At 72.5% G+C, this 226,459-nt stretch carries 208 protein-coding genes, 1 tRNA gene, 1 pseudogene and 3 riboswitches (1 of these 213 running past the window's edge); of the genes and pseudogenes, 82 read left to right on the forward strand and 128 right to left on the reverse strand.

Going from position 1 to position 226,459, the window contains the following annotated elements; all coding sequences use genetic code 11:
* Window positions 1–105 precede the first annotated feature (105 nt).
* The 3 genes from glgX to treZ all read left to right on the forward strand — a co-directional run bounded on the left by glgX (window position 106) and on the right by treZ (window position 6,521).
* The gene (gene glgX / locus ACWCXH_RS05590; protein ID WP_449800031.1) at window positions 106–2,259 is read left to right on the forward strand and encodes a glycogen debranching protein GlgX; all 2,154 of its coding nucleotides are present in this window, start codon (window positions 106–108) and stop codon (window positions 2,257–2,259) included.
* 72 nt (window positions 2,260–2,331) lie between these two features.
* Window positions 2,332–4,791, forward strand: coding sequence for a malto-oligosyltrehalose synthase (gene treY / locus ACWCXH_RS05595; protein ID WP_449800032.1), 2,460 nt, complete (start codon window positions 2,332–2,334; stop codon window positions 4,789–4,791).
* Window positions 4,788–6,521, forward strand: coding sequence for a malto-oligosyltrehalose trehalohydrolase (treZ, locus tag ACWCXH_RS05600; protein ID WP_449800033.1), 1,734 nt, complete (start codon window positions 4,788–4,790; stop codon window positions 6,519–6,521). The genes treY and treZ overlap by 4 nt, the downstream gene beginning before the upstream one ends.
* Before the next feature lie 10 nt (window positions 6,522–6,531).
* Here the strand turns inward: treZ and ACWCXH_RS05605 are convergent, their stop codons facing one another.
* Together ACWCXH_RS05605 and ACWCXH_RS05610 are read right to left on the reverse strand one after the other, a co-directional pair.
* Window positions 6,532–7,425: a transketolase family protein gene (locus ACWCXH_RS05605; protein ID WP_449800034.1), complete on the reverse strand. Its 894-nt coding sequence runs from the start codon at window positions 7,423–7,425 to the stop codon at window positions 6,532–6,534.
* A gap of 33 nt (window positions 7,426–7,458) precedes the next feature.
* A complete protein-coding gene (locus ACWCXH_RS05610; protein WP_449800035.1) occupies window positions 7,459–8,190 on the reverse strand; it encodes a transketolase in 732 nt (243 codons plus the stop codon).
* A 265-nt stretch (window positions 8,191–8,455) separates the two neighbouring features.
* Between ACWCXH_RS05610 and soxR the strand changes: the two genes are divergently transcribed.
* Window positions 8,456–8,998 carry a redox-sensitive transcriptional activator SoxR gene (gene soxR / locus ACWCXH_RS05615; protein WP_449800036.1) on the forward strand — a complete coding sequence of 181 codons (543 nt, stop codon included), beginning with the start codon at window positions 8,456–8,458 and terminating at the stop codon, window positions 8,996–8,998.
* Here the strand turns inward: soxR and ACWCXH_RS05620 are convergent.
* A complete protein-coding gene (locus tag ACWCXH_RS05620; protein ID WP_449800037.1) occupies window positions 8,905–9,486 on the reverse strand; it encodes a GNAT family N-acetyltransferase in 582 nt (193 codons plus the stop codon). The genes soxR and ACWCXH_RS05620 overlap by 94 nt on opposite strands.
* A 102-nt stretch (window positions 9,487–9,588) precedes the next feature.
* Here ACWCXH_RS05620 and ACWCXH_RS05625 point away from each other — a divergent pair, with 102 nt between their 5' ends.
* The 3 genes from ACWCXH_RS05625 (at window position 9,589) to ACWCXH_RS05635 (ending at window position 12,846) form a co-directional block, all read left to right on the forward strand.
* Window positions 9,589–10,020, forward strand: coding sequence for an SRPBCC family protein (locus tag ACWCXH_RS05625; protein ID WP_449800038.1), 432 nt, complete (start codon window positions 9,589–9,591; stop codon window positions 10,018–10,020).
* Window positions 10,021–10,275: 255 nt separating this feature from the next.
* Window positions 10,276–11,535 (forward strand): alpha/beta hydrolase, encoded by a 1,260-nt coding sequence (locus tag ACWCXH_RS05630; RefSeq protein WP_449800039.1) that lies wholly within the window; start codon window positions 10,276–10,278, stop codon window positions 11,533–11,535.
* Between the two features lie 501 nt (window positions 11,536–12,036).
* Window positions 12,037–12,846 (forward strand): hypothetical protein, encoded by an 810-nt coding sequence (locus ACWCXH_RS05635; RefSeq protein ID WP_449800040.1) that lies wholly within the window; start codon window positions 12,037–12,039, stop codon window positions 12,844–12,846.
* Between the two features lie 115 nt (window positions 12,847–12,961).
* Here ACWCXH_RS05635 and ACWCXH_RS05640 read toward each other — a convergent pair whose 3' ends face one another.
* Together ACWCXH_RS05640 and ACWCXH_RS05645 are read right to left on the reverse strand one after the other, a co-directional pair.
* Window positions 12,962–13,570, reverse strand: coding sequence for a hypothetical protein (locus ACWCXH_RS05640; RefSeq protein ID WP_449800041.1), 609 nt, complete (start codon window positions 13,568–13,570; stop codon window positions 12,962–12,964).
* A 104-nt stretch (window positions 13,571–13,674) separates the two neighbouring features.
* Complete coding sequence (locus ACWCXH_RS05645; protein WP_449800042.1) at window positions 13,675–14,556, reverse strand: LysR family transcriptional regulator; 882 nt, start codon at window positions 14,554–14,556, stop codon at window positions 13,675–13,677.
* Between the two features lie 78 nt (window positions 14,557–14,634).
* On the opposite strand from ACWCXH_RS05645, the gene ACWCXH_RS05650 reads away from it, so the two are divergent.
* Window positions 14,635–15,351 (forward strand): CTP synthase C-terminal region-related (seleno)protein, encoded by a 717-nt coding sequence (locus ACWCXH_RS05650; RefSeq protein WP_449800043.1) that lies wholly within the window; start codon window positions 14,635–14,637, stop codon window positions 15,349–15,351.
* A gap of 10 nt (window positions 15,352–15,361) precedes the next feature.
* Here ACWCXH_RS05650 and ACWCXH_RS05655 read toward each other — a convergent pair whose 3' ends face one another.
* The 3 genes from ACWCXH_RS05655 to ACWCXH_RS05665 all read right to left on the reverse strand — a co-directional run bounded on the left by ACWCXH_RS05655 (window position 15,362) and on the right by ACWCXH_RS05665 (window position 17,511).
* On the reverse strand, window positions 15,362–15,880 hold the full coding sequence (locus tag ACWCXH_RS05655) for a GNAT family N-acetyltransferase (RefSeq protein WP_449800044.1): 519 nt from the start codon (window positions 15,878–15,880) through the stop codon (window positions 15,362–15,364).
* A gap of 353 nt (window positions 15,881–16,233) precedes the next feature.
* Window positions 16,234–16,836 carry a dephospho-CoA kinase gene (gene coaE, locus ACWCXH_RS05660; protein WP_449800045.1) on the reverse strand — a complete coding sequence of 201 codons (603 nt, stop codon included), beginning with the start codon at window positions 16,834–16,836 and terminating at the stop codon, window positions 16,234–16,236.
* A 33-nt stretch (window positions 16,837–16,869) separates the two neighbouring features.
* Window positions 16,870–17,511 (reverse strand): MBL fold metallo-hydrolase, encoded by a 642-nt coding sequence (locus tag ACWCXH_RS05665; RefSeq protein ID WP_449800046.1) that lies wholly within the window; start codon window positions 17,509–17,511, stop codon window positions 16,870–16,872.
* A gap of 62 nt (window positions 17,512–17,573) precedes the next feature.
* Here ACWCXH_RS05665 and ACWCXH_RS05670 point away from each other — a divergent pair, with 62 nt between their 5' ends.
* On the forward strand, window positions 17,574–18,011 hold the full coding sequence (locus tag ACWCXH_RS05670) for a MarR family winged helix-turn-helix transcriptional regulator (RefSeq protein WP_449800047.1): 438 nt from the start codon (window positions 17,574–17,576) through the stop codon (window positions 18,009–18,011).
* Here the strand turns inward: ACWCXH_RS05670 and ACWCXH_RS05675 are convergent.
* On the reverse strand, window positions 17,994–20,198 hold the full coding sequence (locus tag ACWCXH_RS05675; protein WP_449800048.1) for an MMPL family transporter: 2,205 nt from the start codon (window positions 20,196–20,198) through the stop codon (window positions 17,994–17,996). The genes ACWCXH_RS05670 and ACWCXH_RS05675 overlap by 18 nt on opposite strands.
* Window positions 20,199–20,405: 207 nt before the next feature.
* Window positions 20,406–21,896: a 30S ribosomal protein S1 gene (rpsA, locus tag ACWCXH_RS05680; protein ID WP_218202410.1), complete on the reverse strand. Its 1,491-nt coding sequence runs from the start codon at window positions 21,894–21,896 to the stop codon at window positions 20,406–20,408.
* A gap of 416 nt (window positions 21,897–22,312) precedes the next feature.
* On the opposite strand from rpsA, the gene ACWCXH_RS05685 reads away from it, so the two are divergent.
* Both ACWCXH_RS05685 and hrpB read left to right on the forward strand, forming a co-directional pair.
* Window positions 22,313–23,167, forward strand: a complete 855-nt coding sequence (locus ACWCXH_RS05685) for a class I SAM-dependent methyltransferase (protein WP_449800049.1) — start codon at window positions 22,313–22,315, stop codon at window positions 23,165–23,167.
* A 7-nt stretch (window positions 23,168–23,174) separates the two neighbouring features.
* A complete protein-coding gene (gene hrpB, locus ACWCXH_RS05690; RefSeq protein ID WP_449800050.1) occupies window positions 23,175–25,688 on the forward strand; it encodes an ATP-dependent helicase HrpB in 2,514 nt (837 codons plus the stop codon).
* 8 nt (window positions 25,689–25,696) lie between these two features.
* Here the strand turns inward: hrpB and ACWCXH_RS05695 are convergent, their stop codons facing one another.
* Window positions 25,697–25,801: a DUF397 domain-containing protein gene (locus tag ACWCXH_RS05695; RefSeq protein WP_449800051.1), complete on the reverse strand. Its 105-nt coding sequence runs from the start codon at window positions 25,799–25,801 to the stop codon at window positions 25,697–25,699.
* On the opposite strand from ACWCXH_RS05695, the gene ACWCXH_RS05700 reads away from it, so the two are divergent.
* Window positions 25,788–26,156 (forward strand): hypothetical protein, encoded by a 369-nt coding sequence (locus tag ACWCXH_RS05700; protein ID WP_449800052.1) that lies wholly within the window; start codon window positions 25,788–25,790, stop codon window positions 26,154–26,156. The two genes, ACWCXH_RS05695 and ACWCXH_RS05700, sit on opposite strands and share 14 nt — an antisense overlap.
* A gap of 67 nt (window positions 26,157–26,223) precedes the next feature.
* A complete protein-coding gene (locus ACWCXH_RS05705; RefSeq protein WP_449800053.1) occupies window positions 26,224–26,436 on the forward strand; it encodes a hypothetical protein in 213 nt (70 codons plus the stop codon).
* Window positions 26,437–26,695: 259 nt separating this feature from the next.
* Here ACWCXH_RS05705 and ACWCXH_RS05710 read toward each other — a convergent pair whose 3' ends face one another.
* A complete protein-coding gene (locus tag ACWCXH_RS05710; protein ID WP_449800054.1) occupies window positions 26,696–26,965 on the reverse strand; it encodes an SH3 domain-containing protein in 270 nt (89 codons plus the stop codon).
* 689 nt (window positions 26,966–27,654) lie between these two features.
* Here ACWCXH_RS05710 and ACWCXH_RS05715 point away from each other — a divergent pair.
* Entirely contained in the window at window positions 27,655–28,050 is a 396-nt protein-coding gene (locus ACWCXH_RS05715) for a hypothetical protein (protein WP_449800055.1), read from the forward strand.
* 44 nt (window positions 28,051–28,094) lie between these two features.
* On the opposite strand, the gene polA is transcribed toward ACWCXH_RS05715, so the two are convergent.
* On the reverse strand, window positions 28,095–30,779 hold the full coding sequence (polA, locus tag ACWCXH_RS05720; RefSeq protein WP_449800300.1) for a DNA polymerase I: 2,685 nt from the start codon (window positions 30,777–30,779) through the stop codon (window positions 28,095–28,097).
* Between the two features lie 302 nt (window positions 30,780–31,081).
* On the opposite strand from polA, the gene ACWCXH_RS05725 reads away from it, so the two are divergent.
* The 6 genes from ACWCXH_RS05725 (at window position 31,082) to ACWCXH_RS05750 (ending at window position 37,952) form a co-directional block, all read left to right on the forward strand.
* Window positions 31,082–31,546: a PaaI family thioesterase gene (locus ACWCXH_RS05725; RefSeq protein ID WP_449800056.1), complete on the forward strand. Its 465-nt coding sequence runs from the start codon at window positions 31,082–31,084 to the stop codon at window positions 31,544–31,546.
* A 591-nt stretch (window positions 31,547–32,137) separates the two neighbouring features.
* The gene (locus ACWCXH_RS05730) at window positions 32,138–33,364 is read left to right on the forward strand and encodes an ABC transporter substrate-binding protein (protein ID WP_449800057.1); all 1,227 of its coding nucleotides are present in this window, start codon (window positions 32,138–32,140) and stop codon (window positions 33,362–33,364) included.
* A gap of 167 nt (window positions 33,365–33,531) precedes the next feature.
* Complete coding sequence (locus tag ACWCXH_RS05735; protein WP_449800058.1) at window positions 33,532–34,461, forward strand: branched-chain amino acid ABC transporter permease; 930 nt, start codon at window positions 33,532–33,534, stop codon at window positions 34,459–34,461.
* A gap of 5 nt (window positions 34,462–34,466) precedes the next feature.
* Window positions 34,467–36,395 (forward strand): branched-chain amino acid ABC transporter permease, encoded by a 1,929-nt coding sequence (locus ACWCXH_RS05740; protein ID WP_449800059.1) that lies wholly within the window; start codon window positions 34,467–34,469, stop codon window positions 36,393–36,395.
* 4 nt (window positions 36,396–36,399) lie between these two features.
* The gene (locus tag ACWCXH_RS05745) at window positions 36,400–37,239 is read left to right on the forward strand and encodes an ABC transporter ATP-binding protein (RefSeq protein ID WP_449800060.1); all 840 of its coding nucleotides are present in this window, start codon (window positions 36,400–36,402) and stop codon (window positions 37,237–37,239) included.
* Entirely contained in the window at window positions 37,236–37,952 is a 717-nt protein-coding gene (locus ACWCXH_RS05750; RefSeq protein WP_449800061.1) for an ABC transporter ATP-binding protein, read from the forward strand. The genes ACWCXH_RS05745 and ACWCXH_RS05750 overlap by 4 nt, the downstream gene beginning before the upstream one ends.
* A gap of 62 nt (window positions 37,953–38,014) precedes the next feature.
* Here the strand turns inward: ACWCXH_RS05750 and ACWCXH_RS05755 are convergent, their stop codons facing one another.
* Window positions 38,015–38,629 carry an ANTAR domain-containing response regulator gene (locus ACWCXH_RS05755; RefSeq protein ID WP_449800301.1) on the reverse strand — a complete coding sequence of 205 codons (615 nt, stop codon included), beginning with the start codon at window positions 38,627–38,629 and terminating at the stop codon, window positions 38,015–38,017.
* Window positions 38,630–38,771: 142 nt separating this feature from the next.
* Here ACWCXH_RS05755 and ACWCXH_RS05760 point away from each other — a divergent pair.
* Window positions 38,772–38,844 (forward strand) — tRNA-Leu (locus ACWCXH_RS05760).
* A gap of 119 nt (window positions 38,845–38,963) precedes the next feature.
* Window positions 38,964–39,752 carry a helix-turn-helix domain-containing protein gene (locus ACWCXH_RS05765; protein ID WP_449800062.1) on the forward strand — a complete coding sequence of 263 codons (789 nt, stop codon included), beginning with the start codon at window positions 38,964–38,966 and terminating at the stop codon, window positions 39,750–39,752.
* A gap of 43 nt (window positions 39,753–39,795) precedes the next feature.
* Here the strand turns inward: ACWCXH_RS05765 and pyk are convergent, their stop codons facing one another.
* Window positions 39,796–41,226, reverse strand: a complete 1,431-nt coding sequence (gene pyk / locus ACWCXH_RS05770) for a pyruvate kinase (protein ID WP_449800063.1) — start codon at window positions 41,224–41,226, stop codon at window positions 39,796–39,798.
* 278 nt (window positions 41,227–41,504) lie between these two features.
* On the opposite strand from pyk, the gene ACWCXH_RS05775 reads away from it, so the two are divergent.
* The 4 genes from ACWCXH_RS05775 (at window position 41,505) to ACWCXH_RS05790 (ending at window position 46,814) form a co-directional block, all read left to right on the forward strand.
* The gene (locus ACWCXH_RS05775) at window positions 41,505–42,593 is read left to right on the forward strand and encodes a hypothetical protein (RefSeq protein WP_449800064.1); all 1,089 of its coding nucleotides are present in this window, start codon (window positions 41,505–41,507) and stop codon (window positions 42,591–42,593) included.
* Window positions 42,590–44,248, forward strand: a complete 1,659-nt coding sequence (locus ACWCXH_RS05780) for a substrate-binding domain-containing protein (RefSeq protein WP_449800065.1) — start codon at window positions 42,590–42,592, stop codon at window positions 44,246–44,248. Before ACWCXH_RS05775 ends, ACWCXH_RS05780 begins: the two co-directional genes overlap by 4 nt.
* On the forward strand, window positions 44,235–44,732 hold the full coding sequence (locus ACWCXH_RS05785) for a hypothetical protein (RefSeq protein WP_449800066.1): 498 nt from the start codon (window positions 44,235–44,237) through the stop codon (window positions 44,730–44,732). Before ACWCXH_RS05780 ends, ACWCXH_RS05785 begins: the two co-directional genes overlap by 14 nt.
* A gap of 240 nt (window positions 44,733–44,972) precedes the next feature.
* Window positions 44,973–46,814 carry a bifunctional metallophosphatase/5'-nucleotidase gene (locus tag ACWCXH_RS05790; protein ID WP_449800067.1) on the forward strand — a complete coding sequence of 614 codons (1,842 nt, stop codon included), beginning with the start codon at window positions 44,973–44,975 and terminating at the stop codon, window positions 46,812–46,814.
* A 285-nt stretch (window positions 46,815–47,099) separates the two neighbouring features.
* Here the strand turns inward: ACWCXH_RS05790 and ACWCXH_RS05795 are convergent, their stop codons facing one another.
* The 3 genes from ACWCXH_RS05795 to ACWCXH_RS05805 all read right to left on the reverse strand — a co-directional run bounded on the left by ACWCXH_RS05795 (window position 47,100) and on the right by ACWCXH_RS05805 (window position 50,820).
* The gene (locus ACWCXH_RS05795) at window positions 47,100–48,557 is read right to left on the reverse strand and encodes an aldehyde dehydrogenase family protein (RefSeq protein ID WP_449800068.1); all 1,458 of its coding nucleotides are present in this window, start codon (window positions 48,555–48,557) and stop codon (window positions 47,100–47,102) included.
* A gap of 100 nt (window positions 48,558–48,657) precedes the next feature.
* Window positions 48,658–49,524 carry a helix-turn-helix domain-containing protein gene (locus tag ACWCXH_RS05800; RefSeq protein WP_449800069.1) on the reverse strand — a complete coding sequence of 289 codons (867 nt, stop codon included), beginning with the start codon at window positions 49,522–49,524 and terminating at the stop codon, window positions 48,658–48,660.
* Between the two features lie 78 nt (window positions 49,525–49,602).
* Window positions 49,603–50,820: an MFS transporter gene (locus ACWCXH_RS05805; protein WP_449800070.1), complete on the reverse strand. Its 1,218-nt coding sequence runs from the start codon at window positions 50,818–50,820 to the stop codon at window positions 49,603–49,605.
* 67 nt (window positions 50,821–50,887) lie between these two features.
* Here ACWCXH_RS05805 and ACWCXH_RS05810 point away from each other — a divergent pair, with 67 nt between their 5' ends.
* Entirely contained in the window at window positions 50,888–51,859 is a 972-nt protein-coding gene (locus ACWCXH_RS05810; protein WP_449800071.1) for a DUF5937 family protein, read from the forward strand.
* Between the two features lie 210 nt (window positions 51,860–52,069).
* Here ACWCXH_RS05810 and ACWCXH_RS05815 read toward each other — a convergent pair whose 3' ends face one another.
* The 18 genes from ACWCXH_RS05815 to ACWCXH_RS05900 all read right to left on the reverse strand — a co-directional run bounded on the left by ACWCXH_RS05815 (window position 52,070) and on the right by ACWCXH_RS05900 (window position 70,684).
* Window positions 52,070–53,530 (reverse strand): glutamate synthase subunit beta, encoded by a 1,461-nt coding sequence (locus ACWCXH_RS05815; protein ID WP_449800072.1) that lies wholly within the window; start codon window positions 53,528–53,530, stop codon window positions 52,070–52,072.
* Window positions 53,523–58,151, reverse strand: coding sequence for a glutamate synthase large subunit (gene gltB, locus ACWCXH_RS05820; protein ID WP_449800302.1), 4,629 nt, complete (start codon window positions 58,149–58,151; stop codon window positions 53,523–53,525). Before gltB ends, ACWCXH_RS05815 begins: the two co-directional genes overlap by 8 nt.
* A gap of 418 nt (window positions 58,152–58,569) precedes the next feature.
* The gene (locus ACWCXH_RS05825; protein ID WP_449800303.1) at window positions 58,570–59,262 is read right to left on the reverse strand and encodes a VIT1/CCC1 transporter family protein; all 693 of its coding nucleotides are present in this window, start codon (window positions 59,260–59,262) and stop codon (window positions 58,570–58,572) included.
* A 193-nt stretch (window positions 59,263–59,455) separates the two neighbouring features.
* The gene (lgt, locus tag ACWCXH_RS05830; RefSeq protein ID WP_449800073.1) at window positions 59,456–60,505 is read right to left on the reverse strand and encodes a prolipoprotein diacylglyceryl transferase; all 1,050 of its coding nucleotides are present in this window, start codon (window positions 60,503–60,505) and stop codon (window positions 59,456–59,458) included.
* Window positions 60,506–60,642: 137 nt separating this feature from the next.
* Complete coding sequence (locus ACWCXH_RS05835) at window positions 60,643–61,506, reverse strand: DsbA family protein (RefSeq protein ID WP_449800074.1); 864 nt, start codon at window positions 61,504–61,506, stop codon at window positions 60,643–60,645.
* Between the two features lie 61 nt (window positions 61,507–61,567).
* Window positions 61,568–62,095: a MauE/DoxX family redox-associated membrane protein gene (locus tag ACWCXH_RS05840; protein ID WP_449800075.1), complete on the reverse strand. Its 528-nt coding sequence runs from the start codon at window positions 62,093–62,095 to the stop codon at window positions 61,568–61,570.
* A gap of 139 nt (window positions 62,096–62,234) precedes the next feature.
* Complete coding sequence (locus ACWCXH_RS05845) at window positions 62,235–62,480, reverse strand: hypothetical protein (protein ID WP_449800076.1); 246 nt, start codon at window positions 62,478–62,480, stop codon at window positions 62,235–62,237.
* Between the two features lie 223 nt (window positions 62,481–62,703).
* The gene (gene trpA / locus ACWCXH_RS05850; protein WP_449800077.1) at window positions 62,704–63,513 is read right to left on the reverse strand and encodes a tryptophan synthase subunit alpha; all 810 of its coding nucleotides are present in this window, start codon (window positions 63,511–63,513) and stop codon (window positions 62,704–62,706) included.
* A gap of 1 nt (window position 63,514) precedes the next feature.
* Complete coding sequence (trpB, locus tag ACWCXH_RS05855) at window positions 63,515–64,768, reverse strand: tryptophan synthase subunit beta (RefSeq protein ID WP_449800078.1); 1,254 nt, start codon at window positions 64,766–64,768, stop codon at window positions 63,515–63,517.
* 49 nt (window positions 64,769–64,817) lie between these two features.
* A complete protein-coding gene (gene trpM, locus ACWCXH_RS05860; RefSeq protein WP_449800079.1) occupies window positions 64,818–65,039 on the reverse strand; it encodes a tryptophan biosynthesis modulator TrpM in 222 nt (73 codons plus the stop codon).
* Window positions 64,978–65,784, reverse strand: coding sequence for an indole-3-glycerol phosphate synthase TrpC (trpC, locus tag ACWCXH_RS05865; RefSeq protein WP_449800080.1), 807 nt, complete (start codon window positions 65,782–65,784; stop codon window positions 64,978–64,980). Before trpC ends, trpM begins: the two co-directional genes overlap by 62 nt.
* Window positions 65,785–66,071: 287 nt before the next feature.
* The gene (locus ACWCXH_RS05870) at window positions 66,072–66,512 is read right to left on the reverse strand and encodes a DUF2752 domain-containing protein (RefSeq protein ID WP_449800081.1); all 441 of its coding nucleotides are present in this window, start codon (window positions 66,510–66,512) and stop codon (window positions 66,072–66,074) included.
* Between the two features lie 89 nt (window positions 66,513–66,601).
* On the reverse strand, window positions 66,602–66,865 hold the full coding sequence (locus tag ACWCXH_RS05875) for an HGxxPAAW family protein (RefSeq protein ID WP_449800082.1): 264 nt from the start codon (window positions 66,863–66,865) through the stop codon (window positions 66,602–66,604).
* A 180-nt stretch (window positions 66,866–67,045) separates the two neighbouring features.
* Window positions 67,046–67,651 (reverse strand): TIGR02234 family membrane protein, encoded by a 606-nt coding sequence (locus tag ACWCXH_RS05880; protein ID WP_449800083.1) that lies wholly within the window; start codon window positions 67,649–67,651, stop codon window positions 67,046–67,048.
* A gap of 26 nt (window positions 67,652–67,677) precedes the next feature.
* On the reverse strand, window positions 67,678–68,163 hold the full coding sequence (locus ACWCXH_RS05885) for a Uma2 family endonuclease (protein ID WP_449800084.1): 486 nt from the start codon (window positions 68,161–68,163) through the stop codon (window positions 67,678–67,680).
* Between the two features lie 41 nt (window positions 68,164–68,204).
* Window positions 68,205–69,728: an anthranilate synthase component I gene (locus ACWCXH_RS05890; RefSeq protein WP_449800085.1), complete on the reverse strand. Its 1,524-nt coding sequence runs from the start codon at window positions 69,726–69,728 to the stop codon at window positions 68,205–68,207.
* A 32-nt stretch (window positions 69,729–69,760) separates the two neighbouring features.
* The gene (gene hisI / locus ACWCXH_RS05895) at window positions 69,761–70,132 is read right to left on the reverse strand and encodes a phosphoribosyl-AMP cyclohydrolase (protein WP_449800086.1); all 372 of its coding nucleotides are present in this window, start codon (window positions 70,130–70,132) and stop codon (window positions 69,761–69,763) included.
* Window positions 70,133–70,195: 63 nt separating this feature from the next.
* Window positions 70,196–70,684, reverse strand: a complete 489-nt coding sequence (locus tag ACWCXH_RS05900) for a hypothetical protein (protein ID WP_449800087.1) — start codon at window positions 70,682–70,684, stop codon at window positions 70,196–70,198.
* A 125-nt stretch (window positions 70,685–70,809) separates the two neighbouring features.
* Between ACWCXH_RS05900 and ACWCXH_RS05905 the strand changes: the two genes are divergently transcribed.
* Entirely contained in the window at window positions 70,810–71,367 is a 558-nt protein-coding gene (locus ACWCXH_RS05905) for a hypothetical protein (RefSeq protein WP_449800088.1), read from the forward strand.
* A 35-nt stretch (window positions 71,368–71,402) separates the two neighbouring features.
* On the forward strand, window positions 71,403–72,041 hold the full coding sequence (locus ACWCXH_RS05910) for a TIGR03085 family metal-binding protein (RefSeq protein WP_449800089.1): 639 nt from the start codon (window positions 71,403–71,405) through the stop codon (window positions 72,039–72,041).
* Window positions 72,042–72,791: 750 nt separating this feature from the next.
* Here ACWCXH_RS05910 and ACWCXH_RS05915 read toward each other — a convergent pair.
* The 4 genes from ACWCXH_RS05915 to ACWCXH_RS05930 form a co-directional block, all read right to left on the reverse strand.
* A complete protein-coding gene (locus ACWCXH_RS05915; protein ID WP_449800090.1) occupies window positions 72,792–73,289 on the reverse strand; it encodes an NUDIX domain-containing protein in 498 nt (165 codons plus the stop codon).
* 336 nt (window positions 73,290–73,625) lie between these two features.
* On the reverse strand, window positions 73,626–74,060 hold the full coding sequence (locus ACWCXH_RS05920; RefSeq protein WP_449800091.1) for an NUDIX hydrolase: 435 nt from the start codon (window positions 74,058–74,060) through the stop codon (window positions 73,626–73,628).
* Complete coding sequence (locus tag ACWCXH_RS05925) at window positions 74,057–75,310, reverse strand: DegT/DnrJ/EryC1/StrS family aminotransferase (protein WP_449800092.1); 1,254 nt, start codon at window positions 75,308–75,310, stop codon at window positions 74,057–74,059. The genes ACWCXH_RS05920 and ACWCXH_RS05925 overlap by 4 nt, the downstream gene beginning before the upstream one ends.
* The gene (locus ACWCXH_RS05930) at window positions 75,307–76,299 is read right to left on the reverse strand and encodes a Gfo/Idh/MocA family protein (protein ID WP_449800093.1); all 993 of its coding nucleotides are present in this window, start codon (window positions 76,297–76,299) and stop codon (window positions 75,307–75,309) included. The genes ACWCXH_RS05925 and ACWCXH_RS05930 overlap by 4 nt, the downstream gene beginning before the upstream one ends.
* A gap of 156 nt (window positions 76,300–76,455) precedes the next feature.
* On the opposite strand from ACWCXH_RS05930, the gene ACWCXH_RS05935 reads away from it, so the two are divergent.
* Window positions 76,456–77,769, forward strand: a complete 1,314-nt coding sequence (locus ACWCXH_RS05935; RefSeq protein WP_449800094.1) for a helix-turn-helix transcriptional regulator — start codon at window positions 76,456–76,458, stop codon at window positions 77,767–77,769.
* Between the two features lie 190 nt (window positions 77,770–77,959).
* Window positions 77,960–78,739 carry a VOC family protein gene (locus ACWCXH_RS05940; protein WP_449800095.1) on the forward strand — a complete coding sequence of 260 codons (780 nt, stop codon included), beginning with the start codon at window positions 77,960–77,962 and terminating at the stop codon, window positions 78,737–78,739.
* A gap of 51 nt (window positions 78,740–78,790) precedes the next feature.
* On the opposite strand, the gene hisF is transcribed toward ACWCXH_RS05940, so the two are convergent.
* The 8 genes from hisF to hisD are packed head-to-tail and all read right to left on the reverse strand — an operon-like array spanning window position 78,791 to window position 84,645.
* Complete coding sequence (hisF, locus tag ACWCXH_RS05945) at window positions 78,791–79,561, reverse strand: imidazole glycerol phosphate synthase subunit HisF (protein WP_449800096.1); 771 nt, start codon at window positions 79,559–79,561, stop codon at window positions 78,791–78,793.
* Window positions 79,558–79,998 carry a RidA family protein gene (locus ACWCXH_RS05950; protein ID WP_449800097.1) on the reverse strand — a complete coding sequence of 147 codons (441 nt, stop codon included), beginning with the start codon at window positions 79,996–79,998 and terminating at the stop codon, window positions 79,558–79,560. The genes hisF and ACWCXH_RS05950 overlap by 4 nt, the downstream gene beginning before the upstream one ends.
* The gene (gene priA / locus ACWCXH_RS05955) at window positions 79,995–80,720 is read right to left on the reverse strand and encodes a bifunctional 1-(5-phosphoribosyl)-5-((5-phosphoribosylamino)methylideneamino)imidazole-4-carboxamide isomerase/phosphoribosylanthranilate isomerase PriA (RefSeq protein ID WP_449800098.1); all 726 of its coding nucleotides are present in this window, start codon (window positions 80,718–80,720) and stop codon (window positions 79,995–79,997) included. Before priA ends, ACWCXH_RS05950 begins: the two co-directional genes overlap by 4 nt.
* A gap of 20 nt (window positions 80,721–80,740) precedes the next feature.
* Window positions 80,741–81,376 carry an imidazole glycerol phosphate synthase subunit HisH gene (gene hisH, locus ACWCXH_RS05960; protein WP_449800099.1) on the reverse strand — a complete coding sequence of 212 codons (636 nt, stop codon included), beginning with the start codon at window positions 81,374–81,376 and terminating at the stop codon, window positions 80,741–80,743.
* Window positions 81,377–81,407: 31 nt separating this feature from the next.
* Window positions 81,408–81,560 (reverse strand): hypothetical protein, encoded by a 153-nt coding sequence (locus ACWCXH_RS05965; RefSeq protein ID WP_449800100.1) that lies wholly within the window; start codon window positions 81,558–81,560, stop codon window positions 81,408–81,410.
* Window positions 81,557–82,150 (reverse strand): imidazoleglycerol-phosphate dehydratase HisB, encoded by a 594-nt coding sequence (hisB, locus tag ACWCXH_RS05970; RefSeq protein ID WP_359963098.1) that lies wholly within the window; start codon window positions 82,148–82,150, stop codon window positions 81,557–81,559. Before hisB ends, ACWCXH_RS05965 begins: the two co-directional genes overlap by 4 nt.
* Window positions 82,151–82,156: 6 nt before the next feature.
* Window positions 82,157–83,341 carry a histidinol-phosphate transaminase gene (locus ACWCXH_RS05975; protein ID WP_449800101.1) on the reverse strand — a complete coding sequence of 395 codons (1,185 nt, stop codon included), beginning with the start codon at window positions 83,339–83,341 and terminating at the stop codon, window positions 82,157–82,159.
* Window positions 83,338–84,645, reverse strand: coding sequence for a histidinol dehydrogenase (gene hisD / locus ACWCXH_RS05980; protein WP_449800102.1), 1,308 nt, complete (start codon window positions 84,643–84,645; stop codon window positions 83,338–83,340). Before hisD ends, ACWCXH_RS05975 begins: the two co-directional genes overlap by 4 nt.
* A 91-nt stretch (window positions 84,646–84,736) precedes the next feature.
* On the opposite strand from hisD, the gene ACWCXH_RS05985 reads away from it, so the two are divergent.
* Genes ACWCXH_RS05985 through ybaK form a run of 3 tightly spaced genes read left to right on the forward strand, consistent with a single transcriptional unit; the run spans window position 84,737 to window position 87,612 of the window.
* A complete protein-coding gene (locus tag ACWCXH_RS05985) occupies window positions 84,737–86,314 on the forward strand; it encodes an oxidoreductase (protein ID WP_449800103.1) in 1,578 nt (525 codons plus the stop codon).
* A 52-nt stretch (window positions 86,315–86,366) separates the two neighbouring features.
* Window positions 86,367–87,104 carry an LON peptidase substrate-binding domain-containing protein gene (locus tag ACWCXH_RS05990; RefSeq protein ID WP_449800304.1) on the forward strand — a complete coding sequence of 246 codons (738 nt, stop codon included), beginning with the start codon at window positions 86,367–86,369 and terminating at the stop codon, window positions 87,102–87,104.
* A gap of 13 nt (window positions 87,105–87,117) precedes the next feature.
* Entirely contained in the window at window positions 87,118–87,612 is a 495-nt protein-coding gene (ybaK, locus tag ACWCXH_RS05995) for a Cys-tRNA(Pro) deacylase (RefSeq protein WP_449800104.1), read from the forward strand.
* Window positions 87,613–87,741: 129 nt separating this feature from the next.
* Here the strand turns inward: ybaK and ACWCXH_RS06000 are convergent, their stop codons facing one another.
* The 6 genes from ACWCXH_RS06000 to ACWCXH_RS06025 all read right to left on the reverse strand — a co-directional run bounded on the left by ACWCXH_RS06000 (window position 87,742) and on the right by ACWCXH_RS06025 (window position 94,066).
* Complete coding sequence (locus tag ACWCXH_RS06000; protein ID WP_449800105.1) at window positions 87,742–88,533, reverse strand: hypothetical protein; 792 nt, start codon at window positions 88,531–88,533, stop codon at window positions 87,742–87,744.
* 97 nt (window positions 88,534–88,630) lie between these two features.
* The gene (locus ACWCXH_RS06005; RefSeq protein WP_449800106.1) at window positions 88,631–89,443 is read right to left on the reverse strand and encodes an ABC transporter permease; all 813 of its coding nucleotides are present in this window, start codon (window positions 89,441–89,443) and stop codon (window positions 88,631–88,633) included.
* The gene (locus ACWCXH_RS06010; protein ID WP_449800107.1) at window positions 89,440–90,441 is read right to left on the reverse strand and encodes an ABC transporter ATP-binding protein; all 1,002 of its coding nucleotides are present in this window, start codon (window positions 90,439–90,441) and stop codon (window positions 89,440–89,442) included. The genes ACWCXH_RS06005 and ACWCXH_RS06010 overlap by 4 nt, the downstream gene beginning before the upstream one ends.
* Before the next feature lie 72 nt (window positions 90,442–90,513).
* The gene (locus tag ACWCXH_RS06015) at window positions 90,514–91,782 is read right to left on the reverse strand and encodes an NYN domain-containing protein (protein ID WP_449800108.1); all 1,269 of its coding nucleotides are present in this window, start codon (window positions 91,780–91,782) and stop codon (window positions 90,514–90,516) included.
* A 245-nt stretch (window positions 91,783–92,027) separates the two neighbouring features.
* Entirely contained in the window at window positions 92,028–93,074 is a 1,047-nt protein-coding gene (locus ACWCXH_RS06020) for an aspartate-semialdehyde dehydrogenase (RefSeq protein WP_449800109.1), read from the reverse strand.
* 101 nt (window positions 93,075–93,175) lie between these two features.
* Window positions 93,176–94,066: a dihydrodipicolinate synthase family protein gene (locus ACWCXH_RS06025; protein WP_449800110.1), complete on the reverse strand. Its 891-nt coding sequence runs from the start codon at window positions 94,064–94,066 to the stop codon at window positions 93,176–93,178.
* A 72-nt stretch (window positions 94,067–94,138) separates the two neighbouring features.
* On the opposite strand from ACWCXH_RS06025, the gene ACWCXH_RS06030 reads away from it, so the two are divergent.
* On the forward strand, window positions 94,139–95,026 hold the full coding sequence (locus ACWCXH_RS06030) for a LysR substrate-binding domain-containing protein (protein ID WP_449800111.1): 888 nt from the start codon (window positions 94,139–94,141) through the stop codon (window positions 95,024–95,026).
* A gap of 58 nt (window positions 95,027–95,084) precedes the next feature.
* Here ACWCXH_RS06030 and dnaE read toward each other — a convergent pair whose 3' ends face one another.
* The 4 genes from dnaE to ACWCXH_RS06050 form a co-directional block, all read right to left on the reverse strand.
* On the reverse strand, window positions 95,085–98,618 hold the full coding sequence (gene dnaE / locus ACWCXH_RS06035; protein WP_449800112.1) for a DNA polymerase III subunit alpha: 3,534 nt from the start codon (window positions 98,616–98,618) through the stop codon (window positions 95,085–95,087).
* A gap of 136 nt (window positions 98,619–98,754) precedes the next feature.
* Window positions 98,755–99,498: a hypothetical protein gene (locus ACWCXH_RS06040; protein ID WP_449800113.1), complete on the reverse strand. Its 744-nt coding sequence runs from the start codon at window positions 99,496–99,498 to the stop codon at window positions 98,755–98,757.
* Between the two features lie 122 nt (window positions 99,499–99,620).
* The gene (locus tag ACWCXH_RS06045; protein WP_449800114.1) at window positions 99,621–99,881 is read right to left on the reverse strand and encodes a hypothetical protein; all 261 of its coding nucleotides are present in this window, start codon (window positions 99,879–99,881) and stop codon (window positions 99,621–99,623) included.
* Entirely contained in the window at window positions 99,878–100,240 is a 363-nt protein-coding gene (locus ACWCXH_RS06050) for an ATP-binding protein (RefSeq protein ID WP_449800115.1), read from the reverse strand. Before ACWCXH_RS06050 ends, ACWCXH_RS06045 begins: the two co-directional genes overlap by 4 nt.
* 265 nt (window positions 100,241–100,505) lie before the next feature.
* Here ACWCXH_RS06050 and ACWCXH_RS06055 point away from each other — a divergent pair, with 265 nt between their 5' ends.
* Both ACWCXH_RS06055 and ACWCXH_RS06060 read left to right on the forward strand, forming a co-directional pair.
* Window positions 100,506–101,354, forward strand: a complete 849-nt coding sequence (locus tag ACWCXH_RS06055) for a helix-turn-helix domain-containing protein (RefSeq protein ID WP_449800116.1) — start codon at window positions 100,506–100,508, stop codon at window positions 101,352–101,354.
* Between the two features lie 10 nt (window positions 101,355–101,364).
* Complete coding sequence (locus ACWCXH_RS06060; protein ID WP_449800117.1) at window positions 101,365–101,565, forward strand: DUF397 domain-containing protein; 201 nt, start codon at window positions 101,365–101,367, stop codon at window positions 101,563–101,565.
* Here ACWCXH_RS06060 and ACWCXH_RS06065 read toward each other — a convergent pair.
* Entirely contained in the window at window positions 101,549–101,782 is a 234-nt protein-coding gene (locus ACWCXH_RS06065; protein ID WP_449800118.1) for a hypothetical protein, read from the reverse strand. The genes ACWCXH_RS06060 and ACWCXH_RS06065 overlap by 17 nt on opposite strands.
* A gap of 302 nt (window positions 101,783–102,084) precedes the next feature.
* Between ACWCXH_RS06065 and ACWCXH_RS06070 the strand changes: the two genes are divergently transcribed.
* Together ACWCXH_RS06070 and ACWCXH_RS06075 are read left to right on the forward strand one after the other, a co-directional pair.
* On the forward strand, window positions 102,085–102,582 hold the full coding sequence (locus ACWCXH_RS06070; RefSeq protein WP_449800119.1) for a hypothetical protein: 498 nt from the start codon (window positions 102,085–102,087) through the stop codon (window positions 102,580–102,582).
* 89 nt (window positions 102,583–102,671) lie between these two features.
* Window positions 102,672–103,070: a hypothetical protein gene (locus tag ACWCXH_RS06075; protein ID WP_449800120.1), complete on the forward strand. Its 399-nt coding sequence runs from the start codon at window positions 102,672–102,674 to the stop codon at window positions 103,068–103,070.
* Between the two features lie 58 nt (window positions 103,071–103,128).
* Here the strand turns inward: ACWCXH_RS06075 and ACWCXH_RS06080 are convergent, their stop codons facing one another.
* From ACWCXH_RS06080 to ACWCXH_RS06090, 3 genes are all read right to left on the reverse strand, one after another.
* Window positions 103,129–103,707 carry a dienelactone hydrolase family protein gene (locus ACWCXH_RS06080; RefSeq protein WP_449800121.1) on the reverse strand — a complete coding sequence of 193 codons (579 nt, stop codon included), beginning with the start codon at window positions 103,705–103,707 and terminating at the stop codon, window positions 103,129–103,131.
* Between the two features lie 64 nt (window positions 103,708–103,771).
* On the reverse strand, window positions 103,772–104,629 hold the full coding sequence (locus ACWCXH_RS06085) for an ABC transporter permease (protein ID WP_449800122.1): 858 nt from the start codon (window positions 104,627–104,629) through the stop codon (window positions 103,772–103,774).
* Window positions 104,626–107,403, reverse strand: a complete 2,778-nt coding sequence (locus ACWCXH_RS06090; protein ID WP_449800123.1) for an alpha/beta fold hydrolase — start codon at window positions 107,401–107,403, stop codon at window positions 104,626–104,628. Before ACWCXH_RS06090 ends, ACWCXH_RS06085 begins: the two co-directional genes overlap by 4 nt.
* Before the next feature lie 139 nt (window positions 107,404–107,542).
* Between ACWCXH_RS06090 and ACWCXH_RS06095 the strand changes: the two genes are divergently transcribed.
* A complete protein-coding gene (locus ACWCXH_RS06095; RefSeq protein WP_449800124.1) occupies window positions 107,543–108,559 on the forward strand; it encodes a mechanosensitive ion channel family protein in 1,017 nt (338 codons plus the stop codon).
* A 127-nt stretch (window positions 108,560–108,686) separates the two neighbouring features.
* On the opposite strand, the gene ACWCXH_RS06100 is transcribed toward ACWCXH_RS06095, so the two are convergent.
* From ACWCXH_RS06100 to ACWCXH_RS06115, 4 genes are all read right to left on the reverse strand, one after another.
* The gene (locus ACWCXH_RS06100) at window positions 108,687–109,154 is read right to left on the reverse strand and encodes a GNAT family N-acetyltransferase (protein WP_449800125.1); all 468 of its coding nucleotides are present in this window, start codon (window positions 109,152–109,154) and stop codon (window positions 108,687–108,689) included.
* Window position 109,155: 1 nt separating this feature from the next.
* Entirely contained in the window at window positions 109,156–110,094 is a 939-nt protein-coding gene (locus ACWCXH_RS06105) for an RluA family pseudouridine synthase (protein ID WP_449800126.1), read from the reverse strand.
* A 78-nt stretch (window positions 110,095–110,172) separates the two neighbouring features.
* Window positions 110,173–110,742 (reverse strand): signal peptidase II, encoded by a 570-nt coding sequence (lspA, locus tag ACWCXH_RS06110; protein WP_449800305.1) that lies wholly within the window; start codon window positions 110,740–110,742, stop codon window positions 110,173–110,175.
* Window positions 110,743–110,972: 230 nt separating this feature from the next.
* Window positions 110,973–111,440, reverse strand: a complete 468-nt coding sequence (locus ACWCXH_RS06115) for a TraR/DksA family transcriptional regulator (RefSeq protein WP_449800127.1) — start codon at window positions 111,438–111,440, stop codon at window positions 110,973–110,975.
* A gap of 687 nt (window positions 111,441–112,127) precedes the next feature.
* On the opposite strand from ACWCXH_RS06115, the gene ileS reads away from it, so the two are divergent.
* Window positions 112,128–115,256 (forward strand): isoleucine--tRNA ligase, encoded by a 3,129-nt coding sequence (gene ileS, locus ACWCXH_RS06120; RefSeq protein ID WP_449800128.1) that lies wholly within the window; start codon window positions 112,128–112,130, stop codon window positions 115,254–115,256.
* Between the two features lie 268 nt (window positions 115,257–115,524).
* On the opposite strand, the gene ACWCXH_RS06125 is transcribed toward ileS, so the two are convergent.
* The 16 genes from ACWCXH_RS06125 to rsmH form a co-directional block, all read right to left on the reverse strand.
* Window positions 115,525–116,853 (reverse strand): DivIVA domain-containing protein, encoded by a 1,329-nt coding sequence (locus tag ACWCXH_RS06125; RefSeq protein ID WP_449800129.1) that lies wholly within the window; start codon window positions 116,851–116,853, stop codon window positions 115,525–115,527.
* A gap of 59 nt (window positions 116,854–116,912) precedes the next feature.
* On the reverse strand, window positions 116,913–117,194 hold the full coding sequence (locus ACWCXH_RS06130; protein WP_449800130.1) for a YggT family protein: 282 nt from the start codon (window positions 117,192–117,194) through the stop codon (window positions 116,913–116,915).
* Between the two features lie 92 nt (window positions 117,195–117,286).
* The gene (locus ACWCXH_RS06135) at window positions 117,287–117,892 is read right to left on the reverse strand and encodes a cell division protein SepF (protein ID WP_449800131.1); all 606 of its coding nucleotides are present in this window, start codon (window positions 117,890–117,892) and stop codon (window positions 117,287–117,289) included.
* Between the two features lie 224 nt (window positions 117,893–118,116).
* Window positions 118,117–118,905, reverse strand: a complete 789-nt coding sequence (locus ACWCXH_RS06140; protein ID WP_449800132.1) for a YggS family pyridoxal phosphate-dependent enzyme — start codon at window positions 118,903–118,905, stop codon at window positions 118,117–118,119.
* Window positions 118,905–119,636, reverse strand: coding sequence for a peptidoglycan editing factor PgeF (pgeF, locus tag ACWCXH_RS06145; RefSeq protein ID WP_449800133.1), 732 nt, complete (start codon window positions 119,634–119,636; stop codon window positions 118,905–118,907). The genes ACWCXH_RS06140 and pgeF overlap by 1 nt, the downstream gene beginning before the upstream one ends.
* Window positions 119,633–120,859: a cell division protein FtsZ gene (ftsZ, locus tag ACWCXH_RS06150; RefSeq protein WP_449800134.1), complete on the reverse strand. Its 1,227-nt coding sequence runs from the start codon at window positions 120,857–120,859 to the stop codon at window positions 119,633–119,635. The genes pgeF and ftsZ overlap by 4 nt, the downstream gene beginning before the upstream one ends.
* Window positions 120,860–121,221: 362 nt before the next feature.
* The gene (locus tag ACWCXH_RS06155; RefSeq protein WP_449800135.1) at window positions 121,222–121,998 is read right to left on the reverse strand and encodes a cell division protein FtsQ/DivIB; all 777 of its coding nucleotides are present in this window, start codon (window positions 121,996–121,998) and stop codon (window positions 121,222–121,224) included.
* Window positions 121,991–123,097, reverse strand: a complete 1,107-nt coding sequence (gene murG / locus ACWCXH_RS06160) for an undecaprenyldiphospho-muramoylpentapeptide beta-N-acetylglucosaminyltransferase (protein WP_449800136.1) — start codon at window positions 123,095–123,097, stop codon at window positions 121,991–121,993. The genes ACWCXH_RS06155 and murG overlap by 8 nt, the downstream gene beginning before the upstream one ends.
* 6 nt (window positions 123,098–123,103) lie before the next feature.
* Window positions 123,104–124,444 (reverse strand): putative lipid II flippase FtsW, encoded by a 1,341-nt coding sequence (gene ftsW, locus ACWCXH_RS06165; RefSeq protein ID WP_449800137.1) that lies wholly within the window; start codon window positions 124,442–124,444, stop codon window positions 123,104–123,106.
* 74 nt (window positions 124,445–124,518) lie between these two features.
* Window positions 124,519–125,928 (reverse strand): UDP-N-acetylmuramoyl-L-alanine--D-glutamate ligase, encoded by a 1,410-nt coding sequence (gene murD / locus ACWCXH_RS06170; RefSeq protein ID WP_449800306.1) that lies wholly within the window; start codon window positions 125,926–125,928, stop codon window positions 124,519–124,521.
* Window positions 125,929–126,002: 74 nt separating this feature from the next.
* Window positions 126,003–127,064: a phospho-N-acetylmuramoyl-pentapeptide-transferase gene (gene mraY / locus ACWCXH_RS06175; protein WP_449800307.1), complete on the reverse strand. Its 1,062-nt coding sequence runs from the start codon at window positions 127,062–127,064 to the stop codon at window positions 126,003–126,005.
* Window positions 127,064–128,467, reverse strand: coding sequence for a UDP-N-acetylmuramoyl-tripeptide--D-alanyl-D-alanine ligase (locus tag ACWCXH_RS06180; protein ID WP_449800138.1), 1,404 nt, complete (start codon window positions 128,465–128,467; stop codon window positions 127,064–127,066). Before ACWCXH_RS06180 ends, mraY begins: the two co-directional genes overlap by 1 nt.
* Window positions 128,464–130,116 carry a UDP-N-acetylmuramoyl-L-alanyl-D-glutamate--2,6-diaminopimelate ligase gene (locus ACWCXH_RS06185; RefSeq protein ID WP_449800139.1) on the reverse strand — a complete coding sequence of 551 codons (1,653 nt, stop codon included), beginning with the start codon at window positions 130,114–130,116 and terminating at the stop codon, window positions 128,464–128,466. The genes ACWCXH_RS06180 and ACWCXH_RS06185 overlap by 4 nt, the downstream gene beginning before the upstream one ends.
* A 6-nt stretch (window positions 130,117–130,122) precedes the next feature.
* Window positions 130,123–132,318, reverse strand: a complete 2,196-nt coding sequence (locus ACWCXH_RS06190; RefSeq protein ID WP_449800140.1) for a penicillin-binding transpeptidase domain-containing protein — start codon at window positions 132,316–132,318, stop codon at window positions 130,123–130,125.
* A complete protein-coding gene (locus tag ACWCXH_RS06195; RefSeq protein ID WP_449800141.1) occupies window positions 132,315–132,878 on the reverse strand; it encodes a cell division protein FtsL in 564 nt (187 codons plus the stop codon). Before ACWCXH_RS06195 ends, ACWCXH_RS06190 begins: the two co-directional genes overlap by 4 nt.
* Before the next feature lie 46 nt (window positions 132,879–132,924).
* Window positions 132,925–133,899 (reverse strand): 16S rRNA (cytosine(1402)-N(4))-methyltransferase RsmH, encoded by a 975-nt coding sequence (gene rsmH / locus ACWCXH_RS06200; RefSeq protein WP_449800142.1) that lies wholly within the window; start codon window positions 133,897–133,899, stop codon window positions 132,925–132,927.
* 525 nt (window positions 133,900–134,424) lie between these two features.
* Between rsmH and ACWCXH_RS06205 the strand changes: the two genes are divergently transcribed.
* The 4 genes from ACWCXH_RS06205 (at window position 134,425) to ACWCXH_RS06220 (ending at window position 140,117) form a co-directional block, all read left to right on the forward strand.
* Window positions 134,425–134,967, forward strand: coding sequence for a beta-class carbonic anhydrase (locus ACWCXH_RS06205; RefSeq protein ID WP_449800143.1), 543 nt, complete (start codon window positions 134,425–134,427; stop codon window positions 134,965–134,967).
* Between the two features lie 455 nt (window positions 134,968–135,422).
* Window positions 135,423–136,367: an AAA family ATPase gene (locus ACWCXH_RS06210; RefSeq protein ID WP_449800308.1), complete on the forward strand. Its 945-nt coding sequence runs from the start codon at window positions 135,423–135,425 to the stop codon at window positions 136,365–136,367.
* 1 nt (window position 136,368) lies between these two features.
* A complete protein-coding gene (locus tag ACWCXH_RS06215; RefSeq protein WP_449800144.1) occupies window positions 136,369–137,691 on the forward strand; it encodes a DUF58 domain-containing protein in 1,323 nt (440 codons plus the stop codon).
* The gene (locus tag ACWCXH_RS06220) at window positions 137,688–140,117 is read left to right on the forward strand and encodes a transglutaminase family protein (protein WP_449800145.1); all 2,430 of its coding nucleotides are present in this window, start codon (window positions 137,688–137,690) and stop codon (window positions 140,115–140,117) included. The genes ACWCXH_RS06215 and ACWCXH_RS06220 overlap by 4 nt, the downstream gene beginning before the upstream one ends.
* A gap of 107 nt (window positions 140,118–140,224) precedes the next feature.
* On the opposite strand, the gene ACWCXH_RS06225 is transcribed toward ACWCXH_RS06220, so the two are convergent.
* The 3 genes from ACWCXH_RS06225 to ACWCXH_RS06235 all read right to left on the reverse strand — a co-directional run bounded on the left by ACWCXH_RS06225 (window position 140,225) and on the right by ACWCXH_RS06235 (window position 142,419).
* Window positions 140,225–140,614 carry a DUF3040 domain-containing protein gene (locus ACWCXH_RS06225; protein ID WP_449800146.1) on the reverse strand — a complete coding sequence of 130 codons (390 nt, stop codon included), beginning with the start codon at window positions 140,612–140,614 and terminating at the stop codon, window positions 140,225–140,227.
* Window positions 140,615–141,045: 431 nt separating this feature from the next.
* Entirely contained in the window at window positions 141,046–141,798 is a 753-nt protein-coding gene (locus tag ACWCXH_RS06230) for a methyltransferase domain-containing protein (RefSeq protein WP_449800147.1), read from the reverse strand.
* A gap of 72 nt (window positions 141,799–141,870) precedes the next feature.
* Window positions 141,871–142,419: an SAV_6107 family HEPN domain-containing protein gene (locus tag ACWCXH_RS06235; protein WP_449800148.1), complete on the reverse strand. Its 549-nt coding sequence runs from the start codon at window positions 142,417–142,419 to the stop codon at window positions 141,871–141,873.
* 454 nt (window positions 142,420–142,873) lie between these two features.
* On the opposite strand from ACWCXH_RS06235, the gene ACWCXH_RS06240 reads away from it, so the two are divergent.
* Together ACWCXH_RS06240 and ACWCXH_RS06245 are read left to right on the forward strand one after the other, a co-directional pair.
* Window positions 142,874–143,497: a DUF4126 domain-containing protein gene (locus tag ACWCXH_RS06240; RefSeq protein ID WP_449800149.1), complete on the forward strand. Its 624-nt coding sequence runs from the start codon at window positions 142,874–142,876 to the stop codon at window positions 143,495–143,497.
* Window positions 143,498–143,650: 153 nt separating this feature from the next.
* Window positions 143,651–145,144 carry a phytoene desaturase family protein gene (locus ACWCXH_RS06245; protein WP_449800150.1) on the forward strand — a complete coding sequence of 498 codons (1,494 nt, stop codon included), beginning with the start codon at window positions 143,651–143,653 and terminating at the stop codon, window positions 145,142–145,144.
* 11 nt (window positions 145,145–145,155) lie between these two features.
* On the opposite strand, the gene ACWCXH_RS06250 is transcribed toward ACWCXH_RS06245, so the two are convergent.
* A complete protein-coding gene (locus ACWCXH_RS06250) occupies window positions 145,156–146,001 on the reverse strand; it encodes a hypothetical protein (protein ID WP_449800151.1) in 846 nt (281 codons plus the stop codon).
* Between the two features lie 143 nt (window positions 146,002–146,144).
* The gene (metF, locus tag ACWCXH_RS06255; protein ID WP_449800152.1) at window positions 146,145–147,059 is read right to left on the reverse strand and encodes a methylenetetrahydrofolate reductase [NAD(P)H]; all 915 of its coding nucleotides are present in this window, start codon (window positions 147,057–147,059) and stop codon (window positions 146,145–146,147) included.
* Window positions 147,060–147,233: 174 nt separating this feature from the next.
* Here metF and ACWCXH_RS06260 point away from each other — a divergent pair, with 174 nt between their 5' ends.
* Entirely contained in the window at window positions 147,234–148,340 is a 1,107-nt protein-coding gene (locus ACWCXH_RS06260; protein ID WP_449800153.1) for a polyprenyl synthetase family protein, read from the forward strand.
* 42 nt (window positions 148,341–148,382) lie between these two features.
* On the opposite strand, the gene thiE is transcribed toward ACWCXH_RS06260, so the two are convergent.
* Genes thiE through ACWCXH_RS06275 form a run of 3 tightly spaced genes read right to left on the reverse strand, consistent with a single transcriptional unit; the run spans window position 148,383 to window position 150,684 of the window.
* Complete coding sequence (gene thiE / locus ACWCXH_RS06265; protein ID WP_449800309.1) at window positions 148,383–149,030, reverse strand: thiamine phosphate synthase; 648 nt, start codon at window positions 149,028–149,030, stop codon at window positions 148,383–148,385.
* Window positions 149,031–149,056: 26 nt separating this feature from the next.
* The gene (locus tag ACWCXH_RS06270; RefSeq protein ID WP_449800154.1) at window positions 149,057–149,422 is read right to left on the reverse strand and encodes an Rv2175c family DNA-binding protein; all 366 of its coding nucleotides are present in this window, start codon (window positions 149,420–149,422) and stop codon (window positions 149,057–149,059) included.
* A 59-nt stretch (window positions 149,423–149,481) separates the two neighbouring features.
* On the reverse strand, window positions 149,482–150,684 hold the full coding sequence (locus tag ACWCXH_RS06275; RefSeq protein ID WP_449800155.1) for an NAD(P)/FAD-dependent oxidoreductase: 1,203 nt from the start codon (window positions 150,682–150,684) through the stop codon (window positions 149,482–149,484).
* An 85-nt stretch (window positions 150,685–150,769) separates the two neighbouring features.
* Window positions 150,770–150,882: riboswitch (TPP riboswitch) on the forward strand.
* On the opposite strand from ACWCXH_RS06275, the gene thiO reads away from it, so the two are divergent.
* The 4 genes from thiO (at window position 150,877) to pknB (ending at window position 154,943) form a co-directional block, all read left to right on the forward strand.
* Window positions 150,877–152,061: a glycine oxidase ThiO gene (thiO, locus tag ACWCXH_RS06280; protein ID WP_449800156.1), complete on the forward strand. Its 1,185-nt coding sequence runs from the start codon at window positions 150,877–150,879 to the stop codon at window positions 152,059–152,061. Its footprint overlaps the riboswitch before it by 6 nt.
* On the forward strand, window positions 152,058–152,267 hold the full coding sequence (gene thiS, locus ACWCXH_RS06285) for a sulfur carrier protein ThiS (protein WP_449800157.1): 210 nt from the start codon (window positions 152,058–152,060) through the stop codon (window positions 152,265–152,267). Before thiO ends, thiS begins: the two co-directional genes overlap by 4 nt.
* Before the next feature lie 2 nt (window positions 152,268–152,269).
* Complete coding sequence (locus ACWCXH_RS06290; protein ID WP_449800158.1) at window positions 152,270–153,067, forward strand: thiazole synthase; 798 nt, start codon at window positions 152,270–152,272, stop codon at window positions 153,065–153,067.
* A gap of 79 nt (window positions 153,068–153,146) precedes the next feature.
* Window positions 153,147–154,943, forward strand: coding sequence for a Stk1 family PASTA domain-containing Ser/Thr kinase (gene pknB / locus ACWCXH_RS06295; RefSeq protein WP_449800159.1), 1,797 nt, complete (start codon window positions 153,147–153,149; stop codon window positions 154,941–154,943).
* 32 nt (window positions 154,944–154,975) lie between these two features.
* Here pknB and ACWCXH_RS06300 read toward each other — a convergent pair whose 3' ends face one another.
* A complete protein-coding gene (locus ACWCXH_RS06300; RefSeq protein WP_449800160.1) occupies window positions 154,976–155,605 on the reverse strand; it encodes a sulfite oxidase-like oxidoreductase in 630 nt (209 codons plus the stop codon).
* Window positions 155,606–155,824: 219 nt separating this feature from the next.
* Here ACWCXH_RS06300 and bfr point away from each other — a divergent pair, with 219 nt between their 5' ends.
* Window positions 155,825–156,304: a bacterioferritin gene (gene bfr, locus ACWCXH_RS06305; RefSeq protein ID WP_449800161.1), complete on the forward strand. Its 480-nt coding sequence runs from the start codon at window positions 155,825–155,827 to the stop codon at window positions 156,302–156,304.
* A 13-nt stretch (window positions 156,305–156,317) separates the two neighbouring features.
* Here the strand turns inward: bfr and ACWCXH_RS06310 are convergent, their stop codons facing one another.
* On the reverse strand, window positions 156,318–156,605 hold the full coding sequence (locus ACWCXH_RS06310; protein WP_449800162.1) for a (2Fe-2S)-binding protein: 288 nt from the start codon (window positions 156,603–156,605) through the stop codon (window positions 156,318–156,320).
* 178 nt (window positions 156,606–156,783) lie between these two features.
* Entirely contained in the window at window positions 156,784–158,133 is a 1,350-nt protein-coding gene (locus ACWCXH_RS06315; protein WP_449800163.1) for a class II 3-deoxy-7-phosphoheptulonate synthase, read from the reverse strand.
* A gap of 304 nt (window positions 158,134–158,437) precedes the next feature.
* On the opposite strand from ACWCXH_RS06315, the gene ACWCXH_RS06320 reads away from it, so the two are divergent.
* Window positions 158,438–160,396, forward strand: coding sequence for an anthranilate synthase family protein (locus ACWCXH_RS06320; RefSeq protein WP_449800164.1), 1,959 nt, complete (start codon window positions 158,438–158,440; stop codon window positions 160,394–160,396).
* 90 nt (window positions 160,397–160,486) lie between these two features.
* On the opposite strand, the gene ACWCXH_RS06325 is transcribed toward ACWCXH_RS06320, so the two are convergent.
* Genes ACWCXH_RS06325 through ACWCXH_RS06335 form a run of 3 tightly spaced genes read right to left on the reverse strand, consistent with a single transcriptional unit; the run spans window position 160,487 to window position 163,237 of the window.
* On the reverse strand, window positions 160,487–161,179 hold the full coding sequence (locus tag ACWCXH_RS06325) for a response regulator (RefSeq protein WP_449800165.1): 693 nt from the start codon (window positions 161,177–161,179) through the stop codon (window positions 160,487–160,489).
* Window positions 161,157–162,389, reverse strand: a complete 1,233-nt coding sequence (gene macS / locus ACWCXH_RS06330) for a MacS family sensor histidine kinase (RefSeq protein WP_449800166.1) — start codon at window positions 162,387–162,389, stop codon at window positions 161,157–161,159. The genes ACWCXH_RS06325 and macS overlap by 23 nt, the downstream gene beginning before the upstream one ends.
* Window positions 162,390–162,424: 35 nt before the next feature.
* Window positions 162,425–163,237, reverse strand: a complete 813-nt coding sequence (locus ACWCXH_RS06335) for a lysophospholipid acyltransferase family protein (RefSeq protein WP_449800310.1) — start codon at window positions 163,235–163,237, stop codon at window positions 162,425–162,427.
* Window positions 163,238–163,452: 215 nt separating this feature from the next.
* Between ACWCXH_RS06335 and ACWCXH_RS06340 the strand changes: the two genes are divergently transcribed.
* Together ACWCXH_RS06340 and ACWCXH_RS06345 are read left to right on the forward strand one after the other, a co-directional pair.
* A complete protein-coding gene (locus tag ACWCXH_RS06340) occupies window positions 163,453–164,247 on the forward strand; it encodes an alpha/beta hydrolase (protein WP_449800167.1) in 795 nt (264 codons plus the stop codon).
* Window positions 164,240–164,917, forward strand: coding sequence for a hypothetical protein (locus ACWCXH_RS06345; RefSeq protein ID WP_449800168.1), 678 nt, complete (start codon window positions 164,240–164,242; stop codon window positions 164,915–164,917). The genes ACWCXH_RS06340 and ACWCXH_RS06345 overlap by 8 nt, the downstream gene beginning before the upstream one ends.
* Here the strand turns inward: ACWCXH_RS06345 and ACWCXH_RS06350 are convergent.
* The 5 genes from ACWCXH_RS06350 to ACWCXH_RS06370 form a co-directional block, all read right to left on the reverse strand.
* Complete coding sequence (locus ACWCXH_RS06350) at window positions 164,914–165,663, reverse strand: endonuclease/exonuclease/phosphatase family protein (protein WP_449800169.1); 750 nt, start codon at window positions 165,661–165,663, stop codon at window positions 164,914–164,916. The two genes, ACWCXH_RS06345 and ACWCXH_RS06350, sit on opposite strands and share 4 nt — an antisense overlap.
* Before the next feature lie 132 nt (window positions 165,664–165,795).
* Window positions 165,796–166,740 (reverse strand): ROK family glucokinase, encoded by a 945-nt coding sequence (locus tag ACWCXH_RS06355; RefSeq protein WP_449800170.1) that lies wholly within the window; start codon window positions 166,738–166,740, stop codon window positions 165,796–165,798.
* A gap of 192 nt (window positions 166,741–166,932) precedes the next feature.
* Window positions 166,933–167,379 (reverse strand): DUF5304 family protein, encoded by a 447-nt coding sequence (locus ACWCXH_RS06360; protein WP_449800171.1) that lies wholly within the window; start codon window positions 167,377–167,379, stop codon window positions 166,933–166,935.
* A 75-nt stretch (window positions 167,380–167,454) separates the two neighbouring features.
* Complete coding sequence (locus ACWCXH_RS06365) at window positions 167,455–168,627, reverse strand: ArsA family ATPase (RefSeq protein ID WP_449800172.1); 1,173 nt, start codon at window positions 168,625–168,627, stop codon at window positions 167,455–167,457.
* Window positions 168,628–168,666: 39 nt separating this feature from the next.
* A complete protein-coding gene (locus ACWCXH_RS06370) occupies window positions 168,667–169,128 on the reverse strand; it encodes an SRPBCC family protein (protein WP_449800173.1) in 462 nt (153 codons plus the stop codon).
* Window positions 169,129–169,465: 337 nt separating this feature from the next.
* Here ACWCXH_RS06370 and ACWCXH_RS06375 point away from each other — a divergent pair, with 337 nt between their 5' ends.
* The gene (locus ACWCXH_RS06375; protein WP_449800174.1) at window positions 169,466–171,259 is read left to right on the forward strand and encodes an AMP-dependent synthetase/ligase; all 1,794 of its coding nucleotides are present in this window, start codon (window positions 169,466–169,468) and stop codon (window positions 171,257–171,259) included.
* Between the two features lie 52 nt (window positions 171,260–171,311).
* Here ACWCXH_RS06375 and ACWCXH_RS06380 read toward each other — a convergent pair whose 3' ends face one another.
* A complete protein-coding gene (locus ACWCXH_RS06380; RefSeq protein ID WP_449800175.1) occupies window positions 171,312–172,448 on the reverse strand; it encodes a glycosyltransferase family 4 protein in 1,137 nt (378 codons plus the stop codon).
* Window positions 172,449–172,661: 213 nt separating this feature from the next.
* Between ACWCXH_RS06380 and ACWCXH_RS06385 the strand changes: the two genes are divergently transcribed.
* On the forward strand, window positions 172,662–174,023 hold the full coding sequence (locus ACWCXH_RS06385; protein WP_449800176.1) for a glycosyltransferase 87 family protein: 1,362 nt from the start codon (window positions 172,662–172,664) through the stop codon (window positions 174,021–174,023).
* On the opposite strand, the gene ACWCXH_RS06390 is transcribed toward ACWCXH_RS06385, so the two are convergent.
* The 6 genes from ACWCXH_RS06390 to ACWCXH_RS06415 all read right to left on the reverse strand — a co-directional run bounded on the left by ACWCXH_RS06390 (window position 174,020) and on the right by ACWCXH_RS06415 (window position 181,193).
* Window positions 174,020–175,156, reverse strand: a complete 1,137-nt coding sequence (locus ACWCXH_RS06390; RefSeq protein ID WP_449800177.1) for a hypothetical protein — start codon at window positions 175,154–175,156, stop codon at window positions 174,020–174,022. The two genes, ACWCXH_RS06385 and ACWCXH_RS06390, sit on opposite strands and share 4 nt — an antisense overlap.
* Window positions 175,157–175,194: 38 nt before the next feature.
* Entirely contained in the window at window positions 175,195–176,241 is a 1,047-nt protein-coding gene (locus ACWCXH_RS06395; protein WP_449800178.1) for an NlpC/P60 family protein, read from the reverse strand.
* A 224-nt stretch (window positions 176,242–176,465) separates the two neighbouring features.
* On the reverse strand, window positions 176,466–177,545 hold the full coding sequence (locus tag ACWCXH_RS06400) for an NlpC/P60 family protein (protein ID WP_449800179.1): 1,080 nt from the start codon (window positions 177,543–177,545) through the stop codon (window positions 176,466–176,468).
* A 61-nt stretch (window positions 177,546–177,606) separates the two neighbouring features.
* Window positions 177,607–177,760, reverse strand: a riboswitch (cyclic di-AMP (ydaO/yuaA leader).
* A gap of 336 nt (window positions 177,761–178,096) precedes the next feature.
* Window positions 178,097–179,134, reverse strand: a complete 1,038-nt coding sequence (locus ACWCXH_RS06405) for an NlpC/P60 family protein (RefSeq protein WP_449800180.1) — start codon at window positions 179,132–179,134, stop codon at window positions 178,097–178,099.
* A gap of 200 nt (window positions 179,135–179,334) precedes the next feature.
* A complete protein-coding gene (locus ACWCXH_RS06410) occupies window positions 179,335–180,777 on the reverse strand; it encodes an NYN domain-containing protein (RefSeq protein ID WP_449800181.1) in 1,443 nt (480 codons plus the stop codon).
* A gap of 137 nt (window positions 180,778–180,914) precedes the next feature.
* Window positions 180,915–181,193: a hypothetical protein gene (locus ACWCXH_RS06415; protein WP_449800182.1), complete on the reverse strand. Its 279-nt coding sequence runs from the start codon at window positions 181,191–181,193 to the stop codon at window positions 180,915–180,917.
* A gap of 202 nt (window positions 181,194–181,395) precedes the next feature.
* On the opposite strand from ACWCXH_RS06415, the gene ACWCXH_RS06420 reads away from it, so the two are divergent.
* Together ACWCXH_RS06420 and ACWCXH_RS06425 are read left to right on the forward strand one after the other, a co-directional pair.
* A complete protein-coding gene (locus ACWCXH_RS06420; RefSeq protein WP_449800183.1) occupies window positions 181,396–182,178 on the forward strand; it encodes a rhomboid family intramembrane serine protease in 783 nt (260 codons plus the stop codon).
* 40 nt (window positions 182,179–182,218) lie between these two features.
* A complete protein-coding gene (locus ACWCXH_RS06425) occupies window positions 182,219–182,500 on the forward strand; it encodes an Lrp/AsnC family transcriptional regulator (RefSeq protein ID WP_449800184.1) in 282 nt (93 codons plus the stop codon).
* Between the two features lie 3 nt (window positions 182,501–182,503).
* Here the strand turns inward: ACWCXH_RS06425 and ACWCXH_RS06430 are convergent, their stop codons facing one another.
* The 3 genes from ACWCXH_RS06430 to ACWCXH_RS06440 all read right to left on the reverse strand — a co-directional run bounded on the left by ACWCXH_RS06430 (window position 182,504) and on the right by ACWCXH_RS06440 (window position 185,840).
* Window positions 182,504–183,907, reverse strand: a complete 1,404-nt coding sequence (locus ACWCXH_RS06430) for an aminotransferase class V-fold PLP-dependent enzyme (RefSeq protein WP_449800185.1) — start codon at window positions 183,905–183,907, stop codon at window positions 182,504–182,506.
* A gap of 52 nt (window positions 183,908–183,959) precedes the next feature.
* A riboswitch (SAM riboswitch) is annotated at window positions 183,960–184,077 on the reverse strand.
* Window positions 184,078–184,198: 121 nt separating this feature from the next.
* Window positions 184,199–185,275, reverse strand: a complete 1,077-nt coding sequence (trpD, locus tag ACWCXH_RS06435) for an anthranilate phosphoribosyltransferase (RefSeq protein ID WP_449800186.1) — start codon at window positions 185,273–185,275, stop codon at window positions 184,199–184,201.
* A gap of 139 nt (window positions 185,276–185,414) precedes the next feature.
* Window positions 185,415–185,840, reverse strand: a complete 426-nt coding sequence (locus ACWCXH_RS06440) for a hypothetical protein (RefSeq protein ID WP_449800187.1) — start codon at window positions 185,838–185,840, stop codon at window positions 185,415–185,417.
* Window positions 185,841–186,237: 397 nt separating this feature from the next.
* Between ACWCXH_RS06440 and ctaE the strand changes: the two genes are divergently transcribed.
* The 5 genes from ctaE (at window position 186,238) to ACWCXH_RS06465 (ending at window position 191,047) form a co-directional block, all read left to right on the forward strand.
* Window positions 186,238–186,858, forward strand: coding sequence for an aa3-type cytochrome oxidase subunit III (gene ctaE, locus ACWCXH_RS06445; protein ID WP_449800188.1), 621 nt, complete (start codon window positions 186,238–186,240; stop codon window positions 186,856–186,858).
* 187 nt (window positions 186,859–187,045) lie between these two features.
* Window positions 187,046–187,855 (forward strand): cytochrome bc1 complex diheme cytochrome c subunit, encoded by an 810-nt coding sequence (gene qcrC / locus ACWCXH_RS06450; RefSeq protein WP_449800189.1) that lies wholly within the window; start codon window positions 187,046–187,048, stop codon window positions 187,853–187,855.
* 8 nt (window positions 187,856–187,863) lie between these two features.
* A complete protein-coding gene (qcrA, locus tag ACWCXH_RS06455) occupies window positions 187,864–188,916 on the forward strand; it encodes a cytochrome bc1 complex Rieske iron-sulfur subunit (protein ID WP_449800190.1) in 1,053 nt (350 codons plus the stop codon).
* Window positions 188,913–190,571, forward strand: a complete 1,659-nt coding sequence (gene qcrB, locus ACWCXH_RS06460; RefSeq protein WP_449800191.1) for a cytochrome bc1 complex cytochrome b subunit — start codon at window positions 188,913–188,915, stop codon at window positions 190,569–190,571. Before qcrA ends, qcrB begins: the two co-directional genes overlap by 4 nt.
* Before the next feature lie 104 nt (window positions 190,572–190,675).
* Complete coding sequence (locus tag ACWCXH_RS06465; protein WP_449800192.1) at window positions 190,676–191,047, forward strand: GntR family transcriptional regulator; 372 nt, start codon at window positions 190,676–190,678, stop codon at window positions 191,045–191,047.
* Between the two features lie 19 nt (window positions 191,048–191,066).
* On the opposite strand, the gene ACWCXH_RS06470 is transcribed toward ACWCXH_RS06465, so the two are convergent.
* From ACWCXH_RS06470 to ctaC, 4 genes are all read right to left on the reverse strand, one after another.
* Window positions 191,067–192,320, reverse strand: coding sequence for an Ig-like domain-containing protein (locus ACWCXH_RS06470; protein WP_449800193.1), 1,254 nt, complete (start codon window positions 192,318–192,320; stop codon window positions 191,067–191,069).
* Window positions 192,321–192,490: 170 nt separating this feature from the next.
* Window positions 192,491–192,907 (reverse strand): cytochrome c oxidase subunit 4, encoded by a 417-nt coding sequence (locus ACWCXH_RS06475; protein WP_449800194.1) that lies wholly within the window; start codon window positions 192,905–192,907, stop codon window positions 192,491–192,493.
* Window positions 192,907–194,682 (reverse strand): aa3-type cytochrome oxidase subunit I, encoded by a 1,776-nt coding sequence (gene ctaD / locus ACWCXH_RS06480; RefSeq protein WP_449800195.1) that lies wholly within the window; start codon window positions 194,680–194,682, stop codon window positions 192,907–192,909. The genes ACWCXH_RS06475 and ctaD overlap by 1 nt, the downstream gene beginning before the upstream one ends.
* Window positions 194,679–195,533, reverse strand: a complete 855-nt coding sequence (gene ctaC, locus ACWCXH_RS06485; RefSeq protein ID WP_449800196.1) for an aa3-type cytochrome oxidase subunit II — start codon at window positions 195,531–195,533, stop codon at window positions 194,679–194,681. The genes ctaD and ctaC overlap by 4 nt, the downstream gene beginning before the upstream one ends.
* A 365-nt stretch (window positions 195,534–195,898) precedes the next feature.
* On the opposite strand from ctaC, the gene ACWCXH_RS06490 reads away from it, so the two are divergent.
* Entirely contained in the window at window positions 195,899–197,317 is a 1,419-nt protein-coding gene (locus ACWCXH_RS06490) for an aminotransferase class V-fold PLP-dependent enzyme (protein ID WP_449800197.1), read from the forward strand.
* On the opposite strand, the gene ACWCXH_RS06495 is transcribed toward ACWCXH_RS06490, so the two are convergent.
* Entirely contained in the window at window positions 197,310–198,287 is a 978-nt protein-coding gene (locus ACWCXH_RS06495; RefSeq protein ID WP_449800198.1) for a carbohydrate kinase family protein, read from the reverse strand. The genes ACWCXH_RS06490 and ACWCXH_RS06495 overlap by 8 nt on opposite strands.
* Window positions 198,288–198,542: 255 nt before the next feature.
* Between ACWCXH_RS06495 and ACWCXH_RS06500 the strand changes: the two genes are divergently transcribed.
* Window positions 198,543–198,752, forward strand: a complete 210-nt coding sequence (locus ACWCXH_RS06500; RefSeq protein ID WP_449800199.1) for a hypothetical protein — start codon at window positions 198,543–198,545, stop codon at window positions 198,750–198,752.
* 103 nt (window positions 198,753–198,855) lie between these two features.
* The gene (locus ACWCXH_RS06505; RefSeq protein ID WP_449800200.1) at window positions 198,856–199,545 is read left to right on the forward strand and encodes a hypothetical protein; all 690 of its coding nucleotides are present in this window, start codon (window positions 198,856–198,858) and stop codon (window positions 199,543–199,545) included.
* Between the two features lie 83 nt (window positions 199,546–199,628).
* On the opposite strand, the gene erpA is transcribed toward ACWCXH_RS06505, so the two are convergent.
* On the reverse strand, window positions 199,629–199,982 hold the full coding sequence (gene erpA / locus ACWCXH_RS06510; protein ID WP_449800201.1) for an iron-sulfur cluster insertion protein ErpA: 354 nt from the start codon (window positions 199,980–199,982) through the stop codon (window positions 199,629–199,631).
* A 243-nt stretch (window positions 199,983–200,225) separates the two neighbouring features.
* On the opposite strand from erpA, the gene ACWCXH_RS06515 reads away from it, so the two are divergent.
* A complete protein-coding gene (locus tag ACWCXH_RS06515; RefSeq protein ID WP_449800202.1) occupies window positions 200,226–201,086 on the forward strand; it encodes an N-acetyltransferase family protein in 861 nt (286 codons plus the stop codon).
* Window positions 201,087–201,143: 57 nt separating this feature from the next.
* Here ACWCXH_RS06515 and ACWCXH_RS06520 read toward each other — a convergent pair whose 3' ends face one another.
* From ACWCXH_RS06520 to ACWCXH_RS06530, 3 genes are all read right to left on the reverse strand, one after another.
* On the reverse strand, window positions 201,144–202,517 hold the full coding sequence (locus tag ACWCXH_RS06520) for a pyridoxal phosphate-dependent decarboxylase family protein (protein WP_449800203.1): 1,374 nt from the start codon (window positions 202,515–202,517) through the stop codon (window positions 201,144–201,146).
* A 189-nt stretch (window positions 202,518–202,706) separates the two neighbouring features.
* Window positions 202,707–203,171: an Lrp/AsnC family transcriptional regulator gene (locus tag ACWCXH_RS06525; RefSeq protein ID WP_449800204.1), complete on the reverse strand. Its 465-nt coding sequence runs from the start codon at window positions 203,169–203,171 to the stop codon at window positions 202,707–202,709.
* Window positions 203,172–203,318: 147 nt separating this feature from the next.
* Window positions 203,319–204,242, reverse strand: coding sequence for an NADP-dependent oxidoreductase (locus tag ACWCXH_RS06530; RefSeq protein ID WP_449800205.1), 924 nt, complete (start codon window positions 204,240–204,242; stop codon window positions 203,319–203,321).
* 222 nt (window positions 204,243–204,464) lie between these two features.
* On the opposite strand from ACWCXH_RS06530, the gene nadA reads away from it, so the two are divergent.
* Window positions 204,465–205,649 (forward strand): quinolinate synthase NadA, encoded by a 1,185-nt coding sequence (nadA, locus tag ACWCXH_RS06535; protein WP_449800206.1) that lies wholly within the window; start codon window positions 204,465–204,467, stop codon window positions 205,647–205,649.
* A gap of 80 nt (window positions 205,650–205,729) precedes the next feature.
* On the opposite strand, the gene pspAA is transcribed toward nadA, so the two are convergent.
* Together pspAA and ACWCXH_RS06545 are read right to left on the reverse strand one after the other, a co-directional pair.
* Window positions 205,730–206,023, reverse strand: coding sequence for a PspA-associated protein PspAA (gene pspAA / locus ACWCXH_RS06540; protein ID WP_449800207.1), 294 nt, complete (start codon window positions 206,021–206,023; stop codon window positions 205,730–205,732).
* A 37-nt stretch (window positions 206,024–206,060) separates the two neighbouring features.
* Window positions 206,061–206,870 (reverse strand): PspA/IM30 family protein, encoded by an 810-nt coding sequence (locus ACWCXH_RS06545; protein ID WP_449800208.1) that lies wholly within the window; start codon window positions 206,868–206,870, stop codon window positions 206,061–206,063.
* A 300-nt stretch (window positions 206,871–207,170) separates the two neighbouring features.
* On the opposite strand from ACWCXH_RS06545, the gene ACWCXH_RS06550 reads away from it, so the two are divergent.
* A complete protein-coding gene (locus ACWCXH_RS06550; protein ID WP_449800209.1) occupies window positions 207,171–207,767 on the forward strand; it encodes a DUF3043 domain-containing protein in 597 nt (198 codons plus the stop codon).
* A gap of 173 nt (window positions 207,768–207,940) precedes the next feature.
* Window positions 207,941–208,681, forward strand: coding sequence for a class I SAM-dependent methyltransferase (locus tag ACWCXH_RS06555; RefSeq protein WP_449800311.1), 741 nt, complete (start codon window positions 207,941–207,943; stop codon window positions 208,679–208,681).
* Between the two features lie 16 nt (window positions 208,682–208,697).
* Here ACWCXH_RS06555 and ACWCXH_RS06560 read toward each other — a convergent pair whose 3' ends face one another.
* Window positions 208,698–208,898, reverse strand: a complete 201-nt coding sequence (locus ACWCXH_RS06560) for a hypothetical protein (RefSeq protein WP_449800210.1) — start codon at window positions 208,896–208,898, stop codon at window positions 208,698–208,700.
* A gap of 125 nt (window positions 208,899–209,023) precedes the next feature.
* Between ACWCXH_RS06560 and cobU the strand changes: the two are divergent.
* The 7 genes and pseudogenes from cobU to ACWCXH_RS06595 all read left to right on the forward strand — a co-directional run.
* A pseudogene (gene cobU, locus ACWCXH_RS06565) lies at window positions 209,024–209,578 on the forward strand (bifunctional adenosylcobinamide kinase/adenosylcobinamide-phosphate guanylyltransferase); the annotation flags it as partial.
* A 28-nt stretch (window positions 209,579–209,606) separates the two neighbouring features.
* The gene (locus ACWCXH_RS06570) at window positions 209,607–210,722 is read left to right on the forward strand and encodes a nicotinate-nucleotide--dimethylbenzimidazole phosphoribosyltransferase (protein WP_449800211.1); all 1,116 of its coding nucleotides are present in this window, start codon (window positions 209,607–209,609) and stop codon (window positions 210,720–210,722) included.
* A gap of 206 nt (window positions 210,723–210,928) precedes the next feature.
* Complete coding sequence (locus tag ACWCXH_RS06575; RefSeq protein WP_449800212.1) at window positions 210,929–211,717, forward strand: adenosylcobinamide-GDP ribazoletransferase; 789 nt, start codon at window positions 210,929–210,931, stop codon at window positions 211,715–211,717.
* Between the two features lie 264 nt (window positions 211,718–211,981).
* Window positions 211,982–213,481: a leucyl aminopeptidase gene (locus tag ACWCXH_RS06580; protein ID WP_449800213.1), complete on the forward strand. Its 1,500-nt coding sequence runs from the start codon at window positions 211,982–211,984 to the stop codon at window positions 213,479–213,481.
* 402 nt (window positions 213,482–213,883) lie between these two features.
* Window positions 213,884–215,272 carry a dihydrolipoyl dehydrogenase gene (gene lpdA, locus ACWCXH_RS06585; protein WP_449800214.1) on the forward strand — a complete coding sequence of 463 codons (1,389 nt, stop codon included), beginning with the start codon at window positions 213,884–213,886 and terminating at the stop codon, window positions 215,270–215,272.
* A gap of 73 nt (window positions 215,273–215,345) precedes the next feature.
* Window positions 215,346–217,121 carry a 2-oxoglutarate dehydrogenase, E2 component, dihydrolipoamide succinyltransferase gene (sucB, locus tag ACWCXH_RS06590; RefSeq protein WP_449800215.1) on the forward strand — a complete coding sequence of 592 codons (1,776 nt, stop codon included), beginning with the start codon at window positions 215,346–215,348 and terminating at the stop codon, window positions 217,119–217,121.
* 177 nt (window positions 217,122–217,298) lie between these two features.
* Complete coding sequence (locus ACWCXH_RS06595; protein ID WP_449800216.1) at window positions 217,299–217,814, forward strand: DUF4240 domain-containing protein; 516 nt, start codon at window positions 217,299–217,301, stop codon at window positions 217,812–217,814.
* An 18-nt stretch (window positions 217,815–217,832) separates the two neighbouring features.
* Here ACWCXH_RS06595 and ACWCXH_RS06600 read toward each other — a convergent pair whose 3' ends face one another.
* Window positions 217,833–218,927, reverse strand: coding sequence for a DUF2510 domain-containing protein (locus ACWCXH_RS06600; protein WP_449800217.1), 1,095 nt, complete (start codon window positions 218,925–218,927; stop codon window positions 217,833–217,835).
* Window positions 218,928–219,053: 126 nt separating this feature from the next.
* Window positions 219,054–219,551 carry an N-acetyltransferase family protein gene (locus ACWCXH_RS06605; protein WP_449800218.1) on the reverse strand — a complete coding sequence of 166 codons (498 nt, stop codon included), beginning with the start codon at window positions 219,549–219,551 and terminating at the stop codon, window positions 219,054–219,056.
* Window positions 219,552–219,614: 63 nt separating this feature from the next.
* Here ACWCXH_RS06605 and ACWCXH_RS06610 point away from each other — a divergent pair, with 63 nt between their 5' ends.
* Together ACWCXH_RS06610 and ACWCXH_RS06615 are read left to right on the forward strand one after the other, a co-directional pair.
* Window positions 219,615–220,520, forward strand: a complete 906-nt coding sequence (locus ACWCXH_RS06610) for a TIGR01777 family oxidoreductase (protein WP_449800219.1) — start codon at window positions 219,615–219,617, stop codon at window positions 220,518–220,520.
* 356 nt (window positions 220,521–220,876) lie between these two features.
* Window positions 220,877–222,208 (forward strand): NAD(P)/FAD-dependent oxidoreductase, encoded by a 1,332-nt coding sequence (locus tag ACWCXH_RS06615; protein WP_449800220.1) that lies wholly within the window; start codon window positions 220,877–220,879, stop codon window positions 222,206–222,208.
* 149 nt (window positions 222,209–222,357) lie between these two features.
* Here the strand turns inward: ACWCXH_RS06615 and ACWCXH_RS06620 are convergent, their stop codons facing one another.
* Window positions 222,358–224,223, reverse strand: coding sequence for a regulator (locus ACWCXH_RS06620; RefSeq protein WP_449800221.1), 1,866 nt, complete (start codon window positions 224,221–224,223; stop codon window positions 222,358–222,360).
* A gap of 310 nt (window positions 224,224–224,533) precedes the next feature.
* Between ACWCXH_RS06620 and ACWCXH_RS06625 the strand changes: the two genes are divergently transcribed.
* A complete protein-coding gene (locus ACWCXH_RS06625; RefSeq protein WP_449800222.1) occupies window positions 224,534–225,295 on the forward strand; it encodes a 3-hydroxybutyrate dehydrogenase in 762 nt (253 codons plus the stop codon).
* On the opposite strand, the gene ACWCXH_RS06630 is transcribed toward ACWCXH_RS06625, so the two are convergent.
* Both ACWCXH_RS06630 and ACWCXH_RS06635 read right to left on the reverse strand, forming a co-directional pair.
* On the reverse strand, window positions 225,249–226,130 hold the full coding sequence (locus tag ACWCXH_RS06630) for a hypothetical protein (RefSeq protein WP_449800223.1): 882 nt from the start codon (window positions 226,128–226,130) through the stop codon (window positions 225,249–225,251). The genes ACWCXH_RS06625 and ACWCXH_RS06630 overlap by 47 nt on opposite strands.
* A gap of 160 nt (window positions 226,131–226,290) precedes the next feature.
* Window positions 226,291–226,459: the 3' portion of a DUF397 domain-containing protein gene (locus tag ACWCXH_RS06635; RefSeq protein WP_449800224.1), read on the reverse strand. It continues 32 nt past the right edge of the window; the window shows 169 of its 201 coding nt (coding positions 33–201); its start codon lies off the right edge, out of view; its stop codon occupies window positions 226,291–226,293.

The following is a 226,459-nucleotide window of genomic DNA, read 5'->3' on the forward strand; positions in this document are numbered from 1 at the left end:
ACGGCACGCGAACGCCGCACATGCCCGGCCCCACGGCCGGGAAGACAGCCGCTGATTCTTGGACTGGACGTCAGGTTTCTTTTTTGACAAGGAAGTTGAGGACTCATGCAGGTCTGGCCCGGCAAGCCCTACCCCCTCGGCGCCACCTACGACGGGGCCGGTACCAACTTCGCGGTGTTCTCCGAGAGCGCCGACCGGATCGAGCTCTGCCTGATCGCCGCTGACGGCTCGGAGACCGCCGTCGAGCTGCGCGAGACGGACGCCTTCGTGCGGCACGCCTACCTCCCGGGCGTCCAGCCCGGCCAGCGCTACGGCTTCCGCGTCCACGGGCCGTACAACCCGGGGCTCGGCCAGCGGCACAACAGCGCCAAACTGCTCCTGGACCCGTACGCGAAGGCGATGAGCGGGCACATCGACTGGGACGAGTCCGTCTACGGCTACCACTTCGGCGCCCCCGAACGCCGCAACGACCTCGACTCCGCCCCGCACACGATGCACTCGGTGGTCATCAACCCCTACTTCGACTGGGGCACCGACCACCCGCCGCGCACCGACTACCACCGGACCGTCATCTACGAGGCGCACGTCAAGGGCCTCACCCGGCTCCACCCCGGCATCCCCGAGGAGATCCGCGGCACCTACGCGGGCCTCGCGCACCCGGCGGTGATCGAGCACCTCGCCAAGCTCGGCGTCACCGCGATCGAGCTGATGCCGGTGCACCAGTTCGTCCGCGACCACCGGCTGCGCGACCTCGGCCTCGCCAACTACTGGGGCTACAACACGATCGGCTTCTTCGCCCCGCACTCCTCCTACTCCTCCACCGGCGACCGCGGCCAGCAGGTGCAGGAGTTCAAGTCGATGGTCAAGGCGCTGCACGCGGCCGGGATCGAGGTGATCCTGGACGTCGTCTACAACCACACCGCCGAGGGCAACCACCTCGGCCCGACGCTCTCCCTGCGCGGCCTGGACAACGTCTCGTACTACCGGCTCGCCCAGGACCAGCGGTTCTACGAGGACACCACCGGCACCGGCAACAGCCTGCTGATGCGCAGCCCGCACGTGCTCCAGCTGATCATGGACTCACTGCGCTACTGGGTCACCGAGATGCACGTCGACGGCTTCCGCTTCGACCTCGCCGCCACCCTGGCCCGGCAGTTCCACGAGGTCGACCGGCTCTCCTCCTTCTTCGACCTCGTCCAGCAGGACCCGGTCGTCTCCCAGGCCAAGCTGATCGCCGAGCCCTGGGACCTCGGCGAGGGCGGCTACCAGGTCGGCAACTTCCCGCCGCTGTGGACGGAGTGGAACGGCATGTACCGGGACACCGTCCGCGACCTGTGGCGCGGCGAGACCGCCGCGCTCGCCGAGTTCGGCTCCCGGCTCACCGGCTCCTCCGACCTCTACCAGGACGACGGCCGCCGGCCGATCGCCTCCATCAACTTCGTGACCTGCCACGACGGCTTCACCCTGCGCGACCTCGTCTCCTACAACGAGAAGCACAACGAGGCCAACGGCGAGGACAACCGGGACGGCGAGTCCTTCAACCGCTCCTGGAACTGCGGCGCCGAGGGCCCCAGCACCGACCCGGGCGTCGAGGAGCTCAGAGCCCGCCAGCAGCGCAACTTCATCGCCACCCTGATGCTCTCCCAGGGCGTGCCGATGCTCTCCCACGGCGACGAGCTCGGCCGCACCCAGCACGGCAACAACAACGCCTACTGCCAGGACAACGACCTCACCTGGGTGCACTGGCCGGAGGGCGACGGGCCGCAGGCGCGGCTGCTGGAGTTCACCCAGGGCATGATCTGGCTGCGCCGCGACCACCCGGTGTTCCGCCGGCGGCGGTTCTTCCACGGACGGCCGGTCTCCGGGCGACCCGCGGCCGGACGGGAAACGCCGGACGCGGGCGGCTACGACGGCCTCACCGACATCGCCTGGTTCACCCCGAGCGGGGAGGAGATGACCAAGCGCAACTGGGGCGCCAGCTACGCCAAGTCGCTCACCGTCTTCCTCAACGGCTACGCGATCTCCGAACCCGACCGGCGCGGCGGCCGGATCGTCGACGACTCCTTCCTCCTGATGTTCAACGCGCACTTCGAGCCGCTGGAGTTCACCGTGCCCGCCGGCTACGGGCAGGAGTGGCAGGTCGTGGTGGACACCGCGCTGCCCCGGCTGCCCGCCCCCGGCACGGGCGCCCGGGTCAAGGCCGGGGACGCGCTGTGGCTCACCGACCGGTCGCTGATGGTGCTCCAGCGCCCGGCGTGACGCATGGCAGCAGTCACCTGTTCGGGTCAGCAACGGGTCTTGGCGCGGGCTCCCCCGGGTACTCATGGAGCTATGACCTCCGCCGCCGAGCCCGCGCAGCCCCGCCCGGCCGCCAGTGTCCCCTCTTCCCGGGCGCCGACCGCCACCTACCGCCTCCAGCTCCAGCCCGGCTTCACCCTCCGCGACGCCACCGCCGCCGTCCCCTACCTCGCCGCCCTCGGCGTCTCGCACCTCCACCTGTCCCCGCTGCTGGAGGCCGCCCCCGGCTCCACCCACGGCTACGACACCGTCGACCACGGCCGGATCAGCGAACAGCTCGGCGGCGAGCCCGCGCTGCGCGAACTGGCCGCCGCCGCACACCGGCACGGGCTGCGGCTGCTCGCCGACGTCGTGCCCAACCACATGGCCGTCCCCGTCCCCGAACGGCTCAACCGGCAGCTGTGGGAGGTCCTGCGGGACGGGCCCGACTCGCCGTACGCGCGCTGGTTCGACATCGACTGGACCGCCCAGCCCGGCCCCGCCGACGCCCCCGGACGCGGCCGGGTGCTGCTGCCGCTGCTCGGCGGCCGGCTCGGCGACGAACTCGGCCGGCTGGCCGTCGACGGCGACGTGCTGCGCTACCACGACCACGTCCTGCCGCTGCGCCCCGGCACCGAGCACCTGCCGCTGGCGGAACTGCTCGCCCGGCAGTGGTACCGGCTCGCCTGGTGGCGCCTCGCCCGCACCGAGCTCAACTACCGGCGCTTCTTCACCGTCAACGAGCTGATCGCCGTCCGGGTCGAGGAGCCCGAGGTCTTCGACGCCACGCACGCCGTGCTGCTGCGGCTGCACGCCGACGGCGTCCTGGACGGCTTCCGGATCGACCACCCGGACGGGCTCGCCGACCCGCGCGGCTACCTTCGCCGCCTCGCCGAGGCCACCGGCGGCGCCTACACCGTCGTCGAGAAGATCCTCACCGGGGACGAGCGGCTGCCCGCCGACTGGCCGTGCGCCGGCACCACCGGGTACGACGCGCTGCGCCGCATCGACGGCGTGCTCACCGACCACGCGGGCGCCGGCCGGCTGACCGGGGCGTACGCGGCGTTCCTGAGCGGTGATCCCGTCCACGACCACTACGCCGACCCCTGCGCCGACCCCCACCCGGCCGTCGCGGCGGCCCTGCGCGGACGGGCCGAGATGACCGGCCCGCACGGCGAGCTCGCCGCCGAGGTCGACCGGCTGGTCCGGCTCGCGGTGCGGGTCGGGGCCGCCGAGCCCGCGCACGCCGACCACGCGCCCTGGCAGCTGCGCGCCTCGCTGGAGCGGCTGCTCACCGGGTACCCGGCGTACCGGCCGTACGTGCGGCCCGGCGAGACCGCGAGCGACGGGCACCTGCGCGCCCTGCTGGACGGCGCCGCGGACCCGACCGACCGACTCGTCGCCGCTCTCGCCCTCGGCGAGCTGGGGGGCGGCGCGGAGAAGGACGAGTTCTGCGCCCGCTTCGCGCAGACCGCCGCCGCCGTCGCCGCCAAGGGCGTCGAGGACACCGCGTTCTACCGGTGGAACGCCCTGCCCGGCCTCAACGAGGTGGGCGGCGAGCCGGCCCGGCCCGGACTGCACCCCACCGGCTTCCACGACTGGTGCCGCTACCTGGAGCGCGCCTGGCCGCACAGCATGACCGTGCTCTCCACCCACGACACCAAGCGCAGCGCCGACGCCCGCGCCCGCCTCGCCGTGCTCGCCGAGCAGCCCGAGGCCTGGGCCGCCGAGGCCGCCGCGTGGTCCACCGCGGCCGGGCCCGGCGGCGACCGGGACGGCGACTGGCTGCTGTGGCACACCCTCGTCGCCGCCTGGCCGATCGACCCGGACCGCCTCGTCGCCGCCCTCCTCAAGGCCGCCCGCGAGGCCGGGCTGCACACCTCGTGGACCACCCCCGACACCCGCTTCGAGCGCGCTCTGGAGGACCGGGCCCGCGCCGTGTACGCCGACCCCGGGCTGCTCCCCCGCATCGAGGGCCAGGTGCACGCGCTCGCACCGTACGCGCGCTCCAACACGCTCTCCGCCGCGCTGCTGCACCTCACCGTGCCCGGCGTGCCCGACCTCTACCAGGGCAGCGAGGAGCCGCTGTACACCCTGGTCGATCCGGACAACCGGGGCGTCGTCGACCTCGGCGCCCTCGCCGTCCGGCTCACCGACGCCGCCACCCCGCGCCCCGGCGACCTCGCGCGCGAGAAGCTGCACCTCACCGCGACCGCCCTGCACCTGCGGCGCTCCCGCCCGCTCGGCCCCTACCGGCCGCTGCCCGCCACCGACCTGTCGTCCGACCACCTGCTCGCCTTCGCCCGCGGCGACGACGTCGTCACCGCCGTCACGCGCCTCCCGTACGGCCTGGAGCGCGCCGGCGGCTGGCGGGACACCTTCCTGGAGCTTCCCGCGGGCGGGCCGTGGACGGACGCGCTGACGCACCGCACGCACCCGGCGGGGGCGGTGCCGGTCGCGGAGCTGCTGGCGACGTACCCCGTGGCACTGCTGACGAGGAGGAGCCGGGCGTGAGGCCGTACGAGGTGTGGGCGCCCTTCGCCGTCGACCGGGTCGAGGTCGAAGTCGACGGCGTGACGTACGAGTTGGCCCGCCGCCCGGACCGGGACGGCTGGTGGGGCGGCGAGGCGCCGGAGGGCGACTACGCGTTCCGCCTGGACGGCGGCCGCCCGCTGCCCGACCCGCGCTCGGCCCGCCAGCCGCACGGCCCGGACGGGCCCAGCCGGACCGTCGACCACGACGCGTTCCGCTGGTCGCAAACCGGCTGGCGCGGCCGGTCGCTGCCCGGGGCGGTGGTGTACGAGCTGCACATCGGCACCTTCACCGCCCGCGGCACCTTCGACGGCGCCGCCGAACGCCTCGACCACCTCGGCGAGCTGGGCGTCGACTTCGTCGAGCTGATGCCCGTCTGCCCGTTCCCCGGCAAGCACGGCTGGGGCTACGACGGCGTCTCCCCGTGGGCCGTCCACGAGCCCTACGGCGGGCCGGAGGGGCTGAAGCGGTTCGTCGACGCGGCGCACCGCGCGGGGATCGGGGTGATCCTCGACGTCGTCCACAACCACCTCGGGCCGTCCGGCAACCACCTTCCCGCGTACGGTCCGTACTTCACCGACCGGCACCACACCCCGTGGGGATCCGCGATCAATCTGGACGGGCCGGGCTCCGACGACGTCCGGACGTACCTCATCGGCAGCGCGCTCTCCTGGCTGCGCGACTACCGGATCGACGGGCTGCGACTCGACGCCGTGCACGCCCTCGCGGACGACCGGGCGGTGCACTTCCTGGAGGAACTGTCCGGCGAGGTCGAGAAGTTGGCGGTGATGTCGAACCGGCCGCTGTTCCTGATCGCCGAGTCCGACCTCAACACCCCGCACACCACCACCCCGCGCGAGGCCGGCGGCCAGGGCCTCACCGCACAGTGGAGCGACGACTTCCACCACGCCCTGCACACCGCCCTGACCGGCGAATCCCAGGGCTACTACGGCGACTTCGCACGGGCGCCGCTCGCCGCCGTCACCAAGGCGCTCACCCGCGGGTACTTCCACGACGGCACGTGGTCGGGCTTCCGCGGGCGCAGCCACGGACGGCCGTTCGCGCCGGCCGGCGCCGGGCACCGGCTGCTCGGCTACCTGCAGACCCACGACCAGATCGGCAACCGGGCACTCGGTGACCGGATCTCCACCACGCTGCCCGCCGGGCGGCTCGCCGCCGGCGCCGCGCTGGTGCTCACCTCGCCGTTCACGCCGATGCTGTTCATGGGCGAGGAGTGGGGCGCCGCCACCCCCTGGCAGTACTTCACCGACCACACCGACCCCAACCTCGCGGAGGCCGTCCGGCGCGGCCGGCGGCGGGAGTTCGCCGAGCACGGCTGGCACGCGGACGCCGTCCCGGACCCGCAGGAGCCGGCCACCGTGCTGCGCTCGGTCCTCGACTGGACCGAGCCGCGGCGCGCCCCGCACGCCGAACTGCTGGACTGGTACCGGCGGCTGGTCCGGCTGCGGCGGGAGCGGCCGGAGCTGTCCGACCCGGACCTCGGCGCGGTGCGGGTGGCCTTCGACGAGGCGGCGCGGTGGCTGGTCGTCCACCGGGGACCGTACCGGGTGGCGGTCAACCTCGGGGCGGGCGAGGCCCCGCTGCCGCTGGGCGGTGAAGGGCGGGAGGTGGTGGCGGCGTTCGGGCCCGCCGCGGTGGACGGCCCGGCGGTGCGGCTGGGGGCGGACGCGGTGGCGATCGTGCGCACGTGACGCGCCGGGTTCACCACAGGAAGGCGGCGATCCGCTCCCGCAGCGAGGCTGCGTCCAGGCCGTAGGCGGCCAGGTGCTCGGGGATCGAGCCGTAGTGCCGGTGCTCCTCGCGCGGCACGCCGAGGCCCAGCACCCGGTGCGGGCGGTCGGCCAGCGCCAGGTTCACCTCGCCGGCGGACGTCCCGGCCAGGTACGGCTCGACCAGCACGACGTCCGGCCGGCCCCCCAGCGCCACCCGCAGCCCGGCCGCGTCGAACGGGCGGACGGTGGCGGCGTACAGCACGGTCACGTCCAGGCCCTCGGTGGCCGCCAGCACCGCGTCCAGCATCGGGCCGACCGCGACGACCACCCCGCCCGAGCCCTGGCGCACGGTCGCGAACCGGCCCGGCTCGACCGCCACCGGCGCCGTGTTCCGGTGCGCCGAGAGCCGGACGTACACGTTGCGGTCGCCGTCCGCGGCGGCGTGGCGCAGCAGCGTCTCGGCCTCGTCCGGGTGACCCGGCACGTGGACCGTCCAGTCCGGCAGGGTGTCCAGCAGCGCGACGTCGCCCGGTGACATGTGGGTGCGGCCGCCGGCGGGCCAGTCGTACGAGCCGGCCGCGCTCACCAGGACCGCGCCGACGCCCTGGTGGACCAGGTCCAACTTGACCTGTTCGAAGGGCCGCTCGACGAGGAAGCTGGCGAAGGTGTGGGCGATCGGGCGCATCCCGGTCAGCGCCAGGCCGCCGGTCGCGCCGATCAGGAGCTGCTCGCGGATGCCGACGTTGATCACGCGGTCCGGGTGGCGCTCGGCCGCCGCGGCGAAGGAGGCCGCGCTGATGTCGGCGAGGACCAGGGCGACGCGCGGGTCCTGGTCGAGGAGGTCGGACGTGACGTCGAAGAAGCGCTCGCGCATGGTTTCCATCGGTGAAGTCCCCTTGTTCTCTGATCGTCGAGGTCAGGCGTATTTGGGCTCGACCCGGGCCACCACGACCCGCGGGCGGCCCGGGTGCCCGGCGGTGAAGGCGGCGTGCAGCGCCTCGTGGTCGCGGCCGTCGACGGTCTGCGCCGACCAGCCCTCGGCCGCGAACCGGGCCGCGATGCCGCCCTGCCAGCCGTGCGTGGCCGAGGAGTTGTCGATCACCACGACGTGCAGCCGGTCCAGCCCGTACGCGCCGGCGAAGGCCATCGCCTCGTGGTTGGAGCCCTCGTCGAACTCCGCGTCCCCGAGCAGCACCCACACCGCCGGTTCGAGCAGCCCCTGGGCGCGCAGCCCGAGCGCCGTGCCGACGGCCAGCGGCAGGCCGTGGCCGAGCGAGCCGGAGGCGATCTCGACGCCCGGGACCAGCGTGCGGTCCGGGTGGTGGCCGAGCGGCGAGTCGTACGCGCCGAAGCTCGGCAGCACCTCGGGGTCGATGAAGCCCTTGGCGGCGAGCACGGCGTAGTACGCCATCGGGCCGTGGCCCTTGGAGAGCAGGAAGCGGTCGCGGTCCTGGTCCTCGGCGCTCTCCGGGGTCACCCGCAGCACCCGGTCGTAGAGCACCCAGAGCGCGTCCAGGGTGGAGGTGGCGGCGGGGCCGTGCTTCTCGTCGCCGGTCATCAGGGCCATGAGGGCCGGGAGGTCCTCGAAGCGGGCGGTGGCAGGGGTCGGGTGCGTCGTCCGAGCCGTCTGAGTCGTCTGCGCGGTCATGACGACGATGGTGCAACTTAAAGCCAGCTTGAAGTCAAGCGTTCGCCGCCCGCACCCGGACGCGGCCGCCGCACCCGGCACCCCGCCTGCCGATGGCGTGCACCCTGCTCCACGTCCACAGCGATCTGCCGTGGTACTTGCGGGAGTTGGAACCCGCGAGCCGCACGTTAGACGACCTCGCCGAGGAGTGGTTCGACACCGGCCGAACCCGCACCCCGAGGCACACGTGAAGCCCGCTTGAACTCCCGCGGCTAGAGTGGGCCGCATGACCGCAGCGCCCGGCCACGGCCCCACCCGCCACGACCTCCTCACCATCGGTCAACTCGCCGAACGCAGCGGCCTCGCCACCTCCGCCCTGCGCTACTACGAGAGCCTCGGCCTCATCCACGCCACCCGCACCGCCGGCGGCCAGCGCCGCTACACCCGCGCCACGCTGCGCCACGTCGCCTTCGTCCGCGCCGCGCAGCGCGTCGGCCTCTCCCTCGACGAGGCCCGCGTCGCCCTCGACCGCCTCCCCGAGCACCGCGTCCCCACCGGCGCCGAGTGGGACGCCGTCGCCACCTCCTGGCGGAGCCGGATCGACGAGCAGATCGCCGAACTGCAGCGCCTCAAGGCCAAACTCACCGGCTGCATCGGCTGCGGGTGCCTCTCGCTCTCCCGCTGCGCCCTCTACAACGTCGGTGACCGCGCCGCCGCCACCGGCACCGGCGCCCGCTACCTCCTCACCCGCGACCCCGCCACCGGCCCGGAGCCCGGTTCCGGCGAGGCGCCCGCCGAGGAACGGAGATCCGTCCGCAGCAGGCTGTAGCGCACGACGTCGCGCCAGGCGCCGTCCCGGAAGGTCATGGCCCGCTGGACGCCCTCCCGCGTGAAGCCGCACTTCTCCAGGGCGCGCTGCTCGGCACGGTTGGTCTCCTCGGTGTCCGCCTCCAGCCGCATCACCGGGGTGTGCGCGAACAGGTACTCCACGAACTGCCGTTGGGCCTCCGTGCCGATGCCCCGCCCCCGCGCCTCCGGGCGCAGTTGCGCGCCGATGTTCCAGTACGGGGCCGTCGGCAGCAGCCCCTTCCGCTCGGCGGCGACGAAGCCGCGGAACTCGCCTCCGGTGACGACCGCGAGCATCCACTGCGCGTCCCCCAGCAGCCCGTGCTCGGCCCACCGGCGGCGCAGCCGGCCCGGATCCCGCCACCCGTACCACTGGAACTCGCCGAGCGCCGCGGGATCGCTCGTCAGCGCTTCGAGGATCGGGAGGTCGCCCTCGGCGATCGGGCGCAAGGTCAACGGCTCTTCGCTCATGCAGCCTCAACGCACGAATTCCCCTGACTGTTCCTCACATCTGCCGGCGGCCCGCCAGGATGGTCGCGGATGCACGGAAGCGGACTGCAAAGGGGAACGGCCATGGCGGGGACGACGGTCAGCACGGTGGTGGAGGCTCCGGCCGGCAAGGTGTGGGAGCTGATCGGGGACTTCCACGCGCTCGGCGCGTGGCACCCGGACCTGCCGCCGAGCCGGCGCGGCAACGACCTGGGCGGGACGGCCGTCGGGGCGGTCCGGATCTTCGACCTCGACGGTACGGAACTCGGCGAAACGCTGCTCGCCTACGACGAGGACGCCCGCAGCTACACCTACACCTTCGCCGACGGCACCTTCGACCTGAGCGCCTACCGGGCCACCCTGCGGGTCACTGCGGTCACCGGGCCCGACGCCGCCCACGTCGAGTGGAGCGCGACGTACGACGTCGAGCGCGAGCACCGGGAGGCGTCGACCGCCCTGGTGCACGGCGTGTTCACAGCCGGGCTGCGCGCCCTGCGCGAACGCTTCGCCGACTGACGACGACCGCCGCGAAAGGCGTTGTCCGGGGCCGCTTCCGGGCGCCTCCCCGGCGCGCTTTTCGCCGATCTCACGCCGGTCGAGATCCGTCCGGGGGCCGCGCAGCCCCCGGAGTCGCCGCTGTTCGGCAGGCCGTTCCTCCTCGCCGCGCCGTTCCGACGCCCCTGGAGGATCTCCCAGCCTCCTCCCAGCGGTCGGTCAGGCGGCTGCCAGCCTTTAAGCGCCCTCTCATGTCGCCGCCCTAACCTCCGCCGCATGAACGTCTCGCTGCTCGGCGGCTGGTTCCCGTGGACCGTTCAGGCCGTCGCCGTCGTCCTGTTCGTGACTGCTGTCGGCTGGCGGGACCGGACCTGGCGCGTCAAGTGGGGCCCGATCGCCCTCGGGGTGGCGGCGGGCCTGACCACGCTCGTGGCGGTCGGGGTGCTGGCCCTGTCCGGCATCACCGACCCGATCCCGTTCGGTGTCTGGCTGTGGAGCGGCGTGGCGATCGCGGCGTTCAGCGTGCTCGGGTTCGGCTGGCGCGGCGCCCGCTGGTGGCGCAGGGCGCTGGCGCCGCTCGCCGCCGTCCTCGCGCTGTTCGCGGCGGCCAACAGCGTCAACATCGCCACCGGCTACTACCCGACCATCGGCGACGCGGTCGGCGAGCTGAGCGGAAACCCGCTGCCGGACCAGATCACGCTCGCCCAGCTCGGCTCGATCCACGGCAAGACCAGGACCGGCCGCATCGTCCAGGTCGACATCCCGGACACCGCGAGCGGCTTCGCGCACCGCCAGGAGCTGGTCTACCTGCCGCCCGCGTGGTTCCGCAGCCAGAACCGGCCGAAGCTGCCGGCGCTGGAGATGATCGGCGGCGAGTTCTCGGCGCCGGACAACTGGATCCGCTCCGGCGACGCGGTGAAGACGGCGGACGCGTTCGCCGCCAAGCACAACGGCTTCGCGCCGATCCTCGTCTTCGTGGACGCGACCGGCGGCTTCCGGGTGGACACCGAGTGCGTGGACGGTCCGCACGGCAACTCCGAGAGCCACCTGGTCAAGGACGTCCCGCCGTTCGTCCAGAAGACCTTCAACGCCGCCACCGACCCGCACAAGTGGGGCGTCGCCGGCTGGTCGATGGGCGGCACCTGCGCGGTCGACCTCACCGTCGAACACCCGGGCGTCTTCACCCACTTCGGGGACTTCTCGGGCGACAAGGGCCCGTACATCGGCGACAAGGACCACACCGTCCAGGAGCTCTACGGCGGGGACGCCGCCGCCTGGTCCGCGCACGACCCGCTGACCGTCCTCGCCCACCACCCCAAGTACCAGGGCGTGTCGGGCTACTTCGGCCAGGGCGACGAGGAGCACGGCCAGATCGAGTCGGCCAAGCTGCTGAACGACGCCGCGAAGAAGGACGGCATCCGCACCACGACGGCCGTCGGCTCCGGCAAGCACACCTGGCAGACCGGCGCCGCGACCTTCGTCCAGGCCCTGCCCTGGCTCGCCGCCCAGCTCGGTGTCCCCGGCACCCGCGCGTAGCGGCGCCCGCCAGGTCGGCTGATCCCCACACGAACTTCGCCGGGGAAACCCTTGACATCCCCCGCGCCGTCCGCTCGCCCCTCAACGCGCCGTCACCAGGCGCCGGAAGGCACGGCCGGGCGGGACGGACGCCCGGGCGGCAGCCCTCACCGCCGACCCGCCATCGCTTCTTCCGTCGGCGCACACACGTTCGCCACCGGGCCGCTGCAACTGCCGGGCGGCCCGGACTACCGGCCGGTATGTCGCTTTGCAAGTGGCGGGCGGATAGCACTAAATTTCGACCGCCGTCGGCGCCGCCCCCGAGCTGAGCTCCTCTCAGTCCTCGGTCGGGCACGATGCCGTCCGGCAGGACGTACGGGGGAAGGACCAGCCATGTCACGTGCCCACCAGGGGCCGACCGGGCGATATCGGGGGAGGAACACCGGCGCCGCGTTCACGGCGACCGGGACCGCCGGGCGCCCGACCCCGATCCAGCACACCGGACACGTGAGGAACCGTCAGTTGCGCACCATCCGACTGGCCGGCGCCACCGGCGCGGCCCTGCTCTGCCTCGGCGCCCTCAGCGCCTGCGGTCCCGACAACGGCGGCCAGGACGCGTCCAAGACCGCCGCCCCGACCGCCGCCCCGGCCACCGGGGCCACCGCCGCCCCCACCGCCGCCCCGACCGGCGCGACGCCCACCAACGGCGCCAAGGGCACGTCGACCGGCAACCTGATCCCGGCCAAGGCCTGGATGGACACCAAGAGCATCCCGCTGGACGACACCCTCCACTGGGCCCCGCTCGCCGCCAACGCCAACCCGGCCCCGCGTCCGGTCGTGTTCAAGGGCATGGAGCTGTGCCACGCCCAGATCGCCAAGGACGACACGTCGATGTTCACCGGCTCGGCGGCGTCCAAGGCCGCGGTCGGCTTCGGCGGCGACCACTGGACGGCTCAGCAGACCCTGCTCTTCGAGGGCGACCCGACCCGCAGCAGCGGCACGAAGCAGCTCACCAACCTGGCCGAGGAACACCTCACCGCCGCGATCAAGGACTGCGCCAAGACCGCGCCGAGCGCCACCGTGAAGGTGACCAGCCCGGGCGGCGGCGACGCCCCGTACTTCGCCGCCACCCTGACGCTCCCGCAGCCCGACGGCACGGCCGTCACGCTGCACGAGTACGTCCTGGCGGCCGGCGGCACGGTCAGCGAGCTGTCGGTCTGGGCCACCGCGAAGGACGGCGGCCAGCCCAAGGAGGTCTGGACGGCCCCCGACGACAAGTTCGTCGCCACCGGCATGACGGCCCCGATCTGCGAGGCCCTCCCGGGCTGCTGACCAGCCCCGCGAAACGGCCCCGGGCGCGATACCGGGGCACGACGGGTCGACCCGTCCGGCACAGGGGACCGGACGGGTCGGCCCGTCACCACTTTTCAGGCCTTCCGGCCGGCCGTCAGAGGCCGAGGCGGCTCAGCGCGGTGGTCCAGTCGGAGGCGATCGCTCTGCGCGCGGCGTCGAGCGTGACCTGCCCGCCGCACACCGCCTTCTTCAGCCGGTTCTCGACGGAGTCCTTGCTCTGCGCGGGCTCGTTGCCGTAGCGCGGTTCGGGCCACAGGTTGCGCGGGTCACGCGGGGCGCCGCCGAGCTCCAGGGGAACGAAGTGGTCCTCCTCGTAGTCGGCCGGATTGGTGTCCGCGTAGCCGTACTGCGCGATCTGCTGCGCCTTCAAGGCGTTGGTGTAGCTCGCCGGCGGACGCACGGTGGCCGTCCAGCCGGACACGCAGATCGTCTTCTGGATGGTCGCCTGGGTGACGGCGGGGTTGTACGCACCCGGCGTGCACGCCGGGTCGGGCAGCGGCAGGTGCGCGCGCGAGCAACCGCCCGCGCGGGCACCGGACTTGGGCGCGGACGGGTGCGCGGCGGCCTGCGCGGTCCCCGTCCCGGCGGCGAGCCCGGCGGTGGCGAGGGCGGTGGCCGCGGCGACCACGGTCAGGCGCTGACGAAGCATCATGGAGGCGTTCTCCTGGGCCGGCCCGGCCTCACGCCGGGCGATTGTGCCCATGACAGCAGCACCACCACGACCACCGTCAGCCCCAGGACGTGAACTACTGATGACCGCGCCTCCACATCCGGGCGAGGCGCACGCGACGAGGCGCGGGCGGAGTCCTACCGCGCCAACTCCCGTGCCAGCAGCGCCGCCGGGCCCTCGGGCAGGCTGCCGTGCACGAGTTCGGTGCGGTGCACCAGGCGCGGTGCCGTGATCGGGACCGCGACGACTCCGGGCACGGCGTCCAGCGCGGACGGCGGCAGCAGGGTGAGGCCGTGGCCGGTGGCCACGAGGGCGAGCAGGGCGTGGACGTCCGTGCCCCGGTAGCGGGTGGCGGGGCGGAAGCCGTCGGCGCCGGTGGCCGCGCGCAGGCGGGCGGGCGGCGGGGTGAGGTCGGGGGCGTCGAGCCAGCGGGCGGCGGACAGGTCGGCGAGTGCGACCCCGGGCCGGCCGGCGAGCGGATGCCCGGCCGGGAGGGCCACGACGACCGGCTGCTCGGCGACGGCGACGGTGGTGAGCGGACCCACGTCGGGCAGCGGCAGCGGATCGCTGGGCGCGGCGAGCCCGTCGATCAGGGCGAGGTCGACGTCACCGGTGGCCACCAGCGCGGGCAGCGCGTCCTGGGCGAGCACCCGCACGTCCACCTCCGCACGCGGGTAGACCCGGCGCACCTCGCCGAGCGCACGCCCGATGTCGGCACCGAGCGCCAGTGGGGTGGCGCCGAGCACCAGCCGGGCGCTCGTGGCGCCGACCAGGCGGGCGACGTCGGCACGCGCCGCCTCCAGCCGCAGGAGCAGCGGACCGGCGTGCTCCAGGAGCCGCACGCCCGCCTCCGTCGGGCCGACCGGGCGCCGGACGAGCAGCGGCGCCCCGAGGTCGGCCTCCAGCGAGGCGATCTGCTGCGAGACCGCGGACTGCGTGTAGCCGAGCTCCCGCGCCGCCTCGGAGAACGAGCCGAGGCGGACGACGGTGACGAAGGTGCGCAACTGCTGCGGATCCACTGGCCCATCAACCATTCTGATCGAGAGGTAAGAAATCATCGTTGGCGCTGATCTCGGGTGCCGGGCCAGGATAGCCGCATGACCTACCTGACCCCGCGGCTCGCCCTGGTCGGCGACCGCTCCCCCGCCGTCCGCTCGCACGCCCGCATCCCCGGCCTGCTCGACGCCCTCGCCGCCCGCGACCAGCTCGTCCTGGACGCCTACTGGATCCCCACCGAGGACGCCGGGGCACCCGGCGCCCTCGGCGGCTTCGACGCGATCTGGCTGCTCCCCGGCAGCCCGTACCGCAGCGAGGACGGCGCCCTGGCCGCCGTCCGGACCGCCCGCGAGCTCGGCATCCCGTTCCTCGGCACGTGCGCCGGGTTCCAGCACGCGGTGCTGGAGTTCGCCCGCGACGTGTGCGGCATCGGCGACGCCGTCCACGCCGAGCAGGCGCCGGACCGGGACGCGCAGGTCATCGCGCCGCTCGCCTGCTCGCTGGTCGGCCACGAGGGCGCGGTCACCGTCACCCCCGGCACGCTCGCCGAGCGCGTCCTCGGCACTACCCGCACGACGGAGCGCTACCACTGCAACTACGGGCTGAACGCCGCCTACCTGGACCGGCTGCGCGAGCACGGGCTGCGGTTCAGCGGCGCGGACGAGACGGGAGAGATGCGCATCCTGGAGCTGCCGGACCACCCCTTCTTCCTCGCCTCGCTGTTCCAGCCGGAGCTGTCCGGCGACGGCACCCGCCCGCACGCCATGATCCGCGCCCTGGCCACCGCGGCGGTCGAGCGGGCCGGAGCCGCCGTCTGACGCGGGACCGTCACATCGGCAGCGACCACAGCCGCACCGCGCCCTCCGGCCAGTCGGCGCCCTCCCGCAGCGGCGCCCACATCGTGTGCAACGGCATCACCGCGAGCCGCCCCCCGGGCTGCTCGACCGTCACCTCGCCGGGCACCTCCCGGAAGCCGAGCCGCTCGTAGAGGCCGACGAGCGGCGGGCGGCAGAACAGCAGGGCGTACGCGGGGCCGAGCGTGCGCGCGTGGTCGAGGGCGGCACCGACCACGGCGCGCGCGAGGCCGCCGCCGCGCCGGTCGGCGGCGACGGCGACGCCACCGACTCCGACCGCCTCGACGTCGACGTCCCCCACGGTGAGCGGCAGCGGCAGCAGGCCGGTGTGCGCGACGAGCCGGCCGTCGGCGGCCCGGACGCCGAAGTGGACGTCCTTGGGCCGGAAGGCCAGCCCGGTGCGGGCGACGCCGAAGGGGTCGTCGCCGGGCCCGAGGATCTCGTCCTGGTCGGCGCGGGTGTACTCCGACAACCGCACGGCTTCGACAGGCATGGCAAGGCTCCCGGCGGAGAGGTGATCGTCCATCCCGCCATGCTCCCTTCCCGGGCGGACGGGATCCAGGGCCCGCCGGAATCCGGTGTGGAGGCATGCCCCCATGCGCGAGCCCACCGAACAGCAGCCCGGACACCGCCCGGTCTCCGGGCCGCCCACCGCTCCACCATGCTGCTGAGCCTGCCGGTCCGGCTGCCCGCCCCGGTCGTCGCGCTCGCCCCGACCGTCCTCGCCCTGCTGAGGGCGGTTTCGCCGTCCGGGCCCGGTTGCCGCCGCACGCGCCCACGGAGGCGGCCGGCGCCGCCTGATCACGCCGGGGCCGCTCCGGCGAGGCCTTCAGCCCGGGGCCGCTTTCAGGCCGACGCCGCCCGGGGCCGCAGCCGCGCCCACACGTCGGCGACGCGCGGCGCCAGCTCCTCCAGCGGGCCGCTGTTGTCGATCACGATGTCCGCGATCGCCAGTCGCTCCTCCCGGGTGGCCTGCGCGGCCATCCGGGCCCGGGCCTCCTCCTCCGTCATGCCGCGCAGCTCCACGAGCCGCGCGACCCGTACGTCGTCCGCCGCGTCGACCACCACGACCAGGTCGTAGAGCGGGCCGAGCCCGTTCTCGACGAGCAGCGGCACGTCGTGCACGACGACGGCGTCCGGCGCGGCGGCGGCCTCCAGTTCGGCGGAGCGGGCCCGCACCAGCGGGTGGACGATCGCGTTCAGCGCCCGCAGCCGGTCCGGGTCGCCGAAGACGACCGCGCCGAGCGCCGGGCGGTCCAACGAGCCGTCCGCGCGCAGCACTTCGGGCCCGAACTCGGCCACGACCGCCTCCAGCCCCGGTGTCCCCGGCGCGACCACCTCGCGGGCGATCACGTCGGAGTCCACGATCACCGCGCCGTGGGCGGCGAGCAGCCGGGACACCTCGCTCTTGCCCGCGCCGATGCCACCCGTCAGTCCGATCTTCAGCATGGCGCCAGGCTACCGGCGCCACCCGCGGCCCGGTCAGCCGAGGTCCAGGCTCTCCCCGTCCCCCAGCACGGCCAGCTCGGCCCCGGTGCCCGGGCCGTCCGGCCCGAGCAGCCGGGTGGCCACCATGTGCCCGATCGGGCTGAGCGTCGCCTCGTGCACCGGCACCGCCAGGCGCGGGCCCGCTTCCCGGACGTAGTCGACCACCTCGGAGGCCTTGCTCCACGGCGCCGCGAGCGGCAGCAGCAGGGTGTCCACGGCGTGCGGCGGCACGGTGAAGGCGTCGCCGGGGTGGAAGAGCCTGCCGCCGAAGAGGAAGCCGATGTTCTTCACCCGGGGCACGTCCGGGTGGATCACCGCGTGCCACTCCCCGTGCACCGACACCCCCATCCCGCCGAGTTCGAAGGCGTCACCCTCGCCGACCACGGTGACGCGCTGCGCGATCCCGTCCAGCTGGGCGGCCACGGCGCCGTTGGTCCACACCCGCAGGGCCGGGTCGGCCTCCAGGGCGGCGCGCAGCCGGGACTCCTCGAAGTGGTCCATGTGCTCGTGGGTGATCAGGACGGCGTCGGCCCCGGCCAGGGCCGCGGGGTCGGTGAACGCCCCGGGGTCGATGACCACGGTGGTGGTGTCGTGCTCGATGCGCACGCAGGCGTGTCCGAACTTCGTGATTCGCATGCACAAAACTCTACAGCAAGACTGCACAGTTTCGCTGTAGAGATTCCGGATAGACTTCTCCCATGACCAGCGAAGCCCCGCCCCCGCACCCGGACACCCTGGAACTCGCCGCCGACCTGCGTGCCGCCATCGGCGGCCTGGCCCGGGCCCTGCGCTCCAACGACGAGCTGCCGCAGAACCAGGCCGCCGTCCTCGGCGTGCTGGTCCGCGACGAGCGCGTCTGCACCATCGCCGAACTCGCCGAGCTCCAGCGCGTCCGCCACCAGTCGATGGCCCGCACCGTCGCCCTCATGACCGAGGCAGGACTGGTGACCCAGCAACCCCACCCCACCGACGGCCGCAAGCAGCTGATCACCGCCACCGAGGCCGGCCGCACGGCCCTCCTCGAACAGCGCGCCCGCCGCGAGGCCCGGATCGCCACCGCCATCGAGGCCCGTCTCACCCCCGAGGAGCGGTCCCAGCTGCGCGCCGCCGCCGCCCTCCTAGACCGCCTGCGCTGAACCCACCGGCTCCGGCCGCGGCGCCGGGATCACCGCCGGCTCGATCGGCGGCAGCTCGACGTGCTCGCTCAGCCCGAAGCGGCGGTGCAGCCGCCGCAGCGGCGCCGGCGCCCACCAGTTGAACTCGCCGAACAGGCTCATCGCGGCCGGCACCAGCAGGCAGCGCACCAGCGTGGCGTCCACCGCGACGGCGACGGCCAGCGCGATGCCCATCTGCTTGACCATGAGCATGTCCCCGAGCGCGAACCCGGCGAAGACGATCACCATCAGCAGCGCCGCCGAGGTGATGATCCGCCCGCTGCGCTGCACGCCCAGCTCCACCGCCCGCGTACAGCTGTGACCGCGCGAGTGCAGTTCCTTGATCCGGGCGAGCAGGAACACCTCGTAGTCCATCGAGAGCCCGAACGCGAACGCGAAGACCAGCACCGGGATGAAGGTCTCCAGCCCGCCGGTCGAGCTGTTCCCGAGCAGCCCGCTGAACCACCCGTCCTGGAACACCAGCGTGAGCGCGCCGAGCGAGGCGCCCAGCGACAGCAGGTTCATCAGCAGGGCCTTGACCGGCATCACCACCGAGCCGGTCATCAGGAAGAGCAGCACCAGCGTCCCGGCCGCGACCAGCCCGAGCGCCCAGGGCCCCCGCGCGGTCAGCTCGTCCGTGAAGTCGACCACCGAGGCCGCGCCGCCGGTCACGTAGGTCTTCAGCCCGCCGCGGTCGGCCCGCAGCTCCTCGACGACCCGCTTGGCCGCCCCGCCCTGCGGGTCCCCGTGGACGAGCACGTCGATCGTCGAGACGGAGGCGCTCACCGGCGTCACCGCCCGCACCCCGCTCACCCCGGGCAGCTTGGCGACGACCTCGTCCGCGTACGCCTGCGCCACCGGCGCCCCGCCCTCGACGACCACCGTGATCGGCGCCTGGGCCACCTGCGGGAAACGCTGGTCGATCGCGTCCGCGACCTGCCGCCCGGCCGAGGAGGCGGGCAGCACGGCCGCACCGGAGTTGCGCATCTGCGCGTGCAGGAACGGCGCCCCGGCCGCCATCAGCAGCGCGGTGCAGGCGAGCACGACGGGCACCGCCCGCTTGCGGACCCGGCGGACGGTCCGGCTGAAGAAGCCCTCGTCGGGCACGGGCGCGGTGGGCGCCTTGATCCGCGAGCCGGCGAAGCCGAGCAGCGCGGGGATCAGCGTGAGGGCCGCGGCCACGGCGATGACGACGACGCTCACCCCGGCCGCGGCCACGGCGCCGAGCACCGGGCTGGTGAAGACGAAGAGGCCGGCGAGGGCGACGGCGACGGTCAGCCCGGAGAACGCGACGGTGCGCCCGGCGGTCGCGGCGGTGCGCTCGACGGCGGCGGCGACGTCGGCGCCGTGCCCGCGCTCCTCGCGGAAACGGTTCACCATGAGCAGCGCGTAGTCGATCGACAGCCCGAGCCCCAGCACGGTGGCGATCGGCAGCACGCTGGTGTCGATGTCCATGATCCGGCTGAAGCCGAACATGGCCAGCAGCGCCCCGCCCACCGAGGCGATCGCGCCGATCACCGGCAGGCTCGCCGCGGCGAGGCCGCCGAAGACGAGCACCATGACGACCAGGGTGAGCGGCAGGGTGACGATCTCGCCGAAGCGGGTGTCCTGCTCGGTCTGCTTCTTGACCTCCTGCTGGAGCACGAGGTCCCCGCCGACGGCGACGTGCGCGCCGCCGGTGCCGTTCAGCGCGGCGAGCCGCTGGGTGACGGCGTCGGCCTGGGCGTCCGTGCTCGCGTCGGCCATGCGTACGGTGACCAGGCTCGCGCGCCCGTCGGCGGAGCGCAGCGCGGCGGCGGCCGGTCCGGGACCGTACGCGTCCTGCGCGGACGCGACGCCGGGCAGTGCGGCGATCTCCCGGGTGGCCTTGGTGACGGCCGCCCGTACCGCCCCGTCGTTCACCGGCCTGCCGTCGACGACGGCGGTGACGACGCCCCGGGCCGGATCGGCCGCGGCGGCGACGGCGCTGCCCCGGTCGGCCTCGGAGCCGGCCGAGGACGCCCCGGCCACCGACCCCTCGAAGACGCGGCCGCCGATCAGCACCCCGACGACGAGGACGACGGCCCAGAAGCCGAGTACCCAGCGCCGGTGCCGGAAGCAGAACCGTCCGACGGCGGCGAGCCGCCCGCGGACCCGGGGGTCGGCGGCAGCGGTGGAGGGGTTGCGCATGAGCAAGAGAAGCCTTTCGGGCAGTTCTCCTCAATGTAGGTGCAACCCGGACTTCGACCTATAGACGGGCAATGAGCCTCATCTCACAATCTCCTTCACATAAAGCACACACAAGATCGCGCACACGAAAACGCACAGCAAAAAGCGGGACCCCCGCTCGGTGATCCGAGCGGGGGTCCCGCCTAGTAGCTAGCCCTCAGGCCGCGATCAGCTCTGGCCGCCGGCCAGCTTCTCGCGCAGGGCGGCCAGGGCCTCGTCCGAGGCGAGAGCGCCGGAGCCCTCGTCGCTGCTGGACGAGTAGGAGCCACCGGCGGCAGCGGCGACGGCGTCGCCACCCTCGGCAGCGGCCTCGGCGTCGGCCTCACGGCTCTTGATGACCTGGGCCTGGTGCTGCTCGAAGCGGGCCTGCGCCTCGGCGTACTGGCGCTCCCACTCCTCGCGCTGCTTCTCGAAGCCGGGCAGCCAGTCGTTCGCCTCGGGGTCGAAGCCCTCCGGGTAGATGTAGTTGCCCTGGTCGTCGTAGGAGGCGGCCATGCCGTACAGGGTCGGGTCGAACTCGACCTCGGCCGGGTTGGCACCCAGGGCCTCGTTGGCCTGCTTCAGCGAGAGGCTGATGCGGCGACGCTCGAGGTCGATGTCGATGACCTTGACGAAGATCTCGTCGCCGACCTGGACGACCTGCTCCGGGATCTCCACGTGGCGCTCGGCCAGCTCGGAGATGTGGACCAGACCCTCGATGCCCTCGTCCACGCGGACGAACGCACCGAACGGAACCAGCTTGGTGACCTTACCCGGGACGACCTGGCCGATCTGGTGCGTACGGGCGAACTGCTGCCACGGGTCCTCCTGGGTCGCCTTCAGCGACAGGGAGACGCGCTCGCGGTCCATGTCCACGTCGAGAACCTCGACGGTGACCTCCTGGCCGACCTCGACGACCTCGGACGGGTGGTCGATGTGCTTCCAGGACAGCTCGGAGACGTGCACCAGGCCGTCGACGCCACCCAGGTCCACGAAGGCACCGAAGTTGACGATCGAGGAGACGACGCCGGAGCGCACCTGGCCCTTCTGCAGGGTGGTGAGGAAGGTCTGGCGGACCTCGCTCTGGGTCTGCTCCAGCCAGGCACGGCGGGACAGGACCACGTTGTTGCGGTTCTTGTCCAGCTCGATGATCTTGGCCTCGAGCTCCTTGCCCACGTAGGGCTGGAGGTCGCGGACGCGACGCATCTCGACGAGCGAGGCCGGGAGGAAGCCGCGGAGGCCGATGTCGAGGATGAGACCACCCTTGACGACCTCGATGACGGTACCGGTGACGATGCCGTCCTCTTCCTTGATCTTCTCGATCGTGCCCCAGGCACGCTCGTACTGAGCGCGCTTCTTGGACAGGATGAGACGACCCTCCTTGTCCTCCTTCTGGAGAACCAGGGCCTCGATGTTGTCGCCGACGGCGACGACCTCGTGCGGGTCAACGTCGTGCTTGATCGAGAGCTCACGGGAGGGGATGACGCCCTCGGTCTTGTAACCGATGTCGAGGAGAACCTCGTCACGGTCGACCTTCACGATGACGCCCTCGACGATGTCGCCATCGTTGAAGTACTTGATGGTCTCGTCGATCGCGGCGAGGAACGCCTCCGCGTCGCCGATGTCGTTGACCGCGACCTGCGGGGTGGTGCTGAGGGAGGAGTCGGTGGGGCTCGTCATTAGGAAAAGGGCTCCGGTACGGACATGAAAGTCGTAGGTAATGCCACGCGGAGGGCCCGTATCGCTCCCACCGAAAGCCGGACAGCCAAGAACACGGCGCACCGGGGTTTTCCCGCACAGCGAGAAAACCGGCGTCCGTCTTGCGACCGTGGGGTCTTCGACAGATGCGAGCGCGACCTGCTCCGTCCGAGGCGCGCAGGCCCGCAGCGCAACTTGTAGCATACGGGGACGGCCAGGCACGGTCAACGCCAAGAGAGGCAAGACGGTGGAGCCCGGTACGGATCAGGCCATATCCTCCGATTGCGCACCTCACGGCGGCGCCCGCAGGGAGCCCTTCCCCGGATGCCACCGCCGGGACCCGGACCCTCTCGGGCCGGTTCGCGGCAGCGGCGCTTCCGCAGTCCACACCCTACGCGATGGGCATTATCACCGTGGCCACCACCCCCCAGTCCGAGCTCCACGATCTTGACGACGACGGCGACGACGCGGTAAGGCGCCAGGCCGGCGAGGGTGAGAGCAGCCGCGCCAGCCGGCACTGGTGGGACCGCAACGCGGACGAGTACCAGGACGAGCACGGCGAGTTCCTCGGCGACGACCGCTTCACCTGGTGCCCGGAGGGCCTGGACGAGGCCGACGCCCGGCTGCTCGGCGAGGTGGCCGGAAAGGACGTCCTGGAGATCGGCGCCGGCGCCGCCCAGTGCTCGCGCTGGCTGGCCGCGCAGGGCGCCCGGCCGGTCGCCCTGGACATCTCCTTCCGCCAGCTCCAGCACTCCCGCCGGATCGACCTCGACCGCGGCGCCGCGCCCGTCCCGGTCGTCCAGGCCGACGCCGCCGTCCTGCCCTTCGCCGACGCCGCCTTCGACCTCGCCTGCTCCGCGTACGGCGCCGTGCCGTTCAGCGCCGACACCGCCCGCCTGATGCGCGAGGTGCACCGGGTGCTGCGACCCGGCGGGCGCTGGGTGTTCTCGGTGACCCACCCGATCCGCTGGGCCTTCCCCGACGAGCCCGGCGTCGAGGGCCTCACCGCGACCGCCTCCTACTTCGACCGCACCCCGTACGTCGAGGAGGACGAGCACGGGCGCGCCAGCTACGTCGAACACCACCGCACGATCGGCGACCGGGTCCGCGAACTCGTCGGCGCCGGCTTCCGGTTGGTCGACCTCGTCGAGCCCGAGTGGCCCGCCGGCCTGGAGCAGGAGTGGGGCGGCTGGTCTCCGCTGCGCGGGCGGCTCATCCCGGGTACGGCGATCTTCGTCACCGAGCGGGGCTGACTTTCCCGTGAACGCCGCGTGGCGCGAACTGCCCGTCCGCACCGCCCTGCCCGACCTGCACCGCGCGCTGGACGAACACGGCACCGCCGTCCTCGCCGCCCCGCCCGGCACCGGCAAGACGACGCTGGTGCCGCTCGCGCTGGCCGGGCTGCTGCCTGTCGAGGGGCCGGTGCGCCGCGTGCTCGTCGCCGAGCCGCGCCGGCTCGCCGTGCGCGCGGCCGCCCGGCGGATGGCCTGGCTGCTCGGCTCGTCCGTGGGCCACGAGGTCGGCTACACCGTGCGCGGCGAGCGTCGCGTCGGGCCGGAGACGGTGGTCGAGGTCGTCACCACCGGCGTGCTGCTGCAACGGCTCCAGCGCGACCAGGAGTTGCCCGGCGTCGACGTCGTCGTCCTGGACGAGTGCCACGAGCGGCACCTGGACGCCGACACCGCGCTCGCCTTCCTCCTGGACGTCCGCGCCGCGCTGCGCCCCGAACTGCGCCTGGTCTGCGCCTCGGCCACCTCCGACACCGGGGCCTGGGCCGAACTCCTCGGCGGCGCACCGGTGGTGGAGGCGCACGGGGTCTCCCACCCGGTCGACGTGGTGTGGGCGCCGCCGCCGCGCGCCGTCCGCCCGGCGCACGGCACCCGGGTCGACCCGGCGCTGCTCGACCACGTCGCGGCGGTGGTGCGGCGGGCGCTCGCCGAACAGGACGGGGACGTGCTCTGCTTCCTGCCCGGCGTCGGCGAGATCGCCCGCGTGGCCGGGCAGTTGAGCGGCTTGCCTGCCGATGTCCTGCAACTGCACGGCCGCGCCCCCCAGGCCGTCCAGGACGCCACGCTCAGCCCGTCCGAGCGGCGGCGGGTGGTCCTGGCCACCGCCGTCGCCGAGTCCTCGCTCACCGTGCCCGGCGTGCGGGTCGTGGTCGACGCCGGTCTCGCCCGCGAACCCCGCACCGACCACGCCCGCGGTCTGGCCGGCCTCGTCACCGTCCGCGCCTCCCTCGCCGCCGCCCGCCAGCGCGCCGGACGGGCAGGGCGCGAAGCCCCGGGCACCGTGTACCGCTGCTGGCACGAGGCCGAGGACGCCCGCGCCGCCCGCTTCCCCACCCCCGAGATCGCCCTCGCCGACCTCACCCCGTTCGCACTGCAGGCCGCCTGCTGGGGCGACCCGGACGCCACAGGACTGGCCCTGCCCGACCGGCCCCCGGCCGGGGCGATGGCCGCCGCGCGACAAACCCTCCAGGCCCTCGGCGCCGTCGACGCCGACGGCCGGGCGACTCCGCGCGGCACCCGGCTCGCCCGCACCGGGCTGCACCCCCGGCTGGGGCGCGCGCTCGTCGACGGCGCCCCCGCCGTCGGCGCCCGCCGGGCCGCCGAGGTGGTCGCACTGCTCTCCGAGGAGCCGCCGCGCGCGCTGGGCGACGACCTCGGCGCGGTCTGGCGCAGCGTGAAGGACTCCCGGGACCCGTACGCAGGGCGCTGGCGCGACGAGGTCCGCCGTCTCCTGCGCGCCACCTCCGACGAACCGGTCACCGCCCTGCCCTACACGACCGCCGCCGGGCTCGTCGTCGCCCTCGCCTTCCCCGAACGGATCGCCCGCGCCCGCATAGACAAGCCAGCCCCCGGCGAGCGCAGCCCGTATCTGATGGCCTCCGGCACCGCCGCCGAGCTCGCCCCCGATACCCGGCTCGGCGCCCTGCCCTGGCTCGCCGTCGCGGTCGCCGACCGCCCGGCCGGCTCGCACTCCGCCCGCATCCTGCACGCCGCCGCCCTCGACGAGGACACCGCCCGCCTCGCCGGCGCGCCGTTGCTCGATGCCCGCGAGGAGGTGCACTGGGACACCCGGCGGGGCGAGGTCGTCTCCCGCCGGGTGGAGTCCCTGGGCGCCATCGAACTGTCCTCATCCACCCTGGAACGCCCCGACCCAGCCCTCGTCCGCGCCGCCGTCCTCGAAGGCCTGACCCGCGAGGGTGTAAGCGCCCTGCTGACCTGGCCCTCCCCCGGCCTACGCGAACGCCTGGCCTTCCTACACGCGGCGATCGGCGCCCCCTGGCCCGACGTCTCCGACGCCGCCCTCCTCGAAGCCGCCGAGGAATGGCTGGAACCCGAACTCTCCCGCGCCCGCCGCCGCACCGACCTCGCGAGGATCGACACCACCGCCGCGTTGCAGCGCCTACTGCCGTGGGCAAGCGGCGAAGCCGGCCGCCTGGACGAACTCGCCCCCGAGCGGATCACCGTCCCCAGCGGCTCGAAGATACGAGTCGACTACACCACCGAACGCCCAGTGCTGGCAGTCAAGTTGCAAGAACTCTTCGGCTGGGCCACTACTCCCACCCTGGCCGGAGGCCGCGTCCCCCTCACCATCCACCTGCTCTCCCCCGCCGGCCGCCCCGCCGCCGTCACAGGGGACCTCGCGTCCTTCTGGCAGAACGGCTACCACGCCGTCCGCGCAGACCTGAGAGGCCGCTACCCCCGCCACCCGTGGCCCGAGGACCCGACCACGGCGGAAGCCACACGCCGTACCAACGACCGGAAGTAGCAAAGGAGTTACCGCTCCAGGAAGTCACCAACCCGGACACCGGAGAGGAAGGACACCCAAGCAGAGGCCGGAAAGACGAGCACCGGCCCCTGCGGGTCCTTGGAGTCACGCACGGGGACGAGGCCGGGGAATCCCGAAGCCCTGGGCGTATTCGACGTCCCCAGGGAGCTCGACGCCCGCGACCTCGCCGTCGTCGACCTCTTCCTCACCGCGATCGACGCCCTCGGCGGCATCCGAGCCGGCCATCAACACGGCCTGGCCCGCTGGTTCACCACCGGCAACCTGGCAGCCGCCTACCTCTCCCTAGCCGCCACAAACCCCCGCCCAGGCACCGGCGACCCCACCCACTACTGGACCACCCTGGTCACCGCCGGCGAACTCCTCACCACCCGGACCCCACCGGACCCCCGCATCAAACCCGCCCTCACCCACTGCCGCACCCGCGCCACCCACGCAACCCGCCCGTGAGCGCAGGAAGTCGGCCCCACCGACTTCCTGCGCAGCACGAGCATCGGGCAGTCGGCGCCCGTTCACCATGCTCAAGCGCGCCGGGGCCGAGCAGATCGTCACCTATACGGCCCTGGACTCGTCCGCCTCCGGCGCCCTGAACGGTGGGCCGGATCTCCGTCAGGGCGCCCTCCGCGCCCTGGGCCAGCAGGAGGCCGGCCGCCTGTACGCCCAGCGTCGGACGGGCGCCTCGACAGCTGTGAGCGCGGCGTCCCACGGGTACGCCTCCGGTAGCCCCTGACCGGGAGTGTTCGGAATGAAGCCGCCTTCGCCAAGCAGGGCTTGCGCGCCGGCTTCGCGCACGGTCGCGACGCCGTGGGGGAACTGCGGGTGCCCGGTGAGCGCCGTGTTCGTGCACGGCATCACCGTCAGCGGGATTCCCGCACCGAAAGAGGGCTCGGCACCCGCACCCGGACTGCACCATAACGGGAAGAGGCCGCCCTGCGCACCGGCCGGGCGGCCCTCTCCCTAGATCTTCATCGGTACCTCAGTGGGACGTGTCACCAGCTGAAGTAGCCGTGGGACATCCATCCGCTGACACCGCTGTCGACGTCGTAGACCAGGTCCCACTGACCGTCACCGGACACGTCGCGGTGCGCCAGGCGCTGGCCGGTGTAGCAGAGTCCCAGGACCGCGCCCGAGGTGCTCGGGTTGGAGCGGATGCGGACACCGTCCGTGGTGCAGTGGCCGTAGACGTCGTCGGCGTAGGCCGGCGTGGCCAGCGTCGCGCCACCGATGGCGGCTGCGACCGCGAGGCCGGTCAGTGCCATGGTGCGCTTCCCCCGTACTGCGAAAGACACAGTTTCTCCTCAATAAGCCATGTGATACCAAGTCAGATAATCTTGGCAGCAAGGAAGATATCATGTTCATGATCTTCAAGGAGGGCCCGGGCTTGCGTCGGACCATGCACTGCGGCAGGAGTCGCGGCTGGTGCAGCCGTCGCCCGCTTCGGCCGAGGCCTCGCTGAACTCAGCCGCACCGCCGGTCCTCTGCGCCCTTGGGCTCGGCGCCCGGCGGTACAGGCCTTCCAGGAACTCCCGCACCCGCTGGATCACCTGGCGCTGCCACACCTGCGGCTGGGGGTCGAGCTACCCCGAGTCGTCATGGACCACGAACCCGTGCTGCATGCCGTCGAGTTCGAGGAGTTCCGTCGGGCTGCCGGACGTCGGCCGGTGGCGGTACGTGGACTCGATCAGGACGAACGTGTCCTCGGCGGTCGAAAACCGCGCCTCAGTGCACGGAGCCCGGCGTGAACGCCGGGGCCGGGGGACGTGGGATCGGGATACCGGTTTGGGTGGGACTGCACGTGATGACCCGGCCGGCCGGGTCGTGGGCGCAGGTTCGGTACGGATCGGGTTGCTGCGGTTGCGCGCAGTCGGTGCAGGGCACCGGGGGGATGGTGTGGGGGTCCTGCGCGGCCGGGGGCTTCGGGTCCTGGGTTCGCGGCTTCGGGGCCGGGGTGTCGGCGGTCCTGGGGTGCGCCGGGGCGCTCGTCGGCTTCTTGGCGGGGGCCGGGGCGCTGCTCGTGGGTTCCGGCTCGTCCGGCTCGGCGGAGGCCGTCGGCGTGGCCGTCTCCGTCGCGGACGGCTGCGGCGACGGCGGCGCCTCGGTCGGACTCGGCGTCGGTGTCGGTGTCGGCGTCACGGTGGCCGTCGTGGTCGGGCTCGCGGTCGCGGTGGCCACGGCCGTCGGCGTCACGCCGTCCGCACCGGACAGCGCCCACACCGACCCGCCGACGAGCAGCAGTGCCGCCGCAGCGGCGGACGGGATCACCAACCGGGGTCTCCGGACCCACGTCCCCGACTCAGTCACTGCCGCTCCCCCACTCCTCGCACGACGAACGCGCAGAGCGTAGCGGTGGGCCCGGACACTCACATGCCCGGGCCCACCGATAGAGCGTCAGTGCGCCGCCGCCTCCCAGTTGGCGCCGATGCCGACGGAGACGTCGAGCGGGGCGCGCAGCGGGTAGGCGCCGGCCATCTGGTCGCGGACGATCGCCTCGACCCGCTCGCGCTCGCCCGGGGCGAGCTCCAGCACGATTTCGTCGTGGACCTGGAGCAGCATCCGGGAGGTGAGGCCGGCCTCGCGCAGCGCGTCGTCGACGCGCAGCATGGCGATCTTGACGATGTCGGCGGCCGAGCCCTGGATGGGGGCGTTGAGGGCCATCCGCTCGGCCATCTCGCGGCGCTGGCGGTTGTCGCTGTTGAGGTCGGGCAGGTAGCGGCGGCGGCCGAGCAGGGTCTCGGTGTAGCCGGTGGCCCGGGCCTCGTCGACGACCCGGCGCAGGTAGTCGCGCACGCCGCCGAAGCGCTCGAAGTAGGTGTCCATCAGGCCCTGCGCCTCGGTCGGCTTGATGCCGAGCTGCTGCGAGAGCCCGTACGCCGAGAGCCCGTACGCGAGGCCGTAGGACATCGCCTTGATCTTGCGGCGCATCTCGGCGTCCACCGCGGCGCCCGGGACCTCGAAGACCTGGGAGGCGACGGTGGTGTGCAGGTCCTCGCCGGAGGCGAAGGCCTCGATCAGGGCCTCGTCCTCCGAAAGGTGCGCCATGATGCGCAGTTCGATCTGGGAGTAGTCGGCGGTGAGCAGCGACTCGTAGCCCTCGCCGACGATGAAGGCGCGGCGGATCGCGCGGCCCTCTTCCGTCCGGACGGGGATGTTCTGCAGGTTCGGGTCCTGCGAGGAGAGCCGGCCGGTGGCGGCCACCATCTGGTTGAAGGTGGTGTGGATGCGGCCCTTGGGCGAGACGGTCTTGAGCAGGCCCTCGACGGTGGTGCGCAGCTTGGCCTGGTCGCGGTGGCGCAGCAGGATGACCGGCAGTTCGTTGTCGGTCTGGGTGGCGAGCCAGGTGAGGGCGTCGGCGTCGGTGGTGTAGCCGGTCTTGATCTTCTTGGTCTTGGGGAGCGCGAGCTCGCCGAAGAGGATCTCCTGGAGCTGCTTGGGCGAGCCGAGGTTGAACTCGTGCCCGGCGGCGGCGTGCGCCTCCTCGACGCAGCGCTGGATCTCGGCGGCGAACCGCGTCTCCAGCGTGGTGAGCCAGGGGCGGTCGGCGGCGATGCCGTGGCGCTCCATGCGGGCGAGCAGGGCGGCGATCGGCAGCTCCATGTCGCGCATCAGCTCGGTGGCGCCGACCTCGGCGAGGCGGGTTTCGAAGAGCGCGGCGAGGTCGAGGACGGCGCGGGCCTGGAGCATGAGCGCCTGGGCGTGCGCGGACGGGTCCTCTTCCGGGGCGTCGAAGGCGAGCTGGCCGCTCTCGGCCTCGGGGGCGGGGGTGAGCGAGCGGGCCAGGTACTCCTCGGCGAGCACCTCCAGGGTGAAGGTGCGGCGGCCGGGCTTTTCGAGGTAGGCGGCGAGGGCGGTGTCGGCGACGACGCCCCCGATGGTCCAGCCCCGCTCGGCGAAGGCGCGCATGACCTGCTTGGCGATGTGCAGGGCCTTGGGGGCGGCCGGGTCGGCGAGCCAGGCGGCGAAGGCCCGCTCGTCCTCCTCTGCGAGCAGGGCCGGGTCGAACCAGGCGGCGATGTCCCCTGCGGCCAGGGCGACTTCGGTGACCTCGCCGGTGCCGAGCGCCCACTGGTAGACGGCGGCCAGCGCCACCGGCGTCTTGGCGTCGCAGGCGTGCTCGCGCAGCCAGGCGGCCAGCGTGCCCGGGTCGGTGAGCAGTTCGCCGTCGACCTCGACGCCGGGGGCGAGTTCGGCGGCCTCCTCCTCGCCGGCGGCCGGGTCGATGCCGAAGACGCGGTCGCGGAAGTTGGCGTTGCGGAACTCCAGCGACTCCATCAGGGTGCCGACGGCGGCCTTGTCGAAGGACGCGCGGGCCAGGTCGGCGACGCCGAGCGGGAGTTCGACGTCGCGGACGAGCTCGGTGAGGACGCGGTTGCGCTTGACCGAGTCGAGGTGTTCGCGCAGCTTCTCGCCGATCTTGCCCTTCACCTCGTCGGCGCGGGAGACGAGTTCGCCGAAGGAGCCGAACTGGTTGACCCACTTGGCGGCGGTCTTCTCGCCGACGCCGGGGATGCCGGGCAGGTTGTCCGACGGGTCGCCGCGCAGGGCGGCGAGGTCGGGGTACTGGCGCGGGGTGACGCCGTACTTCTCGGCGACCTTCTCCGGGGTGTAGCGGGTGAGTTCGGAGACGCCCTTGGTCGGGTAGAGGACGGTGACATGCTCGGTGACCAGCTGGAGGGAGTCCCGGTCGCCGGTGACGATGTCGACGTCGAAGCCGGCCGCCTCGGCGGCGGTGGCCAGGGTGGCGATGATGTCGTCGGCCTCGAAGCCCTCGACGGTCAGCCGCGGGACGTTCATGGCGTCGAGCAGCTCGCCGATCAGGCCGATCTGGCTGCGGAACTCGTCGGGCGTCTTGGCGCGGTTGGCCTTGTAGTCGGGGAACTCGACGGAGCGGAAGGTCTGGCGGGAGAGGTCGAAGGCGACCGCGAGGTGGGTGGGCTGTTCGTCACGGACGGTGTTGGCGAGCATCGAGGCGAAGCCGTAGACCGCGTTGGTGGGCTGGCCGGTGGAGGTGTTGAAGTTCTCCACGGGCAGGGCGTAGAAGGCCCGGTAGGCCATCGAGTGCCCGTCGAGCAGCATCAGCCGGGGCCGCCGGCCGGCCCCGCCGCCACCCGTCGCGCCCTTGTCCGTACTCTGCGTAGCCACGTCAACGTCCGTTCCTGCCGATTCCACTACCGGCCCCCGATCCTATGGCCCGGCACCGACAAAACGGGGCGCGCCGGACGGGAGTGCGGCGCGCTCGGGGCAGGGCGACGACGCGCGCGGAACGGGGCTCGGCGCGCGGGGCGGGGCTGCGGGCCGTGGCCGCTACCGTCGAGTAGGACGGTCGTACGATCACAGTCAGCACGACGACGTGACCCCCGAGCGGCAGGAGTTCCCCCATGACCGACGCGGCCCCCGACGCGACCCCCGTCCTGAAGGTCCCGCAGGAGGTGCTGGACCACTTCGCCAAGCTCGGCGTCAGCCCGGAGACGTTCTCCGGCGGCCACCTCGGCGAGAAGCTCGGCATCCGGATCGTCGAGGCCTCCGGCGACCGGGTGGTCGGCACGATGCCGGTCGAGGGGAACCAGCAGCCGTACGGGCTGCTGCACGGCGGCGCGTCGGCGGCGCTGGCGGAGACGCTGGGCTCGATCGGCGCGATGCTGCACGCCGGCCCCGGCCGCTACGCGGTCGGCGTGGACCTCAACGCCACCCACCACCGCTCGGCGACGTCCGGGCTGGTCACCGGCGTCGCGACGGCCGTGTTCAAGGGGCGCACCGCCGCCACGTACGAGATCGCGATCACCGACGACACCGGCCGCCGGATCACCAGCTGCCGGCTGACCTGCATGCTGCGCGACCTCTGACGGCCCGCCGGTCGCCGCTGACGGGGTCCCGTCAGGGCGAACACCTCGTCAAATCCCGTTTCCGCCCCCTTGTTTGACCTTCCACTGCCCTGGGCAGGCGTTGGTCCGGACAAGGGGGCGGTGTCATATCCGGGCGCCCGCAGTAACAGTTTTTAAACTTTATAACGCTGCGTAACAATCGGAAATCCGACGATCCGTCAGATCCGAAGCCCCCAGAGGCCCCGAGATTGCCTCGGCAAGCCCGCCGATGTCCGCATTACGGACCTACGCGCCCGGAACCAGCACACAGAACACCTGTGTCCGATTATCGGCGTGTCGGGCGGCAACCCCCATTTTTGGCCCTTACATCGCCCCACCAGCGGGTAAACGCCCGGAATCGCCAGGTCGGTCGCGCCGAAACGACCACATGCTGAGACAACTGCTACGTGTGCTCATAACAAGAGAATCACAGCCTGGCCACACCACTGCCCGAGCCGCCCAACGGCATCTAGAGTCACGGCCAGTCACCGCGCCACCGGATCGGCCCCGGCCATCGCGCACCCCGGCTCCCGCCATTCAGGCGCGGCGCCTTCCGAACCGAAGGGGACCCTCGTGCGTTCTCGTTCTACAGTTGTCGTGAGCATTGCCGTGATCGCCGCCCTCAGCCTCAGCGCGTGCGGCTCCCGCGGCGACAAGAAGTCCGCCGACGGCGGCGGCTCCGCCACCACCGTCACCATCGGCGTCGACGCCCCGCTCACCGGCGACCTCTCCGCCATCGGCATCGGCATCAAGAACTCGGTCGACCTCGCGGTCAAGAAGGCCAACGAGACGAACGAGGTCCCCGGCGTCAAGTTCCAGATCAAGGCCCTCGACGACACCGCCAAGCCCGCCCCCGGCCAGCAGAACGCCACCCAGCTCGTCGCCGACAACACCGTCCTCGGCGTCGTCGGCCCCCTCAACTCCAGCGTCGCGCAGTCGATGCAGCAGATCTTCAACGACGCCAACCTCGTCGATATCTCCCCCGCCAACACCGGCGTCGCCCTCACCCAGGGCGAGAAGTGGGCCACCGGCGACAAGAAGCGCCCCTTCAAGAGCTACTTCCGCACCGCCACCACCGACGCCGTCCAGGGCCCCTTCGCCGCCCAGTTCCTCTACACCGACTCGAAGAAGACCAAGGTCTTCATCATCGACGACCAGAAGACCTACGGCGCCGGCCTCGCCGCCACCTTCAAGAGCGAGTTCACCAAGCTCGGCGGCACCGTCGCCGGCGAGGAGCACGTCAACCCCGACGACCGCGACTTCTCCGCCATCGTCACCAAGGTCAAGAGCTCCGGCGCCGAAGCCGTCTACTACGGCGGCGAGTACCCCGCCGCCGGCCCGCTCTCCCTCCAGCTCAAGGAGGCCGGCCTCAACATCCCGCTCATGGGCGGCGACGGCATGCAGAGCGCCGACTACATCAAGCTCAACCCCAAGAGCGCCGGTGACTTCGCCACCGCCGTCGGCGGCGACGTCACGAAGCTCCCCACCGCCGCCAACTTCATCAAGGACTACCAGGCGGCCGGCTACAAGGACCCGTACGAGACCTACGGCGGCTACTCCTACGACAGCGCCTGGGCCATCATCGAGGCCGTCAAGAACGTCGTGAGCGCCAACAGCGGCAAGCTCCCCTCCAGCGCCCGCCCCGCCGTCGTCGACGCCGTCCAGAAGATCTCCTTCGACGGCGTCACCGGCAAGGTCTCCTTCGACGAGTTCGGCGACACCACCAACAAGCAGCTCACCGTCTACACCGTCAAGGACGGCAAGTGGGACGTGGAGAAGTCCGGCACCTTCAACGGCTGAGCCACCGGCCCTCGTTCAACGGCTGAGCCACCGGTTCAACGGCTGAGCCACCGGCCCGGCACCTTCCTCTCCAGCACCACCCGCGCGGGGGCGCCACGAGTGCCCCCGCGCGCGCCCACATCCACCCACCCCACGCGGACACCCGAACGCACAACGGAGGCCCAGCGGTGCACGACCTACCGCAGCAGCTGGCCAACGGCCTGATCCTCGGAGCCCTCTACGGGCTCGTCGCGATCGGCTACACGATGGTCTACGGCATCGTCCAGCTCATCAACTTCGCCCACGGCGAGATCGTCATGGTCGGCGGCTTCGGCGCCCTGACCGCCTACCTCGCCCTCCCCGGCGGCACCACCATGTGGCTGGCCCTACCGCTGATGCTGATCGCCGGCATCCTGGTCTCCACCCTCACCGCCGTCGCCGCCGAACGCTTCGCCTACCGGCCCCTGCGCAACGCGCCCCGCCTCGCACCCCTCATCACCGCCATCGGGCTCTCCATCCTCCTCCAGCAACTCGTCTTCTCCTTCTACCCCGACGCCAAGAAGGCCCGCGTCTTCCCCAAGATCCCCGGCGACCCCTTCAGCCTCGGCTCCGTCACCATCCAGCCCAGCGACCTCTTCCTCATCGTCGCCGCCCCGCTCTGCATGCTCGCCCTCGGCTGGTTCGTCACCCGCACCCGCTCCGGCCGCGCCATGCAGGCCACCAGCCAGGACCCCGACACCGCCAAGCTCATGGGCATCGACACCGACCGCATCATCGTCATGGCCTTCGCCATCGGCGCCGCGTTCGCCGCCGTCGCCGCCGTCGCCTACGGACTGCGCAGCGGCCAGGTCGACTTCCGCATGGGCTTCATCCTCGGCCTCAAGGCCTTCACCGCCGCCGTCCTCGGCGGCATCGGCAACATCTACGGCGCCATGCTCGGCGGCGTCGCCCTCGGCCTCGCCGAAAGCCTCGCCACCGGCTACATCCAGCACCTGCCCGGCATGAGCCTCTTCGGAGGCGGCGCTTGGAAGGACGTCTGGGCCTTCGTACTCCTCATCCTCGTGCTCCTCGTCCGGCCCCAGGGCCTGCTCGGCGAGCGCGTCGCGGACAGGGCGTGACCACCATGACCACCAGAACCGAAACCAGCCCGGTCATCCCCCTCCCGGCCCGCGCCGCCGCAGCCCTCACCGGCCTCGGCGCCCTCGCCACCGCCGCCTCCGCCGCCATGTCCTGGACATGGACCTCCGACTTCCCCGGCGACCTCACCTACTACGGCTCCCCCGCCGGCCTCCAATGGCTCGCCCTCGTCGCCGGGCTCCTCACCCTCGTCCTCCTCCTCGCCACCCACGGCACCCCCGGCCTCCGCTGGGCCGCCCCCGGCCGCAGCCACAACGCCGTCCTGTACGCCGCCACCGGCACCCTCGCCGTCGCCGCCTTCGCCGTCACCGCCATCTCCGTCGAACTCGGCGGCCTCGCCAACCTCGAACCCGGCGGCTGGGTCCTCGCCGCCGGCGGCATCCTCACCCTCGCCGGCGCCCTCGGCCTGCCCCTCGACCGCCGCACCGCCGTCCCGCTGAAGATCCTCGACCGGCGGCTCTTCCTCCTCGTCCCGGCCGCCCCCCTCGGCTGGATCGGCGCCCACGCCATCCCCGGCGACAAGCCCGTAGCCCCCGTCATGACCGCCCTCGCCGGCGCCCTCGCCATCGCCACCGGCGCCGTCCTGCTCGTCCAGCTCGGCCACGTCGCCAACACCTGGCTGCGCCTCGGGAAGATCGACCGGCCGCTGCCCGCGCCGCGCCAACTCCCCTCCTGGGTCGAGGTCCTGATCATCGTCGCGGCCTTCGGCATCGGCCTGTTCGCGATCACCTTCGGCGTCGACACCGACTACGGCGAGCTCTTCACCGGCTACCTGCTCCTCACCGTCTTCGTCGCCGCCGCCCTCACCAGGTCCGGACTCGTCGCCCGGCTGCGCGCGCTGACCGTCAAGCACCGGCCCGTCACCACCGGCGCCGCCTTCGCCGCCGCCGCCAGCTTCCCGTTCACCCAGAGCAGCGACCAGTACACCTCCGTCGCCACCAACATCCTGATCTTCGCGACCGTCGCACTCGGCCTCAACATCGTCGTCGGCCTCGCCGGCCTGCTCGACCTCGGCTACGTCGCCTTCCTCGGCGTCGGTGCCTACGCCGCCGCGCTCGTCTCCGGCTCCCCCGCCTCGCCCATCCACGTCCAGTTCCCGTTCTGGGCCGCGATGCTCACCGGCGCCGCCGTCTCCATGGTCTTCGGCGTCCTCATCGGCGCCCCCACCCTGCGCCTGCGCGGCGACTACCTCGCCATCGTCACCCTCGGCTTCGGCGAGATCTTCCGCATCACCATGCAGAACCTCAACGGCACCACCGGCCCCAAGGTCACCAACGGCGCCAACGGCATCCCGCGGATCCCCGACCTGCAGATCTTCGGCTTCGACCTCGGCGAGTCCCACACCGTCGCCGGCATCGAACTCGGCCGGTTCTCCAACTACTACCTGCTGATGCTCCTCGTCACCGCCCTCGTCGTGCTCGTCTTCGCCCGCGTCGGCAACTCCCGCATCGGCCGCGCCTGGGTCGCCATCCGCGAGGACGAGACCGCCGCCGAGGCCATGGGCATCAACGGCTTCCGCCTCAAGCTCCTCGCCTTCGCCCTCGGCGCCTGCCTCGCCGGCCTCGCCGGCACCGTCCAGGCCCACGTCAGCTACACCGTCACCCCCGACCAGTACACCTTCGCCGAGGCCCTCCCGCCTAACTCCGCGTTCCTCCTCGCCGCCGTCATCCTCGGCGGCATGGGCACCATCAGCGGCCCCCTCGCCGGCGCCACCCTCCTCTTCCTCATCCCGAAGAAGCTCGAATTCCTCTCCGACTACCAGCTCCTCGCCTTCGGCGCCGCCCTCATCGTCCTCATGCGCGTCCGCCCCGAAGGCCTCATCCCCAACCGGCGGCAGCAACTCGAGTTCCACGAGGCCGCCATCCCGGCCCAGCCCACCGGCGAGCCGACCGAACTCACCAAGGCAGGGGCGTGACCCGATGACCACCGCTGCGACGCCCCCGGCCGACACGCCCACGTCCACCGCACCGATCCTCGACGTCACCGGCGTCACCATGCGCTTCGGCGGCCTCACCGCCGTCAACGACGTCTCCCTCACCGTCGGCGAGGGCGAGATCATCGGCCTCATCGGCCCCAACGGCGCCGGCAAGACCACCTTCTTCAACTGCCTCACCGGCCTCTACGTCCCCACCGAGGGCCAGGTCCGCTACCGGGGCACCGTCCTGCCGCCCAAACCCCACCTCGTCACCCAGGCCGGCATCGCCCGCACCTTCCAGAACATCCGGCTCTTCGCCAACATGACCGTCCTGGAGAACGTCCTCGTCGGCCGCCACACCCGCACCAAGGAAGGCCTCTTCTCCGCCATCCTCCGCGGCCCCGGCTACAAGCGCGCCGAAGCCGAGAGCCGCGAACGCGCCATGGAACTCCTCGCCTTCACCGGCCTCGCCGAGAAAGCCGACCACCTCGCCCGCAACCTCCCCTACGGCGAGCAGCGCAAGCTGGAGATCGCCCGCGCCCTCGCCTCCGACCCCGGCCTCCTCCTGCTCGACGAACCCACCGCCGGCATGAACCCCCAGGAGACCCGCGCCGCCGAGGAACTCGTCTTCGCCATCCGCGACAAGGGCATCTCCATCCTCGTCATCGAGCACGACATGCGGTTCATCTTCAACCTCTGCGACCGCACCGCCGTACTCGTCCAGGGCCAGAAGATCGTCGAGGGCGACCGCGAGACCGTCCAGAACGACGAACGCGTCATCACCGCCTACCTCGGCGCCCCGCTGGAGGACAGCACCACCGCAACACCGGAGGACACCAAGTGACCGCGCTCCTGGAGGTCGAGGACCTCCGCGTCGCCTACGGCAAGATCGAAGCCGTCAAGGGCATCAGCTTCACCGTCAACCAGGGCGAGGTCACCACCCTCATCGGCACCAACGGCGCCGGCAAGACCACCACCCTGCGCACCCTCTCCGGACTCCTGCGGCCCACCGCCGGACGGATCGTCTTCGACGGCCAGGACCTCGCGACGGTCCCCGCCCACAAGATCGTGTCCCTCGGCCTCGCCCACTCCCCGGAAGGACGGCACATCTTCCCGCGCATGACCATCGAGGAGAACCTCCTCCTCGGCGCCTTCCTGCGCAGCGACACCGCCGGCATCGCCGCCGACGTGGAACGGGCCTACACCCTGTTCCCCATCCTCGGCGAGCGCAGGAAGCAGGCGGCGGGCACCCTCTCCGGCGGCGAACAGCAGATGCTCGCAATGGGCCGGGCGCTGATGTCCCAGCCCAAGCTGCTCATGCTCGACGAGCCGTCGATGGGCCTGTCGCCGCTGATGATGCAGAAGATCATGGCGACGATCGTCGAACTCAAGGCGAGCGGCACGACGATCCTCCTCGTCGAGCAGAACGCCCAGGCCGCGCTCTCGCTGTCCGACCGCGGCTACGTCATGGAGACCGGCCGCATCGTCCTCAGCGGCACCGGGGCCGACCTCCTGCACGACGAGTCCGTACGGAAGGCGTACCTCGGCGAGGACTGATCCCACCTACGGGGAAGGGCCCGGCAGAACGTTCTGCCGGGCCCTTCTCGCATGGGCGGGGGTTACTCCCCCTTCCCCTCCTCAGCCTTCTTACGGTCCTGGGCCTCGCCCTCTTCGATGACCGCCTCGGCGACAGCCGCCATCGTCATCCGCCGGTCCATCGACGTCTTCTGGATCCACCGGAAGGCAGCCGGCTCGTTCAGCCCGAACTTCGTCTGCAGCACGCTCTTCGCCCGGTCCACCAGCTTCCGGGTCTCCAGCCGCTGGGAGAGATCCGCGATCTCCTGCTCCAGCGTGCGCATCTCGGCGTACCGCGACACCGCCATCTCGATCGCCGGCACCAGGTCCGACTTGGAGAACGGCTTCACGATGTACGCCATCGCCCCGGCATCACGGGCCCGGTCCACCAGCTCCCGCTGCGAGAACGCGGTCAGCATGAGAACCGGAGCCAGGTGCTTCTCGTGGATCTGCTCGGCCGCCGAGAGGCCATCCAGGACCGGCATCTTCACATCGAAGATCGCCAGATCCGGCCGCAGTTCCTCGACCAGCCGCACCGCCGTCTCCCCGTCCCCGGCCTCGCCGACGACGGTGTACCCCTCCTCTTCGAGCATCTCCTTGAGGTCAAGGCGGATCAACGCCTCGTCCTCGGCGATCACAATCCGGGTGATCTGGGGCATATCGGTCTCAAGCGGCTGTGCCTGCTCGTCGGCGGCGCTCACGTGGCTCCTCGTTCCGGCGGGGTACTGCATGCACGAGGGTACCTAGACACGGTATGTTTGAACCCAGCAGGGTCGGGGGGCAACCTTCGAATCTGCAAGCGCCCCGGTAGCCCAGCGGAAGAGGCCATGGTCTCAAACACCATACAGCGTGGGTTCGAATCCCACCCGGGGTACTTTTCCTTCAAATCTAAAGCCGCTTAGGGCGACCTAACAGTTGGCGATCTTCACTAGTTCGAGTGGCAACTACCTCGTTCGCCCGCGCGTTTGACGCAGGGGGCAGAGGATCGCCCGCATGGCAGTTCGATCCGTTCGAGAGCAAGCAGTCCTCCTCATGCGCCGCGGCGTGCGCAACGCCGAGGTCGCGCGCCGACTCGGCGTTCCACCGGGCACGGTCTCCTGGTGGAAACACCAGGACCTCGCCAAGCGCAACGAGCTCCCGGGCCGAAAGCGCTCCAGCTGCGCCCACTGCTACGGCGACGAGCTCAACCGCTCCGCCTACGCTTACCTTCTCGGCCTCTACCTCGGCGACGGCCACATCCTCCTGCCAAACGAATACCGCCGCACGATGACTCTCCAAGTCACCTGCGACGACAAATGGCCAGGGGTAATGGACTCCGTTGAACAGGCCATGCGCCAGGTTTTCCCAAGGAACAAGCCCTGCCGAGTCCGGCGGACGGGCTGTCACGACGTCAAGCTCTACTCGAACCATCTGACCTGCCACTTCCCCCAACACGGCCCCGGAAAGAAGCACGAACGCACCATAGCCCTGGCGCCCTGGCAGCAGGAGATCGTCGATGCCCACCCCTGGGAGTTCCTGCGCGGCCTGATCCACTCCGACGGCTGCCGCATCACCAACTGGACCACCCGCACGGTCGGCGGAGTGAAGAAGCGCTACGAGTACCCGCGTTACTTCTTCACCAACACCTCGACCGACATCATCGGCCTCTTCACCGCCGCCCTCGACGCCGTCGGTGTTGAGTGGAAGGCCTCGATCCCCCGCTCCACCGGCCAGGTCAACATCTCCGTCGCCCGCAAGGACTCCGTCGCCCTCATGGACGCCCACATCGGGCCCAAGTACTGACGGTGGCGCGGCCCTTCCCCTGGAAGGGCCGCGCCGGGACGGATCACACGTCCAACGTCCCCACGTGGTGGACGCGGACGAGGTTGGTGGAGCCGGCGAGGCCGGGGGGTGAGCCGGCGGTGATGACGACGATGTCGCCCTTCTGGCAGCGGCCGAGGGAGAGCAGCGCGGCGTCGACCTGTTCGACCATCTGGTCCGTCGTGGGGGCGAAGGGGCCGAGGAAGGTCTCCACGCCCCAGGTGAGGGCGAGTTGGCTGCGTACGGCCGGTTCGTAGGTGAAGGCGAGGACGGGGATGGGCGAGCGGTAGCGGGTCAACCGGCGGGCGGTGTCGCCGGACTGGGTGAAGGCGATGAGGTACTTGGCGTGCAGGAAGTCGCCGATCTCGGCGGCCGCGCGGGCGACGGCGCCGCCCTGGGTGCGCGGCTTGCTGCCCGTGGTGAGCGGGGGGAGGCCGGCGGCGAGGATGTCGTTCTCGGCGGCCTCGATGATGCGGCCCATGGTCTTGACCGTCTCGACGGGGTACTTGCCGATGGAGGTCTCGCCGGAGAGCATCACCGCGTCCGTGCCGTCCAGCACCGCGTTGGCGACGTCGGAGGCCTCGGCGCGGGTCGGCCGGGACGCGTTGATCATCGAGTCGAGCATCTGGGTCGCGACGATGACCGGTTTGGCGTTGCGCTTGGCGAGCTTGATGGCGCGCTTCTGGACGAGCGGGACCTGTTCGAGGGGCATCTCCACGCCCAGGTCGCCGCGGGCCACCATGACGCCGTCGAAGGCGTCGACGATGGCTTCCAGGTTCTCGACCGCCTGCGGCTTCTCGATCTTGGCGATGACCGGGACGTACCGCCCCTCCTCGGCCATGATCCGGTGGACGTCGAGGATGTCGCGCCCGCTGCGGACGAAGGAGAGCGCGACGAGGTCGGCGCCGGTGCGCAGGGCCCACCGCAGGTCGGCGACGTCCTTGTCGCTGAGCGCGGGGACGGAGACGGCGACGCCGGGGAGATTGAGGCCCTTGTGGTCGGAGACGAGGCCGCCCTCGATGACGATGCACCGCACGTGCGGCCCGTCGACCTCGATGACCTCCAGGGTGACGCGGCCGTCGTCGACGAGGATGCGTTCGCCGCGCGAGACGTCGCCGGCGAGGCCCTGGTAGGTGGTGCCGCAGAAGTCCTTGTCCCCCACGACGCCGTTGTCGGTGGAGATCGTGAACTCGTCGCCGCGTTCGAGGAGTACGGGCCCGTGGGCGAAGGTGTCGAGCCGGATCTTCGGGCCTTGAAGGTCGACGAGGATGCCGATGCTGCGGCCGGTCTCGTCGGCGGCCTTGCGGACGCGGCGGTAGCGCTCCTCGTGTTCGATGTGGGAGCCGTGGCTGAGGTTGAAGCGGGCGATGTCCATCCCGGCGTCGACCAGGGACTTGATCTGGTCGTACGAGTCGGTGGCGGGCCCGAGGGTACAGACGATTTTTGCTCGGCGCATACTGCTGAGCGTAGGCATTACCGGCGCGTAACCACGACGTCGCTCCGGACCTCGGGATGACCTTTGCCGTAAGGCGAGTTGAACAATCTGACACATACTCGGACCGGTGTGCGACGGTCCCGGTCGCGGTGCTCGCTTCCGCGTCCGTCGATGCGATTCCGTGAAGGTTAGTTCACCCGTGGTTCATCGGCGCTTCAGCCGCCGCTCCCGGCCCGGCGGGACGCTCGTCACCCGGGGACCACCCGGTTGACGTAACGGACGAGGGGGAAGCGTTCGGTATGAGACGTGCATTGGGGGTGCTGGCAGCGCTGGTGCTGCTGGGCGGGGTGGTGTACGCGCTGATCCCGGATCCGGATCCGGGGGCGAAGAAGCTCACCACCGTCACCGGCCTGATCGGCTCGGAGAAGCGCGCCTTCTTCGAGAGCCAGGAGGTCAAGGGCGAGTTGGCGAAGCAGGGGCTGGAGGTGCACGCCGACTCCACCGGTTCGTGGACGATGGTCGACCAGGCGAAGCAGCCGAACCTCGACTTCGCCTTCCCGGCCAGCGCCTCCCCGGTCAAGGAGATCCAGCGCATCTGGGGCCTGCAGGACTCGCCGCTGGTGCCGTTCTACTCCCCCTTGGTGATCGTGACGCACCAGTCCGACGCCGAGGTGCTGAGGCAGAACGACCTGGCCGCGCACGCCGATTCGGGCATCTGGACGTTCGCGATGGACAAGTACCTGAACGCGCTGAGGTCCGGCTGGAAGTGGCAGGACCTCAAGGGCGCGGACGCGCATGCCGAGCTGTCCGGCCGGATCTTCGTGACCACCACGGATCCGCAGAGCTCGTCCTCGGGCGCGATGTACGTCGCACTGCTGTCGTACCTCCTGAACAGCCGCCAGCCGGTGTCCGACCAGGCGGGGATCGACGCGACCAAGGACGTCCTGCGCACGGCGACCTCGCTGCAGGGCGGCCAGAAGAGCAGCAGCGACGAGCCGTTCAAGGACTTCCTCGCGGGGGTCGGCAACCCGCTGGTGTTCGCCTACGAGTCGCAGGTCGCGCAGCTGGCGCTGAGCGGCGCGCCGACCGACGACATGGTGATGATGTACCCGGACACGACGATCTACTCGGACCACACGCTCGTCGCCCGCAACGACAAGGGCGCGAAGCTGGCCGGCCTGCTCCAGGACGACCCGGAACTCCGGCGGCTGGAGGCGAAGTTCGGCTTCCGCCCGCAGGCGGACCCGAACGTGTTCGCCAAGGAGGTGAGCGGCCGGAAGCCGAACTTCGCGCCCGATCTCACGACGGCGAAGGTGAAGCAGTGGCAGGTGCCGACCCAGGACGTCCTGCAGAAGCTGGTCGCCGCGGCGAAGGGGAACGCGCAGTGAACCGCCTTACCGTCAGCAGGACTTGGCGCCTGGCCGCGTCCGCCCTGGCCCTTCTCGTGGCGACGGCCTGCACCTCGTCCTCCCCGGCGCCGCCCCCGGCTCCCAAGCCGACCGACGCACCCGCGCCCACCGCCCGCCCGGGCGTGCTCCGCATCCTGGCGGGCAGCGAGCTGCAGGACATGGCGCCGATCCTCGACGAGGCGCAGAAGGCCACCGGGGTGACCGTCCAGTTCGCCTGGACGGGTTCGCTCGACGGCGCGGACGCCGTCTCCACGGGCAAGGCGGACGGCAGGTACGACGCGGTGTGGTTCCCGTCGAACCAGTACCTGCGGCTGGACGACGCCGGCCGGGCGAAGCTCCTCTCGGAGACCCCGGTCATGGTCTCCCCGGTCGCGGTCGGCGTGCGCTCGTCCGTCCTGGGCGGCCTGGGCTGGGGCGACGGTTCGAAGGTCACCTGGGCGCAGATCGGGGACGCGGCGGCGGCCGGGCAGCTGTCGTACGGGATGTCCGATCCGTCCCGCTCGAACTCGGGCTTCTCCACGCTGGTCGCGGTGGCCTCGGCGTTCTCGGGGGCGGGTGCGGCGCTGACCGAGGCGGACGTGCAGAAGGCGACGCCGTCGCTGAAGGGGTTCTTCACCGGCCAGAAGCTGACCTCGGGCTCGTCGGGCTGGCTGGCGCAGGCGTACACCCGGGCCGAGCCGGGCAAGGTGGGGGCGCTGGTCAACTACGAGTCGGTGCTGCTGTCGATGAACAAGTCGCTGCCCGCGGAGCAGCGGTTGACGGTCGTCCGCCCGGTGGACGGCGTCGTGTCGGCGGACTACCCGCTCTCGCTGCTCTCCTCCACCGCCCAGAGCGAGCGCGACTCCTTCCAGCGGCTCACCCAGTACCTGCTCAAGGAGGACGTGCAGAAGCGGATCTCCGAGGTGACGCTGCGCCGCCCGGTGACCCCGGGGGCCGCGGCGGCGTCGTCCCTGCCGTCGGACCGCCGCCGGGAGCTGCCGTTCCCGGGCACCCGGGCCGTCGCGGACGGGCTGCTGTCCTCGTACCAGAACGAGCTGCGCCGCCCGTCCCGGACGGTGTACGTGCTGGACACCTCCGGCTCGATGGAGGGTGCGCGGATCAAGTCGCTGAAGTCCGCGCTCGGCCGCCTGACCGGCACGGACGACACCCGCGGGGTGAGCCGCTTCCGGGACCGTGAGGAGGTGACGCTGATCTCCTTCGCGTCCGGGGTGAAGTGGACGAAGACGCACGCGGTGCCGGCGTCCGGCGGCCGGCCGGGGCCCGAGGCGGAGCTGGCGGCGATCAACGCGGACGTGCAGTCGCTGTCGGCCGACGGCGGCACGGCGCTGTACGACGCGCTGGAGGAGGCATACCGGGTGATCGACCGGCAGCAGAAGGCGGCCGGGGACGACCGGTTCACCTCGATCGTGCTGATGACGGACGGGGAGAGCAACGAGGGCGCCACGGACGGGGACTTCAGGAGGTTCCACGACGCGCTGGCATCCGGGCCGAAGGCGATCCCGGTCTTCCCGATCAGGTTCGGCGAGGCGGCGGTGAGCCAGCTCCAGGGCATCGCGGACCAGACCGGCGGCAAGCTCTTCGACGGGACGGGCTCGCTGGACGGCGTGTTCGAGGAGATCCGTGGCTACCAGTGACGGGCCGGGCCGGCGGGTGCTGCGGTACCTGGAGTCGGGCCGGAACCTGGTCGGCTGCGCGGGCGGCGCGATCGGGCTGGGGCTGCACTTCGCGGGCCTGGGCGGCGCGTGGTGGCCGGGTGTGGTGGCGGGCCTGTACGCGGCGGGCGCGCTGCTGACGCCCGCACCGCCCCCGCCACCGCCGCCCCCGCCACCTCCTCCGCCCCCGCCGCCTCCTCCCGTCGACCCCGAACTGGAGGCCCTGGCCGCCCACCTGCGCACCGTCCCGCTGCCGCCCTCCGCCAAGGTGGACGACCTGCTGGACGCGCTGCGCGCCGCCGGGCCGGGCCCGGCGGCCGGGCGGATCGTGCGGGACGGCCTGCCGCTCGCCGTGGCCGGCTACCTGCGGGCCCGCACGTGGCAGCCGTGGGCGGGCCCGGGCGCGCCGGACCCGGAGGCCGAACTCGCGCGCGAAGTGGGCCTGCTGAGCGCCCAACTGGCCTGAACCGGACACTCCGGTCGGCCGGAAACCGACCCTTATCACTCGCAGGCCCCGCGCACCCACGTCACGAACGAGTCGCCAAGATCTCACCTGTTGGAAACGTCGGAGGGCTATCAATCCAGCCATCCGCACGGCACACTTCTACGCGCGTCCTTCTACGCGCGTCGAGCCGTCATCCGTGCGAGACGAGCAACAGTTGACGATCCATTCGCCAGTTTTTGCCCCCACTCGGGAGAGTTGTCCATGTCCCTGAACCGCCGTGACTTCGTCACCCGGTCCGCCGCCACCGCCGCCGGCGCCGCCCTGGCCGGTGGAACCGCCTTCGCCGCCGCTCCCGCCGCCGCGGCCGCCGAGCCGGACACGGCACGGGCCAAGGGCAACAAGCACGACGGCGAGAGCCGCAAGCAGGCCTTCACCGTCATGGGCACCACCGACCTGCACGGCCGGGTGCTCAACTGGGACTACTTCACCGACGCCGAGTACGTCGACAAGGCGCACAACGCGGTCGGCCTCGCCAAGATCTCCACGCTGGCCAACCAGGTCCGCGAGGAGAAGGGCTGGGACCGCTGCCTGCTGATCGACTCCGGCGACATCATCCAGGGCACCCAGCTCACGTACTACTACGCCCGGGTCGAGCCGATCGCCACCGACGGCGACAACGTGCCGGACCACCCGATGGCCGTCGCCATGAACCTCATGGGCTACGACGCCGCCGCGCTCGGCAACCACGAGTTCAACTACGGCATCCCGACCGTGAAGGCCTTCGAGGACCAGCTGGAGTTCCCGCTGCTCGGCGCCAACGCGCTGCACGCGAAGAACGAGAAGCCCGCCTTCAAGCCGTACGTGATCAAGGAGGTGTGGCTGGACGAGGACACCCCGATCAAGGTCGGCATCCTCGGCCTCACCAACCCGGGCATCGCGATCTGGGACAAGGCCAACGTCAGCGGCCAGATGGTCTTCCCCGGCATCGTCGAGACCGCCGCGAAGTACGTGCCCCGGATGAAGGCCGCGGGCGCGGACGTCATCGTCGTCTCCGCCCACTCCGGCATCGACGAGGCCACCACCTACGGCGACCAGCTCCCCTGGCCCGAGGACGCCTCCGGCGAGATGGCCGAGAAGGTCCCGGACATCGACGCGGTGCTCGTCGGCCACACCCACAAGGAGGTGCCGCAGCGCCTCATCGTCAACAAGAAGACCGGCAAGACGGTCGTGCTGTCCGAGCCGCTGTGCTGGGGCCAGCGCCTGAGCTGCTTCGACTTCGAGGTCGAGCTCGTCGACGGCGCCTGGAAGGTGCTGTCGGTCTCCGCGCGCGTGCTGAACTCCAACACCGTGCCGGAGAACCCGGAGATCTCGAACGCCATCACCGACCAGCACAAGAAGGTCGTGGCGTACGTCAACCAGAACATCGGCACCAGCAAGATCGAGCTGTCGATCGCCGACGCCCGGTTCAAGTCGACCCCGATCGTCGACCTGATCGGCAAGGTCCAGGCCGACGCCGTGAAGGCAGCGCTGGCGGGCGGGCAGTACGCCAACCTGCCGGTGCTCGCGCAGGCCGCCCCGTTCAACCGCACCGCGCTGATCCCGGCCGGCCAGGTCAAGCTGCGCGACGCGGCCGGCCTGTACATCTACGAGAACACCCTGGAGGCCCGCATCCTGACGGGCGCCCAGCTCAAGGACTACCTGGAGTTCTCGGCGAAGTACTTCAACCAGCTCGCCGCGGGCGCCCCGGTGAACAAGGACACCCTGACCAACGCCGAGGACACCCCGGACTACAACTACGACTCGCTCTACGGCCTGAGCTACGACATCGACGTCTCGCAGCCGAAGGGCCAGCGGATCGTCAACCTGTCCTACCAGGGCAAGCCGATCGACCCGGCCGCCCAGTTCGTCCTCGCGGTCAACAACTACCGTGCCAACGGCGGCGGCAACTTCCCGCACGTCGCGACCGCCAAGGCGGTCTGGGCGAACTCCGACGAGATCCGCAACACGATGATCGCCTGGGTGAAGGCCAAGGGCGTCATCGACCCGGCCGACTTCTTCACCAACTCCTGGCGCCTCGTCCGCGCCGGCCAGCCGGTCTTCTAGGACCGTCCGCGAAGGCCGTCGGCCCGGGGCTCCTCGCCCCGCGCCGACGGCCTTCGCGGCGTTTCGCGGTGGAAGAACGGCACCATGAGCGAGCCCGGATCCCAGGGCGCCACGCACGGCTGCCGGCGTACGCGCGGAGCCTGACGCCTCCGGCCGGTTGGAAGATCGAGGTCTTCGGCGACGAGATCGTCATGACGGCCGGCCCATCGGTGATCCACCAGCGCAACCTCCTGCTGGTCCGCAAGCGGTTCGAGGCGCACGAGCCCGCCGAGGTGGATCGATGCCTCAGAACGGGAAGCGGCTGCGCCCGTGCTGGATCGAGATCCACTTGACCGTGGTGAACGCGTCCACCGTGTACTCGCCGTTGAGCCGCCCGACGCCGGAGTTCTTCTCACCGCCGAAGGGCACGACCGGCTCGTCGGCGATGGTCCCGTCGTTGACGTGGATCATGCCGGTCTCGATCCGGTGCGCCACCCGCACGCCGCGCTCGACGTCGCCGGTGTGCACCGCCCCGCTGAGGCCGAAGGGCGTGTCGTTGGCGATCCGGACGGCCTCGTCCTCGCCGTCGACGGGCACCACGAGCACGACCGGGCCGAAGAGTTCACGCTGCAGGATGGGCGCGTCCAGGGGCACGTCGGTGAGGACGACCGGGTCCATCAGGCTGCCGCTGACCTCGCCGCGCAGCAGGACGGTGGCGCCGGCCTGGACGGCCTGGTCGACCTGGGCGTTGATGGAGTCGGCCTGGACGGGGTTGATCAGCGGACCGATCTGGGTGGCCGGGTCCCTGGGGTCGCCGACCTTGAGCGAGGCGATCTTCGCGACGAACTTCTCGGTGAACTCGGCGACGACGCCGCGGTCCACCAGCACCCGGTTGGCGGCCATGCAGACCTGGCCCTGGTGGGCGAAGCGGCTGAACACGGCGGCGTCGACGGCGTAGTCGAGGTCGGCGTCGTCCAGCACGATGAGCGCGCTGTTGCCGCCGAGTTCGAGCACGGTCCGCTTGAAGTGCGAGGCGGCGACGGTGGCGACGTGCCGTCCGACCTTGTCCGAGCCGGTGAAGGAGATCACCTTGGGCACCGGGTGCTCGATGAAGGCGTCGCCGATCTCGGCGATGTCGGTGACGACGACGTTGAGCAGGCCGGTCGGCAGCCCGGCGTCCTCGAAGATCCTCGCGAGCAGCGTGCCGCCGACGACCGGGGTCTCCTGGTGCGGCTTGAGCACGACGCCGTTGCCCAGTGCCAGGGCGGGCCCGACGGCCTTGAGGGACAGGAACAACGGGAAGTTGAACGGGCTGATCACGCCGACGACGCCGACCGGGAGCCGGTAGAGGCGGTTCTCCTTGCCGTCGACCGGCGAGGGCAGCAGCCGGCCCTCGGCGAGCAGGGAGAGCTGCATGCACTCGCGCAGCATGTCCTTGGTGAGGGAGAGCTCGAAGCCGGCCTTGAGGGCGGTGCCGCCGAGCTCGGTCATGATGGCCCGGGTGATCTCCTCCTCGCGCTCCTCGACCAGGCGCAGCGCGCGCTCGAACACCAGCCGCCGGGTGTACGGGTTGGTGGCGGCCCACTCCTTCTGGGCGCGGGCGGCGGCGCGGTAGGCCCGGTCGACCTGCTCGACGGTGGCGACGGTGACGGTGGCGAGCTTGTCGCCCGTGTAGGGGTCGACGTCGACGATGTCCCAGGAGCCGTCGCCGGCCAGCCATTCGCCGTCGATGTACTGCGCCGCCAACTCGGAGAAGTACGACATCCGATCCCTCTCGTGCCTGAGAACGCTGAGAACGTGCCTAAGGAAGGAGCAACTGGAACACCTGTGACCAGATCTGATCGGTGCTCATCGTACTGATGGCCTACAGCTCTTGGCGTACGGAGCGAAGAAGTTCCCGGGTGCGTTCGGCGCCGAGGCTGTCGGCGAGGAGGCCGTCCATCGCGCCGGTGTACTCGGCGACCTCGGCGGGCTTGTCGAGGTAGAGCGCGGTGGTGAACTGCTCCAGGTAGACGACGTCGGGCAGTTCGGGTTCGGCGAAGCCGAGCACGGTGAACGCGCCGCCCTCGGCGCGCAGTCCGCCGAAGCCGAGCGGCATCACCTGGAGGTCGACGTTGGGCAGTTCGGTGAGGTCGAGGAGCCGGTCGATCTGGGCCCGCATCAGGTCGGGCCCGCCCCAGGGGCGGCGCAGCGCGGCCTCGTCGAGGACGGCGAGCAGGTGCGGCGCGCGCTCGGCGGTGAGGACCGCCTGGCGTTTGATCCGGACCTCGACGCGGCGCTCGATCTCGGCGGGCTCGGTGACGTGGCCGCCGGCGGCGATGACGGCGCGGGCGTAGTCGGCGGTCTGGAGGAGCCCGTGGACGAACTGGACCTCGTAGCTGCGGATCTCGGTGGCGGCCTCCTCCAGGCCGACGTAGTTCTGGAACCAGGGGGGCAGCACGTCGCCGTACCCGTGCCACCAGGAGGTGGCGTTGGCGTCGCGGACGAGGCCGAGGACGCTGGCGCGCTCCTGTTCGGCCTCGACGCCGTAGAGGGTGAGCAGGTCGGCGACGTCGCGTTCCTTGAAGCCGACCCGGCCGAGCTCCATGCGGCTGATCTTGGACTCGGAGGCGCGGATCGAGTATCCGGCCTCCTCGCGGCTGACGCCCCTGGCCTCGCGGAGCTTGCGCAGGTGGGATCCGAGCAGCAGGCGCCGCACCGTCGCGCCTCCGCCTGCCTGAGTCGTGCTCATCGCGTCAACCTCCGCACTCGCGCAGCCCCCCGGCCGTCGGGCGCAGTCTGCCATCTGGCACCGACGAACAACAGCCCGTCAGGCGGTGCGTTCCAGCCGTAGCAGCGCGGGCACCGCGGCGATGCTGAGGACCAGCAGGAACAGCCAGGGCAGGGCGGCGGCGCGGGCGAGGAGCAGGGTGAGCAGTCCGGGGGCGACGGCCTGGCCGACGTTCCAGGAGAGTTGGTAGAGGCCGAGGTAGCGTCCGCGCCGCTCGGGGTCGGCGAGGGAGACGCTGAGGTCCTCGCGGTAGGGGGTGGCGACGGTCTCGGCGAGGTTGTAGACGGCCATGGCGGCGAACAGTCCGGCGAGGACGGCCCAGCCGGGGGCGGCGGCGACGAGGGCGAACAGGGCGAAGGCGAGCGCGTTGAGCAGGGCGCCGGCGGCGACGACCCGGGTGGGTCGGAAGCGTTCGAGCCGGCGGGCGACGGCGCTCTGGGTGAGCACCACCTGGACGCCGTTGAGGACGAGCAGCGCGCCGGCCGTCCACGCGTCGCGGTGCAGGCCCGCGGTGAGGTACACGGCGAGCAGCGCGCTGAGGATCATCGAGGCGAAGACGAAGGTCAGGTTGATCGCGATCAGCAGCAGGTAGCGCCGGTCGCGCAGGACCGGGCCGTAGCCGCCGGAGGCGTCCGTGCGGGCTTGCGGGGGCCGGGCGGCTCCTGCGGGCCGCCAGGTGGCGAGCAGGGCCGCGGCGAGGGCGTAGCTGGCCGCGTTGAGCACGACCAGCAGCCGCAGGGCGCCGCCGTCGGCCACCAGGACGGCGCCGAGCGCGCCGCCGAGCCCGAGTCCGGCGTTGCGCACGGTCTGGACGAGCGCGAACCAGCGCGGCCGCTCCCCCTCGTCGGCGGCGAGGACGACCAGGCCGGTGCTGGACGTCCAGTAGGCGGCGTGGCCGACCTGGGCGAGCAGGCAGACCAGCACGATCTGCCAGGCCTGGTGGGCGAGCAGGAAGCCGCCGTAGGCGAGCGCGGAGAGTGCGTTGGCGGCGGTGGCGACCGCCCGTGCGCCGTACCGGTCGAGCAGCGGGCCGACGGCGACGGCGGTGGGCAGGGCGAGCAGGCGTGCGGTGGAGACGGCGGCTCCGACGGCGGCGACGGACAGGCCGGTGGTGCCCGCGAAGTAGACGAGGGTGAAGGCGAGGATCAGCCCGGTGCCGAGGCTGTCGACGACGTGGGCGCCGATCAGGCGGGCGCGGCCGGCGGTGGCGGGCAGGCCGAGGCGGTCGCGCAGCAGGGGCGCGGTGGAGGTGGTCATGGGCCGAGCGTCCCTGGCATGATCGCCGCCGCCCACTGATTCCACCAGGATCGAATGCTCACCGGAGGTGCCCGTGCTGACCTGGGAGTTCTCGGCGCAGGACCTGGCCCGCACGCGCTTCGCCCGGTCCCCGCTGAGCGAGGTCGCGACGAGCGTCGAGGTGCTCAAGGATCCGGGCCGGCAGGCCGCGCACCTGCCGTGGGTCCGCCGGGCCCGGCAGCGGCTGGAGGGCGTGGGCTGGGAGCTGCTGTCGGCGCTGGTGCGGCTGCCGACGGTGTACGTGCCGGACTTCCTGACCCCGGTGCCGCCGGGCCCGGGCGGGACGATCGCGGAGCAGACGGCCGCGCTGGCGGCCACCGACCCGGCCGTCGTGCGCCGCGACATCGGCCGGCTCGGCGGTGAACTCCACCCGCTGGTGGCGGAGTTGGCGCGCGATCCGGAGGCGGGCCTGGTCCGGCTGGCGGCCGAGGTGCGGGCGTACTGGGACGCGGCGATCGCCCCGCACTGGCCGCGGATGCAACGGCTCGTCGACGGCGAGGTCCTGCGCCGGGCCCGGCAGATGTCGGCGGGCGGCCCGGCGGCGCTCTTCGCGGACCTGCACCCGCTGGTCTCCTGGGAGCGCGACACCCTGCGGATCGGGCACCGGATCGACGTGCACCGGCGGCTGGACGGCGAGCGCGGGCTCGTCCTGCTGCCGACGGTGTTCGCCTGGCCGGGCGTGTTCTCGCAGCAGAACCCGCCGTGGCAGCCCGGCCTGGTCTACCCGCCGCGCGGGGTCGCGACGCTGTGGGAGGCGGCGGCCGCCCCCGTCCCCGAGGGCCTGGCCCGGGTGCTCGGCCGCACCCGCGCCCGGCTGCTCGCCGAGCTGGACTCCCCGGCCTCGACCACGGAACTCGCCTCCCGCACCGGCCTTTCCGCCCCGAACGTCTCCCACCACCTGGGCGCCCTGCACGACGCCGGCTTCCTGGCCCGCCACCGCACCGGCCGCACCGTCCTGTACGTCCGCACCGAGGCGGCGGACCTCCTGCTGCGCCCGTAGCAACCGGAACGCACCCCACCCAGTGGCCGAAAGGCGCCAACCCCGTTCTTCTGGAAGAGAGTTCAACGGGAACGCGTCGGCGCCCGCCCCCCAACTGGTCGGGGAAGGGGGCGGGCGCCAGGAGACCGCATTGGCCCGACGACGCTGGCGGGGGCAGCGGGTTGAGCTCCCGGCGATGCGGCGCCGGGCGTTCAGGGGCCGGTCGGACCGTCAGACCACGAGCGGGCGGTCGGTGGGGCGGATCGGGGCGGGAAGCGGGGTCTTGCCACCGAGGTACCTGTCCACCGCCGCGGCGGCCGAACGGCCCTCCGCGATGGCCCAGACGATCAGGGACTGGCCACGGCCGGCGTCTCCGCAGACGTACACGCCACCGACATTGGTGGCGAACCGGCCGTCGCGGGCAATGTTACCGCGCGCGTCGAGGTCCACTCCCAGCTGCTCGACCAGCCCGTTCCTCACGTCCGTCCCGGTGAAGCCCATGGCCAGGGTGACCAGCTGCGCCGGGATGACCCGCTCGGTGCCGGGCACCTGCTCGAACCTGCCGTCCTTGAACTCCACCTCGACGAGGTGCAGCTCCTGCACGTTGCCGTCCTCATCGCCGCTGAAGTGGGTGGTGCTGACGGAGTAGATCCGCTCGCCGCCCTCCTCGTGCGCGGAGGTGACCTTGTACGTCATCGGCATGGTCGGCCACGGCTGGTGCCCGGGCCGCTCCTCGCCGGGCCGCGGCATGATCTCCAGCTGGGTGACGGACGCCGCCCCCTGCCGGTGCGCGGTGCCGACGCAGTCGGCGCCGGTGTCGCCGCCGCCGATGACGACGACGTGCTTGCCCCTGGCACTGACCGGGGACTCGACGAAGTCGCCCTCCTGCACCTTGTTGGCCAGCGGCAGGTACTCCATGGCCTGGTACACGCCCTTGAGCTCGCGCCCGGGCACCGGCAGGTCGCGTGCCGTCGTGGCGCCGGCCGCGACGACGACCGCGTCGAAGCGCTCGCGCAGCTGCTGCCCGGTGATGTCCTCGCCGACGTGCACGCCGGTGCGGAACCGGGTGCCCTCCGCCCGCATCTGCTCGATGCGGCGGTTGATGTGCCGCTTCTCCATCTTGAACTCGGGGATGCCGTAGCGCAGCAGGCCGCCGACGCGGTCGGCGCGCTCGTACACCACCACGGTGTGCCCGGCCCGGGTGAGCTGCTGGGCGGCGGCGAGGCCGGCCGGGCCGGAGCCCACGACGGCGACCGTCTTGCCGGAGAGCCGCTCGGGGACCTGCGGGGTGACGCCGCCGCGGTCCCAGGCCTTGTCGATGATGGTGACCTCGACGTTCTTGATGGTCACCGCGTCCTGGTTGATGCCGAGGACGCACGCGGACTCGCACGGAGCCGGGCACAGGCGGCCCGTGAACTCCGGGAAGTTGTTGGTCGCGTGCAGCCGCTCGATCGCGCCGACGAAGTCGTCCCGGTAGGCGAGGTCGTTCCACTCGGGGATGAGGTTCCCGAGCGGGCAGCCGTTGTGGCAGAACGGGATGCCGCAGTCCATGCAGCGGCCGGCCTGCTTGGTGATGATCGGCAGGAGGCTGCGCTCGACGTAGACCTCGTTCCAGTCCCGCAGACGGACGTCCACGGGACGGCGCTCGGCCAGCTGCTTGGGCGTGGTCAGGAAGCCCTTGGGGTCAGCCATGTGCCGCCTCCATCATCTTGCGAGTGGTCTCGGCCTCGGAGAGGCCATCGCGCTCAGCGGCGTCCTTGGCGGCGAGCACTGCCTTGTAGTCGGTCGGCATGATCTTGGAGAAGCGGGAGACCCCGCTGCCCCAGTCGGCCAGGAGTTCGGCGGCGACGGTGGAGCCGGTCTCCTCGTAGTGCTGCTGCACGGTCTCGCGCAGCCACTCGCGGTCGTCGGCGGTGGGGGCCTCGATGCCCACCATGCCGTCGTTGACGTTCGCGGGGCGCAGGTCGAGGACGTAGGCGATGCCGCCGGACATGCCGGCCGCGAGGTTGCGCCCGGTCTCGCCGAGGATGACGACCCGCCCGCCGGTCATGTACTCCAGGCCGTGGTCGCCCACGCCCTCGACGACGAGGGTGGCGCCGGAGTTGCGGACGGCGAAGCGCTCACCGGCCTTGCCGCGCAGGTGGATCCGGCCCGAGGTGGCGCCGTAGCCGATGGTGTTGCCGGCGATGACGTGGTTCTGCGCGTCGTTGCCGATGGCCGCGGCCTCGCGGGCCGGGCGGACGACGACGACACCGCCGGAGAGGCCCTTGCCGACGTAGTCGTTGGCGTCGCCCTCCAGGCGCAGGGTCACGCCGCGGGGGACGAAGGCGCCGAACGACTGCCCGGCGGAGCCGGTGAAGGTGACGTCGATGGTGCCCTCGGGCAGGCCCTCGCCGCGGTAGCGCTTGGTCACCTCGTGGCCGAGCATGGTGCCGACCGTGCGGTTGACGTTGCGGATCGGCAGCTGGATGCGGACGGCGTCGCCGCGCTCCAGGGCGTCCTCGGCCAGCTCGATCAGCTGGTTGTCCAGCGCCTTGTCGAGCGCGTGGTCCTGGGTCGTCGTGCAGTGCCGGGCGGCGCCTTCCGGCAGCGACGGCACGTGGAAGAGCGGGGCCAGGTCGAGCCCGGCGGCCTTCCAGTGGTCGACCGCGGCCTGGGCGTTGATGTGCTCGGCGTGGCCGACGGCCTCCTCGATCGAGCGGAAGCCCAGCGAGGCCAGGATCTCCCGGACCTCCTCGGCGATGAACTCGAAGAAGTTGACGACGAATTCGGGCTTGCCGGAGAACCGGTCGCGCAGCACCGGGTTCTGCGTGGCGACGCCGACCGGGCAGGTGTCCAGGTGGCAGACGCGCATCATGATGCAGCCGGAGACGACCAGCGGGGCGGTCGCGAAGCCGAACTCCTCGGCGCCGAGCAGCGCGGCGATGACGACGTCGCGGCCGGTCTTCAGCTGGCCGTCGGTCTGGACGACGATGCGCTCGCGCAGCCCGTTGAGCAGCAGGGTCTGCTGGGTCTCGGCGAGGCCGAGCTCCCAGGGGCCGCCGGCGTGTTTGAGCGAGGTGAGCGGCGAGGCGCCGGTGCCGCCGTCGTGCCCGGAGACCAGGACGACGTCCGCGTGCGCCTTGGAGACACCCGCCGCGACCGTACCCACGCCGACCTCGGACACCAGCTTCACGTGGATGCGGGCCGCCGGGTTGGCGTTCTTGAGGTCGTGGATCAGCTGGGCCAGGTCCTCGATGGAGTAGATGTCGTGGTGCGGCGGCGGCGAGATCAGGCCGACGCCCGGGGTGGAGTGCCGGGTGCTGGCGACCCACGGGTAGACCTTGTGGCCGGGCAGCTGGCCGCCCTCGCCGGGCTTGGCGCCCTGGGCCATCTTGATCTGGATGTCGTCGGCGTTGACCAGGTACTCGGAGGTGACGCCGAAGCGGCCGGAGGCGACCTGCTTGATCGCCGAGCGGCGCTCGGGGTCGTACAGGCGGTCCGGGTCCTCGCCGCCCTCACCGGTGTTGGACTTGCCGCCGAGGCGGTTCATCGCGATGGCGAGGGTCTCGTGCGCCTCGCGGGAGATCGAGCCGTAGGACATGGCGCCGGTGGAGAAGCGCTTGACGATCTCGGAGACCGGCTCGACCTCCTCGACCGGGATCGCCTCGCGGCCGAGCGCGTCGAGCTGGAACAGGCCGCGCAGCGTCATGAGGCGCTCGGACTGCTCGTTCACCCGGTCCGTGTACTGCTTGAAGATGTCGTACCGGCGGTTGCGGGTGGAGTGCTGGAGCCGGAAGACGGTGTCCGGGTCGAACAGGTGCGGCTCGCCCTCGCGGCGCCACTGGTACTCGCCGCCGATCTCCAGCGCGCGGTGCGCGGCGGGGATGCCGGAGGCCGGGTAGGCCTTGGCGTGCCGGGCGGCGGTCTCCTTGGCGATCTCGTCCAGGCCGATGCCGCCGAGCTTGGTGGTGGTGCCGGCGAAGTAGCCGTCGACCAGCTCGTGCGAGAGGCCGATGGCCTCGAAGACCTGGGCGCCGCGGTAGGAGGCGACGGTCGAGATGCCCATCTTGGACATGACCTTGAGCACGCCCTTGCCGAGCGCCTTGATCAGGTTCTTGATGGCCTTCTCGGGCTCGACGCCCTGGATGAAGACGCCCTGGGCGACGAGGTCCTCGACGGACTCCATGGCCAGGTACGGGTTGACCGCGCCGGCGCCGTAGCCGACCAGCAGTGCGACGTGGTGCACCTCGCGGACGTCGCCGGCCTCGACCAGCAGGGACACCTGGGTGCGCTGCTTGGTGCGGATGAGGTGGTGGTGGATCGCGGAGGTGAGCAGCAGCGAGGGGATCGGGGCGTGCTCGGCGTCCGAGTGGCGGTCGGAGAGCACGATGATCCGGGCGCCGTCGGCGATCGCGGCGTCGGCCTCGGCGGCGATCTCGGCGAGGCGGGCGGCCAGGCCCTCGCCGCCGGTGGCGACCTTGTAGAGGCCGGACAGCGTGACGGCCTTGAGGCCGGGCTGGTCGCCGTCGGCGTTGATGTGGACGAGCTTGGCCAGCTCGTCGTTGTCGATCACCGGGAAGGTGATGCCGACCGAGCGGCAGGCGGCGGCATCGGCGGCCAGCAGGTTGCCCTCGGGGCCGAGGTTGCTGAGCAGCGAGGTGACGAGCTCCTCGCGGATGGCGTCCAGCGGCGGGTTGGTGACCTGCGCGAAGAGCTGCACGAAGTAGTCGAACAGCAGGCGCGGCTTCTCGCTGAGCGCGGCGATCGGCGAGTCGGTGCCCATCGAGCCGAGCGCCTCGGCGCCGGTCTTGGCCATCGGCGCGAGGATGACCCGCAGCTCCTCCTCGGTGTAGCCGAAGGTCTGCTGGCGGCGGGTGACGGAGGCGTGGGTGTGCGCGATGTGCTCGCGCTCGGGGAGCTTGGCGAGCTGGATCTGGCCGGCGGTGACCCACTCCTCGTACGGGTGCTCGGCGGCGAGGCCCGCCTTGATCTCCTCGTCCGGGACGATCCGGTTCTCGTTGAGGCAGACCAGGAACATCTTGCCGGGCTGCAGACGGCCCTTCTGGACGACCTTCTGCTGGTCGAGGTCGAGGACGCCGACCTCGGAGGAGAGCACGACCAGGCCGTCCTCGGTGACCCAGTAGCGGGCCGGGCGCAGGCCGTTGCGGTCGAGCACGGCGCCGATCCGGGTGCCGTCGGTGAAGGTGACGCAGGCCGGGCCGTCCCAGGGCTCCATCAGGTTGGAGTGGTACTGGTAGAACGCACGGCGGGCCGGGTCCATGGTGGCGTGGTTCTCCCACGCCTCCGGGACCATCATCAGCACCGAGTGCGGCAGCGACCGGCCGCCGAGGTGGAGCAGCTCCAGGACCTCGTCGAAGGAGGCCGAGTCGGAGTGGTCCGGGGTGCAGATCGGGAAGATCCGCTCCAGACCCTGCCCGTTCTTGTTGGCCGGGATGAGGTCGGTGGTGAGCTGCGACTCGCGGGCGCGCATCCAGTTGCGGTTGCCCTTGACCGTGTTGATCTCGCCGTTGTGCGCGACGAAGCGGTACGGGTGGGCGAGCGGCCAGCTCGGGAAGGTGTTGGTGGAGAACCGCGAGTGCACCAGGCCGATGGCGGACGCGTAGGTGCGGTCCGACAGGTCGGGGAAGAAGGGCTCCAGCTGGCCGGTGGTCAGCATGCCCTTGTAGACGATGGTGCGGGCGGACAGCGACGGGAAGTAGACGCCGGCCTCGCGCTCGGCGCGCTTGCGGACGACGAAGGCGATCCGGTCGAGCTCGATGCCGGTGAGGCCGTCGCGGCCCAGGTTCTGTCCGACGGGCGCTGACGCGAGGAAGACCTGGCGGAAGCGGGGCATCACGCTGCGCGCGGTGGCGCCGAGGAGGTCGGGGGTGACGGGCACGTCGCGCCAGCCGAGGACGGTCAGGTCCTCCTCGGCGGCGATGGCCTCGATCTGCGCGACGGCGGCGGCGTCGGCCGCGTCCTCGTCCGGCAGGAAGGCGATGCCGACGGCGTAGGAGCCGGCGGCCGGGAGCTCGAAGGAGACCTTGCCGCGCAGGAAGGCGTCCGGGATCTGGGTGAGGATGCCGGCGCCGTCACCGGAGTCGGGCTCGGCGCCGGTGGCGCCGCGGTGCTCCAGGTTGCGCAGGACGGTCAGCGCCTGCTCGACGATGGTGTGGTCGGCGATGCCGGTCAGCGTGGCGACGAAACCGACGCCGCAGGCGTCGTGCTCGTTCCGCGGGTCGTACAGGCCCTGAGCAGCAGGTCGCGCATCCGGAACGAGCGCGTACGGCGGGCGGGCGGCGCCGGCCTGGGGCTCGTTGGCGGAGTGCATGGATGCAGGCAGCATCGGCTCTCCCGTCGTCGTCTTTCGGCAAGTTGGTGCAAGTAGGGACGACGTTGGCCCTGATGCGATGGAGCGGTTTCGTGCAAGTTACATGATGCCCAAGATCCCGGGAAGCGGAATATCTCGTCCGCATGGTGGACGGATCCGCAGGTCGGGGGGTGAATGAAGGGACGTGCCACAGTGCACGTCCCGACGATTGTGCCCGGCGGTCGGCCGCCCGAAACAGTGGCGAAACCGGACCGCCACACGAGGCGATCAAGGGCGCCTGCGAATCCTTTCCCGGGGCCGCGCCGCGGATGCGAATCTGCGACTCCAGGGCTCGGATGGCGAGACTAGGCCAGGCAATGCGCGACGGCCATGTGCGGAACGTCACGCATTCACCGGCATAGTCATGCAGGGGGCCGTGTCATCCCACATGCCCGCCGATGAGCCAGCCCAGCAGGTACGTCACACCCGCCGCCGCACCGCCCAGCACCAGCTGCCGCAGCCCGCTGAACCACCAGTTGCGCGCCGTCACGCGGGCCACCACGGCACCGCAGGCGAAGAGCCCGGCCGCAGCGAGCACCAGGGCGGGCAGCAGCGTCGTCGCGCCCAGCAGGTACGGAAGCAGCGGCAGCAGCGCGCCGAGCGCGAAGCAGACGAAGGAGGACGCGGCGGCGACCAGCGGCGAGGGCAGGTCGTTGGGGTCGATGCCCAGTTCCTCCCGCGCGTGGATCTCCAGCGTCTGGTCCGGGTCGGCGGACAGCTGCCGGGCCACCTCGTGGGCCAGGTCCGGGTCCACCCCGCGCGACACGTACAGCTGGGCCAGCTCGGCCAGTTCGCCGTGCGGGTTGCGGCTCAGCTCCAGCCGCTCGGCCTCGATCTCGGCCTGCACGAGCTCGCGCTGCGAGGCCACCGAGGTGTACTCCCCCGCCGCCATCGAGCAGGCGCCGGCCGCCAGCCCGGCGAGCCCGGTGAGGATCACCGTGCCGTTGGACGCCGCGCCGCCGACCACACCGGTCATCAGCGCGAAGTTGGAGACCAGGCCGTCGACCGCACCGAACACCGCGGGCCGCAGCCAGCCGCCGTTGACGTCCCGGTGGTGGTCCGCCGCAGGTATGCGGGGGTGCTGCCCGGCCTCGGGCTCAAGGGTGGTCGCGCTCACGGTTCTGCCCCTCCGTCTTCGTTCGTCTGCCTCGAACGTAGCCGGGTCGAGCTGGGCATTTCCAGCAAAGTAAGGCTGTCCGAACAGCACTGAGGCCACCCTTCGCACGTCCTGCGAAGGGTGGCCTCACGGGGAGGAACTCCCCAGGTCAGATCGGGTTCTCGGTGTCCTCGCCGGCCTTCTCGACGGTCGCGACGGCTGATTCGGCGTCCGCCTTTTTGTCCACTGACCGGGACAGCTCGGCGGTCTCACCGGCCCCGGCGACCTTCTCGGACGGGGCGGCCTTCCTCGCGCTCGCCTCGGCCCCGGCCTTGCGCTCCGAAGCCCTGCCCTCGGCGGCCTTGCCCTCGGCCCCGTCCTGCGCCTCGTGCGCGGCCGGGTCGACGCTCGCCGGGTCCTCCCGGCCGGGCCGCTTCTTGCCGACGATCACGAAGTACGCCACGGCGCCGAGGAACACCACGATCGACGTCCAGTCGTTCAGCCGCAGGCCGAAGTAGACGTGCGCCTCGTCGATCCGCAGCCACTCGGTCCAGAACCGGCCCACCGTGTAAGCGGCCACGTACAGCGCGAACGCCCTGCCGTGCCCCAGCTTCCAGCGCCGGTCCGCCCAGATCACCAGCAGCGCGACCGCGACGTCCCAGATCGACTCGTAGAGGAAGGTCGGGTGGTAGACGCCCGACACGACCTCGCCGTTCGGCAGCGTCTTGTGGATCTCCAGGCCCCACGGCAGCGTGGTCGGCCGGCCGTACAGCTCCTGGTTGAACCAGTTGCCCCAGCGCCCCATCGCCTGCGCGAGCGCGATGCCCGGCGCGATGGCGTCGGCGTAGGCGGGCAGCGGCACGCCCCGGCGGCGGCAGCCGATCCAGGCCCCGACCGCGCCGAGCGCGACCGCGCCCCAGATGCCGAGGCCGCCCTCCCAGATCTTGAAGGCGTTCCACGGGTTCTTGCCGTCGCCGAAGTACAGCTGGTGATCGGTGATCACGTGGTACAGCCGGCCGCCGACCAGGCCGAACGGCACGGCCCACACGGCGATGTCACCGACCGTGTGCTTGGCACCGCCCCGGGCGACCCAGCGCTTGCTGCCGAGCCAGACGGCTACGACGACACCGAGGATGATGCAGAAGGCATAGGCGCGCAGCGGGACCGGTCCGAGATACAGGACGCCCCGCGACGGGCTGGGAATGTAGGCGATATCCATGACAGCTCCGACGCTACAGGGTCGGCGGCCCGCGCCGGACAACCCTGGGGTCACAGAAACCGAACAACGGGCAGGAAATCCGGGTACCACCCCCTCCGGACGGGACGGAGGCGGCGGCACCGGGCGGCCTGCACGGCTCAGTCGGCGTTCGGCGAGGGGTTGTTGCTCTCCGAGGCGGTGGCGCTGGGCGCCGGCGTCTGCCCGTTGGAGCCCGGGGTGCCCAGCTGCTTGCCCTGGTTGGCGGCGTCCACCCACTTCGCCAGGTTCGCCGGGGTGATCTCCTCGTTGCCGTTCTTCGGGTAGATCGGCTGGCCGTTGAGGAGCACGGTCGGGGTGGACTTGTAGCTGGACTTGTCGAAGTCCTGCTGCACCGCGGACACCCATCCGCCGTACTTGTTGTCCTTGACGCAGGACTCGAAGGCGGGCGTGTCCAGGCCGCTGACCTGCTTGGCCAGGTTGATCAGGACGGCCTTGTTGCCGAAGGCGTCGTTGGTCTCGTCCGGCTGGTTGCGGTAGAGGACGTCGTGGAAGTCCCGGAAGTGCCCGGCGTCCTGGGCGCAGGCCAGGGCGCCGGCGCCGTTCTTGGAGCCCTTGCCGGGCACCGCGCGGTCGATGAACGAGACGACGTGGGCGTTGGTGTAGATCTTGCCCTGGTCCTCGAGCTGGTCGATGGTCGAGGAGAACTCGCGCTCGAAGATGCCGCAGGCGGGACAGCGCGGGTCCTCGTAGACGGTCAGGACGGACGGGGCGCCCGCGGAGCCGACCGGGATGACGAGGTTCTTGTCGCCGATCGTCCCGGCCGGGGCGGCGGTCGGCGTCTCCGGCTTGGAGCGCTGGTTCTGCACCATCACGCCGACGACGACCGCGGCGGCGATCACCGCGAGCACCGCACCGCCCGCGATGAGCTTCTTCCTGCGCCGTCCGGCGGCCTCGTCAGCCGCCCGCTGCGCCAGCATCCGCTCGCGGGCGGTGCGCTTGCCTTCTCGGTTCTTGTCGCTCATTGCCTTGACATCCATCGGGAGGACCTCGGTCGGGGGATTGGGATGCGGTGGGGCCTGCCGGTCAGCTCGCCAGCCAGCCGTCCACCGAGAACTTGGTGCGGGGCCGCCACAGCAGCCACCCGGCCAGCAGCAGGAACCCGGTGTCGCGCAGGATCTCCTGCAGGTACTCGGTCTGCGAGGCGTCCACGTGCCCACCGCCGCCGAAGCAGCCGCAGTCGATCGAGATGCCGCGCGCCCAGGCCGAGCCGATCCCGGCGATGAAGGTGAGCAGCAGCAGCGCGCAGACGCCGGCGACCAGCCGGACGCCCAGGCCGACCACCAACAGCAGGGCGAGCGCCAGCTCCAGGAAGGGCAGCCCGTAGCCGATCGGCTTGACCAGCCCCTCCGGCAGGATCTCGTAGGCGCGGACGGCCTGGGCGGCCTCCGCCGGGTCGGCGATCTTGGCCAGTCCGGCCCAGCCCCACACCACCGCGAGCCCGAGCCGGACGGCGGCGCCGAGCCACTGCGTCCACACCGGCACGGGTCGGCGCGCCGGCGGCGCGGAGACCGCGGACACGGATCCGCCGGGCTGCACTGCCGCGCCGGCCATCAGGGAACCCCCCTCGGGAAACTCGTTCACTTCCTGATGAACCGTAAGAGGCTGAGCCCGGTTCCTCCGCATTCAGGAATTAAGCCTTATGAGTGACGTCTGATGGCGGTCTGTCCGATTCGGCCCGAACTTCCGTGCGCTACCGGCAGATCAACGGGCGCCCCAGGTCGAAGAGGTCGGTGCGGCCCTCGTGGTGCCGGTGCGAGTCCCGCGCGGCGGCCTCCCAGCGGGCCGCCTCGGCACACACGGACGCGTCCCGCTCGGCCCGCTCGGCGGCCGCCCTGGCCAGCGCGTGCCCGACCTCGGAGTGCGCCCCGACGGCGGCGCCGAGGGCCAGGGCGGCCGCCGCCGCCCGCAGCAGGACGGCTCGGTGGAAACCTCTCACCGGCTCACCCCTTCGCTCGCTCGCCGACCCCCGCACACGTTGTCCGTGCACTCGTCCCTCCACTCAACGTCGGTCAACCCTGGCTGATGCGTGTCACCGCCACGGTTCACCCGTTCGGGGTCCCGGCCGATGCCCGGCGACGCGTCACCCTCCCCCGAAAGGCCGAGGGCCCGTCGCTCCCCCTGGAGCGACGGGCCCTCGGCCGTCCCGTTGTGCCGGTGCGTCAGCGTCGGCGCACGCCCTGCGCCAGCTCGCCGGCCAGGGCGCGGACGGCGGCGAGCGCGGCCGGCTCGTCCCCGTCGGCCGCCAGGATGCGCTTCACGAACGCGGACCCGACGATCACGCCGTCCGCGAAGCCCGCCACCTCGGCTGCCTGGGCGGCGTCGGAGACGCCGAGCCCGACGCAGACCGGCAGGTCGGTGGTGGCCCGGGTGCGGGCGACCAGGTCCTCGGCGAGCGAGCCGACCGCGCTGCGGGTGCCCGTCACGCCCATCACCGCGGCGGCGTACACGAACCCGCTGCCGGCCGCGGTGACCTCGGCCAGCCGCTGGTCCTTGCTGCTGGGGGCGACCACGAACACGGTGTCCAGGCCGTGCTCGTCCGCCGCCTTGCGCCACTCCCCCGACTCCTCCACCGGCAGGTCCGGCAGGATGCAGCCGGCCCCGCCCGCGGCCGCCAGGTCGGCGGCGAAGCGCGCCACGCCGTAGCGGTCGACCGGGTTCCAGTACGTCATCACCAGCACCGCCGCACCGGGGTGCGCGGTGGCGACCTCCTGGACGGTCCGCAGCACGTCCTTGATCCGCACGCCGCCGCGCAGGGCGATGTCGTCGGCGGTCTGGATGACGGCGCCGTCCAGCACCGGGTCGGAGTGCGGCAGGCCGACCTCGACGACGTCGCAGCCGCCCTCGATCAGCGCGTTGATCGCCCGGATGCCGCCGTCGACGGTCGGGAAGCCGGCCGGCAGGTAGCCGATCAGCGCGGCCCGGTCCTCCGCCTTGGCCGCCGCCAGGATGCCGCTGAGCTTGCTCGCCATGTCACTTACCCCCGTGGGTCGCGTCGCCGCCGGCCGGCTCGTCGTACAGGCCGAAGTACTGGGCCGCGGTGTGCATGTCCTTGTCGCCGCGCCCGGAGAGCGAGACCAGGATGGTGGCCTCGGGCCCGAGTTCGCGGCCGAGCTCCAGGGCGCCGGCCAGCGCGTGGGCGCTCTCGATGGCCGGGATGATGCCCTCGGTGCGGGAGAGCAGGCGCAGCGCCTGCATCGCGGCGTCGTCGGTGACCGGGCGGTACTCGGCCCGTCCGGTGTCCTTGAGCCACGCGTGCTCCGGGCCGACGCCCGGGTAGTCGAGGCCGGCCGAGATGGAGTGCGACTCGATGGTCTGGCCGTCCTCGTCCTGCAGGACGTAGGTGCGCGAGCCGTGCAGCACGCCGGGGTCGCCCTTGGTGAGGGTCGCCGCGTGCCTGGGGGTGTCGGCGCCCTCGCCGGCCGCCTCGCAGCCGATCAGGCGGACACCGGCGTCCGGGATGAACTCGTGGAAGATGCCCATCGCGTTGGAGCCGCCGCCGACGCAGGCGACGACGGCGTCGGGCAGCCGTCCGGTCCGGTCGAGCACCTGTCGGCGGGCCTCGACGCCGATGACCCGGTGGAAGTCGCGGACCATCATCGGGAACGGGTGCGGACCGGCCACCGTGCCGAACAGGTAGTGGGTGGAGTCGACGTTGGCGACCCAGTCGCGGAACGCCTCGTTGATGGCGTCCTTGAGGGTGCGGCTGCCGGACTTGACGGCCACCACCTCGGCGCCGAGCATCCGCATCCGGGCGACGTTCAGCGCCTGGCGCTGGGTGTCGACCTCGCCCATGTAGATCGTGCAGTCGAAGCCGAACAGCGCGCACGCGGTGGCGGTGGCCACGCCGTGCTGGCCGGCGCCGGTCTCGGCGATGATCCGGGTCTTGCCCATCCGCCTGGTGAGCAGGGCCTGGCCCAGCACGTTGTTGATCTTGTGCGAGCCGGTGTGGTTCAGGTCCTCGCGCTTGAGCAGGATGCGCGCGCCGCCCGCCTCGGCGGAGAAGCGGTGCACGTCGGTCAGCGGGCTCGGGCGGCCCGTGTAGTCCTTGAGCAGGGCGTCGAGCTCGGCGGTGAAGGCCGGGTCGGCCTTGGCCTTCTCGTACTCCTCCGCGACCTGCTCGACGGCGGCGACCAGCGCCTCCGGGATGAAGCGGCCGCCGTACGCGCCGAAGTAGCCGCGGGCGTCCGGCACTTGGGTGCCGGGCGGGTAGTCCTTCTCGGACATGGTGGATTCCCTTGGGGAGATGACGACAGTGACGTCTCGTGGCCGGTGATCAGCCGAGCGTCCTGCGCCATCGCCGGCCCTGCACCTGCCCGGGCTCGCAGCCGATGACGTACCGCACCCGCCGCCCCAGCACCCGGCGCGCGGGCGCGCGGCAGCCGCGCGGGCGGCAGCCGGGGGCGAGACGGGTGGCGATCTTCATCTGGACCGCGTCAGTCCTTGTGCCGTACGGCCGGGTGGGCCCCGGCGGCGACCAGGTCGGCGACCGCGGCACGCGGGTCCTTGCCGGTCACCAGGGACTCGCCGACCAGCACCGCGTCCGCGCCGAGGTTGGCGTAGGAGATCACGTCCAGCGGGCCGCGCACGCCGGACTCGGCGACCTTGACGATGCCGTCCGGGATCGCGTGGACGACGTTGCCGAAGGTGTTGCGGTCCACCTCAAGGGTCTTGAGGTTGCGGGCGTTGACGCCGATGATCCGCGCCCCGGCGTCCACCGCGCGCTTGATCTCCTCCTCGTCGTGCACCTCCACCAGCGGCGTGAGGCCGATCGACTCGGCGCGCTCGATCAGCGACACCAGGGCCGGCTGGTCGAGGGCGGCGACGATCAGCAGCGCGAGGTCGGCGCCGTGCGCGCGGGCCTCCCACAGCTGGTAGGCGGTGACGATGAAGTCCTTGCGCAGCAGCGGGGTGTCCACCGCGGCGCGGACGGCGTCGAGGTCGGCCAGCGACCCGCCGAAGCGGCGCTGCTCGGTCAGCACGCTGATCGCGGCGGCGCCGCCGGCCGCGTAGTCGCGCGCCAGGGCGGCCGGATCGGCGATCGCGGCCAGGGCGCCCTTGGACGGGCTGGAGCGCTTCACCTCGCAGATCACCCGGACCCCGTCGCCCCTGAGGGCGGCGACGCCGTCCTTGGCCTCAGGGGCCCTGGCGGCGAGCTCCTTGAGCTCGTCCAGGGAGACCCGGGCCTGCCGCTCGACGAGGTCCTCACGGACCCCTTCGATGATCGTGTCGAGCACGCTCATGCGCCCACCTCGCTACGCTCGGCAGGCGCTTCGCGCAACACGCACCTGTCAATGGTTCGTTCGCTCCGCTCACTCACGGCGCAGTGCCCCCATCATTTCTGCTAGTTCGCTAGCGAGGAGCCGTCCGGGCGAAAGCCCGCCGGCTCTTCGATGGTATCGGCACCCGGGGGAGCGAACCGCATCAGCCCGGCGCGCGTCTCGCGGACCGGACGCCCCTGCGGCGGCTCTCAACTGCGACTTCACCGGTTCTCCACCCGCGTCCGGGCGGCGGCCCGGCGGCGGCCGGATCAGACCAGCGGCGGCGCCAGCCCCGCCCCGACCGGCAGATTGCGCACCACGGTGAACACCAGCACCAGCAGCCCGATCAGCGCCCAGCGGCGCGCCCCGACCGACACCCGCGGCATCGGGCCGCCGGTCAGCGCGGCCCAGCCCCAGCGCAGCCACATCACCGCCAGGACGGCGAACAGCAGCACCGCGACGGCGTTGTCGTGCAGCGCGGCGGTGAAGTCCCCGTGGGCGAGCGCGTGGACGCAGCGCAGGCCCCCGCAGCCGGGGCACCACCAGCCGGTCGCGGCCAGGAACGGGCAGTTCGGGTAGTGCCCGGGTGCGTTCGGGTCCACCACGGAGACGTACACGGTGGGCACGGCCACCGCGGCCAGCGCGGCCAGCGGGGGGCCCAGCCGCCGCAGCACGGGCGGCGGGGCGGAGGCGGTAGGAGCGGCGTTCACGCCCCCGATTCTGCCCGGCCCGGGCGCCGGGAACGCGAAAACGGCGGGCGTGGCGCGCCCGCCGTTCAGCTGTGCGAGGGGTCCGGCCGTCAGGCGGTGACGACGGCGCGCGCGGCGCGGGCCTCGGTCTGCTCCTCGATGGACTTGTAGACGTTGGCGCTCGGCTGCTTGCCCATGCCGGCCATCGCCATGGCCTTGCCGACGATGCCGCCGACGACGACGACCGCCAGACCGGCCACGACCAGCAGCGGCGACGGCAGGATCATCGCGACGCCCGCGATGCCGAAGCCGACGAACGAGATGACGACGCCGGTCCAGGCGGCGGGAGTGTGGCCGTGTGCTGCTGCTGCCATCGATGGTGCTCCTTGGCTCTCGGGGCCCGGCCGGGCCTGCGGGGCCGCCGGCGGGTTTGACGGTTCCCATTGTGCCGGGCCACACAGCGGCGCCCCAAAGCGGGTGGCCCGTCTATCGCGTCACATGCGACGGCCCCGGTGGCCCGGCCCTCGGACCGTCGCCGCATCGCAGGTCCGCCCTCAGACCGCCGTCGGGTCCTCGCCGCGGTCCAGGGCCTTCCACAGGTCGGCGGGGGTGTCGGCGCCCTTCGCGGGGGCCTTGCGGGTGGGCGCCTCGTAGCGGCTGCCCATGGCCGGCCAGCCGCGGCCGAAGCGGAGCGTGAGCAGCCCGGCGACCGCGAGCAGCGCCCCGCCGGCCACCGCCACCCAGGGCCAGGCGGTGTGGCCGACCCCGGTGGCCGTCGAGCCGGCCAGGGCGAGCTTGCGGGCGGCCTCGGCGTCCAGCGCGGTGGTGTCGCCGGAGCCGGCCACCGCCGTGGCGGCCACGCCGAGCCCGGCCAGCAGGGTCAGCGCGCCCACCGCGAGCCGCCCGGCGCCGCGCACCGCGAACACCGCGATGGCCGCGGCCAGCCCCACCAGGGCCAGTCCGCCGGGCAGTTCGGAGATCTTCCCGCCGGTGACGGACACCTCCAGGGTGCCGGCCCGGCCCTGCGCCCAGTCCCGGCCGACCGCGGTCAGCACCAGGACGGCGCTCAGCACGGTCAGCAGCAGCATCATGCCGAGCGTCCGCCGGCTCGGCCGCGCGGCCGGGGCGGTGTCGGGTACGGGGTTCTGGTCAGCGCTCACCGGTCCACTATCCCCCGCCCGACGGCTCAGGCTTCACCCGGGGTGGGCGGCCCGGCCGGGAAGCCGTCGGTCTGCAGCACGAGCGTGCGCTCGCCCAGCGCGAGGAAGAGGTCGTTGCCGAACGGCACCCGTTCGGCCTCCCGGTACACCCCGCCCGGAGCCGGGGCGGTGTGCACCGTGCAGACGCCGGCCGCCGGGTCGATCACCACGTACAGCGGCACCCCGGACTCCGCGTACGCGCGCGCCGCCGCACCGCGGCCGCCGCCCGGGGCCGCCACCTCCAGCACGGCCTCGACGGCCGGCCCGCCGTAGCGCCCGTCGGCGCCCCGCCCGGCCCCCGGGGCGATCACCGCGAGGTCGGGTGCGAGGCCGCCGGGCGCGGCCGGGAAGTCGATCAGCACCTGCGACAACACCCGGCCGTGGCCCGCCAGTTGGTCCATGATCTGCACGGCGGCGCTGAGCACGGTCTCCCACCGCCGCTCGTCGTGCGGCATCCCAGACATCCCGGACATCCAAGCCGCCTCCCTGCCCAATCCGACGGACCCTGCGAAAGCTACGAAAGCTCCGGCGTCCGCAGCGTATTGGCGGTGGCGATCGCCCGCAGCACGGCGGCCGCCTTGTTGCGGCACTCGGTGTCCTCGCCGTGCGGGTCGGAGTCGGCCACCACGCCCGCGCCGGCCTGCACGTACGCGGTGCCGTCGCGCAGCACCGCCGTCCGGATCGCGATCGCGGTGTCGGAGTCGCCGGCGAAGTCCAGGTAGCCGACGCAGCCGCCGTACAGGCCGCGGCGGGTGGGCTCCAGCTCCTCGATGATCCGCATCGCCCGGGGCTTGGGCGCGCCCGAGAGGGTGCCGGCCGGGAAGCACGCGGTCAGCACGTCGAAGGCGGTCCGCCCGGGCGCCACCCTGCCGGTGACGGTCGAGACGATGTGCATGACGTGGCTGTAGCGCTCGATGTGCATGAAGTCGACCACCTCGACACTGCCCGGCTCGCAGACCCGGCCGAGGTCGTTGCGGCCGAGGTCGACGAGCATCAGGTGCTCGGCCCGCTCCTTGGGGTCGGCGAGCAGCTCGGCGGCCAGCGCCGCGTCCTCGTGCGGGGACGCGCCGCGGTGCCGGGTGCCGGCGATCGGGTGCAGCATCGCCTCGCCGTCGGTGACCTTGACCAGCGCCTCCGGGCTGGAGCCGACCACGTCGAAGCCGCCCTCCACGCCGCCGTCCGGGCCCGGGAAGCGGAACAGGTACATGTACGGGCTCGGGTTGGTGGTGCGCAGCACGCGGTAGACGTCCAGCGCGGAGGCCGGGCAGGGCGCCTCGAAGCGCTGCGAGGGCACGACCTGGAAGGCCTCGCCGGCCCGGATCCGCTCCTTGATCACGTCCACCGCGGCCCGGTACGGCGCGCCGCCGAAGGGCGAGCGGACGTCGCCGGGGCCGGCCGGGGTGAAGGTGGCGAGCCCGGGGTCGACCGGCTTCAGGAGGTCGGCCTCCATCGCGTCGAGCCGGGCCACCGCGTCCGCGTGGGCCTCGTCGACGCCGCTCGCGAGGTCGTTGTGGTTGACGGCGTTGGCGATCAGCAGCACCGTGCCGTCGACGTGGTCCAGCACGGCGAGGTCGGTGGCGAGCAGCATGGTCAGCTCGGGGAGCTGAAGGTCGTCCGGGTTGAGGTCGGGCAGCTTCTCCAGCCGGCGGACGACGTCGTAGCCGAGGTAGCCGACCAGGCCGCCGGTGAGCGGCGGGAGGCCGTCGTCGGCGTGCCGGGGGGTGTGCAGCGCCTCCAGCGCGGCGCGGAGCACCTCCAGCGGGTCGCCGGTGGTGGGGATGCCGACCGGCGGGGTGCCGAGCCAGCGGGCGGTGCCGTCGGGGCCGGCGGTGAGGGTGGCGGCACTGCGGACGCCGACGAAGGAGTAGCGCGACCAGCTGCGGCCCTGTTCGGCGGACTCCAGCAGGAAGGTGCCGGGCCGCTCACCTGCCAGGCTGCGGTAGAGGCCGATCGGGGTGAGGCCGTCCGCGAGGAGCCTGCGGGTGACCGGGATGACCCGGGTGTCGACGGCGAGCTTGCGGAAGGCTTCGAGATCCATGGCGGGCGGCACCTTCTGGGTCGGGGGCGGGGTCAGGCGAGCGGGAGCACGTCGGCGTCGAAGCAGGTGCGGTCGCCGGTGTGGCAGGCCGCGCCGCTCTGGTCGACCCTGACCAGCAGGGTGTCGCCGTCGCAGTCGAGCGCCACGGACTTGACCGCCTGGACGTGCCCGGAGGTGTCGCCCTTGACCCAGTACTCGCGGCGGCTGCGGCTCCAGTAGGTGCAGCGGCCGGTGGTGAGCGTGCGGTGCAGCGCCTCGTCGTCCATCCAGCCGAGCATCAGCACCTCGCCGGTGTCGTACTGCTGCGCGATGGCCGGCAGCAGGCCGTCCTCGGTGCGCTTGAGGCGGGCCGCGATCGCGGGGTCCAGGGCGGTGGTGCCGGGGGCGGCGGGTGTGGTGGACATGGGGACATTGTGTCAGCCCGGCCGGGCCCACCGGTGCGCCGTCCGCATGGCGGCCGGGGCGGGTCAGCGGGGCCGCTCGCAGCCGGCGGGCCAGATCCGGTGGACGAACAGCCCGGCCTTGCGTGCCAGGCCGGCGACCCGGGCCGGTTCGCTGCCGGGCCCGCCGTCCCACGCCTCTCCGTCCCAGACGGCGATCAGCTCGTCGATCATGCCGACCAGGGCGCGCCCGGTGTCGTCACCGAGGCCCCCGCGCTCGGCCGGGGCGAGCCGGTGGACGGCGTTCGCCTCGTTCATCAGCGCGAGCCGGGTGGCCCGGTGGCGGTCGTCGGCGCGGCCGACGGCCGGCGCGCTCGCGGGGACGATGATCTCCAGCTTGCCGCCGTGCTCCAGGACGGACCGGGCGAACCAGCTGTCCGGCCCCTCGTCGGCGCAGGTGACACCGACCAGCTCGTACGGGCCGAAGGTGGTGACCAGGTGCCAGAGGTCCCCGCGGACCAGCATCTCCGTGATGCCGCCCGACAGGCCCTGGTGGCCGGTGATTCCGACGCGCATTCCCAACTCCCGGGATCGTGTCGTGCCGCCGGGAGCCTATCCGCCCCCCCTGACGGGCCGGGGCCGCGGGACGAGTTCGGCCAACCGCCTGCCGGAAGGGCCCGCACTGGGCCATCCTCGTGGCCATGACCTCCGAGCAGCCGCCGCCCGCAGCCGCCGACTCCCGCCCCTCCCGGGGCCTGGTCCTCACCGTCGCCGCCGTCCTGGCCGTGCTGCTCGCGGTGGTGGCCACCGTGCTGCTCTGGCCGGACGACAAGCAGCCCGCCGCCGCACCACCACCGCCCACCCCCACGGCCACCCCGACGCCGACCCCCACACCGACCCCCACCCCGCCGTACGCCTTCTTCCCGGTCGGCACCTGCTTCGACCACCCGCAGCTGAGCCCGGCGATCGTCAGGTCGGAGGAACGGCCCTGCACCGGCGCGCACGACGGCGAGGTGGTCGCCGACCTCAAGCTGCCGGAGGGCCTGAGTGGCGACCTCAAGATCAACCTGACGATGCTCGACGGCTGCAAGGAGGCCGAAGCCGCCGCCAAGGCCCGCCAGGGCGACGGCCGCACCTACTACGGCCGCCCGCTCGGCCCGACCATGGCCAACTACCAGCAGGGCTGGCGGGATTACACCTGTGCCCTGACGATCAGCAACCACCAGGGCGGCCCCAAGCTCACCGGCCACCTCCGCTGAGCGACCGCCGCCGCGCGACGTTCTAAGGTGGCGCCATGTCGAACCACGCCCTGGCCGAGCGCCACCGTCTCGCCGAACTCCTGGCCGCCGCCGGGCCGGACGCGCCCACCCTCTGTGCCGGATGGACCACCCGCGACCTCGCCGCCCACCTGGTGATCCGGGAACGCCGGGCGGACGCGGCGGCCGGCATCCGCGTCGGCGCCCTCGCGGACTGGACCTACCGGGTGCAGTCCGCGTACGCCGAGCGCCCGTACGAGGAACTGCTGCGGCTGTTCCGCTCCGGCCCGCCGCTCCTCTCCCTCTTCGCCCTGCCCGGCGCGGACGAGGCGGCGAACACCGTCGAGTACTTCGTGCACGCCGAGGACGTCCTGCGCGCACAGGACGACTGGACCCCGCAGCCCGTGCCGCCCGGCCGCGCCGAGGCCCTGTGGCGCCGCCTCCCCCTGCTGGCCCGTCTGGAAGCCGGCCGCCGCTCCCCCGTCCGCCTGGAACTGCGCCAACCCGACGGCCGCTCCCTCACCACCGGCCCGGCCGGCACCCCCGTCGTCCGTATCACCGGCGAACCGGGCGAACTGATCCTCTTCACCTACGGCCGCGGCGCCCGCACCACCCTCGACGTGGACGGCCCCGCTGACGCCGTCGAGGCCCTCCGGCACGCGCTGCCGCTGCCGTAGGGCGCCCAATGACATACAAAAGCAAAAGAAATTTAGATACAAAAGAGAATAGTAATTGCGTGGGCCCTCTTCAGTCAAGGAGGGGCTCGCGCATTAATGAGCAAAAACAGCAGATAGTCAGAAACATGGGCGTGCTCCCGGCGCCACCAAGGGGCGACAGCGAGATCTGCGCACCTCGCCTACACGGCGAGGTGCGCAAGAGACAAAACGAGCAGAAGAATAACCAGCAAGACACCTCGATAAACATGGCAAAGAATTGCAGCGCCCCCCGGCAAGTGATGGGGTGCCTCAGGGGAAAAACCCAAGCGCCGCCGCCTCGGCCCGCCGAGGCGGCGGCGAATGCAAAGTAGAACAGGGCGGTCTCCTTCAGGGTGGGTCGCACTAAAATCAGCGAAGACAAAGTCAACCACCTGATGGAAATGCCTCGATAGACATCACTGAAAGCATTAGTCAGAACTTTCCGGAAGCAGGGCAGCTCAGCCGAGGATTTCGATGGCCTGCTCGCCCGCCTCGCCGGGGCGGCGAGACGGGCTCGTTACCCGCACGAGCTTGCCCGCGATTCGGAGAGGAGAGACAAACTCACCGCAACCGCCCCTCTGCTCTCGGGCGAGCGCTACTGAACATCCGCAGAGGTCGTGGTTAAGTACGCCTTCCCTTTTCAACGCGCAACTACCGCACTGTGGCGAGGATCTCGAACTCAGACAGTCTGCCCGCCGGGATTTCCGAGGGACACCGCAAACAACCGCACCACTAATGCCATGAATCCAGGGAGACGCTCGGACCGTCGTTGAGGTAGCTGATCAGAGCTTCCTTGGTCGTGGAGACGAATTCCTCCGGCACGACATCGATGCCGACCCACGCGACTTCCGAGTGCTTGGCGGGTTCCCCGTTCGTGAGTTCGCCGGACCACCGGTGGGCGGCGAAGACGACGGTCAGGAAGCCGTTGGGTGCCTCGACTCCTCGAGCCCCATGGATGACGTGGACCAGTCGCAGATCCTCTGGAGTGACGACGAGCCCGGTCTCCTCCTTGAGTTCGCGAACCGCCGTCTCCGTGATCGGTTCGCCGGGTTCGCTCTTTCCGACGGGCAGATCCCACATGCCTTGGGCGAACTTGGCCTTGGGTCCTCGCCGAAGGAGTACGACGCGCCGGGCTTCGCGGTCATGGACGATGACGGCGGCAACCAGCAGGGTCATCGACTCCATAGCGGGCTTGAGAGCAGCGATCTGATCGGCGGTCGGCTGAGCCACGTCGGTCGGGTCCTTCCTGCGGTGCGGCTGTCATGTCAGTGCCTCGCGTGCGCGGCGCTCCAGATCGATGACTCCCGGAACACCGCGTCTACGGTAGATCGCCAAAACAGGGGCGGATGGAAGAGACCCGCAGCACCGTGCCGCGCTGGATCTGGCCAGACGGCGGAGACAGCACCCTTCCGCCGGGCATGTTGGGCTTCCAGCCGCGCGGAAGCCCTGGCGGGGGCTCCTCGGGACCCTGCCCCCGCCAGCTCCGAAACGGCTGCGGCCCGATCCTCGATGACTTCGAGGACCAGGCCGTACATGCAGAGTCAGACGGGGAGTGATGTCTCTGGATCAGAGGGTGATCAGCTTGCGGATCGCGTCACTGACCTCGGGCAGCTCGCCCGCGAGTGCCCACTGGTGGGCATCGTGCTCGGTGAGGACAACGGGTTCGGTCTTCTCCACGGTGACCGCGAAGTTGAACTGGCGGGTGGTGCCGCCGCGGCTGTTCTGGTAGTCGAAGTGACCGATGTAGCCGCTGACCTGATCGATGATCAGGCCGGTCTCCTCGGCGGTCTCCCGGCATAGGGCGTCGAGGATGGACTCGCCGACCTCGACCGTCCCGGAGGGGATCTCCCACATCCCGCCCATGTAGTCGTCGGGGTTGCGCCGTACGAGCAGGACCCGGCCGTCGTGGTTGATCACAGCGGCGGCGACGAAGCCGGTGATGCCGACAGCTTCGGCGTCGGCCGCCAGGCTGGCCACGAACGCGGGGGAGATGACGGTCACAGCAGCTCCTTGTGCTGGTCGCTGATCTTGATGGCCGCGCGGACGTACTGCTCGGCCAGTTCCAGATCCTGCTCACGATGCCAGACCGGGAGCTTGATCGTGTGGGCGCGGGCGTGCTCGGCGACGGGGAAGTCCCCGGCCTTGTATCGGCGGTGGGAGTGCGGGTGGCCGGGGAAGAGCGAGGCGGGGTGCTGGTAGAGCGGGAGCTGGTTCATGGGGCAGGTGGAGCCGGGGCGGTCGAACTCGGTGGCGCCCTCGGCGATCAGTGCCTGGTGAAACGTCTCGATCGGCAGGCCGCCGAGCTCGTCCGGCCGGTACGTGAGCGTCAACCCGTACCAGGACGGGATCACCCCGTCGGGCATCTCGGTGACCTCCAGGCCGGGGATCCGGGCCAGTCGGCCGGTGAGGTAGCGGGCGATCTCCGCCCGTCCGGCGAGGTAGCCGTCGAGCCTGGCGAGCTGGTCGTGGGCGATGGCGGCGGCGAGGGGGTGGATCCGGAGCTTGAGGCCGGCCCCGGTGACCGCGTACCGCGCAAGCGGATGGCCTTCCGGGATCTCGGTCCTGGCCCGCTTGTTGTAGTGCGCGAGCGTGATGACCCGGTGGTAGATGTCGTCGTCGTCCGTCAGGACGAACCCGCCCTCGCCGCCGGACAGCGGCTTGGGGCCGTTGAGGGAGAAAGCCGAGGCGAGGCCGAACGTGCCGACCTTCTGCCCGGTGATGGTCGCACCATGGGCGTGGGAGCCGTCCTCCAGCACCGCCAGGTCGTGCGCGTTCGCGGCGGCGACGAGCTCGGTCATGTCGGCGGGCTTGCCCCACAGGTGGGTGACCATGACCGCTCGGGTGCGGGGCGTGATCAGCTCCTCAATCCGGTTCGGATCGATGTTGCCGTCCGACCGGGTCTCGCACAGCACCGGCACGGCACGCAGGTGGAACAGCGGGGAGGCGGTGGCGTGGAACGTCCAGGCCGGGACGATGACCTCGTCGCCGGGCTTGATCCTCGCGGCCCAGTAGGTGGCGTGCAGGGCGGCGGTGCCGGAGCTGGTGGTGACCGCGTGCCGGACGCCGAAGTAGTCCTGCAGTCCGTTCTCCAGCTCGGCGACGACGCCGGAACGGCCGGGGATGGAGATCGACTCCTCCAGCTGGGCGCCGACCTTGGCGCGGGTGGTGTCGTCGATCGGCGGCCAGGTGAAGTGCGGGCTGGCGGCAGTCACTTCGGGCTTTCCGCCAAGCAGGGCGAGGGCGGAGGTCACAGCATCTCCTTCGGGTCGATGTAGCGCCCTGCCGTCTTGGACTCGTAGCAGGAAGCAATGAACGCGGCGTGGGCGAGGTGCTGGTCGGGGCCGGAGGTGTTGGGGCGTTTGCCGTCCAGGACCCGGCAGAAGTAGTCGATCTGAGCAGTGGCCACACTCGCGGGGGCGTGCGGCCGGGCCAGCTCCTCCACGACCGTGCCATCCAGGGCCAGCCGCTGGAGGTGCCCCTTCGTCAGCAGGACCGAGCCGCGCGTGCCGACGACGTGCAGCTTCTCGGTCTTCGGAGCCACCCAGCGCGACAGCAGCACCGAGCCGTACAAGTCGGTGTCGTAGCCGAGCTGGATGACGGCGGTGTCCTCGGCGTCGTAGGCGGCGCCGGGCACAGCGGTGGCGGAGAAGTCAGCCATGACCCGGCTGGGCAGACCGAAGTACCACAGCAACAGGTCGACGAGGTGGTAGCCCATGTCGATGATGCAGCCGCCCCCGGCCTGCCGGACGTCCCCGCGCCAGCCGGCGCCGGGGTCATCGGTATGGAAGGTGTACTGGGCGTCCAGCAGGAATGGGGTGCCGATCTGGTCGAGGAACTGCACCACCGAGGTGTAGATCGGGTTGAAACGCCGTTGGAGGGTGACCATCAGCTCCACCTGCCCGGCCTGGCAGATCGCGGCGAGCTCGCGAGCCTCGGTGAGCGTGGTGGCAAACGGCTTCTCCTTCATCACATGCACGCCACGGGCCGCGCATTCCTCGATCACGGCCCGACCGGCGCAGTGGGGAACCGCGACGATGACGAAGTCCGGAGCCACCGCGTCCAGAAGGTCGACGGTCCGGGTGAACGCGGGCACCTGGAGCGATTCCTGCCGCTCGCGCAGGGTGTTGGGGTCGCTGTCGCAGACCGCGACGAGTTCGGCCCGGTGAGAGCCGAGCAGGCCGGGCAGGTGGTCTTCGAGGGCCTGGTGGCCGAGGCCGATAACCGCAGCGCGACGCTTCATGAGCAGACTCCTTCGGCTTCGTGAAGGAACTAGGTCGATATGCGTCGAGTACAGCCCAACCCACCGTCACCGAACAGGCATTGTCTGTAGTCCCCGGGTTGTCTCGCCCTTGCTGGCAGTAGGCTCGCGGTCACTGTCGATGATGGGATTGACCCCGTGGACGACCCGATCCGGCACCCCCTCGCCTATGCCCGCGACTTGCGCGGCTGGTCGCAGAGCGACCTGGTCGCCGAGCTGAACAAGGCCGCCCGCCGCCATGGACTTCTGTCCGGTGCCGACAAGACGGCCGTCAGCCGGTGGGAGCACTGGCGCAAGACGCCGAACATCGACTCCCAGCTGTTGATCGCCGAAGCCTTCGACATCCCGGTCTCGGATATGGAGGCGTACGGCTGGCCCTACTGGCTGCCCGGGCGCGATGAGCCGCTGCCGCTGGGGCCCGCCTACACCGTCCAAGCACTCCACGATGCACAGAGAGCCTCCATGGACCGCCGCAACTTCATGACCTTCAGCGCGATCTCGCTGGCCGGCTTGGCCTCCCAGTGGGCCACGATCGGACCCGAACGCCTCAGCATGGCCCTAGGCGGCAAGCGGGTTGACGGCGAACTCGTGGACTGGCTGGAGAACACCAGCAAGGGGCTGACAGCCCTGCCCACCGAACAGCGCCAGCACACCATCGGCCTGATGGACGCTCACCTCACTACGGTCACGGACCTGCTCAAGGACGGCGTCTACAGCGAGAGCACCGGCCGACGCCTCCACCTGCTGGCGGCATCGCTCGCCACCATCTGCGGCTGGCACCGCTTCGACCAGGGCCAGCACTGGGCCGCGGGCAAGCTCTGGGAGGCCGCCCTGCAGTCCGCGCACGCCGCCGGCGACCGCGACCACGGCGCCGGAGTGCTGTCGGACTTCGCCTACCAGGCCAACTGGCTCGGCGAGCCGAAGGTCTCCGTCGACCAGCTCGGACACGCCCTGTCCGGCATCGAGCACCCCACCGCGCGGTCCCTGCTGTTCCTCCGCCGGGCCAGAGCCCACGCCGCCCTCGGCGACCGTACGGCCTGCTACCGCGACCTGTCCGAGGCCGAATCCGCCCTCGCGATCGAGGCCACCGACCCCGCCCCGGGGTGGTGCGAGTGGATGAGCCCGGCCGACCTCGCCGTGGACTCCGGCCAGTGCCTACTGGACCTCGGCCGCACCGAGGAGGCGCACGCCCAGATCACCGAGGGCATGATCCTGCTGCCCCGCGCCAGGGACAAGACGCGCGGAATCTTCCTGACCTACCAGGCCAAGGGCTACCTCCAGTCCAACGACGTCGAGCAGGCGCTCGCCGTCACCAACCAGTCGCTCGACCTGGCCACCCGCATTGGTGCCCCCCGGTGCGTCGCCCTGGTCCGCGAGCTTGCACCGGCCTTCAAACCCTACCGCCAAGTCGATGGTGTCCCAGAGCTCCTGAAGCGCCTGAGGGCCAGCTGAGCGCGTCGGCCAGGTTCAGATGCCACACAGCCTGCCGTCCCATTCCCCGACACGCCGAACCCGCAGCTCAGCCCGTCTCCGGCTGCGAATGTCAGTGCCCCGGTGCAGACTCACAGGTGGCCGGGAGGGGGCGTGCGCGCGCCCAGCGGAAACCGTCCCGGTCAGTTCTCCGTCGAAGGGGCACCACCTCATGCTCACCACCGACTTCCCCGCCGGCTCGCCCTGCTGGATCGACCTCGGCAGCCCGGACATCCCCGCCACCGCCGACTTCTACAGCAAGGTCTTCGGCTGGACGTTCCAGTCCGCCGGCCCCGAGGCGGGCGGCTACGGCTTCCTCCAGCTGGGCGGCAGGACCGTCGGCGCCGTCGGCCCGCTCGACGAGGGCGACCGGTCCTCCTGGACGACGTACTTCCTCACCCCCGACGTGGACGCCGCCGTCAAGACCGCCGAGCAGGCCGGCGGCACGGTGCTCGTCCCACCGATGGACGTCATGGGCGAGGGCCGCTTCGCCCAGGTCGCCGACCCGCAGGGCGCCCGGTTCGCGCTCTGGGAGGCCGGCAACACCAAGGGCCTGGACACCGTCTCCGCGGACAACGCCCTCTGCTGGTCCGAGCTGCACACCTCCGACCAGGACGCCGGGTTCGCGTTCTACCGGAGCCTCTTCGGCTGGCGGGTGGAGAACTTCGAGCCGTCCCCGGGCATGTCCTACCGGGTGGTCTCCACCGCCGACGGCGATCAGCAGGAGACCAGCTTCGGCGGCATCGCCCCGGTGATGCAGGAGGGCCAGCCCTCCGCCTGGACGCCGTACTTCGCCGCCGCCGACGTGGACGCGCTGGTCGCGAAGGTGACGGCGGCCGGGGGCTCGGTGCTGATGCCCGCCTCGGACGTGGACAACGTCGGCCGGATCGCCTGGCTCGCGGACCCGAACGGCGCCCCGTTCGCGCTGATCAAGGGCGAGCCGCGGCGGTAGCACGGGAGAGGGCCCGCCAGAACGGCGGGCCCTCCCCATGAGACGAACAGATCACCGCACCGGGTGCCCGGCCTCCCGCAGCGCGTCCTTCACCTCGCCGATCCGCAGGTCCCCGAAGTGGAAGACGCTCGCCGCGAGCACCGCGTCCGCGCCCGCCTCCACGGCCGGAGCGAAGTCGGCGAGCTTGCCGGCGCCGCCGGAGGCGATCACGGGCACGGAGACGGCCTTGCGCACGGCCCGGATCATCTCCAGGTCGTAGCCGTCCTTGGTGCCGTCCGCGTCCATCGAGTTGAGCAGGATCTCGCCCGCGCCCAACTCGGCCGCGCGGCCCGCCCATTCGACCGCGTCGAGGCCGGTGCCGCGGCGCCCGCCGTGCGTCGTCACCTCGAAGCCGGACGGCGTCTCGGTGCCCTCGGGGCAGCGCCGGGCGTCGACCGACAGCACCAGCACCTGCCGCCCGAACCGCTGGGCGATCTCCCGCACGAGCTCCGGCCGGGCGATGGCCGCGGTGTTGACGCCGACCTTGTCGGCGCCGGCCCGCAGCAGCTTGTCGACGTCCTCGACGGCGCGGATGCCGCCGCCGACGGTGAGCGGGATGAACACCTGCTCGGCGGTGCGCCGGACCACGTCGTAGGTGGTCTCGCGGTCGCCGGAGGAGGCGGTGATGTCGAGGAAGGTCAGCTCGTCGGCGCCCTCGGCGTCGTAGAGCTTGGCCATCTCTACGGGGTCGCCGGCGTCGCGCAGGTTCTGGAAGTTGACGCCCTTGACCACCCGCCCGGCGTCGACGTCCAGGCAGGGGATGACACGTACTGCAAGGGTCACGGCTGATTGCCTTCCGGGGCTTCCAGGTTCTTTGCCAGCCCGGCACGGTACGCGTCGATCTCGACCTCGACCATCATCCGGGAGTCGATCAGGCCCTCGACCACCACCATGGTGGCCACCGGGCGGGCGGCGTCGAAGAGTTGCCGGTGGGCGCGGCCCACCTCCTCGGCGTCGCGGACGTGCGTGATGTACATCCGGGTGCGGACGACGTCGTCCGCCGTCAGACCGTACGCGGCCAGGGCCGTGAGGCCGACGCCGAACGCGGCGAGGGTCTGCCCGAACGGGTCGCCCTCGTGCTCGATCCGGCCGTCCACCCAGGCGGTGGAGCCGGCCACGTGCACGTGGTCGCCCGCGACGACCGCCCGCGAGTAGCCGAACTCGTCCTCCCAGGGGGAGAATCCGGCGACCCGGCCGCGTACGATCCGACGTTCCGTCATCCTGAAACCGCCTCCAGGGCCTCTTCGAGGGTGAACTTCTGCTCGTAGAGTGCCTTGCCCACGATGGCGCCCTCGACACCCTCGCCGACGAGGCCGGCGATGGCGCGCAGGTCGTCCAGCGAGGAGACGCCGCCGGAGGCGACGACCGGGCGGTCGGTGGCGGCGCAGACGTCGCTCAGCAGCTGGAGGTTGGGGCCGGTCAGGGTGCCGTCGCGGTTGACGTCGGTGACGACGTAGCGGGCGCAGCCCTCCTGGTCGAGGCGGTCGAGCACCTCGAAGAGCTGGCCGCCGTCGCGGGTCCAGCCGCGGCCGCGCAGGGTGGTGCCGACGACGTCCAGGCCGACGGCGATCTTGTCGCCGTGTTCGGCGATGGCCTTGGCGACCCACTCGGGGGCCTCCAGGGCGGCGGTGCCGAGGTTGACCCGGGTGCAGCCGGTGGCGAGGGCCCGGGCGAGCGACTCGTCGTCGCGGATGCCGCCGGACAGCTCGACCTTGATGTCCAGCCGGCCGGTGACCTCGCGCAGCAGCTCGTAGTTGCTGCCGGTCCCAAAAGCGGCGTCCAGGTCGACCAGGTGCAGCCACTCGGCGCCGGCGTTCTGCCAGGCGAGGGCGGCGGCGAGCGGCTCGCCGAAGGAGGTCTCGGTGCCGGAGGCGCCCTTGACCAGGCGGACGGCCCGGCCGTCCCGGACGTCGACGGCGGGAAGCAGTTCGAGGCGGCTCATCAGTTACAACTCTCAGACGGTCAGAGGGTGTTGACCCAGTTGGTCAGCAGGGCGGCGCCGGCGTCGCCGGACTTCTCGGGGTGGAACTGGGTGGCCCACAGCGGCCCGTTCTCGACGGCGGCGACGAACGGCTGCCCGTGGGTGGCCCAGGTCACCAGCGGGGCGCCGATCCGCGCGCTGTGCGTCTCCAGCTCCCAGTGCCGCACGCCGTAGGAGTGCACGAAGTAGAAGCGGGTCTCCGGGTCGATGCCGGCGAACATCCGGCTGTTCTCGGGCACGTCCACGGTGTTCCAGCCCATGTGCGGGATGACGGGGGCGTCCAGCGGCTCGACGGTGCCCGGCCACTCGTCGCAGCCGGCCGTCTCGACGCCGTGCTCGACCCCCTTCTCGAAGAGGATCTGCATGCCGACGCAGATGCCCATGACCGGGCGGCCCCCGGCGAGCCGGCGGCCGATGATCCAGTCGCCGCGGACCGACTTGAGCCCGCGCATGCACGCCTCGAAGGCGCCGACGCCGGGGACGAGCAGGCCGTCGGCGGCCATCGCCGCGTCGTAGTCGGAGGTCACGGTGACGTTGGCGCCGGTGCGTTCCAGGGCCCGCTGCGCGGACCGCAGGTTGCCCGAGCCGTAGTCGAGGACGACGACGTTCTTGCCCATGTTCAGGTGTCCAGTCTCTCTACTACGGGCGCTAGAGGCGCATGACGCCGGCGGCCAGGCACATCACGGAGCCGATCGCGAGCACCAGGATGACGCCCTTCGGCAGCTTCTGCTTCCAGAACGAGATCACCCCGCCGGCCAGGAAGAGTCCGACGAAGATCAGAGCCACAGCGGACTTGCTCACAGCGCGCCCTTCGTCGACGGGAGGATGCCGGCCGCGCGCGGGTCGCGCTCGGAGGCGTAGCGCAGGGCCCGCGCGAGCGCCTTGAACTGGCACTCGACGATGTGGTGCGCGTTGCGACCGTACGGCACGTGGACGTGCAGGGCGATCTGCGCCTGGGCCACGAAGGACTCCAGGATGTGCCGGGTCATCGTGGTGTCGTAGCTGCCGATCATCGGCGCCATGTGCTCCGGCTCGGTGTGCACCAGGTAGGGGCGGCCGGAGAGGTCGACGGTGACCTGGGCGAGCGACTCGTCCAGCGGCACCGTGCAGTTGCCGAAGCGGTAGATGCCGACCTTGTCGCCGAGCGCCTGCTTGAAGGCGGCGCCGAGCGCGAGGGCGGTGTCCTCGATGGTGTGGTGGGTGTCGATGTGCAGGTCGCCGTCGGTCTTGACGGTGAGGTCGAACAGACCGTGGCGGCCGAGCTGGTCGAGCATGTGGTCGTAGAACCCGACGCCCGTGGAGATGTCGGTCTTGCCGGTGCCGTCGAGGTCGATCTCGACCAGGACCGAGGTCTCCTTGGTGGTGCGCTCAACGCGTCCGATGCGGGACATACGGGGTTACAGCTCCTGACTGGCAGCGCGCGCGGAGCGCGCTCGATCAAGGGTGGGGGTGGGCCTGGGCTCCTCCTGCCCGATGGCGGGCAAGGAGGGAGGGAGGGCTGTGCGAACGGCGGCCAGGAAGGCGTCGTTCTCGGCCGGCGTGCCGGCGGTGACGCGCAGCCACCCCGGGACGCCGTTGTCGCGGACCAGGACACCCTGGTCGAGGATGGCCTGCCAGACGGCGTGGGTGTCGGCGAAGCGGCCGAACTGGACGAAGTTGGCGTCCGAGTCGGTCACCTCCAGGCCGAGCCCGCGCAGCGCGTCCACCAGCCGGTCACGCTCCTCCTTGAGCCGGCCGACGTACCCGAGCAGGGTGTCGGTGTGCTCCAGGCAGGCCAGCGCGGTGGCCTGGGTGACGGCCGACAGGTGGTACGGCAGCCGGACCAGCTGCACCGCGTCCACCACGGCCGGGGCGGCGGCGAGGTAGCCGAGGCGCAGGCCGGCCGCGCCGAAGGCCTTGGACATGGTGCGGCTGACCACCAGGTTGGGGCGGCCCTCGATCAGCGGCAGCAGCGAGGCGCGGTGCGAGAACTCGACGTAGGCCTCGTCGACGACGACCAGGCTGGGCCGGGCGGCCTGCGCGGCCTCGTACAGCCGCAGCACGGTGTCGGCCTCCACCGCCGTGCCCGTGGGGTTGTTCGGCGAGCAGATGAACACCACGTTCGGCCGGTGCTCCGCGATGGCCGTGAGAGCGGCGTCGACGTCGATGGTGAAGTCGGCGCCCCGCGGGCCGGAGATCCACTCGGTGCCGGTGCCCCGGGAGATCAGGGCGTGCATCGAGTAGGACGGCTCGAAGCCGAGCGCGCTGCGACCGGGGCCGCCGAAGGTCTGCAGGAGCTGCTGGAGCACCTCGTTGGAGCCGTTGGCGGCCCAGACCTGCTGCCGGGTGACCGCGAAGCCCGTGGTGCGGCTCAGGTAGGCCGCGAGCCCGTCGCGCAGCTCGACCGCGTCCCGGTCGGGGTAGCGGTTGAGGTTGCGGGCGGCCTCGGCGACGCGCTCGGCGATCCGGGCCACCAGCTCGTCCGGCAGCTGGTACGGGTTCTCGTTGGTGTTGAGCTGGACGGGCACGTCCAGCTGCGGTGCACCGTAAGGGGACTGGCCGCGCAGCTCGTCCCGGACGGGAAGGTCGTCGATACGCGTCACGAGCCGGGAACCGTCCAATCGAAGCGGGCCTTGATGGCATCGCCGTGACCGGGCAGGTCCTCGGCGTTCGCCAGGTTCACCACGTGCGCGGCGATGTCCGCGAGCGCGTCCCGGTCGTACTCGACGACCTGGACGCCGCGCAGGAAGGTCTGCACCGACAGGCCGGACGAGTGGCAGGCGCAGCCGCCGGTGGGCAGCACGTGGTTGGAGCCGGCCGCGTAGTCGCCCAGCGAGACCGGCGTCCAGCGGCCGATGAAGATCGCGCCCGCGTTGCGGACCTTCGCCGCGACCGCGTGCGCGTCCCGGGTCTGGATCTCCAGGTGCTCGGCGGCGTAGGCGTTGACCACGGTGAGGCCCTGCTCCAGGTCGTCGACCAGGATGATGCCGGACTGCCGACCGCCGAGCGCCTCGGCGACCCGCTCGCTGTGCTTGGTCTTCGCGACCTGGACGGCCAGCTCGGCCTCGACCGCGTCGGCCAGCGCCGGCGAGTCGGTGACCAGCACCGAGCCGGAGGTCGGGCCGTGTTCGGCCTGGCTGATCAGGTCGGCGGCGACGTCGGACGGCAGCGCGCTGTCGTCGGCGAGGACGGCGATCTCGGTCGGGCCGGCCTCGGAGTCGATGCCGATCCGGCCGGCGAAGTAGCGCTTGGCGGCGGCGACGTAGATGTTGCCCGGGCCGGTGACCATGTTCACCGGCGCGCACTCCTCGGTGCCGAGCGCGAACATCGCGACCGCCTGGGCGCCGCCGACGGAGTACACCTCGTCCACGCCGAGCAGCGCGCAGGCCGCCAGGATGGTCGGGTGCACCCGGCCCCCGAACTCCTTCTGCGGCGGCGAGGTGACGGCGATGCCCCGGACGCCCGCCTCCTGCGCCGGCACGACGTTCATCACCACGGACGACGGGTACACCGCCAGCCCGCCCGGCACGTACAGCCCGACCCGGTCCACCGGCACCCAGCGCTGGGTGACCGTGCCGCCCGGCACCACCTGCGTGGTGTGCCCGGTGCGGCGCTGGTCCGCGTGCACGGCCCGGGCCCGGCGGATCGACTCCTCCAGCGCGGCCCGCACCTTCGGGTCCAGCGTCTCCAGGGCCCCGGTCAGCTGCTCGGCCGGGACACGGGTCGACTCCAGCCGGACGCCGTCGAAGCGCTCGGTGATCTCGATCAGCGCCGCGACCCCGCGATGGCGTACGTCCTCGGCGATCGGCCGCACCTTCTCCAGGGCGGCCGCGACGTCGAACTCGGCACGGGGCAGCAGGTCACGCGGGTCGTCCAGCGAGCCGCGGAGGTCGATTCGAGAGATCACGCCAACCAGTGTAAGGAGTGGCTGAAACCACTGGTCCCGCATTTCACTCCGTGATACGAAAGGCGAGACGACCGGGGGGACGGGGGAAAGCATGGCGGAACTGGCTCCGGAGGACTGGACCGACACCGAACAGGAGCTCTGGGAGGCCTTCCGCCAGGGCGACGTCTTCGACCGGCGCGCCCGGGACACCGCCGAGGACGACCCCTTCGGCAGCACCTCCTGGGGCCCCGAGCGCACCGTGCGCGCCGACGTCCTGGCCCGCCTGCTGCTGGCCGGCCCCACCGCCGCCCCCGGCCGGGTCTCCTCCCTGCGGATGAACGGCGTCAACATCACCGGCGCGCTCAACCTCGCCGGCGGCCGGATCAACCAGTACGTCGAGCTGTACGGCTGCCGCTTCGAGCACAAGATCCTCATCTCGGAGGCCGAGGCCAGCACCGTCCGCATGGTCGACTGCCTGATACCCCGGCTGGAGGCCTCCCGGCTGGCCACCACGGGCGACCTCCACCTCGCCCGCTGCCGGATCCCCGAGGGCGTGCGGCTCACCGATGCCAAGATCGGCACCGACCTGCTGCTCAACCTCGCCGTCGTCGGCGCCGACCGCTTCGGCCGCGCGGTCTCCGCCGACGGCATGACCGTCCACCAGGACTTCGAGGCCGAACGCGTCGAGGTCCGCGGCGAGCTGAGCCTGCGCACCGCCCGGATAGGCGGCCGGCTCTCGCTGCGCGGCGCCCAGCTGCACGCCGTCCCGCAGAACCGCACCTGCCTCAACGCCGTCCGGATCGTCGTCGGCCACACCCTCTACCTGACCAGCTCGGCCGACGGCGGCTGGTTCGGCTCCCGCAGCTACTACGGCTCCGGCTACGGCCAGAGCCCGGCGGCCGGCGCCCCCAGCACCCCGTTCCGCGCCTTCGGCCAGGTGCGGCTGTCCGACGCCCGCTTCGAGAGCGCCTGCCTGATCTCCGGCGAATTCCACCTGGAGGGTGACGACGAGCTCTCGCTGCGCCGCATCCACACCCCCGAGCTGCGCTTCACCTGCCGGACCCGGCCCACCGGCACCGTCTCGCTCTCCCGCGCCCGGGTCGGCAACCTCGTCGACACCCCAAACGCCTGGCCGCACGGCAAGCACGTCGGCCTCACCGGCTTCGTCTACGAGGTCCTGCGCCCGGTCGCGCCGTTCACCGTCCAGCAGCGCATCGCCTGGCTGGAGGGCTCCTCGGTCGACTTCCAGCCCGAGTCCTACGAGCAGCTCGCAGCCGCCATGCGCCGCGACGGCGCCGACGACGACGCCCGCGAGGTGCTCTACGCCAAGCAGCGCCGCCGCCGCGAGACCCTCCCGCTGCCCGCCCGGATCTGGGGCCGGGTCCAGGACGTGACCGTCGGCTACGGCTTCCGACCCGGCCGCGCCGCCCTCTGGCTGCTGGCCGCCTGGGCCGTCGGCAGCGTCTTCTTCGCCACCCACCCGCTCAACCCGCTCAAGCAGGACGAGAAACCGCACTGGAACCCGGTGCTCTACACGCTCAACCAGCTCCTGCCGATCGTCGACCTCAACCAGGGCGCGTGGAACCCGGGCGGCCTCGCCCAGTGGGTCTCCGCCGGCCTCGTCGTGGTCGGCTGGCTGCTCGCCTCCACCGTCGTCGCGGGCGCCACGCGGATGCTCCAGCGCGGATGACCGCAGCGACCCGCGATAACCGCGCGACAAGGCCCGGGCCCGGGGAACTACGCTGTCCGCCGTGACAGAACGGCTGCCGCTCTTCCCGCTGAACACCGTGCTCTACCCGGGCCTCGTGCTGCCCCTGAACGTCTTCGAGGAGCGCTACCGCCGTCTCGTCGCCGACCTGCTCGAACAATCGGAGGACGAGCCGCGCCGCTTCGGCGCACTCGCCATCAAGGACGGCCGCGAGGTCGCCCCGGTCCGCCCGGACGACGGCCCGGCCGGCCCGCTGGACGGCCTCGGCACCTTCACCGGGGACCCGCTGGAGGCGATCCATCACATCGGCTGCGTGGCCGACATCGCCTCCGTCCAGGACCAGCCCGACGGCCGGTACGAACTCCTGGTCACCGGCACCACCCGGTTCCTGCTCCGCTCGGTCGACACCTCCGGTCCGTACCTGACCGGCGAGATCGAGCCGATCGAGGAGCGCCCGGGCCAGGGCTCCGGCGCCCTCGCCGCCGAGGTCGAACGGGCGTTCCGCGCCTACCAGAAGCGGCTCGCCGGCGCCCGCGAGGCCAGCACCGTCGGCCGCCAGGAGCTCCCGGACGACCCCCAGGTGCTCTCCTACCTCGTCGCCGCGGCCTCGGTGTTCGAGACCCCGGTCAAGCAGCAGCTGCTCGCCTGCCCCGACACCGCCCAGCGGCTGCGCACCGAACTCGACCTGCTGCGCCGCGAGACCGCCGTGCTGAGCTGGCTGCCCTCGCTGCCCGCGGTCGACCTCACCCGTCAGTCGTTCAGCCCCAACTAGCCCTGGATCCCGTATGGCGAAGAAACCGAAGAAGGGCGGCCAGGGCACCCCGGCCACCGTCGCCCTGGAGACCGCCGCCGTCCCGTTCACCGTGCACTCCTACGAGCACGACCCGGCCGCCGCCTCCTACGGCGGCGAGGCCGCCGAGGCACTGGGCGTCCCCGCCGGGCGGGTCTTCAAGACCCTGGTCGCCGACGTGGACGGCGTCCTCACCGTCGGCGTGGTCCCGGTCGCCGGCCAGCTCGACCTCAAGGCCCTGGCCGCCGCCGTCGGCGGCAAACGCGCCGCCATGGCCGACCCGGCCGCCGCCGAACGCAGCAGCGGCTACGTCCGCGGCGGCATCTCCCCCCTGGGCCAGCGCCGCCCCCTGCGCACGGTCATCGACACCGGCGCGACGGCCCACCCGACGATCTACGTCTCCGCAGGCCGCAGGGGCCTGGAAGTGGAACTCACCCCAGCCGACCTCATCACCCTGACCAAGGCCACAACCGCCCCCATCGCCCGCTAGGAAGCTTCCGAGCCGTCCACCTTCAGGACGCTCGGCTCCACTTCACCGGGCACTCGCCCAGGAGCGCCGGGGGCGGAACCACGCGCAGCGGAAGGCCCCGATCCGCAGGGTCCACGCAGCGAAAGCCCACTACTCCCGGCCGGACCGCTGGCCTTCAGCCTCTCCCTGCTCCGGCGCCTGCCCGTCCAGCCCTGCCTGCCCGTCCACCGAAGCCTGCGGCGCAGCCACCCCGTACGGCCCCGCCCAGTACGGCGGCGGGTCCTCCTCCCGCTTCCCGAACGCCGCCGACAACAGGAGCAGCAGCACCATCGCCGCCATCGGCCACGCCAGGAGGGCGCCGTGCGCCCCCAGGTCGATGTCCGCGTTGAAGTACCCCCCGTTGCCGACCCGCCGGGCCTCCCCGATGAGGTCGCTGCTCGGCCCGAGCCACCGCCCCAGCCGCCAGGCGCCCAGCGAGCCGAGCAGCCCGCCGACCGCCAGCCCGACCGCGACCGAGATGCCCCCGCCCCGGCGCCGCGTCAGGAGGAACGCCCCGAGCGCCGTCACGACCCCCATCCCGAGCCCGATGAGCACGAACACCGCGTCGGCCCCGGCCCGCTGCTCGCCCTCCGGGTCCGCGTACAGGATCCGGTTCCCGTCGACGACGAGCGGCACCTTGGGCGCCAGCCAGGCCCACAGCCCGGCCATGGCCAGCCCCAGGACCGCGCACACGACCACCGTCACCGCACCGATCCGCAGTTCCGGCAGCAGCCGGTCCACCGGCGAGCGCTCGGTCCTGACGATGTCCCCGATCCCCTCGGGGAGCGGCGGCAGCCCGGCCGCGTCCTGGACGGGCGGCGGCGCGAACGGGTCGGGGGTGGCGTCCGGCACCGCGTGCACGTCGTCGCGGGTGGGATCCGGAGGTGTGTTCGGTACGGTCACAGGCCCCATCGTTTCACGATCGCGCCCCGAACGAGCCGCCGCCCGCACACCGGCCCCACGCCCCCGAGCCCGCGACCGCGACCACCCCGGCACCGCCCTACCGGGAGACGGCCCGCCGGTACGCCCAGGTGGCGATCGCCAGCGACACCACGCCCACCCCCGCGCAGACCGCGAGGTCGCCCGCCACCAGCGCCCAGTCCGGGTCGGCCGTGAACGTACGGGCGAAGGCCTCCACGCCGTACGTGGAGGGCAGCAGGTCGCGCAGCCACAGCACCGGCTGCGGCAGGTGGTCCACCGGGAGGACGCCGAGCAGCAGCGCCGCCGACATCCCCAGCTGCCCGAGCATGGTGGCGATCTCCTGCCGCGGCGCGAGCAGCCCGCAGGCCGCGCCGAGCCCGGACAGCGCGGCGCCCGCGAGCGGCACGACCGCCAGCAGCACCCACAGCTGCCCGAGCGGCAGCCCGAACATCACCGCGCCCACCGCCGCCGTCACCACCGTGCCGGGCAGTGTGAACGACGCGTACGCGCCGGCCGCCCCCAGCACCACGGAGGCCGCCGGCACGGGCAGCGTCGCGTAGTGGTCGAGGCCGCCGGTGGCCCGCAGCTTGCCGAAGTACTGCGCGAGCAGGTTGAGCGCGACGAACGCCACCACCAGCACGCTCGATCCGGCCACCACCGACCGTGCCGCCGAGCCCTGCCCGGCGTCCACGACCCCCCGCATCATCACGAGGATGCCGAGGGACTGGAACGTCGCCACGAACAGCAGCGGGATGCGCGCCACCCGGGCCCGGGCGAGCTGCGCCCGGTACACGGCCGCGAGCGCGGGCAGCAGCCGCGCCGCGGGGGCGAGCGGGGCGGGCGCGGTGCCCGCGTCGGCGGCGGTCCGCGGCGGCACCGAGAGCAGCGTCACTTGGCCAGTCCTCCGTGGCGGCCGCCCAGCTTGAGGTAGGCGTCCTCAAGGCTCGGGGTGGCGAGGGTGAAGTCGTCGAGGGCGGCGAAGGCGGGGCCGGTGGTGACGGCGGCGACGAGTTCGCGGGCCTGTTCGGGGGTGGTGCGGACGGTCCAGCGGCGGCCGGTGCGCTGGGCCCGTTCGGCGAGTTCGGCGACGGCCGGCACGCCGACCGGGGCCTCGTCCCGCCACACCAGGTCGAGCCGGACGTCGCCGTCCACGAGGGCCTTCAGCCCGCCGGGCGTGTCGCAGGCGATGACCCGCCCCTCGTCCACCACGGCCACCCGGTCGAGGACGGTCTCCGCCTCGATGACGTTGTGGGTGACGAGCAGCACGGTGGTGCCGCGCTCGACCCGGCGCCGGTCGACGGCGCTCCAGACGGCGCGGCGGGCGACGGGGTCCATCCCGGTGGTCGGCTCGTCGAGCACGAGCAGCGGCCGCTCCCCCACGAGCGCCGCGCCGAAGCACGCGAGCCTGCGCTGCCCGCCGGAGAGCTTCGCGAGCGGCCGGTTCGCGAGCGGTTCCAGCCCGAGCTCGGTCAGCACCTCGCCGGCCTCGGCCCGGGCCCGGGCCCGGCTCAGCCCGCGCAGCCGTCCGGTGGTCTCGGCGGCGAGCGCGACGGTCAGTTCGTCGAGGGCGGTGGACTCCTGCCCGAGGTACCCGAGCAGCCGGGCGGCCAGCTCGGGGTGCCGGACGATGTCGTGCCCGAAGAGTTCGATCGAGCCGGAGTCGGGCCGCAGCAGCCCGCAGAGCTGGCGCACGAGCGTGGACTTGCCGGCGCCGTTGGGCCCGAGCAGCCCGAAGATCTCACCCTGCCGGACGGTCAGCGCGATCCCGTCGTTGGCCCGGACCTCGGTGGCCGCGGAGCCGCGCCCACTGCGGTAGGTCTTCACCAGGTCGCGTACGGCACAGCACGGCAGGCCGCCCCGGGGTGCTGGCCCTGCCGCCGTCTCGTTCACGACCGAAGACTTTACGCGCTCACACGGGCGAACCGGACAAGGGGGCCTGATCCCCGCCGACCACCTCGTCCGTCAGTCGTCCACGACCATCGACCCGCCCGGCACCCGGGAGGCGAGCTCCTTCCAGAACCCGGCCCTGATCGCGTACCGGTCGTGCTCGTCGATCTGGTCGTCCTTGTGCGCGAGCAGCCCGAACCGGGCCGCGTAGCGCAGCAGTTCGCCGTCGACGCGGTGCGGGATGCGCGGGTAGTCGGGCCACAGCACGGTGAGCCGCTCGACGTCGCCGAGGCGCTCGCTCCAGCGTCGGGCGAAGACCTGCCCGACCTCGTGGGCGTCACCGCCGATGGAGGTGATGTCCTCCTCGCGGTCGGCCCAGCGCTGTTCGGCGGTGGTGAGCTGGGCGAGCGTCGGCAGGCTGTCGCCGGCGGTGACGGCGGGCTCGGGGGCGGGCCGGTCGACCCAGCCACGGTCGGATGACCAGCGCAGCACCGGGCCGGTGTGCAAGCCGTTGCCGGCCCCGTTCCCGACCGCGTTGCCGTTCGCGACGACCGGCGTGACGGCGGCGGTGCGCCCGGCGAGGTCCTTGGGCGTCGGCACGACCTTGAGCGCGGCGGCCGGCTGCGCCCGCCCGTTCGCGGCGGGCGCGACGGGCGCGGGCGCACCGGCGGCCGGGCGGGCCGGAACCGGCACGGCGGGCGGCACGACGGCCGGGGGTGCGGCGGGCGGAGCGGCGAGGATCTTGGCGATCTCCTGCCGCGGCCCCTGGCCCGGGGCGGGGAAGACGCTCGCGGTCTCGCGGAGGCTGAACGAGCCCTCGATCCACTCGCGGTCGAGCACCCTCCGCTCGTCCGCCTCGCCGACCAGGTCCTCGGACTGGTTGAAGTCGCCGTCGGCGGCCTGGAGCGCCCACAGGTGGACGACGACGCCGTGCTCCTTGGCGGACATCATGCCGGGCAGGAGGTCCCCGTCGCCGGTGATCAGCACGACGTCGGCGCAGGCCCGGTTGCGGGCGAGCTCGGAGAGCTCGGCGTGCATGGCGGCGTCCACGCCCTTCTGCACCCAGCGGCCCTCCGCGCGGGTGAGGGCGCCGAGCCGGACGGTCACCCGGGGCAGGACCCGCAGCCGGCGGTGCTCGGGCATCGGGCGCCGGTCGGGGGCCGCGTCGAACCAGTAGATCCGCAGCAGCGGCAGCCCGGTCTCGACCTCGGCGCGTTCGCGCAGCGCGGTGATCAGCGCGGTGTGGTCGACGGTGACCCGGGAGCGGGACGGGTCGCCGGCGAGCAGGCTGGCGGCGGCGCCCAGCAGGTATCCGGCATCCACCAGGACGACACAGCGATCCATCGCGCACCTCTTTCCGCTCGCCCTCGGGGTCAGGCCAGGTGGGCGCGGTCCGCCCCGGTCGGGCGTGGTGGGTGAGGGTGCTCCCGCGACCGCCCGATCGTTGGCTCACCTTTTCCCCCTGGTTCGCGCACCGAACCCCGGGGGATGTCGCGGTACCGCAACAGCCCTCCCAACGGAACGCAAAGGCGGGCCCCGTTCAACGACGGGGCCCGCCAAACGTCACGCGGACGGTGCGACCAGGGCTCTCAGCCCTTCAGCTCGGCGGCGACCAGCTCGGCCAGCTGGACGGCGTTGAGCGCGGCGCCCTTGCGCAGGTTGTCGTTGGAGACGAACAGCGACAGCCCGTTCTCCACCGTCTCGTCGACCCGGATGCGGCCGACGTAGCTCGGGTCGCGGCCTGCGGCCTGGAGCGGGGTGGGGATCTCGGACAGCTCGACGCCGGGGGCGGCGGTGAGCAGCTCGACGGCGCGCTCGGGGCTGATCGGGCGCTCGAAGCGGGCGTTGATCTGCAGCGAGTGGCCGGAGAAGACCGGGACGCGCACGCAGGTGCCGGCCACCTTGAGCTCCGGGATGCCGAGGATCTTGCGGCTCTCGTGGCGGAGCTTCTGCTCCTCGTCGGTCTCGTTGGAGCCGTCCTCGACGATGGAGCCGGCCAGCGGCACCACGTTGAAGGCGATCGGCCGCTTGTACACCGTGGGCTCGGGGAACTCGACGGCCGAGCCGTCGTGGGCGAGCGCGGCGGCACCGTCGACGACCTTGGCGGCCTGGTCCTGCAGCTCGGCGACGCCGGCGACGCCGCTGCCGGAGACGGCCTGGTAGGTGGAGACGACGAGGGCGGCGAGCCCGGCCTCCTCGTGCAGCGGGCGCAGCACGGGCATGGCGGCCATGGTGGTGCAGTTCGGGTTGGCGATGATGCCCTTGGGCCGGTCGGCGACGGCCTCCGGGTTGACCTCGGAGACGACCAGCGGGACCTCGGGGTCGCGGCGCCAGGCGGAGGAGTTGTCGATGACGACCGCACCGGCGGCGGCGACCTTGGGGGCGAGGGCCTTGGAGGTGGCGCCGCCGGCCGAGAAGATCACGATGTCCAGGCCGGTGTAGTCGGCCGTGGCCGCGTCCTCGACGGTGACCTCGGTGCCCTGCCAGGGCAGCGTGCGCCCGGCCGAGCGGGCCGAGGCGAACAGCCGCAGCTGCTCCACCGGGCCCAGTCCTCCGGGCCGACCGGCCCGCTCGGCCAGGATCTCGCGGACCACTCCGCCGACCTGGCCGGTGGCCCCGACAATACCGATCTTCATTCCGACTGACTCCTCTGAATGGTGCTTTCACAGCCGCACTCTGCCCATCATGCCTTGTCACGCGGCGAGGGCGACCTGGTATTCCACGGTGTGAGAGGGCCCTAGTGGTCCAGACCACCAACCAGGGCAAGCGCCGCGTCCACGTGCGCGCGGCCGGCCGGCAGCAGCGGCAGCCGGACGTCCGGGGTCGGGATCCGCCCCTGCGCGTGCAGGACGCCCTTCACCACCGTCGGGTTCGGCTCCGCGAAGACGGCCAGCGCCAGCCCGGTGAGCCGGTGCCCGAGCGCCCGCGCACGGTCCACGTCCCCGGACCGCCAGGCGTCGGCCAGCTCGACGAACCGGCCGGTCGCCAGGTGGGCGGCCGCGAGGATGCCGCCGGCCGCACCGAGGGCCAGCATCGCCGGGAAGAAGGCGTCCTCCCCGGTCAGCACCGCGAACCCGGCCGGGGTGTCGCCGAGCAGTTCGAGCGCCGCCTGGTCCAGCCCGCCGGTCGCGTACTTGACGCCCACCACGCCGTCCAGCAAGGCGAGTTCGCGCAGCGCGGCCCCCGACAGCTGCTGCCCGGTCCGGTACGGGATGTGGTAGACGACCAGCGGCAGCGGGCCCGCCTGCGCGAGCGCCCGGAAGTGCGCCACCGTCCCCGCCTCGCCCGGCCGCAGGAAGGCCGGGACGGTGACGAGCGCCGCCGCGGCCTGCGGCACCTGCGCGCCGAGCGCGGCCAGCGATTCCGCCGTGGCCCGGGTGTCGCCGCCGTGCGCGCCGACGATCAGCTGCGCGCCGCGCCGGGCGCAGGCGGCGGCGCACACGTCGACCACCGCCCGCCGTTCCTCGGGGCTCAGCGCGGCGGGCTCACCGGTCGTGCCGAGGGCGACGATCCCGGCCGCACCGGCGTCGAGCACCTCGTGCGCGAGCTTCTCCAGAGCGTCCAGGGCGACGGAGCCGTCGGCGGCGAAGGGAGTGATCAGGGGGACGTAGATACCTGCGAGGTCCATGCGTCCGATCCTCCGCCGCGCCGATCACCCAGGTCCAGTTCACATTTCCGACGCTTCTCGTAAGCTGAGCCGATGCTCGACGTCCGACGCCTGCGCCTGCTGCGCGAACTGGCCCATCTCGGCACCATCGCCGCCGTCGCCGAGGCGCTCTCCTTCAGCCCTTCGGCGGTGTCCCAGCAGCTGTCCGTCCTGGAGAAGGAGGCCGGCGTCCCGCTGCTGGAGCGCACCGGCCGCCGGGTCGTCCTCACCCCGGCCGCGCTGGGCCTCGTCCGGCACGCCGAGGCGGTGCTGGCCCGGCTGGAACAGGCGGACGCCGAACTCGCCCACGCCAGGCGGGGGTTGGCCGGCCCGCTGCGGATCGGCACCTACCCCTCGGCGGCCCGCGCGATCATCCCGGCCGTCCTCGCCGAACTCGCCGGCTGGCACCCGGACCTGGAGCCGATGGTCACCGAGGTCGACCCGGCGGCCGTCGGCGCGGCCCTGCGCGCGGGCGAACTGGACGTCGCCCTCGTCCACGAGTACGACCTCGTCCCGGCCGACCCCGAGCCCGGCCTCGCGGTGACCCGCCCGGTGTTCACCGAGCCGATGTACCTGGCCGCCCGCACGCCGGGCACGGTCGCCGAACAGCGCACCGCGCCCTGGATCCTGGCCCCGCGCGGCACGCTCTGCCACGACATGGCCGTCCGCGCCTGCGAGTCCGCCGGCTTCGCGCCGCGGGTCCGGCACCAGATCGACGACTTCACGACCGTCCTGGCCCTGGTGGCCGCCGGCCAGGGCGTCGCCCTCGTCCCCCACCTGGGCACCGCCGGACCCCCACCCGGCGTCGTCCTCACCCGCCTCCCCGTGTACCGCCGCACCCGCGCCGCCTTCCGCGCCGGCGCCGGCTCCCACCCCGCGATCTCCGCCTTCGTCTCGGCCCTCCACACCTCCGTCCCCCCGGGCCTCGGCGGCACCACGTGAAGGACGGCGCGGGACGAGAGAACCGGGGCGCCCACCTCCGTGAGCGCCCCGGTTCCGCCTAGCCGGCCAGACAGCTGGGCCCGAGCAACTGCTTCAGGTCCCCGAACAGCGCCGGATCCGACTTCACCCGGTGCCGGTCCAGCCTCAGCACCGTCGTCGTCCGAGCGCCCTCCAGGCGCAACCGCACCTCCGTCGTCCCCCGGTGGCTGCTGAGCACCTCGCCCAGCCGCGCCACCAGCGGCGGCGTCACCTTCACGCTCGGGATGTTGATCACGATCGGCGCCTCGGCGTGCGCGTTCGACAGGTCCGGAACCGCCAGCTCCATCCCCATCAGCCGCGGCACGTCCTCCCGCTTGTCCAGCTTGCCGCGCACGAACACCACGGCGTCCTCGACCAGTTGGGACGAGACCAGCTGGTAGCTCGCCGGGAAGAACATGCAGTCGATCGAGCCGGCCAGGTCCTCGACCGTGGCGATCGCCCATGCGTTGCCCTGCTTGGTCATCTTCCGCTGGAGGCCCGAGATGATGCCGCCGATGGTGACGATCGTCCCGTCCGGCCGCTCCGCGAGGTCCGCCACCGCGCAGTCCGCCTTGTCGGCGAGCACGTGCTCGATGCCGTGCAGCGGGTGCGAGGAGACGTACAGGCCGAGCATCTCCCGTTCCTGGGTGAGCAGGAAGGCCTTGTCCCACTCCTCCTCGGAGAAGGTCACGTCCAGCCCGAAGCTCGGCTCGTCCGCGCTCGCGTCCCCGCCGAAGAGGTCGAACTGCCCCTCGGCTTCCTTCCGCTTCACCCCGACGACGTTGTCGATCATCGGCTCGAACTGTGCGCTCAGGCCCTTGCGGGTGTGCCCGAGCGAGTCGAACGAGCCGGCCTTGATCAGCGATTCGACGGTCCGCTTGTTGCAGACCACCGACTCCACCTTGTCCAGGAAGTCCGGGAACGAGGTGAACTTCCCCTTCGCCTTCCTGGTCCGGATCATCGACTCGACGACCGGCCCGCCGACGTTGCGGATGGCGGTGAGGCCGAACCGGACGGTGTCGCTGCCGTGCGGCGTGAAGTCCGAGTCCGACTCGTTGACGTCCGGCGGCAGCACCTGGATGCCCATCTTGCGGCACTCGTTCAGGTAGACCGCGGACTTGTCCTTGTCGTCCTTCACCGAGGTCAGCAGGCCGGACATGTACTCGGCCGGGTAGTTCGCCTTGAGGTACGCCGTCCAGTACGAGACCAGTCCGTAGCCGGCCGTGTGCGCCTTGTTGAACGCGTAGCCGGAGAAGGGGACGAGGACGTCCCACACCGCCTGAATGGCGGCATCCGAGTAGCCGCGCTCCCGGCAGCCCTTCTGGAAGGGGACGAACTCCGCCTCCAGGATCTCCTTCTTCTTCTTGCCCATGGCCCGGCGCAGCAGGTCTGCCTGGCCGAGCGAGTACCCGGCGAGGATCTGCGCGGCCTTCTGCACCTGCTCCTGGTAGACGATCAGGCCGTACGTCGGCCGGAGCACCTCCTCCAGGGGCTTCTCCAGCTCCGGGTGGATCGGGGTGATCTCCTGCTGCCCGTTCTTGCGGAGCGCGTAGTTGGTGTGCGAGTTGACGCCCATCGGACCGGGCCGGTAGAGCGCCAGCACGGCCGAGATGTCCTCGAAGTTGTCGGGCTTCATCAGGCGCAGCAGCGAGCGCATCGGCCCGCCGTCGAGCTGGAAGACGCCGAGCGTGTCGCCGCGCGCCAGCAGCTCGTAGGTCGGCTTGTCGTCCAGGGGCAGATCAAGCAGGTTGATCTTGATGCCCTTGTTCTTCTCGATCGCCTTGACGGCGTCGTCCATGATCGTCAGGTTGCGCAGGCCGAGGAAGTCCATCTTGAGGAGGCCGAGGCCTTCACAGGTGGGGTAGTCGAACTGCGTGATGGTGACGCCGTCGGTGTGCCGGGTCCAGACCGGGATGTGGTCGGTCAGCGGCTCGGCGGACATGATGACGCCGGCCGCGTGCACACCGGGCTGGCGGATCAGGCCCTCGATGCCGCGCGCGGTGTCGATGACCTTCTTGACGTCCGGGTCGGTCTCGTACAGGCCCCGGATCTCGCCGGCCTCGCCGTAGCGCGGGTGCGAGGAGTCGGTGATGCCCGACAGCGGGATGCCCTTGCCCATGACGTCCGGCGGCATCGCCTTGGTGATCCGGTCGCCCATCGCGTACGGGTAGCCGAGGACCCGCGAGGAGTCCTTGATGGCGGCCTTCGCCTTGATGGTGCCGTACGTGACGATCATGGCGACCTTGTCGGATCCCCACTTCTCGGTCACGTAGCGGATGACGTCACCGCGCCGGCGCTCGTCGAAGTCGATGTCGACGTCGGGCATGGAGATGCGCTCGGGGTTGAGGAAGCGCTCGAAGATCAGGCCGTGCGGAATGGGGTCGAGGTCGGTGATGCCCATGGCGTAGGCGACCAGCGAACCGGCGGCCGAACCACGGCCTGGGCCCACCGCGATGCCCTGGCTCTTGGCCCACATGATGAAGTCGGCGACCACGAGGAAGTACGCCGGGAACCCCATCTGGATGATGGTGTCCATCTCGTACTCGGCGAGCTTCTTGTGCTCCTCGTCGTACCCGCCCGGGAAGCGCCAGTCCATGCCCTCCCAGACCTTGGACTTGAAGAAGTCCGCCTCGGACTCGAAGCCCTCCGGGATCGGGAAGCGCGGCATGAGGTTCTTGAACGTGAACATGCCCTCGGTGTCGACCCGGGAGGCGACCAGCAGCTGGCTGTTGCGGCAGCCCTCCTGCCAGGCGTCCGAGGAGTCCAGCGCGTACATCTCTGCTGCCGACTTGATGTAGTAGCCGGTGCCGTCGAACCGGAAGCGGTCCGGGTCGGAGAGGTTCTTGCCGGTCTGCACGCACAGCAGGAGGTCGTGGGCGCCGGCGTCGGCCTCGGTGGTGTAGTGGGAGTCGTTGGTGACCACCGGCGGGATGTCCAGCTTCTTGCTGATCTCCAACAGGCCGTCGCGGACCCGCTTCTCGATGTCGAGGCCGTGGTCCATCAGCTCCAGGAAGTAGTTCTCCTTGCCGAAGATGTCCTGGTAGTCGGCCGCGGACCTGAGCGCCTCGTCGAACTGGCCCAGCCGCAGCCGGGTCTGCACCTCACCGGACGGGCAGCCGGTGGTGGCCATCAGGCCGCCGGACAGCTCGGAGATCAACTCCTTGTCCATCCGGGGCCACTTCACGAGCCAGCCCTCGGAGTACGAGCGCGAGGTCAGCTTGAAGAGGTTGTGCAGGCCCTCCTTGTTGCGGGCCCAGATGGTCTTGTGGGTGTAGGCGCCGGACGCGGAGACGTCGTCCTTCTTCTGGTGCGGCTGGCCCCACAGGATGCGCTTGGTGTTGGAACGGGACTCGGGCGCGACGTACGCCTCGATGCCGATCACCGGGGTGATCCCGGCGGCGGTGGCCTGCTTGTGGAACTCGGCGGCGCCGTACATGTTCCCGTGGTCGGTCATCGCGACGTGGGTCTGTCCCAGCCGCTCGACCTCCTTGAACATCTGCTTCAACCGGGCGGCACCGTCCAGCATCGAGTACTCGGTGTGGACGTGCAGATGCGCGAACGGCTGATCGCTCAAGGCGGGGCCTCCGGAGGCTCTGGGCTTTGTCTGGTGGGCCGGCGAACGCGCAGGTCACAGGGGATCCCTGGAAACAGATGTGGCCCGAACCACCTCCCGGGGCCCGGACCATCACTCACACGTTCACGCGTCTACTCTAGCCCGCCCCGCCCCCACCGATTCGCACCGCGACAGCCTCACGGACCGCCGGTTCCTCCATCGGATCGTCGCGGAGGTAGGCCAGCCGCTCCCGCACCCCAGCCCGCAACGGAGCGTTCTCGACCCCCAACAGTCGGCTGTTCGCCTCACAGTCCCAGAGGCATTCCACGTACACCTCGTCCAGCCCGACGGGCGCCACCTTCGCGAGCGCCTCCAGGTACGCGGCCCGCTCGTACGAGTGCGGCGTCCAGAGCCAGAAGCGGCGCAGCAGCGACGCCGCCCCCGCCGCCTCCGCTCCGAACGGCGCCAGCCGACGGGCGAGCGCGCTCGGCCCGCACCAGGCCTGCTCCACCCAGCACCGCTCCAGCCCGGCGATCAGCGCCGGGACGTCCCGCTCCTCGTGCTCGACCGACGGCACCGGCAACGCGGGCCCGCCCTCCCGGGCCTCGTCCGCGAGCAGTTCCAGGACCCGGGCGGCCCGCTCGCGCACCTCCGCCCCTCCGGACAGCATCTCCACCACCGGCCCGACCGGCAGCTCCAGGTCCCTGACCAGCCGAGCGAGATACAAGGACCGGTGGTCCGCCTGCGAGTCCCACCGCCACTCCCAGCGAATGCACCCGTACACCAGGTCGGCAGCGGCAGCCGGGGCCTCCGCCGCCATCCGGGCACCCAGGCCCCGGCCCCGCTGCAACAACCCGGGGAGGGTCCCCGCCGGGGCGTACTCGTATCTCCGCTCTGCCACGCCCCCCATCGTCCCCCAAGGTCACCTGTCGTCGTCGGGCGGAGTCGCCCTGAGAGCAGTGATGACGCCGAGCGCGACGGTGGCGATCGCGAGGGCGAGGAGGACGAGGAAGGCGGCGGCGATCAGGAAACGCACGAATCGTCGTCCCGCTCGGCGTCGAGCAGCAGGTTGAGGAGGTTGAGGAGAGTGGTGACCGGCGCCGTGTTGAAGCGGACGAGGACGCGGCCGTCGAGCGTGGTGTCGGTGGTGGCGGAGGGCCAGACGAGGCCGAACTTCTTGCCGCGCTCGTGGACTTCACCGATGAGGGCCTTGATCTGGACCTCGGTGTAGTGGCGGACGCGGGGGTCGGTCGGCTTCATCGGGTGGCGACGGCGGCGGCTCATGCGGCGAAGTCCAGCTCGAACCATACGAACTTGCCACGCTCCTGGGGCTCCACACCCCATCGGTGGGTCAGCCCGTCGACGAGCTGAAGCCCCCGCCCCGACTCGGCGAGTTCGGCGAGCGTTCGCTGCTCGGGCAGCAAGGGGCTGTCGTCCGCAACGGACACCCGGAGCGTCTCAGGAACGGCGAGGATGCAGACGAGGGGCGCAGCGGTGCCACCGTGGCGCCAGGCGTTGACGAGGAGTTCGACCAGCGCGAGCTCGGCGTCGGAGACGGCGGAGGGCGGCCACCCGCCGCGGTTCATCAGGTCGCGGAGGGTTTGGCGGGCGAGGCCGAGCGAGGGCGTGTTGAGGTGACGCATGGGAGAACTCCCGAGGCGTGAAGTGGTGTTGGACGGATACGTCACCGTGAGCCAGGCCAGGCAAGAGGGCATGGCTGCTCTGCGGTGCGACGGAAGGCGTTACTGACGACACGTCGGATCGATGTGACATCGACCGTACATCAGCAGAATCACATGTGATTCCAGAACCGGACAGATTCACCCCTGGGTGTTACCGTCCATCCCGAAGTAGACCCACGCCCGAGCAGCGCGGCAGACTTGGGGCACACCGGCGAGGAAGGACCCAATGCCGCCACGACTCAACCCGACGCTCCGTCAACGTCGCATCGGCACCGAGCTCCGGAAGATGCGCGAGGCCGCTGGCCTGACGACCGCCGAGCTGAGCAGAGCTCTCGGCATCGACAGGACCCAGGTGACTCAGATGGAGTCCGCCAAGGTCGGCGTGAGCCCAGAACGCCTCCGCTCCTTCGCCGCCGCCTGCAAGTGCATGAATCAGCCCTTGATCGAAGCTCTGGAGTCCACGCTCCAAGACCGTTCCAAGGGCTGGTGGGAGGAGTACCGGGGAACCATCCCGGACGCCTTTCTTGAGAACGCAGAGCTGGAGAAGGGCTCCCGCGAACTCATGATCTGGGTCCTCACCCACATCCCAGGCCTCTGCCAAACCATGAGCTACGCCTCGTCGGTCTTCGGCCGGCTGGTCCCTCCCATCCCCCGGCACGAGTTGGAGGCCCGCACCGCCTTCAGAATGCAGCGCAAGGCAGACCTGCGCCGCGACCGGAAGCAACTGACTGCCTTCATCTACGAATCCGCCCTTTGGACTCGATTCGGCGGCACCCGGATCCTCAAGGAGCAGCTCGTCTCCTTGCTCGAAGACTCCGAGCAACACTGGATGACCATCCGAGTCGTACCGTTCGATGTGGAGACATTCCCTGGCGCAGTCGAGAACCTCACCTACGCCTTCGGCCTGGTCCCAGAACTCGACACCGTTGAGCTGGAGTCGTCCCGAGGATCCATCTACTTTGATGCCGTCAGCGAGCTGACCAGCTATCGGTCCATCTTCGACCGCACCGAAGCGTCGGCACTGAGTGAGACCGCTTCTCGCGATCTGATCCACAAGATCGCACGAGACCTATGAAAGGCCCACGATGACCAACACCGAGTGGCAGAAGTCCTCCTTCAGCGGATCCGGTGGCGACTGCGTGGAGGTCCGCGCAGGCAACGGGGCGGTCGAACTCCGCGAATCCGACGAGGGCCACGTCATCCTCCGCACCACCCCCACCCACTTCGCCGCGCTCCTCCACGCCATCAAGGCCAGCGAGTTCGACCACTTCATCGCCCGCGCATAGCGAATCGTTCCGGCGGCCCCTTGCTCCTCGCAATGGGCCGCCGGGAGAAGGACACCCGCCCGGTCCGTTCCGCCTCGATGAACTGGCCGATCACCACGTCCGTGGCCTCCAGTCGGGCCACCTCGGCATCGATCTCGACAGGCTCCTTGCGCAGGCGTTCGGCACGGTCCGCCGGCACCACCCGCCGCTGCATCACCCACACCGACGCTTCCGCCATCGGCATCTCCTCCCCGTGCCGACCACCCGTGCGGAGCGTACGAGGCGGTCGACGACCGACGACGCCATTCCGGCGAACCGGCCGCACGGCGGACGATCACGCCCCTGACCAGCGCGAGCACCCCACCCCATCCCCATGCCAGCCCGCTGACCGGCGACTTCAGGTTGGAGACGGCTCGCTCCCTTGGACCTCGGACGGTCGGCTGGAGATGCGCCGGGCGGGGCACGACCCGACGATGGCTGAGGTAGCCGGGCGAAGGCGCCCGTCTTCCCGCTCCAAATCACCCATCCGAAAGGGAAATCATGAGTCCGATCACGGAAAGCCCCACCCGCGAGGGAGTCGGGGCCCAGGACGTCCTGCTGGCAGCGTTGCTGTCCCGTCGTGGGGAGCGTGGTGAGGAGGGCGGCGAGAGCGCCATCGAGCACCCGCTGCTGCTGGCCGCCCTGGCGCGCCGCCGCGAGGAGGGCACCGAGAGCGGCATCGCGCACCCCCTGCTGCTGGCCGCCCTGACGCGCCGCCGCGAGGAGGGCGCCGAGAGCGGCATCGCGCACCCGCTGCTGCTGGCCGCCCTGATGCAGCGCCGCAGCGAGCGCGGTGAGCGCGGCGAGGGCTTCTTCGAGAACCCGCTGCTGCTGGCCGCCCTGATGCATCGCCGCAGCGAGCGCGGTGAGCGCGGCGAGGGCTTCTTCGAGAACCCCCTCCTGATGGCCGCCCTGATGCATCGCCGCAGCGACCGCGGTGAGCGCAGCGAGAGCATCATCGAGAACCCGCTGCTGCTGGCCGCCCTGATGCGCCGCTAGGAGCACGCTCGACGATCTGTTCGAGGGGCCTGCGCCGTAGTCCGGGCGCAGGCCCTGCACTGGCAACCAAAGACTTGAGGGAGAGCATCATGGCAGCCGAGCGCGGCGAAGAATCGGAACGGGATCCGGTACAGGCCTTCATCGACGAAGCCTTCGAGGAGATGATGCGGGAGAGCAGAATCCCGCCCAAGACAGCGACGAAGTACGGCAAGGACCCGTTGGCCTGGGCTCTGGTCGAAGCGGCTGCGGCCTCGATGTCCCAGCCTTCCTCCGCCCAGATGTCGGAGCTGGAACGCGTGCTGTTCGCGCAGACCCTCGCCACCGCCCTGGCGGAAGCTCTCGTGCCCGCGTTGGCGGACACGCTGTCCGTGGAGATCATGAAGGTTCTCAATCGCCGGGCCACCGCCGAAGCGGGCAACAAGGATCTCGCCGACAGCAGCCACGGAGCTCGCGGCTCGGACGAGAGGAAAGAGGCCCACAGGAGTTGAGTTCACGAACCACAGCGGGAAGCGCAAGGCCCGTGGCCTGCTTCCGAGCACCCGGCCGCTACTCGGACAGCTCCGCAAGGAACTCCAGCGCGACGGCCCACACGCGCCCGGCGGCCTCGGCGTCGTAGTCGGCCAGGTCAGGGTCGGTGAACAGATGCCCCGCCCCCCGGTACCGGTGCACCTCGACGTCCGCCCCGGCCTTCCGCATCCGCAGGTACCAGGCGTTCAACCAGTCCTCCGTCTCGAACGGATCCGGCTCCGCCACATGCAACTGCACCGGGATGTCGGTCGCCGCATCCTCCCGCAGGTCCGACGTCCCGTGCAGGAGCAGCAGCCCACGCGCCTTCTCGTCGGCCAGCGCCAGGTTCTGCGCGAGCGAACCCCCGAGCGAGAACCCCGCGTACACCAGCCCGCCCTCGGACAGCGGCGCCACCGCAGCGACCGCCCGCCGGAGCAGTTCCTCGTTCCCGCCGAGCTCGTCCTGGTACGCCAGCCCGTCCTCGATGTCGTCGAAGGTCCGCCCGTCGAACAGGTCCGGCGTGTGCACCGTGTGCCCGGCGGCCCGGAGCCGCTCTGCGGCGGTGTGGACGGCGGGGCGCAACCCGTAGGCGGAGTGGAAGAGGACGATCTGGGCCACGGTCTGGGTCCTTCAAAAGAAGAGGTCAGCAACCCACCCATGATCCCCCATCCCCCACCGGCCCCTACGACACCACGTCCTTCCGCGCGAACCCGCGGAACGCCAGCGCGAGCAGCACCACCGCGTACGACAGCGACAGCGAGACGCCCTGCACCATGCCGCCCCACTCCAACTGCGGCTGCAGGGCGTCCGCCCACGCGTACTGCCAGTGCGCGGGCAGCCACTCCCGCAGGCTCCCGAGCGCCGTGACGGCGTCCAGCACCCCGGTGATGATCGATGCGAACACCGCGCCGCCCACCGCCCCCAACGGCGCGTCCGTCGCCGTCGAGAGCCAGAAGGCCAGCGCCCCGACCGCGATCTCGCTCAGGAACACGAAGGCCACGGCGACGGCCAGCCTGGGCAGCGCCTCCGCGGCCGGCAGGCTGACGCCGGCCGGGAGCTTCAGGTCCCCCCAGCCGTACGCGGCCGTCCCCACGACCAGCCCGATCGCCGGCAGCATGACCACCGCGACCGCCGAGAACGCCATCCCCACCACGAACTTGCGCGCCAGCAGCCGCGCCCGCGGCACCGGCGCGGCCAGCAGGTAGCGCAGCGAGGACCAGCTGGCCTCCGAGGCCACCGTGTCCCCGCAGAACAGCGCGACCGGGATCACGAGCATGAACCCGGTGCCCATGAACAGCATCGTGGTGGCGAAGTTGGCCCCGGACGCGGTGGCCAGTTCGATGAACGTGGTCCGGTCCTGCCGCCCGGGCGTGCCGCCGATCTGGAACGCCGCCAGGACGATGAACGGCATCGCCGCCAGCACCCCGCCGATCACCAGCGTCCGGCGCCGCCGCAGCTGCCGCACGGCCTCGACCCGCAGCGGCAGCGTCCGCCCCGCCCGGTACCCCTCGGCGTGGTCCGCCGAAACGACGCCGCTCACGCCCCACCTCCGATCAACGACAGGAACGCGTCCTCCAGCCGGCGCTGCGGCCCGGCACTCTCCACCGGTACCCCGAGCCGCACCAGCTCGGCCACCAGCTCGCTCGCCGCCAGCCCGTCCAGCCGCACCAGCAGCCCGCCCTCCAGGACCTCCGCCGAACCGACCCCGGCCAGCGCGCCCACCTTCTCGACGACCGTCTCCGGCGCGAACGACGAGGCGACACCGACCATCAGCAGCTCCCCGGCCCCGACGATGTCGCCGACGGCGCCCGTCGTCACCAGCCGCCCGCGGTCCATCACGACCAGGTCGGTGCAGCTCTGCTCCACCTCGGACAGCAGGTGACTCGACACGATGACGGTCCGCCCGGCCGCCGCGTACCGGATCATCACCTCCCGCATCTCGCGGATCTGCGGCGGGTCGAGCCCGTTGGTCGGCTCGTCCAGGATCAGCAGGTCCGGCAGCCCCAGCATGGCCTGGGCGATCGCGAGCCGTTGCCGCATGCCCTGCGAGTACGTCCGCACCGCGCGGTCGAGCGCCCCGCCGAGCCCGGCGATCTCCAGCGCCTCGGCGAAGTGCGCGTCCCCCTCCGGGCGTCCGGTGGCCTGCCAGTACAGCCGCAGGTTGGCCCGCCCGCTGAGGTGCGGCAGGAAGCCCGCACCCTCGACGAACGCACCGACCCGCGACAGCACCGGCGCGCCGGGCCGCACGAGGTGCCCGAAGATCCGGATCTCGCCCGCGTCCGGACGGATCAGGCCCATCAGCATCCGCAGGGTCGTGGTCTTGCCCGCGCCGTTCGGCCCGAGCAGCCCGAGCACCTGCCCCTGCTCGACCCGGAAGCCCAGGTCCCGTACGGCGTACCGGTCCACCGAGCCCTTGTAGCGCTTGCTGAGCCCGGTGATCTGCAGCGGAACGTCACCGAGCGCCGGGTCGTACGCCGGCCCGCCGGCCCTCCGCGCGCGCCGCCGCAGCCGGGGCGCAAGCACCAGCCCGAGCGCGACCACCACGGCGGCCACCGGCAGCAGCCACGTCCGCGCGGGCAGCGGCGTCGCCTCGGTGACGAGCTCCTCGACGGTCGGCGCGTTCAGCGCCCCCGCCACCGCCACCCGGTAGGTGGCCGGCTCGGCGGGCGAGGCGTACGCGAGGTCGGTGCTCGCCAGCACGAGCCGCAGCCGGTGTCCCGCCGCGAAGGTGTGATCGACGGCCGGAAGTACAACCGTGACCGTCCGCCCCGCATCCGCCCCCGTGACCCGCAACGGCTCCGCCAACTGCTGCGGCAGCACCGCCTTCCCGTCCGGCCCGACGTCGTACAGCTTCGCGAACAGCACCGCGTCCGGCCGGTCCGCCCGCACCCGGACGGGCACGGTCGGCTGCCCGGTCAGGTGCAGCTGGCCGTCCAGCGGCGCCGACTCGAACGACGCGTTCTGCCCGGGGAAGTCCAGCGACAGCCCGGCCCCGAGCGAGGCCGCCTGGCTGAGTGCCCCGATCCCCGGCAGCGTCGAGATCCCGGGCGGAGCACCGCCCGGCGGGTTGGCGAGCGTCTTCTCACCGCCGCCCAGCTGCACCGACCGCGAACCGGTACCGCCCAGCCCCGGGTACCTGTCCGCCGTGGCGCCGCGCAGCACGGCCTGGAACCCGGTCGAGTCGACACCACCGGTCCGGGTGACCCGGAACGCCGGCCCGGTGTCGTTCCCGCGCCCGCGCAGGTAGTGGTCGAACCACGCAGTCACCCGGTCGTCCACCCGGGCGCTCGTGTCGGTGCCCCCGTCGTGCCCGCCCGCGAACCAGTCCACCGAGACGGGCGCGCCGTTGGCCGCCACCGCCCGCGCGATCTCGTCCCCCTGGTCCAGCGGGAACAGCGAGTCCTGCTGCCCCTGCACCACCAGCGTCGGCACCTTGATCTGCCCGGCCACCGAGGACGGACTCGACCGGTCCAGCAGCGCGACGGCCTCCGGATCGGCGTGCCCGGTCGTGGCGACCCGGTCGTACATCTGGCAGAGCGACTCCAGGAACCGCCCGCACCCGACCGGCCCGCCGTCGTCCGCCGTGGGCCGGCCGCCCTCGCGCGGCGCGCCCCCGGACGGCCCGAGGTCGCCCGCCGCGCCGGTCGTGAAGAAGATCCCGGCCCACAGCTTCTTGAACACCCCGTCGGTCGCGCCCGCCCCCTGCACACCCTGCGGGAACAGCGCGTCGGCCAGGTTCCACCACGTGATCTGGGTGGCCACCGCGTCGATCCGGTGGTCGTACGCGGCCGCCAGCAGCGAGATCGCGCCGCCGTACGAGGCGCCGGTGATGCCGACGCGCGGGTCGCCCGGCCCGTCGAGCTGCACCTCGGGCCGCTGGGCCAGCCAGTCCACCAGGTGCTTGACGTCCTCGACCTCGCGGTCGGGCGCGTTGAGCCCGATCTTCCCGCCCGAGTGCCCGAAGCCGCGCGCCGACCAGGTCAGCACCGCGTACCCCTGCCGGGCCAGCTGCTCGGCCCGGTCGCGCTCGCCCTCCTTGGAGCCGCCGAAGCCGTGCGCGAGCAGGACCGCCGGGCGCGGGGTGGAGCCGGTGGTGAAGAACGAGGTGTCCAGCTGCACCTGCTGGGCGCTGCCGGGTGTCTCCGGCATGCTGAGAAAACGATCCTCCTCGTGGACCGTCTGCTCACCACCGGCCGCCACCGCCGCCGTGCCGATCCCCGCGACGGCCACCAGGGCCACCGCACCGGCCAGCAGTCTCCGCCGCGCCACCGCACCGCGACCGCGCCACCGGCGCCACGCGCCACCGAACTCCATGGCCGTTGATCGTAATGGCCGCACGGGTAGGCGTCCGATAAAGCCCCCGCCCCAACCGCTGCCCGTTTCACCCGGTTCCACCCCGCTATGCCCGGGTATCGTACGGCTCACCCGACCCCAGTCCCCCGGCGAGGTACCCGTGCTCTGGCCGCTGATCACCCTGCTCGCCACCATCGTCGCCACCCTGGCGATCGGCTGGACCGTCGACCAGGTCCTCCAGCGCGTCGCCGCCCGCCACCCCGGGGCCCCGGTCTGGCCGCTGCTCCGCCGCTGCCGCATCCCCCTCCAACTCACCGTCGTCACAGCCCTGTTGCTCGCCGCCAATCCACTGAAGCGGATCTTCCGCCTGAAGAACGACGACGGCGCACACCACGTGCTCCTCCTGCTCCTGCTCGCCTCCCTCGGCTGGCTGACCGCCCGCGTCGTGGTGGCACTCCTGGAGGCCCTGCTCAGCCGTTACGAGACGGTCACCGCTGACCCGGCCCGCATGCAGCGCGTGCACACCCAGATCAGCATGCTGCGCCGGGGGGTGAGCGCCGCCATCGTCGTCGTGACGATCGCCGTGATGCTGCTGACCTTCTCCGCGATGCGCACCGTCGGCGCCAGCCTGCTCGCCTCCGCCGGCATCATCGGCATCGTCGCGGGCATCGCCGCCCAGAGCGCCCTGGGCAACTTCTTCGCCGGCCTGCAGATCGCCTTCGGGGACACCGTCCGGATCGGCGACACCGTGGTGATGGACGGCCAGCAGGGCACCGTCGAGGAGATCACCCTCTCCTACCTGGTGGTCCGGCTCTGGGACTACCGGCGCCTGATCGTCCCGGTCTCCTACTTCGTCAACAAGCCGTTCGAGAACTGGACCCGCCGCGAACCCGGCCTCCTCGCCACGGTCCTGCTCCACCTCGACCACACGACCCCGGTCGACACCCTGCGCGAGGCCTTCCACACCCGCCTGGAGGCCCACCCCCTCTGGGACGGCGCCGAGTGGGCCCTCAACGTCACCGACACCACCCCCAACACCATCGTCGTCCGCGCCACCATGACCGCCCGCAACCCCGACGACGCCGCCCAACTCCGCTTCGACATCCGCGAACACCTCATCGCCTACCTGCGCGACGAACACCCCACCGCCCTCCCCCGCCTCCGCACCACCCCCTGACCAACGCCCTCCCCGTCCCCCGAACGCGAAATCCCCGCGCCCCCGAAAGGGGCGCGGGGAACTGCGCGACCAGCCGCCCACCACGCCGCAGCCCCGCTCCCAGCGGTCCCCACGGCTCCCGAAGGGCCTACAGCACTCGCGTCATCGTCCGGTGCGGAATCCCGGCATCGTCATACACCGGCCCCTCCGCCGCGTACCCCAGCCGCTCGTAGAACCCGAGCGCCTGGACCTGCGCGTGCAGCTCCAGCTCGACCGCTCCGCGCTCGACCCCCGCCGCCTCGATCGCCCGCACCAGCGAGACCCCCAGCCCGGTCCCCCGGGCAGCCTTCACCACCGCGAGCCGCCCCAGCAGCGCCCGCCCCGGGACACCGCCGGTGAGCTCCAGCGCAGCGTCCCCGTGGATCAGCCGCCCGGTCCCGAGCGCAGTGCCGTCCGCCCCGACCGCCAGCAGGTGCACCGACGTGGCGTCGTACGCGTCGTACTCCAGCTCCTCCGGCACGTTCTGCTCGACGACGAACACCTCCCGCCGGACCGCCCGCGCCAGGTCCAGGTCCGCGACGCTCTCCGCGACCCGGATCCCGACCGCTGCCGCCATCTCAGCTCTCCGCCGCGATGATGTCGAGCGCCTTCCGCAGGTCCGCCGGGTACTCGCTGGAGAACTCCACCCACTGCCCGTCCGCCGGGTGCTCGAACCCGAGCGAGACGGCGTGCAGCCACTGCCGGGTCAGCCCCAGTCGCTTGGCGAGCGTCGGGTCGGCGCCGTAGGTGAGGTCGCCCACGCACGGGTGCCGCAGCGCGGACATGTGCACCCGGATCTGGTGGGTGCGGCCGGTCTCCAGCTTGACGTCGAGCAGCGAGGCGGCCCGGTAGGCCTCGATCAGGTCGTAGTGCGTGACGGACGGCTTGCCCTCCCGCGTGACCGCCCACTTCCAGTCCGAGCTGGGGTGCCGCCCGATCGGCGCGTCGACGGTCCCGCTCAGCGGGTCCGGGTGCCCCTGGACGAGCGTGTGGTAGCGCTTCGCGGTGACGCGGTCGTGGAACTGCCGCTTCAGATCGGTGTACGCGCGCTCCGACTTGGCCACGACCATCAGGCCCGAGGTGCCGACGTCGAGCCGGTGCACGATGCCCTGCCGCTCGGCCGCGCCGGAGGTGGAGATCCGGTAGCCGGCCGCGGCGAGGCCGCCGATCACGGTGGGGCCGGTCCACCCGGGGCTCGGGTGCGCGGCGACGCCGACGGGCTTGTCGACGAGCACGATGTCCTCGTCCTCGTGGACGATCCGCATGCCGTCGACCGGCTCGGCGACGATCTGGACCGGGGCGGCGGGGGCGGGGATCTCGACCTCCAGCCAGGAGCCGGCGGTCACCCGGTCCGACTTGCCGGCCACGGTGCCGTCGAGCGTCACCTTGCCGTCGGCGGCCAACTCGGCGGCCTTGGTCCGGGAAAAGCCGAACATCCGGGCGAGGGCGGCGTCGAGGCGCTCGCCCTCCAGGCCGTCGGGTACGGGGAGGCTGCGGATCTGCGCTGCGGTACTCACCCGTACGAGTATGCCGGAAGGCGGCTCCCACCTTCCGCCGTCCCTCCCGGCTCCCCCGTTCCCCCGGCGTTCGCGCCCCTACTTCTCCGTCTTCTCCGCCTGCTGGTGCACGGTCCCGTCCGGGTTGCTCCCGCGGAACGACAGCAGCACGACCAGGATCCCGCCGCACACGATCGCCGAGTCGGCGAGGTTGAAGACCGCGAAGTGCTGCACGGAGATGAAGTCCACGACGTGTCCGCGGAAGACCTCGGGCGCGCGGAACAGCCGGTCGGTGAGGTTGCCGAGGGCCCCGCCCAGCAGCAGCCCGAGCGCGATCGCCCACGGCAGGCTGTACAGCCTGCGGGCGATCCGCCAGATCACGACGATGACGGCGGAGGCGATCATGGTGAAGACGACGGTGAGCGCCTGGCCCATGCCGAACGCGGCACCGGAGTTGCGGATCACCTGGAAGGTGACGACGTCGCCGATGACCTTGATCGCCGCGTGGTTCTCCAGCCGGGCGACCACCAGCAGCTTGCTGCCGAGGTCGACCAGGAAGGCGAGCACGGCGACGACCAGCAGGACGCCGATCCGGCGCGGCCCCCTGGACTTCTCCGCCCCCGTGGCACCGTCCGCGGTGGCCGGCTCGACAGGGTCGACCACAGCCACCTCCACGGCATCGGCGGTCTTCGGGACGGCGTCGTCCCGGGTCTGGGGGGAACCTTGCGTACTGATGATCCGCTCCGCTGCCGATGGGCCGGTGCCGGCCTGACCACACCCACGGGCGGATGTCCCAGGCGACGTTACGGGGTCGAGCGTACGGCAAGCCCGCCCCCCGGCGCCGCGTCGGTCGGCCGACTGATCGGCCCGCCGCCACCCGGCCTTCCGTTCTCCGCCGCTCAGCGGCGTTCCTGCTTGGCCTTGCACTGCACGCAGAGCGTGGCCCGGGGGAAGGCCTGCATCCGGGCCTTGCCGATGGCCTGCCCGCAGGACTCGCAGACGCCGAAGCCGACGCCCTCCAGCCGGGCGAGGGCGTGCTCGGTCTGGGCGAGGCTGTCCCGGGCGTTGTTGGCGAGGGCGAGCTCGCTCTCCCGCGAGATGTTCTTCGTACCGGCGTCCACCTGGTCGTCGCCGGCTCCGTCGTTGGAGTCGCGCATCAGGCCGGAGATGGCGGCCTCGGCCGCGCCGATCTCGTTCTGCAGCCGCTCCAGCTCGCTGATCAGCTCGTTGTGCAGTTCGTGGACCTCCTCCGAGGTCCACGGCTCCTCGCCCGGGCGGACCGGCAGCGTGGCCGGGTCCACGGATTCGGCCCCGCGCAGCACGGTGACGGTGTCGGTGCTGGTGTTCTGCCGTGCGGTAGTGGTCACGGTCCCCTCCCCTGGATCGGCCGCCACGGCCTTGCGTGCCCGCTTGGTGGCGGTACCCGCGCCGATTGCCTTCTCAGCCATGGCTTCGACCCCATCTACGAACGAATCGAGCCGCCGGTTCCCGGCGGCTTCCAGTGCCGGAACGATAATCCCGATCAAAACCGGTCACAACATGACATACCGACGCCCCACCATGATCCCACCCAGGCAGCCGCCCCAACCGCCACGCCCCTCGCGCTGACCAGACATGTGCCCAGAACACCCCCTCCTAACCACCCCGCGACGCGCCCCCCGGAAGCACCCGCGACCCGCCCCTCGGCGCACCCCGCGAACCCCGCGCCGCCCTCCGCCACCGGGCCACGCCCGCCCCTCGCCGGACGAAACCGACTTGCGGCAGCCGATACACTGGGCCTGCAAGGCGCAGATGGGACGAGTACCGACGTACGCAGCCACCAGCGACCCGGGGACGGTGCGAGCCCGGGGGTGTGCACGACGGGAAGATCACCCCGGAGCCGCCGGAAGAACGGCCGATGCGGAGCCCGCAGCAGCCCACTAGACCCGGCAGCAAGCCCAAACAAGAGGGCCGCACGCAGCACCGCGGCCAAGGAGGGTGGTACCGCGGGGCGGCTCGCCGTCTCGTCCCTCCGTCGGATCCCGTCCACATCCGCCGGAGGTTTGACGCCCGCGATGACTACCTACAATTCCGTCCCCGCACAGGTGGACCTCCCTGCCCTGGAGCACCGGATCCTGTCCTTCTGGCAGGACAACAAGATCTTCCAGCGCAGCCTGGAGCAGTCCGAGGGCCGCCCCGAGTGGGTCTTCTACGAGGGCCCGCCGACCGCCAACGGCATGCCCGGCGCCCACCACATCGAGGCCCGCGTCTTCAAGGACGTCTTCCCGCGCTACCGGACGATGAAGGGCTTCCACGTCGCCCGCAAGGCCGGCTGGGACTGCCACGGCCTGCCGGTCGAGCTGGCCGTCGAGAAGGAGCTGGGCTTCTCCGGCAAGCAGGACATCGAGGCCTACGGCATCGCCGAGTTCAACGCCAAGTGCCGCGAGTCGGTGACCCGCCACACCGACGCGTTCACCGAGCTGACGACCCGCATGGGGTACTGGGTGGACCTCGACGAGGCCTACCGGACGATGGATCCGTCGTACGTCCAGTCCGTGTGGTGGTCGCTCAAGCAGATCTTCGACAAGGGCCTGCTGGTCCAGGACCACCGGGTCGCCCCCTGGTGCCCGCGCTGCGGCACCGGCCTGTCCGACCACGAGCTGGCCCAGGGCTACGAGACGGTCGTCGACCCCTCGGTGTACGTCCGCTTCCCGCTGACCGGCGGCCCGCTGGCCGGCCGGGCGGCACTGCTCGCCTGGACCACCACCCCGTGGACCCTGGTCTCCAACACCGCCGTCGCCGTGCACCCGGACGTCACCTACGTGGTGGCCACCGACGGCACCGAGCAACTGGTCGTCGCCGAGCCGCTGGTCGCCAAGGCCCTCGGCGAGGGCTGGGAGACCACCGGCGAGTCGTTCACCGGCGCCGAGATGGAGCGCTGGTCCTACCGGCGCCCGTTCGAGCTGGTCGACATCGAGGGCGCCCACTTCGTCCTCACCGCCGACTACGTCACCACCGAGGACGGCACCGGCATCGTCCACCAGGCCCCCGCCTTCGGCGCCGACGACCTCGCGACCTGTCGCAAGTACGGCCTGCCGGTGGTCAACCCGGTGCTCGCCGACGGCACCTTCGCGCCCGAGGTCCCGCTGGTCGGCGGCCAGTTCTTCAAGAAGGCCGACGAGGCTCTGGTCGCGGACCTCAAGGAGCGCGGCCTGCTCTTCCGCCACGTGGCGTACGAGCACAGCTACCCGCACTGCTGGCGCTGCCACACCGCGCTGCTCTACTACGCGCAGCCCTCGTGGTACATCCGGACCACCGCCGTCAAGGACGCGCTGATCCGCGAGAACGAGGCCACCAACTGGTTCCCGGAGACGGTCAAGCACGGCCGCTTCGGCGACTGGCTGAACAACAACATCGACTGGGCGCTCAGCCGCAACCGCTACTGGGGCACCCCGCTGCCGATCTGGCGCTGCGAGGAGGGCCACCTCACCTGCGTCGGCTCGCTGGCGGAGCTGACCGAGCTCACCGGCACCGACCAGAGCGGCCTCGACCCGCACCGCCCGTACATCGACGCGGTCACCTTCGCCTGCCGCCGGTGCGGCGGCACCTCGACCCGGGTGCCCGAGGTGATCGACGCCTGGTACGACTCGGGCTCGATGCCGTTCGCGCAGTACGGCTACCCGTACCAGAACAAGGAGCTGTTCGAGAAGCGCTACCCGGCGCAGTTCATCTCCGAGGCGATCGACCAGACCCGCGGCTGGTTCTACACGCTGATGGCGGTCGGCACCCTGGTGTTCGACAAGAACAGCTACGAGAACGTCGTCTGCCTGGGCCACATCCTGGCCGAGGACGGCCGCAAGATGTCCAAGCACCTGGGCAACATCCTGCAGCCGATCCCGCTCATGGACCAGCACGGCGCCGACGCGGTCCGCTGGTTCATGGCGGCCGGCGGCTCGCCCTGGTCGGCCCGCCGGGTCGGCCACGGCACGATCCAGGAGGTGGTCCGCAAGACCCTCCTCACCTACTGGAACACCGTCGCCTTCCAGGCCCTCTACGCCCGCACCACCGACTGGGCCCCCTCCGCGAGCGACCCGGCCCCCGCCGACCGCCCGCAGCTGGATCGCTGGGTGCTCTCCGAGCTGAACACCCTGATCCGCGAGGTCGACGCGGCGTTCGAGGCGTACGACACCCAGCGCGCCGGCAAGCTGCTGTCCGCGTTCGTCGACGACCTCTCCAACTGGTACGTCCGCCGCGGCCGCCGCCGCTTCTGGCAGGGCGACGCCGCCGCGCTCGCCACCCTGCACGAGGCACTGGAGACGGTCACCCGCCTGATGGCCCCGCTCACCCCGTTCATCACCGAGCAGGTCTGGCAGGACCTGGTCGTCCCGGTCGCCCCGGACGCCCCGGCCTCGGTGCACCTGGCCACCTGGCCGGTGGCGGACGAGACGCTGATCGACTCCGACCTCTCCCGGCACATGGCGCTGGTCCGCCGCCTGGTCGAGCTCGGCCGGGCCACCCGCGCCGAGTCCGGCGTGAAGACCCGTCAGCCGCTGTCCCGCGCACTGATCGCCGCCCAGGGCTGGGAGGAGCTGCCCGCCGACCTGCGTGCGCAGATCGCCGAGGAGCTCAACGTCTCCGCCCTGGAGTCGCTCGCCGAAGTCGGCGGCTCACTGGTCGACACGAGCGCCAAGGCCAACTTCCGCGCGCTGGGCAAGCGCTTCGGCAAGGGCGTCCAGGACGTCGCCAAGGCGGTCGCCGCCTCGGACGCCGCCCGGCTCGCCGCCGACCTGCGCGCCTCGGGCACCACCTCCGTCGAACTGAACGACGAGACGATCACCCTCTCTCCTGACGAGGTGATCATCACCGAGACCCCGCGCGAGGGCTGGGCCGTCGCCAACGAGTCCGGCGCCACCGTCGCCCTCGACCTGGCCATCACCCCGGAGCTCAGGCGGCTCGGCATCGCCCGCGACGCCATCCGCCAGATCCAGGAGGCCCGGAAGAACTCCGGCCTGGACGTCGCCGACCGCATCGTCCTCCGCTGGCGCGCCACCTCCGACGAGACGGCCGAGGCCATCGCCGAACACGGCCCCCTCGTCGCCGAAGAGGTCCTCGCCACCGACTTCGCCGCCGGCGCCGCCGACTGGAACTCCCCCGCCTTCACCGACGACTCCCTCGGCCTCGCCTTCCAACTCCGCAAGGCCTGACCCCAACCCCGCGCAGCCGCCGCCACCCACAAGGGCTGGCGGCGGCTGCGCCTTTCCCTCCCCGCTCCCCCGCGCCCCTCTCCCTCTTCTCGGCTCCCACGCCCCGAAAGGGGCGCGGAGAACTGCGCGCAGCGGAAGCCCTTCAATCTCACGCCCGATCCCCCACCCCCCATTCGCCCCCGTCCCCGCCCTGACCTCACACAAAAAGGCGCCCCCTCCCCAACCCGAAGGTCGGAAAGGGGACGCCCCCGAAGGCCCTGCTACAACCTCAGTTGTCGCCGTCCTCGTCGATCAGGAAGCCCCGCATCGGCGCCGGAGCCTGCTGCATCGGCTGCGGCGGCTGCGGTCGGACGGCCGCCATCGGCTGGGTCATCCCGGCCGGCTGCATCTGCGGTGCCCCGGTGCTGCCACCGTTCGACTGCCCGCCGAAGCTCGGCGCCGGCGAGTTCCCGCCGAAGGAGCTCTGCCCGCCGAAGGACGGCGAGTTCCCACCGAACGACGGCTGGTTCCCACCGAAGCTCGGCCCACTGCTCATCGCACCGGCACCGGCCGGAGCCATCGACGAGGCCGCCGGCGGCAGCGACGCGGTGGCGGGGATCCGCGGCGGAGCGAGCGAGTCGTCGGCCTGCGACTCCAGCTGACGGAGCTGGGTCTCCAGGTACGACTTCAGGCGCGTCCGGTACTCACGCTCGAACGCCCGCAGGTCCTCGACCTTGCGCTCCAGCGTCGCCCGCGCGGACTCCAGCGAGCCCATCGCGACGCGGTGCTTCTCCTGCGCGTCCCGCTCCAGGGCGTCGGCCTTGGCCCGGGCGTCGCGCTCCAGACCCTCGGCCCGGCTGCGCGCCTCGCCGACGATCTTGTTGGCCTCGGACCGGGCCTCGGAGATCGCCTGGTCGGCGGTCTGCTGAGCGAGCGCCAGCACACGCGCGGCACTGTCGCCGCCGGGGCCCTGCTGCTGCATCGGGCCGCCGAGCGGGCCGCCCATCTGCTGCGGGCCGCCCATGGGGCCGCCCATCGGCTGCATCTGCTGCTGGCCCATGCCCTGGCCCATCGGGTTGCCCATCTGCTGCGGGCCACCGGGGCCGCCCATGGGCTGGAGCATCTGGCCGCCCATCGGCTGGACCAGCTGCTGCTGGCCGCCCATGGTCTGGTTCATCTGCTGCTGCGGGCCGCCCATCTGCTGCGGGCCGGGGCCGGGCGGGAGCTGCGGAGCGCCGGAGGGCAGGCCGAGGGGCTGGTTGCCCATCTGCTGCTGCGGACCGCCGGGGCCCATCTGCTGGGGACCACCGGGGCCCATCTGCTGCGGGCCGCCCGGGCCCTGCTGGCCGGGGATCGGCGGGCCGGATATGGCGGCCGGAACGGGAGCACCGGGACGGGCGTCCTGCGGCGGTTCCTTCCGCATGTTGGCCTGGTTCTGCGCAGCGGCACGAGTCGCGGCGGCCAGCTTGGCCCGCAGGTCCTCGTTCTCCCGCAGGAGGCGGGTCAGCTCCGCCTCGACCTCGTCGAGGAAGGCATCGACCTCGTCCTCGTCATAGCCTTCACGCAGGCGGACGGTCGTGAACTGCTTGTTCCGAACGTCCTCGGGGGTCAATGGCATCTCTTCACCTCAACGTGATCGTCGGCACACCGGCATCCTGTCGCATCGCTCACCTACGACTAGGAGTGCACAAGCGATCTCAGGACAAACACAATGATCATCAGTACGAAGAACGACAGGTCGAGCGCCACGCCCCCGAGACGCAACGGCGGGATGAACCGCCGAAGAAGCTTGAGCGGCGGATCCGTGACAGTGTACGTGGCCTCCAGGACCAGGACCATGGCCCTGCCGGGCCGCCACGAACGCGCGAACTGGAAGACCCAGTCCATCACCAGCCGCACAAGCAGGAACACCAGGAAGACGGTCAGGGCGTAGTAGGCCACCGCCCACACGATCTCCATCGCGCCTCCCTCTCCCCGATCCCGGGCCCTGGGGCCCACCGCCTGTCGCTAACCCACTGTTGATCAGATCCACACGTAAAGTCGTGGCCGGGTCAGCTCTGGTTGAAGAACCCACCCTCGGCGATCCGAGCCTTGTCCTCCGCCGTGACATCGACGTTAGCAGGAGACAGCAGGAACACCTTCTGCGTCACGCGCTCGATACTGCCGTGCAGACCGAAGACGAGTCCAGCCGCGAAGTCTACGAGTCGCTTCGCATCAGTGTCGTCCATCTCGGTGAGATTCATGATCACCGGGGTCCCTCCGCGGAACTGTTCCCCGATGGTACGGGCCTCGTTGTAGGTCCGCGGGTGCAGCGTGGTGATGCGGTAGGGCTCTCGTTCGTTCACTACCTTCGGCATGATCACCGGGGCGCTCTTCTCCAGGTTGTGGCGGCGTTCGGGTGTGATGGACGACACTGGGGCCATCCTCGGGGCCTCCTGCCGGATCGGGACCGCCGCCGGCACCGGCTGCGGGGTGATCGAGGAGACCGGGGCGGGTGCCGCGGCAGGCCGGGGAATGTCCTCCGTCCGCACCGCCCCCGTTCGAATCGGCTCGGGGTCCGCGTCGTAGTCGTCGTCGGGGTCGTACCCCTGGCCGTCGTACGTCTCGTCCTCCACGAGGCCGAGGTAGACCGCCATCTTGCGCATCGCGCCGGCCATGCTCCTGTCTCCTCCGCTCGGTGGTTCGGCGGCCAGGGCCACTCGCCCTGCCTGCGGATTCCGCGACGGTCCGCCCGCGACAGCCCGTCAGGTCGACGGATGGTCAGATTTCGTGAATTAGTGGCGGTAGCCGCGGAGCTGCGATCCACGGTTCACTAGCGTGCTGAAAGCTGCTAGTTTCTGTCCTATTTTGTCCTGCAGTCTGATCTACTTACTCGGTGACGTTACCTGAGGGGTGACCTCACTCCGAGTACCGCCGTTCCGACGCGCACGTGTGTCGCTCCGGCGGCAATGGCCTGCTCAAGGTCGCCACTCATCCCTGCGGAGACCATGGTGGCAGCAGGATGGGCCGTCCGTACGGCGGTTGCGATTTCCGCCAGCCGATCGAAGGCCCGGACCGGGTCCCCGGCGAGCGGACCGGCCAGCGGAGCGACCGTCATCACACCGTCCAGCCGCAGCCCGGGCGTGTCGGCGATGGCGTCGGTCAGCTCGGCGACGTCCGCCGGGGAGACGCCGGCCCGGTGCTCACCCTCCCCGTGCTCCTTGTCCAGCGCCACCTGCACCAGGCAACCCAGCTCCGGTCGCTCGGACCTGAGCACCGCCGCGGAGAGCGACTCGACCAACCGCAGCCGGTCCACCGAGTGCACGTAGTTCGCGTACCGGACGACCGACCGGACCTTGTTGGTCTGGAGCTGTCCGACGAAGTGCCAGTCGAGAGGAAGGTTTCTGCACTGCTCCGCCTTGGGTGCGGCGTCCTGGTCGCGGTTCTCCGCGACGTCCGTCACACCCAGCGCGGCCAGCAGCGCGGAGTCCTCCGCCGGATAGGTCTTGGTGACGACGATCAGGGTGACCTCGCTCCGGTCCCGCCCGGCCGCGGCGCACGCGTCGACGATCCGGCGCTCGACCACGTCGAGGTTGGTGCCGAGTTCCTCGTAGCGGGCCCGCTGGCCCTCCGTCAGCGCCGCCGTGAATTCGGCGCTTCCCGGGAACGGCCCGTAGATGTCGTTCGTCATCAGTGATCAGAGCCCAACCAGACGTAGCTCGCGAGCCGGCCCGTGCGCCGCTCGCGGCGATAGGAGTAGTGATCAGCGGATTCGAGGGTGCAGACAGATGATCGCAGCACCTCGGTGACCCCCGCAGCGGCCAGCTGGGCCACCACTCCTTCCGGCACGTCCAGGGCCGGTGTCCCCCAGGACGTCTCGGCGAAGGCGGCGGGCACCACCGCGGCGACCTCGGCACGCAGTTCGGCCGGCACCTCGTAGCAGCGGCCGCACACCGCGGGGCCGGTGGCGGCGACGATCCGGCCGGGCTCGGCGCCCAGTTCCGTCATCGCCCGGACGACCGCGGGGACCACCCCGGCCGCGAGGCCGGGCCGTCCCGCGTGGGCCGCGCCCACCACGCCCGCCACCGGGTCGGCCAGCAGCACCGGCGTGCAGTCGGCGGTCAGCACCGCGAGCGCGAACGGCCGGTCGGTGACCACCGCGTCGACCGTCGGGGCCTGCCCCGTCGGCTGGCGCTCCCTCACCACGGCCACGTCGGCGCCGTGCACCTGGTTCATCCAGACCACGTCGGCCGGGTTCAGCCCGAGCTCACGGGCGGCCAGCGCCCGGTTCTCCCGGACGGCCCGAGGGTCGTCCCCCACCGCGCCGCCGAGGTTCAGCTCCCCGTACGGCGAAGTGCTCACCCCGCCCCACCGGTCGGTGAAGGCGAAGTGAGCACCGTCGCGTACCGCTTGATCGATCACTTAAGGAAATCCGGCACGTCGAGCTCCTCGGCCGGGCTCTCCACGAACGGCTGCCGGGCCGGCTGCACCTGCGGCGGCACCGGGGCCGCGGTCGTGGTGACCGGGGTCTCGGCCGAGCGGGCCGGCGCGACCGGGGCGTCCCCCTCGGAGCGGGACGTCACCGAGCCGATACCCCCGTACGACGGCCGGGAGGCCGGGCGCTCCGGGGCGGCCGACGGCGTGGCCGGCGTGGCGGGGGTGGACTTGACGACCGGGTCGCGGACGATGGCCGGCGGCTGCCCGCCGTCGAAGCCGGCCGCGATGACGGTGACCCGCACCTCGTCGCCGAGCGCGTCGTCGATGACCGCGCCGAAGATGATGTTGGCCTCGGGGTGCGCGGCCTCGCTGACCAGCTGGGCCGACTCGTTGATCTCGAACAGGCCGAGGTCCGAGCCGCCGGAGATGGAGAGCAGCACGCCACGGGCGCCGTCGATCGAGGCCTCGAGCAGCGGCGAGGAGATCGCCATCACGGCCGCCGCCTTGGCGCGGTCCTCGCCGCGGGCCGAGCCGATGCCCATGAGCGCCGAACCGGCGTCCGACATGACGGACTTGACGTCGGCGAAGTCGAGGTTGATCAGACCCGGGGTGGTGATCAGGTCGGTGATGCCCTGGACACCGGAGAGCAGGACCTGGTCGGCCGAGCGGAACGCGTCGAGAACGCTGACCTGGCGGTCCGAGATGGACAGCAGCCGGTCGTTGGGGATGACGATGAGGGTGTCGACCTCTTCGCGCAGGCTCGCGATGCCGTCCTCGGCCTGGTTGGCACGGCGCCGACCCTCGAAGGTGAAGGGGCGGGTGACCACGCCGATGGTGAGCGCGCCGAGCGAGCGGGCGATGTTGGCGACGACGGGCGCGCCGCCCGTGCCCGTGCCACCACCCTCGCCCGCGGTGACGAAGACCATGTCGGCCCCCTTGAGGACCTCCTCGATCTCCTCGCGGTGGTCCTCGGCGGCCTTGCGGCCGACCTCGGGGTTGGCGCCGGCGCCGAGGCCCCGGGTGAGTTCACGGCCCACATCGAGCTTGACGTCGGCGTCGCTCATGAGGAGGGCCTGCGCATCGGTGTTGATCGCGATGAACTCGACGCCCTTGAGACCGACCTCGATCATCCGGTTGATGGCGTTGACACCACCGCCGCCGATACCGACGACCTTGATGACTGCGAGGTAGTTCTGCGGTGCTGCCACGTCGAAGGCCTCTCGCCTCGAATTTCCGGGTCGGCGTGGCCCGATGAGAGCCGTACCGACGGATGTCGATGGGTAGGGAGCCTGGTTTCTGACGCAATGTCCGAAATGCCGACCACCGACCCCAACCCTAAACTTGACCTTTAGGGTTAGTCCTGTGCCTCCGTCACATCACCAGGCGGCACAGTCTGGTGACACAGGACACTAGGTGGCTCCGGGCACGCGTTTCAACGAACACGCCGAGCTTCCCTTTTTCTTTTGAGCCTATGTGATCATCGACCGGCATATGAAACCGGGGTGACCACCAAGGGTCGGGCCGACACTCCAAGGCGTCAACCCCACCCTCAGGCACAGAACCTACCGGATCATCCCGACACCGCCGGCGCGTCCGGCGCACTCACGTCGTAATTCGCGCCCTTCTGATTCAGCAGGGCCACCAGCACCCGGGCCTTCCGGTCGCTCTGCTCCGGGCTCCCCCAGCGCACCGTCGCACCCCCGCTGAGCTGCAGTTCGATGTCGTCGTACGAGTGCACGAGCAGCGCCCCCGCCCGCTGGGCGACGTCCGACGGCAGCCCGGCGGCCACTTCCACCGCGCCCTGCACCAGCTGCGCACGGGAGATCACCCCGTTCGCGTCCTTCGCCTGCTGACTGAGCCGCAGTTCCACCACCGGCACCCCCGGGGGCGGAGCCGCCTCGGTGGCGAAGCTCACGCCGCCGGTGTCCACCTGCGTGAACCGGCCGTCGTCGCCCTTGACGGCGGCGACCGCCTTGCGCTGGGTGACCTTGACCTGGAGCGTGTGCGGCCAGCCCCGCCAGACCTCGGCCCTGGCCACCCGCGGGATCGCCTCGACCCGCTGCTGGGCGGCGTCCAGGTCCACCCGGGCCAACGGGCCGTCGCCGAGCCCGCCGATCGCCTCGCGGACCTGGTCCGCCGTCAGCCTGTCGTCGGTGACCCCCTGCACGGCGACGTTCCGCACGTCCAGGACCGAGGAGAAGAAGACCACCCAGGCCAGCACGCCGACCACCGCGGCACCGAGCACGCCCAGCACCACGATGCCCCGCCGGGAGAGCCGGAGCCGGGGAGCGCGCTCCTCGGCCTCCAGCTCGTCCTCCAGCGGGTCGGCGAGCCGGCCGTCAGCCACGGCGGCGGCCGCCGCGGGACGCCTCGATGGCCTCGTAGACCATGCCGACCAGCAGCTCGTCGGCGTCCCGGCGGCCGAACTCGGCAGCGGCCCGGCTCATGTCCCACAGCTTCTGCGGGTCGGTGAGCACCGGCAGCACGTTCTGCAGCACCCAGTCCGGGGTCAGGTCGGCGTCGTCCACCAGCAGACCGCCGCCCGCCTTGACCATCGGCTGGGCGTTCAGCCGCTGCTCGCCGTTGCCGATCGGCAGCGGGACGAACGCGGCGGGCAGGCCGACGGCCGCCAGCTCGGCCACCGTCATGGCGCCGGCCCGGCAGAGCATCAGGTCGGCCGCGGCGTAGGCGAGGTCCATCCGGTCGACGTACGGCACCGGGCGGTACGGCGGCATCCCCGGGATGTCGTTCACCTGCGGCAGCTCGTTCTTCGGGCCGACGGCGTGCAGGATCTGCACCCCGTACTGCTGGAGGCGCGGGGCGATCGCGGTGACGGTCTCGTTGAGCCGCCGCGCGCCCTGGGAGCCGCCCGAGACGAGCAGGGTGGGCAGTCGCTGGTCGAGGCCGAAGTACTGGCGTGCCTCCGGGCGGGCCGCGTTGCGGTCCAGGGTCGCGATCGTGCGGCGCAGCGGGATGCCGATGTACCGGGAGTCGCGCAGCTTGCTGTCCGGGGTGGAGACGGCGACGAAGTCGGTGTAGCGGGCGCCGATCTTGTTGGCCAGGCCCGGGCGGGCGTTGGCCTCGTGCACCACGATCGGCACGCCGGCGCGCTTGGCCGCCAGATAGGCGGGCATGGCGACGTAGCCGCCGAAGCCGACCACGGCATCGGCGTTGACCCGCTCGATGATCTCCTGGGCGGCCCGGACGGTGCCGCGCAGCCGGCCCGGGACGGTGATCAGCTCGGGGGTGGGCTTGCGGGGCAGCGGGACGGCCGGGATGAGCTCCAGCTGGTAGCCGCGCTCGGGCACCAGCCGGGTCTCCAGACCGCGCTCGGTGCCCAGGGCGGTGATCCCGATGGACGGGTCGTGCCTGCGAAGGGCGTCCGCGAGGGCCATGGCCGGCTCGATGTGACCGGCGGTCCCCCCGCCGGCGAGTACGACATGCACCGAAATTCACCGCTCCCTGCGCGCCGGGCCCGGGGCCGGGCGCGCTGTGGTTCGTCGTCGTGGCAGCACCCGGGCCAGTTGTCTCCTGATCCGGGAATTCTTGCTCCGGGCGGCCAGGGCCGCCTTCGCGCCGGAGGTGCTGCGTGCCAGGCAGAGCAGCACCCCGATCGCGCACATGGCCGACAGCATGGCGGAACCGCCGTAGGAGAACAGCGGGAGCGGGACGCCCGCGATGGGCAGCAGTCCCAGCGCCGACCCCAGGTTGATCACGGCCTGCGCCGTGATCCACGTGGTGGCGGCTCCCGCGGCATACCTGACGAAGGGGTCCTTCGTACCGATGGCCACACGGATACCCGCGTAGCCTAGTGCCGCGAAGAGACCGATCACCGACAGCGTCCCCACCAGACCGAGTTCCTCGCCGGTCGCGGCGAAGATGAAGTCGGTGTGCGCCTCGGGCAGCTGGCCCCACTTCTCGACGCCGGCGCCGAGGCCGGTGCCGAAGCCGCCGCCGAGGGCGAACGAGTAGACGCCGTGCAGGGCCTGGAAGCAGGCGCCGTCCGGGTCGAGCTTGGTGATCCCGATGCAGCCCAGGCGCTCCGCCCGGTGCGGGACGGTGATCACCAGGGCGGTGCAGACGACGACGGCCACGCCGAGGGTGGCCACGAACAGCCGCAGTGGCGCGCCGACCATCCAGAGCAGCGCGAACAGCATGGCCACCAGGATCATCGAGGTGCCCATGTCGCCGCCGAGCATGATCAGCGCGAGCAGCAGCAGGGCGCCCGGCACGAGCGGCACGAGCAGGTGCTTCCAGGAGGTGAGGGTGCCGGCCTTCTGCTTGCGGGCGAGCAGGTCGGCGCCCCAGAGCACGAGCGCGAACTTCGCGAACTCGGAGGGCTGGAACTGGAAGAACCCGAAGTCCAGCCAGTTCTGGTTGCCGTTGATCCGCACCCCGACTCCGGGCACGGCGACCAGCGCGAGCGCGCCGATGACACCGAACATCACCGGGTAGACGACCACCCGCAGCACCGCCACCGGGACGGCGGCGATCCCGACCAGCAGGACGAGGCCGAGGATGGCCGCGATCAGCTGTTTGAGGAAGTAGAACTGCGCGGTGTGGTGCTGGTTCAGGGCCAGGATCTGCGAGGCCGAGAAGACCATCATCAGGCCGAGCACCACCAGCAGCAGGGTGGTGCCGACGATCAGCAGGTAGGGCGTCAGCGGCCGGTCCAGCCAGTACCGCACCCGGGCGCGGAAGGCGCTCAGGCGGCCCAGTGGACCGGCCGACTTGTACTTCGTGGTGGTGGCGGAGATCACGCGCCACGGATCGGCCGCGGCCTGCTCCCGCACGCCCGAATCCGCCCTGCCCTGCCCCGCCAACTCCCCGCTCGCTCTCTTCGTACGGACGCCCTCGCCGGGCCCGGCTACCCGTCCGCCAGCTCCCGGACGGAGGCGGCGAAGAGGTCGCCGCGCTCGCCGTAGTCGGTGAACATGTCCATCGAGGCGCAGGCCGGGGCCAGGAGCACCGTGTCACCCGGCTGGGCCAGCGACGCGGCCGTCCGGACGACCTCGGCCATCGCCACCGCGCCAGTGTGGCCCTCGGCCGCCTCGATCACCGGGACATCCGGCGCGTGTCGGGCGAGCGCCTCCCTGATCAGCGCACGGTCCTCGCCGATCAGCACGGCGGCCCGCAGCCGCTCGGCCGCGCCCTGGACGAGGTCGTCGAAGGTCGCGCCCTTGGCGAGGCCGCCGGCGATCCAGACGATCGGCCGGTAGGCGGCCAGCGAGGCCGCGGCGGCGTGGGTGTTGGTGGCCTTGGAGTCGTCGATGTAGGTGACCCCGTCGACCACGGCGACCTCGGCGATCCGGTGGGCGTCCGGACGGAAGGCGCGCAGGCCCTCCCGGACGGCCTTCGGCTCGACCCCGTAGGCCCGGGCCAGCGCCGCCGCCGCGAGCGCGTTGGTGACGTTGTGCGGGGCCGGCGGGTTGACGTCCCCGACGGAGCCCAGCTCGGCGGCGTTCTTGGCCCGGTCGGGCACGAACGCGCGGTCCACCAGCAGCCCGTCCACGACGCCGAAGTTCGACGGGCCGGGCGCGCCGAGGCCGAACCCGATCGCCCGGCAGCCCTCCTCGACGTCGGCCTCGCGGACCAGTTCCTCGGTGGCCGGGTCGGCCAGGTTGTACACGCAGGCGACGACGTTGCCGTTGTAGATCCGGCCCTTGTCCTCGGCGTACGCCTCCATCGAGCCGTGCCAGTCGAGGTGGTCGGGCGCCAGGTTGAGCACGGCCGCCGAGTGCGGGCGCAGCGAGGGCGCCCAGTGCAGCTGGTAGCTGGAGAGCTCGACCGCGAGGACGTCGTACGGCTCCTCGGCGAGCACCGCGTCCAGCACCGAGACGCCGACGTTGCCGACGGCGGCGGTGCGCTTGCCGGCCGCGGTGAGGATCGAGGCGAGCATCTGGACGGTGGTGGTCTTGCCGTTGGTGCCGGTGACGGCCAGCCAGGGGGCGGGCTCGCCGGTGGCGGGCAGCGGCTTGCGCAGGTGCCAGGCGAGCTCGACGTCGCCCCAGACCTCGACGCCGGCCTTGCCGGCGGCGGCGAACAGCGGGCTGCTCGGCGGCCAGCCGGGCGAGGTGACGATCAGCCGGGTGCCCTCGGGCAGGCTGTCGCCGTCCCCGAGGCGCACGGTGATGCCCTGGGCCTCCAGCTCGGCCGCGCGGGCCTGCAGGCCCGCGCCGATGCCCCCGTCGACCACGGTGACGTGGGCACCGAGGCCGTGCAGGACGCGGGCGGCGCTGATGCCCGAAACGCCGAGCCCGGCGACGGTCACCGGCATGCCGGGCCACTCCGGCGGGTCCGTGGGGCACCACGGGCGGTCGTCGGCCCAGCGCTCGTGCTTCCGGGGCTCGGTCATCCGGTCACCCATCCCGCGTAGAACAGGCCGAGGCCGACGGCGACGCAGAGGCCCTGGATGATCCAGAACCGGACCACGATCAGGACCTCGGTCCAGCCCTTGAGTTCGAAGTGGTGCTGCAGTGGTGCCATCTTGAAGACGCGCTTGCCGGTCATCCGGAAGGACCCGACCTGGATGATCACCGACAGGGTGATGATCACGTAGAGGCCGCCGAGCAGCGCGAGCAGGAGCTCGGTGCGCGAGCAGATGGCCAGGCCGGCCAGGGCGCCGCCGAGGGCGAGCGAGCCGGTGTCGCCCATGAAGATCTTGGCGGGCGAGGTGTTCCACCAGAGGAAGCCGAAGCAGGAGCCCATCAGGGCGGAGGCGACGACGGCGAGGTCCAGCGGGTCGCGGACGTCGTAGCAGTTGGCGGTCGCGGTGATCGCGTAGGCGCAGCTCTGGGTGTACTCCCAGATGCCGATGAAGGTGTAGGCGCCGAAGACCATGACCGACGCGCCGGTGGCGAGGCCGTCCAGGCCGTCCGTCAGGTTCACGCCGTTCGACATCGCCGCGATCATGAAGTACGCGAAGATGACGAACAGCACCGGGCCGATCGCCCACTTGAAGTCCCGGACGAAGGACAGGCTCTGGGACGCCGGGGTGAGCCCGCGGTCGTCCTGGAACTGCATCGCGAGGACGGCGAAGCCGAGGCCGACGATGGACTGGCCGGCCAGCTTCGCCTTGGCCCGCAGGCCGAGCGAGCGGCGCTTGACGACCTTGATGTAGTCGTCCAGGAAGCCGACCAGGCCGAGGCCCGCGGTCAGGAACAGCACCAGCAGCCCGGAGACGGTCGGGCTCTCGCCCGTTATCGCCTTGGTGGCGAAGTAGGCGATGAGCGTCGCCAGGATGAAGGCGATGCCGCCCATGGTGGGCGTGCCCTTCTTGCTGTGGTGCGCCTTCGGGCCGTCGTCGCGGATGTACTGGCCGTAGCCGTGCTTGGCGAGCAACTTGATCAGCGCCGGGGTGCCGAGGAGCGACAGGACCAGGCCGATCATGCCGGAGAAGAGGATCTGCTTCATCATTCGGCCGCACCGTCCGTGAGGAGGGCCTCGGCCACCTTCTCCAGCCCCACCGAACGGGACGCCTTCACCAGGACCACATCCCCCGGCAGCAGCTGCCTGCGCAGCAGCTCGACCGCCGCGTCCGCGTCGGACACCAGCACCGACTCCTCACCCCACGAACCTTCGTTCCTCGCGCCCAGTTCCATGCAGGCCGCCTCGCGTCCGCCGACCGCCACCAGCTTGGTGACGTCCAGCCGCACCGCGAGCCGCCCGATGGCATCGTGCTCGGCCAGGCTGTCCTCGCCGAGCTCCCGCATCTCGCCGAGCACCGCCCAGGTGCGGCGGCGCTCCGGGCCGCGGCCCCCCATCGAGACCAGCGCCCGCAGCGCGGCCCGCATCGAGTCGGGGTTCGCGTTGTAGGCGTCGTTGACGACGGTGACACCATCGGCCCGGTCGACGACCTCCATGCGCCAGCGGGACAGCGCACCCGCCTCGCCCAGGGCTGCCGCGGCGTCGTCGACGGACATCCCGAGCTCCACCGCCACCGCGGCGGCGGCGAGGGCGTTCGAGACGTGGTGCTCACCGTACAGGCGGAGCTGTACGGGCGCGGAACCGGCCGGGGTGGTGAGCGTGAACGATGGCCGTCCGGTGGCGTCCAGGCGAACGTCGGTCGCCCGGACGTGGGCGTCCGGGGACTCGCCGAACAGGACGACCTTCGCCCTGGTCCGGGCCGCCATCGCGCGGACCAGGCGGTCGTCCGCGTTGAGGATCGCGGCGCCGTCCGCGGGCAGCGCCTCGACCAGCTCGCCCTTGGCCTCGGCGATCCTCTCCTGCGAGCCGAACTCGCCGACGTGCGCGGTGCCGACGTTCAGCACCAGGCCGATCCGGGGCGGGGTGATGGAGGTGAGGTACTCGATGTCGCCCTTGTGCCGGGCGCCCATCTCCATGACCAGGTGCCGGGTGCCGGGCTCGACCCGCAGCGCGGTCATCGGGTGGCCGATCTCGTTGTTGAGCGAGCCGGGCGGGTAGACGGTGTCGCCGAGGCGCTGGAGCACCTGGGCGATCAGGTCCTTGGTGCTGGTCTTGCCGGCCGAGCCGGTCAGCGCGACCACGGTGGTGGAGTCGGCGCGGGCCACGACGGCGCGGGCCAGCTTGCCGAGGGCGTCCACGACGCTGTCGACGAGGACGGCGGGCACGCCGACCGGGCGGGAGGCCAGCACCGCGACGGCGCCGGCCTCGATCGCGGTGGCCGCGTAGTCGTGGCCGTCCACGTGCTCGCCGACGAAGGCCGCGAACAGGCCGCCGGGAAGCACCTTCCGGGAGTCGACCTCGACCGGGCCGGTCACCGGGGTCTCGGGGTCGGCGCCGTCCAGGGTGCCTCCGACGGCTGCGGCCACCTCGGCGAGGGTCAGTGCGATCACTGCTGCTCTACTCCTCGGTCGCCCCGGGCGGCCGTGGTCTGCGCGATGGATTCGCGCAGCACCTCCCGGTCGTCGAAGGGGCGGATCTCGTCTCGTACGTACTGGCCAAGTTCGTGGCCCTTGCCGGCCACCAGCACGGTGTCGCCGGCGTGCGCACGGGACACCGCGAGGCGGATCGCCTCGGCCCGGTCGGGGACGACCAGGACGTCGCCGCGCTCGGCCTCGGGCACCGCGGCGGCGCCGGTCAGCATGCTGGCGAGGATCGCCAGCGGGTCCTCGCTGCGCGGGTTGTCGCTGGTCAGCAGGGCGGTGTCGGCGAGCCGGGCGGCGATGTCGCCCATCGGGCCGCGCTTGTGCGGGTCGCGGTCGCCGCCGCAGCCGACGACGACGTGCAGCCGGCCCTTGGTGACCTCGCGCAGCGAGCCGAGGACGGCCCGGAGGGCGTCCGGCTTGTGCGCGTAGTCCACGACGGCGACGAACGCCTGTCCGGCGTCCACCCGCTCCAGCCGGCCGGGCACGCCCGGCACGGCCGCGACGCCGGCGACGGCCCGGTCCAGCGGCAGCCCGGCGGCGACCAGCACCGTGATCGCCGCGAGCGCGTTGGCCACGTTGAACGGGCCGGGCAGCGGCACGGAGGCGTCGGCCTCGGCGCCGTCCGGGCCGAGCACCCGGAAGGTGGAGCCGACCGGGCCGAGCTGGACGTCGACCGCGCGCCAGTCGGCCCCGGCGGCGCCGGTGGCGGAGAAGGTGGTCACCGGGATCTCGGCCTCGGCGGCCAGCCGGCGGCCGTACTCGTCGTCGACGTTGACCACCGCGCGGCGGGACTTGCCGGGCCGGAAGAGCCGGGCCTTCGCCTGGAAGTAGTCCTCCATGTCCGGGTGGAAGTCGAGGTGCTCCGGCGTGAGGTTGTTGAACAGGGCGACGTCGTAGGTCACCCCGTCGGTGCGGCCGAAGACGAGGGCGTGGCTGGAGACCTCCATGGTCACCGCGTCGGCGCCGCGCTCGGCCATCACGCCGAGGATCGCGTGCAGGTCGGTGGCCTCGGGGGTGGTCCGCTCGCTCTTGATCCGCTCGGAGCCGACCCGCATCTCGACGGTGCCGATCACCCCGGCGCTGCGCCCGGCGCCGCGCAGACCGCCCTCGACCAGGTAGGACGTGGTGGTCTTGCCGTTGGTGCCGGTCAGGCCGATCATCAGCAGCCGCTCGGACGGGTGGCCGTAGACGATCGCGGCCAGCTCGCCCATCCGGGCCCGCGGCCGGTCGACGACCAGCAGCGGCAGGCCGGTGGCGGCCGCCAGCTCGGCGCCCGCCGGGTCGGTGAGCACGGCCACCGCGCCGGCGTCGGCGGCCTTGGCTGCGAAGGCCGCGCCGTGGTGGTTGGCGCCCGGGAAGGCCACGTACACGTCGCCCGGGCGCACCGCGCGGGAGTCGTGGGTGACACCGGTGACGGCGCCGCCCTCGACGGGCGGCAGGCCCAGCCGGTCGGCCAGCTCGGCGAGCGGCAGGACGGCGGTCTGGACCGGGCGGGGCGGACTCACGGTGGTTTGATCGGGTTTCGGCACGGCGCGAAGGCTATCCGCCGAAGGGTGCCCAGGGCCAAACCGGGCCTGTTCCGCGCCGCCGTCCAGCGCGGCCCGTTCGTTGCTCATGCTCGCTCACGGCTTCCAGTCGACGGGCAGGTTGGGCGCCTCGCTGTTGCTCGGCGGGACCTGGAGGGTCTTGAGGGTGAACTCCATCACCTGCTTGAACACCGGGCCGCACAGCTGCCCGCCGAAGTGGCCGTTGACCGGGCCCTGGAGGGTGCAGGAGACGGTGACCCGGGGGGCCTCGGCCGGGGCGAAGCCGATGAAGGAGGCGGTGTAGCCGTCGTAGCCGACGCCGTTGGCCGCGCCCCGGTTGGCGGTGCCCGTCTTGCCGGCGACGCGGTAGCCGGGGATGGCGGCCTTGCCGCCGGTGCCCTGCTCGTCGTCGACGACGGACTCCAGCATCTGCGTGAGGGTCTTGGCGGTCTGCTCGCTGACCACGCGGGTCTGCTCGCCCGGCGGGGTCGGGGTGTACTTGCCGTCCGGGCTGGTGACGCCCTGGACGATGCTGGGCGCCACCCGGACGCCGCCGTTGGCGATGGTCGAGTACACCGAGGTGGCCTGCAGCGCGTTCATCTGCAGCGGGCCCTGGCCGAAGGAGATGTTGTACTTCTCCGAGGCGACCAGGTCCTCCGGCTTCTTGAGCTTGCCGGCGGTCTCACCGGGGAAGTTCAGACCGGTCGGCTGGGCCACGCCGAACTTGCGCATGTAGCCGTCCAGCACCTGGTTGGCCTTCAGCTGGTCGCCGTCGCCGAGGGTCTCGATCGCCTCGATGGTGCCGATGTTGGACGACTTGGCGAGCACCCCGGCCAGGGTCAGGTACCAGGTGTCGTGGTCGATGTCGTCCTTGAACTGCTGCCCGGCACGGACCAGCCGGTTGGGGACGGTGACCTTGGTGTCCCAGGTGGCCTTGCCGGAGTCCAGGACGGCGGCCATGCTCATCAGCTTGGCGGTGCTGCCCGGCTCGTACGCGTCGCCCAGGGCGGCGTTGCCCAGCTGGGACTGCTTGGCGGTGCTCAGGTCGTTGGGGTTGAAGCCGGGCGCGGTGGCCATCGCGAGGACCTGGCCGGTCTTCACGTCCTGGACGACGACGTAGCCCTTCTCCGCGCCGGAGTTGGCCACCTGGTCGGTGATCGCCCGCTGCGCGGCCCACTGGATGTCCCGGTTGACGGTCAGCTTGACGTCGTTGCCGGGCACGGCGGGCTCCAGCGATCCCCCGGCGGTGGGCACCAGCCGGCCGCCCGCCTGGGCGTAGCTGTTGTGGCCGTCCTTGCCCGCCAGCAGCTTCTGGTACTGCAGCTCCAGGCCGCCCGCGCCCTCGCCCTCGCCGTTGACGAAGCCGACCAGGTTGGCGGCCAGGCCGTCGGAGGGGTAGACCCGCTTCTGGGTCTCCCGGTTGAACACGCCGGCCAGCGGGTTGGCGCACTCGTTGTCGACCCGGGTGCGCCCGCCCTGGTCGGCGGGCTTGCCGAGCAGCCGCTTCTGGGCCTGGCAGGTGCGCGAGCCGGCCTGCTTCTCCAGGCTCGCCTTGAGCTCGCTGATCTGGTTCTTCGCGCTCGGGGTCTGCTGGGAGGCGAGCCGCTTGTAGCGGGTCTTGGGGGTGTGCAGGTCGGCGGCGATCTTCTCCTTGGGCACGCCGATGATCGGCGACAGCAGCGCCGCCGCCTGCTCGGGGGCGTCCGGGACGCCGGTGGCCTCCGGGGTGAACATCGCCGGGTCGGCGGTGATGTCGTACGCGTCGACGGTGGCGGCCAGGGCCACGCCGTCGGCGGACGTTATCGAACCGCGCTCGGCGGTGATCGGGATGTTGAGGTAGCGGTTGGTGTTGGCGTCGGCGGCCAGCGCGTCGGCGTCCAGCAGCTGCAGCTGGACGAGCCGGCCCGCGAAGACCGAGAACACCAGCGACAGCACGACGGTGATCACCCGCAGCCGGCGCTTCGGCTCGGCCAGCTTCAGCGGCTTGGGGCGCTGCGGCGGACGGGACTTGGGACGCGGCCGGGCCGCCGCCTGGGCACGGGCCGGCGGCCTGCCCTCGGGGCGGCGCTGCTGCGGGGCCCTCGGGGTCCGGGCGGCGGCCTTCGCGGGCTGGCTCTTGGCAGACTGGCTCTTGGCGGGCTGCTTCGGCCGGGCCGGCTGCGCCTTCCCGGACTGCGGCTTGGCCGGCTGGGCCTTCTTCGCCGCCTGCCCGCGCGGAGCCGCCCCCTTGGGCGCCGCCGGATGGCGCGGGTTTCCCGAGCCACCGGACGACGGCTGTCGCGGAGTGCTCATCGGCCTGCTCCCCCCGTCGGCGAGGCCGCCGGTGCGCCCGGAGCGCCCGGGTTGATCTGGACCACGGAGTCGCCGGCCGTCGCCGCCGGCGCCGGGGCGTTCGGCTGGGAGCTCGGCGACGGCTGCTGCTTCATCGGCCACGGCTCGGCCGACGATCGCTTCACCGGCGGGCTGTCCTGCGCCGGGCCGGGCTTGCCGAGCACCTTGCCGCCGTTGCCCAGGTCCAGGAACGCCATCCCGCCGGCCGGGATCATGCCCAGCTCGGCGGCCCGCCTGGCCAGCGCGTCCGGCGCGGAGTTCTGGTCGATCTGGTGCTGGAGGCTCTGCTGTTCGTCGGTCAGCGTGGTGGTCTGCTTCTGCAGCCGGGACAGCTCGAAGGAGCCCTCGTTGAGCGCCGTGTTCAGCGCCAGCAGCCCGAGCAGCCCCGCCGCCAGCAGGACCACCACCAGGACGGCGAAAGGCGTGCGCCCCCGGACGGGGCGCCGCCCCGGCCGGACCGTGATCCGCGCCCTGCCCTGCCCCGGGGGTGCTCCGCTCCCCGCCCGGACCCCACCGGCCACCGGCCCCACTGCTCTCCTCCGCCCTTCGGACCGTCTCGGGACTCGCTCAGCCCCGCTTGTTCCGGTCCCTGATCCTCTCCGCCACCCGCAGCCGCACGGGCGCGGCGCGCCGGTTCTCCTCGATCTCCTCCTCGGTGGCCAGCTCGGCACCTCGGGTGATCAGTTTGAGCCAGGGCTGGTGCTCCTCGGGGACGAACGGCAGTCCCGGCGGCGCCGTGCTGGTCGCTCCGGCCGCGAAGCACTGCTTCACCAGGCGGTCCTCCAGCGACTGGTAGGACATCACGACGATCCGTCCGCCGACCGCGAGGGCCTCCAGCGCCCCCGGGATCGCCCGTTCCAGCACCTCCAGTTCGCCGTTCACCTCGATCCGCAGGGCCTGGAACGTCCGCTTGGCGGGGTTCCCGCCGGTGCGCCGGGTGGCCGCCGGAATGGCATTGCGCACCAACTCGACCAGACGCGCGCTGTTGGTGAACGGTTCCTTGGCCCGCTCCCGCACGATCACCGAGGCGATCTTCCCGGCGAACCGCTCCTCGCCGTAGAACTTGAGGATCCGGGCCAGCTCGCCGTGGCTGTAGGTGTTCAGCACCTCGGCCGCGCTGATCCCCCGGGTCTGGTCCATCCGCATGTCCAGCGGGGCGTCCTGGGCGTACGCGAAGCCGCGGTCGGCCTCGTCCAGCTGCATCGAGGAGACGCCGAGGTCGAACAGGATGCCGTCGACCCGGTCGATGCCCAGCCGCTCCAGCACCTCGGGGATCTCGTCGTAGACGGCGTGCACCAGGGTGGCCCGGTCGCCGAACGGCGCGAGCCGCTCGCCGGAGAGCTTGAGCGCCTGCGGGTCGCGGTCCACCGCGACCAGCCGGACCTCGGGGAACTGGGTGAGCAGCGCCTCGCTGTGCCCGCCGAGGCCGAGGGTGGCGTCCACCACCACGGCGCCGGGCCGGGAGATCGCCGGGGCCAGCGCGTCCATGCACCGCTGCAGCATCACGGGGACGTGCTTGGGTCCCGGCTCGTTGGTGGTCATGCGCGGTGGCGCCCTTCCTCGGTGCGGAGCAGCCCGACGTCCGGGAGCTGCGACCATTCTCGCCCACCGCCGGGAGCGGGCACGACACGGCCCGTGGTCCCCGCCCGCTCGAGGGGAAGGACGCGACCGCCGGGCGCCGGGGAAGGTGCGCCAGGAGGGCACGGAGCGGGTGGAGGCCACGGGCCGGGTCGAACCGGAAGCAGCGGCCGGAAAGGCCCGGTTGACGGGCTCCGGCGGGTGTGCTCCACTGCGCCGCAACTCTATCGCGCGGCCCCCGCCAGTCAATGGCCCGCTCCGGCGCACCACCCGGGCGGCGGTACGGATCACCGCAGGTCGTGGCCGTCCCGGGGGGACGGGCAGGGGCGAGCAGCAGGGCCACGGCACGCGCTCGCGCGCCCCGGCCGCACGCGCTTCGGGACCAGGCGGGACAAACCCGCCCGTTGTGGCTATGCGCTCGGTCACAGCGCCGCGTTCTGTAGCTCTCCACCCCACCGCGGCCACCCGAATCGCACTAACGTCGCCCCTATGACAGTGACCCCCGACCGGCCCACGCCGACCGCCGCTGCCGACTCCGAGACCCCCACGATCATCGACCGCTTCGTGGCCTCCAACCGCGAGTACGCGGTCACCTTCCACGACGGCGGCATGGACGCCCGCCCGGTGCAGAAGATCGCCGTCGTCGCCTGCATGGACGCCCGCCTCGACCTGTTCGCGGCGCTCGGGCTCGAACTGGGCGACGCGCACGTCATCCGCAACGCCGGCGGCGTCGTCACCGACGACACCATCCGCTCCCTCACGATCAGCCAGCGCGCCCTCGGCACCCGCTCGATCGCGCTGATCCACCACACCGGCTGCGGCCTGCTCGGGCTCACCGAGGACTTCCGCCGCGAGCTGGAACTGGAGGTCGGACAGCGCCCGCAGTGGGCGGTGGAGTCCTTCGTCGACCTGGACGGCGACGTCCGCCAGTCCATGCAGCGGGTCCGCACCTCACCGTTCCTGCTGCACACCGACGACGTCCGCGGCTTCGTCTTCGACGTCCACACCGGTCTGCTGCGCGAAATCCACTGACCCGACGCCCTGTCCCCCAGCCGCCCGCCCCGAGCCGAAGGGCGCGCCGACGCCGGAAGAGAAGGAGCGAGGAAGCGCCGCAGGAGCGCAGGAGCGGCGACCACCGGCGTCGGATCCGAGCGCCCGGAGGCGAGCGGGCGAGTCGCAGCCCGGGCGACAGGGTGACTTCCGCGTCCCCGCCGGGGGAGAATGCGCCTGCCGGTTGGCCCCGAACCACCTGGGGCGGCCGGGCCGCAGGCCGCTGTCCCGGCGCCGGATCCCGCGCGGAACCGCCCCTGGAACGGCCGCGTCAAGCATGGGGTGGGGGCCGGCCTCGGGGTGAGGCGGGCACAGTGTGCCAGGGAGCGTAACGGGTGACGAGCTACAGCGATCAGGCCGGTGTCGGCAGTCCTTCGGGGGGCGCCCAAGGGACGGACGGGTACCACCGGGTCAGCCTTCCCGAGCTCGCCGCCGTCGTGGACCGGGTCCGCGCCAACATCGAGAGCGTGATCGAGGGCAAGCCGGAGGCCGTCCGAATCGCCCTGACCGTCCTGCTCGCCGAGGGCCACCTGCTGCTGGAGGACGTGCCCGGCGTCGGCAAGACCATGCTGGCCAAGGCGCTCGCCCGCTCGGTCGACTGCACCGTGCGCCGCATCCAGTTCACGCCCGACCTGCTGCCCTCGGACGTCACCGGCACCAACATCTACGACCAGCACCAGCGCGACTTCGAGTTCCGCCCGGGCGCGATCTTCGCCCAGATCGTGGTCGGCGACGAGATCAACCGAGCCTCGCCCAAGACCCAGTCCGCGCTGCTGGAGTCGATGGAGGAGCGCCAGGTCACCATCGACGGCACCAGCTACGAGCTGCCGTCGCCGTTCATGGTCGTGGCCACGCAGAACCCGGTCGAGATGGAGGGCACCTACCCCCTCCCCGAGGCCCAGCGGGACCGCTTCATGGCCCGGATCTCGATCGGCTACCCCAGCCCCGAGGCCGAGTTCGCGATGCTCGACGTGCACGCCGGCGCCAACCCGCTGGACGACCTCCAGCCGGTCGCGCACGCCGCCGACATCCTCAAGCTGATCGACCTGGTCCGCACCGTGCACATCGCCGACCCGGTCCGCCGCTACGCCGTCGACCTGGTCGGCGCCACCCGCTCCAGCCACGAGCTGCGCCTGGGCGCCTCACCGCGCGCCACCCTGCACCTGGTCCGGGCCGCCCGCGCCGCCGCCGCGCTGGACGGGCGCGACTACGTCACCCCCGACGACATCCAGCGCCTCGCCGTCCCGGTCCTCGCGCACCGCCTGATGCCGACCGCCGAGACCCAGCTCAGCCGCCGCACCTCCGAGCAGATCGTGGCCGACCTCGTCGCCCGGCTGCCGCTGCCGCGCCCGCAGGGCGGCCCGGCCGTCCGGAGGGGCTGAGGTGTCGTCGTCCGACTCACCGTCGGGCCTGCGGGCCGGCCTGCGCGGCCTCACCACCCGGGGCCGCTCCTTCCTCGCCGCCGGACTCACCGCCGTGGTCTGCGCGTACCTGCTCGACCAGGACGCGCTGCTGCGGGTCGGCGTGCTGCTCGCCGCGCTGCCGCTGGCCGCCGCCCTGGTACTGGCCAACACCCGCTACCGGGTGGCCAGCGGGCGCCGGCTCAGCCCGCACCGGGCGATCGCCGGCCACGAGGCCCGGGTCCACCTGAGGGTCGACAACATCTCCCGGGTGCCCACCGGGCTGCTGCTCCTGGAGGACAAGGTCCCGTACGTGCTCGGGCCGCGCCCGCGCTTCGTGCTGGACCGGGTCGAGCCGCGCGGCCACCGCGAGGTCTCCTACCGGGTCCGCTCCGACCTGCGCGGCCGCTACGAGCTCGGGCCGCTGCAGCTGCGGCTGTCCGACCCGTTCGGGATGTGCGAGGTGAACCGTTCGTTCACCTCGTCCGACGTGCTCACCGTCGTCCCCCAGGTCCAGGCCCTGCCGCAGGTCCGGCTGAGCGGCGAGTGGCTCGGGCAGGGCGAGAGCCACTCCCGCACCCTCGCGCTGGCCGGCGACGACGACGTGATCCTGCGCGAGTACCGGCCCGGCGACGACCTGCGCCGCGTGCACTGGAAGTCCACCGCCCGCTACGGCGAGCTGATGGTCCGCCGCGAGGAGCAGCCGCAGCGCGCCCGCGCCACCGTCCTGCTGGACACCCGCGAGATCGCCCACCGGGGCAGCGGCCCCGCCTCCTCCTTCGAGTGGGCGGTCAGCTGCGTCGCGTCCGTCTCCGTCCACCTGCTGGAGCGCGGCTACCAGACCCAGCTGCTCACCGACACCGGCCAGTGGGTCCCGGGCCCCGGCACCGGTGGCACCAACACCGCGGCCGACTCCTCCGGGCTGATCCTGGACGCGCTCGCGGTCGCCGACCTGTCCGACGGCGGCGGGCTCTCCCGCGCCGAGGAGCCGCTGCGCACCGGCGGCGAGGGCCTGCTGGTCGCCGTCCTCGGCGAGCTGGACGAGGGCCAGGCCACCCGGCTGGCCCGGCTGCGCAGCCGCACCGGCGGCGCCGTCGCCTTCCTCCTCGACACCGGCACGTGGACTGGTCTGCGGATGCTCGCCCCCGAAACCGGCGGTGACGAGTTCCACGCCCGGGTCCGCCAGCTGCGCGAGGCCGGCTGGACGGTCCTGCCGGTGCGCGCCGGGGACTCCCTCCCCGACCTGTGGCGGGCCGTCGACGGCGCGAAGACCACCGCCCCCTACCGAGAAGAGGCCGGCGCGTGACCACCCGGGCCAAACTGACCGTCTACGCGGCGCTGGCCACCGCCCTCGCCTCGCTCTGCCTGACCCCGCTGCTCACCACCAAGAGCTGGATCACCCACGCCCTCCTGGTGATCGTGGTGATCGCCGCGGTCGGCGCGGGCCTGCGCCGCACCCCGCTGTACCGCTGGACGGTGCCGCTCGGGCAGCTGATCGCCCTGGTCCTCCTGCTGCTGATCGGCTTCGCCGGCTCCGCCTCCCTGTGGGGCGGCCTGGTGCCTGGCCCGGACTCGCTGACCACCCTCGACCGGGTGTTCGGTGCCGGCCTGGACGACATCCAGCAGTACGCCATCCCGGCGCCGCCCAGCGCGGGCCTGCGGCTGATCCTGGTCGGCTCGGTCGGCCTGATCGCGCTGGTCGTCGACACCGTCGCCGTGACCTACCGGCGCTCGGCGCTGGCCGGGCTGCCGCTGCTGGCGCTGTACTCGGTCGGCAACGGCCTGGCCGGCGACCGCGGCAGCTGGATATGGTTCGGCCTCGCCGCGGCCGGCTACCTGGTGCTCCTCTTCGCCGAGGGCCAGGACCGCGTCTCCCGCTGGGGCCGGATCTTCCGCGGCACCTCGCGCGGCACCGAGAGCTCCGGCGCGGTCGGCCTCGGCGGCCAGCAGGTCGGCATCCTGGCCCTGGCGGTCGCCATGCTGCTGCCGGTCTTCCTGCCGCGCTGGGACTTCGGCCTGCTGCACTCCGGCTCCGGCGGCAGCGTCGGCAACGGCTCCGGCGGCGCGGTCACCAGCCTCGACCCGCTGGTCAGCCTGCAGGCCGAGGTCACCCGGCCCACCAACACCGAGTTGCTGCGCTACGCCCTGGACAGCGACGTCGCCGACCAGACGTACCTGCGGACCGGCTCGCTGGACGTGTTCGACGGCACCAACTGGAAGCTCGGCTCCACCACCGTCACCGACGTGACCGGGGCCTTCCCGCCGCCGGAGGGCCTGCACGACCCCAACGTCCCGCAGATGAAGGGCGACTTCCAGGTCAGCGACCGGCTGGAGAAGAGCTGGCTGCCGATGCCCTACCCGGCCGTCTCGGTGCAGCTGCCCAACCGCGGCGACTGGAAGCTCGACCAGCTGACCCGCACCGTGATGCCCGCCAACGACAAGGCGATCAAGGGCCTGCACTACCAGGTCACCGCGCTGGACGTCCGGCCCACCGCCAACGACCTGCGCGACGCGCCGACCGCGCCCCAGGACATCCGGGAGCACTACACGGCCCTGCCCGCCAACCTGCCCCCGGTGGTGGCGCAGGAGGCCCGGCGGGTCACCGCCAAGGAGTCGACCAACTACGACAAGGCCGTCGCCCTCGCCGCCTGGTTCACCGGCCCGGAGTTCCGCTACGACACCAGCGTCAACGGCGGCACCGGCACGGACGCGATCGTCACCTTCCTGCGCGACAAGCGGGGCTTCTGCGTCCACTTCGCCTCCACCATGGCGGCGATGGCCCGCACGCTGAAGATCCCCGCGCGGGTCGCCGTCGGCTTCACCCCCGGCGACGCCCAGGGCGGCAACGTCTACACGGTGACCGGCCGGATGTACCACGCCTGGCCCGAGCTGTACTTCCCCGGCTACGGCTGGATGCGCTTCGAGCCCACCCCCAGCCGCGGTGTCCAGCCCCGCTACAACGAGCAGGTCTCCGCCCCGACCACCGCGCCCACCCAGCAGCCGACCGCCGTCGCCACGAGCGGCGCACCGGCGCCGGCACCGTCCACCAGCAAGGACTGCGACGCCAAGCTGCGCCAGCTGGGCGAGTGCGGCAAGCAGGACGCCGCCGCGGGCGACACCGGCCAGGACTCCTGGCTGCTCTCCGGACAGGTGCTCGGCACCCTCGCCGTGGTGGTCGCGCTGATCGCGCTGCTGCTCGTCCCGATGTCCTGGCGCGCCGCGCTGCGCCGGCGCCGGCTCGGCGGCGGGCGTCACCGCCCCGGCGGGGACGGCCCGACCGAGTTCACCGACGAGCAGGTCCTGGCCGCCTGGGACGAGCTGGTCGACTCCGCCTGGGACGTCGGCATCCCGCCGGACGAGTCGCGCACCCCGCGCGCCGCCGCCCGGCGGATCACCGAGCGGGCCGAGCTGGACGAGAACGCGGCGGCCGCCGCCGGACGGCTGGCACTGGCCACCGAACGGGTGCTCTACGCCCGCTCCGCCCACATCACCACGCCGCTCGCGGCCGACGTCCGGACCGCCCGGGAGGGCCTGCGGGCCACCGCGGGCCGACGGGAGCGGACCAGGGCGGTGCTGCTGCCGCCGTCGTCGGCGCAGCTGTGGTGGCGGACCGCCGACGCGGCGCTGGCCGCCCGGGTGGCGGTCGGCAGCCGGGTCGCGCTGGTGTCCGAGGCCGTCAGCCGCCCGGTGCGGCGGGTGTTCACCCGGAAGGGGCGGGACCAGGAGGCCTGACGGACGCAGTGAGCCGCCGGGGGCGGGCAGTCGGATCGACTGCCCGCCCCCGGCGGCTCATCAGGCTCGTGACGCAGGCTCGTGGCGCAGGCTCCTGCGTCGGCGGCTCAGAACCCGCCGGTCTGCTCGTCCCGACGGCGCTGCCAGCGCTGCTCCACCCGGTCCATCATCCCGGCCCTGCGGCGCGGTACGGCGGCCTGCTTGGGGCCGGAGCCCTGGCCCGCGGGCCCGCGCCGCCAGCCCGTCACGGCGAACACCGCGCACCCGAGCATCACCAGGAACCCGACCACGCTGACCCAGATCTGGTCCGGGACGACCATGCCGCCCATCAGCAGGGCGACGCCCACCACGAAACCGGCGACGGCCAGGTAGACCCGTCGGCGGGTGTAGGTGCGCAGGCCGGTTCCCTCAAGCGCCGACGCGAATTTGGGATCTTCGGCATACAGCGCTCGCTCCATCTGGTCGAGCAGTCGCTGCTCGTGCTCCGAGAGCGGCACGGAGTCCTCCTACTCGTCGGTCGCGGGTGCGACCGGTCCGCCGCCCCGGTCGGGGAGGCAAGTCCATTCGGCCTTCGGGACACACGGTCGGACGCCTGTGCGGGGGACCCGGCCCGTGTCGTCCATATGCCCCATGCGTCCGGCTGTCATGCTTTCCGGCTTTACCCAGATCATACGGTCCGTGGGCCCGTTACGGGGTGGTCTGTGGTGCGTGGGCCGGGCCACTTCGGCCGGGCCCGACCGCACTCCTCTCAACGCGACCAGGGCCGAACTAGTGCCCGATCCGGTGGAATCGGTCCGGACCTGGGGAACAGCGTCGATCACGGCCGGTGGCCCGGGAGGTGGCGGGAAGACGAACCGCCGCCGGACGGTGTGCGAACCGTACGGCGGCGGGGCATCCGGACGGCCGTCCGGGAGCGGCTCGGAGGAGCTCAGGCGAGGGTGGCCAGCAGGTGCAGCTGGGTGGCCACGGCGTGGAAGGCGGGCTGCGCGGCGGCGGCCTCCTCCAGCTTCAGCAACGCCTCCATCGCGCCCGGCTCGGTGTCCACGAGGACGCCGGGGACGAGGTCGGCGAAGACCCGGACGCCGTGCACCGACTCGACCCGAAGGCCGGCACCCTCGGCGAGGCGGCCGAGCTCCTCGCCGGTGAAGCGGCGCGGCATCGGGTCCTGCTCGCCCCAGCGGCCGTCGGCGGCCGAGAGCACGGTGCGGGCCTCGGTGAAGTGGCCGGTCAGCGCGCGGGCCAGCACGGCACCGTTGCGGTTGGCGGCCAGCAGGCTGACCAGGCCGCCCCGGCGCAGGGTGCCGGCCAGGCTGCCGAGCGCCTCGGCCGGGTCGTCCACGACCTCCAGGACGCCGTGGCAGAGCACCGCGTCCATCGTGCCGGGGGCGATCACCTCGGGCAGCGTCTGGGTGTCGCCCTGGACGGCGCGGACCAGCTCGGTGACGCCGGCCTCGGCGGCCCGGCGCTCCAGCGCGAACAGCGCGTCCGGGCTCGGGTCGACCACGGTGACCCGGTGGCCGAGCTTGGCCACGGGCACGGCGAAGTTGCCCGTGCCGCCGCCGGTGTCGACGACGTCGAGCACGGGCTGGTCCAGCTCGGCGGCCCGCTTCTCCAGAGCGGCCCGCACCACCTCCCAGACCACGGCGGTACGCAGGGCGCTGCGGGGACGCGTCGGGTACAAGGCGGGACTCCTCTGCGCGTGCAGATCGATCAGGAACGTCACCACCTTAGACCGGGCGAGTGGTGCCGCCCGTCACCCCGTGTGCGGGGAGTCGTCCTCCAGTGGCAGGCGCGGGGCGGGCGGGGTCGGGCGCAGGCCGAGGAGGCGTTCGACCAGGCGGAGGAACAGGGCGGAGTTGCGGACCAGGTCGTCGGCGTCGCGCGCCGAGGCGGCGCCGCGGATCCCGGCCTCGGCGGCGGCCCGGCGGCGGGCGCCGGCACCGTAGTAGACGGCCCACTCGGCGAGCTCGGGCGCCACCTCGGGGAGCACCTCCCAGGCGCTGCGGATGGCTTTTCGGCGGCGCGGGTTCTTCTCCGGCCGTCCGCGCACGGCGAGCACGGCCGCGACCGTCCGCAGCGCGGCCAGGTGCGCGGTGGCGTACCGGTCCAGCGGGTCCTCCAGGGCGCGGGCCCGGGTGAGGGTGCGGTGGGCGTCGGCGAGGAGGTCGAGGGCGGCCGGCGGCGCGGCGATCCGGCGCAGCACGGGGTGGACGTCCCCGCCGCCGGGGCGGGCGCCCGGGGAATGCGGCAGGGCGGCGGAGTGGAGGCGGGCGGTGACGGGCTCAGGGTGGCTGATGGTCATGGTCTCCCCCGTTCCGAGGCAGCGCGCGAACCGGGTGGTCCGTGCTCCTCCATCGTGAACGGCACCACTGACAATTCCGGCCGCGGCGGTCACCCCCGGTGGCCGGCTCCCCCCTCGCCCCCGCTCCGCCGCCCCGTGCCGACGGCGCGCGGCGTCCGCCGACTCCGATGGCGGGCCCTGCGCCAACCGCCCGCCGGCTCCCCAGGGCCGGCGGGCGGACGGGTCCGCCGTCCGGGGTGCGCAGCGCCCGACGCGCCCCGCAGCCCGGGTGCCACCACTCTGACGTCCGCGCAGGTCGGCGGGCTATCCGCGAAAGTACTCAATCGTGGATCTGAGTATCCGTACTCAGATCCGGGCTCCCCAGCGCCGTGCCGGAACCGGCGGGGTGTCCGGCCGCGTCCCGGTACGGTACGCCGAGGCCGGGCGGAACCGGCCGTTCCGAGGAGGGGACCCGATGACGATCCTGCCGCTGATCTTCACCAGCGGACTGGCCAGCGGCATCAACGCGTACGCGGTGGTGCTGCTGCTCGGACTGCTGGGCCGGTTCGGGGGCGCGGACTCGGTGCCGCCCGCCCTGGAGCGCACCGACGTGCTGGTCGCGGCCGCCCTGCTGTTCCTGCTGGAGGCGGTGGCCGACAAGATCCCGTACGTGGACAGCGTGTGGGACGTCGTGCACACCGTGATCCGCCCGGTCGCCGGCGCCACCGTGGCCGCGCTCCTCGCGAGCAGCCACCCCGGCTCGCTCGGCGAGGTCGCGGCGGGCGCGCTGGGCGGCACGACGGCGCTGGTCAGCCACCTGGTGAAGGCCTCGCTGCGGATGGCCGTCAACACCTCGCCCGAGCCGGCCAGCAACATCGCGGTCAGCCTGGCCGAGGACCTGTCGGTGGCCGGCCTGGTCACCCTGGCGATCTTCCACCCCTGGCTGGCCGCCTCGATCGCGGCCGTCCTGCTGGCGGTCGGCGTGCTGCTGGTCCGGCTGGCGATCAGCAGGATCCGCGCCTTCCGCGCCCGCCGCCGTGAACGGAAGGCCGCCCGCGCCCTGGCCGCACGAGGGGTGTACGCGCAGCAGCCCCGGTAGTGCCTTGTCCCCGGTAGTGCCTTGCTCATGTGCTGCGCGGGGTCTGGGTGCGTGCGTCGCGAGGCGGAGGACGGGGGCACCTCCCGGCCGTCAGGCTGGGGGCGGGTCGCCGCGCGGACGGGAGTCCGAAGGCGGGCCCTAGGATCTTGTGCCATGGCACGGATCGTCATCATCGGCGCAGGAATGAGCGGGCTCGCGGCGGCCTCCCGGCTGGCGACCCTCGGGCACCGGGTGACGGTCTGCGAGGCGAGCGGCACGTACGGGGGCATGGTCGGCCGGTACGAGCGCGACGGCTTCGCCTTCGACACCGGCCCGGGCCTGCTCACCCTGCCGGCCGTCTACCGCGACCTCGCGCTGAAGACCGGCCGCGAGCCGCTGGAGCAGCTCGTCGAGCTGGCCCCGGTGGACCCGGAGAGCCGGCACCTGTTCCCGGACGGCACCGCCCTCACCCTGCCCAACGCCTCGCGCGGCGGCGTCGCCCAGGCCCTGGACGACGCCTTCGGCGCCGGGTCGGGCGCCCGCTGGAACGCGGTGGTCAACCGCGGCCGGACGGTCTGGGAGGCCACCCGGCGCCCGCTGCTGGAGGAGCCGCTCCCGGCCGACGCCGAGGCGCTGCACACCGACCCGTATCCCGTCCCGCCCCGGCGCGGCCTCGCCCGGCTGCGGCGCCCGCACCCGTGGACCCTGCAGGACGTGGCCGCGCGCGAGCTCGGCGGCCATCCCGGCCTGACCGCCCTCCTGTTCGAGCCGGCGCTGCGGTTCGGCTTCGACCCGGGGCGGGCTCCGGCCGGGGCCACCGTGCTGCCGTACATGGAGCAGTCCTTCGGCGTCTGGTACGTCAAGGGCGGCCTGCGGGCACTCGCGGATGCGGTGTACCGGCGCTGCGAGCAGCGCAAGGTCGAGTTCCGCTTCGACGCGCCCGTCACCCGGGTGGTCGTCGAGGACGGCCGGGCCTGCGGCGTCGAGACCGCGGCCGGCCGGATCGACGCCGACGTGGTGGTCTCCGCGATGGACACCGGCGCGCTGCTGCGCCACGGCCTGGCCGAGTGGCCGGGGATGCCGACCGAGGACCGGGACCCGGTCGGGGTGCCAGGCCGGTTCAGCGTGCTGCTGGCCCTGCGCGGGCCCCGGCCAGAGGGCACCCCGCACCGGACGGTGGTGCACGCGGCCGACCCCGCGGCCGAGGCGAACGCGCTGACACCGTCGGCCCCGCCGTACGAGCGCCCCACGGTGCAGGTGCTGCGCCCGGACGACGCGGCGCTGCGCCCCGACGACGCGCACGAGAGCGTGGTGCTGACCGCGACCGTCCCGGCCCAGGACGAGGTCGACTGGACCGCCCCCGGCGCCGCCGACCGCTACGCCGACCGGCTGCTCGCCCACGTCGACGAGGCCGGCCTGGGCCTGCGCGGGCGGGTGCTGTGGAGGGTCGTGCGCACCCCGGAGGACACCCGTCGGGAGACCGGCGCCCTCTTCGGCTCGGTCGCTCGGCCCGCGCTCGCCGGATCGCACGGCGGGTGGCTGAAGGCCGCCAACGAGTCCCCCGTCCCCGGCCTCTACCTCATCGGCGGCGGCGCGCACCCGGGTGGCGGACTGGCCCGGGTCGGCATGTCGGCCTGCATCGCGGCCAACGTGATCGGGCCCGCCTGATCAGACCCGCATCAGCCCTGGTGCCAGGTGTTCTGCTGCTGGTAGCCGTACCCGTGCTCGTACGTCGGCTGCTGCGGCATGCCCTGCGTGTGCTGCTCGGGCTGCGGCTGCCACTGCTGTTGCTGCTGCTGGGCGTTCGGATCCCAGGCGGACGGCTGCTGCGGGTAGCCGCCGTTGTACGGGTCCTGCTGCTGGTAGCCGTACGGGTCCTGCTGCTGCTGCGGGTAGGTGCCGTAGCCCTGGTCGTACGCGAAGGCGGGCTGCTGCTGCGGCTGCCACTGCTGCTGGTCGTACGCGGGCTGCTGCTGCGGAACGTCGTACCCGGCCTGGTAGGCCTCCGCGTACGGGTCCTGCTGGGGCTGCTCGTAGTAGCCGGGCGTGTAGACGCCGTCCGCCGCGAGCTCCTGCATCTCGAAGGCGGCGGTCTGCTCGACCTCCGGGACGGCCTCGCCGGCCGGCTCCGGCGTCGTGGTCTCCTCGACGGCGCCGACCTCGCCGACCCGCTCCTCGGCCACCGCGACCGCGGCCACCGCCGCGCCGCCGGTGAGCGCGCCGAGCAGCGGCACCTTGGCGAGCGGGCCGGGCAGGGCGCCGTCGGCCGTGCGCAGGGACCAGCCGCCGGTGTACCCGCGCTTGACCGAGAGGGTGACGAAGGTCTGGCCGAGCGCGAACAGGGCCGCACCCGCGCCGATCGCCGGGACGGACCCGAGGACCATCCCGCCGGCCACGCCGAGGAACCCGGCCAGGGCGAGCGCGCGCCAGTGCAGCGGGGCCCGGTTCTGCAGCAGCAGCTCGGCCACCAGCCAGAGCGCCACCACCGCCAACGCGGAGTACAGCAGCAGGTATCCGATGCCCATCCGCCCGCTACCTCCAGTCGCGTGCCCGCGCGCGCCGCGCGTGTGCGGCGACTGTACCGGTTCAACGGCCGGGGTACCGCATCGCGTTCCCGCCGCCCGTGGCGCCCGGAACCGAGCCCGCCACCACCGCTGTGGTGGCACACTCAGCGCCGGTGCAGCCCGAGGTTCTGGTAGATCTCCAGCGTCGCGGTCGAGTGGTTGAGCGTGATGAAGTGCAGGCCGGGCGCGCCCTCGGCGAGGAGCCGCTCGGCCATCGCGGTGGCGTGCTCCATGCCGACCGCCCGCAGCGCCGCCGGGTCGTCGATCGCCGCCCGCAGGCGGGCCTCCAGTTCCGCGGGGAACGCCGAGCCGCTCAGCTGCGGGAAGCGCTCCAGCTGCTTGGCGTTGGTGACCGGCATGATCTCCGGGATGATCGGCGCCTCGCAGCCCGCCGCCGTCACCCGGTCGCGCAGCCGCAGGTAGTCGTCGACCTCGAAGAACATCTGGGTGATCGCGTAGTCGGCGCCCGCGCGGATCTTCGCCACGAAGTGCCGGATGTCGTCGTCCCAGTCGGTCGAGCGCGGGTGCATGTTCGGCGAGGCCGCGACGCCGACGCAGAAGTCGCCGATGCCCTTGATCAGCTCGACGAGCTCGTACGCGTAGGTGACGCCCTCCGGGTGGCTGACCCACTCGCCCATCGGGTCGCCGGGCGGGTCGCCGCGCACCGCGAGGACGTTGCGCACGCCCTGGTCGGCGTACTGGCCGATGATGTTGCGCAGCTCGGCGACCGAGTGGTCGACCGCGGTCAGGTGGGCGACCGGCGTCAGCGTGGTCTCGGTGGCGATCCGGCCGACCATGTTGACGGTGCGCTCGCGCGAGGAGCCGCCGGCGCCGTACGTCATGCAGACGAAGTTCGGGTCGAGCGGCTCCAGCCGCCGGATGGCGTCCCAGAGCTTCTGCTCGCCGGCCTCGGTGCGCGGGGGCATGAACTCGAAGGAGAAGGACCGCTTACCGGCCGCCAGCAGCTCGCGGACCGTCAACGCACGGTCCGATCTGGTGGAAGCGATACCGAGTGCCATGCTGGCAGGTTATCCGGCGGCCGAAGGCGCGGGACAACTCGGTTCCACGGATTGAGACAAGCAATGGACGGCGTTCCGCTTGCGTCCCGGCCGCCCCGCCGCCCTGCTCGCACGGGCGTTCCCGCCCGCCCCGCTACGCTTGCAGCACCCCAAGCGAACCAGCGGAGCCTCATCGTGACCTCGTCCAGCAACCGGCCGGCCAACCCCATTGACGTGGAGGACGTCCGCGCGCGCGTCAACGCCGCCCTCGCCGCGTTCATGGACGGCCAGTCCGCGCTGCTTGACGGGATCTCGCCCCACCTGGTGCCCGCCGCCGACGCGCTGCGCGACTTCCTGCTCGACGGCGGCAAGCGGCTGCGCCCGGCCTTCTGCTACTGGGGCTGGCGCGGCGCCGGCGGCGCGTGCGACGGCGAGGGGATCGCGAACGCGGCGGCGGCCCTGGAGCTGCTCCAGGCGAGCGCGCTGGTCCACGACGACCTGATGGACCGCAGCGACACCCGCCGCGGTCTGCCCTCGATCCACCGCCGCTTCGAGGCGCTGCACCGCGAGCGCGGCTGGCGCGGCGACCGCGAGCAGTACGGCGCCTCGGCCGCGGTGCTGCTCGGTGACCTGCTGCTGATCTGGTGCGACGAGCTGTTCCTGCGCTCCGGCCTGGAGCCGGCCGCGGTGCTGGCCGCCAAGCCGGTGTTCGACCTGATGCGCACCGAGGTCATGCTCGGTCAGTACCTGGACGTGCTGGAGCCGGTGGCCGGGGACTCGACGGACGAGGGCGCGCTGGACCGGGCCCGGACGGTGCTGCACTACAAGTCGGCGAAGTACACGATCGAGCGTCCGCTCCAGGTCGGCGCGCTGCTGGCCGGCGCCGGGCCCGAACTGGTCGAGGCGTACGGCGCGTTCGGACTGCCGCTCGGCGAGGCGTTCCAGCTGCGGGACGACCTGCTCGGCGTCTTCGGCGACCCGGCGGTCACCGGCAAGCCGGCCGGGGACGACCTGCGGGAGGGCAAGCGCACGCTGCTGGTCGCGCACGCGATGCGCGGGCTGCCGGCCGCCGACGCGCGGCACCTGGACGAGCGGCTCGGCGCGCCTGACCTCGCGCCCGAGGAGGTCGCCGGGCTGCGGGACCTGGTCGCGCGCAGCGGGGCGCCGGACCTGGTGGAGGCGCGGATCGACGAGCTGATGCGGCAGTCGCTGGCCGCTCTGGAGGCGGCGCCGCTCGTCGACGAGCGGGCCCGCGAGGTGCTGCTGGCCCTGGCCGAGGCCGCCACCGTCCGCAAGTACTGAGAACGGCGGCGGCCTCGGAGGACATCAGGCGCGGTCGGGGATTCAGGCCGGGCGCAGCCGCCGGGCGAGCTCGGCGGCGGCCGCCCGCGGGTCGTCCGCGGCGGTGATGGCGCGCACGACGACGATCCGGCGGGCGCCGGCGGCGAGCACCTCGTCGACGTTGCCCAGGTCGATGCCGCCGATGGCGAACCACGGCCGGTCGGTGGGCTGCTTCGCCGCGTACGAGACCAGGCCGAGGCCCGGGGCCGGGCGGCCCGGCTTGGTCGGGGTCGGCCAGACCGGGCCGGTGCAGAAGTAGTCCACACCGGGCTCGGCGACCGCCGCGTCCACCTCGGACTCGGCGTGGCAGGACCGGCCGATCAGGACGTCGTCGCCGAGGATCGCGCGGGCGGCCGGGACGGGCAGGTCGTCCTGCCCGAGGTGCAGCACGTCCGGCCGGGCCGCGTGGGCGACGTCGGCGCGGTCGTTGACCGCGAGCAGCTTGCCGTGGCGGCGGCAGGCGTCCGCGAAGACCTCCAGGGCCTCCAGCTCCTGCTTCGCCTCCAGGCCCTTGTCCCGGAGCTGGACGATGTCCACCCCGCCGGCCAGCGCCGCGTCCAGGAACTCGGCCAGGTCGCCCTGCTCGCGACGGGCGTCGGTGCACAGGTACAGCCGGGCGTCGGCCAGGCGCGCCCGGAGGCCCGTGGCCACCGCGGGGGTGGCCACGGCGGGGGTGGTCACAGCGCCATCGCCTGGGCGCGGCGCTTGACCTCGGTCGCCCGGTTCTCCCAGAGGGCCTGCACCGGGGTGCCCGGCAGGGACGGGTCCTCGGTGAACATCCACTCGAGGATCTCCTCGTCGGTGAACCCGCTGTCGCGCAGCACGGTCAGCAGGCCGACCAGGTGCTTGACCGGGCCGGTCGCGTCGATGAACGCGGCCGGGACCTGCAGGGACTTGTTCGGGCCGCGGCGGACCGCGAGCAGGTCACCCTTCTTGACCATGGTGCGGACCTCGGTGACCACGACTCCCCAACGCTCGGAGATGTCGGGCAGGTACAGCCACTCGGGGACCAGGGCGTCAATCTTGGCTTCGATCTCACTCACGGCACCAGACTGCCACCTCTTCGCCCCCGCGCGCACCAAGGGCCCGTGTCCGGGTGGTGTCAGAGCGCCGCGGCCTTCAGCGCCACCGCCGGGTCCGCGGCCCGGGCCGGGTCCAGCACGGTGCCGCGCTCGATCAGGCGGCGGCCCTGGGTGAGGTCGCGCGGACGGTCCACGGCCAGCAGCGCGGTCGGCACGCCGTCGCGCAGCCACAGCACCGCCCAGGTCGCGTCCTGCGGGGAGCCGCGCCAGAGCAGCTCGTCGCCCTCGGCGTGCCGCCCGGCGTACTGCACCGTGCGGCCGAACTGCTCCGACCAGAAGTACGGCACCGGGTCGTACGGCGCGTCCGCGCCGAGCACGGCGGCGGCCGCCGCCTCGCCGGACTGCAGCGCGTGGTCCCAGTGCTGGACGGCCAGCCGGGCGCCGGAGCGGGCCGACGGGTAGCTGACGCAGTCGCCGGCCGCGAAGACGCCCGGCAGGCTCGTGCGCAACCGCTGGTCCACGACGACGGCGCCGGTCGCGTCCAGCTCGACGCCCGAACCGGCCAGCCAGTCGGTCGCGGGCCTGGCCCCGACGCCGACGACCACCTCGTCGGCCGGCAGGTGCGAGCCGTCCGCCAGCAGCACCGCACCGGGCTCGACGGCCGCGACGCCGACGCCGCAGCGCAGGTCCACGCCGGCCCCGGCGTACCAGGCGGCCATCGCCGAACCGACCTCGGCCGGCAGCGCGCCGGGGACGGGCGCCGGGCCCGCCTCGACCACGGTCACCTCGCAACCGGCCTCGCGGGCGGCGGTGGCCACCTCGGCGCCGATCCAGCCGGCGCCGACCAGCACCAGGCGCAGGCCGGGCCGCAGCAGCGCGCGCAGGGCGAGTGCGTCGTCCAGCGTGTGCAGGAGGTGGGCGCGCTCGGCGCCGGGCAGGGCGCGCGGGGTCGCGCCGGTGGCGATCACCAGCGATGCGTACGGGAGGTCGCCGGCGTCGGTGTGCAGCACGCCCGGGGTGAGGCCGGTGGCCCGGCGGCCGGTGAGCAGCTCGACACCGAGGTGCGGGAAGTCGATGTCGAGGGTGGTGGCGTCGGTCTTGCCGAGCAGGACGTCCTTGGAGAGCGGCGGCCGGTCGTACGGCGCGTGCGGCTCCTCCCCGACCAGCACGATCCGCCCCCGCCACCCGCCCCGCCGCAGCCCCAGCGCGCACTGCGCCCCGGCCAGCCCGGCCCCGACGACGACCACCCGATCCGTTCCGCTCAGCTCTGCCACGCCCGTCACTGTACTCAGCCGCCCCGCGCGCCCCGGTGGCCCGTCCGCCCTTCGTGCGGGCCTTCGGCCGGGCGGATCCCCGGAGTTAAGGTGGGGGCACCATCACGGGAGCCCGGCGTACCGGGCTGAGAGGCGGGCTGGCACGGCCTGCGACCGTCCGAACCTGATCCGGGTCATACCGGCGAAGGGAGAAGAGCAGCTTTGACACGCTTGGCACCGGGCGCCCGCGCCGACGTGCTGGTGATCGGCGGGGGCATCATCGGCCTCGCCGTCGCCTGGCGGGCGGCGCAGCGCGGCCTGAGGAACATCGTCGTGGTCGACCCCTCCCCCGGTCTCGGGGCCGCCCGGGTCGCGGCCGGGATGCTCGCCCCGGTCACCGAGCTGCAGTACGGCGAGGAGCCGCTGCTGCGCCTCGGGATGGCCTCGAACGAGCGGTACGCGGCCTTCGCCGCCGAGCTCACCGAGGCGAGCGGCGGCGAGGACACCGGCTACCGGCGGTGCGGCACGATCGCCGTCGCGCTGGACTCCGACGACCGCGCGGAACTGCGCGACCTGCACGCCTTCCACGAGCGGCTCGGCCTCGACTCGACCTGGCTGACCGGCCGGGAGGCCCGCAAGCTGGAGCCGATGCTCGCCCCCGGCGTGCGCGGCGCCCTGCACGTGGCCGACGACCACCAGGTGGACCCCCGCCGGCTGCTGACCGCCCTGCTGCTGGCCTGCGAGCGGGCCGGCGTGGTCGGGCGCCGCACCGAGGCCGTCGAGCTGCTGGTCGAGGGCGGCCGCGCCGTCGGCGCCCGGCTCGGCACCGGCGAGACCCTCGCCGCCGACCAGGTCCTCCTCGCCGCAGGCCCGCACAGCCACCGGCTGCCCGGCCTGCCGGAGGGCGTGCTGCCGGCGGTCCGTCCGGTGAAGGGGCAGATCCTCCGGCTCCGGATCCCCGACGCCTACCGGCCGTTCCTGAACCGCAACGTCCGCGCGGTCGTGCGCGGTCAGCACCTGTACCTGGTCCCGCGCGAGAACGGCGAACTGGTGATCGGCGCGACCACCGAGGAGCAGGGCTACGACACCACCGTCACCGCCGGAGGGGTGTACGAACTCCTGCGCGACGCCCACGAGTTGGTCCCCGGCATCACCGAACTCCCGCTCGTGGAGACCTCGGCCGGGCTGCGTCCCGGCTCGCCGGACAACGCGCCGCTGCTCGGACCGACCGAACTCCCCGGCCTGGTCGCCGCGACCGGCCACTACCGCAACGGCGTACTGCTCACCCCGGTGACCGCCGACCTGGTCGCCGAGTACCTGGCGACCGGCGAAGTCCCCGAGCTCGCACGGCCGTTCGCGCCCAGCCGGTTCTCCCCCGCCCGCTCCACCACGAAGGCCGTCGCATGACCGACATCGCACTGACCGTCAACGGCGAGCCCCGCGCGGTGCCCGCCGCGACCACCCTCGCCGAGGTGGTCACCACCCTCAGCAAGGCCAACACCGGCGTCGCCGCCGCGCTCAACGAGGCCGTGGTACCGCGCAGTTCGTGGTCCGACACCCAGCTCTCGGCGGGCGACCGGATCGAGATCCTCACCGCCGTGCAGGGAGGCTGACCATGGCCGACGACCTTCTCACCATCGCCGGGACGACCTTCACCTCCCGGCTCATCATGGGCACCGGCGGCGCGCCGAGCCTGGAGGTCCTGGAGCAGGCGCTGCAGGTCTCCGGCACCGAGCTGACCACCGTCGCGATGCGCCGGGTCGACGCCACCACCCAGGGCTCCGTCCTGGACGTGCTGACCCGCAACGGCATCCGCGTACTGCCCAACACGGCCGGCTGCTTCACCGCCGGCGAGGCCGTGCTGACCGCCCGGCTGGCCCGCGAGGCGCTCGGCACCGACTGGGTGAAGCTGGAGGTCATCGCCGACGAGCGGACCCTCCTGCCGGACCCGATCGAACTGCTCGACGCCGCCGAGACCCTCGTCGACGACGGCTTCACGGTGCTCCCGTACACCAACGACGACCCGGTGCTGGCCCGCAAGCTGGAGGACGTCGGCTGCGCGGCGATCATGCCGCTCGGCTCACCGATCGGCTCCGGCCTCGGCATCCGCAACCCGCACAACTTCCAGCTGATCGTGGAGAGCGCGAGCGTCCCGGTCGTCCTGGACGCGGGCGCCGGCACCGCCTCCGACGTCGCGCTGGCGATGGAGCTCGGCTGCTCCGCGGTGATGCTCGCCTCCGCGGTGACCCGCGCGCAGGACCCGGTCCTGATGGCCGAGGCGATGCGGCACGCCACCGAGGCCGGCCGCCTCGCCCACCGGGCCGGCCGGATCCCGCGCCGCTTCCACGCCGAGGCCTCCTCCGCGATGGCCGGCCGGGCCGACCTGGACACCCGCGAGCGGCCCGCTTTCTGAGCCCGTCGCATGTCACAAGCCGGTCCCGGAGGCGGCGTCCTCCGGGACCGGCTTCCACCCGCCCCACTACACTCCTCGGGTGGACAAGGCGCTGCACGACCCCCTGATCGGTACCCTGCTCGACGGCCGGTACCGGGTCGAGCAGCGCATCGCGACCGGCGGCATGTCCACGGTCTACAAGGGCACCGACACCCGCCTGGACCGCGTGCTCGCCCTCAAGGTGATGCACCCCGACCTCGCCGGGGACGAGGGCTTCACCGCCCGGTTCATCCGCGAGGCCAAGGCCGTCGCCCGCCTCGCCCACCCCAACGTGGTCAACGTCTTCGACCAGGGCGCGGACGGCGGAAGCGTCTTCCTCGCCATGGAGTACGTGCCCGGCCGCACCCTGCGCGACCTGCTGCGCGACCGCGGCGCGCTGTCGGTCCGGGCCGCCCTGGACATCATGGAACCGGTGCTCGCCGCACTCGGCGCCGCCCACCGGGCCGGGCTGGTCCACCGCGACGTCAAGCCGGAGAACGTGCTGATCACCGACGGCGGCCTGGTCAAGGTCGCCGACTTCGGCCTGGTCCGGGTCCTGGGGACCGCCGACGGCGCCCCCACCTCGACGTCCACCGCCACCGGCGGCACCGTCATGGGCACCGTCTCCTACCTCGCGCCCGAGCAGATCCTCCCGGACGCCCCCACCGACCAACGCGTCGACGTCTACGCGGCCGGCATCCTGCTGTACGAGATGCTCACCGGCACGCGCCCGCACACCGGCGACAATCCCGTCCAGGTCATGTACAAGCACCTGCACGAGGACGTCCCCGCGCCCTCGCTCACCGTCCCGGCCGTCACCCCGCCGCTCGACGCGATCGTGCTCGGCGCCTGCGCCCGGACCCCGGACGCCCGCCCGTACGACGCGGTCGAGCTGCTGGCCGCCCTCCAGCGCGTCCGCCGCGAACTCGGCCCGGCCGAACTGGACGCCGAGCCGCCGGCCTCCACCCGGCCCACCCCGCGTTACCCGACCAGCGAACCGACCTCGGTGATCCAGCACCTCCCTCAGCCGATTCCCCAGCCGGCCGAGCCGCCGCAGGCCGAGCGCACCAGCGTGCTGGACGTCCCGCCGGACCTGATGGACCAGCTGCTGGTCGAGCCGCGCCCGTACGACGAGCCGACCCCGGTCCGCCCGCCCCGCCCGAACCCGCTGCGCCGCATCCCCCGCAAGCCGCTGATCTGGGCGTCCGCACTGACCGCCCTGGTGCTGCTGGTCGGCGGGGTGACGTACGGGCTGTCCGGTGCGCTGTACGGACCGGTGCCCGGAGTGCTCGGCAAGGACCGCGCCGAGGCGCAGCGGATCCTGGACAAGGAGGGCATGCACGGACGGTTCGTCGACGCGTACAGCGAGACCGTGCCGTCCGGCCAGGTGATCTCCACCGATCCGGGGGTCGGCACCCGGGCCCGCAAGAGCGACGCCGTGACGGTCACCGTCTCCAAGGGGCCGCACCGGATCGCGGTACCGGACGTCACCGGCAAGCCCACCGACCAGGCCGCGGCGGCGCTGACCGGCGCGCAGCTGGCCAGGGGCTCGGTGACCGGAACGTACAACGACACCGTGCCCGAGGGTGCGGTGATCAGCAGCTCGCCGGCCGCCGGTCAGCAGGTGGCGGAGAACACCCCGGTCTCGCTGGTGGTCAGCAAGGGCATGGTGCCGGTGCCGGACGTCACCGGGATGACCAAGGACGCGGCCGAGAAGGCGCTCGCGGCGGCCGGGTTCACGATGCAGGCCACCGGGGTCAACCTGCTCGGCAGCGGCAAGGCGACCAGCCAGGTCCCGGCGGCCGGCGAGCGGCGCCCGCAGCACACCGCGGTGACGGTCAACTTCCCCTTCATCTGAGGGGGTTCGGGCCCTTCATCCAGCGGGGGGAGTCAGCGCAGCGGGCCCTCGCCCGGCTCCTCCTGGTAGGAGTAGCGCTGCTCGCGCCACGGGTCGGCGAGGTTGTGGTAGCCGCGCTCCTCCCAGAAGCCGCGCCGGTCGGCCCGCATGTACTCGACCGCGCGGACCCACTTCGGGCCCTTCCAGGCGTACAGCTGCGGGACGATCAGCCGGACGGGGAAGCCGTGTTCGGCGGTCAGCGGCTCGCCGTTGCGGTGGGTGGCGAAGATCGTGCGCGGGTCGGCGAAGTCGGCCAGCCGCAGGTTGGCGCTGTAGCCGTACTCGGCCCAGACCATCACGTGCGTGACGCCCGGCGCCGGGGGCACGAGGTCGAGGACGAGGGCGGCCGGGACGCCCGTCCACTCGTTGCCGAGCATCGAGAACTTGGTGACGCAGTGCAGGTCCGCGTGGACGGTGGTGCGGGGCAGGGCGGTGAACGCGTCGAAGTCCCAGCTGTGCTTCTCCGCCGAGGCGGTCGCGCCGAACACCTGGAGGTCCCAGGTCAGCGGCTTGAAGCGGGGGACGGGCCCGTAGTGCAGGGCGGGCCAGCCGCGCTGGACGCGCTGTCCCGGGGGGAGCCTCGGGTCAGACGGCGGAAGCGGTTCTTGTTCGGACTGACCCATGGCTCCATGGTGACAGACGGCGGTCGGGCCCCGGCGCGCGCCCCTTTCGGTGCTTGCACGCCCCGCCCGTGCGGACCAAGGGGCGCTCGATATTAACCCAAATCGGATATTCCGACACATGTCCTAGTGAGTGTGAACTTACTGGAAGTTCCTCCTATTTCGGTGCCAGGATGCGCAGCGCAGGACTCACAGCAGGCTCCAGCGCAGGGAGGCAGCACCATGCAGGGCGATCCAGAGGTCATCGAGTTCCTCAACGAGCAGCTCACCGCCGAGCTGACCGCGATCAACCAGTACTTCCTGCACGCCAAGATGCAGGAGAACTTCGGCTGGACGAAGCTCGCCGCGTACACCCGGCACGAGTCGTTCGACGAGATGAAGCACGCCGAGACGCTCACCGACCGGATCCTCTTCCTGGACGGCCTGCCCAACTACCAGCGGCTCTTCCACGTCCGGATCGGGCAGACGGTCAAGGAGATGTTCGAGGCCGACCGCCAGATCGAGGTCGAGGCGATCGACCGGCTCAAGCGCGGGATCGTGGTGATGCGCGCCAAGAACGACATCACCTCGGCGAACATCTTCGAGGACATCCTGGCGGACGAGGAGCACCACATCGACTACCTCGACACCCAGCTGGAGCTCGTCGACAAGCTCGGCGAGGCGCTCTACATCGCCCAGCTGATCGAGCAGCCGGAGTCCTGAGCCGCCGCGCCGGTCAGGCCGCGCGCAGCGGGACGACGGGCGCCGGGGCCGCCGGAGCCGGCGCGACCGCGACCGGGGCCGGGACCTCGGGCTCCGCGAGGCCGAGCCTGACGGCCAGCCGGGCGGTCGGACAGGGCCGGGCGCCGTGCTCGCCGAGCAGCGCCTGGATCCGGCGGACGCAGGAGCCGCAGTCGGTGCCGGCCTTGCAGCTCCTGGCGATCTGCCGCGGAGTGCCGGCACCCGCGTCGATCGCCTTCTTCACCTGGTCCTCGGTGACCGCATGGCACATGCACACGTACATCGCGGTCTCTCCCGGGGGTGAAGCGCAGTGGCTCTTGACTGCAGTGGATCTTGACTAAGGCTTGCCTTAGTTCACTAAGCCTCACCTTACCCGGCGATCCGGGTGCGAAAAAGCCCCTCCGGGCTCGGGGACGCCGAATCCGGAGGGGCCTTCGTCACATTCAGGGGCCGCACGACGGCTACTGGCCGCGGTACATCTCCGCCACCAGGAACGCCAGGTCCAGCGACTGGCTGCGGTTGAGGCGCGGGTCGCAGGCCGTCTCGTAGCGCTGGTGCAGGTCGTCGACCAGCACCTCGTCGCCGCCGCCGACGCACTCGGTCACGTCGTCGCCGGTCAGCTCCACGTGGATGCCGCCCGGGTGGGTGCCGAGCGCGCGGTGCACCTCGAAGAAGCCCTTGACCTCGTCGAGCACGTCGTCGAAGCGGCGGGTCTTGTGGCCGCTGGAGGCCTCGAAGGTGTTGCCGTGCATCGGGTCGCAGATCCACACCGGCTGCGCGCCGGACGCGGTGACCTTCTCCACCAGGGTGGGCAGGTGCTCGCGGATCTTGCCCGCACCCATCCGGGTGATGAAGGTGAGGCGACCGGGCTGGCGCTCCGGGTCCAGCTTCTCGATCAGCGTCAGCGCCTCGTCGACCGAGGTGGTCGGGCCGAGCTTGACCCCGATCGGGTTGCGGACCTGGGAGGCGAACTCGATGTGCGCGTGGTCCAGCTGGCGGGTGCGCTCACCGATCCACACCATGTGGCCGGAGACGTCGTACAGGTCCCCGGTGCGCGAGTCCACGCGGGTCAGCGCGGTCTCGTAGTCGAGGATCAGCGCCTCGTGCGAGGAGTAGAACTCGACGGTCTTGAACTCCTCCGGCGCGACACCGCAGGCGTTCATGAAGGCCAGGGCGTTGTCGATCTCCCGGGCGAGCTGCTCGTAGCGCTGGCCGGCCGGCGAGTTGCGGACGAAGTCCTGGTTCCAGGCGTGCACCTGGCGCAGGTCGGCGTAACCACCGGTGGTGAAGGCGCGCACCAGGTTCAGCGTCGCGGCGGACGCGTTGTACATCCGCTTCAGGCGCTCCGGGTCCGGGATGCGGGACTCGGGGGTGAACTCGAAGCCGTTCACCGAGTCGCCGCGGTAGACCGGCAGGGTCACGCCGTCCCGGGTCTCGGTCGACTTCGAGCGCGGCTTCGAGTACTGGCCGGCGATCCGGCCCACCTTGACGACCGGCACGGAGGCCGCGTACGTCAGCACGGCGGCCATCTGGAGGAGGGTCTTCAGCTTGTTGCGGATGTGCTCGGCCGACACGCCGTCGAAGGCCTCGGCACAGTCGCCGCCCTGGAGGAGGAACGCTTCCCCGCGCGCCACGGCACCGAGCCGGGCGCGCAGCTGGTCGCACTCGCCGGCGAAGACGAGGGGCGGATAGGAGGCGAGCTCGGCAAGGGTCTTGCGCAGAGCCTCTTGGTCCGGCCATTCAGGCTGCTGCGCCGCGGGCAGGGACTGCCAGGAGTGGCCAGTCCGCGATGTCTCAGTCGTTGCGGTCACACCGCCAAGGCTACGGGGTGACACCAGCGATTCGTGACCAATGCCCGATGGGTGAGACACATCTCGGACAAAGAAGTGACACGGCTCACCCGGTCCGCCCAATCCGCTACGCTCGGCCCATGCACGCGCCCCACACCCACTCCTGGTGGTGGGCCTCCCCCTCGGGTGGCCCACCGATCGCGCGTTCCTAGACGAACACGACGGCCGCCCCTCGGGGCGGCCGTCGGCGTCTGAGCAGACGGCCCTCCGGGAGCGGATCCCCAGCACCGCGCCTCTCACGTCCTCCCGGAAGGAAGCCGCACCCGTGACCACCACCGCCGACCTGCTCGCCCGCCTCACCGGCCCCGACGCCCCCGCCTTCGCGCTGCTGCACCGCCGCACCCCCCGGCTCGCCCCGGACACCGTCGAGGTGCTGCTGGGCACCGTCGACAGCCACGAGCACCTCGCCGACCTGCCGGTCCGCTCCGGCGTGCCGGCGGGCGGCCCGGTCCACGACCTGCTCGCGCTCGTCCCGTACCGGCAGATCCGCGAGCGCGGCTTCGAGGCGCACGACGACGGCACACCGCTCCAGGCCCTCGCGGTGACCGAGCAGTACGCCCTGCCGCTGGCCGAGTTCGCCTCCGCACTGCCCCGGTTGCCGGTCTCGCTGTCCGGCGGCGCGTTCGACGTGGACGACGCCGCGTACGCCGACATCGTCCGCCGGGTGATCCGGGACGAGATCGGCAACGGCGAGGGCGCCAACTTCGTGATCCGGCGCGACTTCAGCGCCACGCTGGAGAGCCCCGGCGGAGCCGGTGACGGACACTGCTCGCCCGAGCTCGCCCTCACCCTGTTCCGCCGCCTGCTCGACCAGGAGCGCGGCGCGTACTGGACGTTCCTGGTCCACACCGGGGAGCGCGTGCTCGTCGGCGCCTCCCCCGAGGTGCACGTCCGGCAGAGCGGCGGCACCGTCGTGATGAACCCGATCTCCGGCACCTACCGCTATCCGGCGGGCGGCGCGGACATCGACTCGCTCCTCCGGTTCCTCCACGATCCGAAGGAGCTGGAGGAGCTCACGATGGTCGTCGACGAAGAGCTGAAGATGATGTGCGCCGTCGGCGACCTCGGCGGCCAGGTGCTCGGCCCCCGGCTCAAGGAGATGGCCCACCTCGCCCACACCGAGTACGAACTGCGCGGCCGCACCTCGCTGGACGTCCGGGACGTGCTCCGCGAGACGATGTTCGCCGCGACCGTCACCGGCAGCCCGGTCCAGAACGCCACCCGCGTCATCCGGCGGTACGAGCCCGGCGGGCGCGGCTACTACTCCGGCGCGCTCGCCCTCATCGGCCGCTCGGCCAGCGGCGGACAGCTGCTCGACTCCCCGATCTGCATCCGCACCGCCGACATCGACCCGGCCACCGGGCGCCTCGTCGTCCGGGTCGGCGCGACCCTCGTCCGGCACTCCGACCCGGAGTCCGAGGTCGCCGAGACGCACGCCAAGGCCGCCGGGGTGCTCACCGCGATCGGCGCCCGGGCGTTGCCCGCCCGGGTGCCCCACCCGGGCGGGCCGCGGCTCGGCGACGACCACCGGGTCCAGGCCGCGCTCGGCGCCCGGCGCGGCGGCCTCGCGCCGTTCTGGCTGCGGATGCAGACCCCGGCCGAGATCACCGAGCCCGAGCCGGCCCTGGTGGTGGACGGCGAGGACACCTTCACGGCGATGCTCGCCCACCTGCTCACCTCGCTCGGCCACCAGGTCTCCGTCGTCCGCTACGACGAACCCGGGCTGCGCGCCCGGGTCGCCGCCCACCGGGGGCCGCTGGTGCTCGGCCCCGGCCCGGGCGACCCGCGGCTCGCCGACGACCCCAAGATGGCCGTGCTCCGGGCGGTCGTCGCCGACGCGCTGGCCGCCGTCCGCTCCGGCGCACGGACGGCGCCGCTGCTCGCGGTCTGCCTCAGCCACCAGCTGCTCGCCGCCGAACTCGGGCTCGCGCTCGCGCGCAAGGCCGTCCCGTACCAAGGCGCGCAGGAGACCGTCGACCTGTTCGGGACGAAGCGGACGGTCGGCTTCTACAACACGTTCACCGCGCGCTGCACGGACGCCGACGCGGCCCGGCTCGCCGCCGAGGGCGTCGAGCTCGCCCGGGACGCCGCCACCGGTGACGTGCACGCGCTCCGCGGGCCCGGCTTCGCCGGCCTCCAGTTCCACCCGGAGTCGGTGCTGACCCGCGAGGGCGTGGACATCGTGGCCGCCCTGCTGCGCCGGCCCGCGGCCGTACGGCGCTGACCGGCGGCGCCGCGGACTGCGTCGCCGAGGAGCCGGACGGCGGGATCCGGGCGGCGAGATTTGGACGGCGAGATTTGCGCGGCAGCCCGCTCAGATCCCGTCGTCCAGCCCCTGCTCGATCGCGTACCGGACGAGCTCCACCCGGTTGTGCAGCTGCAGCTTGCCCAGGGTGTTCTGCACGTGGTTCTGCACCGTCCGGTGCGAGAGCACCAGGCGCTCGGCGATCTGACGGTACGACAGGCCCTTCGCCACCAGCCGCAGCACCTCCGTCTCCCGGGCGGTCAGCTGCGGCACGGCCGGGGCGCAGGCCGGGGCCGGTTCGGCGGCCAGGCGGCGGAACTCGCCGAGCACCAGGCCGGCCAGGCCCGGGGTGAAGACCGCGTCGCCGACGGCCGTCCGCCGCACAGCGTCCAGCAGCTCCTCCCGCCCGGCCGACTTCACCAGGTAGCCGGTCGCACCGGACTTCACCGCCTCCAGCACGTCCTGGTGCTCGCCGCTCGCCGAGAGCACCAGCACCCGCACCGACGGGTCGTGCGCGACGACCTGCCGGCACACCTCGGCGCCGGGCAGGCCGGGCAGGTTGAGGTCGAGCACGACCACCTGCGGCGTGCAGGCGCGGGCCCGGCGGACGGCCTCCTCGCCGTCGCCGGCGGTGGCCACCACGTCCAGCCCGGCCTCGGCGAGGTCGCGCGAGACGGCGTCGCGCCACATCGGGTGGTCGTCCACGACCATCACCCGCACCGGCCGCTCGGCCGCCGGGTCAGTCGTCGGCTGGTCGGTCATCGGAACCCTTCCTCGGAACGCGGAGTTCGACCTCGACGCCCTCCCCGGGCGCCGAGTACAGCTCGGCGGTGCCGCCGAGGTCCAGCAGGCGCCCGCGGATCGACTGCGAGACGCCGAGCCGCCCGGCCCGCTGCGCCTCGCCGAGCCGCCCGGGCACGAAGCCGGGGCCGTCGTCGCGGATGCTGACGGTGACGGCCTGCGGCTCGTCCTCGACCAGGATCCAGGCGCGGGCCCGTTCCCCGGCGTGCCTGCGGACGTTGTCGACGGCGGCGCCGACCGCGGCGGCCAGTTCGCCGGCGGCGGGCGCGGGCAGCAGGACCGGGGTGCCGGGGGCGGAGAGCGTGATCCGCTCGTCCGTGTACGGGCGCAGCAGCGCGGTGAGGTCGCGCGGCTCCCCGGCGGCCCGCGGCGAGCACTGGGTGGGGATCGGTCCGCCCGTCATCAACGCCCGCAGTGCGCGCTCCTGTTCGCCGGCGAGGCGGCCGAGCTCGGCGAAGTCGGCGCTGCCGCCCGGGTGTCCGGCCTGCTCGGCGCCCCGGCGCTGGACCAGGGCGAGCACCTGGAGCACGCCGTCGTGGATGTCCCGGGAGAGCCGCTCGCGTTCCCGGGTCGCGGCCTCGACCTGCAGGGCCCGGGTGAGCGCGGCCTCGCCGGCGCGGGCGAGTTCGATGACGTAGCCGATCGCGCAGCCGGCCACCATCAGCAGCACGATGTTGTGGACGTTGTCGGCGGTGGTGCCGCCGTGGCCGAGGACGTTCGCCACGCCGATCACCGAGCCGGCCGCCGCGGCCCAGCGCCAGCCGCCCTTGCCCGCGAAGCCGAGCACCGTGCCGGCGGCCCAGATGGTCGGCAGGGTGGTCGAGCCGTGGCTGATCCGGACCGGGTCGTCGGTCTGGCCGCTCATCACGATGCCGGTGACGGCCATGGCGAGGTCGGCCCCGAGGACGTACCAGGTGCAGCGCTGCGGGCCGGCGAAGGCCCGGGTGCTGGCGAGGGTCCAGAGGGTGAGGGCGCCGAGGTAGATCCAGCCGGCGACGGGGTGCAGGAAGTGCAGGTAGGAGTGGAAGTAACGGAGCAGGGCGTAGCAGAGGGCGAGGACCCGGAAGTAGGACATCGCCCGCCAGAGCGGGAGTTCGACGGACATGCCCCCCGCCGCGACCGTGCCGCCGACGCCCGCGCCGACCGCCGCGGTTCTGCCACCGTCCGTCATCCGCCCGCCCCTCCCCTGGGCCTCCGGGTGGTCCGTCAGGCCGACCCGTCGTCCTTCCGCTCCTGCGCCTTCTCCGCCTCGGCCTTCTCCGCCTCGGCCTTCTCCGCCTCGGCCTTCTCCGCCTCGGCCTTCTCCGCCTTGGCGGCGGCCTTGCGCTCGGCGTCGGCGCGCTTCTTGTCCTCGGCGATCTGCCGCTTGGCGGCGGTCGCGTAGATGTCGACGTACTCCTGGCCGGAGAGGCGCATGATCTCGTACATCACCTCGTCCGTCACCGAACGGAGGATGAAGCGGTCGTTCTCCATGCCGTGGTAACGGGAGAAGTCCAGCGGGCGGCCGATCCGGATGCCGGGGCGGATGCCGAAGTTGGGGACGACCTGGCCGGGCGGCTGCACCTTCTCGGTGTCGATCATGGCGACCGGGATGACCGGCGCACCCGTGGCCAGCGCGACGCGGGCGAGACCCCCGACCTTGCCGCGGTACAGCTTGCCGTCGGGCGAACGGGTGCCCTCGGGGTAGACGCCGAAGAGCTCACCGCGGTCCAGCACCGCGATCGCGCTGCGGATCGCGGCCTCGCCGGCGCCGCGGGCGCCGGAGCGGTCCACCGGCAGCTGGCCGACGCCCTTGAAGAACGCGGCGGTCAGCCGGCCCTTGAGGCCCGGGGTGTTGAAGTACTCGGCCTTCGCGATGAAGGTGACCCGGCGTCTGATCAGCGCGGGGAAGAAGAAGGAGTCCGAGAAGGACAGGTGGTTGCTCGCGATGATCGCCGCACCCTCGGTGGGGATGTTCTCCTCACCCTCGATCCACGGCCGGAAGAAGATCCGAAGCAGTGGCGCGACGATCATCTTCATCAGTCGGTAGAACAACCCGGGCCTCCTGTATTGCGGACCGGTCGATCCTAATGCCCCGCGGGCGCCACCCGCGCCCCGCCCCGCTCACCGGCCGGGCGCGGGGCGCACGCCCGGGGGTGTACGACCCGGCGGGGTGCGTGGGACGATGCGAATTCCGCAGCCTCCCGTTCCGGCGTCCCCTCCCCCAGCGCCGCCCGCCCGCGAAGGAGTCCGCCATGCCGTTGCTGCCCGGCGCCGAACCGTACCGCCACCGCGGTGGACCGGTGGGGGTGCTGCTGTGCCACGGCTTCACCGGGTCGCCGCAGTCGATGCGCCCGTGGGCGCGGGAGCTGGCGGCGGCCGGGCTCACCGTCTCGCTGCCGCTGCTGCCGGGGCACGGCACCCGCTGGCAGGACATGCAGGTCACCCGGTGGGAGGACTGGTACGCCGAGGTCGACCGGGAGTTCCGGGTGCTCGCCGAGGAGTGCGAGCAGGTCTTCGTCTTCGCGCTGTCGATGGGCGGCGCACTGGCCCTGCGGCTGGCCGCGCTGCACGGCCCGAAGGTGTCCGGGCTGGTCCTGGTCAACCCGTCGGTGCGCTCGGACAACCCCGCGAGTGTGCTGCTTCCGGTGCTGCGGCACCTCGTGCCGAGCGTGCGCGGGATCGCCGACGACATCGCCCGGCCGGGGGTCACGGAGGCGGGCTACGACCGGACGCCGCTGAACGCCGCCTGGTCACTGGGCCGGCTGTGGCGGGACGTCCAGCGGAGGCTGCCGGAGGTGACCCAGCCGGTGCTGCTGTTCCGCAGTCCGCAGGATCACGTGGTCTCGCCGGCCAACTCGGAACTGGTACTGGCCCGGATATCCTCGACCGACGTGACGGAGCGGCTGTGCCAGCGCAGCTTCCACGTCGCGACGCTGGACCACGACGCGGCGGAAATATTCACGGCCGGCCTGGACTTCATCCGACGGCTGGCTCCCGCGCACGCGGCGGGCGTCAACCGGGTCGAATCCGACGATCACCATGGCTGAAGGGCCGGAAGTGCACGAGAGCAGCACGGCGGGCGGCGGGGACGAGGCACCCCGCGAGGACGGCGCGACCGACGACGCGACCAAGGGCGGCGCGAGCGGCGGCCCGGCGGCGGACAAGGCCGGCGAGCCCCCCGCGGAACCCCGGCCGCGGCGCGCGCCCGAGCGCAGCCAGGCCGAACAGGACGAGATCTTCGCCGCCCTGGTGGCGCAGTTCGACGACCCCGTCGACCTCAACAACCCGAACTGGCCGGAAATCGAGAACCTCCGGGCCAAGGGCGGCTTCAAGGACGGCGCCGGCCACGGCGCCCCGGACGACCTCTCCGACCTGGCCCCGCGGCCCCGCCCCCGGTCGGGCGGCCCGGTGCTGCCGGCCGGCGGCACGGGCCCGCGCGACTTCGAGCTGGCCGAGGAGACGGACGAGGGCCACTTCGTCCCGCCGGAGCCCCCGCCGCTGCCCCCGGCGGACGTGACCACCAAGTTCGCCTGGCTCGCGGTGCTCGGCGGCCCGGCGCTGCTGCTGTTCGACGCGGTGGTGTGGCGGGAGATCGCCGGCTGGCCGGCCTGGGTCGGGTTCAGCGCCTTCCTGGGCGGCTTCGTGACCCTGGTGGTCCGGATGAAGGACCGCGACGAGGACGAGCCGGACGACCCGGACCACGGGGCCGTCGTCTAGGCCTGCGGAACCTCCAGTACGGCGAGCACCGGAAGGTGGTCGGTCGCGGCCCGCAGGTCCGCCCCGGTGACGCCGGGCAGCCCGTGCGGCACGCCGCAGGCGAGCACGGTGATCCCGGGTGTGGCGAAGACGGCGTCGATCCGCTGGTAGGGGCGCTCCGGGACGGACGTGAACTCGCCGCCCCAGGGCGCCGTGACGTGCCCGTCCTGGAGCCGCGAGGCCAGCAGCCGCCATCCCGGGCCGTCCGGGTGCTCGTTGAAGTCGCCCGCCACGACGCCGAGTTCGGCGATCCCGAGCTGGCCGAGCAGCAGCTCGAACTGGCCGTACCGCTCGTCGGCGTCCAGGCTCAGGTGGCAGCTGGTGACGGTGAACGGCGCCGAGCCGGGCAGCCGCAGCAGCGCGGTGGCGAAGCCGCGGGCGTGCAGGCCGCGGGTCTTGGGCAGGAGCCGGTCGTGCACGCCGAGCACCTCCACGGCGCCGGGCCGGCCGAGCAGCAGCGGTCCGGCCGCCGTCCGGCCGCCGCCGGCGAGGACGGTCGTCCCGGTGCGGCGGGCGAGCCACGCGGCCTGGCCCTCGGGCCGCCAGTAGCGCGGCGACTCCTGGACGCAGACGACGTCGGGCTCGCACGCCCGGATCACCCGGACGAGCGCCTGGCGGTCGTCTCGCAGCGAGCGGACGTTGTAGCCGAGCAGCCGCAGTCGGCGAGGGCCGGGCCCGGGCAGCGGTTCGGTGGGTGCCGTCGTCATGTTCCTCCCCGTCCGTGATCGGTACGGCTGACCGTACGACAGCCCCGGGACGTGCGACGGCGGCGGCGCGTCCGGGGTTGGTCGGGGTCCGGTCGCGCCGCCGCCGGCGGGCTTCTGCGGGGGTGTAACGGGTCAGGCGGTGCGGGCGAGGTCGGCCGCGCCGACGATGCCGGCGGCCGAGCCCATCGAGGCCAGGACGACCTCGGCGCGCGGGCGGTGCACCCCGCCGGTCAGGTAGTGCTCGAAGGCCTTGGCGACCGGGTCGAGCAGCAGGCGGCCGGAGTCGGAGACGCCGCCGCCGAGGACGAAGACGCCCGGGTCGAAGAGCGCGGCGAGGTCGGCCATGCCGCGGCCCAGCCAGTCGGCGAGCTCGGCGTAGCACTCCAGGGCGAGCGGGTCGCCCTCCTCTGCGGCCTCGGTGATGTGGATGCCGCGGATGGTCTCGGCGACGCCGTCGTTGAGCTCCAGCATCCGGCGGCCGCGCGTCGGGTCGGCGGCCGCCTTCTCCCGGCCGTAGCGGCGCAGCGCGCGCCCGGAGCCGTACTGCTCCCAGCAGCCCTTGCCGCCGCAGCCGCAGGACAGGCCGTCCGGGACCATGTTGAGGTGGCCGATCTCGCCGGCCACGCCGAACCGGCCGCGATGCAGCCGGCCGTCCAGGACGATGCCGCCGCCGATGCCGGTGCCGACGGTGATCAGGACCATGTCCTCGTGGTCGGCGGCGGCACCGAAGCGGAACTCGGCCCAGGCGGCGCAGTTGGCGTCGTTCTCGACGACGCTGTCCAGGCCGGTGAGCTCCTCGATCCGGCCGCGCAGCGGCTCGTTCTCCCAGTCGATGTTGGGGGCGAAGATCACCGTGGAGCGGTTGCGGTCGACGAAGCCGGGGGCGCCGACGCCGACGGCGGTGACGTCGGGGTGCTGCTCCTTGAGCTCGCGCACGGCCTGCGCGATGGCGTCGACGGCCCACTGCGGGTCGGCCGGGGTGGGCACCCTGGTCCTGGCGAGGATCGCGCCCGCCTCGTCGACCACACCTGCCGCGATCTTGGTCCCGCCGACATCGACGCCGATGGTCAGAGCCATGTGTCCCTCAGCTATTCACTCGTTCCCGCTGGACGGAACGGTACCGCCCAACCCCGCCTTAGTACACAGCCTCGCATACATTAGCCGAAGACAATCTGGGAGCAACCGGGCCGTGACACTTCAAAAGTCGTACGAATATTCCCGGTTCGTCACGCACGGGGGTGAGGTCGTCACCGCTCAGGGGTTACGGATTCACTGCTTGGTGGACGGCTCGTCCGGGGTATCGAGGTCGATCCGCTCGGTGGAGGCGCCCTCCCCGGCGGTCCAGCGGCGCTCGTGGCCGACCACCGCGGCACGGTAGGCGGCCAGCAGTTCGGCACCGACGGCGGCCAGCCCGGAGCCGGCGGCCGCGAGGTGCCCGTAGACCTCCGGCCGCTGCTCGCGCAGCCGGTCGGCCACCCCGGCCACGGTGATCAGGGCGTCGGCGCTCGCCTCCTGCGCCTTCTGGCCGACGGCGCCGGCGAACCGGCGAACCTCGTCCACCAGCGGGCCGAGCTCCGGGCCGAAGGGGTGGGCCTGCGCGCCGTCGGGACCAGCAGTCGGCCCGTCCGTGCGCGCGTCCGCGGGCCCGTCGATCGGCTCGTCCCTCGACCCGTCCGTCGGCCCGTTCGTCGGCTCGGTGCGGTCGGTGCTGGTCATCGCGGGGCCTCCTCTGCTGCGGCCGCACCCCGCGGCCACCGGCCACCGACGCTACCGGAGGACGGGCGGAGTCCCTCAGCCCCGAGGCCAGAGCGCCGGATCAGGCGCGAACCGCACCGTGAGCGCCCCGTCGGTCAGGCCCGCGCCCGCGACGGTGCAGCGGCGCAGCGCCGACGGCAGGGCGAGCACCCGGCGGTGGGCGCCGAGGCCGACCACCAGCTCGTCGCCGCGGCGGACCAGGTCGAGGTCGGCCCGCTCGGCGCCCGGCAGCGCGAGGTGCCACAGCAGCAGGCCCTCCTCGGCGAGCCGGTCCTCGACCGGCCAGGGCTCGGCGGCGAGCGGCTCCGGGCCGGGCCCGTCCCCGTACAGACGGTCGCCGACGGCCTCCAGGGTGGCGTCGGCGAGCCCGGTGACCAGGACGGGGGCGTCGCTGGCCGCGGTCAGCGCGGCCAGCTCCTCGCGGCGGCGGCCGGCCAGCGCGGCCAGCCACGGGTCGGGCGAGCCGAGCGCGGCGTCCGGCAGCGCGCCGTGCACCACGACGGCGTCCGGCCGGTGCCCGTGCAGGGCGAGCCCGGCGCGGATCCTGCGCAGGTCGTCGTACGGGTGGCCGTCGGCCGAGGTGACCAGGCGGACGCTGGTGCCGGGCGCGGTGATCGCGGCCCGGGACTCGGCGAGCACGGCGGCGGCCTTGCCGCGGCCCTCGTACAGCCAGTCGGCGGGCATCGGGACGCCGGCCAGTCCGGCCAGCAGCGGGCGCAGCGCCCGGGCTGCCTGGCGCTGTTCGGGGACCAGCCGGTCCAGGTAGCGCTCCAGTTGCTCGGGCAGGGCGAGGGCGGCGATCAGCTCGGCGGGCGGCGGGGCGAGCACGACCAGGACGTCCCCGTCGGCGGCGGGCAGGGCGCGCAGCAGGGCGAGCCGGGCGATGCCGGGGAGGGCGGTCAGCTCCTCGGGGTCGAGCGGGTCGGCGCCGAGCAGGTCGAGGGCGGGCTTGAGGCGGCCGGCGATCTCGCCGAGGGCGTGCCGGAAGGCGGCCTGCTCGTCGATCCGGGAGACCGTCAGGCCGGGTGCGTAGCGGAGCGGTTCGGGCTCCAGGCGCGCGCCGAGCACGGAGTCCAGGGCCCGGTGCGGGTCGTCGGCGGCCAGCAGCCAGACCTGCCGGCCGCTGCGGGCGGCGTGCAGGGCGGTGGCGGCGGCCACCGTGGGCGCGCCCGCGTCGCCGCTGACCAGGATGGTGCGTGTCGCCGTCATGCCGTCCGGCCCCCGTTCCCCGCTGTCCGTTCCCCGCTGTCAGCCCTGGGCGGGCTTCTCGCCGCCGCCGTCCTCGACGCGCTTCTTCAGGCCGGCCAGCGCGCGGTCGATGATGACCTTCTCGGCCTTGCGCTTGATCATGCCCAGCATCGGGATCTTCACGTCCACGGCGAGCTGGTACGTCACCTCGGTGCGGCCGGCCGCGAGCGGGGCGAGGGTGTAGGAGCCGTCGAGCGAGCGGAGCATCTGGCTGCGCACGAGGGTCCAGCTCACCTCGCGGTCACCGTCCCAGGTGTAGGCGAGGACGTGCTCGTCGCGGATGGCGCCGGCGTCGAGCAGCAGGCGCACCTGGGCGGCGCGGCCGTCCTCCCCGGTCTCCAGGACCTCGATCTCCTTGACCTCGCCGGTCCAGGCCGGGTAGGCGGCGAAGTCGGCGATCACGGCCATGACCGTGGCCGGGGTCGCGTCGATGGTGATGCTCGACCTGGTGTGCTCCGCCATGGAATGGCCCTCCGCCTCAGTCCCTCTGCCGTCCGCTCCGGTCGAGCGGGTACTCGCCCGGGTGCGCCCGGAGCAGGCTATCGCGACCGGCGATCGACTCGGCCGCACGGGCACCGGGCGACGGACGGCGGGCGCCCGCCGGCACCGGGCGGCGGCGCATGCTACCGGCCGGTCACCCAGGGCCTGCCGTAGGGTGCCAGTCGAACGACCCGGTCACGGCCTGGTCCGACCCGGCCGGGTGTGACACTTCGAACACCGGAGCCGGCCCCCCTGGTCGAAGCTGCCTACCGGGCAGTAACGTCCTGCCGTCCCGCAGCGTCGCGAACGAGGAGCAGTCTTGCTCGACTTCAGCCTTCCGGCCCTCTATCAGGTACCGAGCGGCGGTAACCTCTCCGACCTCGTGCACCGCAACGCCGAGCGGCACCCGGACGTCGTGGTGCTCAGCCGGAAGGTGGACGGCCACTGGCAGGAGTTGACCGCGGCCCAGTTCCTGGTCGAGGTGCGCGCGGCGGCGAAGGGCCTGATCGCGGCGGGCATCCGGCCCGGCGACCGGGTGGGCATCATGTCCCGCACCCGGTACGAGTGGACGCTGCTGGACTTCGCGATCTGGACGGCCGGCGCGATCACCGTGCCGGTGTACGAGACCTCCTCCCCCGAGCAGGTCGAGTGGATCCTCGGCGACTCCGGCGCGGTCGCCGTGCTCACCGAGACCGACCAGCACCTCAAGGTGGTCGAGGAGGTCCGCGGCCGGCTGCCGGAGCTGCAGCACGTCTGGCAGATCGAGGGCGGCGCGATCGCCGCGCTGGCCGGGGCGGGCGAGGGCGTCGCGGACGCGACCGTCGAGGAGCAGCGCTCGGCCGCCACCGAGGACTCGGTCGCCACCATCGTCTACACCTCGGGCACCACCGGCCGCCCGAAGGGCTGTCAGCTGACGCACGGCAACTTCCTGGCCGAGTGCGGCAACATCGTCGAGCGCCTGACCCCGCTGTTCCGCACCGGCGAGAGCTCCGTCCTGCTGTTCCTCCCGCTGGCCCACGTGCTCGGCCGGATCGCCGAGATCGCCCCGGCGATGGCCCCGATCAAGCTGGGCCACGTCTCCGACATCAAGGACGTCACCGCCGAGCTGGCCTCCTTCCGCCCGACGCTCATCCTCGGCGTGCCGCGAGTGTTCGAGAAGGTCTACAACACCGCCCGCGCCAAGGCCCAGGCCGACGGCAAGGGCAAGATCTTCGACCTGGCCTCCGACACCGCGATCGCCTACAGCCGCGCGCTGGACGCCGGCGGCGCCGGCCTCGGTCTGCGGATCAAGCACGCGATCTTCGACAAGCTGGTCTACAGCAAGCTGCGCGCGGCCCTCGGCGGCCGCGCCACCCACGCCATCTCCGGCGGCGCCCCGCTCGGCGAGCGCCTCGGCCACTTCTACCGGGGCATCGGCTTCACCGTCCTGGAGGGCTACGGCCTGACCGAGACCTGCGCGGCCACCGCCTTCAATCCGTGGGACAAGCCGAAGATCGGCACGGTCGGCCAGCCGGTGCCCGGAGCCTCCGTGCGGATCGCCGAGGACGGCGAGGTCTTCTTCAAGGGCCCGCACGTCTTCACCGGCTACTGGAACAACCCGCAGGCCACCGCCGACGCCCTCAAGGACGGCTGGATGGCCACCGGCGACCTCGGCTCGCTGGACTCCGAGGGCTACCTGACCATCACCGGCCGCAAGAAGGAGATCATCGTCACCGCGGGCGGCAAGAACGTCGCCCCGGCGGTGATCGAGGACCGCATCCGCGCGCACGCGCTGGTCGGCGAGGTCATGGTGGTCGGCGACCGCAAGCCCTTCGTCGCCTGCCTGATCACCATCGACCCGGACTTCTTCCCCAAGTGGAAGGAGCTCAACGGCAAGCCCGCCACCGCGACGGTCTCCGAGCTGCGCGACGACCCGGACCTGCGGGCCGCGCTCCAGGCCGCCGTCGACGACGGCAACGCGGCCGTCTCGCACGCCGAGGCGGTCAAGAAGTTCCGCCTGCTGGACACCGAGTTCTCCGAGGAGAGCGGCCACCTCACGCCGTCCCTGAAGCTCAAGCGCAACGTCGTCCTGAAGGACTTCGCGGCCGACGTCGAGGCCATCTACCAGAAGTAGCCTCCCCGAGCACGCGCGAGGGCCCGCCCCTGCGGAGGCGGGCCCTCGCCGGTCACACCGCGAGCAGCGAGGTCAGCCGCCCGGCCAGCAGGTCCCAGCGCCAGGAGCGCTCCACCCAGCGCCGCCCGGCCTCGCCCATCCGCCGCCGCAGCTCCTCGTCGTGCAGCAGCCGGACGATCCGCTCGGCCGCCGCCGACGCCGAGCCGCCCGGCACGACGTACCCGGTCTCGCCCTCCAGCACCGCGTCCGGTGCGCCGCCGGAGTCGCCGGCGACGACGGGCAGGCCGGTCGCCGAGGCCTCCAGGTAGACGATGCCCAGGCCCTCGACGTCCAGCCCGCCGCGCCGCGTCCGGCAGGGCATCGCGAAGACGTCCCCGGCGCCGTAGTGCGCGGGCAGCTCCTCCCACGGCACCGAGCCGGTGAAGCGCACCGAGGCGCGCACGCCCCTGGCCTCCGCCAGCTTCTCCAGGTCCGCCCGGTACGGGCCGCCGCCGACGATCAGCAGCACCGCGTCCGGTACGTCGGCGAGGATCTGCGGCATCGCCTCGATCAGGGTGTCCTGGCCCTTGCGCGGCACCAGCCGGGAGACGCACACCACCACCGGCCGGTCCGCCAGCCCCAGCCGGCGGCGCACCTCGGCGCCCCCGGAGTCCGGATTGAACGTCGTCTCGTCCACGCCCGGCGGCAGCTGCACCATGCGGGCCGCCGCCTGCGGCCCCACCGCGCCCGCGATCCGGGAACGGGTGTACTCCCCCAGGTAGGTCAGCACGTCGGTGCCCGCGCCGATCCGGCGCAGCAGCTGCCGGGCGGCCGGCAGCTGGGCCCAGGCGGCCTCGTGCCCGTGCGTCATGCCGAGCAGCCGCCCGGCGCCCGCCCGGCGCAGCGTGGGCGCCATCAGGCCGAGCGGCGCGGCGGCGCCGAACCAGACCGAGTCGCACTTCTCCGCGCGGAGGATCTCGGCGGCCCGCCGGGTGACCCGGGGTGTGGGAACCATCACCTTCGTGCGGTCCCGGATCACCGGGAACGGCTGCTCGGCGTCGAAGCGGGCGACCTCGGTGCCGTCGCGCCAGGTCGAGGCGTACACCACGATGCTCCCGGCGGGCTGACGGACGGCCATGTTGTGCACGAAGGCCTGGATGCCGCCGGGACGCGGCGGGAAGTCGTTGGTGACGATCAAGGTTCTGTGCATCAGGCCACGGCTCGCTCGGTCGGGGGGTGCTCGGTGTACCGCTGGGTGATCCGTACGATAGGTCAACACCATGACCCGCCGGGAACGGAACCGTGCACGGCAACCGTTCCACCCCCGGGTCAGTCCTAGTACCTGAGCCGCTGAGGACGGCGGCCCGGGCGTCCGTCGCGCGACGCCTCCGGTGGGGACGTCCGAGACGAACGAGGGAGCGCAGTGGAGTTGGCCCCGGCCATCGAGACCGGTAGTTCCCGTGCCCCCGCGGGCCGCCCGCTCGGGGCGCTCGCGGCGCTCGTCGCCACCTGGGTGACCACCCGGACGCTGCTGGTGCTGTTCGTGACCGGCGTGCTGCGCTCCCCGGGCGGCGACGTCACGGCGGACGTCTGGATGATCTACCACGCCTGGTACGGCGTCCTGCAGACCGGCACCTTCCCGTTCGACGACGTCACCTGGCAGTACCCGCCCGGCGCCGCGCTGGTGATCCTGCTGCCGGGCCTGCTGCCGTGGTCGTACGTGGTCTCGTTCTGGGTGATCTGCGGGGTCGCCGACGCCGCCGCGATGGCGCTGCTGGTCCGCACCGGCCTGCGCCGGGGCCGGGCGCTGACCGGCGCCTGGCTGTGGGTGGTGGCCGTGCCGCTGCTCGGCCCGATGATCTACAACCGCTTCGACATCATCGTCACCGCGATCACGGTGGCCGGCCTGCTGGCGCTGATCCGCCGCCCGGCCGTCGGCGGGATGCTGCTGGGCCTCGGCGGGATCGTCAAGATCTGGCCGCTGCTCGGCCTGATCGGCACCCCCTCCGGCCGCCGCACCCGCCGCTCCTGGACGCTCGCGGCGGCCACCGCCGTCTCGCTGGGCTTCCTGCTCGCCGCCGGGATGAACGGCGCCTTCGGCTTCCTGGCGTTCCAGAAGGACCGCGGCATCGAGGTCGAGTCGCTCGGCGCGCTGCCGCTGCACTACGCGCGGATGGCGGGTGCCTGGAACGGCAGGGTGACGATGAACTACGGCTCGGCCGAGATGCTCGGGCCGTGGGTCAGCATCGTCAGCAAGGTCATGATGGCCGGCACCGTGCTGGGCTTCGCCTGGCTGCTGCTCTGGCGCTACACCGCCAAGCGCCGCAACGCCGCCACGATGTACGACGCGGCGCTGACCGCGCTGCTGATCTTCACCGTCACCAGCCGGGTGATCAGCCCGCAGTACCTGGTCTGGCTGATCGGCGTCGCGGCGGTCTGCCTGACCGTGCGCGGCAGCAGCCAGCGGCCGGTGGCGCTGCTGATCCTGATCGCCTCGCCGCTGACGCTGGTCGAGTTCCCGCTGATGTTCACCCAGGTCCTCGCGAGCGAGCCGACGGCCATCGCCCTCCTGTCCGCGCGCAACCTGCTGCTGCTGGCGGCGACGGTCCTCTCCTGCATCCGCCTCTGGCGCTCCACCCGCAGCGGGGACCGGTTGCCGCCGACCGTCGTGCTGGCCACGCCCGAGCCCGTCCCGGCCGGCACCTACCCGGTCCGTCCGGGCATCGCCTACGAGCAGGACCTGCTCGACGGCATCGACCGCCCCAACACCCCGGCCGGGCGCTAGCCGGCCAGGGCGGCCACCTCGCCCGCCCACAGCTTCGTGAACTCGTCCTTCCCGACGCCCAGTTCGGCCCGGAACAGCCGCTCCATCCGCTGCTCGCGGTCCTCTCCCGCGCCGTCCGCCGCGCCCACCGCCCGGTAGAACGCGACCAGGCGGTCGGTGCCGAAGTGGCGGGCGATCAGCCGGCAGGCGAGCCAGGCCTGCTCGTAGGCCTGGGCGATGCCGGTGGCGCCCGCGCCGAAGTCGCGGTCGGCGGGCAGTGCGGCGGGCACCTTCCCGGCGGCCACGTCCCGGGCCAGCTCGGGGGCGATCTGCCGGTCCGTGCGGCCGGAGTCCCGGTAGGCCGTCCAGTCGGCGACGCCCTCGGAGAGCCAGAGCGGCGTCCAGGCGCGGGTGTCGGCCCGGGTCGCGACGTGGGTGGCCTCGTGGGTGACGACCACCTGCCGGCCGAAGTCGCTGAGCCGCACGAACGCCTCGGGGTTGATCAGCACCCGGTCGGCCGGGGTGTGCGAGGGCGCGCCGGGGGCGGCCAGGGTGACCGCCGCCATGCCCGTCCAGCCGGCCGGGTCGGCCTCCAGCAGCCGGGCGAACTGCGCCTCGGTGGCGGGCAGTTCGAGAAGCAGCCGGTCGGCCCAGCCGGTGCCCCAGACCGCGCTCACCGAGGGGACGGCGCGGTCGCCGATCGCGACCAGCCCGGCCGGATCCGGTCCGTCCGCGAGGCCGAGCACCAGGCACTGCGCGCCGCGCGCGGACCGTCCCGTCCCGAAGTCCCAGAGCGCCGGCGGCCCGCTCGCACCGTCCTCCCGCTCGACCCGCCAGCCGTCGGCCCGCGTCAGCACGAGGCGGCGCGGGAACACGGCGGGGTACTCGTCGTGGCCGGTGACCCGGACGTCCAGGTCGGCCGCGACGGTCAGCCGGCCCGGCCCTTCGGCCGGGGTGAGGACGAGGTTGCGGTAGGCGGCGGTCAGCGGCAGCCCGGAGGTCTCCGGCAGCTCCCGCGCACGTTCGTCCAGCAGCGCCGCCACCTCGGCCCGCTCGTCCGCCCCGGCGCGTGCCCGGGCGGACGCCGCGGGCGGCAGCGACAGCTGGGCCAGCCCTCCGGCGGCGAGCAGCAGCGCGCCGCGCCGGGACAGCACGCAGGGCGGTATCGCGTCCGGGACGGACGGGGTCGTGCTCAGAGCCGGACCACCCCCGAGACCGGCATCGCGTTGACGCTCTCGTACCGCACCCGGGCCCCCGGGTAGGGGGCGTGCACGATCACCCCGCCGCCGGCGTACATGCCGACGTGGTGCATGTCCCGGTAGAAGATCACCAGGTCTCCCGGTCGCGCGTCGGACAGGTTCACCCGCTGGCCGGCGTACGCCTGGGCCTGCGAGGTGCGCGGCAAAGTCACTCCGGCCTGCCGCCAGCTGTAGTACATCAGACCGGAGCAGTCGAACGCGCGGGGGCCGGTGGCCCCGTACGCGTACGGCGATCCGATCATCCGCACGGCCGCCGCGAGCGCCGTCGACCCGCGCTCGGAGGCGGGCGGGGTGGTGCCGAGGTCCAGCCGGTCGGTGCCGCGGGTGGCGCGCCGCTCGGCCTCCCGGGCATCCTGCGCGGCCATCCGGGCGCGTTCGGCGACGCCCAGGCTGTTGAGCAGCCGCTGGGCCCCGGCCAGCCGCTGCTGGATCTGCTGCTTGCTGTCGGCGAGCGTGCGCCGGGCCCGGTCCAGCTCGGCGAGCTTGACGGAGGTCTCGGCGCGGCGCTGGTCGAGCCGGCGCTGACGGGTGACCAGCTCGTGCAGCGTCTCGTTCTGCCGCTCGGTCGCCTGGTCGAGGGCCCGGGCCCGGGCGAGGTACCCCTCGGGGTCGGTCGCGAGCATCAGCTGGACGGTCTGCGCCATGCCGCCGGCGCGGTACTCGGCGGCCGCCACGGTGGCGAGGTCGCCGCGCAGCCGGTTGAGCTGGTCCTGGGCGGCGGCGGTCTCGCCCTGGAGGACCATGGTCTCGCCCTGGAGCCGCTGCTGGGCCTCCTGGGCGGCGTTGTACTTCTCCGACGCCTGTTCGGCCTCGTTGTACAGCCGCTCGACCTGTGCCGTGACGTCCTTGCGGCTGGGCGCGTCCGATGCGCCGGGGGCGGCCTGGGCGCTGCCGCTCGTCGTCACGCCCAGGGCGGTGGTGGCAGCCGCGGTCAGCACCAGCGCACGGGCGAGCAGTTGGGAACGGCGGTGCACGGGCATGACGGCAGCGGCTCCAATCCTGCGGACCGGTCCCGCCGCCGCACCGAAGCGGGCGGCCCTGAAGCGGGAGTCCGGTGGCAGACGTTAGCGAGTCCGGGCAACCGAGTCCAAACCCCTGCCAACCCGAATATTTGACACCGAATCGGACATCAGTCCAACAAGAGGAAACACCGCAGGCCCGGCCCTCCGTGAGGAGGACCGGGCCTGCGGGGGCCGAGCGGGGATCAGACCCGCACGATGGCCGAGAGCGGCATGTTGGAGACCGCCTCGTAGCGGACGCTCGCGCCCGGCTTGGGCGCGTGCAGCACCTGGCCGTTGCCGGCGTAGATGCCCACGTGGTGGGCGTCGCTGAAGAAGATCAGCAGGTCGCCGGGCTGGGCCTGGGAGAGGTCCGTGCCGATCCGGGTGCCGGCGTTGGCCTGCTCCTGCGAGGTGCGCGGCAGCGAGACGCCGGCCTGGTCGAACGCCCAGACCATCAGGCCCGAGCAGTCGAAGGCGTTCGGGCCGGTGGCGGCCCACTGGTACGGGTCGCCGACCTTGGTGGCGGCGTAGGACAGCGCGGCGGCACCGTGCGAGCTGCCGGGGGCCGGCTTGGCGACCGGCGAGGAGGACGGCGCCGAGCCGAGGTCGGTGCGGCTGGTGTCGCGGGAGGCCCGGCTGGCGTCCTGCTGGGCGGCGGCGGCCTTCGCCGCGGCGTCCGCCTTGGCCCTGGCGTCGGCGGCGGCCTTGTCCTCGGCCGCCTTGATCGCCTGGCGCTCCTGCTCGGACAGGGTGTTGAAGAGGTCCTGGGCGGCCTTGAGCTTGGCCTGGATCTCCTCCTTGGAGGCCTTCAGCTGCTGGGTGGTCGCGTCCAGCTCGGCGAGCTTGCCCTGGGCCTCGTTGCGGTCCTGGTCCAGCTTGCGCTGCTGGTCCTGGAGCTCCTTCAGCTGCCCCTTCTGGGTGCTGCCGGCCTGGTTCAGGGCGTCGGCCTGGCTGAGGAAGTTGTCCGGCTTGGAGGAGAACATCAGCTGGACGGTCGGGGATATGCCCCCGTTGCGGTACTGCTCGCCGGCGATCTGGGCGAGGCCGCCCTGCAGGTCGGTCACCTGGGCCTGCTGGCGGGCCACCTGGTCCTGCAGGCCGCTGACCTGCTTCTGCAGCTCCTGCTGCTTGGACTGGGCGGCGTTGTACTGCTCGGTCGCCACCTCCGCCTGCTCGTTGAGCTGGTCGACCTGTTCCTTGACCTGGTCCTTGGTCGGCGCCGGGTCGGCGTGGGCGCCGGACTGCGCGGAGAGGGCGACGGCTGCGGCGGCGACACCGGTCATGAAGGACACTCGGGCGCGACCGGCGGGCTTGGGACGACGATGGGACGCCACGAAGGCGGACTCCTTCTTCCTACGGCCGCCTACCGGGTGAGCTGACGGGTTCGGGCCGGAAGCATGCCCTACGACGCCTCACGGCCGTTCCACCGGCCGACCTGGCGCCGATTCACCCCGGAGGAACGTGGTTCCCCGGCTCCGCTCCACAGCGCCCCCGACCACTGGGCTCCCCGTCGGACAGGCGCTTCGACCTGCCCCGCTGCTTCACGAACTCGACGGAAACCACCGCCGCCACCCTGGCTGGGCGATCGACAGTGCGGTGGTTCGGAGCACGACCCTAGTAACTGAACCGTGATCCGTTCAAATCCTTGTCAGAAAAAGGGCGTAAAAATGCCCAAGTTCATTTGTGAAGATGACAGAAGGTGATCGCAGCAGTACGCAAAGCTGATCCCTTGTCACGCGGCGGCTGTGAAACGCGCACAAGCGAACGTGCCACCCCGGCTCGGGAGGTGGCACGGATCACAGGGCCTTGCGGCCGGCCTCGGCGTGTCGGCGCGTCAGACCCGGCGGATGGTGTTGATCGGCATCGCGTCGGCCTTCATCACCTTGACCACGTCGCCGGTGTGCGGCGCGTGCACCACCATGCCGTTGCCGATGTACATCGCGACGTGGTGCATGTCGCCGCCGTAGACCACCAGGTCGCCGGGCTGGGCCTGGTCCAGCGAGGGCACCGGGGTGCCGTAGTGGCCCTGCTCCTGCGAGGTGCGCGGCAGCGAGACACCGGCCTGGCCGTACGCCCAGAGCATCAGGCCCGAGCAGTCGAAGGTGCTGGAGCCGGTGGCGCCCCACACGTACGGCGAGCCCTGCTTGCTCATCGCCTTGGCGACGGCCACGGCCGCGTACCCGCTGGCCGGCGGCAGGCTGCTGAGGTCCACCCGGTCGGTGCCGCGCGAGGCGCGGTCGTCCTGGGCCTGCTGGGCCTTCAGCGCGGCGCGCTCGGAGGCGCTGAGCGAGTTCATGAGGTCCTGGGCCGCCTTGAGCTTGGCGTTGACGTCCGCCTTGGCCTGGTTCAGGTCCTTGGTGGTGGAGTCGAGCGAGGCGAGCACCGCGGCGGCCTCGGCCTTCTCCTGGTCCAGGCGGCGCTGCTGGTCGAGCAGGCCCTTGAGCGCGTCGGTCTCGGTGGCGGTGGCCTGCTGCACGCTGGAGGCCTTGTCCAGGTAGCCGGACGGGTCGGAGGAGAGCATCAGCTGGACGGACGGGTCGATGCCGCCGGTGCGGTACTGCTCGCCCGCCACGCCGGCGAGACCGGTCTGGAGCTGGGTCATCTGCTCCTGACCGCGGGCCACCTGGTCCTGCAGCTGGTCGGCCTGCTTGCGCAGCTGGTCGGCCCGCTCCTTGGCGCCGTTGTACTTCTCGGCCGCCTGCTCCTGCTCCTGCTGGAGCTCGTCGATCTGCGCCTTGACGTCCGTCTTGTTCGGCTGCGGCGCGGCGTGCGCGGCGACCTGGGCGGAGAGTGCGACCGCGGTCGCAGCGGCAGCAGTGAGCACGGAGACCCGCGCGCGGCTCGGCTGCTTGGGACGGCGGTGGGAGGCCAAGGGACCGGCTCCTTCTTCCATGGACTCACCTGTTCGGGTGAGAAATCCGGAAAATAGGTTTGACGCCAGACCCTAGTGAAGATCTAGGCATTCCGCCACTCCCCCGAAGGCGTGAACCCCAGCCCCTCAAGTGACTTCACCAAATCCGCACATCACCGCAAACCGGACGCTGACCAGGCATCATCCCCATCGGCACGGAATCAGGGCCGCGCCAGCCGGTTCAGCAGCAGAACCGAGGCAACGGGGCGCGCGCCGGCCTTCCGCACGCCCTCCGCGACCTCCCGGTCGGTCGAGACCACCACGACCGGACGGCCCTGCGGCTCGGCCCGCACCAGGCGCCTGATCAGCTCGTCCGCCGTCTCCCCGGTCCGGCTGAAGCGCACCCGGACCCCGCGCGGCGGCGCCATGATCACCGGCACGTCCAGGTCCTGCCCGTCGAACACGCACGTGACCTCCGCCTGCGTGCGCTGGGCCAGCATCGCCAGCCCGCCCAGCAGCCGCAGCCGCTGCTGCTCCAGCGGCAGCGTCGGGTAGCCGGTCTTCGTCACGTTGTAGCCGTCCACCACCAGGTGCACCTGCGGGATCGCCAGCAGCTGGTCCAGCAGCGCCGGATCGTCCTCCGCCAGCCCGCGCCGGGCCACGTCGTGCGGCGAGGCCGAGCCCGGCACCACCGCCTCCACCAGGTCCGCCGGGCGGATCTGCGACACCGGCAGCGCCAGCTCGCGCTGGAGCCCCTGCGCCGAGTGCAGCACGGTGTCCAGCAGCAGCCGCAGGCGCATGTCCTCCACGCTGCGCCCCTCACGGGCCGAACGGCGGCCCTGCTCGGCCGCGTTCTCCAGCTCGCCGACACGGTGCCGCAGCCGCCGCGCCTCGCTCTCGGCCGCGCTGCGCTCGGTCGCCGCCTGCGTCCGCAGCGCCTCCAGCTCGCCGGCCAGCCGACGGGTCTCGGCCTGAGCCCGGCGGGTGTCGCTCTCCAGCGAACGCACCTTCTTGCGCAGCGAGTCGGCCTCCCGCCGGACGCCCTCGGACTCGGCCCGCTGCCGGTCCAGGTCCGCCCGCGCGGCGGCCCGCACCTCCGCCAGCTCGGCCTGCAGCTTCTCCACCAGCCGGGCCGCCTCCGCGGCCGCGCCCTCGGCGCCGACCCGCTCCGCCTCCTCGCCGGCCTCGGCGACCAGCCGGCTCCAACCCGCCGACCGCACCAGGTAAGCGGCGGCGGCGACGTCCATCGGATCGGCGGCGCAAGGGACGCTTCCCGACTCCAGCGCCTTCACCAGATCCGGCTGGCCCAGCCGCAGCCGCTCCGCTATCCGCACCCGGAAGGCCGGCTCCGACTCCAGCGCCGCGGCGATCGCGGTGGCCGCGTACTTGGCCCGCCGGGCCGGAGTGAACTTGGCGTACTGACGGAGGCTCTGCGGCAACTCACCCGGCGGCAGCCCGCCGAGCGCGTCCGCGGCCAGGCCGACCACCCGCCGGCGCACGCCCTCCGGCAACGGCCGGTGGAGCTTCTCGACGGGCCGACCGGCCTCCGGCTCCGCGGCGGGCTCGGACGCGACGGCCCCCGCGACGGTCCCCGCCGCCTCGGCGGCCGGCTCCGCAGCGGGCTGCCCCTGCGGTCCGGCGGGCTCCCGCGCTGCGTCCACCACGTCCTCGGCTCCGATCCTGGTCCAACGGGCGCGGCCCCGCGGCCGCCGGCCCTGTCGTCACGCTCCGTGCGTCTTGTCTGTATTGTCCCGTGCGGTGGACGGCCACGCCCTGCGCCGTCCACCGCACCGGCGGGGCCTCAACCCTGCTCGGCCGCGACCTCTGCGTTCTCCGCCTCCGGGCCCTGCGCCCCGGGGCGGGCGACCAGCTCGACCTGGTCCACCGCGTTGCACCAGCGGCAGCGCACCGACTCGATCGTCTCGCTCAGGACTTCGGTCTCCTCGACCTTCGACTCGCCGGCCAGGTCGAAGTGCAGGAACTCGGTCACCCGCGCGGTGCGGGTCACGTCGAAGCGGGTGAGGTTGCTGCACAGGGTGCAGCGCCAACGCGTCTCGGCGGTCGGAGCGGGGACGGTCATCGGGGGTCCTCTCGGGTGGTCCCTGGGTGGGCTAGGCGCTCCCCCCGGAGCCCCGGCATCGGCGGCGGGAGGCGGGAATGCCCGCCCCAAGCCTATTGCCTGGGGCAACCATCACGGCCACCGGTTCGAGCGATCGAGATCGCTAGTCCACCTGCCGTACAGCGCGGTGTTGCCAAGGACCGACGGAGGGATGCTTGGCCGCATGGCGCTCGCGGCCCCCGGCCACACCGACACGCGGGACGGCGGCCCCGCGGTGCCCGCCCCGGCGGTCACCTACGCCCTGATCGCGGTCAACACGCTGGTCTTCCTGCTCGGCCCGGCCGCCGGACTCAACCCCCTGTACGGCACCGGGCAGGCCCAGGTCTGCGCCGAGCAGCGGTACGAGCAGCGCTGGGGCGCCGTCCCCGCCGAACTGCTGGCCGGTCACCCGCTGACGGCCGAACAGCTCGCCGAGGCCCCGGACCCGGTCCCCGGCTGCCCGGCCGCCCCCACCCCGGGCAAGCGTCCGGCCGTCTCCGTCCTCACCGGCCTCTTCGTGCACGCGGGCTGGCTGCACCTGGCCGGCAACCTCCTCTTCCTCCACGTCTTCGGCCCCACCGTCGAACGGCGGCTCGGCCACGCCCGCTTCCTCCTCTTCTACCTGGCCGCCGGGAGCCTCGCGACGTACGGCTTCGCCCTCGCCGAGGCGCACTCGCCGCACTCGACCCGCGTCCTGATCGGAGCCTCCGGCGCGATTTCCGCGGTCCTGGGCGCCTACCTGCGCTTCCACCCGCGCTCCCGGGTGACGACGCTCGTCCCGCTGCTCCTCTTCCTTCCGCTGCGGTTCCCGGCCTGGCTGGTGCTCGGCCTCTGGTTCGCCCTGCAGTGGTGGTCGGTGCACTCGGCCGGGCCCGGGGTCGCCTACCTCGTCCACGTGATCGGCTTCTGCGCCGGCTTCCTGTACGCCTGCACCGTGGTCGGCCGCCCCCCGAGACGGCCCGGCTGATGCCCGATACGCTGGCGCCACCCCACGAAGGAGCCCGACAGTGATCACCGCCATCGTCCTGATCAAGACCAGCGTCGACCGCATCCCGGAGATCGCCGAGGCCATCGCCTCCATTGAGGGGGTCAGCGAGGTGTACTCGGTGACCGGCGGCTACGACCTGGTGGCGATGGTGCGGGTGCGCAGGCACGACGACCTGGCCGACGTCATCCCGGGCCGGCTGAACAAGGTCCCGGGCGTCGCCCACACCGAGACCCAGATCGCCTTCCGCACCTACTCCCAGCACGACCTGGAGGCCGCGTTCGCGCTCGGCCTGGACGAGTAGCCTTCAGCCCGCGCGCCGACCCCGGTCGATCTGCACAGTGGCGACGCAACGGCCGCCCTCGTTGCGGTAGTTCCACGCCGCGCCGTCCGTGACCAGCTCGCGGACGGCGGCCAGGAAGCGGTCGATGTGCTCGTCCGGGGTCCCGGCGCCGAAGCTGACCCGGATGGCGTTCAGGCTGCGCTCGCCCGGCAGCGACGGCTCCGGCGCACCGCACGCGGAAACAGGACCGGGCGCCACACCGGACGCATCGCCGAGGAGCGTGCGCACGAGCGGGTGCGCGCAGAACAGCCCGTCGCGCACCCCGATGCCGTACTCGGCGGAGAGCGCGGCCGAGAAGTGCGAGCTGTTCCAGCCCTGGACGACGAAGGACAGCACGCCCACCCGAGCGGAGTCGGCACCGAACAGGCTCAACACCCTGACCTGCGGGATCTGCGCCAGCCCGGCCTTGAGCCGGGCGATCAGCGCCTGCTCGCGGGCCTCCAGCGCGTCGAAGCCGGCCTCGCCCAGCGCCCGGCAGGCGGACGCGATGGCGTAGGCGCCGATGACGTTCGGCGAGCCGGCCTCGTGCCGGGCCGGGCCGGTGTGCCACTGGACGGCCACCGAGCCGTCGTTCTCCCGGGCCACCGTCCGGGTCGCGCCGCCGCCGGCCAGGTACGGGTCGGCGGCGTCCAGCCAGTCCGCCCGGCCGGCGAGCACGCCGGCGCCGAACGGCGCGTAGATCTTGTGGCCGGAGAAGGCGATCCAGTCGACGTCCAGCTCGGCCACCGAGATCCGGTGGTGCGGGGCGAGCTGCGCGGCGTCCAGCACCACCCGGGCGCCGTGCCGGTGCGCGGTCGCGGTCAGCTCGGCGACCGGCCACAGCTCGCCGGTGACGTTCGAGGCGCCGGTGACGCACAGCAGCTTCGGGCCCTCGGGCGCCGCGGCGAGCGCGGCGTCCAGCGCGGCGACGGCCTCGGCGTGCGAGCGCGGCGCGCGCAGGTAGGTGACGTCCAGCCCGGCGTGGGCCCAGGGCAGCAGCGAGGCGTGGTGCTCGGTCTCGAACGCGAACACCCGGGTGCCGGCGGGCAACGCGGCGGCGAGCAGGTTGAGCGAGTCGGTGGTGGCCCGGGTGAAGACCACCTGGTCGCCCTCGCGCAGGCCGAGGAACTCCTCGACGGTCCGGCGGCTCTGCTCGAACAGGTCGGTGGACAGCTGCGAGAGGTACCCGGCGCCACGGTGCACGCTGCCGTAGTAGGGGGCGTACGCGGCGACGTCGTCCCACACCCGCTTGAGCGCCGGGGAGCTGGCCGCGTAGTCGAGCGCCGCGTAGCCGACCTTCTCCCCGCTGGCGAGCGGCACCTGGACGTCGTGGCCCAGCACGGCGAGCGGGGCGCAGAGTTCAGTGGCGACAGAAGCGACAGAAGACATGAGGATGCACTCCTTCAAGGGTCGAGGGACCCCGGGAGTGCCAGTCGTCGGGTGTCCGCGCTTGCCACGCGGACGGATTGCCGCGAGACCCGGTCCTCACCCAGGGCACCCCGCCACGGACGGAGGGTTGCCGGACAGCCAGCTGGGGCTTCGCACTGTCACTCATGACCTGGCCAAGACTCTAGGTCGCGTCCGCCGGGTGGTCAAACAGGCATCCACCATCCGGACAATCCGAAGGGGCCCGCGGCGGCCCACTCCGCGGGGCAGCCACCACGGGCCCCAACTGCCTTGTCAGCTCCGGCTGGTGGCCTCCGACCAGCGGCGCAGCAGCTCCTGCGCCGCGCCCGAGTCGACGGCCGCCGCGGCCCGCTCGATGCCGGCCGCCAGCTGCTCGGCGAGCGGCGCGTCGGTCAGGTCCAGCGCGACCAGCGCCGCCGCCGTGTTCAGCAGGACGGCGTCCCGCACCGGCCCGCGCTCCCCGGCCAGCAGCCGCCGCGCCACCTCGGCGTTGTACGAGGCGTCCGCCCCGCGCAGCGCCTCGATGCCGACGAGCTCGATGCCGACGTCCCGCGGGTCGAAGTCGGTCTCGGTGACGATCCCGTCCCGCACGACCCACACCCGCGACGTCGTGGTGACGGTCAGCTCGTCCAGGCCGTCGTCGCCGCGGAACACCAGCGCGCTGGAGCCGCGCCGGGCGAGCACGCCCGCGATCAGTCCGGCGAGCCGGGTGTCGAAGCAGCCGACGGCGTGCGAGGTGACCTTGGCCGGGTTGGTCAGCGGGCCGAGGATGTTGAACGCGGTCGGCACCCCGAGGTCGCGCCGCGCGGTGGCCGCGTGCCGCATCGACGGGTGGAACTTCGCCGCGAAACAGAAGGTGAGCCCGACCTCGTCGGCCACCTCGGCCACCCGCCGGGCCGACAGGTCCAGGGTGATGCCGAGCTTCTCCAGCACGTCCGACGACCCGCTGGCCGAGGACGACGCCCGGTTGCCGTGCTTGACCACCCTGGCGCCGGCCGCCGCCGCGACGATCGCGGACATGGTGGAGATGTTGACCGTCCTGGCCCGGTCGCCGCCGGTGCCGACGATGTCCACCGCCGGGCCGGGGATGTCCAGCGGCTCGGCGTGCGCGTACATCGCGTCCACCAGACCGGTGATCTCGTCGACCGTCTCGCCCTTGGCGCGCAGCGCCACCATGAATCCGGCCACCTGGACGGGGGACGCCTCGCCGCTCATGATCCGGTCCATCGCCCACGCGGTGGCCGAACGGTCGAGGTCCTCCCCCTTCAACAGCGCCGCCAGGAGGTCCGGCCAGGTGCGGACCACCTGCGCGGGGTCGGTACCACCGTTCGCAGGGTTCACGTTCACCATGGCTGACTCCAGCTGTTGTCGGTTCCCCCACGGGGGACGTCCGTACGGACGGAGTCAGCCTATCGAGCGGCGGGGTACCTCCGGCCCTGTCTTCTCTAGTACTGAGACGGCACCGCTTCCAGTACTGAGACGGCGCCGCTCAACGCGTGGCGGGGGCCCGCTTGGCGAGGCGCGCCCGCAGCAGCGTGGCCACCGCCCCGGCCAGCGCGACCGGCTCCACCGGGTGCGAGATCGCCGCGTCGGCCCGGCTCCAGGCGGCCAGCCAGGAGTCCTGCGGCCGGCCGATCAGGACCAGCACCGGCGGGCAGCCGTAGATCTCGTCCTTGAGCTGGCGCCCGAGCCCGAGCCCGCCGGCCGGCACCGCCTCGCCGTCCAGGACGCAGAGGTCGACGCCGCCCTTCTCCAGTGCCCGCAGCACCGCGGGGGTGGTCGCGCACTCCAGGTAGGACAGTTCCGGCAGATCCTCGGCGGGCCGGCGGCCGAGCGCCGTCAGCACCTGCTCGCGGGTGTTGCGGTCGTCGCTGTAGACGAGGACGGTGAGCGTCTCATCGGTCGTGTACGCCATGGACCCTGCTCCCTCAAGTGTGATCCGGACCACGTTCGCCTGACCCGGATGCTACTCCCGATCACCCCCGGCCGAGCCCCCTGTCGCGCGCGTTCCTTCTCAAGCCGCCGCGCCCGGGGCTCACCCGCCCGGAGGACGCCCCGTCACCCGGACCCGCGCAGTCCACCCGGACGGCCGACAGCCCGCCCTCTCCTCTATCTCCGAACGCTGCGCCGACCGTGCATCGACACGCTGGGCAACGGGGTCGAAGGACCCTCCGAGGAACCGTCAGAAAAGGGACACGCCGCTGCTCAGGTGCCGTCCAGGCACCCCACCGCCCCCCAAGCGGGCATACCGCACGCACCGGACACTCCGAGGGAGACCCCCCGGCGTGAAGACGGAATAAGGGACCGACATAATGTCCGTCGTGGCGACAGCAACAGCAGTAGAAACCGGGCACGCGCACGGATCGGTCAACCGGCCGAACATGGTCAGCGTCGGAACGATCGTCTGGCTCAGTTCCGAGTTGATGTTCTTCGCGGCCCTCTTCGCGATGTACTTCACGCTCCGCTCCGTCAAGGGGCCGGAGTTCTGGACCGAGAAGGCGCACGCCCTCAACGTGCCCTTCTCCTCGGTCAACACCACGATCCTGGTGCTCTCCTCGCTGACCTGCCAGCTCGGCGTGTTCGCCGCCGAGCGCGGGGACGTGAAGAAGCTCCGCTCGTGGTTCGTCATCACCTTCGTGATGGGCGCGATCTTCATCGGCGGTCAGATCTTCGAGTACACCGAGCTGGTCAAGAAGGACGGCCTCTCGCTGTCCTCCGACCCGTACGGCACGGTGTTCTACCTGACCACCGGCTTCCACGGCATGCACGTGACGGGTGGTCTGATCGCCTTCCTGCTGGTCCTGGGACGGACGTACGCAGCCAAGCGCTTCACGCACGAGCAGGCCACCGCCGCCATCGTGGTGTCGTACTACTGGCACTTCGTCGACGTTGTGTGGATCGGCCTGTTCGCGACCATCTACCTGATCAAGTAACCAGCTGATCAGGTCGCTGGCCACCGGCTGCGGCCCCCGCCCTCACCGGCGCAGGGCCGCTTCTGCCGGTGCCGACGCTCCCACCGACCGACCGCGCGCGCAGCCCTAGCCAGGCAGCCTCGTGCCGGCCAGACCGGCAGCCGGGTGCACCCACCAGTCGACCAGATCCTGACACCGGGGTTATTCCGTGAAAAAGCTCTCCGCACGACGGCGCCACCCATTGGCGGCGCTGGTCGTCCTACTTCTCGCCCTGGCGGCAACCGGGGGGCTGTACGCCGTGTTCGCGCCCGCCGACAAGGCGCAGGCCGACGTCGCCGCGCAGTCGCTCGCGATCGACGAGGGTAAGAAGCTCTTCGCCGTGGGCTGTTCCTCCTGCCACGGCCTGAACGGCCAGGGCGGCAGCGACGGCCCGAGCCTGGTCGGCGTCGGCTCCGCCTCTGTCGACTTCCAGGTCGGCACCGGCCGCATGCCGGCCCAGCAGCCCGGCGCCCAGGTGCCTCGCAAGAAGAACATCTACTCGCAGGCGGAGATCGACCAGCTCGCCGCCTTCGTGTCCTCGCTCGGCCCCGGCCCGGTGACGCCGACCAAGGAGCAGTACACCTCGACCAACCCCGACGACATCTCCAAGGGTGGCGAGCTGTTCCGCACGAACTGCGCCCAGTGCCACAACTTCGCCGGCCAGGGCGGTGCCCTGACCAAGGGCAAGTACGCCCCGTCGCTGGAGGGCGTGGACGCCAAGCACATCTACGAGGCCATGCAGACCGGCCCGCAGAACATGCCGTCGTTCCCGGACAGCACCATGCCCGAGGAGCAGAAGAAGCAGATCGTGGCCTTCGTCCGCCACACCACCTCCGATGAGCCCAACCCCGGCGGTCTCACGCTCGGCAGCCTCGGTCCGGTGACCGAGGGCCTGTTCGGCTGGATCTTCGGCCTCGGCACGCTCATCGCGGTCGCGATCTGGGTCGCCGCCCACACCACCAAGGCCAAGAAGTCATGAGCCACGACATGTCAGAAGAGAAGCTTCCGGAGCACCACGGCTCCGCCGGCGAGGTGGCCGACCACGGCGACCCGTTCGCCGACCCGGGCCTGCCGGCCCACGAGCCCCGTCGCACCGACATCGACGAGCGGGCCGCCAAGCGCGCGGAGCGCCAGGTCTCGCTGATGTTCGTGATCTCGATGATCGCCACCATCGGGTTCATCGCCTCGTACGTGGGCATCGCCCCGGACAAGATCGTCTACATCTTCCCGCTCGGTCACGTCAGCGCGCTGAACTTCGCGCTCGGCCTGACCCTGGGCGTCGCGCTGTTCCTGATCGGCGCGGGCGCGGTCCACTGGGCCCGCACCCTGATGTCGGACGTCGAGATGCCGTCCGAGCGTCACCCGATCGAGGCCGACGACGAGGTCCGCGCGGACGTCATCAACCAGTTCAAGACGGGTGCCGCCGAGTCCGGCTTCGGCCGTCGGAAGATGCTCCGCAACACCCTCATCGGCTCGATGGCGCTGGTCCCGCTCTCCGGCGTGGTCCTGCTGCGCGACCTCGGCCCGCTGCCCGAGAAGAAGCTGAAGGAGACCGGCTGGAGGGAGGCGACCCCGGCCAAGCCGCTGCAGCTCATCAACATGAGCACCAACCAGCCGATGAAGGCCGAGGACATCGTCGTCGGCTCGCTGACCTTCGCCATGCCCGAGGGTCTGACCACCCACGACGAGGACTTCCAGCAGCGGATCGCCAAGGACGCCCTGATGCTGGTGCGCATCGCGCCGGACGACATCAAGGACGACAAGTCCAAGGAGCTGGGCTTCGACGGCATCCTCGCCTACTCGAAGATCTGCACCCACGTCGGCTGCCCGATCAGCCTCTACGAGCAGCAGACCCACCACGCGCTCTGCCCCTGCCACCAGTCGACCTTCGACCTGTCGGACGGCGCGCGCGTCATCTTCGGCCCGGCCGGCCACCCGCTGCCGCAGCTGAAGATCACCACTGACGACAAGGGCAACCTGGTCGCCACCGGCGACTTCGAGAAGCCCGTCGGCCCGAGCTACTGGGAGCGTGCTCGATGAGTAGCGCGAGCAGCACCACCTCCGGTGCCGCCAAGCCCGCCAGCACACGCGCCAACCCCGCCAACAAGTGGGAGGCCGCGGCTGACTGGACGGACGGCCGGCTGGGGATCTACTCCCTCGCCAAGGCCAACCTGCGCAAGATCTTCCCGGACCACTGGTCCTTCATGCTGGGCGAGATCTGCCTCTACTCGTTCGTCATCATCATCCTGACGGGCGTGTACCTGACGCTGTTCTTCAAGCCGTCGATGGCCGAGGTCGTCTACAACGGCTCGTACGTCCCGCTCAAGGGCATCTCGATGTCCGAGGCGTACGCGTCGACCATGAACATCAGCTTCGAGGTCCGCGGCGGCCTGCTGATCCGTCAGATCCACCACTGGGCCGCCCTGGTCTTCGTGGCCGCCATGCTCGTGCACATGATGCGCGTGTTCTTCACCGGCGCGTTCCGCAAGCCGCGTGAGATCAACTGGGTCTTCGGCTTCCTGCTGCTGATCCTGGGCATGTTCGACGGCTTCTTCGGCTACTCGCTGCCGGACGACCTGCTGTCGGGCACCGGTATCCGCTTCATGGAAGGCGCGATCCTCGCCGTCCCGCTGGTGGGCACCTACATCCAGATGTTCCTGTACGGGGGCGAGTTCCCCGGCCAGGACATCATCCCGCGGTTCTTCACGATCCACGTGCTGCTGATCCCGGGCATCATGCTCGGCCTGCTGGTGGCGCACCTGATCCTGGTCTTCTACCACAAGCACACCCAGTGGGCGGGCCCGGGCAAGACCGAGAAGAACGTCGTCGGCATGCCGCTGATGCCGGTCTACATGGCCAAGGCCGGTGGCTTCTTCTTCCTGGTGTTCGGCATCATCGCCGCCATCTCGGCGATCGCCTCGATCAACCCGATCTGGGCGTACGGACCGTACCGCCCCGACCAGGTGTCGACCGACGCCCAGCCGGACTGGTACATGGGCTTCTCCGAGGGCCTCATCCGCGTCATGCCGGGCTGGGAGATCAGCCTGTGGGGCCACACCCTGAACCTGGGCGTGTTCATCCCGCTGATGATCTTCCCGCTGGTGCTGGTCGCGATCGCGGTGTACCCGTTCATCGAGGGCTGGATCACCGGTGACAAGCGCGAGCACCACATCCTGGACCGCCCGCGCAACGCTCCGGTCCGCACCGCGCTGGGTGCCGCCTGGATCAGCCTCTACCTGGTCCTGCTGATCGGTGGTGGCAACGACCTGTTCGCCACCCACCTGCACCTGTCGCTCAACGCGATCACCTACTTCGTGCGCACCGGCTTCTTCGTGGTCCCGGTCCTCACCTTCATCGTCACCAAGCGCTGGTGCCTCGGCCTCCAGCGCCGCGACAAGGAGAAGGTGCTGCACGGCCGCGAGACCGGCGTCATCAAGCGCCTGCCGCACGGTGAGTTCATCGAGGTGCACGCCCAGCTGCCGCAGAAGGACCTGTTCAAGCTCACGGCGCACGAGCAGAACCAGCCGGTCGAGCTGCCGGCCCAGACGGACGAGAACGGCGTGGCCCGCAAGGCCGGCGTCTTCACCCGCACCCGGGCCAAGCTGTCCCGCGGCTTCTACGGCGAGGGCAGCCAGATCCCCAAGCCCACCGCCGAGGAGCACCACGAGATCACCAGCGGCCACGGCCACCACTGATCCCGTACGCACCGCAGCGTCACACCCGAGGGCCGCTGACCAGAGTTCTTCTGGTCGGCGGCCCTCGGGCTTTCCCGTCTCCCCCGCACCTCCAGGAGCCCACCGTGCAGTTGTCCGTCGACCCCTCCTGCGCCACTCCCCCGTACGAGCAGATCCGGGCCCAGATCGCCGAGCGCGCCCGGTCCGGCGAGCTGCCCACCGGACTTCGGCTGCCCACCGTGCGGGCGCTGGCGGAGGAGCTGGGGCTGGCCGCCGGGACGGTCGCGCGCGCGTACAAGGAGCTGGAGGCGGACGGCGTGGTGGAGACGCACGGCCGGCGCGGCACGCTGATCGCGGCCACCGGCGACACCGCGCACCGGCTGGCCGCCGAGGCGGCCGGCGAGTACGCCGAACGGGTGCGCCGGCTCGGGCTGTCGCACGCGGAAGCCCTGGCGGCGGTGGACACCGCCCTGCGGCTCGCCTTCCAGGAAGGCTGAGGACGGCCTCGGGGGCCGCTCAGACCTCCGGGCGGATCATCCCCGTCGCGGGGGCCTGGGAGTCCGGGAGGATGGTGCTGACGGGCTGCCCGAGGGAGCTGTGCTTGACCCAGTCCGCCCAGGAGACGTTCCAGTCCCCGAAGCCGTTGCCGAACGGCTCCATCGCGTGGCCGCGGCTGTTGACCACCGTCACCAGGTCACCCACCCGGGTGTTCTCGTAGAACCACTTGGCGTTCTCGGTGCTCATGCCGGTGCAGCCGTGGCTGACGTTCTCGTAGCCCTGCGAGCTGACCGACCAGGGCGCCGCGTGGACGTACTCGCCGCTCCACGTCACCCGGGTGGCCCACTCGACGTTCAGGTCGTAGGAATCCGAGCCGCCGGCCGCGATGCCGATCGTCTCGCTGCTCATCCGGACCGAGCGTTCCTGGCCGAGCACCACCTTGATGCCGTTGCGGGTGTCGAAGCCGGGCTTCCCGGTGGTCACCGGGATGGTCCGGATCACCGCGCCGTCGCGCTTCAGGGTGAGCACGTGGGCGGCGGCGTCGACCACCGTCTCGACCCGCGCCCCGATCCGAAGCTTCAGGCTGCTGCGGTCGCCGCCGTACAGGCCGTCGGAGATCCGGGTGCCGGTGCCGTCGAAGGCGAGGCCGACGGTGGTACCGACCGGCCAGTACTCCTGCGGGCGGAAGTGCAGGTTCTTGTCGTCGACCCAGTACCACGCGCCGGTGACGGCGGGCTGGGAGGTGACCGTCAGGGCCCGTTCGACCTCCTGCCGGGCCTGCGGGTCCTTCACGGCCTCCGAGAGCTGCACGGTGAGCGGCTGGCCGACCCCGTAGACGCCGCTGCCGGAGGAGTCCGGGCCGAGCTTGGCGTTGAGCAGGCGCTGGGCGGCGAGGGTGCTGAAGTTCTCGGTGGTCTCGCCGCGCCCGCCCTTGCCGTCGTCCGCGGCGATCCGGACGGTGTAGGCGGCGGCGGCCTTCAGCCGGCCGGTGGTCTGCCAGCTGCGCTGGTCGTCCGCGAGTCTGCCGGCGACCACCCGGCCGTCCGGGCCGATCACGGTGACGTCGGTCAGCCGGCTGCCGGCGACGGCGGTCACGGTGACCGACTTGGCCGGGTCGACCTTGCCCTCGGCCGAGAGGTGGACGAGTTTCGCCGCGTCGACCTTGTGCGGCCCGCTGGGGTCGTCACCGGCCGAGCAGGCGGCGAGCGGGGCCAGTACTGCGAGGGCCAGCGAGATGCCGCCGAGACCCGCGATTCCGCGCCTGTCGGCCATGACCGCCTCCGATGGTTCGCACGATTGATCAGATCGTAGGAACGGCATGCCTCGGAGCGACATCCGAGCGACCCCGCGTTCACCCGGGTGAGTGAGTCGCTCACCCCGGGGACGCAACAGGGGCCGGCCCCCCTTGCGGGAGGTCCGGCCCCTGTCACTGCGGCGGAACCCTACTGGTTCTGGTTCTCGCCCCGGTAGAACTCGAAGACCCAGCCGAACAGGCCGATCAGGATGATCGGGATCGACCAGAACAGCAGCCACCAGCCGAAGATCACGCCCATGAAGGCCAGCGCGCCGCCGATGGCCAGCGAGAGCGGCTGCCAGCTGTGCGGGGCGAAGAAGCCCAGCTCGCCGGCGTCGTCCGCGACCTCGGCCTCGGGGTTGTCACCCGCGCCGCTGTCCACCCGGCGGGCGGTGAAGGCGAGGTAGTAGCCGATGAAGGCGCACAGACCGAAGGCCAGGAACAGCGCGGTGGTGCCGGCCGCCTCGATGCCGAGGTCCGAGTGGTTCGTCCACAGGCCGTAGGTGATCGCCATCGCGAGGACGAAGACCGACAGGCCGAGGAAGATCTTTCCCTGTTCCTTCATCAGGCGTCGCCGTCCTTCTTGCCCTTGCCCAGCTGCGGGGCGTCGTACTTCGCCGGGGTCACGCCGGCGAGGTGCTTGGCCTCCTCACCGTGGTTCTCCAGGTAGTCCAGCGCGGCGATCTCCGGGTGGTGGAGGTCGAAGGCCGGGGATTCGGAGCGGATCCGCGGGAGGGTGAGGAAGTTGTGCCGCGGCGGCGGGCAGGAGGTCGCCCACTCGAGCGAGCGGCCGTAACCCCACGGGTCGTCGACCTCGACCTTCTCGCCGTACTTGGCGGTCTTCCAGACGTTGTACAGGAACGGCAGGATCGACATGCCGAGCACGAACGAGCCGATGGTCGAGACGGTGTTCAGCGTGGTGAAGCCGTCCGAGGCCAGGTAGTCGGCGTAGCGGCGGGGCATGCCCTCCGCGCCGAGCCAGTGCTGCACCAGGAAGGTGGTGTGGAAGCCGAAGAACAGCGTCCAGAAGGTGATCTTGCCGAGGCGCTCGTCCAGCATCTTGCCGGTCATCTTCGGCCACCAGAAGTGGAAGCCGGCGAACATCGCGAAGACGACGGTGCCGAAGACCACGTAGTGGAAGTGGGCGACGACGAAGTACGAGTCCGAGACGTGGAAGTCGATCGGCGGGGAGGCCAGCAGAACACCGGTCAGACCACCGAAGAGGAAGGTGACCAGGAAGCCGACGGTCCAGAGCATCGGGGTCTCGAAGCTCAGCGAGCCCTTCCACATGGTGCCGACCCAGTTGAAGAACTTCACACCGGTCGGGACCGCGATCAGGAAGGTCATGAAGGAGAAGAACGGCAGCAGCACCTGGCCGGTGACGTACATGTGGTGCGCCCACACCGTCACGGACAGACCGGCGATCGCGATGGTGGCCGCGATCAGGCCGGAGTAGCCGAACATCGGCTTGCGGCTGAAGACCGGGATGATCTCCGACACGATGCCGAAGAACGGCAGCGCGATGATGTACACCTCGGGGTGACCGAAGAACCAGAACAGGTGCTGCCAGAGCAGCGCGCCGCCGTTGGTCGGGTCGAAGACGTGCGCACCGAACTTGCGGTCCGCCTCCAGGGCGAACAGCGCGGCGGCCAGCACCGGGAAGGCCAGCAGGACCAGCACCGCGGTCAGCAGGGTGTTCCACACGAAGATCGACATGCGGAACATCGTCATGCCCGGAGCGCGCATGCAGATGATCGTGGTGATGAAGTTGACCGCACCGAGGATCGTGCCGAAGCCGGAGAAGGCCAGACCCATGATCCACATGTCGCCGCCGACGCCCGGCGAGTGCACGGCGTCCGACAGCGGCGAGTAGGCGAACCAGCCGAAGCTCGCGGCGCCGTTCGGGGTGAGGAAGCCGGCCACGGCGATGGTCGAGCCGAAGAGGTACAGCCAGTACGCGAACATGTTCAGACGCGGGAACGCCACGTCCGGGGCGCCGATCTGGAGCGGCATGATCCAGTTCGCGAAGCCGGCGAACAGCGGCGTCGCGAACATCAGCAGCATGATCGTGCCGTGCATCGTGAACGCCTGGTTGAACTGCTCGTTCGACAGGATCTGGGTCCCCGGACGAGCCAGCTCGGCACGCATGACCAGGGCGAGGATGCCACCGATCAGGAAGAAGGCGAACGACGTGCCCAGGTACAGGGTGCCGATCGTCTTGTGGTCAGTGGTGGTGAGCCACTTGATGATGGTCGCGCCCGGCTTGCGGGTCCGCTGCGCCCCGACCGTGACGGCCTCGGCGCCCCCGCCGGCCGCGGCGGGCTCGTTGAGGATGGTCACTTCTCTTCACTTCCCATGGAGATGACGCCCGAGGGCACCGCGCCGGTCTGGCCCTTGGCCCGGAGGTCAGCCAGGTGCTTGTCGTAGTCGGCACGGTCGACGACCTTGACGTTGAACAGCATGCGCGAGTGGTCGGTGCCGCAGAGCTCGGCACACTTGCCCCTGTACTCGCCCTTGACGGTCGGCGTGACCTCGAACTTGTTCACCACGCCCGGCACGACGTCCATCTTCATCATGAAGTTGACGGGCCAGAAGTCGTGGATGACGTCACGCGAGGTGAGACGGAACTGGACCGTCTCGTTGACCGGCAGCCAGAGCGTGGGCGCGTCCTGAGGAGTGCCCACCTCGTACGCGGCGTCCTTGTTGGCCGGGTCGGGGGTCTCGGTGTTCTCGTAGTTGAACGCCCAGCTCCACTGGAAGCCGACCACGTTGACGTAGTGCTGCGGCTTCTCGGAGACGGCGGTCAGCCTGGACTCGTCGCGGGCGACGAAGTAGAAGAGCACCGAAACGATGATGATGGGGACCGCGGTGTAGAGCGCCTCGATGGGCACGTTGTACCGGGTCTGCGGAGGGATCTCCACACCGGTGCGGCTGCGCCGGTGGAAGACCACGCTCCAGATGATCAGACCCCACATCAGTACGCCGACCACCAGCGCCGCGATCCAGGAGCCCTGCCACATCTGGAGGACCATGGGTCCTTCCTTGGTGACAGGGCTCGGGAGGCCAAGCCTGGGGAGGTCGTTGGCCGAGCAGCCGGTGGCGGTCGCGATGACGAGGCCCAGTGCCAGCGCCTGAGGCAGCTTCCGCCGCATCGTGCGCCGCGGCGAGCGGTCGGAGCCGTTGGGACTCACGTAGCGCCTTCCCGAAGTCTCGCCCGCCTTCGCGTCGCCCCGAGGAGGACTGCCCTCCCCGGCGACCCGTCCACGGGCACGGTTTGAATGCTTATGCGGGCCAAACCCTACTCCAGCCTTATGCGCTCCTGACGGGCAGCCCCCGGTAACGCGCCGCCCGGTCGCCCGATCAGGCCCGGCAGGGGCTGCGTCGCAGGTCATCGCAGGCATTCGAGGTCCGTACCCCCGATCGGGGGATGACCTCGCGCACCGTGGATGACGGTCCGTCGGACACGGACGAAGCGGACATTCGGGATGATCGACTGACGGGCGGTGAGCACCGCCACCGGGCTCCGATCCGAGCGGGCGTGCCGTTAAATGTGACCGTGTACTTCGACGTGGCTTCGACGGCGCCGCTCCACCCCGTCGCACGGCAGGCCCTGACCGCCGCGCTGGACGAGGGGTGGGCCGATCCGGCGCGACTGTACCGGTCCGGGCGACAGGCCCGGATGCTGCTGGACGCCGCCCGCGAGACGGTGGCCGAGGTGCTCGGCGCCCGGGCGGACGAGGTCTCCTTCACCGCGAGCGGCACGCAGGCCGTGCAGCTCGGCATGCTGGGCGCACTGGCCGGGAACCGGCGGCGCGGCGGGCACCTGGTGCACTCGGCGGTGGAGCACTCCAGCGTGCTGCACGTCGCCGAGAGGCACGAAGCCTCCGGCGGCGGCGTCTCTGTGGTGCCGGTGGACCGGGCCGGGCGGGTCTCGGCGGACGGCTTCGCCGGACTGCTCCGGGACGACACCGCGCTGGCCGTGCTGCAGAGCGCCAACCACGAGGTGGGGACGGTCCAGCCGGTCGAGGAGGTCGCCGGGCTCTGCCGGGAGGCCGGGGTCCCGCTGCTGGTGGACGCCGCCCAGAGCGCCGGCCGGATCGACGTGCCCGCCGGGTGGTCGCTGCTGGCCGCGAGCGCGCACAAGTGGGGCGGGCCGCCCGGGGTCGGGGTGCTGGCGGTGCGCAAGGGCGTCCGGTACGCCTCGCCGCTGCCGGCCGACGAGCGCGAGGGCGGCCGGGTGCCCGGCTTCGTCAACGTCCCGGCGATCGTGGCCGCCGCCGCCTCGCTGCGGGCCGTGCGGGCCGAGGCCGAGCGGGAGAACGCCCGGCTGCACGCGCTGGTGGAGCGGATCCGGGCCCGGGTGCCGCGGCTGGTGCCCGAGGTGGAGGTGGTCGGCGACCCGGTGCGGCGGCTGCCGCACATCGTCACCTTCTCCTGCCTGTACGTGGACGGCGAGGTGCTGCTGACCGAGCTGGACCGGGCCGGCTTCGCGGTCTCCTCCGGCTCGTCCTGCACCTCGTCCACGCTGACGCCCAGCCATGTGCTGGCCGCGATGGGGGTGCTCACCGAGGGGAACGTCCGGGTCTCGCTGCCGTACGGGACGGCCGAGGCGGACGTCGAGCGGTTCCTGGCCGTCCTGCCGGAGCTGGTGGCCGGGGTCCGGGCCCCGCTCGGGCTGGACCTGCCCGCGCCCGGGGAGAGCGTCGCGACACCGACCCGGGCGGAGGCGGGCGGGCGCGTCATGGTGATCGACGCGCTCGGCAAGCGCTGCCCGCTGCCGGTGATCGAGCTGGCCAAGCGGATCGGTGAGGTGCCGGTGGGCGGAACGGTCGCGGTGCTCTCGGACGACGAGGCGGCCCGACTCGACATCCCGGCCTGGTGCGACATGCGCGACCAGGAGTACGCGGGTGAGGCCCCGGCCGCCGACTACGGCGGCGACCGGGGCTCGGCCTACCTGGTGCGGCGGACTACTTGACCAGGTGCGGGCGGATGTCCGCGGCGCACTCGGCGCCGTAGGTGTCCTCGAAGCGCTTCAGGAAGCCGGCCGGGCGCAGCTCGTACTCCTGGGTGCCGATGGTCTCGATCACCAGGGTGGCGAGCATGCAGCCGAGCTGGGCGGCGCGCTCGAGGTCCAGGTCCCAGGAGAGGCCGGAGATGAAGCCGGCCCGGAAGGCGTCGCCGACGCCGGTGGGGTCGGCCTTGGTCTCCTCGGGGGCGCAGCCGACGACGATGGCGGGCTCGCCCTTGCGCTCGATCCGGACGCCCTTGCTGCCGAGGGTGGTGATCCGGGTGCCGACCCGGGTGAGGAGCTCGTCGGCGCCCCAGCCGGTCTTGCTCTCGATCAGAGCGGCCTCGTACTCGTTGGTGAAGAGGTACGCGGCGCCGTCGACGATCTCGCGGATGTCGTGGCCGTCCAGGCGGGCCAGCTGCTGGGAGGGGTCGGCCGCGAAGGCGTAGCCGCGGGTGCGGCACTCCTGGGTGTGGCGGACCATGGCCTGCGGGTCGTCCGCGCCGATCAGGACGAGGTCGAGGCCGCCGACCCGGTCGGCGATCGGCTTCAGCTCGATGTTGCGGGCCTCGGCCATGGCGCCGGTGTAGAACGAGGCGATCTGGTTGTGGTCCTCGTCGGTGGTGCACATGAACCGGGCGGTGTGCCGGGTCTCGGAGATGTGGACGGACTGGCAGTCCACGTTGTTGCGCTCCAGCCAGCTGCGGTACTCGGCGAAGTCCGCCCCGGCCGCGCCGACGAGGATCGGGCGGAGTCCGAGCACCCCCATGCCGAACGCGATGTTCGGGGCGACGCCCCCGCGGCGGATGTCCAGGGTGTCGACGAGGAAGGACAGCGACACGGTGTGGAGCTGCTCGGCGACCAGCTGGTCGGCGAACCGGCCGGGGAACGTCATCAGGTGGTCGGTAGCGATCGAGCCGGCGACGGCGATACGCACGGGAGGTCTCCTCAGGATGGCGGCGGGGCCATGGGGCGAACGGGGTGAACCCATTCACGGTACCCGGCGGGCGCGACCAGGTCGCACGAGTGCCGGAAATGGCACGGTCGCCGGACGAACGTGTACTACCTCCGAGTAGCACTGGTGGGCGGGAAGAACGTGGTCCTAGGGTCGGCAACAGGGGCGTGCCGGACCGGCGCCCCCGGTGACCGTGGCGATGCCGCCACGGCACGACCTGGATCGGAGCGGTGCCCGATGATGCCCAGTCCCCCCTCGCCTCCCGTGCTGCGCGGCGACGCCGACGGCGAGACGCTCGACGCACTGGTCGACTCCTCCCGGCGGCTGCGCCGGTTCTGGCCACTGCTGGCGGCCGGCCCCGAGCCGAGCGCCCCCGCGCTCGCGGGCTTCCGGGTGCCGTCCGGCGCCCAGCGGCTGGTCGCGGGGATGGCCGAGTACGACAACTGAGGCTCCCCCGGAGCCGGGCGGAACCGGATCCGTCCGGGCCACGTCACATCCGCGCGGAGCGGCCGTGGAGGCGGCGCCGCTGAGCCCTCGGGAGGATGTGCAGATGGAGCAGGAGAGGATGCCGCGCGGTCGGCGGGCGGTGGTGCTGGCGGGTCTGGTGCTGGCGGCGGCGGTGACGGTGGCCGGGTGCAACGGGGACGGGAAGCCGTCCTCGGAGGCGGCGGCCACGGCGTCGGCCACGGCGTCGGCCTCGGCCTCGGGCTCCCCGGTGGCGCCGACGCCGTCCGGCGATCCGTCGGCCACCGGGTCCGCGGGCGCGCCGACGGCGAGCGCCTCCGGCGGGCCGGACGTGCCGAGCCAGGCTCCGAAGCCGGCCGGGACCGCCCCCGGCTCGGTGCCGCCGTCGGGGGCCACTCCCCCGGGCCCCGGCATCGCGGTCGGCGAGCCGAACCCGGCCGGGGCGACACCGGCCGTGCGTCCGGCGGTCACGTACCGGGTGGACGGCAGCAACAAGCTGACCGTGTACTTCTACGGCGGGGTGTGCCAGCAGTACGCGCTGAAGGCGGACGAGTCGCACCCGGGTCAGGTGGACGTCAAGATCGTCGTGGCGGCGCCGGTGCGGTCCGGGCAGGTGTGCAGCGAGCTGGCGAAGCGGCAGGCGGTCACGGCCGATCTGCGCGCGCCGCTGGCCGGGCGGACGGTGAACGACCTGTCGACCGGCCACGAGATCCCGCTGGAGGCGGACCCGCACATGGGCCCGGACCCGGTCTCGCCGGACGGCGCCGCGCAGTAGCGGGCCGCCCCTGAGCACGGCACGAAGGCGGCCCCGGGGGTGCTCCCCGGGGCCGCCTTCGTCAACCGCCCAGTCGCTCGGTCCTAGCTGAACGAGTCGCCGCAGGCGCAGGAGCCGGTGGCGTTCGGGTTGTCGATCGTGAAGCCCTGCTTCTCGATGGTGTCGACGAAGTCGACGGAGGCGCCGCCGAGGTACGGGGCGCTCATCCGGTCGGTGACGACCTTCACACCGTTGAAGTCCTTGATCACGTCGCCGTCGAGCGAGCGCTCGTCGAAGAACAGCTGGTAACGCAGGCCGGAGCAGCCACCGGGCTGGACGGCGACACGGAGCGCGAGGTCGTCGCGGCCTTCCTGCTCCAGCAGGGCCTTGACCTTGGCCGCGGCGGCATCGGTGAGGAGGATGCCACTCTCGACGGTGGTCTCGTCCTGGACGGTCATCTGCTTTCTCCCGGTCTTGACGACGGTCTACCGCCAGTGCCAACCAACTGTCGTCCGGATTCATTTCCCGGACGGCTGCGGTTTTCCGGCCTTTCGGCGGCGAATCTTCCGTGGACCGGGTGTGCCACCCGCGTCCCCTACCGTCCCCATGCTCGCACAACCGGGATGGACCGGTCACCGCCGAAGCCGCCGATCCGGGCGAACCGGCCTCGCGGCGGCGCCGCGGACGCCAGGATGGTGGGCATGATCCTGCGCCAGGTCAGGGACACCGCCGCCGACGCGGAGGCCGTCCGGGAGATCGCCCTCGCCTCGTCCGCCGCCCTGGAGGGCGGCGCCCCGGTCCCGGCGCCGTCGCCGCTGCAGCTGGCCCGCGCCAGACACCTGGCCCGCACCGATCCGCAGGGCTGCTGGCTCGCGGAGACCGGCGGGGAGGCGGTCGGCGCGGTGCTGTCGATGCGCCGGGAGGGGCTGTGGACGCCGTCGCTGTTCGCGGTCCGGCCGCAGGCGCAGGGCAAGGGCGTCGGGCGGCTGCTGCTGGAGCGGGCGACGGCCCACGGGCGCGGCTGCCTGCGCGGGATGGTGTGCGTGCCGCAGTCCGCGGCGGCGGCCCGCCGTTACCGGCTCGCCGGGTTCACGCTGCACCCGGCGATGCGGCTGAGCGGCCGGGTGGACCGGGCCGGGCTGGTCGACCCCGGGGACATCCCGGTGCACCGCGGCAACGCGACCCACCGGCACCTGCTGGACTCGGTGGACCGGCGGCTGCGCGGCTCGGCGCACGGACCGGACCACGAGCTGATGCTGGGCCACTTCGAGGAGCTGCTGATCGCCGACGCGCTGGCCGGCAGCGGCTACTGCTACCGGGACGGCGGCGCGGTGAAGCTGCTGGCCGCCACCACCAAGCGGATCGCCGCGCGGCTGCTGCGCGAGGCGCTGGCCCGGGTGCCGGAGGGGGCGCGGGCGCGGGTGGACTTCCTCACCGCCGAGCAGGAGTGGGCGCTGGACGTCGGCCTGGAGGTCGGGCTCAGCCCGGAGCCGGGGGGCTACGTCGGCCTGCACGGGATGCGGCCGCCGGCGCCGTACCTGCCGAGCGGGGCCTTCCTGTAGGCGCGCGGCGGCCCCGCCGGAGGTGCTCCGGCGGGGCCGCGGTCGCAGCCGTTCGGCTCAGGCCATGGTGTCCAGGATCTCCCGGACCATCTCCATCGTGGTGCCCGGGTGCAGGAAGGCGAAGCGGGCGACCGTCTCGCCGTCCCAGCCGGTGGGGGTGACGAAGCCGATCTGGTCCGCGAGCAGCTGCTGCGACCAGCGGTAGTAGTCGTCGTTGGTCCAGCCCTTGCGCTTGAAGCAGACCGCGGAGAGCTGCGGGTCGAACAGCAGCTCCAGGTGCTCGGTGTCGCGGATCAGCTGCGCGGTGTCCTGCGCCAGCTTGAGGCCGGTCTCGATGGCGTCGGTGTACGCCTGGGTGCCGTGCACGGCGAGGGAGAACCAGAGCGGCAGGCCGCGGGCGCGCCGGGTCAGGTGGTAGGCGTAGTCGGTGGGGTTCCACTCGTCGCCCTCGGTGTGCAGGACGTCGAGGTAGGAGGCGTCCTGGGTGTGGACGGCGCGGGCGAGCTGCGGGTTGCGGTAGATCAGCGCGGCGCAGTCGAACGGGGCGAACAGCCACTTGTGCGGGTCCACCACGAAGGAGTCGGCGTGCTCGATGCCGTTGTAGCGGGCGCGGACCGAGGGGGCGAACAGGCCCGCACCGCCGTAGGCGCCGTCCACGTGGAACCACATGTCGCGCTCGCGGGCCACCTCGGAGAGGCCCTGGAGGTCGTCGACGATGCCCTCGTTGGTGGTGCCGGCGGTGCCGACGACGGCGATCACCGTCTCGGGGTTGGGGTCGGCGGCCAGGGCGGCGCGCAGGGCCTCGCCGGTGAACCGCCGGTTGACGGTCGGGACCTTGAACGGCTCCACGCCGATGATGTTGAAGGTGTTCTTGACCGAGGAGTGCACCTGGTCGGCGACGGCTATGCGCAGGCGCGCCTGCGGACGACCGTCCTCGGCCAGCCTGCGGCGCGCGGTGTCGCGGGCGACGACCAGGGCGGACAGGTTGCCCGCCGAGCCGCCGGAGACGAAGCAGCCGCCGGCCGTCCCGGGCAGGCCCGCGCGGTCGGCTATCAGGCGCAGCACCTGGTTCTCGGCGGCGATCGCGCCGGCCGCCTCCAGCCAGGAGATGCCCTGGAGGGAGGCGCAGGAGACGACCATGTCGAACAGCAGCGCGGCCTTGGTGGGGGCGCACGGGATGAAGGACAGGTAGCGCGGGCTGTCGGCGGAGATGACCGCGCGGGACAGCTCGTGGTCGTAGAGCTTGAGCACGTCGGCCGGGCTGTTGCCGTCCGGGTTCAGCAGACCGGCCAGCTGGGCGCGCAGGTGCTCGCCGTCGCCGGGGTGGTCGAGCGGGACGGGGTCGTACTGCAGCCGCTCCCGCATGTAGTCGAATACCAGGTCGACCAGTTCGTTGTCGGGCCGGTGCATGCGGTCGGGGGCTGCGGACACGGCTGTCCCTCTCGGCTGTGGGGTTGCGGGGGATCCGGCCGGGCGGGGGTGTTCACCGCGCTGACCGGACGTGATCAGCGTAGGCAGCGCAAGGGGGGTGTCGCGCGTCGGAACGCGGCTGGTCAGGCAGGTTTCGAGCGTCTTCGGGGCGGTCCGCGCAGGATTCCTGCGTGGCTTGCCGGGCTGGCCCTAGCCGATCAGTTGGGAGAGGACGACGGAGGAGCGGCTGCGCTGGACGCCGGGCTCACGGCGGATGCGCTCGATGACGGCCTCCAGGTGGCGCATGTCGGCGGCTCTCAGGTGGACGAGGGCGTCCGGGTCACCGGTGACCGTCCAGGCGGCGACCACCTCGGGGAACTGGCGCAGGCTCGCGAGGATCTCCTCGGGGGCGGTCCGCTCGCGGCAGTACACCTCGACGAAGGCCTCGGTCTGCCAGCCGAGCACGGCCGGGTCGAGCACCACGGTGAAGCCGCGGACCACCCCGCGCGCCCGCAGCCGGTCGATCCGGCGGCGGACGGCGGTGGCGGAGAGGTTCACCTGGAGGCCGATCTCGGCGTAGGAGGCGCGGCCGTCGATGCCGAGGCGGGCGAGGAGCAGCCGGTCGGTCTCGTCCAGGTCGGCCCCGGCCACCTCGTGCGCTCGGCTGCTGCTCATCGGTGCGGGGCTCCACGGGTCGTGCGGGGATCGGCGGCCGGGACGGCAGTGGCCTCTCTGCCGAAACGGTTCGGCACCCATTCTGGCGGATGACATGCGCGAGTTCATCGCTGACGGATGACCGGGAGGCGACCGTTGGCCCACTCGTCAGGTCACCAGGAGCACGATCTTCCCCCGGGTGCGGCCCTCCGCGCTGAGCGCCTGGGCGGAGGCGGCCTGGGCAAGCGGGAAGGTGGAGGCGACGGTGACGGTGAGCCGGCCCTCGTCGGCGAGCGCGGCGAGTTCGGCGAGCCCGGCCGCGTCCGGGCGCGCCCACACGTAGTGGCCGCCGAACTCCTTCACCCGGTAGTCGGTGATCGAGGCGATCCGCGCCGGGTCGGCGACCAGGCCCGCCGAGACCTGGACGGCGCCGTGGCCGACCAGGTCGAGGGCCGCGTCCACGCCGCCCGGGGCGAGCGCGCGGACCCGTTCGGCCAGGCCCTCGCCGTACGCGACCGGCTCGGCGCCGAGGCCGCGCAGGTAGTCGTGGTTGCGCTCGCCGGCCGTGCCGATCACGCGGGCACCACGGGCCCGGGCGATCTGGACGGCCAGGTGGCCGACCCCGCCCGCGGCCGCGTGCACCAGGAGGGTCTCCCCCGTCTTCAGCCCGAGCGCGTCGACGCACTGCAGGGCGGTGAGCCCGGCCAGCGGGAGGCCGCCGGACTGCGCCCAGTCGAGCGCGGCGGGCTTGCGGGCGAGGGTGCGCACGGGCGCGGCGACGAGTTCGGCGTAGGTGCCGTGCTCGACGGTGTCCTTGCGGACGTAGCCGTAGACCTCGTCGCCCGGCGCGAACTCGGTGACGCCGCCGCCGACCGCGCGGACCACGCCGGCCGCGTCCCAGCCCATGACCAGCGGGAAGTGCACGTCCAGCATGCCGTCCAGCGCGCCCTCGCGGACCTTCCAGTCCACCGGGTTCACCCCGGCCGCGCGGACCTCCACCAGCACCGAGTCCGGGCCGACCCTGGGGTCGGGCAGATCGGTGTACTCGACCACCTCGGGGCCGCCGTAGCGGTTGATCGCGATTGCCTTCATGCGCCCAGCCATACCCGGGGCGGGCCGGATACCGATTCGGCCACGGGCGGACTGCCCCATATCGGTCATCCGGCTCGGCCGGAGGGTCCGATCCGGCGAGCGGTTCTCGTCACATCGACAGGATGGCCATCGTCACTCTGACGCTAACCGGTTAGAATAGATAGCGTCAGATAGACGAAAAGGCTCAACCGCTTGATCGGCCGCACAGAAGGGCACCCGCCCGTGACCACCACCATCACCGAGACCCACGGCGTCGACCCCACCCCGACGCCGCTCGCTCTGCTGCTGCTCGGCCGGGAGGCCGACCCGAACAGCGAGCGCGGCGTCGAGTGCCCCGGTGACCTCCCCCCCGCCTCCGACCCGGACCTCGTCGAGCGCGCCCGCGCGGCCAAGGCCGCGCTCGGCGACCGCGTCTTCATCCTGGGCCACCACTACCAGCGCGACGAGGTGATCGAGTTCGCCGACGTGACCGGCGACTCCTTCAAGCTCGCCCGGGACGCGGCGGCCCGCCCGGAGGCCGAGTACATCGTCTTCTGCGGTGTGCACTTCATGGCCGAGTCCGCGGACATCCTGACCGGCGACGACCAGAAGGTGGTCCTGCCCGACCTCGCGGCCGGCTGCTCGATGGCCGACATGGCCACCGCCGAGCAGGTCGCCGAGTGCTGGGACGTGCTGACCGACGCCGGCGTGGCCGACGTGACCGTCCCGGTCTCGTACATGAACTCCTCCGCCGACATCAAGGCCTTCACCGGCAGGCACGGCGGCACCATCTGCACCTCCTCCAACGCCAAGCGCGCCCTGGAGTGGGCCTTCGAGCAGGGACAGAAGGTCCTGTTCCTGCCCGACCAGCACCTCGGCCGCAACACCGCGGTGCGCGAGATGGGCTTCTCGCTGGACGACTGCGTCCTGTACAACCCCCACAAGCCGAACGGCGGCCTGACCGCCGAGCAGCTGCGGAACGCCAAGATGATCCTCTGGCGCGGCCACTGCTCGGTGCACGGCCGGTTCAGCCTGGACTCGGTGAACGACGTCCGCGAGCGCATCCCCGGCGTCACCGTCCTGGTGCACCCGGAGTGCAGGCACGAGGTCGTCGCCGCCGCGGACATGGTCGGCTCGACGGAGTACATCATCAAGGCGCTCGACGCCGCCGAGCCCGGCTCCAAGTGGGCCATCGGCACCGAGCTGAACCTCGTCCGCCGCCTCGCCAAGGCACACCCGGACAAGGAGATCGTCTTCCTCGACCGCACGGTCTGCTTCTGCTCGACCATGAACCGGATCGACCTGCCGCACCTCGTCTGGGCGCTGGAGTCGCTGGTCGAGGGCCGGGTGCCGAACGTGATCTCCGTCGACCCGGAGACCGAGAAGTACGCCAAGGCGGCGCTGGACCGGATGCTCGCCCTGCCGTAGCGAGACCCGGTGTACGAAGGGCGGGCCCCCTCCGATGGAGGGGGCCCGCCCTTTCGTCTGGCGCGGAGCGGTGCGGAAGGCTACTCCGGGTATCCCGGGATGACGCCCTCGTCGTCGGCCATCAGCAGCGCGCGGACCTCGTCGATGGTCGCCTCGGCCGCCGGCAGGATCAGCTCGGACGGCTCCAGCGAGTCGTCCGGCAGCCTGGTGCCGTACTGCTTCACGGCGTCCAGCAGCTTGCCGTACGCCGAGCGGAAGAGCTCCTCGTCCCCCGAGTCCACTGCGGTGACGAGCTCCGCGTCGAGCTCGTTGAGGAGGTTCAGGTGGTCCTCGCCGACCTCGAACTGCCCCTCACCCATGACCCTCATGATCATGCCGTGCGTCTCCCTGGTTCGTGGGGTGGAGCTCAGCTCACTTGTTGTAGTTGATGCGCGGGGTGTCCTGCGGGTGGGCGTCCTGCGGCTGCTGCGCCGGCTTGCCCTGTTCGATCGCGGCCGGACCGGACGAGGGACCGCCGGCCAGCTCGGCCTTCATGCGGGCCAGCTCCAGCTCGACGTCCGAGCCGCCGGCGACGCGCTCCAGCTCCGCCTCGATGTCGTCCTTGCGGCCGAGACCGCTCGCGTCGTCGAGCGCGCCGGAGGCCAGCAGCTCGTCGATCGCGCCGGCCCGCGCCTGCATCTGCGCGGTCTTGTCCTCGGCGCGCTGGATCGCCAGGCCGACGTCGCCCATCTCCTCCGAGATCCCGGAGAAGGACTCGGCGATGCGGGTCTGCGCCTGGGCCGCGGTGTAGGTGGCCTTGATGGTCTCCTTCTTGGTGCGGAAGGCGTCCACCTTGGCCTGCAGCCGCTGGGAGGCGAGCGTGAGCTTCTCCTCCTCGGCCTGGAGCGCCTGGTACTGCGTCTCCAGGTCGTTGATCTGGGACTGCATGTTGGCCTTGCGGGTCAGCGCCTCGCGCGCGAGGTCCTCGCGGCCGAGCGACAGCGCCTTGCGTCCCTGGTCCTCGTACTTCGCGGACTGCTGCTGGAGCTGGGTCAGCTGGAGTTCCAGGCGCTTGCGCGAGGTCGCGACGTCCGCGACGCCACGCCGTACCTTCTGCAGCAGTTCGAGCTGCTTCTGGTAGGAGTAGTCGAGCGTCTCACGCGGATCCTCCGCCCGATCCAAGGCCTTGTTCGCCTTGGAGCGGAAGATCAGCCCCATACGCTTCATGATTCCGTCGCTCATGGGCCTCGGGTGCCCCCTTCTCCGGCCTGCGGTCTCTATCTCGTTACCAGACACGACGAGTGTATGTGCAGCGAGTCCGTCGCCGCAGTCCACCTGCCTGCAACAAGACTGCTACAGCGCGGTGCGCCACTTCCTCATCCCCGGGGTGGATCCGGCTCTCATCCCCCTCATCCTCCACCCGACTGATCCCCTACGGGAAGGGGCCGGAGGACCCCGGCCGGGCTCCCACCTCGCGGATCGATACGCGTTTGCGTCCAAGGCGGCCCCGAGGAGCGTCGCCGAACCCCGTACGCTGGTGGTGTGTTCCGACGCCGTTCAGATGATGCCGCTGCCTCCACCGTGCTGGAGAAGCAGGACGAGACGACCCAGGCCCGCGACCCGCAGGCCAAGAAGGGCCGGCCCACTCCCAAGCGCAGTGAGGCCGAGGCCAACCGGCGTACCCGGGTGACCGTGCCCAAGGACCGCAAGGAGGCGGCCCGGCAGGCCCGCGACCGGATGCGGGTCGAGCGCGAGAAGCAGCGCCAGGCGCTCATGGAGGGCGACGAGCGCCACCTGCCGCCGCGCGACAAGGGCCCGGTGCGCAAGTTCGCCCGCGACTACGTGGACGCCCGCTGGTCGCTGGCCGAGTTCTTCCTCCCCGCCGCCGTGCTCATCCTGGTGCTCAGCATCATCAAGGTGCCGGCCCTGCAGCTGCTCTCCACCATGCTGTTCCTGCTGTTCTTCGTGCTGGTCGCGCTGGACTTCGTCCGCCTCGGCTTCGGCCTGCGCAAGCAGCTCGGCGAGCGCTTCGCCGGCCAGAACACCCGCGGGGCGGTCGCCTACGGCCTGATGCGCATCCTGCAGATGCGCCGGCTGCGGCTGCCCAAGCCGCAGGTCCGTCGCGGGGAGCGGCCCTGACCGCCGAACCGGTGGACTCCGGCTGGGCCCCGCCGACCTGGGAGGGGCCCGGCCTGTACGCGCTGCCGGGCCAGGGGGACGGCGGGCACGACCGGCTCGGCCAGGAACGGTCCGGCCAGGAACGGCGGCTGCCCTCCCGCAGCGGTTCCTTCGCCGGCGGCACCGGCGCCTGGCTGGACCGGCTCGGCGGACTGCGCAACTTCGTCCGCCAGGAGCTGGTCGCCCGCCAGCTCGCCGAACAGCTGGCCGGCCGCGACGCGCAGCGCGTCCTCGACATCGGTTGCGGCCAGGGCACCCAGGCGCTGCGCCTGGCCCGGGCCGGCCACTACGTCACCGGCATCGACTCCGACCCGGTCGCGCTCGGCGTCGCCCAGCGGGCGCTCGCCGAGGAACCGTCCGAGGTCCGCGGCCGGATCCAGCTGCTCAGCGGCGACGGCCACCAGTGCGGACGCTGGTTCGGACCCCGCAGCTTCGACGTCGTGCTCTGCCACGGCGTCCTGATGTACCTGCCCGACCCGGACCCGATGATCGCCTCGCTGGCCCGGCTGCTCGCGCCCGGCGGACTGCTCTCGCTACTGGTCCGCAACCGCGGCGCGCTCGCCCTGCGGCCCGCCGCCACCGGGGACTGGCGGGCCGCCCTGCACGCGTTCGAGAGCGACCGCTACTACAACCGGCTCGGGCTGGCCGCCCGCGCCGACCGGCTCGCCGACCTCACCGTCACGCTCTCCGAGGTGTCGGTGCCGCTCAAGCACTGGTACGGCGTGCGGGTCTTCACCGACAACGCCCCCGACGACGCGGCCCCGCCGGTGGACGGGCGGCAGCTGGCCCAGCTGCTGGAGGCCGAGGACCGCGCCGGCCGCACCGACCCGTACCGCCAGGTGGCCGCGCTGCTGCACGTCGTCGGGGCGAAGTAGGCTCCCTGACGGGGAGTCACTCCTCGTGCAGGCTCATCGAGTAGACCACCCGGTCGTCCTCCAGCAGAACGGCCGTGTCGACGCCGCCCTCGGCGAGCTGCTTCCAGGTCTCCCCGATCCAGGTCTCGGCGTCCCCCTGGCCGGCGAACTCCTCGTGCCCGACGCCCGACGCCAGCTCGGTGCCGTCCGCCTTCTCGTACCGCCACGTCCAGACCATGCCCGGCTCCTCCCGCCGACGACCCACTGACCACGCTGCCCGTGTGCTGCGCACCTTAGCCTGCCCGGCACGATCTTCCGTATGCCTGGTCCGGCAGGATGGGCGGCATGGCGACCCACCTCGAACCCTCCCGCACGCTCCTCCTCGGCGGTGCGCGCTCCGGCAAGTCCACCAAGGCCGAGCAGCTCCTCGCCGACCGGGCGGACGTCCTGTACGTGGCCACCGGCGGCACCAGGGACGGCGACGCCGAGTGGGCCCAGCGGGTCGCCCTGCACCGCGAGCGGCGGCCGGCGAGCTGGCGCACCGCCGAGACCTGTGACCTGGAGGCCGTCCTCGCGGACACCGCCGATCCGGCGCCGGTGCTGGTCGACTGCCTCGCACTGTGGCTGACTTCGGTGATGGACGAGTGCGACGCCTGGGACGACGCGGCGTGGGCCGACGGCGGGGAGGCCGCCGTGCAGCGGCGGTGCGACGCCCTCGCACGGGCCTGGGGGGCGACCGGGCGGCACGCCGTCGCGGTGAGCAACGAGGTCGGCATGGGTGTCGTCCCGGCGACCGCCGCCGGACGCCGTTTCCGCGACACCCTGGGCCGGCTCAACATGGCCGTGGCGGACGTCTCGGAGCGTGTGCTGCTGGTCGTGGCCGGGCAGGTTCTGACGGTCAAGCCAGCCGCAGCGTGAACACCTGTGGCGTGTAGCCTTCCCGACGATGGACACGACCGTGGATCTCGATACGTTCTCCTCGCTCGTCGAGCGCCCCGACGAGAGCGCCAGGCGGGCCGCCGACGAGCGCTGGCAGGCGGCCGGCCGGCCACGTGGCGGGCTCGGCAAGCTGGAGGAGCTGGGCAGCTGGCTGTCGTCCGTGCAGGGGCGCTCCCCGGTGCGGCCGGTCTCGGCGCCCAAGGTGCTGCTGTTCGCCGCCGACCACGGCGTGGCGGCGCTCGGGGTGTCCCGGCTGTCGGCCAAGGGCGGCACCGCGGCCCGGGTGCGGGCCGTGCTCGACGGCACCGCGCCGGTCGCCCGGCTGGCCGCCCGGTACGGCGCCGACGTGCGGATCGTCGACGTCGCGGTGGACACCGACCCGGCGGACTTCCCGGACGAGGTGGTCACCCACCGGGTCCGGCGCGGCTCCGGGCGGATCGACGTCGAGGACGCGCTCACCCCCGAGGAGACCGTCCGGGCCTTCCGGGCCGGCATGGCCGTCGCCGACGAGGAGGCCGACGCCGGGACGGACCTGGTGCTGCTGGGCGACCTCGGGGTCGGCTCGACGACCGTCGCCGGGGTGCTGATCGGCGCCCTGTGCGGGACGGACGCCGCCGCGGTGACCGGGCGCGGCTCCGGCATCGACGACCGGGTGTGGATGGTCAAGTGCGCGACCATCCGGGACTCGCTGCGGCGGGCCCGGCCGGTCCTCGGCGACCAGTTGGCGCTGCTCGGCGCCACCGGCGGGGCGGACTTCGCGGCGATCACGGGCTTCCTGCTGCAGGCCGCGGTGCGGAAGCTGCCGGTGGTGCTGGACGGTGTCGTCTCGGCGGCCTGCGCGCTGGTCGCGCAGCGGATCGCGTTCCGGGCGCCGGAGTGGTGGCGGGCCGGACAGTCCAGCGGGGAGCCGGCGCAGGCCAAGGCGTACGACCGGCTGACGCTGACGCCGATGCAGGACCAGGGGATCACGATGGGCGAGGGCGTCGGCGCGCTGCTGGCGCTGCCGCTGCTCCAGGCCGCGGGGGACGCGCTCGCGGACGAGGCGCCGCGGGCGTACGTACCGTCGGCGCCGAAGGAACAGCCGAAGCTGCCTTCGGCGGCGGACCTGCTGCGGAGGCTGTAGGGAGCCCGGTGCGGGCCCTGGCATCGCGGGGCGCCGAGAGCTGAGCGCTTTCGGTCGCCGGCGCGTGCAACCGGCTGCCGGCGATTCGGGTTCCGGCCAGAGGCTTCCGAATGCGCACGGTTCCGCCCCCGGCGCCCCTGGGTGAAGGCCCGACAGTTCACAGAGCGCCCCTGGCCGGGGGCGCTCTCGCCCGAGAGGAACGTTTCGTGTCGAACGGTGAGCGCGCCGGGGTCGGGGACGGGGTGCGGTTCGCGTTCGGAACGCTGTCGGTTCTGCGGGTGCGGGTCGAGCGGTGGGACCGGGCGGCCGGGGGGCGGGCCATGGTGCTGGCGCCGGTCGTGGGGCTCGTGCTGGGCGGCATCGCGGCGGGGGCCGGGGCGCTCGTGGCGTGGCGGGCCGGCGGACTGCTCGGGGCGGTGACGGCGGTGGGGGTGCTCGCGGCGCTCACCCGGGGGCTGCACCTGGACGGGCTCGCGGACGTCGCCGACGGACTGGGCAGCGGAAAGCCGGCCGAGGACGCGCTGCGCATCATGAAGCAGTCCGATATCGGACCGTTCGGCGTGCTCGTGCTGGTTCTCGCCCTGTTGGCCCAGATCGCCGCGCTGGCAGGACAGTTCGGGCACTCGACGTTGCGCGGCGCCCTCGCGGTGCTCGCCTGCGCGGTGACCGCGCGGTGCGCGCTCGCCTGGGGCTGCCTGCGGTCGGTGCCGCCCGCCCGGCCGGGCGGGCTCGGGGCGATGGTGGCGAGCACCGTCGCCCCCTCGGCCGCGCTGGCCGGGACGGCCGCGGCGGCGTTCCTCCTGGCCGCTGCCGGCGTGCTCGACGGATCGTCATTTCTCAGACTGCCGGTGGCAGTAGCCCTCGGCGCCGGCTGCGCATGGCTGCTGCTCCGGCGCTGCGTACGACGGTTCGGCGGAATCACCGGGGACGTGCTCGGCGCCATGGCGGAAACCGCGGCGACCGGCTCGCTGTTCGCCCTGGCGTTGCTCGGCTGACACCGGGCGGCGCGTGATCCCAGCATGCGGACTACCATGCGGGGAGCACCGCAGCCCTGCACCGTCGCAGGTCCTGCCCGCCCGGCGCACAGCGAGGAGCCGGGGCCTCTGGTGTGCGTGGCCGCCGACGGCGGGTGCGCGTAGCCAGGGGACCCGGACCACCCGACCCGCGCCGGCGGGAAAACCGCGACGCCCGCCGGGCTGCGCCGGTGCGGCAGCCTCGCCGCGACCGGCCGTGGACCGCGAAAGAACAGGACGCATTACGTGACTGCATTGTCTGTGAGCACCTCCGCCGCCGCCTCGCTGCGCGCGGACGCGCTGGTGGTCGGTGTCGCGAAGGGCCCCAAGGGCATCGTGCTGACCGCCGGCACCGAGGCCGTGAACGAGGCGTTCGAGGGCAAGCTGACCGAGGTCCTCGCCACCCTGGGCGCGACCGGCGCCGAGGGCGAGGCCGTCAAGGTGCCCTCCCCCGCCGGCCTGAAGGCCGCGCTCGTGCTCGCGGTCGGCCTCGGCGAGGCCGGCGAGGAGCGCTACGAGCTGGAGACGCTGCGCCGCGCCGCCGGTGTCGCCGCCCGTACCCTGGCCGGCGCCAAGAAGGCCGCACTGGCCCTGCCGGCCGAGTCCGCGGACGAGGTCGAGGCCGTCGCGCTGGGCGGCCTGCTCGGCTCGTACTCCTTCGGCACCTACAAGGGCGAGGCCGGCAAGGAGCCGGTCGGCGAGCTCGTCGTGCTGGCCCCGCGCAAGGGCAGCAAGGACGCCAAGGCCGCCGCGGAGCGCGCCGCCGCGATCGGCGAGGAGATGAACCGCGCCCGCGACCTGGTCAACACCGCGCCGAACGACCTGAACCCGAAGAGCTTCGCCGCGATCGCCCAGGCGGCCGGCAAGGAGCACGGCCTCAAGGTCGAGGTGCTGGACGAGAAGGCGCTCGGCAAGGGCGGCTTCGGCGGTCTGCTGGGCGTCGGCGGCGGCTCGGCGAACCCGCCGCGGCTGGTGAAGGTGGCCTACACCCACCCGAAGGCCAAGGCCTCGCTGGCGTTCGTCGGCAAGGGCATCACCTACGACTCGGGCGGCATCTCGCTGAAGCCGGCCGGCCACAACGAGACCATGAAGTGCGACATGGCCGGCGCCGCCGCCGTGTTCGCCGCCGTGGTCGCGGCCAAGCGCCTCGGCCTGGCCGTCAACGTCACCGGCTGGCTGGCGCTGGCCGAGAACATGCCGTCCGGCTCGGCCACCCGCCCGGGTGACGTGCTGCGCATGTACGGCGGCAAGACCGTCGAGGTGCTGAACACCGACGCCGAGGGCCGGCTGGTCCTGGCCGACGCGATCGTGCGCGCCGGCGAGGAGAACCCGGACGTCATCGTCGACGTGGCCACCCTGACCGGTGCCATGGTGCTGGCCCTGGGCACGCGCACCTTCGGCGTGATGTCCAACAACGACGAGCTGCGCGACACCCTGCACGCCCTCGCGGGCGAGGTCGGCGAGCAGTCCTGGCCGATGCCGCTGCCGGCCGAGCTGCGCAAGGGCATGACCGAGTCGACCATCGCCGACCTGGCCAACATGGGCGAGCGGATGGGCGGCGGCCTGGTGGCCGGCCTGTTCCTGAAGGAGTTCGTGGCCGAGGGCACCGACTGGGCGCACCTGGACATCGCCGGCCCGGCGTTCCACGAGGCCGCGCCGTTCGGCTACACCCCGAAGGGCGGCACCGCGAGCGCGGTGCGCACCCTGGTCGCGTTCGCCGAGCGGACGGCGGCGGCGAAGGCCTGACCCGGCCGACCCGCTCGGAGGGGGCCCGGCGCGTGTGCGCCGGGCCCCTCCGGCGTTCCGGACGGGTTACTCGCAGGTAGGCCGCCACCCGGCCCCGCACCTCTGTTCGCTGCGGGCGAAACTTTGTTCCGCACTGCGGAAGAGGCTGCGCCCAGGGCCCTCCCCGAGGCCCGTCCGACAGCCGGAAACCCCGCGTTGAGCTGCGATGATGCCCTTCCGTCGGGGGTGTTCCCACCCCCGTGACCGCCTTGTGGGACACCAGCGGGCCGGACCCGGACATCGACCACCGTGAACAAGTGCGAAGATGTATTTCCGGCACGACTGGGCGCCCCACAAAGGCTTCCGACCCACCGGACCGCGACCGGCCCGGCGATCCACACCCCATTGCATGGAGGACGTGACGTGGCGAACGACGCCAGCACCGTTTTCGACGTAGTCATTCTCGGAGGCGGAAGCGGCGGTTACGCCGCGGCGCTCCGCGCCGCTCAGCTGGGCCTGAGCGTTGCCCTGGTCGAGAAGGGTGAGCTGGGCGGCACCTGCCTGCACCGCGGCTGCATTCCGACCAAGGCGCTGCTGCACGCGGCCGAGATCGCCGACGAGACGAAGGAGGCCGCCGAGTTCGGTGTGCTGGCCACCTTCCAGGGCATCGACATCAATGGCGTCCACAAGTACAAGGACGACGTCATCGCCGGCCTGTACAAGGGCCTCCAGGGCCTGGTGGCCTCCCGCAAGGTGACCTTCATCCAGGGCGCGGGCAGGCTCTCCTCGCAGACCTCGGTGGACGTCAACGGCCAGCGCATCGAGGGCCGCCACATCGTCCTCGCCACCGGCTCCGTGCCGCGTTCGATCCCGGGTCTGGAGATCGACGGCAACCGCGTCATCTCCTCCGACCACGCCCTCAAGCTCGACCGCATCCCGAAGTCGGCCGTCATCCTCGGCGGTGGCGTCATCGGCGTCGAGTTCGCGTCGGTCTGGAAGTCCTTCGGCGTCGACGTCACCATCGTCGAGGCGCTGCCGCACCTCGTCCCGCTGGAGGACGAGAACTCCTCGAAGCTGCTGGAGCGCGCGTTCCGCAAGCGCGGCATCAAGTTCGAGCTGAAGGCCCGCTTCTCGGGCGTCGAGTACACCGAGACCGGTGTCCGCATCTCCACCGAGAACGGCAAGCAGATCGACGCGGACCTGCTGCTCGTCGCCATCGGCCGCGGCCCGGTCTCGGCCGGCCTCGGCTACGAGGAGAACGGCGTCGCGATGGACCGCGGCTACGTCCTCGTCGACGAGTACATGCGCACCAACGTGCCCACCATCTCGGCCGTCGGCGACCTCGCCCCGACCCTGCAGCTCGCCCACGTCGGCTTCGCCGAGGGCATCCTGGTCGCCGAGCGCCTGGCCGGCCTCAAGCCGATGCCGATCGACTACGACGGCGTCCCGCGGGTCACCTACTCCAACCCCGAGGTGGCCTCCGTCGGCATCTCCGAGGCCAAGGCCGTCGAGCTGTACGGCAAGGAGAAGGTCGTCACCCTCAAGTACAACCTGGCCGGCAACGGCAAGAGCAAGATCCTGAAGACCGCCGGCGAGATCAAGCTCGTCCAGGTCAAGGACGGCGCCGTGGTCGGCGTCCACATGGTCGGCGCCCGCATGGGCGAGCAGGTCGGCGAGGCTCAGCTGATCTACAACTGGGAGGCCCTGCCGGCCGAGGTCGCGCAGCTCATCCACGCGCACCCGACCCAGTCCGAGGCCCTTGGCGAGGCGCACCTGGCGCTGGCCGGCAAGCCGCTGCACGCGCACGACTGATCACGCCCCCACCCCCGTTTCCAGTACTTCCCGTACTTCCCGTACGCAAGACTTGATAGGAGTCGCTGAAACCATGGCGGTCTCAGTAACACTGCCCGCGCTGGGCGAGAGCGTTTCCGAGGGCACTGTCACCCGCTGGCTGAAGGCCGAGGGTGAGCGTGTCGAGGTCGACGAGCCGCTGCTCGAGGTCTCGACCGACAAGGTCGACACCGAGATCCCGGCGCCGGCCTCCGGCATCCTGGCCGCGATCAAGGTCGGCGAGGACGAGACCGTCGAGGTCGGTGCCGAGCTGGCGATCATCGACGACGGCTCCGGCGCCCCGGTCGCCGCCGCGGCCCCGGCCGCCGAGGCCGCCCCCGCCGCCCCGGCCCCGGTGGCCGAGGCTCCGGTCGCCGCGGCCCCGGCCGCTCCGGCTCCGGCTGCCGCTGCTCCGGCCGCTCCGGCCGGTGACGCCACCCCGGTCCTGCTGCCCGCGCTGGGCGAGTCGGTCACCGAGGGCACCGTCACCCGCTGGCTGAAGGCCGAGGGTGAGACCGTCGAGATCGACGAGCCGCTGCTCGAGGTCTCCACGGACAAGGTCGACACCGAGATCCCGTCGCCGGTCGCCGGTGTCGTCGTCAAGATCCTGGTCGGCGAGGACGAGACCGCCGAGGTCGGCGCCCAGCTCGCGCTGATCGGCGCCCCGGGTGCCGCCGCTGCCGCTCCGGCCCCGGTCGCCGCCCCGGCCCCGGTCGCCGCCGCCCCGGCTGCTCCGGCCCCGGTGGCCGCTCCGGCTCCGGTGGCCCCGGCCGCTCCGGTTGCTCCGGCTCCGGCTCCGGCCCCGGTCGCCGCCGCCCCGGCTACGGCGGCCCCGGCCGCTCCGGCCCCGGTTGCTCCGGCTCCGGTCGCTCCGGCTCCGGTCGCCCCGGCCGCGCCGGTGGCCGACGCCGGTGACGCCTACGTCACCCCGCTGGTGCGCAAGCTCGCCGCCGAGCACGGCGTCGCGCTGTCCTCCGTCACCGGCACCGGTGTCGGCGGCCGCATCCGCAAGCAGGACGTCATCGCCGCCGCCGAGGCCGCCAAGGCCGCGTCGGCCCCGGTCGCCGCCGCCCCGGCCGCCGCACCGAAGGCCGCCGTCGTGCCGTCCGCCCTGCGCGGCCAGACGGTCAAGATGACCCGCATGCGCAAGGTCATCGGCGACAACATGATGAAGGCCCTGCACGAGCAGGCCCAGCTGACCAGCGTGGTCGAGGTGGACGTCACCAAGATCATGTCGCTGCGCGCCAAGGCCAAGGACTCCTTCCTCGCCCGCGAGGGCGTCAAGCTGTCCCCGATGCCGTTCTTCGTCAAGGCCGCCGCCCAGGCGCTGAAGGCCCACGCGGTCATCAACGCCCGGATCAACGAGGCCGAGGGCACCATCACCTACTTCGACACCGAGAACATCGGTATCGCGGTGGACTCCGAGAAGGGTCTGATGACCCCGGTCATCAAGGGTGCGGGCGACCTCAACATCGCCGGCATCTCGAAGAAGACCGCCGAGCTGGCCGCCAAGGTCCGCGACAGCAAGATCACCCCGGACGAGCTGTCCGGCGCCACCTTCACGATCAGCAACACCGGCTCGCGCGGTGCGCTGTTCGACACCGTGATCGTGCCGCCGAACCAGGCCGCCATCCTGGGCATCGGCGCCACCGTCAAGCGCCCGGTCGTCATCGAGGCCGACGGCGGCACCGCCATCGGCATCCGCGACATGACCTACCTGTCGCTCTCCTACGACCACCGCCTGGTGGACGGCGCCGACGCCGCCCGTTACCTGGTCGCGGTCAAGGAGATCCTGGAGGCCGGCGAGTTCGAGGTCGAGCTCGGCCTGTAAGGCACCTCGCCCGTACGGAACCCCGCGTCGTCACCGGACGGCGCGGGGTTCCGCCGTTGCAGGGGTCGGTCGCGGGCGGCTCCGGTCGGCCGCGGCCGACGTTTCGCCGGACGTCACCAGCGTTTCGCCGGGCCATGGCATGCGCGGAGGCGGGCGAGCGGGGATGCTGGAGCAGTGATGGACGAGACCGACTTCTGGCAGATCATCGACGAGACCCGGGAGGCTGCCGAGGGCGACCCCGACGAGCAGGCCGACCTGCTGGTGGAGCGGCTCCTCCAGCTGACTCCGGACGACGTCATCGACTTCGCCCGGCTGTTCGAGGCGCGGTTCCAGCGCGCCTACCGCTACGAGCTGTGGGGCGCCGCCGCCCTGCTGCTGGGCGGTGCTTCCGACGAGGCCTTCGACTACTTCCGCTACTGGCTGATCGGCCAGGGCCGGGACGTGTTCGAGGGCGGGCTGCACGAACCGGACGACCTGGCCGACCTGCTGCCCGAGTTCGACGAGGAGGAGGACGGCGAGGCCGAGGACCTCGGCTACGCCGCCGACGAGGCCTACGAGCAGCTCACCGGCCTGCCGCTGCCCGAGGTGGGCGGGCGGCCAGCGGGCCGTCCGTCCGGGACGCCGCTGGACCTCGACGATCCGGACGCCATGGCGAAACGCCTCCCCAAGCTCTGGGAGCGCTACGGGGACTGAGCGCGCCGCCGGTGCGGGTCAGGTGGTGCTGCCCGTGACGGCGCTGCCGTCCTTCTTGATGCCCTTGAGGATCAGGTCCAGCACGGACGCGTCCGGCGCGGCCGGGTCGTCGTCCACGCCGCCCTCGAACACGACGAACCCGCCGCCCTTGGCCGGGACGGCGGCCAGCAGGACGTAGCCCTGGGTGCCGTCCGAGGTGCGGACGTGCCAGCGGGACGCGTAGCCGAGCACGCCGGCGACGGTGACGTTGCCGGAGCCGGAGTCGGTGTGCGAGGTGAGCCCGCTGAAGATCGAGGCCGCGTAGGCGGGCATGGCGGACTCGGCGGCGGCCTTGGCGGTGGCGCCCTGGACGCTGTCCCTCTGGATCGCGAACTGGCCGCGGATGCAGGTGTTGTTCCCGTCCGGGCAGGTGTAGCGGCCGGAGCCGAGGTTGACCACCGTCTTCACGCCGCCGCTGGGGAAATCGTCCCAGCCGTCGAACACCGGGACGGTGATGGCGTGTTGGGGATCCGGCACGGTGCTCTTGAGGACCGGCGCGGCCTTGGGCGTCCGCTGGGTCGGGGTGGGCGTCGGGGTCGGGGTCGGCCCGTCGGTGGGGAGGGTGTACGTCGGGCTGGGGGCCGGGGGAGCATCGCTCCGGGTGACGGTGACCGTCGGGTTCGGGGTCGGATCGGCCGTCGGGGTACCGCCTTTGAGTGCGAGGCCCGCGATCACGGCGCCCACGGTGAGGACCGCGACGGCGATGCCGATGATGACGCCGGGCTTCACGCCGCCGCTGCGGGCCGGCTGGGGGTAGCCGTAGCCGGGCGGCTGGGCGCCGGGGTAGGCCGGGCCGCCGTACTCCTGGCTCCCGTAGCCCTGGCCGTACTCGGGTGCGCCGTAGCCCTGGCCCGGGTAGCCGTAGCCCGGGGCCTGGGCGCCCGGGTAGCCGTAGCCGGGCGGGGGCGGGGCCGGCTGCCAGCCCTGGGTCGGCGCATCGGCGACCTGGGCGGCGCCGCCCTGGAGCGGGCGCACCTCGGCGGTCCAGGCGCTGCCGTCCCACCAGCGCTCCTGACCTGGGGTGCCGTCCGCACCGGGTACCGGGTACCACCCGGGAGGCGTCGAGTTGTTCACGGGCGTACGGTACCCGGCGGGGCGGCGTCGAGACAGGGTGGGTCCGTCACGACTCTGCACCATCCGTTCACATCTGACGCGCCGTCATGCGCGGTGGTCGCGGTGGTCGCGCGCCCGGCCGGGTGTTCAGTCGGTGAGGCGGCGGGCCATCCAGATGTCGTCCACGTACGAGCCGTCGATCAGGAACTCCTCGGCGAGCGAGCCCTCGACGACGAAGCCGCAGCTCTCGTAGAGACGGCGGGCCGGGGCGTTCCAGCCGAGCACGCGCAGGGTCATCTTGCGGGCGCCCTCGGCGCGCGCGGCCTCGCACGCGGCATCGACCAGCTGCCGGCCGATGCCCTGGCCGCGGACCGAGGTGTCGACCCCCAGGCCCTGGATCTGGCGGACGTGCCGGTTGCTGGCCAGCGGGGTGGCCGGGACCTGGCGGACGTAACCGACGATCCGGCCGTCGACGAGGGCGAGCAGGAACTGCTCCGGGGTGTGCCGCTCGTCGAAGACCCCGTCCTCCTCGGGCGGCTGCGGGGAGACGTCGGACAGGACGGACCAGGCGGCGCGGTTGAGGACGGCGAGTTCGCGCTCGTCCTCCGGCTTGGCTGATCGGATGATCAGATCGTCGGCGTGCATGCGCGTCAGCCTAATGAGGGGTATTCAAACTTCACAGAGGTTAAGGACTGGAAGGATGGGCGCATGCGCATCGCTGTCACAGGCTCCACGGGTTTGATCGGTTCGGCGCTCGTCCGCTCCCTGGCGGCGGACGGCCACGAGGTGGTCCGGCTGGTCCGGCACCGCTCCAGGACGGGCCCGCAGCCCGACGGCACCACCGCCATCGGCTGGAACCCGCTGCTCGGCCAGGTGGACCGGCACGGCCTGGCCGGCGTCGAGGCCGTCGTGCACCTGGCCGGCGCCGGGGTCGGCGACCACCGCTGGACGGCCGCCTACAAGCGGGAGATCCGGGAGAGCCGGGTGCTCGGCACCGAGACCCTGGCCGTCGCCCTGGCCGGGCTCAAGGAGCCGCCGAAGGTCCTCGTCAGCGCCTCCGCGGTCGGCGTGTACGGGCAGACCGGCGACCGGGTGATCGACGAGGACTCCCCCCTCGGCGACGACTTCCTGGCCGAGGTGTGCGTGGAGTGGGAGGCCGCCGCCCGGCCGGCCGAGCGCGCCGGGATCCGGGTCGCCCACCCGCGCACCGGGCTGGTGCTGTCCGCCGCCGGCGGGGCGGGCGGGCGGCTGTTCCCGCTGTTCAAGCTCGGCCTGGGCGGGCGGCTCGGCGACGGGCGGCAGTACTGGAGCTACATCTCGCTGGCCGACGAGGTCGCCGCGCTGCGCTTCCTGATCGACCGGGACGACCTCTCCGGCCCCTTCAACCTCACCGCGCCGGAGCCGGTGACCAACGCCGAGCTGACCGCGGCCCTCGGGCGGGTGCTCGGGCGTCCGACGCCGTTCCCGGTGCCGGACGCGGTACTGAAGGCGGTGCTCGGGGAGCTCGCGATCGAGGTCGTCGGCAGCCACCGGGTGGTGCCCCGGCGGTTGCTCGACGCCGGGTTCCGCTTCACTCACACGGACGTGGACGCGGCGGTGCGGGCGGCACTCTGAGGGCTCTCGCGGCCCGGCTTCCGAGGCCCCGGAACGTACCGGGCGTACGGCATTCGTGCTGGCCAGGGGCATATGCCGAGCGGGGGTCGGACGGGGCTCCGACAGGGGGCGCACGGGAGCACACGACGGGCGCGCTGCACGCCCCCGGTGACCGTGCGCGCCCGCCGACCCCCGAACCCGGCCGCCGTGACGCACAGTCCGTGACCGCACCCCGCCCAGGCCCTTCCGGGCGCCGGATCCGGCCCAATGCGCTTGTCTGACATTCAGATTGACTGGGCATCACATCGTCGGACCGTATCCCGGCACCCCGCTGCCTGCGTCGGCCGGAGCCCCGGGACCAGGGAGGGAGCACGCCCGTGCCCACGTACGACTTCACCCGCCGCGCCCGCCGACCGTCCGACCCGGACGTCGTCGTGGTGGGCGCCGGACTCGCGGGCCTGACCGCCGCCCGCGCGCTCACCGGCCGGGGCCTCACCGTTCAGCTCCTGGAACGCACTGACCGGATCGGCGGCCGGACGGCCACCCGCGAGCTGGACGGTTTCCGGCTCGACGACGGCAGCCACCTGCTGAACACCGCGTTCCCCGAGCTGCGCCGCGCGCTCGACGTCGACCGCCTGGACCTGCGCCCGCTCGCGCCCGGCGTACTCGTGCACAGCGCCGGCCGCCGCTACCGCGCCGGGGACCCGCAGCTCACCACCGCCCGGCAGGCCGCCACCCGGGCCCCGCTCGGCAGTCCGCTGGACAAGGCCCGCCTCGGCAGCTGGCTGGGCCGGCTCGCCGCCACCCCCGCCGGGCGGATCCACGCCCGCCCGGAGACCACCACCGCCCGCGCGCTCACCGGTCACGGGCTCGCCCCGCGCACCGTCGACGGCTTCCTGCGGCCGCTGCTCAGCGCCCTGCTCGGCGATCCGGCGCTCGGGACCAGCAGCCGGGTCGCCGAACTGGTCCTGCGCTGCTACGCCCGCGGCCGGCTCTGTCTGCCCGCCGGCGGCATCGCGACCGTGCCGGCCCAGCTGGCCGCCGCGCTGCCGGCCGGCACCGTGCGCACCGGGGTCGAGGTCACCGCGATCGCGGCCGACGGCGTCGAGACCGCCGCCCACGGCCGGATCGGCGCACAGGCCGTCGTCGTCGCCACCTCCGCGCGCGCGGCCGTCGAACTCCTGCCAGGGCTGCGGCTGCCGGACTTCCACCCGGTCACGACCTTCTTCCACGCCGCCGACCGGGCCCCGCTGAACGAGGCCGTCCTCCTCCTGGACGCCGACCGGCCCGGCGGCCGGCCGCCGCTCGTCTCGCACTCCCTGGTGCTCAGCGAGCTGGACCCCTCGTACGCTCCGGCCGGGCAGGCGCTCGTCGCCACCACCGTGCTCGGGCGGCGCGCCTTCGACGCGGGCGGCCCGGCGGGCCTGGAACCCGCCGTCCGGGCACGGCTCGCGGAGCTGTACGGCACCTCCGCCCGGGGCTGGCAGTTCCTCAGCGTCCGGCACCTCCCCGACGCGCTGCCGGCCATGCCGCCGCCGCACAATCCGCAGCGGCCGGTCCGGGTGCTCGCCGGGCTGTACGTCGCCGGGGACCACCGGGACACCAGCTCCGTGCAGGGCGCCCTGGTCTCCGGACGGCGGGTGGCACAGGCGGTGCTTCGCGACCTCGGGCTGCCGGCTTCCGCACGGGAGGCGGAGGCGGCGGCCTGAGCGCGGTTCCGGCCGTCCGCAACACGCGGGCGGCGGAGGCGGGGCAGCCGCGGGTGCGGGCCGAGAGCTGGTCGGGGTGCGGTCGGTGAGACGGCGGTCGGTGCGGGCCGAGAACCGGTGAGCGCTCGGCCCCGCACCCGTCCGACCGGTCAGATCACCCCCGCTTGGCGGGCCGTCTCCTCGAACGCCCGGGCCACCGGGCTGCCCCGGTAGGGCGTGAGGCGGCGGTGGAAGTCCCGGACGTACTCCAGCGAGCGGGCCGAACGCATCTCCCCTGCCGCCCGCAGCGCGTCGGTGGCCATCGTGCAGGCCTCGTCGAGGTCGCCCATGCCGAGCCGCGCGGTGGCCAGCACCAGCCGGCAGAAGATCCGGCTGCGGGCGTACGCGGGCAGGCGCAGCCGCAGCGACTTCTCGGCGTGCTGGGCGCAGGTGCGCCACTGCTGGAGGTCGCGGTAGCAGTGGGCGAACTCGTCGGAGAGCTGCGCCTCGTCGAAGTACCGTGCCCAGGAGGGGAGTTCGTCGCCCGGGCGGGCCGCTGCCAGGGACCGCTCGGACCGCACGAGGGCAGTGGTGCACGCCCGGACGTCGCCCAGCAGGCCGTGTCCGCGCGCCTCGGCGGCGTGCAGCAGCGACTGGACGACGGGCGGTACGGCGGTGCCCACGCCCTGCTGGGCGACCCGGGCCAGCTGGACCGCCTCCCGGCCGTGGCCGAGGTGGACGGCCTGCTGGCTCATCGTCACCAGCACGTACCCGCCGAGGGCGCGGTCGCCGGCCGCCTGGGAGAGGCGCAGCGCCTGGACGAAGTAGCGCTGGGCGAGCCCGTGGGCGGCGATGTCGAAGGACGTCCAGCCGGCCAGCCTGGTGAGGTCGGCGACGGCGCCGAACAGGGCGCGGCCGATCTGCTCGCCGTAGCGGCCGCGCAGCATCGGCTCGGCCTCGCTCTCCAGGTAGCGCACCAGTGCCTGGCGGGCGTGGCCGCCGCCGTAGGCGTGGTCGAGCGCGCGGAAGAGGTCGCCGACGGCACGGATGGCGGCGATGTCGCCGCGGCCGACGCGCAGGGCAGGGCGCTGCTCGCGGGCCGGGTCGGCGTACGGCGGTTCGACGGCCGCGGGCGGGCGGCGGCTCTGGGTGGGGACGCGGCTGAGGGCGGCGGGCGTTGCCGCGGTGCGCGCGCCGGGCACGCCCGGGGCCGGTCCGCGCACCGGGCTCATGGTCGGTGCGCCGGGCGCGGTGGGGGTGTTCGGCGCCGGCGTTCCGGTCGGTGGTGAGCCGGTGGCGGCGTCCGGGCGGGCCAGCGTGGTGCCGTCCCGGGCGACGCGCTCGTCGGTGCGGCCGATCAGCCAGTCCCGGCTGGGGACGACCAGGCCGGCCGGGGTGAAGGCGATCCGGCGCAGCTCGGACTGCGGGCCGTTGTCCTTGCGCCACATGCTCGCCACGATGTCCACCGCCTCCTGCGGCGTCTCGGCGAACTCCAGGCCCGCGTAGACCGGGGCGCAGGCGTCCAGGCCGAGGTCCTGGGCGGTGAGGCGGCGCCCGAGGCGGCGGGTGAAGACCTCGGCGATCAGCGCGGGCGTGGCGCCGCGCGGCTGCTGGCCGCGCAGCCAGCGGGTGACCGAGGTCTTGTCGTAGCGCAGGTCGAGGCCGTGCTCCAGGCCGAGCTGGTCGACCCGGCGGGCCAGGCCGGCGTGCGAGAAGCCGGCCTCCTCGATCAGCGCCGCCAGCTGCCCGTTCTGCGGGGCCGGACCCGAGTGGCCCGAGTGGCCTCCGGAGCCGCCGGCGGGCGCCGGGGGTGCGGTGGCCGTCGTGGGTGCGGGCACGGGTGTGGGCACGGATGTGGCGGACTGGTGCCGGGCGGGGGTGGCCTGTTCGGGCAGCCGCAGCTCGTCGGCGGCCGGGGCGTGGGCGGTCAGGGTGTCAGGGGCGTCCGGAAGGGCTTGGCCGACCGGACCGCGGTGCTGGTCGAGCGGGTCGAGCGGTCCGTACGCCGGGCTGTCGGTTGCAGGCCGTTGGGACATAGTCAGTCAACACCTCTCGGACGCCGCACCGGGCTCTACCAGCGCTTCGGCTGCCTGTGGCGGCGCCCCCTGTCGGGAATCGGCGTGAATGTAGCGAGCATTCGGGCGCTATGGGTGGATCTGACCGAGCAATCCTCCGAACGGGTGAAGCAACCGCGCCCATTGTGGGGAAGCCTGGACAGCATGGGTTTGGACTTCCACGGTCGAACCGTCGATCGACCGTCATGGTGGCGACCACCACCGTCCACCGGGATGCTGTAGTGGCCCGCCACATGGGAGTCGAGCCGTCGGATTCCTACCGTTCTCGCCCATGGACACCACTACAGCCCGCCCGCTCGACGGCCGCACCGCCCTGGTCACCGGCGCCGCCTCGGGCATCGGCCGGGCCTGCGCCGAGGCCTTCGCCGGGGTCGGCGCCCAGGTCTACGTCGTCGACCTGGCGGCCGAGCCGGCCCGGGAGCTCGCGGCGCGGATCGGCGGACTCGCCGTCGTCGCGGACCTCGCCGACCCACAGGCCGTCGACGCCCTGCCGGCCGACGCCGACATCGTGGTCAACAACGCCGGTCTCCAACACGTGGCCCCCGTCCACGAGTTCCCGCCCGACCGCTTCTCCCTCATCCAACGCGTCATGGTCGAGGCCCCGTTCCGCATCCTGCGCCGCACCCTGCCCCACATGTACGCGCAGCAGTGGGGCCGCGTCGTCAACATCTCGTCCGTCCACGGCCTGCGGGCCAGCGCGTTCAAGTCCGCCTACGTAACCGCCAAACACGCCCTGGAGGGCCTCAGCAAGACCGTCGCCCTGGAGGCCGCCCCGTACGGCGTCACGAGCAACTGCATCAACCCGGGCTACGTCCGGACTCCGTTGGTGGAGAAGCAGATAGCCGCCCAGGCCCAGGCCCACGGCATCCCGGAGGGGGAAGTGGTCGAGCGGATCATGCTCGACCGCACGGCGGTCAAGCGCCTCATCGAGCCCGCCGAGGTGGCCGCCCTGGCCCTGTGGCTCTGCACGCCGTCCGCTTCCTACATCACGGGCGCGAGCCTGCCGGTGGACGGCGGCTGGACGGCGCACTAGGGGTGGCTCTGGCCTCCTTCAGGGCGGCGCGGGCACGCGTGGCGCCCATGGTTGTGGCGGCGGCCCCACAGCTGGTGGAGGCGGTTCGTCTCTGACTGCCCGCACAGGTACGACAGGTGCCGTGCCGGGGCATCGGGTCGCGGCACTCCGCGCACTCGGCGTAGCTGATCGTTCGATGCGGGTCTGGCGGGCGGGGTGGGGGCATCTTGCGCTCCAGGCGGTAGCGGAGCACGGCTGCGGCCGAGTGGACCGGGTTGGGCAAGCCGGGCAGCAGGGCTTGTGCGAGGTCGCTCGGGGTGCTGCCGCGTTCCAGCCACTGGGCGACGAGGGGCGCGAGCTTCTCGGCCTCGGCTTGGCCGAGGCGGAGGCGGGGCTCGGGGCGGATGGCCCGGAACAGGGCGGCCACGGCTTGTCGGGTCTGCTCGTCGGCAGCGGGACTCGCGGGGAGGGTGGGTTCTTGCTCCCGGTTCTCTACGGGAGGGCTGCCTGTGCGACCGGTAGGCGGAGCACCGGGCGCCGGACGGGTGGCACCCGGCGGCGTCGGCCAAGGGGTGTCGTAGACGTGGGACTCACTGCGGAGCGTCCCGTCGGGCAGGCGGGTCGTCTCGACGCGGTAGAAGCCGGCATCGGTGAGCTCCTTGAGGGCCTTGCGGACGGCTCCGCGGCCTTGGGGGCTGGTGGCGGCCATGTGACGGCCGTCCTCGCGCCAGCCGTCGGGGCGCGAGAGGAGGTCCGCGAGGAGGCCGCGGGCGGTGTAGCTCAGCCGCCGGTACTGGAGGACGGCGTTGGGAAGCACGGTGAAGTGCCGTACCTGTTCGGTACGATGGATGCGCATGGGAGCTATGACTCCTGTTGCCGGACCCCGGGGTGTTGGTAGCACCGCCGGGGTCACCTGTTTTCTGTTCGGGTTCGGAACGTAACACGCTGGGTGGGCGGTCAACTGCCCGTTGCCAGAAGGGTGCTTATCGCACTAACCCGCACAGCAGCCGGGAGCTTCAAACCTCGCCGAACTCACCCGAGCGGACGGCGGCGACGAAGGCCGACCAGGCCTCGGCAGGGAAGGCCAGCGCGGGACCCTCGGGGTCCTTGGAGTCACGAACGGGGACGACGTTCGGGAGGCTGCCAACCTCAATGCAGTTCCCTCCTTGAGTGCTGTATGAACTC

The organism is Kitasatospora sp. NPDC001660, assembly GCF_053596725.1.

Bases quoted from the DNA above. Each gene is read 5' to 3' on its own strand.
- glgX (WP_449800031.1), top strand. From the start codon at position 106: ATGCAGGTCTGGCCCGGCAAGCCCTACCCCCTCGGCGCCACCTACGAC.
- treY (WP_449800032.1), top strand. From the start codon at position 2,332: ATGACCTCCGCCGCCGAGCCCGCGCAGCCCCGCCCGGCCGCCAGTGTC.
- ACWCXH_RS05605 (WP_449800034.1), bottom strand. From the start codon at position 7,425: ATGGAAACCATGCGCGAGCGCTTCTTCGACGTCACGTCCGACCTCCTC.
- ACWCXH_RS05610 (WP_449800035.1), bottom strand. From the start codon at position 8,190: ATGACCGCGCAGACGACTCAGACGGCTCGGACGACGCACCCGACCCCT.
- soxR (WP_449800036.1), top strand. From the start codon at position 8,456: ATGACCGCAGCGCCCGGCCACGGCCCCACCCGCCACGACCTCCTCACC.
- ACWCXH_RS05620 (WP_449800037.1), bottom strand. From the start codon at position 9,486: ATGAGCGAAGAGCCGTTGACCTTGCGCCCGATCGCCGAGGGCGACCTC.
- ACWCXH_RS05625 (WP_449800038.1), top strand. From the start codon at position 9,589: ATGGCGGGGACGACGGTCAGCACGGTGGTGGAGGCTCCGGCCGGCAAG.
- ACWCXH_RS05630 (WP_449800039.1), top strand. From the start codon at position 10,276: ATGAACGTCTCGCTGCTCGGCGGCTGGTTCCCGTGGACCGTTCAGGCC.
- ACWCXH_RS05640 (WP_449800041.1), bottom strand. From the start codon at position 13,570: ATGGGCACAATCGCCCGGCGTGAGGCCGGGCCGGCCCAGGAGAACGCC.
- ACWCXH_RS05650 (WP_449800043.1), top strand. From the start codon at position 14,635: ATGACCTACCTGACCCCGCGGCTCGCCCTGGTCGGCGACCGCTCCCCC.
- ACWCXH_RS05655 (WP_449800044.1), bottom strand. From the start codon at position 15,880: ATGCCTGTCGAAGCCGTGCGGTTGTCGGAGTACACCCGCGCCGACCAG.
- coaE (WP_449800045.1), bottom strand. From the start codon at position 16,836: ATGCTGAAGATCGGACTGACGGGTGGCATCGGCGCGGGCAAGAGCGAG.
- ACWCXH_RS05665 (WP_449800046.1), bottom strand. From the start codon at position 17,511: ATGCGAATCACGAAGTTCGGACACGCCTGCGTGCGCATCGAGCACGAC.
- ACWCXH_RS05670 (WP_449800047.1), top strand. From the start codon at position 17,574: ATGACCAGCGAAGCCCCGCCCCCGCACCCGGACACCCTGGAACTCGCC.
- ACWCXH_RS05675 (WP_449800048.1), bottom strand. From the start codon at position 20,198: ATGCGCAACCCCTCCACCGCTGCCGCCGACCCCCGGGTCCGCGGGCGG.
- rpsA (WP_218202410.1), bottom strand. From the start codon at position 21,896: ATGACGAGCCCCACCGACTCCTCCCTCAGCACCACCCCGCAGGTCGCG.
- ACWCXH_RS05685 (WP_449800049.1), top strand. From the start codon at position 22,313: ATGGGCATTATCACCGTGGCCACCACCCCCCAGTCCGAGCTCCACGAT.
- ACWCXH_RS05705 (WP_449800053.1), top strand. From the start codon at position 26,224: ATGCTCAAGCGCGCCGGGGCCGAGCAGATCGTCACCTATACGGCCCTG.
- ACWCXH_RS05710 (WP_449800054.1), bottom strand. From the start codon at position 26,965: ATGGCACTGACCGGCCTCGCGGTCGCAGCCGCCATCGGTGGCGCGACG.
- polA (WP_449800300.1), bottom strand. From the start codon at position 30,779: ATGCTGCTCGACGGGCACTCGATGGCCTACCGGGCCTTCTACGCCCTG.
- ACWCXH_RS05725 (WP_449800056.1), top strand. From the start codon at position 31,082: ATGACCGACGCGGCCCCCGACGCGACCCCCGTCCTGAAGGTCCCGCAG.
- ACWCXH_RS05740 (WP_449800059.1), top strand. From the start codon at position 34,467: ATGACCACCAGAACCGAAACCAGCCCGGTCATCCCCCTCCCGGCCCGC.
- ACWCXH_RS05745 (WP_449800060.1), top strand. From the start codon at position 36,400: ATGACCACCGCTGCGACGCCCCCGGCCGACACGCCCACGTCCACCGCA.
- ACWCXH_RS05755 (WP_449800301.1), bottom strand. From the start codon at position 38,629: ATGCCCCAGATCACCCGGATTGTGATCGCCGAGGACGAGGCGTTGATC.
- ACWCXH_RS05765 (WP_449800062.1), top strand. From the start codon at position 38,964: ATGGCAGTTCGATCCGTTCGAGAGCAAGCAGTCCTCCTCATGCGCCGC.
- pyk (WP_449800063.1), bottom strand. From the start codon at position 41,226: ATGCGCCGAGCAAAAATCGTCTGTACCCTCGGGCCCGCCACCGACTCG.
- ACWCXH_RS05775 (WP_449800064.1), top strand. From the start codon at position 41,505: ATGAGACGTGCATTGGGGGTGCTGGCAGCGCTGGTGCTGCTGGGCGGG.
- ACWCXH_RS05790 (WP_449800067.1), top strand. From the start codon at position 44,973: ATGTCCCTGAACCGCCGTGACTTCGTCACCCGGTCCGCCGCCACCGCC.
- ACWCXH_RS05795 (WP_449800068.1), bottom strand. From the start codon at position 48,557: ATGTCGTACTTCTCCGAGTTGGCGGCGCAGTACATCGACGGCGAATGG.
- ACWCXH_RS05800 (WP_449800069.1), bottom strand. From the start codon at position 49,524: ATGAGCACGACTCAGGCAGGCGGAGGCGCGACGGTGCGGCGCCTGCTG.
- ACWCXH_RS05805 (WP_449800070.1), bottom strand. From the start codon at position 50,820: ATGACCACCTCCACCGCGCCCCTGCTGCGCGACCGCCTCGGCCTGCCC.
- ACWCXH_RS05815 (WP_449800072.1), bottom strand. From the start codon at position 53,530: ATGGCTGACCCCAAGGGCTTCCTGACCACGCCCAAGCAGCTGGCCGAG.
- gltB (WP_449800302.1), bottom strand. From the start codon at position 58,151: ATGCACTCCGCCAACGAGCCCCAGGCCGGCGCCGCCCGCCCGCCGTAC.
- lgt (WP_449800073.1), bottom strand. From the start codon at position 60,505: ATGGATATCGCCTACATTCCCAGCCCGTCGCGGGGCGTCCTGTATCTC.
- ACWCXH_RS05835 (WP_449800074.1), bottom strand. From the start codon at position 61,506: ATGAGCGACAAGAACCGAGAAGGCAAGCGCACCGCCCGCGAGCGGATG.
- ACWCXH_RS05840 (WP_449800075.1), bottom strand. From the start codon at position 62,095: ATGGCCGGCGCGGCAGTGCAGCCCGGCGGATCCGTGTCCGCGGTCTCC.
- trpA (WP_449800077.1), bottom strand. From the start codon at position 63,513: ATGGCGAGCAAGCTCAGCGGCATCCTGGCGGCGGCCAAGGCGGAGGAC.
- trpB (WP_449800078.1), bottom strand. From the start codon at position 64,768: ATGTCCGAGAAGGACTACCCGCCCGGCACCCAAGTGCCGGACGCCCGC.
- trpC (WP_449800080.1), bottom strand. From the start codon at position 65,784: ATGAGCGTGCTCGACACGATCATCGAAGGGGTCCGTGAGGACCTCGTC.
- ACWCXH_RS05875 (WP_449800082.1), bottom strand. From the start codon at position 66,865: ATGGCAGCAGCAGCACACGGCCACACTCCCGCCGCCTGGACCGGCGTC.
- ACWCXH_RS05885 (WP_449800084.1), bottom strand. From the start codon at position 68,163: ATGTCCGGGATGTCTGGGATGCCGCACGACGAGCGGCGGTGGGAGACC.
- ACWCXH_RS05890 (WP_449800085.1), bottom strand. From the start codon at position 69,728: ATGGATCTCGAAGCCTTCCGCAAGCTCGCCGTCGACACCCGGGTCATC.
- hisI (WP_449800086.1), bottom strand. From the start codon at position 70,132: ATGTCCACCACACCCGCCGCCCCCGGCACCACCGCCCTGGACCCCGCG.
- ACWCXH_RS05900 (WP_449800087.1), bottom strand. From the start codon at position 70,684: ATGCGCGTCGGAATCACCGGCCACCAGGGCCTGTCGGGCGGCATCACG.
- ACWCXH_RS05905 (WP_449800088.1), top strand. From the start codon at position 70,810: ATGACCTCCGAGCAGCCGCCGCCCGCAGCCGCCGACTCCCGCCCCTCC.
- ACWCXH_RS05910 (WP_449800089.1), top strand. From the start codon at position 71,403: ATGTCGAACCACGCCCTGGCCGAGCGCCACCGTCTCGCCGAACTCCTG.
- ACWCXH_RS05930 (WP_449800093.1), bottom strand. From the start codon at position 76,299: ATGAAGCGTCGCGCTGCGGTTATCGGCCTCGGCCACCAGGCCCTCGAA.
- ACWCXH_RS05940 (WP_449800095.1), top strand. From the start codon at position 77,960: ATGCTCACCACCGACTTCCCCGCCGGCTCGCCCTGCTGGATCGACCTC.
- ACWCXH_RS05950 (WP_449800097.1), bottom strand. From the start codon at position 79,998: ATGACGGAACGTCGGATCGTACGCGGCCGGGTCGCCGGATTCTCCCCC.
- priA (WP_449800098.1), bottom strand. From the start codon at position 80,720: ATGAGCCGCCTCGAACTGCTTCCCGCCGTCGACGTCCGGGACGGCCGG.
- hisH (WP_449800099.1), bottom strand. From the start codon at position 81,376: ATGGGCAAGAACGTCGTCGTCCTCGACTACGGCTCGGGCAACCTGCGG.
- hisB (WP_359963098.1), bottom strand. From the start codon at position 82,150: ATGTCCCGCATCGGACGCGTTGAGCGCACCACCAAGGAGACCTCGGTC.
- ACWCXH_RS05985 (WP_449800103.1), top strand. From the start codon at position 84,737: ATGGCGGAACTGGCTCCGGAGGACTGGACCGACACCGAACAGGAGCTC.
- ybaK (WP_449800104.1), top strand. From the start codon at position 87,118: ATGGCGAAGAAACCGAAGAAGGGCGGCCAGGGCACCCCGGCCACCGTC.
- ACWCXH_RS06015 (WP_449800108.1), bottom strand. From the start codon at position 91,782: ATGGATCGCTGTGTCGTCCTGGTGGATGCCGGATACCTGCTGGGCGCC.
- ACWCXH_RS06020 (WP_449800109.1), bottom strand. From the start codon at position 93,074: ATGAAGATCGGTATTGTCGGGGCCACCGGCCAGGTCGGCGGAGTGGTC.
- ACWCXH_RS06025 (WP_449800110.1), bottom strand. From the start codon at position 94,066: ATGGACCTCGCAGGTATCTACGTCCCCCTGATCACTCCCTTCGCCGCC.
- ACWCXH_RS06030 (WP_449800111.1), top strand. From the start codon at position 94,139: ATGCTCGACGTCCGACGCCTGCGCCTGCTGCGCGAACTGGCCCATCTC.
- ACWCXH_RS06045 (WP_449800114.1), bottom strand. From the start codon at position 99,881: ATGAGCCGCCGCCGTCGCCACCCGATGAAGCCGACCGACCCCCGCGTC.
- ACWCXH_RS06050 (WP_449800115.1), bottom strand. From the start codon at position 100,240: ATGCGTCACCTCAACACGCCCTCGCTCGGCCTCGCCCGCCAAACCCTC.
- ACWCXH_RS06055 (WP_449800116.1), top strand. From the start codon at position 100,506: ATGCCGCCACGACTCAACCCGACGCTCCGTCAACGTCGCATCGGCACC.
- ACWCXH_RS06060 (WP_449800117.1), top strand. From the start codon at position 101,365: ATGACCAACACCGAGTGGCAGAAGTCCTCCTTCAGCGGATCCGGTGGC.
- ACWCXH_RS06065 (WP_449800118.1), bottom strand. From the start codon at position 101,782: ATGGCGGAAGCGTCGGTGTGGGTGATGCAGCGGCGGGTGGTGCCGGCG.
- ACWCXH_RS06070 (WP_449800119.1), top strand. From the start codon at position 102,085: ATGAGTCCGATCACGGAAAGCCCCACCCGCGAGGGAGTCGGGGCCCAG.
- ACWCXH_RS06075 (WP_449800120.1), top strand. From the start codon at position 102,672: ATGGCAGCCGAGCGCGGCGAAGAATCGGAACGGGATCCGGTACAGGCC.
- ACWCXH_RS06090 (WP_449800123.1), bottom strand. From the start codon at position 107,403: ATGGAGTTCGGTGGCGCGTGGCGCCGGTGGCGCGGTCGCGGTGCGGTG.
- ACWCXH_RS06100 (WP_449800125.1), bottom strand. From the start codon at position 109,154: ATGGCGGCAGCGGTCGGGATCCGGGTCGCGGAGAGCGTCGCGGACCTG.
- ileS (WP_449800128.1), top strand. From the start codon at position 112,128: ATGACTACCTACAATTCCGTCCCCGCACAGGTGGACCTCCCTGCCCTG.
- ACWCXH_RS06125 (WP_449800129.1), bottom strand. From the start codon at position 116,853: ATGCCATTGACCCCCGAGGACGTTCGGAACAAGCAGTTCACGACCGTC.
- ACWCXH_RS06130 (WP_449800130.1), bottom strand. From the start codon at position 117,194: ATGGAGATCGTGTGGGCGGTGGCCTACTACGCCCTGACCGTCTTCCTG.
- ACWCXH_RS06135 (WP_449800131.1), bottom strand. From the start codon at position 117,892: ATGGCCGGCGCGATGCGCAAGATGGCGGTCTACCTCGGCCTCGTGGAG.
- ACWCXH_RS06140 (WP_449800132.1), bottom strand. From the start codon at position 118,905: ATGACGAACGACATCTACGGGCCGTTCCCGGGAAGCGCCGAATTCACG.
- murD (WP_449800306.1), bottom strand. From the start codon at position 125,928: ATGCCGGTGACCGTCGCCGGGCTCGGCGTTTCGGGCATCAGCGCCGCC.
- mraY (WP_449800307.1), bottom strand. From the start codon at position 127,064: ATGAAGCAGATCCTCTTCTCCGGCATGATCGGCCTGGTCCTGTCGCTC.
- ACWCXH_RS06185 (WP_449800139.1), bottom strand. From the start codon at position 130,116: ATGAGCAACGAACGGGCCGCGCTGGACGGCGGCGCGGAACAGGCCCGG.
- ACWCXH_RS06190 (WP_449800140.1), bottom strand. From the start codon at position 132,318: ATGAGCACTCCGCGACAGCCGTCGTCCGGTGGCTCGGGAAACCCGCGC.
- rsmH (WP_449800142.1), bottom strand. From the start codon at position 133,899: ATGACCACCAACGAGCCGGGACCCAAGCACGTCCCCGTGATGCTGCAG.
- ACWCXH_RS06205 (WP_449800143.1), top strand. From the start codon at position 134,425: ATGACAGTGACCCCCGACCGGCCCACGCCGACCGCCGCTGCCGACTCC.
- ACWCXH_RS06235 (WP_449800148.1), bottom strand. From the start codon at position 142,419: ATGACCATCAGCCACCCTGAGCCCGTCACCGCCCGCCTCCACTCCGCC.
- ACWCXH_RS06240 (WP_449800149.1), top strand. From the start codon at position 142,874: ATGACGATCCTGCCGCTGATCTTCACCAGCGGACTGGCCAGCGGCATC.
- ACWCXH_RS06245 (WP_449800150.1), top strand. From the start codon at position 143,651: ATGGCACGGATCGTCATCATCGGCGCAGGAATGAGCGGGCTCGCGGCG.
- ACWCXH_RS06250 (WP_449800151.1), bottom strand. From the start codon at position 146,001: ATGGGCATCGGATACCTGCTGCTGTACTCCGCGTTGGCGGTGGTGGCG.
- metF (WP_449800152.1), bottom strand. From the start codon at position 147,059: ATGGCACTCGGTATCGCTTCCACCAGATCGGACCGTGCGTTGACGGTC.
- thiS (WP_449800157.1), top strand. From the start codon at position 152,058: ATGACCGACATCGCACTGACCGTCAACGGCGAGCCCCGCGCGGTGCCC.
- ACWCXH_RS06290 (WP_449800158.1), top strand. From the start codon at position 152,270: ATGGCCGACGACCTTCTCACCATCGCCGGGACGACCTTCACCTCCCGG.
- ACWCXH_RS06300 (WP_449800160.1), bottom strand. From the start codon at position 155,605: ATGGGTCAGTCCGAACAAGAACCGCTTCCGCCGTCTGACCCGAGGCTC.
- bfr (WP_449800161.1), top strand. From the start codon at position 155,825: ATGCAGGGCGATCCAGAGGTCATCGAGTTCCTCAACGAGCAGCTCACC.
- ACWCXH_RS06310 (WP_449800162.1), bottom strand. From the start codon at position 156,605: ATGTACGTGTGCATGTGCCATGCGGTCACCGAGGACCAGGTGAAGAAG.
- ACWCXH_RS06325 (WP_449800165.1), bottom strand. From the start codon at position 161,179: ATGACCGACCAGCCGACGACTGACCCGGCGGCCGAGCGGCCGGTGCGG.
- macS (WP_449800166.1), bottom strand. From the start codon at position 162,389: ATGACGGACGGTGGCAGAACCGCGGCGGTCGGCGCGGGCGTCGGCGGC.
- ACWCXH_RS06335 (WP_449800310.1), bottom strand. From the start codon at position 163,237: ATGAAGATGATCGTCGCGCCACTGCTTCGGATCTTCTTCCGGCCGTGG.
- ACWCXH_RS06340 (WP_449800167.1), top strand. From the start codon at position 163,453: ATGCCGTTGCTGCCCGGCGCCGAACCGTACCGCCACCGCGGTGGACCG.
- ACWCXH_RS06345 (WP_449800168.1), top strand. From the start codon at position 164,240: ATGGCTGAAGGGCCGGAAGTGCACGAGAGCAGCACGGCGGGCGGCGGG.
- ACWCXH_RS06350 (WP_449800169.1), bottom strand. From the start codon at position 165,663: ATGACGACGGCACCCACCGAACCGCTGCCCGGGCCCGGCCCTCGCCGA.
- ACWCXH_RS06355 (WP_449800170.1), bottom strand. From the start codon at position 166,740: ATGGCTCTGACCATCGGCGTCGATGTCGGCGGGACCAAGATCGCGGCA.
- ACWCXH_RS06360 (WP_449800171.1), bottom strand. From the start codon at position 167,379: ATGACCAGCACCGACCGCACCGAGCCGACGAACGGGCCGACGGACGGG.
- ACWCXH_RS06365 (WP_449800172.1), bottom strand. From the start codon at position 168,627: ATGACGGCGACACGCACCATCCTGGTCAGCGGCGACGCGGGCGCGCCC.
- ACWCXH_RS06370 (WP_449800173.1), bottom strand. From the start codon at position 169,128: ATGGCGGAGCACACCAGGTCGAGCATCACCATCGACGCGACCCCGGCC.
- ACWCXH_RS06380 (WP_449800175.1), bottom strand. From the start codon at position 172,448: ATGCACAGAACCTTGATCGTCACCAACGACTTCCCGCCGCGTCCCGGC.
- ACWCXH_RS06395 (WP_449800178.1), bottom strand. From the start codon at position 176,241: ATGCCCGTGCACCGCCGTTCCCAACTGCTCGCCCGTGCGCTGGTGCTG.
- ACWCXH_RS06400 (WP_449800179.1), bottom strand. From the start codon at position 177,545: ATGACCGGTGTCGCCGCCGCAGCCGTCGCCCTCTCCGCGCAGTCCGGC.
- ACWCXH_RS06415 (WP_449800182.1), bottom strand. From the start codon at position 181,193: ATGACCGTCCCCGCTCCGACCGCCGAGACGCGTTGGCGCTGCACCCTG.
- ACWCXH_RS06420 (WP_449800183.1), top strand. From the start codon at position 181,396: ATGGCGCTCGCGGCCCCCGGCCACACCGACACGCGGGACGGCGGCCCC.
- ACWCXH_RS06430 (WP_449800185.1), bottom strand. From the start codon at position 183,907: ATGTCTTCTGTCGCTTCTGTCGCCACTGAACTCTGCGCCCCGCTCGCC.
- trpD (WP_449800186.1), bottom strand. From the start codon at position 185,275: ATGGTGAACGTGAACCCTGCGAACGGTGGTACCGACCCCGCGCAGGTG.
- ACWCXH_RS06440 (WP_449800187.1), bottom strand. From the start codon at position 185,840: ATGGCGTACACGACCGATGAGACGCTCACCGTCCTCGTCTACAGCGAC.
- ctaE (WP_449800188.1), top strand. From the start codon at position 186,238: ATGTCCGTCGTGGCGACAGCAACAGCAGTAGAAACCGGGCACGCGCAC.
- qcrA (WP_449800190.1), top strand. From the start codon at position 187,864: ATGTCAGAAGAGAAGCTTCCGGAGCACCACGGCTCCGCCGGCGAGGTG.
- qcrB (WP_449800191.1), top strand. From the start codon at position 188,913: ATGAGTAGCGCGAGCAGCACCACCTCCGGTGCCGCCAAGCCCGCCAGC.
- ACWCXH_RS06470 (WP_449800193.1), bottom strand. From the start codon at position 192,320: ATGGCCGACAGGCGCGGAATCGCGGGTCTCGGCGGCATCTCGCTGGCC.
- ACWCXH_RS06475 (WP_449800194.1), bottom strand. From the start codon at position 192,907: ATGAAGGAACAGGGAAAGATCTTCCTCGGCCTGTCGGTCTTCGTCCTC.
- ACWCXH_RS06500 (WP_449800199.1), top strand. From the start codon at position 198,543: ATGATGCCCAGTCCCCCCTCGCCTCCCGTGCTGCGCGGCGACGCCGAC.
- ACWCXH_RS06505 (WP_449800200.1), top strand. From the start codon at position 198,856: ATGGAGCAGGAGAGGATGCCGCGCGGTCGGCGGGCGGTGGTGCTGGCG.
- erpA (WP_449800201.1), bottom strand. From the start codon at position 199,982: ATGACCGTCCAGGACGAGACCACCGTCGAGAGTGGCATCCTCCTCACC.
- ACWCXH_RS06515 (WP_449800202.1), top strand. From the start codon at position 200,226: ATGATCCTGCGCCAGGTCAGGGACACCGCCGCCGACGCGGAGGCCGTC.
- ACWCXH_RS06525 (WP_449800204.1), bottom strand. From the start codon at position 203,171: ATGAGCAGCAGCCGAGCGCACGAGGTGGCCGGGGCCGACCTGGACGAG.
- ACWCXH_RS06530 (WP_449800205.1), bottom strand. From the start codon at position 204,242: ATGAAGGCAATCGCGATCAACCGCTACGGCGGCCCCGAGGTGGTCGAG.
- pspAA (WP_449800207.1), bottom strand. From the start codon at position 206,023: ATGATCATGAGGGTCATGGGTGAGGGGCAGTTCGAGGTCGGCGAGGAC.
- ACWCXH_RS06545 (WP_449800208.1), bottom strand. From the start codon at position 206,870: ATGAGCGACGGAATCATGAAGCGTATGGGGCTGATCTTCCGCTCCAAG.
- ACWCXH_RS06560 (WP_449800210.1), bottom strand. From the start codon at position 208,898: ATGGTCTGGACGTGGCGGTACGAGAAGGCGGACGGCACCGAGCTGGCG.
- ACWCXH_RS06570 (WP_449800211.1), top strand. From the start codon at position 209,607: ATGGACACGACCGTGGATCTCGATACGTTCTCCTCGCTCGTCGAGCGC.
- sucB (WP_449800215.1), top strand. From the start codon at position 215,346: ATGGCGGTCTCAGTAACACTGCCCGCGCTGGGCGAGAGCGTTTCCGAG.
- ACWCXH_RS06595 (WP_449800216.1), top strand. From the start codon at position 217,299: ATGGACGAGACCGACTTCTGGCAGATCATCGACGAGACCCGGGAGGCT.
- ACWCXH_RS06605 (WP_449800218.1), bottom strand. From the start codon at position 219,551: ATGCACGCCGACGATCTGATCATCCGATCAGCCAAGCCGGAGGACGAG.
- ACWCXH_RS06610 (WP_449800219.1), top strand. From the start codon at position 219,615: ATGCGCATCGCTGTCACAGGCTCCACGGGTTTGATCGGTTCGGCGCTC.
- ACWCXH_RS06620 (WP_449800221.1), bottom strand. From the start codon at position 224,223: ATGTCCCAACGGCCTGCAACCGACAGCCCGGCGTACGGACCGCTCGAC.
- ACWCXH_RS06625 (WP_449800222.1), top strand. From the start codon at position 224,534: ATGGACACCACTACAGCCCGCCCGCTCGACGGCCGCACCGCCCTGGTC.
- ACWCXH_RS06630 (WP_449800223.1), bottom strand. From the start codon at position 226,130: ATGCGCATCCATCGTACCGAACAGGTACGGCACTTCACCGTGCTTCCC.